This is a genomic window from Gemmatimonadaceae bacterium (genome assembly GCA_037721215.1).
Lineage (GTDB): Bacteria > Gemmatimonadota > Gemmatimonadetes > Gemmatimonadales > Gemmatimonadaceae > UBA4720.
This window is the reverse complement of the sequence record JBBJNV010000001.1, coordinates 1-202,597: the sequence shown is the minus strand read 5'-3', so window position 1 is coordinate 202,597 and position 202,597 is coordinate 1. Positions and strand designations below refer to the sequence as shown.

170 protein-coding genes and 1 riboswitch are annotated in these 202,597 nt (G+C 60.1%); of the genes, 89 read left to right on the top strand and 81 right to left on the bottom strand.

Annotated elements, in window-relative coordinates; genetic code table 11:
- Positions 1–700, bottom strand: a 700-nt coding sequence (locus WKF55_00850; GenBank protein MEJ7758115.1) for a serine/threonine-protein kinase, incomplete at its 3' end; no start/stop codon positions are given.
- Positions 701–874: 174 nt separating this feature from the next.
- Between WKF55_00850 and WKF55_00845 the strand changes: the two genes are divergently transcribed.
- Complete coding sequence (locus WKF55_00845) at positions 875–1,468, top strand: GNAT family N-acetyltransferase (protein MEJ7758114.1); 594 nt, start codon at positions 875–877, stop codon at positions 1,466–1,468.
- Between the two features lie 131 nt (positions 1,469–1,599).
- Here the strand turns inward: WKF55_00845 and WKF55_00840 are convergent, their stop codons facing one another.
- Positions 1,600–2,091, bottom strand: coding sequence for a DinB family protein (locus WKF55_00840; protein MEJ7758113.1), 492 nt, complete (start codon positions 2,089–2,091; stop codon positions 1,600–1,602).
- Between the two features lie 161 nt (positions 2,092–2,252).
- Here WKF55_00840 and WKF55_00835 point away from each other — a divergent pair, with 161 nt between their 5' ends.
- Genes WKF55_00835 through WKF55_00825 form a run of 3 tightly spaced genes read left to right on the top strand, consistent with a single transcriptional unit; the run spans position 2,253 to position 5,232 of the window.
- The gene (locus WKF55_00835; protein ID MEJ7758112.1) at positions 2,253–2,738 is read left to right on the top strand and encodes a DinB family protein; all 486 of its coding nucleotides are present in this window, start codon (positions 2,253–2,255) and stop codon (positions 2,736–2,738) included.
- Positions 2,735–3,259, top strand: coding sequence for a DinB family protein (locus tag WKF55_00830; protein MEJ7758111.1), 525 nt, complete (start codon positions 2,735–2,737; stop codon positions 3,257–3,259). Before WKF55_00835 ends, WKF55_00830 begins: the two co-directional genes overlap by 4 nt.
- On the top strand, positions 3,256–5,232 hold the full coding sequence (locus WKF55_00825; GenBank protein ID MEJ7758110.1) for a DUF885 domain-containing protein: 1,977 nt from the start codon (positions 3,256–3,258) through the stop codon (positions 5,230–5,232). Before WKF55_00830 ends, WKF55_00825 begins: the two co-directional genes overlap by 4 nt.
- Before the next feature lie 247 nt (positions 5,233–5,479).
- Here the strand turns inward: WKF55_00825 and WKF55_00820 are convergent, their stop codons facing one another.
- Together WKF55_00820 and WKF55_00815 are read right to left on the bottom strand one after the other, a co-directional pair.
- Positions 5,480–5,680 carry a hypothetical protein gene (locus WKF55_00820; protein MEJ7758109.1) on the bottom strand — a complete coding sequence of 67 codons (201 nt, stop codon included), beginning with the start codon at positions 5,678–5,680 and terminating at the stop codon, positions 5,480–5,482.
- Between the two features lie 198 nt (positions 5,681–5,878).
- The gene (locus WKF55_00815; GenBank protein ID MEJ7758108.1) at positions 5,879–7,105 is read right to left on the bottom strand and encodes an MFS transporter; all 1,227 of its coding nucleotides are present in this window, start codon (positions 7,103–7,105) and stop codon (positions 5,879–5,881) included.
- Positions 7,106–7,218: 113 nt separating this feature from the next.
- On the opposite strand from WKF55_00815, the gene WKF55_00810 reads away from it, so the two are divergent.
- From WKF55_00810 to WKF55_00800, 3 genes are all read left to right on the top strand, one after another.
- Positions 7,219–8,496: a VWA domain-containing protein gene (locus tag WKF55_00810; GenBank protein ID MEJ7758107.1), complete on the top strand. Its 1,278-nt coding sequence runs from the start codon at positions 7,219–7,221 to the stop codon at positions 8,494–8,496.
- Positions 8,497–8,611: 115 nt separating this feature from the next.
- Positions 8,612–10,243, top strand: coding sequence for a D-aminoacylase (locus WKF55_00805; protein MEJ7758106.1), 1,632 nt, complete (start codon positions 8,612–8,614; stop codon positions 10,241–10,243).
- 84 nt (positions 10,244–10,327) lie between these two features.
- Complete coding sequence (locus WKF55_00800) at positions 10,328–10,720, top strand: plastocyanin/azurin family copper-binding protein (protein ID MEJ7758105.1); 393 nt, start codon at positions 10,328–10,330, stop codon at positions 10,718–10,720.
- Positions 10,721–10,739: 19 nt separating this feature from the next.
- On the opposite strand, the gene WKF55_00795 is transcribed toward WKF55_00800, so the two are convergent.
- Both WKF55_00795 and WKF55_00790 read right to left on the bottom strand, forming a co-directional pair.
- The gene (locus WKF55_00795; GenBank protein ID MEJ7758104.1) at positions 10,740–12,050 is read right to left on the bottom strand and encodes a multicopper oxidase domain-containing protein; all 1,311 of its coding nucleotides are present in this window, start codon (positions 12,048–12,050) and stop codon (positions 10,740–10,742) included.
- Between the two features lie 155 nt (positions 12,051–12,205).
- Positions 12,206–12,658 carry a plastocyanin/azurin family copper-binding protein gene (locus WKF55_00790; protein ID MEJ7758103.1) on the bottom strand — a complete coding sequence of 151 codons (453 nt, stop codon included), beginning with the start codon at positions 12,656–12,658 and terminating at the stop codon, positions 12,206–12,208.
- Positions 12,659–13,159: 501 nt separating this feature from the next.
- Between WKF55_00790 and WKF55_00785 the strand changes: the two genes are divergently transcribed.
- A complete protein-coding gene (locus WKF55_00785) occupies positions 13,160–13,732 on the top strand; it encodes an ECF-type sigma factor (GenBank protein ID MEJ7758102.1) in 573 nt (190 codons plus the stop codon).
- A complete protein-coding gene (locus tag WKF55_00780) occupies positions 13,733–16,375 on the top strand; it encodes a protein kinase (protein ID MEJ7758101.1) in 2,643 nt (880 codons plus the stop codon).
- A 91-nt stretch (positions 16,376–16,466) separates the two neighbouring features.
- Here the strand turns inward: WKF55_00780 and WKF55_00775 are convergent, their stop codons facing one another.
- Together WKF55_00775 and WKF55_00770 are read right to left on the bottom strand one after the other, a co-directional pair.
- Complete coding sequence (locus WKF55_00775) at positions 16,467–17,792, bottom strand: citrate synthase (GenBank protein ID MEJ7758100.1); 1,326 nt, start codon at positions 17,790–17,792, stop codon at positions 16,467–16,469.
- A gap of 24 nt (positions 17,793–17,816) precedes the next feature.
- Complete coding sequence (locus WKF55_00770; GenBank protein MEJ7758099.1) at positions 17,817–18,311, bottom strand: EVE domain-containing protein; 495 nt, start codon at positions 18,309–18,311, stop codon at positions 17,817–17,819.
- Between the two features lie 197 nt (positions 18,312–18,508).
- On the opposite strand from WKF55_00770, the gene WKF55_00765 reads away from it, so the two are divergent.
- The 3 genes from WKF55_00765 to WKF55_00755 are packed head-to-tail and all read left to right on the top strand — an operon-like array spanning position 18,509 to position 21,818.
- The gene (locus WKF55_00765; GenBank protein ID MEJ7758098.1) at positions 18,509–20,812 is read left to right on the top strand and encodes a prolyl oligopeptidase family serine peptidase; all 2,304 of its coding nucleotides are present in this window, start codon (positions 18,509–18,511) and stop codon (positions 20,810–20,812) included.
- Positions 20,812–21,402, top strand: a complete 591-nt coding sequence (locus WKF55_00760; protein ID MEJ7758097.1) for a YggT family protein — start codon at positions 20,812–20,814, stop codon at positions 21,400–21,402. The genes WKF55_00765 and WKF55_00760 overlap by 1 nt, the downstream gene beginning before the upstream one ends.
- Positions 21,402–21,818 (top strand): hypothetical protein, encoded by a 417-nt coding sequence (locus tag WKF55_00755; protein MEJ7758096.1) that lies wholly within the window; start codon positions 21,402–21,404, stop codon positions 21,816–21,818. Before WKF55_00760 ends, WKF55_00755 begins: the two co-directional genes overlap by 1 nt.
- Here WKF55_00755 and solA read toward each other — a convergent pair.
- A complete protein-coding gene (solA, locus tag WKF55_00750; GenBank protein MEJ7758095.1) occupies positions 21,787–22,926 on the bottom strand; it encodes an N-methyl-L-tryptophan oxidase in 1,140 nt (379 codons plus the stop codon). The two genes, WKF55_00755 and solA, sit on opposite strands and share 32 nt — an antisense overlap.
- Positions 22,927–23,085: 159 nt before the next feature.
- On the opposite strand from solA, the gene WKF55_00745 reads away from it, so the two are divergent.
- Complete coding sequence (locus WKF55_00745; GenBank protein MEJ7758094.1) at positions 23,086–24,543, top strand: M20/M25/M40 family metallo-hydrolase; 1,458 nt, start codon at positions 23,086–23,088, stop codon at positions 24,541–24,543.
- A 45-nt stretch (positions 24,544–24,588) separates the two neighbouring features.
- Here WKF55_00745 and WKF55_00740 read toward each other — a convergent pair whose 3' ends face one another.
- The 4 genes from WKF55_00740 to WKF55_00725 form a co-directional block, all read right to left on the bottom strand.
- Entirely contained in the window at positions 24,589–27,201 is a 2,613-nt protein-coding gene (locus WKF55_00740) for a protein kinase (GenBank protein MEJ7758093.1), read from the bottom strand.
- 39 nt (positions 27,202–27,240) lie between these two features.
- A complete protein-coding gene (locus WKF55_00735) occupies positions 27,241–28,725 on the bottom strand; it encodes an MBL fold metallo-hydrolase (GenBank protein MEJ7758092.1) in 1,485 nt (494 codons plus the stop codon).
- 66 nt (positions 28,726–28,791) lie between these two features.
- Positions 28,792–29,562, bottom strand: a complete 771-nt coding sequence (locus tag WKF55_00730) for a M90 family metallopeptidase (protein ID MEJ7758091.1) — start codon at positions 29,560–29,562, stop codon at positions 28,792–28,794.
- Between the two features lie 54 nt (positions 29,563–29,616).
- Positions 29,617–30,303 (bottom strand): CatA-like O-acetyltransferase, encoded by a 687-nt coding sequence (locus tag WKF55_00725; GenBank protein MEJ7758090.1) that lies wholly within the window; start codon positions 30,301–30,303, stop codon positions 29,617–29,619.
- 93 nt (positions 30,304–30,396) lie between these two features.
- On the opposite strand from WKF55_00725, the gene WKF55_00720 reads away from it, so the two are divergent.
- Complete coding sequence (locus tag WKF55_00720) at positions 30,397–31,734, top strand: DUF1343 domain-containing protein (protein MEJ7758089.1); 1,338 nt, start codon at positions 30,397–30,399, stop codon at positions 31,732–31,734.
- 93 nt (positions 31,735–31,827) lie between these two features.
- Here the strand turns inward: WKF55_00720 and WKF55_00715 are convergent, their stop codons facing one another.
- Both WKF55_00715 and WKF55_00710 read right to left on the bottom strand, forming a co-directional pair.
- Positions 31,828–32,229 (bottom strand): hypothetical protein, encoded by a 402-nt coding sequence (locus tag WKF55_00715; GenBank protein ID MEJ7758088.1) that lies wholly within the window; start codon positions 32,227–32,229, stop codon positions 31,828–31,830.
- 1 nt (position 32,230) lies between these two features.
- On the bottom strand, positions 32,231–33,151 hold the full coding sequence (locus tag WKF55_00710; protein MEJ7758087.1) for a carbon-nitrogen hydrolase family protein: 921 nt from the start codon (positions 33,149–33,151) through the stop codon (positions 32,231–32,233).
- 39 nt (positions 33,152–33,190) lie between these two features.
- Here WKF55_00710 and WKF55_00705 point away from each other — a divergent pair, with 39 nt between their 5' ends.
- The gene (locus WKF55_00705; protein MEJ7758086.1) at positions 33,191–34,252 is read left to right on the top strand and encodes a beta-N-acetylglucosaminidase domain-containing protein; all 1,062 of its coding nucleotides are present in this window, start codon (positions 33,191–33,193) and stop codon (positions 34,250–34,252) included.
- A gap of 63 nt (positions 34,253–34,315) precedes the next feature.
- Here the strand turns inward: WKF55_00705 and WKF55_00700 are convergent, their stop codons facing one another.
- Positions 34,316–35,497, bottom strand: a complete 1,182-nt coding sequence (locus WKF55_00700; protein ID MEJ7758085.1) for a serine hydrolase — start codon at positions 35,495–35,497, stop codon at positions 34,316–34,318.
- A 150-nt stretch (positions 35,498–35,647) separates the two neighbouring features.
- On the opposite strand from WKF55_00700, the gene WKF55_00695 reads away from it, so the two are divergent.
- Together WKF55_00695 and WKF55_00690 are read left to right on the top strand one after the other, a co-directional pair.
- Positions 35,648–37,498 (top strand): dynamin family protein, encoded by a 1,851-nt coding sequence (locus tag WKF55_00695; protein MEJ7758084.1) that lies wholly within the window; start codon positions 35,648–35,650, stop codon positions 37,496–37,498.
- A 59-nt stretch (positions 37,499–37,557) separates the two neighbouring features.
- Positions 37,558–38,748 (top strand): phosphatase domain-containing protein, encoded by a 1,191-nt coding sequence (locus tag WKF55_00690; protein MEJ7758083.1) that lies wholly within the window; start codon positions 37,558–37,560, stop codon positions 38,746–38,748.
- Between the two features lie 30 nt (positions 38,749–38,778).
- On the opposite strand, the gene WKF55_00685 is transcribed toward WKF55_00690, so the two are convergent.
- The gene (locus WKF55_00685) at positions 38,779–39,483 is read right to left on the bottom strand and encodes a hypothetical protein (GenBank protein ID MEJ7758082.1); all 705 of its coding nucleotides are present in this window, start codon (positions 39,481–39,483) and stop codon (positions 38,779–38,781) included.
- Between the two features lie 222 nt (positions 39,484–39,705).
- Here WKF55_00685 and WKF55_00680 point away from each other — a divergent pair, with 222 nt between their 5' ends.
- Entirely contained in the window at positions 39,706–42,888 is a 3,183-nt protein-coding gene (locus tag WKF55_00680) for a DNA/RNA non-specific endonuclease (GenBank protein MEJ7758081.1), read from the top strand.
- 109 nt (positions 42,889–42,997) lie between these two features.
- Positions 42,998–43,390: a nuclear transport factor 2 family protein gene (locus tag WKF55_00675; protein MEJ7758080.1), complete on the top strand. Its 393-nt coding sequence runs from the start codon at positions 42,998–43,000 to the stop codon at positions 43,388–43,390.
- A gap of 15 nt (positions 43,391–43,405) precedes the next feature.
- On the opposite strand, the gene WKF55_00670 is transcribed toward WKF55_00675, so the two are convergent.
- Positions 43,406–45,586 (bottom strand): hypothetical protein, encoded by a 2,181-nt coding sequence (locus WKF55_00670; protein MEJ7758079.1) that lies wholly within the window; start codon positions 45,584–45,586, stop codon positions 43,406–43,408.
- 386 nt (positions 45,587–45,972) lie between these two features.
- Between WKF55_00670 and WKF55_00665 the strand changes: the two genes are divergently transcribed.
- The gene (locus tag WKF55_00665; GenBank protein MEJ7758078.1) at positions 45,973–47,613 is read left to right on the top strand and encodes a glycosyltransferase; all 1,641 of its coding nucleotides are present in this window, start codon (positions 45,973–45,975) and stop codon (positions 47,611–47,613) included.
- Between the two features lie 94 nt (positions 47,614–47,707).
- Here WKF55_00665 and WKF55_00660 read toward each other — a convergent pair whose 3' ends face one another.
- On the bottom strand, positions 47,708–49,417 hold the full coding sequence (locus WKF55_00660; GenBank protein ID MEJ7758077.1) for a hypothetical protein: 1,710 nt from the start codon (positions 49,415–49,417) through the stop codon (positions 47,708–47,710).
- Positions 49,418–49,431: 14 nt separating this feature from the next.
- On the opposite strand from WKF55_00660, the gene WKF55_00655 reads away from it, so the two are divergent.
- The gene (locus tag WKF55_00655; protein ID MEJ7758076.1) at positions 49,432–49,887 is read left to right on the top strand and encodes a hypothetical protein; all 456 of its coding nucleotides are present in this window, start codon (positions 49,432–49,434) and stop codon (positions 49,885–49,887) included.
- 14 nt (positions 49,888–49,901) lie between these two features.
- Here WKF55_00655 and WKF55_00650 read toward each other — a convergent pair whose 3' ends face one another.
- The 7 genes from WKF55_00650 to WKF55_00620 all read right to left on the bottom strand — a co-directional run bounded on the left by WKF55_00650 (position 49,902) and on the right by WKF55_00620 (position 54,541).
- On the bottom strand, positions 49,902–50,261 hold the full coding sequence (locus tag WKF55_00650; protein MEJ7758075.1) for a DUF2784 domain-containing protein: 360 nt from the start codon (positions 50,259–50,261) through the stop codon (positions 49,902–49,904).
- Positions 50,262–50,672: 411 nt separating this feature from the next.
- Positions 50,673–51,650 (bottom strand): ABC transporter permease, encoded by a 978-nt coding sequence (locus tag WKF55_00645; protein ID MEJ7758074.1) that lies wholly within the window; start codon positions 51,648–51,650, stop codon positions 50,673–50,675.
- Positions 51,651–51,705: 55 nt separating this feature from the next.
- Positions 51,706–52,038 (bottom strand): hypothetical protein, encoded by a 333-nt coding sequence (locus WKF55_00640; protein MEJ7758073.1) that lies wholly within the window; start codon positions 52,036–52,038, stop codon positions 51,706–51,708.
- A 176-nt stretch (positions 52,039–52,214) separates the two neighbouring features.
- Entirely contained in the window at positions 52,215–52,631 is a 417-nt protein-coding gene (locus WKF55_00635) for a type II toxin-antitoxin system VapC family toxin (GenBank protein MEJ7758072.1), read from the bottom strand.
- On the bottom strand, positions 52,622–52,909 hold the full coding sequence (locus WKF55_00630; GenBank protein ID MEJ7758071.1) for a CopG family transcriptional regulator: 288 nt from the start codon (positions 52,907–52,909) through the stop codon (positions 52,622–52,624). The genes WKF55_00635 and WKF55_00630 overlap by 10 nt, the downstream gene beginning before the upstream one ends.
- A 244-nt stretch (positions 52,910–53,153) precedes the next feature.
- On the bottom strand, positions 53,154–53,612 hold the full coding sequence (locus tag WKF55_00625) for a hypothetical protein (protein MEJ7758070.1): 459 nt from the start codon (positions 53,610–53,612) through the stop codon (positions 53,154–53,156).
- On the bottom strand, positions 53,609–54,541 hold the full coding sequence (locus WKF55_00620; GenBank protein ID MEJ7758069.1) for a beta-propeller domain-containing protein: 933 nt from the start codon (positions 54,539–54,541) through the stop codon (positions 53,609–53,611). Before WKF55_00620 ends, WKF55_00625 begins: the two co-directional genes overlap by 4 nt.
- Positions 54,542–55,126: 585 nt before the next feature.
- Here WKF55_00620 and WKF55_00615 point away from each other — a divergent pair.
- The 9 genes from WKF55_00615 (at position 55,127) to WKF55_00575 (ending at position 68,742) form a co-directional block, all read left to right on the top strand.
- Positions 55,127–56,683, top strand: a complete 1,557-nt coding sequence (locus WKF55_00615; protein MEJ7758068.1) for a beta-N-acetylhexosaminidase — start codon at positions 55,127–55,129, stop codon at positions 56,681–56,683.
- 140 nt (positions 56,684–56,823) lie between these two features.
- Positions 56,824–57,384 carry a protein-export chaperone SecB gene (locus tag WKF55_00610; protein ID MEJ7758067.1) on the top strand — a complete coding sequence of 187 codons (561 nt, stop codon included), beginning with the start codon at positions 56,824–56,826 and terminating at the stop codon, positions 57,382–57,384.
- A 154-nt stretch (positions 57,385–57,538) separates the two neighbouring features.
- A riboswitch (SAM riboswitch) is annotated at positions 57,539–57,613 on the top strand.
- Positions 57,614–57,645: 32 nt separating this feature from the next.
- Positions 57,646–61,338: a methionine synthase gene (gene metH, locus WKF55_00605; protein ID MEJ7758066.1), complete on the top strand. Its 3,693-nt coding sequence runs from the start codon at positions 57,646–57,648 to the stop codon at positions 61,336–61,338.
- A gap of 19 nt (positions 61,339–61,357) precedes the next feature.
- Entirely contained in the window at positions 61,358–63,250 is a 1,893-nt protein-coding gene (locus WKF55_00600; GenBank protein ID MEJ7758065.1) for a bifunctional homocysteine S-methyltransferase/methylenetetrahydrofolate reductase, read from the top strand.
- A gap of 133 nt (positions 63,251–63,383) precedes the next feature.
- Complete coding sequence (locus WKF55_00595; GenBank protein ID MEJ7758064.1) at positions 63,384–64,922, top strand: AarF/UbiB family protein; 1,539 nt, start codon at positions 63,384–63,386, stop codon at positions 64,920–64,922.
- A complete protein-coding gene (locus WKF55_00590; protein ID MEJ7758063.1) occupies positions 64,919–65,413 on the top strand; it encodes a CbiX/SirB N-terminal domain-containing protein in 495 nt (164 codons plus the stop codon). Before WKF55_00595 ends, WKF55_00590 begins: the two co-directional genes overlap by 4 nt.
- A complete protein-coding gene (locus WKF55_00585; GenBank protein MEJ7758062.1) occupies positions 65,410–65,964 on the top strand; it encodes a hypothetical protein in 555 nt (184 codons plus the stop codon). Before WKF55_00590 ends, WKF55_00585 begins: the two co-directional genes overlap by 4 nt.
- The gene (locus tag WKF55_00580; GenBank protein MEJ7758061.1) at positions 65,961–67,130 is read left to right on the top strand and encodes an acyl-CoA dehydrogenase; all 1,170 of its coding nucleotides are present in this window, start codon (positions 65,961–65,963) and stop codon (positions 67,128–67,130) included. The genes WKF55_00585 and WKF55_00580 overlap by 4 nt, the downstream gene beginning before the upstream one ends.
- A gap of 166 nt (positions 67,131–67,296) precedes the next feature.
- A complete protein-coding gene (locus WKF55_00575; protein ID MEJ7758060.1) occupies positions 67,297–68,742 on the top strand; it encodes an aminopeptidase P family protein in 1,446 nt (481 codons plus the stop codon).
- 34 nt (positions 68,743–68,776) lie between these two features.
- Here WKF55_00575 and WKF55_00570 read toward each other — a convergent pair whose 3' ends face one another.
- Positions 68,777–70,657, bottom strand: a complete 1,881-nt coding sequence (locus tag WKF55_00570; protein ID MEJ7758059.1) for a PDZ domain-containing protein — start codon at positions 70,655–70,657, stop codon at positions 68,777–68,779.
- Positions 70,658–70,740: 83 nt separating this feature from the next.
- On the opposite strand from WKF55_00570, the gene WKF55_00565 reads away from it, so the two are divergent.
- The 15 genes from WKF55_00565 to WKF55_00495 all read left to right on the top strand — a co-directional run bounded on the left by WKF55_00565 (position 70,741) and on the right by WKF55_00495 (position 83,516).
- Positions 70,741–71,643, top strand: coding sequence for a histone deacetylase (locus tag WKF55_00565; protein ID MEJ7758058.1), 903 nt, complete (start codon positions 70,741–70,743; stop codon positions 71,641–71,643).
- A 56-nt stretch (positions 71,644–71,699) separates the two neighbouring features.
- Entirely contained in the window at positions 71,700–72,992 is a 1,293-nt protein-coding gene (locus WKF55_00560; GenBank protein ID MEJ7758057.1) for a M28 family peptidase, read from the top strand.
- Between the two features lie 13 nt (positions 72,993–73,005).
- On the top strand, positions 73,006–73,887 hold the full coding sequence (locus WKF55_00555) for an alpha/beta hydrolase (protein MEJ7758056.1): 882 nt from the start codon (positions 73,006–73,008) through the stop codon (positions 73,885–73,887).
- 13 nt (positions 73,888–73,900) lie between these two features.
- Positions 73,901–74,197, top strand: coding sequence for a hypothetical protein (locus tag WKF55_00550; protein ID MEJ7758055.1), 297 nt, complete (start codon positions 73,901–73,903; stop codon positions 74,195–74,197).
- The gene (locus WKF55_00545) at positions 74,197–74,346 is read left to right on the top strand and encodes a hypothetical protein (protein MEJ7758054.1); all 150 of its coding nucleotides are present in this window, start codon (positions 74,197–74,199) and stop codon (positions 74,344–74,346) included. The genes WKF55_00550 and WKF55_00545 overlap by 1 nt, the downstream gene beginning before the upstream one ends.
- A gap of 28 nt (positions 74,347–74,374) precedes the next feature.
- Positions 74,375–76,114 (top strand): PHP domain-containing protein, encoded by a 1,740-nt coding sequence (locus tag WKF55_00540; protein MEJ7758053.1) that lies wholly within the window; start codon positions 74,375–74,377, stop codon positions 76,112–76,114.
- On the top strand, positions 76,111–76,800 hold the full coding sequence (gene nth / locus WKF55_00535; GenBank protein ID MEJ7758052.1) for an endonuclease III: 690 nt from the start codon (positions 76,111–76,113) through the stop codon (positions 76,798–76,800). The genes WKF55_00540 and nth overlap by 4 nt, the downstream gene beginning before the upstream one ends.
- Before the next feature lie 31 nt (positions 76,801–76,831).
- A complete protein-coding gene (locus tag WKF55_00530; protein ID MEJ7758051.1) occupies positions 76,832–77,317 on the top strand; it encodes a peptidylprolyl isomerase in 486 nt (161 codons plus the stop codon).
- Positions 77,317–77,511, top strand: a complete 195-nt coding sequence (locus tag WKF55_00525; GenBank protein MEJ7758050.1) for a hypothetical protein — start codon at positions 77,317–77,319, stop codon at positions 77,509–77,511. The genes WKF55_00530 and WKF55_00525 overlap by 1 nt, the downstream gene beginning before the upstream one ends.
- A 108-nt stretch (positions 77,512–77,619) precedes the next feature.
- On the top strand, positions 77,620–78,171 hold the full coding sequence (locus WKF55_00520; protein ID MEJ7758049.1) for a sigma-70 family RNA polymerase sigma factor: 552 nt from the start codon (positions 77,620–77,622) through the stop codon (positions 78,169–78,171).
- Between the two features lies 1 nt (position 78,172).
- The gene (locus WKF55_00515) at positions 78,173–78,628 is read left to right on the top strand and encodes a hypothetical protein (protein ID MEJ7758048.1); all 456 of its coding nucleotides are present in this window, start codon (positions 78,173–78,175) and stop codon (positions 78,626–78,628) included.
- Positions 78,629–78,641: 13 nt separating this feature from the next.
- Positions 78,642–79,073: a Spy/CpxP family protein refolding chaperone gene (locus WKF55_00510; protein MEJ7758047.1), complete on the top strand. Its 432-nt coding sequence runs from the start codon at positions 78,642–78,644 to the stop codon at positions 79,071–79,073.
- Complete coding sequence (locus tag WKF55_00505) at positions 79,070–80,395, top strand: TolC family protein (GenBank protein MEJ7758046.1); 1,326 nt, start codon at positions 79,070–79,072, stop codon at positions 80,393–80,395. Before WKF55_00510 ends, WKF55_00505 begins: the two co-directional genes overlap by 4 nt.
- Before the next feature lie 2 nt (positions 80,396–80,397).
- Positions 80,398–82,179 carry an efflux RND transporter periplasmic adaptor subunit gene (locus WKF55_00500; GenBank protein MEJ7758045.1) on the top strand — a complete coding sequence of 594 codons (1,782 nt, stop codon included), beginning with the start codon at positions 80,398–80,400 and terminating at the stop codon, positions 82,177–82,179.
- Positions 82,179–83,516 carry an ABC transporter permease gene (locus WKF55_00495; protein MEJ7758044.1) on the top strand — a complete coding sequence of 446 codons (1,338 nt, stop codon included), beginning with the start codon at positions 82,179–82,181 and terminating at the stop codon, positions 83,514–83,516. The genes WKF55_00500 and WKF55_00495 overlap by 1 nt, the downstream gene beginning before the upstream one ends.
- Before the next feature lie 117 nt (positions 83,517–83,633).
- Here WKF55_00495 and WKF55_00490 read toward each other — a convergent pair whose 3' ends face one another.
- On the bottom strand, positions 83,634–83,834 hold the full coding sequence (locus WKF55_00490) for a CsbD family protein (GenBank protein MEJ7758043.1): 201 nt from the start codon (positions 83,832–83,834) through the stop codon (positions 83,634–83,636).
- A gap of 127 nt (positions 83,835–83,961) precedes the next feature.
- Here WKF55_00490 and WKF55_00485 point away from each other — a divergent pair, with 127 nt between their 5' ends.
- Complete coding sequence (locus tag WKF55_00485; protein MEJ7758042.1) at positions 83,962–85,923, top strand: potassium transporter Kup; 1,962 nt, start codon at positions 83,962–83,964, stop codon at positions 85,921–85,923.
- A 53-nt stretch (positions 85,924–85,976) separates the two neighbouring features.
- Entirely contained in the window at positions 85,977–87,929 is a 1,953-nt protein-coding gene (locus WKF55_00480) for a potassium transporter Kup (GenBank protein MEJ7758041.1), read from the top strand.
- Here WKF55_00480 and WKF55_00475 read toward each other — a convergent pair.
- A complete protein-coding gene (locus WKF55_00475) occupies positions 87,926–88,345 on the bottom strand; it encodes a S4 domain-containing protein (GenBank protein ID MEJ7758040.1) in 420 nt (139 codons plus the stop codon). The two genes, WKF55_00480 and WKF55_00475, sit on opposite strands and share 4 nt — an antisense overlap.
- Before the next feature lie 9 nt (positions 88,346–88,354).
- Complete coding sequence (locus WKF55_00470) at positions 88,355–89,077, bottom strand: PDZ domain-containing protein (GenBank protein ID MEJ7758039.1); 723 nt, start codon at positions 89,075–89,077, stop codon at positions 88,355–88,357.
- Between the two features lie 241 nt (positions 89,078–89,318).
- Between WKF55_00470 and WKF55_00465 the strand changes: the two genes are divergently transcribed.
- Complete coding sequence (locus tag WKF55_00465) at positions 89,319–90,467, top strand: VIT1/CCC1 transporter family protein (protein ID MEJ7758038.1); 1,149 nt, start codon at positions 89,319–89,321, stop codon at positions 90,465–90,467.
- Positions 90,468–90,492: 25 nt separating this feature from the next.
- Here WKF55_00465 and leuS read toward each other — a convergent pair whose 3' ends face one another.
- Entirely contained in the window at positions 90,493–92,985 is a 2,493-nt protein-coding gene (gene leuS, locus WKF55_00460; GenBank protein MEJ7758037.1) for a leucine--tRNA ligase, read from the bottom strand.
- Positions 92,986–93,026: 41 nt separating this feature from the next.
- Between leuS and WKF55_00455 the strand changes: the two genes are divergently transcribed.
- Complete coding sequence (locus WKF55_00455) at positions 93,027–93,704, top strand: hypothetical protein (GenBank protein MEJ7758036.1); 678 nt, start codon at positions 93,027–93,029, stop codon at positions 93,702–93,704.
- A 95-nt stretch (positions 93,705–93,799) separates the two neighbouring features.
- Here the strand turns inward: WKF55_00455 and WKF55_00450 are convergent, their stop codons facing one another.
- From WKF55_00450 to ligD, 5 genes are all read right to left on the bottom strand, one after another.
- Positions 93,800–94,798, bottom strand: a complete 999-nt coding sequence (locus WKF55_00450; GenBank protein ID MEJ7758035.1) for a YceI family protein — start codon at positions 94,796–94,798, stop codon at positions 93,800–93,802.
- A 31-nt stretch (positions 94,799–94,829) separates the two neighbouring features.
- Entirely contained in the window at positions 94,830–96,068 is a 1,239-nt protein-coding gene (locus WKF55_00445; protein MEJ7758034.1) for a zf-HC2 domain-containing protein, read from the bottom strand.
- Positions 96,065–96,634: a sigma-70 family RNA polymerase sigma factor gene (locus WKF55_00440; GenBank protein ID MEJ7758033.1), complete on the bottom strand. Its 570-nt coding sequence runs from the start codon at positions 96,632–96,634 to the stop codon at positions 96,065–96,067. Before WKF55_00440 ends, WKF55_00445 begins: the two co-directional genes overlap by 4 nt.
- 1,410 nt (positions 96,635–98,044) lie before the next feature.
- Positions 98,045–98,386 carry a hypothetical protein gene (locus WKF55_00435; protein MEJ7758032.1) on the bottom strand — a complete coding sequence of 114 codons (342 nt, stop codon included), beginning with the start codon at positions 98,384–98,386 and terminating at the stop codon, positions 98,045–98,047.
- 460 nt (positions 98,387–98,846) lie between these two features.
- Positions 98,847–101,483: a DNA ligase D gene (gene ligD, locus WKF55_00430; GenBank protein MEJ7758031.1), complete on the bottom strand. Its 2,637-nt coding sequence runs from the start codon at positions 101,481–101,483 to the stop codon at positions 98,847–98,849.
- 153 nt (positions 101,484–101,636) lie between these two features.
- On the opposite strand from ligD, the gene WKF55_00425 reads away from it, so the two are divergent.
- On the top strand, positions 101,637–102,473 hold the full coding sequence (locus WKF55_00425; GenBank protein ID MEJ7758030.1) for a Ku protein: 837 nt from the start codon (positions 101,637–101,639) through the stop codon (positions 102,471–102,473).
- Positions 102,474–102,475: 2 nt separating this feature from the next.
- Positions 102,476–103,186, top strand: a complete 711-nt coding sequence (locus WKF55_00420; protein ID MEJ7758029.1) for a DUF72 domain-containing protein — start codon at positions 102,476–102,478, stop codon at positions 103,184–103,186.
- Here WKF55_00420 and WKF55_00415 read toward each other — a convergent pair.
- A complete protein-coding gene (locus WKF55_00415) occupies positions 103,179–106,640 on the bottom strand; it encodes an amidohydrolase family protein (GenBank protein MEJ7758028.1) in 3,462 nt (1,153 codons plus the stop codon). The two genes, WKF55_00420 and WKF55_00415, sit on opposite strands and share 8 nt — an antisense overlap.
- A gap of 154 nt (positions 106,641–106,794) precedes the next feature.
- On the opposite strand from WKF55_00415, the gene WKF55_00410 reads away from it, so the two are divergent.
- From WKF55_00410 to WKF55_00370, 9 genes are all read left to right on the top strand, one after another.
- Positions 106,795–109,146: a response regulator gene (locus tag WKF55_00410; protein MEJ7758027.1), complete on the top strand. Its 2,352-nt coding sequence runs from the start codon at positions 106,795–106,797 to the stop codon at positions 109,144–109,146.
- A 59-nt stretch (positions 109,147–109,205) separates the two neighbouring features.
- On the top strand, positions 109,206–109,619 hold the full coding sequence (locus WKF55_00405) for a response regulator (GenBank protein ID MEJ7758026.1): 414 nt from the start codon (positions 109,206–109,208) through the stop codon (positions 109,617–109,619).
- Positions 109,616–109,843 carry a histidine kinase dimerization/phospho-acceptor domain-containing protein gene (locus WKF55_00400; protein ID MEJ7758025.1) on the top strand — a complete coding sequence of 76 codons (228 nt, stop codon included), beginning with the start codon at positions 109,616–109,618 and terminating at the stop codon, positions 109,841–109,843. Before WKF55_00405 ends, WKF55_00400 begins: the two co-directional genes overlap by 4 nt.
- A gap of 63 nt (positions 109,844–109,906) precedes the next feature.
- Complete coding sequence (locus WKF55_00395) at positions 109,907–111,490, top strand: hypothetical protein (protein MEJ7758024.1); 1,584 nt, start codon at positions 109,907–109,909, stop codon at positions 111,488–111,490.
- Positions 111,491–111,497: 7 nt separating this feature from the next.
- Positions 111,498–112,517 carry an ATP-binding protein gene (locus WKF55_00390; protein MEJ7758023.1) on the top strand — a complete coding sequence of 340 codons (1,020 nt, stop codon included), beginning with the start codon at positions 111,498–111,500 and terminating at the stop codon, positions 112,515–112,517.
- A gap of 96 nt (positions 112,518–112,613) precedes the next feature.
- Entirely contained in the window at positions 112,614–113,726 is a 1,113-nt protein-coding gene (locus WKF55_00385) for a hypothetical protein (protein MEJ7758022.1), read from the top strand.
- A 101-nt stretch (positions 113,727–113,827) separates the two neighbouring features.
- Positions 113,828–114,379, top strand: a complete 552-nt coding sequence (locus WKF55_00380) for an ECF-type sigma factor (protein ID MEJ7758021.1) — start codon at positions 113,828–113,830, stop codon at positions 114,377–114,379.
- A gap of 3 nt (positions 114,380–114,382) precedes the next feature.
- Entirely contained in the window at positions 114,383–116,962 is a 2,580-nt protein-coding gene (locus WKF55_00375) for a serine/threonine-protein kinase (GenBank protein MEJ7758020.1), read from the top strand.
- Positions 116,963–117,318: 356 nt separating this feature from the next.
- A complete protein-coding gene (locus WKF55_00370) occupies positions 117,319–119,973 on the top strand; it encodes a protein kinase (GenBank protein MEJ7758019.1) in 2,655 nt (884 codons plus the stop codon).
- An 85-nt stretch (positions 119,974–120,058) separates the two neighbouring features.
- On the opposite strand, the gene WKF55_00365 is transcribed toward WKF55_00370, so the two are convergent.
- The 4 genes from WKF55_00365 to WKF55_00350 all read right to left on the bottom strand — a co-directional run bounded on the left by WKF55_00365 (position 120,059) and on the right by WKF55_00350 (position 126,158).
- On the bottom strand, positions 120,059–122,695 hold the full coding sequence (locus tag WKF55_00365) for a serine/threonine-protein kinase (protein ID MEJ7758018.1): 2,637 nt from the start codon (positions 122,693–122,695) through the stop codon (positions 120,059–120,061).
- Entirely contained in the window at positions 122,676–123,704 is a 1,029-nt protein-coding gene (locus WKF55_00360; GenBank protein ID MEJ7758017.1) for a sugar kinase, read from the bottom strand. The genes WKF55_00365 and WKF55_00360 overlap by 20 nt, the downstream gene beginning before the upstream one ends.
- Positions 123,705–123,707: 3 nt before the next feature.
- Positions 123,708–125,198, bottom strand: coding sequence for a glucuronate isomerase (gene uxaC, locus WKF55_00355; protein MEJ7758016.1), 1,491 nt, complete (start codon positions 125,196–125,198; stop codon positions 123,708–123,710).
- A 396-nt stretch (positions 125,199–125,594) separates the two neighbouring features.
- Positions 125,595–126,158, bottom strand: coding sequence for a hypothetical protein (locus tag WKF55_00350; GenBank protein MEJ7758015.1), 564 nt, complete (start codon positions 126,156–126,158; stop codon positions 125,595–125,597).
- Between the two features lie 259 nt (positions 126,159–126,417).
- Between WKF55_00350 and WKF55_00345 the strand changes: the two genes are divergently transcribed.
- Positions 126,418–129,333, top strand: a complete 2,916-nt coding sequence (locus WKF55_00345; protein MEJ7758014.1) for an AAA family ATPase — start codon at positions 126,418–126,420, stop codon at positions 129,331–129,333.
- A gap of 78 nt (positions 129,334–129,411) precedes the next feature.
- Here WKF55_00345 and WKF55_00340 read toward each other — a convergent pair whose 3' ends face one another.
- Together WKF55_00340 and WKF55_00335 are read right to left on the bottom strand one after the other, a co-directional pair.
- Positions 129,412–130,737 (bottom strand): S8 family peptidase, encoded by a 1,326-nt coding sequence (locus tag WKF55_00340; GenBank protein MEJ7758013.1) that lies wholly within the window; start codon positions 130,735–130,737, stop codon positions 129,412–129,414.
- A 76-nt stretch (positions 130,738–130,813) separates the two neighbouring features.
- Positions 130,814–132,202, bottom strand: a complete 1,389-nt coding sequence (locus WKF55_00335; protein MEJ7758012.1) for a S8 family serine peptidase — start codon at positions 132,200–132,202, stop codon at positions 130,814–130,816.
- A 500-nt stretch (positions 132,203–132,702) separates the two neighbouring features.
- Here WKF55_00335 and WKF55_00330 point away from each other — a divergent pair, with 500 nt between their 5' ends.
- Both WKF55_00330 and WKF55_00325 read left to right on the top strand, forming a co-directional pair.
- Positions 132,703–132,936 carry a type II toxin-antitoxin system Phd/YefM family antitoxin gene (locus WKF55_00330; protein ID MEJ7758011.1) on the top strand — a complete coding sequence of 78 codons (234 nt, stop codon included), beginning with the start codon at positions 132,703–132,705 and terminating at the stop codon, positions 132,934–132,936.
- 4 nt (positions 132,937–132,940) lie between these two features.
- Positions 132,941–133,327, top strand: coding sequence for a type II toxin-antitoxin system VapC family toxin (locus tag WKF55_00325; GenBank protein ID MEJ7758010.1), 387 nt, complete (start codon positions 132,941–132,943; stop codon positions 133,325–133,327).
- 39 nt (positions 133,328–133,366) lie between these two features.
- Here the strand turns inward: WKF55_00325 and WKF55_00320 are convergent, their stop codons facing one another.
- On the bottom strand, positions 133,367–133,954 hold the full coding sequence (locus WKF55_00320; GenBank protein MEJ7758009.1) for a hypothetical protein: 588 nt from the start codon (positions 133,952–133,954) through the stop codon (positions 133,367–133,369).
- A gap of 323 nt (positions 133,955–134,277) precedes the next feature.
- Between WKF55_00320 and WKF55_00315 the strand changes: the two genes are divergently transcribed.
- The gene (locus WKF55_00315) at positions 134,278–134,685 is read left to right on the top strand and encodes a hypothetical protein (GenBank protein ID MEJ7758008.1); all 408 of its coding nucleotides are present in this window, start codon (positions 134,278–134,280) and stop codon (positions 134,683–134,685) included.
- Positions 134,686–135,122: 437 nt separating this feature from the next.
- Here the strand turns inward: WKF55_00315 and WKF55_00310 are convergent, their stop codons facing one another.
- Positions 135,123–136,253 (bottom strand): N(4)-(beta-N-acetylglucosaminyl)-L-asparaginase, encoded by a 1,131-nt coding sequence (locus WKF55_00310; GenBank protein ID MEJ7758007.1) that lies wholly within the window; start codon positions 136,251–136,253, stop codon positions 135,123–135,125.
- Positions 136,254–136,362: 109 nt separating this feature from the next.
- On the opposite strand from WKF55_00310, the gene WKF55_00305 reads away from it, so the two are divergent.
- The 6 genes from WKF55_00305 to WKF55_00280 all read left to right on the top strand — a co-directional run bounded on the left by WKF55_00305 (position 136,363) and on the right by WKF55_00280 (position 143,468).
- Entirely contained in the window at positions 136,363–137,796 is a 1,434-nt protein-coding gene (locus WKF55_00305; GenBank protein ID MEJ7758006.1) for an aspartate ammonia-lyase, read from the top strand.
- Between the two features lie 425 nt (positions 137,797–138,221).
- On the top strand, positions 138,222–139,682 hold the full coding sequence (gene coxB, locus WKF55_00300) for a cytochrome c oxidase subunit II (GenBank protein ID MEJ7758005.1): 1,461 nt from the start codon (positions 138,222–138,224) through the stop codon (positions 139,680–139,682).
- An 8-nt stretch (positions 139,683–139,690) separates the two neighbouring features.
- Positions 139,691–141,541, top strand: coding sequence for a cytochrome c oxidase subunit I (gene ctaD / locus WKF55_00295; protein ID MEJ7758004.1), 1,851 nt, complete (start codon positions 139,691–139,693; stop codon positions 141,539–141,541).
- 3 nt (positions 141,542–141,544) lie between these two features.
- Positions 141,545–142,195: a cytochrome c oxidase subunit 3 gene (locus WKF55_00290; protein ID MEJ7758003.1), complete on the top strand. Its 651-nt coding sequence runs from the start codon at positions 141,545–141,547 to the stop codon at positions 142,193–142,195.
- A 3-nt stretch (positions 142,196–142,198) separates the two neighbouring features.
- Complete coding sequence (locus WKF55_00285; GenBank protein ID MEJ7758002.1) at positions 142,199–142,558, top strand: cytochrome C oxidase subunit IV family protein; 360 nt, start codon at positions 142,199–142,201, stop codon at positions 142,556–142,558.
- A 73-nt stretch (positions 142,559–142,631) separates the two neighbouring features.
- Positions 142,632–143,468: a cytochrome c oxidase assembly protein gene (locus WKF55_00280; GenBank protein ID MEJ7758001.1), complete on the top strand. Its 837-nt coding sequence runs from the start codon at positions 142,632–142,634 to the stop codon at positions 143,466–143,468.
- A 418-nt stretch (positions 143,469–143,886) separates the two neighbouring features.
- Here WKF55_00280 and WKF55_00275 read toward each other — a convergent pair whose 3' ends face one another.
- Positions 143,887–144,405, bottom strand: a complete 519-nt coding sequence (locus WKF55_00275) for a hypothetical protein (GenBank protein MEJ7758000.1) — start codon at positions 144,403–144,405, stop codon at positions 143,887–143,889.
- Positions 144,406–144,585: 180 nt separating this feature from the next.
- Here WKF55_00275 and dacB point away from each other — a divergent pair, with 180 nt between their 5' ends.
- Complete coding sequence (gene dacB / locus WKF55_00270; GenBank protein MEJ7757999.1) at positions 144,586–146,244, top strand: D-alanyl-D-alanine carboxypeptidase/D-alanyl-D-alanine-endopeptidase; 1,659 nt, start codon at positions 144,586–144,588, stop codon at positions 146,242–146,244.
- A 30-nt stretch (positions 146,245–146,274) separates the two neighbouring features.
- Here the strand turns inward: dacB and WKF55_00265 are convergent, their stop codons facing one another.
- Complete coding sequence (locus WKF55_00265; protein ID MEJ7757998.1) at positions 146,275–147,423, bottom strand: saccharopine dehydrogenase C-terminal domain-containing protein; 1,149 nt, start codon at positions 147,421–147,423, stop codon at positions 146,275–146,277.
- A 157-nt stretch (positions 147,424–147,580) separates the two neighbouring features.
- On the opposite strand from WKF55_00265, the gene WKF55_00260 reads away from it, so the two are divergent.
- Positions 147,581–148,048: a CoA-binding protein gene (locus WKF55_00260; GenBank protein ID MEJ7757997.1), complete on the top strand. Its 468-nt coding sequence runs from the start codon at positions 147,581–147,583 to the stop codon at positions 148,046–148,048.
- 32 nt (positions 148,049–148,080) lie between these two features.
- On the opposite strand, the gene WKF55_00255 is transcribed toward WKF55_00260, so the two are convergent.
- The 3 genes from WKF55_00255 to gyrA all read right to left on the bottom strand — a co-directional run bounded on the left by WKF55_00255 (position 148,081) and on the right by gyrA (position 152,104).
- Positions 148,081–149,154, bottom strand: coding sequence for a hypothetical protein (locus WKF55_00255; GenBank protein ID MEJ7757996.1), 1,074 nt, complete (start codon positions 149,152–149,154; stop codon positions 148,081–148,083).
- 51 nt (positions 149,155–149,205) lie between these two features.
- Positions 149,206–149,409 carry a diguanylate cyclase gene (locus tag WKF55_00250; GenBank protein MEJ7757995.1) on the bottom strand — a complete coding sequence of 68 codons (204 nt, stop codon included), beginning with the start codon at positions 149,407–149,409 and terminating at the stop codon, positions 149,206–149,208.
- A 166-nt stretch (positions 149,410–149,575) separates the two neighbouring features.
- Positions 149,576–152,104, bottom strand: a complete 2,529-nt coding sequence (gene gyrA, locus WKF55_00245) for a DNA gyrase subunit A (GenBank protein MEJ7757994.1) — start codon at positions 152,102–152,104, stop codon at positions 149,576–149,578.
- A 298-nt stretch (positions 152,105–152,402) separates the two neighbouring features.
- Between gyrA and WKF55_00240 the strand changes: the two genes are divergently transcribed.
- Positions 152,403–152,711 carry a hypothetical protein gene (locus WKF55_00240; GenBank protein MEJ7757993.1) on the top strand — a complete coding sequence of 103 codons (309 nt, stop codon included), beginning with the start codon at positions 152,403–152,405 and terminating at the stop codon, positions 152,709–152,711.
- A gap of 5 nt (positions 152,712–152,716) precedes the next feature.
- Complete coding sequence (locus tag WKF55_00235; GenBank protein ID MEJ7757992.1) at positions 152,717–153,151, top strand: type II toxin-antitoxin system VapC family toxin; 435 nt, start codon at positions 152,717–152,719, stop codon at positions 153,149–153,151.
- Positions 153,152–153,202: 51 nt separating this feature from the next.
- Here WKF55_00235 and WKF55_00230 read toward each other — a convergent pair whose 3' ends face one another.
- From WKF55_00230 to WKF55_00220, 3 genes are all read right to left on the bottom strand, one after another.
- Positions 153,203–153,976: a hypothetical protein gene (locus tag WKF55_00230; GenBank protein ID MEJ7757991.1), complete on the bottom strand. Its 774-nt coding sequence runs from the start codon at positions 153,974–153,976 to the stop codon at positions 153,203–153,205.
- 178 nt (positions 153,977–154,154) lie between these two features.
- Positions 154,155–154,379, bottom strand: a complete 225-nt coding sequence (locus tag WKF55_00225; GenBank protein MEJ7757990.1) for a hypothetical protein — start codon at positions 154,377–154,379, stop codon at positions 154,155–154,157.
- Entirely contained in the window at positions 154,376–155,428 is a 1,053-nt protein-coding gene (locus WKF55_00220; protein MEJ7757989.1) for a zinc-binding dehydrogenase, read from the bottom strand. Before WKF55_00220 ends, WKF55_00225 begins: the two co-directional genes overlap by 4 nt.
- 101 nt (positions 155,429–155,529) lie before the next feature.
- Between WKF55_00220 and odhB the strand changes: the two genes are divergently transcribed.
- The 6 genes from odhB to WKF55_00190 all read left to right on the top strand — a co-directional run bounded on the left by odhB (position 155,530) and on the right by WKF55_00190 (position 163,114).
- The gene (gene odhB, locus WKF55_00215) at positions 155,530–156,906 is read left to right on the top strand and encodes a 2-oxoglutarate dehydrogenase complex dihydrolipoyllysine-residue succinyltransferase (protein ID MEJ7757988.1); all 1,377 of its coding nucleotides are present in this window, start codon (positions 155,530–155,532) and stop codon (positions 156,904–156,906) included.
- A 7-nt stretch (positions 156,907–156,913) separates the two neighbouring features.
- Complete coding sequence (lpdA, locus tag WKF55_00210; protein MEJ7757987.1) at positions 156,914–158,320, top strand: dihydrolipoyl dehydrogenase; 1,407 nt, start codon at positions 156,914–156,916, stop codon at positions 158,318–158,320.
- Between the two features lie 4 nt (positions 158,321–158,324).
- Positions 158,325–158,873 carry a GNAT family N-acetyltransferase gene (locus WKF55_00205; GenBank protein ID MEJ7757986.1) on the top strand — a complete coding sequence of 183 codons (549 nt, stop codon included), beginning with the start codon at positions 158,325–158,327 and terminating at the stop codon, positions 158,871–158,873.
- Positions 158,874–159,032: 159 nt separating this feature from the next.
- Positions 159,033–159,839: a polyphosphate kinase 2 family protein gene (locus WKF55_00200; protein MEJ7757985.1), complete on the top strand. Its 807-nt coding sequence runs from the start codon at positions 159,033–159,035 to the stop codon at positions 159,837–159,839.
- A gap of 38 nt (positions 159,840–159,877) precedes the next feature.
- Positions 159,878–161,833, top strand: coding sequence for a DUF1800 domain-containing protein (locus tag WKF55_00195; GenBank protein ID MEJ7757984.1), 1,956 nt, complete (start codon positions 159,878–159,880; stop codon positions 161,831–161,833).
- 18 nt (positions 161,834–161,851) lie between these two features.
- Complete coding sequence (locus WKF55_00190; GenBank protein MEJ7757983.1) at positions 161,852–163,114, top strand: DUF1501 domain-containing protein; 1,263 nt, start codon at positions 161,852–161,854, stop codon at positions 163,112–163,114.
- A 12-nt stretch (positions 163,115–163,126) separates the two neighbouring features.
- Here WKF55_00190 and WKF55_00185 read toward each other — a convergent pair whose 3' ends face one another.
- From WKF55_00185 to WKF55_00170, 4 genes are all read right to left on the bottom strand, one after another.
- A complete protein-coding gene (locus tag WKF55_00185; GenBank protein MEJ7757982.1) occupies positions 163,127–163,516 on the bottom strand; it encodes a hypothetical protein in 390 nt (129 codons plus the stop codon).
- 3 nt (positions 163,517–163,519) lie between these two features.
- Positions 163,520–163,792 carry a hypothetical protein gene (locus WKF55_00180; protein MEJ7757981.1) on the bottom strand — a complete coding sequence of 91 codons (273 nt, stop codon included), beginning with the start codon at positions 163,790–163,792 and terminating at the stop codon, positions 163,520–163,522.
- Positions 163,793–164,145: 353 nt separating this feature from the next.
- Positions 164,146–164,445 (bottom strand): four helix bundle protein, encoded by a 300-nt coding sequence (locus WKF55_00175; GenBank protein MEJ7757980.1) that lies wholly within the window; start codon positions 164,443–164,445, stop codon positions 164,146–164,148.
- Positions 164,446–164,625: 180 nt separating this feature from the next.
- Positions 164,626–167,295 carry a protein kinase gene (locus WKF55_00170; protein MEJ7757979.1) on the bottom strand — a complete coding sequence of 890 codons (2,670 nt, stop codon included), beginning with the start codon at positions 167,293–167,295 and terminating at the stop codon, positions 164,626–164,628.
- 347 nt (positions 167,296–167,642) lie between these two features.
- On the opposite strand from WKF55_00170, the gene WKF55_00165 reads away from it, so the two are divergent.
- The gene (locus tag WKF55_00165; GenBank protein MEJ7757978.1) at positions 167,643–170,144 is read left to right on the top strand and encodes a protein kinase; all 2,502 of its coding nucleotides are present in this window, start codon (positions 167,643–167,645) and stop codon (positions 170,142–170,144) included.
- Between the two features lie 68 nt (positions 170,145–170,212).
- On the opposite strand, the gene WKF55_00160 is transcribed toward WKF55_00165, so the two are convergent.
- From WKF55_00160 to WKF55_00150, 3 genes are all read right to left on the bottom strand, one after another.
- Entirely contained in the window at positions 170,213–170,560 is a 348-nt protein-coding gene (locus WKF55_00160) for a hypothetical protein (protein ID MEJ7757977.1), read from the bottom strand.
- Positions 170,541–170,837, bottom strand: a complete 297-nt coding sequence (locus WKF55_00155) for a DUF6516 family protein (GenBank protein ID MEJ7757976.1) — start codon at positions 170,835–170,837, stop codon at positions 170,541–170,543. Before WKF55_00155 ends, WKF55_00160 begins: the two co-directional genes overlap by 20 nt.
- 290 nt (positions 170,838–171,127) lie before the next feature.
- Positions 171,128–171,433, bottom strand: coding sequence for a BrnA antitoxin family protein (locus WKF55_00150; GenBank protein ID MEJ7757975.1), 306 nt, complete (start codon positions 171,431–171,433; stop codon positions 171,128–171,130).
- Between the two features lie 413 nt (positions 171,434–171,846).
- On the opposite strand from WKF55_00150, the gene WKF55_00145 reads away from it, so the two are divergent.
- Positions 171,847–172,077 (top strand): hypothetical protein, encoded by a 231-nt coding sequence (locus WKF55_00145; protein MEJ7757974.1) that lies wholly within the window; start codon positions 171,847–171,849, stop codon positions 172,075–172,077.
- Complete coding sequence (locus WKF55_00140; GenBank protein MEJ7757973.1) at positions 172,074–172,472, top strand: type II toxin-antitoxin system death-on-curing family toxin; 399 nt, start codon at positions 172,074–172,076, stop codon at positions 172,470–172,472. The genes WKF55_00145 and WKF55_00140 overlap by 4 nt, the downstream gene beginning before the upstream one ends.
- A 22-nt stretch (positions 172,473–172,494) precedes the next feature.
- Here the strand turns inward: WKF55_00140 and WKF55_00135 are convergent, their stop codons facing one another.
- The 3 genes from WKF55_00135 to WKF55_00125 form a co-directional block, all read right to left on the bottom strand.
- Positions 172,495–172,911: a PIN domain-containing protein gene (locus WKF55_00135; GenBank protein ID MEJ7757972.1), complete on the bottom strand. Its 417-nt coding sequence runs from the start codon at positions 172,909–172,911 to the stop codon at positions 172,495–172,497.
- Positions 172,908–173,174 carry a type II toxin-antitoxin system prevent-host-death family antitoxin gene (locus tag WKF55_00130; GenBank protein MEJ7757971.1) on the bottom strand — a complete coding sequence of 89 codons (267 nt, stop codon included), beginning with the start codon at positions 173,172–173,174 and terminating at the stop codon, positions 172,908–172,910. Before WKF55_00130 ends, WKF55_00135 begins: the two co-directional genes overlap by 4 nt.
- Positions 173,175–173,400: 226 nt before the next feature.
- Positions 173,401–174,573, bottom strand: a complete 1,173-nt coding sequence (locus WKF55_00125) for a Fic family protein (protein ID MEJ7757970.1) — start codon at positions 174,571–174,573, stop codon at positions 173,401–173,403.
- 333 nt (positions 174,574–174,906) lie between these two features.
- On the opposite strand from WKF55_00125, the gene WKF55_00120 reads away from it, so the two are divergent.
- The gene (locus WKF55_00120) at positions 174,907–175,143 is read left to right on the top strand and encodes a type II toxin-antitoxin system prevent-host-death family antitoxin (protein MEJ7757969.1); all 237 of its coding nucleotides are present in this window, start codon (positions 174,907–174,909) and stop codon (positions 175,141–175,143) included.
- Complete coding sequence (locus WKF55_00115; protein ID MEJ7757968.1) at positions 175,140–175,559, top strand: type II toxin-antitoxin system VapC family toxin; 420 nt, start codon at positions 175,140–175,142, stop codon at positions 175,557–175,559. The genes WKF55_00120 and WKF55_00115 overlap by 4 nt, the downstream gene beginning before the upstream one ends.
- A 250-nt stretch (positions 175,560–175,809) precedes the next feature.
- On the opposite strand, the gene WKF55_00110 is transcribed toward WKF55_00115, so the two are convergent.
- The 6 genes from WKF55_00110 to WKF55_00085 form a co-directional block, all read right to left on the bottom strand.
- Positions 175,810–177,132 carry a type II toxin-antitoxin system HipA family toxin gene (locus tag WKF55_00110; GenBank protein ID MEJ7757967.1) on the bottom strand — a complete coding sequence of 441 codons (1,323 nt, stop codon included), beginning with the start codon at positions 177,130–177,132 and terminating at the stop codon, positions 175,810–175,812.
- The gene (locus WKF55_00105) at positions 177,132–177,461 is read right to left on the bottom strand and encodes a helix-turn-helix transcriptional regulator (protein ID MEJ7757966.1); all 330 of its coding nucleotides are present in this window, start codon (positions 177,459–177,461) and stop codon (positions 177,132–177,134) included. The genes WKF55_00110 and WKF55_00105 overlap by 1 nt, the downstream gene beginning before the upstream one ends.
- Positions 177,462–177,754: 293 nt before the next feature.
- The gene (locus WKF55_00100; GenBank protein ID MEJ7757965.1) at positions 177,755–178,111 is read right to left on the bottom strand and encodes a four helix bundle protein; all 357 of its coding nucleotides are present in this window, start codon (positions 178,109–178,111) and stop codon (positions 177,755–177,757) included.
- A 174-nt stretch (positions 178,112–178,285) separates the two neighbouring features.
- Positions 178,286–180,136 carry an exodeoxyribonuclease V subunit alpha gene (gene recD / locus WKF55_00095; protein MEJ7757964.1) on the bottom strand — a complete coding sequence of 617 codons (1,851 nt, stop codon included), beginning with the start codon at positions 180,134–180,136 and terminating at the stop codon, positions 178,286–178,288.
- The gene (locus WKF55_00090) at positions 180,133–183,726 is read right to left on the bottom strand and encodes a UvrD-helicase domain-containing protein (GenBank protein ID MEJ7757963.1); all 3,594 of its coding nucleotides are present in this window, start codon (positions 183,724–183,726) and stop codon (positions 180,133–180,135) included. The genes recD and WKF55_00090 overlap by 4 nt, the downstream gene beginning before the upstream one ends.
- Entirely contained in the window at positions 183,723–186,947 is a 3,225-nt protein-coding gene (locus tag WKF55_00085; protein MEJ7757962.1) for an exodeoxyribonuclease V subunit gamma, read from the bottom strand. Before WKF55_00085 ends, WKF55_00090 begins: the two co-directional genes overlap by 4 nt.
- A gap of 331 nt (positions 186,948–187,278) precedes the next feature.
- Here WKF55_00085 and WKF55_00080 point away from each other — a divergent pair, with 331 nt between their 5' ends.
- Together WKF55_00080 and WKF55_00075 are read left to right on the top strand one after the other, a co-directional pair.
- Entirely contained in the window at positions 187,279–187,887 is a 609-nt protein-coding gene (locus tag WKF55_00080; GenBank protein ID MEJ7757961.1) for a hypothetical protein, read from the top strand.
- Entirely contained in the window at positions 187,884–190,457 is a 2,574-nt protein-coding gene (locus WKF55_00075) for a hypothetical protein (GenBank protein MEJ7757960.1), read from the top strand. The genes WKF55_00080 and WKF55_00075 overlap by 4 nt, the downstream gene beginning before the upstream one ends.
- On the opposite strand, the gene WKF55_00070 is transcribed toward WKF55_00075, so the two are convergent.
- The 6 genes from WKF55_00070 to WKF55_00045 all read right to left on the bottom strand — a co-directional run bounded on the left by WKF55_00070 (position 190,454) and on the right by WKF55_00045 (position 197,507).
- Positions 190,454–191,641, bottom strand: coding sequence for a DNA methyltransferase (locus WKF55_00070; protein MEJ7757959.1), 1,188 nt, complete (start codon positions 191,639–191,641; stop codon positions 190,454–190,456). The genes WKF55_00075 and WKF55_00070 overlap by 4 nt on opposite strands.
- Before the next feature lie 1,144 nt (positions 191,642–192,785).
- Positions 192,786–193,586, bottom strand: a complete 801-nt coding sequence (locus WKF55_00065; GenBank protein ID MEJ7757958.1) for a hypothetical protein — start codon at positions 193,584–193,586, stop codon at positions 192,786–192,788.
- Between the two features lie 8 nt (positions 193,587–193,594).
- Positions 193,595–194,881, bottom strand: coding sequence for a hypothetical protein (locus tag WKF55_00060; GenBank protein MEJ7757957.1), 1,287 nt, complete (start codon positions 194,879–194,881; stop codon positions 193,595–193,597).
- Positions 194,878–196,065: a hypothetical protein gene (locus WKF55_00055; protein ID MEJ7757956.1), complete on the bottom strand. Its 1,188-nt coding sequence runs from the start codon at positions 196,063–196,065 to the stop codon at positions 194,878–194,880. Before WKF55_00055 ends, WKF55_00060 begins: the two co-directional genes overlap by 4 nt.
- Positions 196,066–196,364: 299 nt before the next feature.
- Positions 196,365–196,523, bottom strand: a complete 159-nt coding sequence (locus WKF55_00050; protein MEJ7757955.1) for a hypothetical protein — start codon at positions 196,521–196,523, stop codon at positions 196,365–196,367.
- Positions 196,524–196,604: 81 nt separating this feature from the next.
- Positions 196,605–197,507 carry a hypothetical protein gene (locus WKF55_00045; GenBank protein MEJ7757954.1) on the bottom strand — a complete coding sequence of 301 codons (903 nt, stop codon included), beginning with the start codon at positions 197,505–197,507 and terminating at the stop codon, positions 196,605–196,607.
- A 213-nt stretch (positions 197,508–197,720) separates the two neighbouring features.
- Here WKF55_00045 and WKF55_00040 point away from each other — a divergent pair, with 213 nt between their 5' ends.
- Positions 197,721–198,164 (top strand): hypothetical protein, encoded by a 444-nt coding sequence (locus WKF55_00040; protein ID MEJ7757953.1) that lies wholly within the window; start codon positions 197,721–197,723, stop codon positions 198,162–198,164.
- An 83-nt stretch (positions 198,165–198,247) separates the two neighbouring features.
- Here the strand turns inward: WKF55_00040 and WKF55_00035 are convergent, their stop codons facing one another.
- Genes WKF55_00035 through WKF55_00020 form a run of 4 tightly spaced genes read right to left on the bottom strand, consistent with a single transcriptional unit; the run spans position 198,248 to position 200,439 of the window.
- Positions 198,248–198,604, bottom strand: coding sequence for a type II toxin-antitoxin system PemK/MazF family toxin (locus WKF55_00035; GenBank protein MEJ7757952.1), 357 nt, complete (start codon positions 198,602–198,604; stop codon positions 198,248–198,250).
- Positions 198,601–198,840 carry a hypothetical protein gene (locus WKF55_00030; protein ID MEJ7757951.1) on the bottom strand — a complete coding sequence of 80 codons (240 nt, stop codon included), beginning with the start codon at positions 198,838–198,840 and terminating at the stop codon, positions 198,601–198,603. The genes WKF55_00035 and WKF55_00030 overlap by 4 nt, the downstream gene beginning before the upstream one ends.
- 60 nt (positions 198,841–198,900) lie before the next feature.
- Positions 198,901–199,788, bottom strand: a complete 888-nt coding sequence (locus tag WKF55_00025; protein ID MEJ7757950.1) for a hypothetical protein — start codon at positions 199,786–199,788, stop codon at positions 198,901–198,903.
- 3 nt (positions 199,789–199,791) lie between these two features.
- Positions 199,792–200,439 carry a WHG domain-containing protein gene (locus WKF55_00020; GenBank protein MEJ7757949.1) on the bottom strand — a complete coding sequence of 216 codons (648 nt, stop codon included), beginning with the start codon at positions 200,437–200,439 and terminating at the stop codon, positions 199,792–199,794.
- A gap of 158 nt (positions 200,440–200,597) precedes the next feature.
- On the opposite strand from WKF55_00020, the gene WKF55_00015 reads away from it, so the two are divergent.
- Positions 200,598–201,536, top strand: a complete 939-nt coding sequence (locus tag WKF55_00015; protein ID MEJ7757948.1) for a DUF6569 family protein — start codon at positions 200,598–200,600, stop codon at positions 201,534–201,536.
- 38 nt (positions 201,537–201,574) lie between these two features.
- Here WKF55_00015 and WKF55_00010 read toward each other — a convergent pair whose 3' ends face one another.
- Together WKF55_00010 and WKF55_00005 are read right to left on the bottom strand one after the other, a co-directional pair.
- The gene (locus WKF55_00010; GenBank protein ID MEJ7757947.1) at positions 201,575–202,060 is read right to left on the bottom strand and encodes a type II toxin-antitoxin system VapC family toxin; all 486 of its coding nucleotides are present in this window, start codon (positions 202,058–202,060) and stop codon (positions 201,575–201,577) included.
- Positions 202,053–202,337, bottom strand: coding sequence for a type II toxin-antitoxin system prevent-host-death family antitoxin (locus WKF55_00005; protein MEJ7757946.1), 285 nt, complete (start codon positions 202,335–202,337; stop codon positions 202,053–202,055). Before WKF55_00005 ends, WKF55_00010 begins: the two co-directional genes overlap by 8 nt.
- Between the last annotated feature and the right edge of the window lie 260 nt (positions 202,338–202,597).

Here is a 202,597-nt window from a genome sequence, read left to right as displayed (position 1 = left end):
GGATCGTCGAGGTTGAGCTCGAGATGCTTTCGAGCGGTGTCGTACGCACGTCTCGCAGCACTGCCTGCGCTGTCGGCCCGGTGAAAGGTTTTCGGCCAGAGAGCATTTCATACAGCATGCACGCCAGGCTGTATTGATCGCTCCTCCCGTCGATGATTGTTTCCCCCGCCGCCTGCTCCGGGCTCATGTACGCGGGCGTGCCCACCATCATGCCCGTCTGTGTCAGCGTGTCGCTGGCGGCGAAGGTGACCGCCTTTGCGATACCGAAATCCATCACCACCGCCTCACCTTCCTGAAGCATTACGTTCTCGGGCTTGATGTCCCGATGGACAACGTCCTGCCGATGCGCGTAGTCAAGCGCCGAAGCGGTGCCGCGACAGAGCTGGAGCGACTCCTCGAGCGGCACCTTGCCGTCGCGCAACAGCCGGTCTCGAAGCGACTCGCCTTCGACAACAGGCATCACGTAAAAGAGAAATCCGGCGGCTTCGCCCGAATCGAACAGTGGAACGATACGTGGATGGTTCAGGCGTGCGGCGAGCTTTATCTCGCGTAGAAACCTGTCGGGCCCAAGAGCGGAGCTGAGCTCGGAGTGCAGGACCTTGAGCGCGACGCGCCGATCATGGCGAAGGTCAATGGCCAGAAATACCGTTGCCATGCCGCCACGGCCGAGTTCCCGGTCGAGGCGATAGCGAGAAGACAATGCGGACTCGAGCCCTGGGTGCAACTGAATCTCCGTATGAAACGCGTGGCGGCCAAAGGTACGCGGCTGCTCAGGCCGCGGCCAGCGATGCGAATCCGTGAAATTCCTGGCTGCGCCCAGAATAGTTCAAGTAGGCCACTTGCACGCTCCGCTTTGAGTATTTATACATTCTGTGTGCATAATAACTCGGTTTCTCCGCTTCCCTTCACGCCGGCTGCGCTTTCTCCAGATAGCCCCCGCCCGCACATTCGGGCCGCCGTAGAAAAGGACGCAGACCGGATCGCGACGCTGATCGCGTGCTACATCGCCGACGGGCTAATGCTGCCGCGAACCACCAGCCGCATCGCGCTCGGCATCGACAACTACATCGTCGCCGATGCAGATGGAGAAATTGTCGCCTGCGCTGCACTGGAGGAGTACTCGCCGTCGCTCGCCGAAGTCGCATCCGTCGCCGTCGCCCGATCGCACCACGGTTCCGGACTAGGCTCTCAAGTCGTACTCGGCGTCGAACGTCTTGCCCGCGCACGCAACATCGGGGAGCTGTTCGCGCTGAGCCTCAGCGAAGGATTTTTCTTTTCGCTCGACTACACTGCGAGCGACATCTTGAACTACCCCGAAAAACAGGCGCGTTACGACGCAATGATCGCTGTCGGGTACGCCATCGTGCCGAAGCCCTGCTTCAAGAAAGTGCTCGGTAATTCATGGGAGCTTCCACAACTGGTTCCCAGCGCGTTCGCCACCACGCAGCCGGCTCGCCGCGCGAGCTGACAGATTCAGCCCGCCATGGCGGGAGATTCCGACCGCGAAGCCCGCGCCGTCTTACGTATTCGTCCTCGATCCTCAATAAGTCGTCGATCGTCAATTGCCGTTGGTCCTGGATCCGAACGTGTCCTCAATCCTCAATCCGCGCCCCTGATTTCGCCTGAGGGCGCCGCTATCTCCCGCGCGAAAGCGATATAGTCCGTAGGAATCGGCACGCTCCCCGCCTTTCGCAGCGACGTGGCGATCTGCCCACGGTGATACATCCCGTGCAGCGCGACGTGAATGAGGATATCATCGAGCGCGGTGGCAAATTCAACCCCGGCGGTGTTGCGATAGGTGATCAGCTCCGCGAGCCTGGACGCCGATGCGTCGCGCAACACCATGCTGAAACCGTGCGTGTTCTTCTTCGCCAGATCTGCGCAGTCGTCAAGCGACATCTCCGGCCACAACGCAACCCTCTGCTTCAGCCCGCCGATCCGCGAAAGCCAGACGTGCTCGGCGGCAATCAGATGTGCGTAAACGTTCGATGATTCCGGCGGCGGAGAGGCGCTGCGGCGCAAGCTCGCGAGCACACGCCCATCTGCCCACTCCAGGTGTTTGTAAAGTCGAACCAGATGGCTTGTCATCATTGAAAGCTATCTTTCTTCGCATCCCCGGGCACGCTGGCGCTTGCTGCGACCTGCGTCGACATGCTTTTTACGGAGCGCTGCCAGAGCCGCACCGGCATTGTCTCGTTCATCGCCCCTGATATTCAGTTATCTGTCAGACTCAGCATATGGATGAAATCCGCATGACCCAGGCAGAGTTTATTGCCGACGAGATTGGCCGGGCATTGCGCGGGGACGCATGGCACGGTTCGTCGCTGAACGAGCTGCTCGAGGGGGTGACTGCCGATGAAGCCATACAGCGTCCCATACCGGTAGCGCACAACATATGGGAACTGGTGCTTCACCTCACTTCCTGGTCCAACATCGCGCTTCGGCGTATCGCTGGCGGACAGGCACAGCCGTACGAAGATGAAGATTGGCCACTTACCGGAGAGCTCTCCATGGTACGGTGGGCTGCCGCCCGTGAAGAATTGACCGAGAGCCACGAGCGGCTGCGAGAGATCATCGTCGCGCTGAGTGATGCCCGCCTCGCGGATGACGCGCCGCAGAGCACCCGAAGCGTCGCGATGATGCTGCACGGCGTCGCGCAGCACGCGGCCTATCACGGGGGGCAGATCGCGCTTCTCAAAAAAGCTATAACACCATTTCACAGACGAGTGGCATTGTGAACACTGTTCTACGTACCCGGCCGTCCCCCGATGAACATCCGCAATACGCGGCAGCCTACATTGCGCGCGTGCCCGACGGCGATGTGCTGGACATCCTCGCAAGTCAGATCGCCGAGACGTCGGCGCTGATCAGGGAACTGCCCGATGAGCGAGGTGACCATAAGTATGCACCCGGCAAGTGGAGCATCCGCGAAGTCATCGGCCACCTGTCGGATTCTGAACGGGTGTTCACTTACCGCGCACTGCGCTTCTCCCGCGCCGACACCGCTCCCCTGGCGGGTTTTGATGAGAACGATTTCGTCCGTGAGGGGCCGTTCTCGCGAGTCAGTCTAGTCGACCTGGCCGATGAGTTCGAGCATCTGCGAAAGGCCACGCTGCATCTGTTCCGGAACCTCGACGACACGGCCCTCATGCGCCGCGGATCGGCCAACGGGGCCGAGACGTCCGTACGCGCGCTGGCTTTCATCTGCGCTGGTCACGAGAGCCACCATCTCCACATACTGCGCACTCGATATCTATGACCATCAATCGCCGCACGTTTGTCCACCGGGCAGCAGCCACCGCGGCTGGGTTCGGTATTCTCCGCACTACTCAGGCATGTGCACCGCCGACGCCCGCCACTCCGCCGACCCTGCTCCCAGGCACATTCACCGGGCTGCGCGACCGCTACTTCCTGTATAATCTCGAGCGCAATCCGGTAGTCTCAACATATCTCGGCGGCGACGGATACAGCGCAACGCTGTCTAATGCCAACGCCCGCCTCCGTGATTACACACCGGCCGCGATCTCGGCCGAGCTTCGGTTTTACAGAGATGTACTGGCCGCGATCGGCCGGGTGGCGATCCCGACACTGACGCCCCGCGATCGTGCCGATCATGAGCTGATGTCGGCACAACTTGCGTTTCTCATCCGCCAGGCTGCAGACCTTCGCTACCACCTGCGAGCCGTCGACACGTATGTCGCTGAGCCCTTTCGTGGAGTGGATTGGCAGATTCAGCAGATGCTGTCACTTCCAGGCGGATTGCTTGGACGCGAGGATGAGTGGCAGCTCGTGGTTTCGCGCACCCTCGCAATCCCGGCATACCTCACGGTCGCGCAGGCGAACCTGCTCGCTGGTAAACGCGCGGGAATCCTTCCCGACAAGCGAATGGTGCAACGTGACGGAATCAGCGGCAGCCGGGACAATGCCACCTACTTCCGCGAAACACTGACTAAAACGGCGCAGCAGTTCATTGGCGCGCGCGCATTCGCGCCCGGGATGCTCGCGCAGATTGGCGGCGCCGGCAATGCCGCGGCGGCAGCGTGGGAACAGTTCGCCGCTTTTTTATCTCAGACTTTCGACGCCAACGAAGCACCGGACAGATTCGCGGCCGGCGAGCGGGAATACGAATGGCGTGTGCGCAATGTGCTTCGCGATCCGCGCAGCCCCGCCGAGCTTTACGAATACGGCGCTGCCCAGGTTGCCCTGTATACGGGCAGGATCGTCGGTGTTGCACGCAGTTTCTCCACTGAAGCGAAGCTGAACCTGCCCTTCGCTACCGAGGCGGATCGCTATGCGAGCGTACGCCGAGTGATGGATTTCCTGTCCAAAGATTCACCGAAAGACGATCTCCAGCTCTTCAAGTGGTACCGGGACGCGGGTACGCGTGCGGTTGCATATGGGCGCGAGCACAAGCTGTTCGAGATTCCCGCGTCCTATCAACTCGAGGTCCTGCCAACGCCGCCCGTATTGAGAAGCACGATCGACGCGGCATACTATCCAGCTCCCCCATTCAAGAAGGGCGGTGCCGGCCGGTTTTACCTCACGCCGACAGGCAACGATCCTGCGGCCCTCAAAATCAACAACTTCGCATCCGTTGCAGACACGGCGATCCACGAGGGTTTCCCGGGCCACGACTGGCACTATCGCTACATGAGTGAACACGCAGCGGAAATCTCCAACATTCGCTGGCTCACTCCGGGAGGCGTCGAAGACTCGTCATCGATGTGGAGTGACTCGATGGCCGCCGAAGGCTGGGGGCTATACGCCGAGGAGCTCATGGCCGAGCCGGTGCCGAATCATCCCTATGGGTTCTACAACGCCGGAGAGTATCTCTACGAGCTTCAGGGGCAGCTTCTGCGCGCCGTCCGCATCCGCGTCGATGTGGGTCTGCACACGAGCCGTATGAGCTTCGACGAGGCTATCGATTATTTCACTGAACATGTGTCCTTCACGCCCGGAGCAAGACTGCGCGCCGCGACGGACCCGACCGCGCGCGCGATCACTGATGGTGCGACGCGCGCGATCTACCGGTACTCCAAGTGGCCCACCCAGGCCATAACCTACAACCTCGGCAAAAATGCAATCGTTGAGATGCGCGAGGCATGCAAAGCACGCATGGGTTCCGCGTTCTCGGCCCGGGAGTTCCATGAGCGGTTCATGCGTGAGGGTACCATCCCGGCCGCCTACGTGCGTGAAGGATTTCTGAATCAGTGCGGGTCACCTCCAGGTTGAGCAGATCACTCGGACGCGGTTAAGCTGGTGACGTCTCGCCGCGATTTTCTTTCGGGTATGGTGGCCACCGGGGTCGCCTCGAACGCCGTGTTCCGCGACAGCGGAATTGCACGGCCTCCGGATAACTCCGAATGTCTAAACTACAATCGATGAGATCGACACGTTCGCTGACAAGGTGACTCAGGCGATCAGAAAGGGTATTACATAGAAAAAGAGGCGGGCCAGAAAGCCGCCTCTTTTCTTCGATCTAATCCTTTCTGGTCTTGCTTCCCTTGGGCCGGCCACCCTTGCGGGCCGCCTTGCCGTCCTCGATCAGCTGGTCGAACGCGGCCTTCGCGTCCTTCATCAGCGCTGCATGCGTCGCGCTGCGATCGCGCTCGGCGCGCTTCTTTTCCATCTGATAAAGGGCCTGAGGCGTCTTATTTATCATAAAGACTTCACCATCCATTTTGTGTCCGGTGCATATGTTGTCAGCGCCCCGCGCGGCAATTGCCGACGGAGCGCTAGTATTGAATCAATATAGTCAATTTGTGACCGCTTTGGGAGTGGGCGACGAGGGTCGCCTGGACCATGATATACGATGACCGCTGCTTTGCAGAACACGACAGTCTGTCTCACGTTGAGACTAACACCTGCCCCAACCTGTTTACACTCGGCGCAGCTCAGGAAATCTCCAGAACGCCCATGCCGCATAACAAAGCATTACCACCGCGCCGGTGCCGATTGCCCACTGCACGCTTGTAGCGCGCGCAACCGCCCCGGCTATCAGCGACCCGATCGGCGTGAAGCCCACGTACACGAACACGTATGCCGCCATCACCCGGCCGCGAAGCTCGTCCGGCACGACGGATTGCAGAATTCCGTTCGCCAGAGCGCCATTGATGAGCATCGTCAACCCGAGGAAAAGCAGCACTCCGGCAGCGACCTCAAACACGTCGACGATGGCGAAAATCATCAGTAGCAAGGCGAACGAGAGCGCTGACGCCATGAACAGCCGCCCCCTTCGGATACGGGCGCTCAACGCAGCCAGCGCCAGCGCGCCGGCCAGGGCACCTACTCCCACGAAGGTAACGAGCAACCCGTAGCCGCTGGCGTTGGTGCGCAATACGTCACGCGCCAGCACCGGCATCAATGTCAGGTACTGAAATCCGAAGATCGAATAAATGGCAATGATGCCCATCAAACCGGTGACTTCGCGTTTCGATCTGATATAAGCGAGCCCTTCCTTGAGCCCTTCAAAAGCAGCCACTTCGCGTTGCGCCGGGATGAACTTCGGAAGCCGGATCGCCAGAAGGCATCCGATCACGGCGATGTAGCTCAATGCATTGATCCCGAAGCACCATGCCAGTCCGGCCCCGGCAATCACGGCGGCGGCGACCGACGGTCCGATGATCCTCGCGAGATTGAAGCCACCGGAGTTCAGCGCGATTGCGTCGACGATGTCGTCCCGCCCCACGAGATCGACGATCAGCGATTGCCGCGCCGGTATCTCCACTGCGCTGATGAGACCGTTTACCAGCGCAAGAGTGATCAGCACCGGAATGTTGATGTGGTTCGTCCATACAAGCCACCACAGAATCGCGGCCTCGACCGACAGCAGGACCTGAGCGATCGTCACCAGCTTCAGCTTGTCGCGGCGGTCGACAAGCACGCCGGCATATAGCGAGAACAAAAGTATTGGCAGCGACCCGGCGGCACTCACCAGCCCGACGATGAACGCGTCGTTGGACAACTGCAGCGCCAGCCACCCCAGCGCCACCTGATGCATCCACGTCCCGATAAGGGATACCGTCTGCCCCATCCAGAACAGCCGAAAATTCCGGTGCGCCTGCAGCACGCGAAACGGGTTCATCGGTTCTCTAATGGGTGGCATTCTTGGGGGATAATATCGTCAAGGCGCCATCCGAACGTTGCGCCGAGCGCCCCTGGACTTGCAGTCCTTCACCCTTCCTCCTTCCCGAACGTCGCCGCAATGTATTATTCAGCATGCGGTCGCATACGTACTCCAGATTCAGCCCGGAAATGGCAGATGCCGTTGACCTTCAGGCACTGCTTGGCAAACTCGCCGACTTTCTGTTGCAGTCCGGGTTCGCCGGCGGGCAACAGTTCGATCCGTGGGGAGATTTCTACGACGAACCCGATCGTTCGGTTGAAGCGCTCAAGCAGGCGATTCTCGATGCACTCATAGATAGCGGACAATTCACCCCCGAGCTGCTGAAAGCCCTTCGCGGTGACGGCACTGAAGACGCCGAAGAACAGCTTGCGAAGCTGCTCGACGATCTCGTCAAGCGTCTGTCCGCCGAGGGCTATCTCAACACAGATGCTCCACCGCAAATGCCGGCCGGTCATCAGCAGGTTACCGGGCCAGGTGGACTCGCGCACGAGGCCTCGAAGAGTGTGCAGTTCAATCTCACTGACAAGGCGATCGATTTTCTCGGCTATAAATCGCTCAGGTCGATACTAGGCTCACTCGGAAAGTCGAGCTTTGGGAGTCACGACACACCTTATCTGGCAACGGGCATCGAAGCAGATGGATGGAGCAAGCCATACGAATTCGGCGATGTTCTCAACATCGACGTCAACGAGACGCTCCTCAATTCGCTGGCACGGACGGGTTCGCTCGAAGTGCCGATGGATCTCGACTACAGTGATCTGATGGTGAGGCAATCCGAGTACCGGTCATCGTGCGCTACGGTGCTGATGCTCGACACTTCGCATTCGATGATTCTGTACGGCGAGGACCGTTTTACTCCGGCCAAGAAAGTTGCGCTCGCTCTTACGCATCTCATCCGCACGCAGTTCCCTGGCGACACGCTTCGTGTGGTGCTGTTCCACGATTCCGCGGAGGAAATTCCGCTTGCAACTCTGCCGCAGGCGCAGGTGGGGCCTTACCACACCAACACTGCCGAGGGTCTCAAGCTCGCCCGGCGTATCCTGATGTCGCAGAAAAAGGACATGCGGCAGGTGGTAATGATCACTGATGGCAAGCCGAGCGCCCTGACCCTGCCCAATGGGCAGATCTACAAGAATTCGATGGGGCTGGATCTCGCGGTTGTGAGCGAGACACTGAAGGAGGTCGCAAATTGCCGGCGGTCGGGGATCATGATCAACACCTTCATGCTCGCTCGCGACCGCGCACTCGTGGAGTTTGTCAAACGCGTCTCCGAGATCAGCCGCGGCAAGGCGTACTTCACCAACACCATGACGCTTGGCCAGTTCATCCTGATGGACTTTCTCCGGAAGAAGACGCGCCAGGTTTCGTAATTCGTAATTCACGCAGAGGACAAGCTTGCAACGGACCATTCCTTCGTTCCCTCGAAAAAGGCAGGTGGTGTTACCGGGCACGGCTGCCATAGCGCTTCTTCTGCTCGCTGCCTGCGTGAGATTATCCGTAACCCCTTCCGGTACCGTGCCGGCTCGCGCGAGCGGACCTTACGACATCCTGATCACGAATGCACGCATTGTCGATGGGACTGGTAATCCCTGGTACCGAGGCAGTGTAGCCACGGCTGGTGATCGCATCGCGTATGTGGGAGTATCGCTGCCGGGCCAGACCGCGCGCCGTGTTATCGATGCCAAGGGACAGGTGGTTTCACCCGGGTTCATCGATATGCTCGGCCATTCCGAAGGTTCGATCCTCCGCGGGCCGCACGCTGTATCGAAAATCACTCAGGGAATTACCAGTGAGATCACCGGCGAGGTGACTTCAGCGTGGCCGAACTATTCGAAGGGAGAGGCGCCGCCGGCAACGCAGGGGTGGAGATCGCTCGACGGGTATTTCCGGGAGCTCGAGCGGCGCGGGGCAGCGATCAATCTCGGCACTTACGTCGGTACCAGCTCGGTGCGCCGCGCAGTGATGGGTCTCGAGAAGCGCTCGCCCACACACATCGAGATGGCGCAGATGGGCGCGCTGGTCGACTCGGCGATGCGCGATGGCGCTATGGGACTCGGCACGGGGCTCATTTATCTCCCAAGCACTTTCTTCACGACAGACGAGCTGATCGCGCTCACTAAATATGTGGTTCCCTATCGCGGCGGTTACGCGACGCACATGCGAAGTGAAGGCGCCGGTCTGCTGGAGGCAGTGCGCGAAACCATCAGGATTGCATCGGGTGCCGGAACCTGGGCGCAGATTCGTCACATCAAATCCCGCTCGGCCGCACAGATGGCGCAGGCGCTTGGCATCATCGACTCGGCGCGGAAGGCAGGCATCGATGTCACCGCCGATCAGTATCCGTACATCGCGAGCGGTACCGGACTGTCGGCAATGCTCAACACCTGGGTGCAGGAGGGCGGCAGTGATTCGATGGTGACCCGCCTGCGCGAGCCAGCGGTGCGAGCGCGGCTGAAGACCGAACTGGGCGAGGACTCAGCTGCCGGTATCAGAACAGCAGAGCGCACTATGGTGAATTCGGTTTCAGCCGATTCTCTCAAGCGATTTCAGGGAATGCGGCTCACCGATATTGCGAAAGCATGGGGGAAGGCCGATGCCTACGACGCTGCCTTCGACCTGTTGATCGGCGACCGTGGCCGCACGAGTGCCATCTACTTCTCGTTCAACGAGGATGCGCTCCGGATGGCGATGCAGAAGCCGTGGGTATCCGTCGGGCAGGATGCGGGTGCAGTGAGTCCCGATTCAGCCGGCAGATTCGGCGAGCGCGGACATCCGCGGGGCTTCGGAACATTCCCCCGCATTCTCGGGCGTTACGTGCGTCAGGACTCGGTGATCACTCTCGAGTTTGCGATCCGCAAGATGACATCACTGGCCGCACAGAGGGTGGGACTTCACGATCGAGGGCTGTTGAAGGCGGGCATGTATGCCGACATCACTGTCTTCGACGCGGAGACCATCATCGACCGTTCGACGTATGAACAGCCACAGCAATTGTCGACTGGCGTGAGCTACGTGATGGTGAATGGCGTGCCGGTGGTGGACAATGGGAAGGTCACATCGGCGTTGCCCGGCCGCGCGCTGAGGGGGCCTGGTTACTTGCAGCGTGTGAGACGCTAGGCATCCATAACCGCTTGCCCGGCGTAACAACTGTGCAGATCACCAACTCGTCCGCCCGAAAGAAACCCTCTGTCTGGAGTTGCCGTGCGAAAATCTCTGTTGCTCACCGCTGTCATCGCGTTCTCTGCCGCCGCATGCGGTGGGGATTCCACGGCTCCCAGGACTGGCGATAATGGGGGCGGGGGCGTTGGAAGCCCCGGGGGCGGAAGCGTTCAATGTCCGGCGAACACTATCTGCATGACTGGCGTGAGGTTCAGCCCGACCACGCTGACGGTCGCCCGCGGGACTGCGATTACCTTCCTCAACAACTCCGGCATCCTTCACAATGTGCTGTTCGGTGCAATCCGGTCCCCCGGTGTCACCGACATTCCAAATCACTCATCGGGCAGCAACGATCGTGTTTTTTCAGCAGCTGGAACGTGGGAGTTCGTCTGTTCCCTCCATTCGGGAATGGTCGGGCAGATCGTGGTTCAGTAGAGGGCCGCCGACGAGCGCGTCACGTCACGTCCACGTTTAACATCATCCCGAGGTCCTCATGCTGGAGGTTGTGGCAGTGCAGGGGGAACACCCCGCGGTATCGATCGAAGCGCACCAGAACCGTCACCTTTTCCAGCGGCATGAGCAATACGGTGTCTTTCCAACCGCGTTCATAGGGATAGACCGTGTTGCGGCCACCGACGCGGGATTCGATCTGAAACTGTGTACCATGCAGGTGCACTGGATGGGGAAGCGGGCTGTCATTCAAAAAAATCCATCGCTCGACCTGCCCGAGAGGGATTCGCTCGTCGATTCTGTCCATGTCGAATGAGACGCCGTTGATCAGGTGCATCTCCTTCTGGTTGCTACTCCGGAGCAAAAACGCCCGGTCCGAGACGGCGGCGGCGAGGGGCGCAACGTTTGACAGCGTCGCAGGAAGCGGCCGCTCGATTCCACCGCCTCCTTCGGTTCGCAACAGCTCGAGCAGGTCCATCTCCGCGCCTTGGGTGAAGCTTCCAGTGGACGTGGTCGCCATTTCGAACGGCAGTGACTTGAGCATCAGCCGGCTTCCCACCTTTACGGAGGCGAAATCGACCAGGAAATCGACACGTTCTCCCACACCAAGAAAGATGCTGTCGACCTGGGCAACAGAAGGAAGCAGTCCTCCATCGTTCCCGATGACCAAGAAAGGCGCACCGTTGGAAAGTCCAAGGCGATACACCCGGGCCTGCGAACCGTTAAGCACGCGAAAGCGATAACGGCCGCCGATAACATTCAGGCTCGGCATCCTTGCTCCGTTTCCGAACGCCACATTACGCAATATTCCAGCATGCAGGTCGGTATCTGAAGGCGCGTAGTCGAATGCCTTGCCCGCATCGCCGTCCCTGTCCTGGAGCAGAAGCAGAATCTCCCGCTCCCCCTTGGGAAGACCGAGTGAATCCTCCTCCTCGTCGCTGATAATGAAGAATCCCGCAAGGCCGCGGTGAATCTGCGCCGCAGTGCGGCCGTGTGGATGAGGATGATACCAGAATGTCCCTGCCCGCTGGACAACCGGAAACCGATAGTCCAGCGTCGCGCCACCCTGAATCGCACGGCGGGGATGGCCGTCCGCTTCCTCAGGGACAATAAGCCCGTGCCAGTGCACGATGGTAGGCTCGGGAAGCTGGTTGATCAAACGTATCTGCGCCTGTTCGCCACGCCTCGCCCGAATCGTGGGTCCGGGCAGCATGCCATTGAATAACCAGGCAGCCGACGACTCCCCCGGGGCAATTCTGGCGAGGCCGGAACCGGCGATGAGCGTGGCTCCAACAGCCGATAAAGTTGCGGGCACTGGAAGCGCAGAGCGGCTGCCCGGGCCGGGCTCTGGCCCGGGCGCGGGCTCGCCGCAACTAATCAGAGTGATACTACTTCCCGCCGAAGCAGCAACCGCCGCGGCGACGTGCAGAAATCGCCGCCGGTTCAGACCGGCGGCAGGATTGGAAGACATCAATGCACGCGCACGGTACCCGTCATCGCCGCGTGAAATCCGCAAACGTAGTCGAAGATTCCTTTGGCTGGAAACGTCCGGGAGGCGGAGGCGTTCCTCAACTCGTCGATGCTGGCAGGGGCAGCCGGGCTGTCGAACGTCACATTGTGATGAATGGCCCCTATAGTCCATGTCACATTCCCCCCCACGCTAATGTCTACAATGTCCGGCAGAAAGGTGAAGTCGGGTGCCCTGACCGTCGCCGCCGTCGGAGCCACCTTAACCGTCACGGTCGTGGCACCACTTTTGGTGACTCCTCCTGCCGTAACAGAGGCCGTGACCTGAGCCACACCCGCCCCCGCGGCAGATACGGTTCCATCATTGCCAACCGTGGCGACGGAACCGTTCTGGCTGGAGAAGCTGGTCGAGGCGATGTTGGTGATTGGCGTGCCGTACTGATCCTTGGCGACCACAGTCAGCAAGACAGTATTTCCGGGCGACGCGGTGAAGAGCGACGCCGGGCCCGGCGTTACCTCGACCGTCGTAAGGACTGCCGGGGCGGGTTCTGTAGTCCCGCATCCAGCGGCAAATACCGCGCATGTAAGTAGGATTACTATCGTTAAACGAAGGGGTTGCATAGGCCGGTCTCCCGCTGAAGGGTTAGGTACTTACATCTCTATAGCGAGATTCGGCGCTGTATCGGCTCAGCGAGTCAGCTTGGGCCTGCGATGCAACCTCATTGGAGTCGATCAGCCTTGCCCCACAATTGGTTTACAAGGCGCACGGCATCTGACTGGCCAGCGGTGAAGTCGAGGGGCATCGCACGCAGCGAGAAGACCAATCGCGAGATTTTGAAGCGGTCTTGCAACACATTTCTCCCGATTGCTGCAAACCACTCGTATCTTGCTCCTATCAGTAATTGCGAGATTCCGGCGCCGAACGGCTTACCATCAGTGCTTCGAGAAAAACGAGTCATGTCATTAGAGTCGTCCGATATTACGCGCTTGGTTCGCAGCTGGGCCGGGGGCGATGAAAAAGCGCTTGATCAGATCGTGCCGATTCTTTACGACCGGCTGCGCCAGCTCGCCCACGAGCGGCTCAGATCCGAGGCCGACGGCGTGTCACTGAACACAACGGAGCTCGTACACGAAGCATATCTCAAGCTGGCCGACACGCGGAATCCGAACCTGCAGCATCGGAGTCACTTTCTCGCACTCGCGTCGCGGGTGATGCGCAATTTGCTGGTAGACCGTGCACGCGCGCGTCTGACCCGGAAGCGCGGCAGCGGTCAAATCCCGCTCGAGTGGGCGGACCTTCCAATCCCGGATGCAAAGCTTGACGTGGTTATGGAGCTGGATGAAGCGTTGCAGCGACTTGAAATGTTGCATCAGCGGCAGAGCCAGATTCTCGAGCAGCGTTACTTCGGCGGACTTTCCCTCGAAGAGACGGCAGAGGCCCTAGGGGTATCGCTTGCGACGGTTAAGCGGGAGCTGCGGTCTGCTCGCGCGTGGCTCGCGCTCGAACTCCGCGCCGAGCCATCGCTGTAGATGATCGACTCCGGGCGCTGGGAGCACGTCTGCTCGCTATTCGACGAGCTGGTAGAGTTGAACTCCTCAGAGCAGGCGGCGCGACTGGAAGCGTTGGACGGGAGCGACGCCGAGTTGCGCGCATCGCTTGCCTCACTTCTGGCTGCGGACAGTGAGGCGGAAAAACAGTTGAGCCACATTGAAGGAGCGTTTGTTCTCTCGCCGGACGCGCATGATGCCCCTGCACCTCCGCGCGATTTGTTCGGACTGACTGGCAAGACGCTGGCGCACTTCCGAATTCTGGAGCCGCTCGAGGCAGGAGGCATGGGTGTGGTGTACAGGGCGGAGGACACGCGTCTGCACCGCACTGTCGCGTTGAAGTTTCCGCTGCCCGGGCACCGCTTCGACGACTCCAGCAAAAAACGGTTTCTCCGCGAGGCACGCTCGGTGGCCGCTCTCGACCATCCTAACGTCTGCAGCGTTTACGAGGTAGGCGAAAGTGCGGACGGCCAGCCGTTCTTTGCGATGCCGCTCTATTCCGGCGAAACCCTGAAAGCGCGTCTCGCACGCGACGGTCCGCTGTCAATCGGGTACGCGGTGGCGGTCGCCACGCAGATTGCCGATGGGCTTGGTGCGGCGCATCAAGCCGGGATCGTGCATCGCGACGTGAAGCCCGGAAATGTCATGCTGCTGACCGATGGCACCGTCAAGCTTCTGGATTTCGGCTTGGCAAAGGGAGGGGATGCGAGCCTTACGTCATCGCGCGCAACGCTCGGCACGGTGGCGTACATGGCGCCGGAGCAGATCAGGGGGCAGCCGATCGACGGCCGCACAGATCTGTGGGCGCTGGGAGTGGTACTCTATGAAACAATTACCGGGCACCGCCCTTTCGAGGGTGACGGTGACGTAGCGATGGCCCACGCGATCATGCACCGCGAGCCGGAGCGACCCTCTCGGCTCCGAAACGAGATCCCGGCCGCCGTTGAGGGAATTCTTTTCGCACTTCTGCGTAAAACGCCGACAAATCGTCCAGCGACCGCTCAGCAGGTTTCAACCGAGCTCAGCGCAGTGCGGCTCGGCCGCGCGCCAGCACCGGCTCGCGCAGCTCGTCAGCGCTGGGCGGCCCTTACTGGATGGCGCAGGAGCCGCGCTTCTCGTGCGATAGCCATCCTGCTCGTGACCCTCACACTATCAACAGTGGCTTTGTCGGCTATGACCCGCCTTCGCGCGTCAAAGCGTGTGAGCCCTGTGGTCACGAGTTCGATCGCCGTTCTGCCCTTCACCAATCTCTCCGAAGATCCCGAACAGAAGTACTTCAGCGACGGGATCACAGAAGAGCTGACAACGCACCTTGCAAAGGTGGCGCAACTACGCGTGGCTGCGCGAAGGTCCTCCTCGCATTTCAAGGGCGGGCACGTGGATCTACGCGAGGTTGGAAGAATGTTAGGCGTCTCAAGCGTTCTGCAGGGAACAGTGCAGAAAAAAGGGACGCATGTCCGCGTCACCGCGCAGCTCACTGACGCGGCAAGTGGGTACCACGTCTGGGCGGAAACGTACGACCGGGAAATCAGCGACATTTTTCTGATTCAGGATGAAATCAGCCGCGCAATCGTGCTCGCGCTTCGGATAAGCCTCTACCAGCCGGTGCCCGCGCGCGTGCCCTCAACCCGCAACTCCGAGGCGCACGACCTTTACCTCAAGGGCCGCTACTCCTGGAACCAGCGGAACGAGGGTGCGATGGTCCGCGCGACGAATTTCTTTCGGCAGGCCGTGGCACTCGACCCGGGATACGCCGCCGCCTGGTCCGGGCTTGCTGATGTCGAAATCGCGCCACGTCCAGCGCGCCCTTATGAACGCTTTGCGCGCGCAAAGGTGGCTGCCACGAAAGCGCTTGCTCTTGACAGCACACTTGCGGAGGCCCACGTCTCGATGAGCTGGGTCAACATGTGGTACGATCGGGATTGGAATAGCGCGGAGCAACACATCCGGCGGGCCATTGAGTTGAGTCCTGGCGATATGTGGGCAATAGGCCGGTATAGCGCCTACCTTGCGGCGGTCGGGAGATTGCAGGAGTCACTGCCACTGGCTGAGCGGGCTTCTGCACTCGACCGACTCTCGTACGTGCAGGCGGCGCATCTGGGAAGCCACTATCTCTGGCTCCGTCGCGAGCGCGAGGCAGAGACACAATTCCGCAAGGCACTGGAGCTTTCGCCGGATTTATTCCTGGCCCATTGGGGTCTGGGGCGCGTGTACCTGACCCAGGGTCGCTACCGGGAAGCGCTCACCGAGCTTGAACACAAGGGTAGCGATTATACCGGTCTGCACAGGCCGGGGCTTTTGGGCTATGCGTATGGCCTCGCGGGGCACGAGGCCGAAGCTCGCCGGATACTTGCCGAGCTCCAAGGAAAAGCGCGGAGAGGTGAATACGTCTCGCCGGTCGATCCGGCGATCATTCACATCGCGTTGGGGGAGAAGGAGCGGGCTCTTGATTGGCTGGAGCGAGTGGAGGGCGACCGCGGCGCACGCATTTTCTTCGTCGATCCGATATTCGATCCGGTGCGCAGCGATCCGCGCTTCGAACAACTTGTGCGACGACTGGGTCTGAACGCATCGCTCGCCGCTCTCCGAGTTGAGAGAGATGTCCCAACGCGCCGGCTCGAGTAAGGAACGAAGGCGTCGCGAAGTTACTGACCGCCGCACGAAAGCTGACGCGGACGCCCCGATACACGCTTGACCGATTACGCCGCCGGCCCGTTTACAACGTAGCGTTCCGCTCGTACGGCCGTTCGTCGTAGCCAGTGTAGATCTGCCGTGGCCTGGCGATTTTCTGCTCCTTGTCGAGCAGCATCTCTTCCCATTGCGCCAGCCAGCCGGCAGTGCGGGCAATCGCAAACAGTACTGTGAAGAATTCCGTGGGGAACGCCATCGACCGGTAAATCAATCCGGTGTAGAAGTCGACATTCGGATACAGCTTGCGCGAAACGAAATATTCGTCCGACAGCGCAATCCGCTCGAGCTCCAGCGCAATCTCGAGATCCTTGTCCACGCCAACGACGGCAAAGACTTCGTCCGCCAGTTTCTTCACGATCGTTGCCCGCGGGTCGTAGCTCTTGTAAACGCGATGTCCGAAGCCCATCAGCTTGCCCTTGCCACCTTTTACGCCCTCGATGAACTGGGGAATGTTTTTCACATTCCCGATCTCCTCGATCATCCTGAGAACCTGCTCGTTCGCGCCGCCATGCAGCGGGCCGAAGAGCGCCGCTATTCCGGCCGACATGGCCGAGAACGGGTCGACATGCGATGAGCCTACCGCTCGGACCGCGCTGGTCGAGCAGTTCTGCTCGTGATCGGCGTGAAGGATGAACAGTACCTCGAGCGCCTTCGAGAAAATGGGATTGGCCTCGTACTTCGGCTCTGTCATCCGCGCGACCATCGACAGGAAATTGTCGACATAAGACAGCTCGTTGTCCGGATAAACGAATGGGAGCCCTTTTAAATGCCGGTAGCAGAAGGCAGCGATGGTCGGAACCTTTGCGAGGAGACGGATCATCGAGATGTTCCGCTCCTGCTCGTCCATGATGTTGCGGGCCGACGGATAGAACGACGCAAGCGCGGCAACCGAGCTGTTCAGCATCGCCATGGGATGAGCGTCGTAGCGAAAACCTTCAAGAAATTTCCGCATGTTTTCGTGCACGTATGTGTGGTACGTGATCTCGTGCACGAACTCATCGTACTCTGTCTGATTGGGCAGCTCACCGTGCCGGAGCAGCCACGCTACTTCGAGGAAGCTGGAACCTTCCGCCAGCTGCTCGATGGGATAGCCGCGGTACCGCAGGATGCCCTTGTCCCCATCGATGTAGGTAATCGAGCTCCGGCATGACGCGGTGTTCAGAAAAGCAGGGTCATAACTGAGAAGACCCGGATCGTCTTCATCCGAAGTCGTGATTTTTTTCAGATCGTTGGCGCGAATGGCACCATCGGCGATCGGAAGACTGTAGGTCTTTCCGGTGCGCGAGTCAGTTACGTCGATTGCGTCTGTCGAGGCTGATGGATCAGGGGGTGCAGCGGTGGTGCCGGTCATGCGTTCTCCTCGTGTTGCTCAAAATTAAGCTAAGCCGGGCGAAAAAGTATCGGTGATTATGGTCCACTCCTCCTCCGTCACGGGCTGAACCGAAAGTCGGCTCCCCCGCTGGAGCAATACCATCTTCTCCAGCCCCGTCACACTCCGCAGCTCAGCAAGAGTGATGATACGCGGAAACGCTTTGACTGCTTTCACGTCCACCACGAACCATATTGGCGACTCCTTATTGCTCTTAGGATCGTAGTGCGAGTCATCCGAATCGAAAGCCGTTGGATCAGGATACCCGCCGCGAACCACCTCCGCGATCCCGGCAATCCCCGTGGGGTCGCAGCTCGAATGGTAGAAAAAAGCCAGATCGCCCGGCTGCATGCCGTCGCGCATCATGTTCCGGGCCTGATAATTCCGCACGCCGTCCCAAGCCGTGGTTTGCAACGGCGCATTGACGAGGTCGTCAAAGGAAAATGACGTCGGCTCGGATTTCAGCAGCCAGTAACGGCGCTTCGTTCTCTCTGAACTCACCATGCACTCCGCATCACGTTCCGATGTTATCGATTCCACCGCCGGATTGCCAGCCGCAAGACTGGTCCATCGCGAATTGCGGTTCACCGCACAGCAGCAGCCAACTCTTGCAAGCTTGCTGAACACAATCAAAGAGCTCGCACGGTCCGGCTGGAACCATTGCGCTCATTTACCGTAAATTGAGCTACTCATAACAAATGGCGTACATGTCTTTTTATCGTCCTTCGACCGTTATCGCGTTCCTGGCTGTTTCGCTGGCTCAGGCCGCAGAGGGGCAAACTCCGCCCGGCGCCGTCAGATATCCCGCGACAGCGCGCGGCAGTCAGACGGACGACTATCATGGCTCCCGGATCGCCGACCCCTACCGCTGGCTCGAGAACACCGACTCGCCGGAGACCGCTGCGTGGGTTCAGGCTCAGAACGCAGTGACGTTTTCGTATCTGGCAGGGATCCCGGCGCGCGCGGCAATCAGAAATCGCCTCATGCAGGTCTGGAATTATCCCAAATATTCGTCGCCCTCGAGGGCAGGCAACCGCTTGTTCTATTACGAGAACAGCGGGCTCCTGAGCCAGAGCATTCTCTACGTGAAGGATGACGGCCGCCCCGCGCGGGTGCTGCTTGACCCCAACTCCATGTCTGCAGATGGAACGGTGGCGCTCTCAACCAGCCAGGAATCACCGGACGGCCGGTATCTCGGTTACGGAGTATCTGCGAGCGGATCAGACTGGCAGGAATTCCGGGTGCGCAATGTAGATACCGGGCGCGATCTCACCGACACCCTCAAGTGGGTAAAGTTCTCGGGCCTTTCGTGGACCAAGGATAACAAAGGGTTCTTCTACTCCCGCTACGATTCGCCAAAAAACGGTAACACCCTTACGAACGTCAATCAGAATCAGAAACTCTATTACCACCGGCTCGGCGCTCCACAGTCGGCCGACCGGCTTGTTTATGACCGTCCTGATCAGCCCGGGTGGCTTTTCGATGCAACTGTCACCGACGACGGTACATTCGCTGTCATCACTGTGAGCGCGGGTTCGGACCGCCGTACGCGCCTTTACTACGTGTTCCTCGACAATGCGAAGAAGCCGAAGGTTGACGCACCGGTCGTGCGTCTCATCGATCAGCTCGACGCCGAGTATGCGTTTGTTCACAACACGGGTGACAATTTTCTCGTTCGTACTGATTTTGGTGCGCCAAAGGGGCGGCTCGTTTCGATCGATATCAACGCGGCTCAATCGACTCGCTGGCTCACCGTTATTCCTGAGGGAAAGGATGCGATGGGGAATGTCCAGGTAATCGGAAACAGACTGGTAGTTTCCTACCTTCAGGATGCGCATTCCAGCATTCGCGTATACGGCATGCCTGACGCGGATGATCTGCGCCGCGGGCGCGGAACGAGGCAGGGCGCGTTTCCCGGCGGATCTTCGAGAGGAGCTCAACGCCCGCCCGCGCCGGAAGAAGCAGTGGTGCGTGATGACCGGGCCAGCAGGAGCGCGCCCGGGTACCCGTACATTGGCGAGATTGCGCTGCCGGGAATTGGCTCTGTAAGCGGCATCACCGGCCGACCGAAGGATGACGAGATGTTTTACAGCTTCACGTCCTATCTCTCTCCGCCATCGGTGTTTCGCTACGACCTGAAGCGGCGGGTCAACACGGTTTACAAGACTGCGTCGCTGCCGATGGATCTGAACCAGTTCGAGACGAAACAGGTTTTTTTCAAGAGCAAGGACGGAACGCAGGTACCAATCTTCATAACGTCGAAGAAAGGGCTGACGCTCAATGGTGCTAACCCCACCATTCTCTACGGGTATGGCGGATTCAACATTTCGCAGACTCCGGCGTTTTCTCCTGCCAACCTGGTGTGGCTCGAGATGGGCGGCGTTTACGCTGTCGCCAATCTCCGCGGAGGTGGCGAGTACGGAAAAGACTGGCATGAAGCAGGGACGCTGGGCAGGAAGCAGAACGTTTTTGATGATTTCATCGGTGCAGCACAGTATCTGGTGAACGAACGATATACGTCGCCCGCGAAACTCGCGGTTGCCGGGGGCTCGAATGGTGGGCTGCTTGTGGGAGCCGTCGTGAATCAACGCCCTGAGCTGTTTGGCGCGGCCCTGCCGGCCGTTGGGGTGATGGACATGCTTCGCTTTCACAAGTTCACCATCGGCGCGGCGTGGACGTCGGATTACGGCTCCGCAGACAATCCGGCGGACTTCGCGTTTCTGCGTGCCTATTCTCCGCTTCACAACATCAAGCCGGGCGTTCGTTATCCGGCGACGATGGTTCTTACCGCGGATCACGACGACCGTGTCGTTCCCGGGCATTCGTTCAAGTATGCGGCGACGCTTCAGAATTCCCAGGCTGGCCCGGCACCGATACTCATCCGGATCGATACCAAGGCCGGGCATGGTGCTGGCAAACCGACTGCCAAGCGGATCGATGAGGCCGCCGACAGATTCGCGTTCCTGGTGCAGAATCTGAATATGCGCGTAACGCTTCAGTAGTGGAGCCTGCGACGATGCTGTTCAACGACGTGCTGGGTGTTGTCCGGCTCGTAGTAGTCGCCATAGTTTTACTGTTCGCCGGTTTCTGTGTGATCGACTGGCTGGTGCGAACGCGAAAGGTGAATGTCTTTGGCGGGCTTGCCCGTTTCTCCAGGTCGAGGATCGATCCGATTCTCGAGCCGGTGGAGCGGCGTATCGTCAAAGCGGGTGGCAACCCGGCAAGCGCGCCACTTTGGGCACTGGCAGGCGCGGTGGTAGGTGGCATACTTCTCATCAGCGTTCTGGATTTCATCGCCGGCCAGGTCTATGGCATCGCGGCTTCCGTTCAGGCGGGCCCGCGCGGAATATTCCGGCTGCTGGTTGCCTGGACGTTTGCTTTTCTCCGCATGGCGATTCTCGTGCGCGTGATCAGCACGTGGCTGCCCATATCACCGCACTCGCCGTGGATCCGCTGGGCGCATGTTGTCAGTGAGCCTGTTCTTCGGCCGTTACGCCAGGTCATTCCAACACTTGGTCCGATCGATATCACACCGATCGTCGCATATTTCCTCCTTGGTTTACTACAGAGCGCAGTGCTGCGATTGATTTAGTGACAGAAATACTCGTTGTGGGATCAGACCCGACGCTGATCGAGGGAGTCGTTCAGACCCTTGCTGCCGCGGAGCACAGGGTCACCATTGCCAGTGACATTTCAGAAGCGATCGTGGCACTAGGCGGTCGTCGGCCGCTAGTCGCAATTGTGGATCGCGCCGAGCTCTTCAGTGATGGCACGAGTTTCCGTATTCCGCTGGCACTGGGTGGAGCACTGGTCGCGTATCATCGGGACGAGACGAAACCCACTCCGCTGCCCTTTCCTGTTCAGCGGGCGATCCTGGCGAGTCTAGAGCTCCCTCTCGAGCGGAAGCGACTGGTTGCTCTGGTCGCAAAGGTCGAGGCGCGCGCCCAGGCTACCGGGAGGGCCGAGATTACAGAATCTAGGCCTGCAAACCTGCCCGATCGATTCTGAACGGAGAAAGGTCGAACTGCGAGCCGCCGTGCATCACGAGGCTCGCCTGAATTTCTCCGATGACGCTCGCAAATTTGAAGCCGTGCCCGGAACACGCGCTCGACACGAGCACACGCGGATGGCCTGGATGGAAGTCGATTATGAAGTCCCTGTCGGGGGTGTTTGTGAAGAGACATACATCCCGCTCCACGACCCGCCCATCTGCGAGTCCAGGAAGAATTCCGCCGAGTGCGCTGAGCAGCGGCTCGACTTCGACGTCCATGACACTCCGCTCGACGCTCTCGGGGTTGGCAACGATCTCGCCGCTGTGCATTACGCTTGCCTTTACGCCACGCGGAAGTCGCGGGAATCCGTAGCATACCTTCCGCGGCTCGTACTCGTATGCCCACACCGGGAACGCCGATTCCTCGTAGGCACCGACCTGTGGCTTCGGCTCGAGCCAGAATACCGCCTGGCGCTCGACTTCTAACGGAAGCATCAAGTCGTTCAGGCACCCGCCGATGCGAGCGCCCATCGCAAGCACCATCCGACTCGCTGTATGCCTGCCCTTGGGCGTAGTTACTGTCACCCCGCGGTCGGAAGACTCCCACGACAACACCGGCTCCTCAAATCTGAGGTCCGCCCCGTTTTTTGATGCGACCGCAAGATGCGCTGCGTTGCACACTTCAGGATTGAGGTATCCTGCGCGCGGGTCGACCACTGCGCTGAGATCGTCGCGCAACCCAAACGCAGGAAATCGCATCGCGACCTCAGGCGGTGTGAGCAATATATATGGGAGCCCATGCTCTTTGGCGCTCCTCAGTACGCCGGGGATCAGCGTCCCATCGTGCCTGCCGACCATCAGGCCACCGATCAGATGCAGGAGGGGCACGCCGGCGCGCACGCTCATGTCCTCCCAGAGCTCGTACGCGCGCTGCAGGAGCGGCACGTACATGGGATGCTCGAAGTACATCTCGCGGATTATGCGGCTGTCTCCGTGCGACGATCCAAATGGGTGTCCGGGACTCCATCGGTCGAGGCCCAGTACCCGCTGTCCGCCCAGCGCGAGACGCGCGGCAGTGGCACTCCCCATAGCGCCGAGCCCGGCGACGATCGCATCGTATTTCATCGTCAGCGAACCGCCTCTCCGGCTGCCCGACCCGCCGCGCGCCCTGAAAAAAGACAACCGCCCAGAAAGGTGCCTGCCAGATGTGGTCTTTGCATCGCCCTGTCGCCGGAGATAACGTAGAGGTCCGGACACAATTACATCACAGACCCGCTGACTGCAATGGACATGATTCAGGTTCTTCCCCACCGATTCACACTCGCAGCGCTTGTGTGTCTCGCGATTGCGGCTGGCTGCGCGCCACGCCCCGTGCTGCGGCCAACGGCCGGCGGTGCGAGTCCAACTCCCGGCACGACGACATCCTCCACTGCCGGGAGCAGTCCGGTTTCGGCAACAGGCGTGGCTGATGGTCAATCCGGCGCCGGGTCTGCTGTAGTTCCGTTGAGTCCCATCGAGCGCGCCATCGCTGCAGCGGTCGATACGCGTAATGCCGAAGGTCTGGCGCTCCTCGAGCGACTCGTGAACATCAACAGCGGCACGATGAATTTTGCGGGCGTGCGCGAGGTCGGCAAAGTGCTCAGCGCTCAGTTCGAGGCGCTCGGCTTCACTGCACGCTGGGTTGATGGTGCTCCATTCGGCCGGGCCGGGCATCTTGTTGCGGAGCGGACCGGCGTTGGGCCGCGAATTCTTCTCATCGGTCACCTCGACACCGTGTTCGAGCCAAGCAGCCCGTTCCAGAAGTTCGAGCGTCTGAGTGATACGACGGCGCGCGGGCCAGGCATCATCGACATGAAAGGTGGCGACGTGATCATCGTTCAGGCGCTTAAGGCGCTTCGCGCTGCCGGCGCACTCCAGGCGATGAGTATTACCGCAGTGTTCATGGGAGATGAGGAAGATTCCGGGGATCCGGTAAGTCTGGCCCGTGCGGCGCTCATCGAGGAGTCGAAGCGTTCTCAGTTTGCGATCGGATTCGAGGATGGGTCGGGCGACCCGCGCACGGCAGTGGTCTCGCGCCGCGGCTCGGGTTCGTGGGTCCTCAAGTCTACGGGTACTCCAGCTCACTCTTCACAGATCTTCCGCGCCGACATCGGTGCCGGCGCGATCTTCGAGACCGCGCGCGTTCTGCAGCAGTTCCGCGAGCAGTTGAGTGCGCAGGAGTTCCTGACTTTCAATCCCGGTTTCGCGGTTGGCGGCTCGGATATCCGGATGGATACGACCGAGCCGGGCGGTACCGCGCACGGGAAGAGCAACATTGTCGCGAAGACGATGCATGTCACCGGCGATATCCGGACAATTTCGCCGCAGCAGCTCGCGAGTGTGAAGGCAACGATGCGGGCGATTGTTGCTCAGCCGCTGCCGCAGACCCGCTCGGAGATAATGTTTGACGATGGCTATCCGCCGCTCGCGCCGACTGACGGTAACCGGCGGCTGCTGGCGATGTACGATGCGGCGAGCCGTGAGCTGGGGTTCGGGCCGGTGGTTGCGGTAAATCCTATGCGGGCAGGAGCGGCAGATGTGTCATTCACCGCTGCTCATATTTCGTCAGCGATCGATGGGATCGGGCTCTCGGGGTGGGACGGTCATACGGATAAGGAGACTGCTGATCTTCGGAAATTCCCTTCACAAACCAAGCGTGCAGCGATTCTGCTTTATCGGATCGCGAGGGGCGTCAAGCCGTAGATTGCCCTACACCGGCAAAGTACATGGGAACCCATATAAACCCGGTTATTGGATTGTGCGGGACTTCAACGTCGATGCCCAGTTGAGCACGATTTTGACCGAGCCGGCCGCGTCGTTTGCGGGAATTTTTCCGACCAGCAGGCGACCGTCGGGCGCGAGCGTCCAGCCACGCATCCGGTCTATCGCCGGCAGTGCTTCCGGCTGGCCGACGGTACCCGCATCGGGATTCACAGGGACGCGGATGATTCGGCCGGCCCACTCGTAGTAGATGGTCCGCCCGTCGCGCGACCATTCCGAGGCCGCACCGCCGTCGACTGATACCTGGATCCGCCGGGGTCCGCGGCCCGCAGGGTACGGCATCATATAAATTTCGCTTCGGCCGGATTCGTTCGAGGTGTACGAGATCCAGTTGCCGCCTGGCGAGAATCTGCCGTCTTCCTGGCTTCCCAGCCCGCCAACAACCAGCTCGGGGCGCTTGCCACTGCGCAAATCAAGCGAGGCGACCCAGATATCCTCACTGCCACCCTCTACGTCGTCGTAAAGAATGAGCCGGCCGGCCGGCGAGGTTGAGCTTCCTTCCTTGTCGACAGGCGAAGTCAGCACCAGTTGCTCGGGCTGGCTGGCGTCGGCGACGCGCTTGAAGAGGTCGTACTGCGGGACATCGCGGTTGTACACCACCTCCCTGCTGTCGGCGGTCCACATCACGTTGGTCTCCTTTTGATCTGTTCGTGTAAGCCTCGTGAAAATCCGCCTGTCCCGATTGAAAATCCAGACGTCTCCATCTCGTATGACGGCGAGGCTCCGACCGTCCGGAGACGGAGCGGCGGCGGTGTACCTGCCAGCGGAATCCATCGCGGGCTCTTCGTTGCCACGCTGATCTCTCCATACCAGCTCACTCCGCTTCGATCCTCCTCGCACGTAAGCCAGCGTTCCGTTATTCGCCACCGAGGACGCCGCCCAGCCATTGGAGGGGTCGGTAAGTATGTCCAGATCGACCTGTACCGGAGATCCGATCACGCGCCTCGCTCCTGCATCGAACGGCACGGTCATCATGATGCCTCCTCTTGCGAAGAGGAGGTGGCCACTCGTGTACTGGCCGTGGTACGCACCTTCGAGCACCGTCGTCCGTTTTCCCGTTTCCAGCGACAGCGTTTCAATACGGGATTTGTCGGGGGGAGAGAGGTAAGTCGTGAAAAGGACGTGCTTTCCATCCGGCAGCACCTGCGGCCACCAGTGCCCGAGCTCGCCACGTTTGCGATCAGGAGTCGTCAGGATCGCGCTGTCCCGTCCTTCAGCGGAAATCCGGTGGAGCCCGGTATTGTAGTTCCGGGTGTAAACGACGGCGTCATTTCCAATCCACGCCACCTGTCCCCATGCCGCAGGCGCAAGAACGCTCGAAGCTCCGCCATTCACTGGCGTCTTCCTGATCATCCCATCGGCAAAGAACGCGATCCATCGACCATCCGGCGAAAACGCGGCTTGCCCGCTGACGTTTTGCGAACCCGCAACATCGTGAACCGAGTCCCGGTCCAGACGACGAAATACCAGCTTGTTGATGCCGCCCGATATGACTTCGATCGCCAGCACCGAGGCATCCGCATTAAGCTGCACCACTCCAACAGTGAAATCGTTGAGCCGCATGCCGGGCGGCAGCTCTACCGACAAGCTTGCGACTACTGGTAGCTCCCGATTCGTTGCAGATCGCACCGCCATCATCGCAGCGACGAGTATGGCTGCCGCCGTCACTCCCCATGCCAGCGAGGGCCGTCGAAGCAAGTGCCGAGCGCGCGATTCCGATGCTTGATTGTCGGTCTCACCTGCCGCGAGGCCGAATCCCGGCGTCACCAGCGCGTTGCTGAATTGCGCCGCTGAAGTGAAACGATCGGCAGGAAGTTTTTCGAGCGCCTTCAGTACTGCGGCGTTTACGTTCGCGGGGATCGACCGCCGCTGGCCGGTGAGCGCGCGAGGCTGCTCTGTCATGACGCGCGCGACGATCGCCTGCACTGTCGGACCGGTGAACGGAGCTTCCCCCACGAGCATTTCGTACATCACCGCGCCGAGCGCATAGATGTCGGCGCGGCCATCGATCGCTCGTTCTCCCATCGCCTGCTCCGGCGCCATGTACGCCGGAGTTCCGAGCGAAAGCCCGGTCTGCGTCATCCGCGAGCCGCCAGCAGCGCTGACCGCGAGCGCAATACCGAAGTCGGCCACGAGCGCCTGATCTTCGTGCAGCAGAATATTCTCGGGCTTGATGTCACGGTGAACCACGCCCTGGCGGTGGGCGGATTCCAGAGCGCTCGCTACCTCGCGGCCGATACGGACGGCGTCATCGACAGCCAGTTGAGTCTCGCGTTCCAGACGCCGGCGTAGCGATTCACCCGCTACATAGGGCATGACGTAGAAGAGCAAGCCGTCGGCATCACCCGAGTCGAGCAGCGGCAGAATGTGTGGATGCTGAAGCCGGGCAGTTGTCTTGATCTCGGCAAGAAAGCGCTCGGCCCCAAGTGCGGCCGCGAGATCCGGATGAAGGACTTTTATCGCGACGTCGCGTTCGTGCCGAAGGTCGTGCGCCAGATAAACAGTCGCCATTCCGCCTGCGCCTGTCTCGCGCATCACACGGTAACGGTCCGCAAGTGCGAGCCCCAGACGGGTCAGCACGTCAGTCAATCGTTGAGCCTCCGGAAGCCAGTCACGTTATCAGCGCTTGCTGTTCGCCTCAGCGATGGAACGCAGCTGTGCAATCGGAATGACAGGCCCATGAATGGGGACGATTCTGTCAACGACGAGCCGCAGCCGGTCGATGTTGTCGACGAGGTTCGGTGCGAAAGGATAAGACGGCGCGACCGCCGCGCCCGCGGCAGGGGGATTGTAGGCGTCCGCCTGAATAAGGATCTTCTCCGCCGGCAGGTAGACGATGAGCATCGTCGCCGAGTGCGGATTGCCGCGGAGATGGTGCAGTTCTACGCTCCGGTTGCCGTCGCTTATCACCCGCTTCGCTCCGACAATCTCCACCCGTGCACGCTTGGGATCACTCGACAGCGCGTCGCCAACAATGGAGTGTCGCTGCCTAGCGAGATCATTCACGAATGCTGCGTTTCCCGAATGCGTCACAATCGTGAGACCCTCCGAGATTGCCGCTCTCAATCCCCCTGCATGGTCGAAGTGATGATGCGTGTCGATCACTCTTCGCAACGGCTTGCCGGGGCGTAGCGCGCGAGCGCGCTTGATCACCGCGAGCGTGCGCGCATCGTTGAGCGGCGCTTCAACGAGCAGAATTTCGTTCTGCATCTCGATCGCCACGCTGTGGTGTGTCTGGCCGGCCAGATGCCAGACCCCGGGGGCGACCTCATCGGCAGTGACGGTGACCGTCCCGGGAACAGGCGCCGCCCCACGTAACGCCGCGGGTGCAGCGAGGTCGCCAACTTCCGTGTTGATTCGCGCAGTGGCGACCCGCGTGTCCATTAGCGGCCAGCGCCCCGCGAGCCGCTGAGTAATTCGCATGGGAACCCTTATACCTCCCGCGTCGTGCCAGTCCGCAAAACTTGTTGCCATTATCACGTCGCCGAGCATTGGATGATAGACATTTTTTTCGATGCGCACTGGCAGCTTGGTCCGCGGGTCGACGAAGAGAGAGTACCTGCTCCCTCCGGCATTCATGCGAACGTGACGCAATCCGCCCGCTTGTGCCGCTTCGGTGAGTTGCGTGCCCGCCGCCAATGCCATCTGAATGAATCCGATCGGGTGATAGGCGAGTTCATATGCGCGGTCGATATCAGCGCGGCCGGCAGATCGTCGTGAAATCCCGTCGGCGCCAATGTCGAATGCGACGCCGTCCCAAGCCGACTTCAGCGGTTGTGGCGACGCATTGCCAGTAATGAACCGCGGCTGGCGGGTGAGTTCCTGACGCCACCTCCGGTTTGCGAAATCGAACGACCGTCGGTATCCGGTGACCGCATAGACGGGCAACGGCGCGGCAGGCGACATCCCCTGGCCAAGGTTGTACATCTCGCCAGTTCCTTCGAGCATCAAGGTACGAACGGCGAGAATCCGCTCAGCCCCGCCGATGGCGCGCGCTACGTCGTCGAGCAACGGCCGGCCAGGTCTCTGAGCGGAGACGGATGACGCAGCGGCCATTGCGGTGATTGTCCACATCAGCAGTCGATGATAGCGGCCAGCCGGCATTGCAGAACTCCAGATCGGGTTGTGAGTGACGTTACGGAATGATGGAGAAACCGGCAATGCACCGCGCTAGATAGAAAGCTCCGCAGGATCCTGTCTGTAGAATCCTTTCAGCTCCTCGTAGAGCGCCTGATGCTTCGCCAGAAGCTCGGCGGGTCGCTCGAAAAAGAACTCCGTCACGACCGCGAAAAATTCTGCTGGATTAGTGGCGCCGTAGGCGTTCAGTATTGACAGCTCCCCGGCGTCATCGAGCTTGCGCAGTTGTTCGTATTCGGCGCCAAGCACCCGGGCCCAGGAGAGATACTGCTGCCTCGTGTCGAGCAGTGGTGTTCCATCCGTCCCCATACCCTCGAAGTCCAGTTGATGGGCAAATTCGTGAAGGACCAGGTTGTGTCCGTCGTCGTACACCCGCGACCCGTGCAGTGCCGCATCCCACGCAAGCACGATTGCGCCGAGCTGCTGCTGGGTGTGCCCCAGCCGGTGTTGCTCGCCTGCCTCCCAGATTCCGCCTCCGACGTTCCGCTCACCCTCCTCCACATAGATGCTGGGATACACCAGAATCACCTTGACCTTTGGGTAGTAATCGGTGTCGCGATGCAGCAGGAGGATGCAGGCCTGCGCGGCAATGGTCACCCGGATCTCGTCCGTCAGCTCGAGTCCGCCACACCCTTCCCAGAGTTTCTCGGCGATGAAGACCTGTACGTGGCCCAGCAGCTCCGTCTTGTCGTCATCGGGCAATCGCGAATACATCGGAACATTGGTCTCGATAATCCGACGCCACTCGGGATCAAATGGCTTTGCTCGAAGCCGCTCGCGCTTGCGGCGTCTGGTGGGTATCACTCTTTACCGCTCCGTTTGAAAGGGAAGGTCAGATACGCATTCTCTCGCCCTGCATCAGGCCGGGCCGCCACCGACGGGATCGTCGCCGGCCATCAAGCTTCGCTCGAGCCTTTCAAGGTAGCGGCCGACGTCGATCCCATCCGCCACTGCATGATGCACTTCGACTCCTACGGGAAGACGCCAGCCTTCCCCGACCTTTGAACACTTCCCGAAAACAATGCGGGGTATTGAATCGTCGCCACCCGGCATCGCATTGGAAACGCCGGTGAAACGAACCCACGGCAGCGTCGAATGATAAATGACGTCGTCGTCAGAATGCCCGGCCACAAGCGCACCCGGCTGCCGTGCGCGCCTGAGCTCGACGGAATTCAGACGGAGGAAATCGGCGAAACTATCGGCCGGGTCGAGACGCGCAAATGCAAATGTTTCGTCGCTCCGAAGGACAGTCGGCGAAATTGCGATCTGGTCGTGCACCCACACCCCGTCGCCGCGGATGCGCCTCCGAAACGCTTCGGTTTCATTCGCGCACCTGAGGGCGAGAAAAATTGCGGAAAGGGAAAACAGCGGCCCATCGGGCCTGTTGCATCGCTCGCGAAGCGGCGTCACGTCGAGCTCCACGGACACGCCGAAGAAAGGGCTCGAGAAGGTGCGATACAACGCGAAGTGTTCGCGGCGCTTCCATCCGGCAATGTCAATAAAATGACCAGGTGATCGCACGGCGTCAGCAGGGTTTTCAGTCATCTCAGCAATTCGTTGAGGGAAACCGGAAGCCGCCAGAGTGTATTTGCACGTTAGACTATGCTCAGTATCGCCCGATGTCCCCGAAAATGGTACATGATGCTTCTCAATATTCGCACCTCTATCGTCGCACTTCTGATTTCCTGCGAGCAGGCACATCCTGACACTGCAGGATCTCAGGGCGTTGCACACGAAGCTTCGCCGGGCACCAATCGAACAGTTTCGGGTCAGGCGACTCAATCGGGTATGTTCGCCACCAGTACCGGTGACGCGCGTTCGAACGCACAGCGAGTCTCACTTGGCATTACGGTGTTGCTTGAAGACTCGCTTCATCTCGTGCGCGGGAAGCGCGTCGGGCTGATCACCAACCATACCGGCCGGGACGAACGTGGCCGTGCCTCGATCGACGTTCTTGCCAATGCCCCCGGTGTGCGTCTGACCGCCCTGTTCGCGCCTGAGCACGGTATCCGCGGCGCCGCGGAAGGCGGCAAACGGATATCGTCGAGTGTGGACAAGGCCACTGGAGTGCCCATTCATTCCCTGTATGGCGCGAGCCGGGTTCCGACAGCCCGGATGCTCGCCGGGGTGGATGTCCTGGTTTATGACATCCAGGATGTCGGTGCGCGGATGTACACGTACGTGTGGACGATGACCCTTGCCGCCGAGGCGGCGAAGAAAGCGGGCAAGAGGCTGATTGTGCTCGACCGGCCGAATCCCATTCGTGGTGATCTGATCGAAGGAGGATTCATCGAGCGCCGGTATCGGTCGTTCACGGGGCTTCATAACGTCATGCCGCGATACGGACTCACACCGGGCGAGCTCGCTTTGTATCTCGCCGGTACGAAGCAGATCGACGCCAACATCACCGTTGTCCCGATGAAGGGTTACAGGGCATCGATGTGGTGGGATGAAACCGGACTGTCCTGGGTGGGGCCATCGCCAAATATTCCGGACGTGGAGGCGGCGCTGCTTTACAATGGCACTGGATTGTTCGAAGCCACCAACGTGAGCGAAGGCCGTGGAACAAACGCACCGTTCAGACTGGTGGGCGCGAGCTGGCTGAGCGATGCGGACGAAATTGCGCGGGCGATGAATGCCAGACGCCTGCCGGGTGTGCGATTCGCCGCGACTTCCCGCCGGATTGCACCCGGTGAGGAGTTCGGTGGGAAAAGCATTCCGATGGTCAGCGTGAGAGTGACCAGCCGGGACAGCGTTCGGGTGATTGATGCAGGCGCGTATCTGCTGCAGGAGATCTACCGGCGGCATCCACGCGAGTTTCGCTGGCAGGGACGGGGGATCGAAGAGATCTCGGGATCACGCTCGCTGCGCGAGGCAGTGGAACGGGGGAATGTCGCCGATGTGCTCGCTCAGTGGAGGCACGAGTCGGCGCAATTTGCGGCGGCGGTGGCGCCCTATCGACTTTATCCGCGGTAGACCAACGTCGGGGCTCCGGTAAGCATTGGCACGAGCGCGCCGGCACCAACTGCAAACCGGGAAAGGCAAAGCAGTGGTCACATCCGCAGTTGTTCAGCTGCGCAGCGCTCTCCCCGCCATGAACGCAATCCCTCCGGTGAGGATGGCGCTGATTCCAGCAACTGAGCGACAAGCGGTCTGACCGGCACCGAATCTGAAGAATCCAATGGTTCCTGTACATTCCCGTTCACCGGGTCCGACTGCGAACCAGGTTGCTATCAACGCCATGGCTCCGAGGACCAGAGCAACGACCAGCACTGATCCGCGCTCACGTCCATAAGCCTGAAAAAGCAGTGAAATACCTGCGGCGCCGAATATTCCGGCGGCCGTATATGCGATCGCCGGAGGCGTTCGCAGGCCTGGATTGCCCGACCACACGACGTACGCGATGAAGAGACCAATGATGCAGCAAACCGCAGCACCCGCGAGCTGTTGACGCCGGGCTGCAGCGGCCATCCTATCGCTTTCCTTTCACGATGGCAAAATCAAAACAGTCGCTGCGCGCGTAATGCCCGCTCACATCGAGGTTCATCTGCTCGCGGCGCACCGCGCCAGGATCCAGTTCCGCATGGAGTGTGATTTCTCTCTCGAACACCGGCTCCGCGACGTATGCGCCATCCGGCGCAATGATCGCCGAGCCCCCTCGAAGTATCCAGTCGTCGGGGCCCTTGACGCGATCCGGGTGTGGCTCGAGCTCACTCGGAAGCGCCGAGCCGCGCATCAGCGATCCGGCGGCGAGCACATAGCATCTGCCCTCGAACGCGTAGTGACGGCTGGCCACCTGATGCATCTCGTGAACCGTCGGCCAGACGGCCACATGGATGTCTTCGCCTGAGTCGTGCAGCGCCTGCCGCGCGAGCGGCATCCAGTGCTCCCAGCAAACAAGGCCACCAATACGCGCAAACGGAGTATCCACTGCGCGCAGGCCGCTGCTGTCGCCCTGGCCCCAGACAAGTCGCTCGGTGTACGTGGGGACAAGTTTCCGATGGTGGTTGAGCAACTGACCGTCGCTGCCATATGTGAGCAATGCGTTGAACAGCGTACCTCGGCCCGGACCGCGAGCAACGCGCTCGACGACTCCGATGACGACTACAACGCCGAGCTCAGCTGCGAGGCGGGACAGCGCAGCACCATCTTCGCCCGCAACGTCGACACTTTCCGCTGCATGACGCTCGAATACCGTTTTGGCCGGACCGTGATCCCAGAGCGCTGCGTCGCGACAAACGTCGAGCCACGCAGGGTAGCCGGGCAACCACGTCTCTGGGAAAACGATCAACTGCGCACCCGCGGCAGCCGCGTCGGCGGCAAGCGCAACTGTTTTTTTCATCCCGAGCGAGAGGTCGGCTGCCACTTCCGCCTGTACTATGGCAACGTGCATAGTTGCAGCACCCGATTTCATCAACGTGAGCGAACCGATTTGATTCCCGAGCTTGGCATCATCGAAGGATTCTATGGAAAGCCATGGACATGGGAAGAGCGGGCTGAGACTGTCTCGTTCCTCGCGCCGCACGGCTACCGATTCTATTTGTATGCTCCGAAGGCTGACCCGTACCTCCGCCGCAAATGGGCCGAGCCTCATCCTGATGAAACCGCCGGTGAGCTCGCCAGGCTTGCCGAGAAGTGTCGCGACGTCGGCGTTCGCTTCGGGATCGGTCTCAGTCCGTACGAGTTGGCCGCTTTCGACGATGCTGCCCGCCGCGCGCTGTTTCAAAAGCTTGCGCTCTTCGATGAGGTGGGGATCGACGACCTTGCAATCCTGTTCGACGACATGCGGGGCGATTCACCCCATCTCGCCGAGCGCCAGATCGAGATTGTTCAGTGGATGCGTGAAAGGGCGAAAAGCACTCGCATCATCGTATGCCCGAGCTACTACTCTGACGATCCGGTTCTCGATCGGGTTTTTGGCGCTCGCCCGCCCGGTTATGTCGAACAGCTCGGCGCCTCGCTCACCCCCGAGATCGACATCTTCTGGACGGGGGAGGAAGTCATCAGCCGTCAGTTCTCTCCGGGTCATATCGCTCGCGTCACGCAGCAACTGAAGAGAAAACCATTTCTGTGGGACAACTATCCAGTGAACGATGGCCAGCGGATGTCGCAATACCTGCATCTGCGCGGGTTCACTGGCCGACCAGCTTCGATCGCAGGTGACATACGCGCACATGGTATCAACCCCATGCTACAGCCCGTGCTCGGTCGCATCCCTGCGCTCACGCTGGCTGAGAGTTACCGATTGGGCGACGCCTATCAATACGGAGAAGCGTTTCAGCGCGCAGCTGCGCTCGTCCTCGGCGAATCACTCGGCGCACGTGTATACGAGGATCTTCTCACCTTGCAGGATGTTGGTCTCGACCGGCTGGGAGAGAAGGAGAAGCTGCTGCGCGAGCGATACTCCAGCGTCAACCATCCAGGGGCTCGCGAGATCATCGCCTGGCTCGATGGCGCGTATCGCATTACTGATGAGATCGTGCAAACGCAGTAGGTCGGATACCCGTTGCCCGTTATCCGTTACACCGTTGCCCGTTGCACGTAGGCTGATCGTTGATTACGGCTCCGTTACGGCCGCCAGAATTCTTTGAATCAGGCCGTCCATCGACCCCTGGTGCCAATGCCAGACGATGACGATGTCGTGCTGAGGGTCGATCCATATCGTATTCGAACCATTGCCCAGAGCAGCAAAGCTCGATGCCGGCGCGCTCGGCCAACGTTGTCGGTTCGTATTCAACCACCACATGTATCCGTAGTCGGGACCGTGCGCGCCTGGCGTGAGAGCGTCCCGAAACCATTGCTCGGAAACGAGCTGGCGCTCTCCCCACTTCCCACGGTTGAGAACCAGCAATCCGAATCGAGCCAGATCCTCCGAGTTCATCCACAGGCCGCCGCCCCACCGCGTGCCACCGCTGACTGATCCGATCTGTCGCCCGCCGATGTCCACTTGTGAGTTGTCGTACGGCACCCAGCGCCAGTCTGACGACGCACCAATCGGATCCATGATCCCCGTTTTCAGAACGTCCGGCAGACCGGAACCGAACAGCCTCGCGAGCGAGAGGGCAAATCGATTGACGCGAACGTCGTTGTATTCGTAAAAGGATCCCGGCGCCCTGATTGGCCGCGGCTTGCGCTCGCCGGCGCCGAACTCCGCGGCACCTACGAAATCGGAATTCTTTCCCCACAGATTCCCTTCCCACTCGCTTTCCTGCTGAAGATGGTTCTTCCAGGTGACGAGGCGATTCTGGGCAGATTCATAGCCGCCGTCGCGAATGCTGGCGACCACCGGGTCGTTGACGTTCTTAATGAGGCCTTTGTCCACACCAAGTGCGGCGACAGTCGACAGAAAACTCTTTGCGACGCTGTACACAGGATCACTCGCCTTGGTGTCCCCGAACGTGGCGACGATGTAGCCATGACGGAGAATGATGCCGTTGGTCGCCGCGCGCTTCTCGGGTACCGGACCGAGCGGCCGGCCGAAGGTGCGAACCTGATCCCGCGCGAAATCCCAGGTGGCGCCGTGCAATTGCGCGAACTCAATGGCGGCGCTGAGCTTCACCGAGTCCATACCGAGCTCGGCGGGGGATTTTCGCTGCCATTCGCCGCGCGGAGGAAAGTAAGGGCCCGTTCGCTGCGCGTGTTGCGACGTTGCGCAGCCCACGATAAGCAGGTGGGCGAGGAATATCTTCGCGGCGAACCGTAAACGGACAACAGAGTGGGAGCGCATCATGATTCTCATACTTTTTCCGTAAAGAGAACGGGGCCTGGACGGTTCCGGAAGATACGCCCGCAGTGACGCCTTCGTTGCTGCTGAACCCCCGGTAATACATCTTGTTTTGGCAGGAAACAATCACCAAGCACTCCAAACAATCCGCGCGAGCCTTATCTCTTGGAACAGGTTCTTACAAGGCAGCAGGGTGAGTTAGTAGCACTCGAACGCCAGCTCGTCCTTCGCGTGCGCGATACACTCGCGCAGAGCGACGGCCAGCGCGCTGATCTGGAAAGGCTGGCGTCGCTGGTCAATGAAATGGACGAGCTGTTTCTGCTCGTCATCGTCGGCGAATACAACACCGGTAAAAGCACTTTCATCAACGCCATCCTCGGCGATGAAGTGTTTGCCATGGGCGATCTTCCGACGACCCGGGATATCTCGATCCTCCGCTACGGCAAGGCCGGGCCTCCAGAGCTGATCGGCGAGAATGTCCAGTTGTACCACTATCCGCTCGAGGTGCTGCGCGACCTCGATATCGTCGATACACCCGGCACCAATTCCATCGAGAGGATGGAGGAAGCTATCACGCGCCAGTTCGTCCCCCGCGCCGATCTCGTGCTGTTCGTCACCAGCCTGCTTCAACCACTGACAGCCAGCGAGCTCGACTTCCTCGCACACATCAGCGAATGGGGAAAGAAAGTCGTCTTTGTCGTCAATGGAGTGGACAGACGCAACTCCGATGAGCAGCTCGATCGCGTGCGCGAGTATCTCAACAGGGAGATCGGAGTCCGGCTGGGTGCGACGACACCGACCCTCTACTTCATAAGTGCGCTTCAGGCTCTGCGAGGCAAACTTGCGGCTCGCGCCGGAAATGCAGGTGCATCTGGCACACTACCGGAATCACAGACGTCGCCAGCGGCTGTGCCGGGACAGGGAACGCCGGGCATAGTCGATCCACGGAACGAATATCCCGCACTCGAGCGCTATGTTCTCGAAACTCTCCGGGAAACCGATAGAGTCAGGCTCAAGCTGCTCTCGCCACTCGGCGTTCTTCGCAACGTGCTGAAGAACAATGTCGCGGCGCTCGATACCCGCCTCGTCGTGGTGCACGAAGATGCGCGCGTTCTCCGCTCGATCCACGAACAACTGGATGCGTACTCAAAGGAGATGCGCACCGATTCCGAGCGGTACCTGATCGAAGTCCGGAATGTGCTTTACGAGCTCGAACGGCGCGGACGTTCATGGTTCGAGCGCACTATCCGAATCGGCAACGCCAACTTCCTGCGCAACAAGGACGCGGTCGAGAACCGCTTTCGCGCTGAAGTCGTCACCGACTCTCCTCACCAGATCGAGGAAGTAGTGCACAAGATGGTCGACTGGACCGTGCAGCGAAATCTTCGTCTTTGGAGCAGCGTCTTTGCTGAGCTTGACGCGCATACCGCGCGCCTCCGCGAATCAGGCGCTCTCACTCCGCACGGTGACACAGAGTTTCAGTACAATCGGGAAGAGATGTTCGCCCGGCTAAGAGAACCGGTCGAACGTCGCCTTAGCGAGTACGACTCCGATCGCGAAGCACGCGAGATCGTGGATTCCGTCAAGGCAGCGGTCAATCAGGCGTTCGGTGTCAACGTACTTGCTATCGGACTCGGAGCACTCCTGGTGACGGCGTTCACGACTGCTGCGCTGGATGTTACCGGCATCCTCACCGCAACAATATTCGCGATTGCCGGGTGGCTCATCATTCCTGCCAAACGTCGTCAACTGATCGAGGATTTCGAAACGAAGATCGCGAAGCTGAACGATGATCTGGCAACGCTGTTGCGCGCCAAGTTTGAGGAGCAGCTCCGTCGGTATGAAGATCAGCTTCTCGAGGTTGTCGCGCCCTATGAGCGTTTTCTCGAAACCGAAAAGACAAAGCTCGAAGGCGGCCTTTCACAATTGCGTGAGGCTGAGCGCGAAGTGAGTGCGCTCGAGCAGCGGGTAATCGCGACGTTCCCGGAAGAGACACCGCCCGCCGCGCCCAGATGAGGCCACGCAATTCGTGACGTAGTCCACAAACCACCGGGCATGGAAATGGGCGCATACCGATGACCGACTCCGCCGACCGCCTGGACTCCATTGTCGATGGCGCGGCGCGAGGCCTGAAAAAAGCCGCGCGCGCGGTTCGATCGGTGTTCGATGACGATCCTTTCGCCATCGTCTCGTATCGGGGATTCGGCAACCGGAATGAGGCCTACGTCTACGGACGGGTCGTCGAGAAAGGCTCGATCGCCGCGAGCACTGATGCCGACTCGATTCTGAAGAATCTTCTGAATACCTACCGGCGCGCGGACAGCGACCCACTGCCGTTTGCAGGAGTCGCAATCGGCCACGGCGGCGGAACGACGACAGACATGAAAGCCGATGACGAGGGATTTTTTGGCGGCCGGATGGAAGCCACCATTCCCCTCGACTCCGATAAAGAGTGGCATGAGTATTCAGTGGAACTGGTTTCGCCAGTCCCTCCGGGGAAGGATACGGTAAAAGGCAGTGGAGAAACCCTCGTGCCCGCGGACAGTGCGCGGTTCGGCGTGATCAGCGACATCGATGACACTGTCATTCAGTCACGGGTATCCAACTTTCTTCTCGCCGCGCGCACGGTGATACTCGGCAACGCCCGCACGCGGCTCCCATTTCCCGGAGTGGCAGCGTTCTACGAAGCGCTTCGTAACGGATTGGTGGGCTCGGAAAAGAATCCTGTGTTTTACGTGTCCAGCAGCCCATGGAATATCCACGACGTGATTTCCGAGTTCATGGACCTGCAGAAAATTCCACGTGGGCCGATCCTGTTGAGAGACTGGGACATGAGGTTGGGATCCCTTGCGCCAACCCGGCACTTCGAACACAAGGGCGTCGCAATACGCAACATCATGCAGTGCTATCCCGCGATGGAATTCATCCTCATCGGCGATACAAGCCAGCACGATCCGGAGATTTACCGCCAGATCGTCGGGGAATTTCCGAAACGCGTGAGGGCGATCTACATCAGAGATGTCGTTCGCAGCGCCGATCGCTCGGCGTCGATAAAGCGGCTGGCGGATGAAGTACTTGCCGCGGGCTCCACTCTCGTCCTATCCGAAGACACCCTGGGCGCCGCGAAACATGCAGCCGCTCAGGGATGGATAAGCGCCGACGCGTTGCCGGCGGTCAGTGAAGAAAAGAAAGCGGACGAAGGAAAGGACGACAGCAAAGTGTCGGCGCCGGGAATCGAGCTGAAAGACGGGGAGAACGCACCATGAACCGTCCTGTGGATCCAGAAGAGGTGACGCCTACTGCACGCCGCTGTTCTTCATCCTGTCGAGCTTGGCGAGGTCGACCTTGCCAAGCGCGGCCTTGATGGCATTCATGTCGACGTCCCTGCCCTCGGCCTTGACGACGAAGCGGCCGCCGACCATCACGCTCAATTCGCCAAATCGCCCGCTCCTGTCGTATTTCTCCTGGGCTTTGTGGCCATTGAATGTCGTGGTCTTCTCGTACCCGGTGCCACTCTCGCGGTCGTACTCGGTGGCCGACCACGCGTAGTTTGCCATTCCGGCGAGCCCCGACATGCTGCCGATATCGGTCATCGTAACCGACATCGAGCCGGGCCCGTTCGACTTGTAACGACCCTCAGCCGTCGAGATCTGCATTCCCATCGCGCCGGTTTTTTCGCCCGTCGCATCCGTTCGAGCCATGCCCGGCAGCGATTCAGGCAGCAGGTCCTTGAGCTGACGGAAATCAACGGTCTCGACCTTCTTGCCGTCTTTTGAGCCCATCGCCGCACCCATGGCTCCCATTGCGGCCATCGCGTCGTCCATTCCCGAGCCACCGGCTTTTGCCGCCTCCGCCATCTTCCTGCCTGCCTCCCCCATCTGCTTGCCGGCCTCAGCCATGCTCTCGGCTGCCTCTTCCGCGGCTTTTTCCTCGTCGCTCTTGCAGCCGGTGCCGAGCAGGATTGAAAGCGATAGCAGAAGAATTCCGGGTCTGATGTTCATCTCAATCTCCTTTCAGATGTGGGTTCTGGCGCAGGCCAGCATACACCGCGAAGGGTTAAAATTCAAGCCGATTGAGCGAGCGGCCGGAGCACAAGTGGCCGTTTGCCGCGGGGTCTCCCGTGACAGTCTTTTTAGTACATTGCCATGTGATTGCGGATATAATGCTTACGCACCGCAGCGATGCTCCGCACTGCCGCAGCCCCTCACTCACTGGAAAATCTGATGCGCTTCAGAACCTGTGTCGCGTTTGTCACGCTCGCTGTTGTGGGCACGTCGTGCTCTGAAAACAGCATCAGCGGCCCGGGAGCGGTTGACGCTCCAGGATTCGTGGCAGCAGTGGCTCCGCCTGTGGTGCGGATCAGCGAAATCCACTACGACAACGTCGGCGCCGATGCCGGCGAGGCTGTTGAGATTTCTGGACCAGCGGGAACAGATCTGACGGGCTATCAGGTGGTTCTCTACAACGGCAGCGGTGGTGCGCCGTACACTACTTCGCCGCTCACCGGGGTGATTCCTGCGACATGCTCTACCCGCGGTGTCGTGGTCGTCAGCTACCCGTCGAACGGCATCCAGAACGGCGATCCGGACGGTGTCGCGCTGGTCGCGCCCGGCGGTACACTGATCGAGTTTCTTTCCTACGAAGGCACTTTCACCGCCGTCGGCGGGCCGGCCAGCGGTGTGGTATCCACCAGTATTGGCGTCGCCGAAACAGGTGACACACCTGTCGGCCAATCCCTTCAGAGGAACAGCGACGGCACCTGGAAAGCTCCCGAGGCGAGCACCTTCGGCGCATGCAATGACTTCAGCAATCCGCCGGCTCCGGTCGTCGTCGACCGTGTCACCGTAACCCCTGAAACCGCATCGATCGAGCAGGGCGCGACCCGGCTTTTCGTTGGAACCGCGTTCGATGCCGCCAACGCTCCGGTAACCGCAACGCTCACCTGGACCAGCACCGTTCCAGCGGTGGCCAATGTGAACGCAAACGGCCTTGCTACCGGGCTCACGCCCGGCAACACCTTGATCATCGCAGCCTCCGCGAACGGCAAAGCCGACACGGCGTCGCTTCAGGTAACCCCGCCGCCGCCGCCGCCGGAAACGCGATTCTCCGAAATCCACTACGACAATGCCGGCACCGACGTCAACGAGGCAATCGAGATTGAAGGGCCTGCGGGTACAGTGCTTACCGGCTGGACCGTCGTGCTTTACAACGCCGGCGGTACTCCGGCGGGTCAAGCGTATGACACCAGGACTCTCACCGGAGTCATTCCATCGATGTGCGACGGCCGGGGGGTTCTTGCAATCAGGTATCCCACCGATGGCATCCAGAACGGCGATCCGGATGGCTTTGCACTGGTAAACGCCCAAGGCACCGTAGTCGAGTTTCTCTCCTACGAGGGATCATTCACTGCGAGCAACGGACCCGCTGCGGGCAGGGTTTCGCGGGATATCGGCGTCGCCGAGGTCAACACGCCCGCAGGGCAGTCCCTTCAGCGCAACGCGCTCGGCGTATGGCTGGCGCCGAAGCTCGCGACCATCGGTGGCTGCAACAGTGGTGTTGGACCGCCTCCGCCGCCTCCCGGAAACAGCATCGGGTTCTCCGGAAGAGCGCCTGTCGGAGATGTGCCACTTCCCGTCGGGTTCGAGGACCAGATCTTCGCGACTCTCCGCGGACCGGACGCGGTGGTGATTCCAACCGTCTTCAGATGGACCTCCGAGACACCGACAATTGCGAGTATCGACGCTGACGGTGTCGTGCGTGCGCTTGCACCCGGCACCGCGATTTTCCGGGCCACAGCCCCCGATGGGGCAACTGCCACTTATTCGCTGCCGACGCGTGTTGCCGTTGCCAGCACCACGGCCCAGTACGGCAGCAACACTGAGTTTGGTGATCCGACCGACGCCGATGCAAGCAACGACTTCATCATCCGTCGCGATCAGTTCACAAGCTCGTGGAACAGCGCTCTTGGTACGCCTAACTGGGTAAGCTACAATCTCGACGCAACCCACTTCGGCCCGCAGGATCGTTGTGACTGCTTCACGTACGATCCGCTGCTGCCAGGAACGCCCTACACGACTGCTGCCTACACAGGGGCGGGCACATTCCACGGATATGCCATCGACCGAGGGCACCTCGCGCGGTCGTTCGATCGCGAGTCCGGCAGTCTGGATAATGCGACCACGTTCTACTTCTCGAACATCATCCCACAGGCAGCCGACCTCAATCAGGGTCCATGGGCGGTGCTGGAGAATTACCTCGGCGACTTCGCCCGTCTGCAAAATCGCGAGGTCTACATCATTGCGGGTGTCTTCGGCAGCAAGGGCACAATCAAGGATCAGGGGAGGATCACGATCCCCGACAGCGTCTGGAAAGTCGCCGTCATCATGCCACGCGATCAGGGAAATGAAGACATCGATGATTATCGGGACATCGATGTCGTCGCGGTCATCATGCCGAACGATGCCGGAGTCCGGAACGTGAACTGGGAGACGTACAAGAGAACCGTAGATGATGTCGAGGCGCTGACCGGCTATGACGTTTTGTCGCTGCTGCGCGACGACATCGAGATCGCCGTCGAGAGCGGGACCGCACCGCCAGTTGCCGCACTCGACGGTCCCTACGAATCGTTCGAGGGTTCGGTTTTGTCGATCAGTGCCGCGCTTTCGAGCGACCCGGACAACGACGCACTCGAATATGCGTGGGATTTCGGCGATGGAACGACGGGATCGGGAGTTGCCGTTGCGCTTGTCTATGCTCAGGACGGTATCTACACGGTGCGGCTCATCGTCACCGACATTCGCGGTCTGGCTGACACAGTTTCCACGACAGCCACCGTTTCGAATGTTGCGCCGGAAATCAGTACACTTGCCGATGCAACGCTGCCTTCCGGTGCTGTCTACACCGCTGACGGGTCATTCACAGACCCCGGTACAGACACATGGACCGCCACAGCTGATTACGGCGATGGCTCAGGACCCGTCGAGCTTGAGCTGTCGGGTATGAGCTTCTCGTTGTCGCACACATACGCCCCTCCAGGAACTTACACGGTGACCGTAACGGTCTCGGATGACGACGTTACCTCCACCCGGAGTGCAACGATCACCGTAACTGCTGCTCAGCCGCCGGCGCCGGTACTCGTACCCGTCAATGGCGCGAGGAAAGCTGTTTTGCTGGTGGAGCACTTTGTAGCGGCGGGCGCCCTCGGCAGCGGTGACGCTGCCTCGCTCACAGCCAAACTAAAAGCCGCCATTCAGAATCTCGAACACGATCAGAAACATGTAGCTACAGCACAGCTCACCGAGGTGCTTAAGGAAATAGACGGGTTGGTCGCGAGCGGACGACTGTCGGTGGTCAACGGTACTACTCTGCGCAATCTCGTGGCGCGCGTGATCGCTTCGATTCGATGAAGAGCAGGCATTCACACCGATCTTGTATCGCAGTCGTTACGCTCCCGGATCGTGACAACACCTCAGTCGCCCGATAGTATAGAAACAACCCCTGATTCGAGGACACGCAATGACTGCTTCCGCATCCAACTCGGTATCCGCCATCGCCAACGAGCTCGTGGCAATGTGCCGCGCCGGTCGTAACGAAGACGCGATCACCAAGTTCTACTCGTCTGACATCGTAAGCATCGAATCCGCCGGTAGCGACGAAATGCCCGCGGAAATGACGGGCATCGATGCCATTCGCGGCAAGAACAAGTGGTGGGTGGAGAACAACGAAGTTCATAGTGCCGAGGTCAACGGGCCATTCGTGGCGGGAGAACAGTTTGCCGTGCATTATGTCTACGACACCACGTTCAAGCCCGCAGGCCGCCGCATGAAGATGGACGAAATGGCGTTGTATACGGTGGAAGACGGCAAGATTGTCCGGGAGCAGTTCTTCTACAACGCTCCGGGCGCCTGAGAGACGGAAGTTTGCTCAGAAGCCCTGCCCGATTCTCCCGGTAAATTTCCAGGGTCCCGACTGATCGATCGGGCGAGTTACACCAACTGAAACGGAACCGCTGAAAAAAGTCAGCAACAATTCAGCGGTGGCTCGTATGCCGTCTGTGGGCCGGGAGATTGGCACCACAACCCCGCTCGCCGTATCCAGCCTGGAGCCGAGCCGCAGCAGTGCGGTTTGCGCCGCCGGTCCCGAAATGTCCGTCCATCCGGCACGGATCCCGGCCGCCACACCGGGTGCAATTCCCGGCACGATGAGATTTGCGGGCAGTCGTACGGGTGCGCGAAGAACCGGCAGGTTGTATCCAACGGTCGCCCGTCCGATAGCGGCCCGATCACCGGCAAATTCCTTGTACCCGTACGCGCCGAGACCCTCGCTGCTTCCAATCTCGAACATCGACTGCGGTATCGGCGTTCCGAGCAGCGTGCCGGCATCGCCCCGAGCGAACAACTCGAATGGCCCCAGCTCGCGCCGGGCGGCAATACGAAGCTCCAGCCGCTGCCAGCGCAGGTCGCCGTCGCCTCTCTCGTAGTGCACCCGCGCGCCGATCCCCCGGTCGACGAAGAGACCGCTCACCTGAGGATTGAGCTCGAGTGTGGTCGCACTGCGCACGAAACTTCCTGGCACAATCCCGCGGTTAGGCAGAAACCCGCCGTCGCCCACGTACAGTCCCTGCGACGCGTTCTGTTGCACTGAATTGTCGGACCCCGGCCCGATTTCGAATCGCACCACCGACCGACGCTCGAGCCCCAACGCGCGACTGACGAAAGCCGTCGCGCTTCGCCGGTCGAGGTAATCGAAATCGTCGCGGCTTCCGAGCAGTGCCGGGATTGTCGCGCCCCACGACAGCGGCAGCACAAAGTCGTTTGTGTTGTTGAGTGATCGCTCGACGCGCATACCAGCCGTAGTTCTTCCCCGCCGCTGCTCGATCCCGAACATGCCTCGTGGCACGCCCTCGGCCCACGCATACCCGATCGATCCGCGCACCGAAAGTCCGGGCGCGGAATCTCGAAAGTCCCGTTTCGCGGCGATACCGGTGAACAGGCCTTCGACCCGATTGAAGCGAAACACCTCGCCGAGACTTTGCGGGCGGAACTGCACCGTCGATCTGCCATTGGTGCTCCACGCCGCAGGTGCGAGGTCGTCAAAATCCGCGTAGTAGACATCCTCGCTCGAGGCACCCAGTGGTTTGGCCCAGTCGTCGAACCGCGACAGACTGTCGGAGGGCGCGAAGGTGAGGTGATGCCTCACGCCGGGAGGCGCCGAGGATCGGGCGGTCCACGATGAATCATTGGTGCGGTAAGTGTTGAACCGGGACACGATGCGGATGATGCTCCGGAAATCGCCGAAGAGTCCGATCCGGGCCTGCAGCTCGGTGCGCTGATACGCGGGCAGCCAGTACTGCCCGTCAACCTCGACGTTCACGAGCTCCACGAACGACGCGCCGCTGACCCCGGGTATGCGGCTCCCCGAAGCGATCGTCTGGCGGCCATTGCGCACTTCGACCATCCGGCCGCGCATCCGGACGATCTGCTTCCTGTCCGCGTCAAGCTGCATGTCGCCGTAAAAAAGGATCGCGTCGCCGGGAGCGTTGATTCGCGGCTCTACGCGCACGTTGACGACGGGAATGCGACGGCCCTGCGAAAACAGGACAACAGCCGTATCCCCACCGCTGAACGCGTAGTATGTGTCGCGGCTCGTCGCGAGCGGATGAATTGCCAACCCTGCGCTGTTTGTCCGCGGCAGATTGCTCGATGCAGTCGCCGGAATGACGCCGAGCTGCAGCCGATTCCCGTAGAGCGTGGGTGTAGTCCAGCCACCAAAGATGCTCATCAGCGAAAAGGCAGGGCCGACGGCCTGTGAGCGGTAGCCAGTAACGCGCTGATCATACCGGCCGGGCGCGCGCCATCGGACGTCGCTTGCGATTTGCTCGATCTGCACCGTGCGTTCCCGGCCACCGGAGTCGAGAAGAGCGAGCGACATTTCCGTTTCAATCCCGGCCCGATATGCGCGCAGGCGCTCGGGGATCTGCGCGTTGACACGCGCGGCCTCGGAAAGCAGAGTAACAAGCCCAGCCGAGTCGACCGCCGGCTGCGGGGCAACAGTATCCTGTGACAAAGCGGCGATCGAGATGGCAGCGAAGACGCAAGCAAGCATGACGCTATTTCCTGGAGAGTATTTCCACACCGCGAAGTACACGGGGCGCGGGCATTTGCTACTATTGGTAACCTTCAGGAGTGGGGTCTGATCCGGTTCCGCGCGAAAAGACGCCGCGATGATGGCTACGGTTCGCGTATTTTGCGTCGTGATTTCACTCTCCGGAATGGAGAATGGCAATGATCGAGCTTCAGACCTGCCCGAGCTGCAAGGCGCAGAGTGCTTCGTCCGCCTTCGAATACTGGGTCCTGGCGGAACGCGGGCTTGACGCAAAACGAATCGAGCCCGTGCTTCGTGCACAGATGTTCAGGGGCAAGTAGCAGACTTCCCGGGCCTCACCGGGCATCGCCCCCCGTCATGGCGGCAGCCCCGCCACAGGAAGCTCAATGATCTGCATTCTGCACGGCTGGCTTCTCGAGGGATCGGGAAGCAACCTCTGGACGAGATCGATCGTCACGGCTCTTGCCCGCGCCGGCGAGACGGTTCATCTCGTCTGCCAGGAAAACCATCCTGACCTTTACGACGCGATTGGCGAGGCGTATCGCCACCAAATCTCCGGTGCGGTGGAGCGGCGGTTTGCGCGCGAAGTGCCCTACGCGGGAAAATGCATTCTCCATCAGCCCGACATTGGCGAGACCTTGCCCGTGTTCGTCTGGGACAAATACGAGGAGTACGAGCGGGTCGTGCCGATGATCGAGCTCACTGACGATGAGCTCGAAACGTACATCGACCGGAATGTCGCGGTGGTTCGGAAGATTGTGATCCAAAATGGCATCAAGGCCATACATGCAAACCATGCAGTGCTGATGTCGGTGGTAGCTCAACGCGTGAGCCGCGAACTGGGGGTGCTCTTCGCGATAATGCCTCACGGAAGCGGAATCGAATACGCAGTGAAGAAGGATGAACGCTTTCTGCGGTACGCGCTCTCGGCGATGGAAGATGCCGCTACGGTTTTCGTGATCGGCAAGGAGATGCGAGAGCGCGTGACGACGATATTCAGCTCGGTGCCCGACATCGGCAGAAAGTGCATTGAGCTGCACCTTGGCGTGGACACCGCGCAATTCGATCCGGTGTTCAAGTCGCGCCGACGGGAGAAGATAGGATCGTTATACGCATCACTCGGCGGCACGGCCCGCGGCAAGACGCCTGACCAGACTGATACGATGCTCACGCGCCTTTCCGGCGAGCTCGGCCAGAGCGATCTTCGCGAGCTGTTTGTGAAGGCCGGTGAGTACGATTCCAAGGCACCCGATTCGGACATTGAAGAGAAGCTCCTCGAGGTTGACTGGGAGCGCGATCCAACACTGCTGTTCACAGGCCGTCTGATTTCGCTCAAGGGCCCGCAAGCGATTTTTGCGGCGCTGCCTTTCATTCTCGACCGGGCGCCCGACGCGCATCTCATCGTGGTTGGACACGGTCCACTGAGAGAACCGATGGAAGCCTTTCTCTGGGGACTGGAAAACGGAGAACGGCAGCTCGTCAACAACATCGTTGCGTGGGGCAGGTCGCTCGAAGGCGATCCGACGGGCGATGCGGGCGCCGAGGATCTGAGCAAGGTGCGATTCTATTACGAAGCACTCGAGGCAAGGGGCGAGCTTGACCTGTATTTTGAGCTCGCGCAGCAGCATGTCCGGCGTGACAAGGTGCTCTTTACAGGATATCTCACTCACACCCAGCTGCGCTATCTCTTTCCGTGCTGTGACGTCGGCATTTTTCCCTCCGTCGTGCGGGAGGCGGGCCCGCTCGTGTTCCTCGAAGCACTCGCGTCAGGGTGCTTTCCTCTGGGCACATACTTCGGAGGAATGGCCGCAAGCATAGATGCGTTATCGGAAGTTTTGCCGCCTGAGATAGCACAGGTAATGAAAGTCGATCCTCAAGACACTGTCCACGACATCGTGACGCATGTCCCGCAGGCGCTCGACGTTGGCGTGGCGTACAAGGATGTTCTGGCAAAAGTCGCCAGAGATAAATACGACTGGGTCAGTGTAGCCCGTACGCTCCGGCTCGAGCTGGGCGGAATGGGTTGAACTTCTGATATCTCCGGCACCGCGCGGTGAGGCGAAATCCGGCCCGCGGCGTGGCATGCGCCAGGGCCTGGGCCGGTGGGCTCATGGAAGGTTGTTATCGCGTCTGATCGTAAATGATGTCAACCGGAATTCCGCGGGTGCCGAGCCTGTCGAGATCACTCTGGAGTGTTGTGTCGATCTTGCCGAATTCACCGGTAAAGCGGCCGGACCCGTCGTAATCGCCATTGCCCTGAAGCTCCAGGATGCGCCGCGACAGCGCATCGACGCCTTCGCGCATCTTCGTTGCGTTGACGCGATACTTGCCGTTCGGCTCACGCGTGAAAGCTCCCATCCCTTTCAGGAAGTTAAACGCGGCAACGTTGGCTCGTCCGTGTGCAGAGGCCGCGCCAAATCTTACCGACCTGAACAATCCGGCCAGGAAGGTTACGTAGTTGTCATCCATTGACGCCGTCGCAGTTTCGTTCTGGGCGCTGAGCTGGCGGATCATGTAAAGTCCAAGGATATCGGCCTTGCCCTCCTCCAGCGCCGAAGCGCGTTCCTTGAGGGCGGCTCGCACGAGACCGGTATTGTTGACCGTGTTCTTGATGCCGAGTCCGTGGGCAACTTCGTGGAACATAACGTTTTCGAAAAAGGAATCGAAGTTCACCTGCCCCAGCTGATCGTCTGCAATGAGCTCCCGGGCGATGGGGTGCAGAATCCGGTCGAACTTTGCACGCATTGCGTTTTTCAGCTGCAGCCTGCGCGTTCCCTTTTTGAGCTGCACCTCTTCGTCGTTCGGAAGGTTGATCGCGATTGTTTTCGACCCCGAATTGGCGTCCCCTGAAACGAACACCACATCGTAGGCGTTGAGATCGGAACCCGCCGCCGGAGTTTCACGCTTGTACTGCTCGGCCACAGGAATACCGCGCTGGAGCGCGGGTAGCATGGCTGCATACTTTGCCAACCGACCACTCCATTCCTTGTCCTTGATCAGCACGAACCCCTCGTGCGTCGCTTTGTATCCGAACAGTGCATCCTCGTACGTTTCGATAGGGCCGATGACTATCTCGAGACGGTTGTTCTTCATGTCCATCCATGCCAGGTCGCTGGCCTGGTAATTGTCCGTGAGGAGGGCATCGGCACGAAGCTCCAGATAGCGGCGCAGGCCCGGGTCATCGGCGAGCGCCGCAGCGGCACGGAGTTTGGATGCGGCCAGCTGGTGCTGTGCGGCGAAGGCAACGTGAAAGGGAACCGTTACCAGGGCGCCGGCGGAGTTCCGCCGGACAAGCGTGTAGAGACTCTTGAGGGCATCTGCCTGCGGGCCCCCTGCCTTCACTGCGGTTTCGAATTCCGCTTTGGTCATGTCGCGCGGGTAATAGCCAGCGCCCGGCGGCTTTACGCCTGCTCCGGTGATGAATGGTGCGTTATCGTCGAGGCGATCCCATGGGCCGTAGTTCACCGTTACCAACTGGCGGGTAACCGGGTCGCTGATCGAGGACAACAGCGGTGCCGGATCGCCGTAGGCTTCACGCCAGAAAACATCGTCCATCGCCTTCGCTGCATCGATCAGCAATGGCAGCATCTGCTTTTCTTTCGCGGTGAGGCTGGTGACGTCGGCGGTGAGTTTGACGGCAGTGTATTTCGCCAGGCGATTGGCCACTGTAGCGGCTGACGAAGCGACAGCGGGGCCTGCCGTGATCGATGGCGTGTTCGCTGATGCCGGCGCGTTTGCAGGCACAGGGTCGATGACGGGCGCCGGGCGCGTCGCGCAGGCGGCAAGCCACCACACCAGGGAAAGAGGCGCAATCGATAAGCGGTAATGCATGGCAGCAGTCATAAGTGAGTGTCGAGAGGCGTGAAGGTGACATCGCAAGATCCGTCGACCTCGCAACGATACGCGTGTACCTCGGCGTTGTGCGCCCATTGTTTGCGGATCTCAATGAGCTCGAGAGCGTCGACGCGTTGACGGTCGTTCAGCAATGCGGGCGATGCCCAGGGAAACTTTCGCCGGTAATCCGCGCAGACGGCATCCGGCCGGCCGTGGTCCGACGGGCCGTGAAACAGCAGGACCACCCTTTCGATCTGGTGCAGCTCAATCAGGTATCCACACTCGCGTCGCAGCTGCTGGGCGCGCATAAAATCGCGTCCACTCGACGCAAGGGCGCCACCGCCGCCCGGCACGTAAAACCGATCGAAGCCGGCGAGGCCCAGCTGCACGTGCAGAAACTCATCCGTCTGCTCCTGGAGGCGTCCATCGGAACAGGCGACCACAAGGGTGTGCGGGCGATCGACTGACCACTTGAGAGATGTCATTTGCGCCTGCGCAGGAACATGTAATATGCGAGCACGTTGACCCCAAGCGCCAAGAGTCCAAGAACCCATTGGATGTTTCGGCTCAGGCCTGCGGGATAAAGAATTGGAATCAGATAGTGATCGATGAATCCGCCGGCATAACCTGCCTGACCTCCGCGCGCGCGGAATGAGTTTTCGAGTGGAGTGAGCGGACAGGTCCAGCCAGCGAATTCAATAAGCACGCCCCACACCGCCGCGGGCACGTGCACGTACACCAGCTTTGGCCAGCGCATCAGGAGAAATCCGCCGACCATCACGAAAATTACGAACCCCACGTGCAGGATCACGACTGCATCCGCCAACCAGCGGTAGATCATGCGGTTGACCCGGGTTGTGCTTTTGCCACACGCGGCATCAATCGAAAGAGCGTAACGACGATGAAAAGGATCCTCGACATTCCATTTCTCCCCCCGATTCACCAATGCTGTTCGTAACGGATGACTCTTCGGTTCACTGGCTAATCTACTCGTGACGCATTGCGGCGATGGGAGACAACCGGGAGGCGCGGAGGGCGGGGTATGTTCCGAAGGCCAATCCTGTGATGACGGACACCAGCGCTGCAATCAGAACTGTCTGCCAGGTAAATGCGGCGTGGAGCTGGCCTGCGTCTGGGAGCGCATCACCGCAGTGGCAGCAAATGCGACAACAAGTCCAATCGCCGCGCCGATCACGCTTCCCACACCCGTGATCGCAACCGACTCGGCGAGGATTGCACGAGGATGTCCCGGTTACGCGCGCCTGTCGCCTTGCGGATGCCTATCTCCCGGGTCCGTTCGGTGACCGCGGCAAGAAGAACGTTCATGATTCCGATGCCACCGACGAGAAGCGAAATCCCCGCGAACGTGCCCATCACCATCTTGAATATGAGTACCGATTGTCTCGCCTGATCGAGGCGGAGGCCCTGTCCGCCGCTTATTGACAGGCGTGTTTGCCAGGCGCCGAACTTGGTTGTCAGCCATGCTTCCACATTCTTTTTCATTGCGGGGTACATCTTCCACCCGCAGCGCGCGTACATAAAGATCCGGGGCGCGAGGTGTGACAACCCGAGCCATCGCTGAGGAAGCCACCGTTACGGGAACCCAAACGGAAAGGGAGCCCTGTCGCGGGTCGGATGGCGCGACGCCGACGATCGTGAACTTCGACCCTTCAATAGTCAGCGATTTACCCAGCGCCGCTGCGGCCGGGGAACCGGGTTGAATGATTGCTGACAAGGCCGGCGATACGATTGCAACGTGTTCGCGGTCCGCCACCTCTCTGTCCGTGAAGAACCGGCCTGAGGCCAGAGGCTTCCTCATCAACTGCGCCGCGGCAGGTGTGGTCGCCGTTACAATCGCGGCGCGGGCGCGCCCTGTGTCGGCCGCGATTCGCGCGGAGCCCTGCACGAGAATGGCGACTACCGCCGTCGAGCGAAGTCTGGCGGCCAGCTCTGTGGCGTCCGCAAGAGTGAAGACCGGATAGTCCGTTCGGGGAATGCGCACGCTGTCGATCATGTCAGACGTGGATGGCACAATCATCAACGCCTGCAGATCAGTAGTACTCTCTTTCTGCTCCCGCGCAAAAGCTTCCACTCCGTCGCCAATCGCCAGCACTGCCACCAGTGACGCGACTCCCATTATGACGCCAAGCGTGAAGAGGACCGTCCTGAGCGGATTGGCGCGCAAGGTCTGGACGCCGACAGCAAGTGACCCGGAGATGTTGGAGCTCATCAACATTCCGGGAATTTACGGACGGTGGAAGCGATGGTTTCGAACCCTGACCGTTTCATGCCGGATTCTGCAACCAGCTTTCGAGCGCCTGTCTGGAGTCGAGTATTTCCTGGCGTGATTTGATTGCCGGATGTGTCTGGTCCGGTTCATAGCCGGTGGGCATTCCGTTTTTGCCACTCACGATCCAGGAGCTTCTCGGATCACGCGGGCGCCCAGTCATCAGTGATCGTGGCGATGAATCAACGATGCCGGCGACGGCGCCGTATGTCGCTCGCTGCTGAAACTGGTCGAGCTGGTCGAGTATCGAGTCTACGGTATGAGTTGCGGGGGGCAGCGACGACGCTGTGGCGGTCGCTTGCGGGGGTCCGATTACTGAAGTGTCGCTCATGGGCGGTTCTCTCCTGTGGTAAGATGCGGATTGCCGAGGGCGAAAGGTCATCGGTTGGAGAGAGATGGCCGATGACGATTGGTTTTACGAGAAATGGAATTGCCGCAACTGGAGCCGGATCTGTTCCGACCCCGTCAGTGGATTCGCTTACCGCGGCCTGTGTAGACGCAGCCGCGTCAACGCAGAAAATCGTCCAGACTAACGAGTCTCAATCCCGGAATCCGCGCGAACTCCCTGCGATTGAGCGTCGCGACTGCCCTGCCATGGGCAATGGCAGTTGCGCCGACCAGGAGATCGTGTGGTCCGATGACGGCTCCTGTGCGAGTCAGATCGGCCCACAGCGCCGCGTGACGACGGGCTTCGGGGAGCCCGAACGGGAGCACCGGAATCAGGTCGAGCAGCGCATCGACAAACGCGCCGCGGCGTGCGCGTACGGCCGGCTCAGTTGCCCTGTGGTAACCGTGCAATAATTCCGACGCCGTGATGGCGGCCATTGCGACGGGCTCGTTCCCCAGCTTCTCCAGCAGTGATTCGAAACGGATCGCGCGACGCTCGGCGGCAATCAGCATCGACGTGTCGAGAATCACTCCCATGCCGTTGCAGGCAGCCGCATTTTTTTCCGGCCGGTGGCGATGTCGTCATGAAATTCGGATAACTCTTCCGGGGTGAGCCGGGGAATGTCGTTCCACCGCTCGGCAAGCATACGGGCTGTAAGGCGCGATGATTCGGACCCGGATCCCGACGGAGCGAGGTAGCGGGCCACGGCTTCCCGCACAACCTGGGACTTGGGAATACCTCGGGCTCGCGCAATGCTGGCGAGACGTCTCGCAACCTCGACAGAGAGGCGAAGGGTCAGGGCAGCGGCTTTCATGTATTACAATTGTATGCGATTGCAATACATACGTCAACGGTAGACACTTACACTCCGTTCCTGGCAGCGAACGCTGAGAAGACGCGGGACGGGCAACGGGCTGTATGGCATGATCGGCTCGACTAAGTAGTGTAGCTTAGCGAGCCTGTTGATAGTGTTAAAACGAACATCAGGCTTCGCCCTTGATAGCAAGGCATCTCCGCGCCGCGTCTATCGCGCCGCAGCGTGAATTGGGGGCCGGGATCTACCTTGCCAACACCCGCGATGCGGGCGCGAAATTGCTGCGACGCACTTCCGCCATTCGACCATCGCGATACGAGCCTTCGACCAGCTCGTATCCCAGCAGCGCGAAAATCCGGTCGCCGACGAACAATGGCCGAGCGTTGCCGTACCAATCCACACAGGAAGCTTTGCATCCGTCGTCGATTACTGTCTCATCCCGGGCTGACAAACTGCCGGCGGCGCCGAGGCGGATACCCGAAAAATGAAGGTCATTGCCATCTGCCCCGATCACCATCGCTCCCGGTGACATCGGCTCGATGCGGTCCACGCCATGCGGCAGCTTAATCTCCGTCGCAGGTCCAGGTTCGATCGGTACAACGTGCAGTGCCGACGCCGCGACTGCCTGTGCGCCCCAGCCATTGCCGAGACCGTAGAGAAGATGGTCGCCGACGAACCGGTTGTGGGTGACGTAGCCTTTCATGAGCGCGAGTGCGCGATAGCGCGCACCTGCGGCCATCCGCCTGCCGCTTCCGAACGACGACCGCGGGACACGCAGGAGCGCCGCGTCTCCCGCGGCGACTTCTCCTCTCCACATGCCGTCGCCTCGCGCTTCCGCACAATCGGCTGGAATGCTTCGCGCTCGCCTCCCTCGCGCCATTTGCGCATTGACGGAAGATTCTCCGAGACCGTTGTGGGATCGCTGGAAAGTGTCAGCGGCGTGTAGAACACCAGCTTCGACCCGATGAGGCGCGACGCGTAATTGCGTGACGAGTAATAGTCGTTGGAACGGAGAGGGTACGTGGACAGATATCGAAGGCGACCGGCGTCATCGATCTCGAATACACCCAGCTCCGTTCCGCCGCGCGCGTAGCTGAAGCCGACAACGACAACCTTGTTACCGGCGAGGATCAATTCGTCGTACCATGCTCCGCTGGGATCGAGTCCCGGGCCAAACGCATCGACCGTCGACATTGGCCGCGTGTCACGATCGGCGATTGATACCGTAAACAGCCGTCCGCGACGAAGGATTAAAAGGTGTTCGCCGCGGAGCTTCACGATTCCGCCTTCGTCGACGCCGGCGTGCTGCGTGTTGGTGATGGATTCGTATGCGGCGACGCCACTCACTACGTGAGCATCCTGCAGTTCCATTATCGTCGAGCAAAGGCGAATCGTGGCAGTCAGGGAGTCCATGACGCCTACGTCGAGGTCGAGTTTTGCTGTGGCAAAGCCAATCCGCCGCGCAACTATCGTCATTTTCGAACGCCTGATCGTGCTCTCGGCGGGAATCTCCAGGCGGAAGCGGCCGTCAGCTGTCGTGTTGGCTCCAAGACCCAGCGACGCTATTCCTACCGACACGCCAGCGAGCGCGCCCCCGGCAAAATCGGTGGCTCGTCCGCGAATTACGAGCAAACGGGGCGTCGCCTGGGCTCGCTTCGCCGCCCAGCGTCGTGTGACTTGTACTTTCGATTGTGAGTCGGACGACGGACAGGCTGCGGGTGACAACCTGCCCCGCCATTTGCGCATTCGCTCGCGCTGTTCGATGTCCAGCCATCGGCGGCGTTGGCCGGCGACCTCGCGGAGGTACGCAGAGAGCTCCCGTTCCGAACGGAATGCGGTAAGTCCACCCCCGTCACTTTCCTGCGCTCCGACCGGAGCGTTTAAAGCGGCAGCGTGGAACGCCGCGGGGCAGTGAGCATGAGGGACTTTCGCAGCATCCTGCCTCGATATAGGTGTCAGTGAGTTGGACGACCGAACCTAGGGGAGGTTGCACACGCGGGCGGCGACCGCAACGACGTGGCGACGTTCATCGAGGCAACCCGGTTGCGTACCGGAATGCTGTCGATTTCGGCTTGCAGCGGCGATCTTCAGGTGCAGACGAGTGTCCTGAGTGTTCGAATGGCGGGCGCCGTGTTAAGGTGCGATGCTTATACTATTGCCGTCGCGACATGCGTTCTCTGTCGTTGTCGAACTCGTTAACACTCAGGACCCTGCTCGGTGAATACTCAGCGTACGCTATCACTCGTCGTGCTGGTGTTGGCCGCCTGCACGGGTCGTCCCCCCGGAACCGCGCCGCTCCCTGTTTCGCGAGCGGTGGGTGCGGGGCACGGCGTCATTCCGTTGCCCGGGTCAGTTCAACTCGATCCCGCGCAGACATTCGTGGTTGATACGCTTACGACCATCCACGTTGACCGGGGCGCTGGCACGGCGGTCGAGGGGGTCGCCGGTTATCTGGCGACCATGCTCGGGCCGGCGTTGAAGCCCGAGATTCAAGAACTCGCCCCAGGCGCCTCGTTGCCGGCGAAAACATTTTATCTGAGGATCGATTCGGCTAACGTCGCAGGCGGAGCCGAAGGTTATGAGCTGACTATCGCTGCCGGCATGGTAACAATCGCGGCCCGAACGCCCGCTGGGCTTTTTTACGGCGTACAGACCATTCGGCAGCTGCTCCCGGCGTCGGTCGAACATCCTGCCGCTCTAAAGCGCCAGTTGACTTTGCCGGCGGGGCGTATCGTGGATGCTCCGCGGTTCGAGTGGCGTGGCATGATGCTCGACGTCTCCCGCCACTTCCTCGGCGTCGGCGACATCAAGCGCTTTATAGATCTGATGGCACTCTACAAGATGAACCGCCTGCATCTGCACCTGTCGGACGATCAGGGGTGGCGGATCGAGATTAAGTCGCGCCCCGAACTCGCAAGGATCGGAGGGAGTACGCAGGTCGGCGGCGGACGCGGGGGATTTTACAGTCAGTCCGACTACAGTGAAATCGTCGCGTATGCGGCGAGGCAGTTCATCATGATCGTGCCGGAGATCGATATGCCGGGCCACACGAATGCGGCGCTCGCGTCGTATCCCGAGCTCAACTGCAACAAGGTGCCGCCGCCAGTCTACACTGGCATCCGCGTGGGCTTCAGTGCCGTCTGCGTCGATAGCGCGGTGATTTATCCAATCCTCGAAGATGTGGTGCGTGAGATCTCGTCGCTTACGCCAGGGCCGTACTTCCACATCGGTGGCGACGAGGTCAAGACGCTGACTCCGGCGCAATACCGGAGGTTTGTCGAGCGAATGCAGGGAATCGTGAATGCGAATGGCAAGCGAATGATCGGGTGGGGTGAGATTGCGCCTGCTCAGCTGCTCCCGACGACTGTGGTGCAGAGTTGGATCAAGGATTCTTCAGCCGTGCATGCGGCGCGTGGTGGCAAAGTGATCATGTCGCCCGCGAAGAAAATCTATCTCGACATGAAGTACGACAGCTCGACTGTGCTTGGGTTGAACTGGGCCGGATTTAATCAGGTGAGGACGAGCTATGACTGGGATCCGGCGACCTTTATTCCAGGGGTAGGTGAGAGTTCGGTGTTGGGAATTGAGGCTCCCCTCTGGTCGGAGACGCTCGTAAAGGTTGAGGATTTCGAGTCGATGGCGTTTCCGAGGTTGATTGCGGTGGCCGAGGTGGGATGGACGCGCGGGGCGTTGATGGGGTGGGAAGGGTTTCAGCGGAGGCTCGGGATGCAGGCGGGGAGGTTGCATGCGCTTGGAGTCAACACGGGGAGGTAGCTGACGTCCGGGAATCATCCGAGAATCTGCGCCTCCCTGATGCAGCTATCGCATATGGGAAATCGCCTTCCTCAGTTGCTAATCTGTGGCCCGGGTGGCTGAGCAAATGCACGAATGTCTCTTTCGAAGGTTCTGGCCCCGTGATCGAAGTCAGGCGTCCAGCCTCAAGGACCTACGTACCGGTTCGCTTCTTTGCGACGGACCTCAGGTACGCCACGGTCCAGGAAACAGAGACTCTGCCTGCTGACGAATTGGGTGATGTGACGTTCCGGTGGGACTGGCGGTTCGTGGAAGGCGAGTTCATGGACGTGCTTCTTGGAGTCACCCTTGCCGCGACCCGCGGAAGGCTGGAGGAGGTCGAGGTATCCATGGTAGGATCGTTCAGGCTGCCGACGGAGACTCCTGATGTTTCGCTTGAAACGTTCGCGACGCTGAACGGCCCTGCGATGTTGATGCCCTACCTTCGAGAAGCCATTAGTGCCCTGACTTCACGCGGCTACTTTGGTGCATTCACCATGCCCCCCATCAACGTACATCATCTGATCGCCGGCATGGATCAGAACGCAACTGGCGTTCGTCAAGCGGCAGCGGATCCCGCGCTGGCGACGCTCATGGCTCGGCTCACACTTAAGCAGGCGTCGCAGCCAACGCGACAGAAAAAGAGAGCACGGAAACCAGTGGCTAAAGCGATGCCCTCGTAGAGCAATCCATAGGCAGGACAAACCGAAAGCTCAGCTGCTGATCGTTCTGACCCGGACGACGCGATTTCAGAGGCTTGTCAGAGCTTCGGAAAGACTGGATAGCGGCGGATTTGACCTTGCATAGAAGTTGACCGTCCGCTATCGTATGCAGGTAACCGAATCCCGTGGCGATTTCAAGCAAATTGCGGCCACGTTAAATATTCCGCTAAAGCGCTTCGCCCAGCGCCCACGCGTGGGCTTTTTTCGTTCTGGTAGCTTTGCATGACTCGTACACCTACTGGCTCTTCTTACCTGCAGGCACTTGCCAATCGCGTTCTCGTTTACGACGGGGCGATGGGAACGAGCATCCAGCGCTTCAACCTCACGCCCGATGATTTCGGCGGAAAGTCACTCGAAGGTTGCAATGACAACCTTGTCATCACTCGCCCCGATGTAATTCAGGCCATCCACGAGTCGTTCCTCGCGGTTGGGTGCGATGTGGTTGAGACGTGCACATTCCAAAGCACGCCGCGCCGCCTTGAGGAATGGGGACTAGGCGACAATGTCCGTGAGATAAATATCGCCGCCGCGCGCATTGCCCGGGCCGCCTGCGACAAGTATGCGACACCCGGCCGCCCGAGATTCGTTGCAGCGTCAATGGGCCCGACGGGGATGCTTCCATCCAGCTCCGATCCGGCTCTTGGAAACATTACTTTCGAGGAGCTCGCCCGGAATTTTCACGATCAGGCGCAATATCTCATGGAAGGGGGCGTTGACCTTCTTCTAATCGAAACCGCCCAGGACATCCTCGAGGTCAAAGCCGCAATCGCCGGCATAGAGCAGTTGTTCGCCAGGCTGAGGCGTCGCATACCCATTCAGGCGCAGATCACCCTCGATGTCTCGGGGCGCATGCTTCTCGGCACCGATATCGCGAGCGCGATGACGACGCTCGAATCGCTCGGCGTCGATGTCATCGGTCTCAACTGCTCGACGGGACCGGATCTCATGCGCGAGCCGATTCGTTATTTGTCAGAGAACGCGACGCTTCCGCTTTCAGTCATTCCCAACGCTGGATTGCCGCTTAACACGGGCATCGGTGAAGCCGTCTATCCGCTCGAGCCGGGGCCATTGGCCGAGGCACTGGCGGAATTCGTCCAGGATTTTGGTGTGCGGATCGTTGGCGGTTGCTGCGGAACCACCCCTGCTCATCTCGAGGCAGTCGTCAACGCGGTCCGCGAAATCGAAGGCAAGAGCGTCGGCCCCCGGGCCGAAGTTGGTGGAAACGGATCCCGCCCCCATCACCACAAAGTCCCCCGCGTAAGCTCGGCGATGCGCGCCATCACCCTCCACCAGGATCCCCCACCTCTCCTGGTCGGCGAACGCGTCAACTCCCAAGGCTCACGCAAAGTCAAACGCCTGCTCCTCGCCGACGACTACGAAGGCATCCTTGAGGTCGCCCGCGACCAGGTAGACTCAGGCGCCCACGTCCTCGACGTCTGCGTCGCCCTGACCGAACGCGCCGACGAAGCCGAGCAGATGTCGAAGGTCGTGAAGCTGCTCAGCATGAGTGTTGAAACCCCGCTGGTAATCGACTCCACCGAAGCTGACGTCATCGAAGCCGCGCTCAAGCACATTCCCGGCCGCGGAATCGTCAACTCCATCAACATGGAGAACGGCCGCGTCCGCATCGACGCCGTCGTTCCGTTGGTCAAAACCCACGGCGCCGCAGTTATCGCACTCACGATCGACGAAGTCGGGATGGCAAAAACACGTGAGCGCAAACTCGAGGTCGCGAAAGCCATCTACCAGATAGTAGTAGACGAGTACGGCCTCGCCCCTGAAGACATCATTTACGACGCGCTCACCTTCACGCTCGCCACTGGCGACGAAGAGTGGATCAACTCGGGCCACGAGACTATCGAAGGCATCCGCCTCATCAAGCGCGAGCTTCCCGGTGTGTCGACAATCCTCGGCGTCTCCAATGTGAGCTTCGGCCTCACGCCCGAAGCTCGGTCGGTGCTTAACTCGGTGTTCCTTCACCACTGCGTTGCGGCTGGCCTCGACGCCGCAATCGTCAACCCGGCTCACATCAAGCCGTACATGGAGATTTCGGAGAGAGAACGCGATCTCGCCAACGACCTCGTGTTCAACAAGAATCCGGAAGCACTTCAGCACTTCATCGAGTACTTCTCGACCGTCGGCGGAAACGGACAAAGCACAGCCACTGAAAAAGAAGACCCAACCGCGGGAATGACCGCGGAGCAGCGCATCCATTGGATGATCCTCCACCGCAAGAAGGAAGGGATCGAAGATCACCTCGACGCTGCCGGAGTCCGCGAGACGCCCGTACGAGTGCTGAATGAAGTCCTTCTCCCCGCGATGAAGGAAGTCGGCGACAAGTTTGGCGCCGGCGAGCTGATCCTTCCGTTTGTTCTGCAGTCCGCCGAAGTCATGAAAAAGGCGGTCAAACACCTCGAGCAGTTCCTCGAGAAAGCCGAAGGCTACACCAAAGGCAAAGTCGTTCTCGCGACTGTCTACGGAGACGTGCACGACATCGGCAAATCCCTGGTCAACACGATCCTCTCCAATAACGGCTACACGGTCTACGACCTCGGCAAACAAGTCCCGGTCAATACTATCCTCGAAAAAGCAGTCGAAGTCGGCGCCGACGCGATCGGACTGAGCGCGCTGCTCGTCTCGACATCGAAGCAGATGCCGCTCTGCGTGAAGGAGCTGGACAAACGCAACATGAAAATCCCGGTCCTTATCGGTGGCGCCGCAATCAACCGCCGCTTCGGCCGTCGCGCCATGTTCGTGGACGGCGAACGCGAGTACACGTCTGGCGTGTTCTACTGCAAGGACGCGTTCGAAGGTCTGGACACGATGGACGTGCTCCAGGACTCTGATCGGCGAGATGCGTTCGTCACGAAGAACCTCACGGACGCGCGCAATGATGTCTTCCTCCATACCGATGTTGGCAAGGACATCGCGCGAGGCGATGAGGCGGGCGCGCGAAGCGACGTAGCCGCGAACAACCGCGTACCCGCACCTCCGTTCTGGGGAACGCGAGTGCTTCGGGACATTCCCGTCGGCGAAGTCTTCGACCTTCTTGACCTCGATGAGCTCTACCGGCTCCAATGGGGAGCACGCGGTTCCGGGGAGAAATACGAAGCCACGATCCGGGACGAGTTCGAACCCGCCCTTGCACGTCTGAAGTTGGACGCCGAGCACCATGAATGGGTCAAGCCGCAGGCGGTATACGGTTATTTCCCGGCGCAATCGCAGGGCAACGACATCATTCTCTATGATCCTGCCGCATACAGCAGCGATGGTGGCTCGCTCCGTGAAATCGGGCGCTTCCATTTTCCAAGGATGGTGGGCAGAGAGCGGCTGTGCCTTGCGGATTACATCCGCTCTGTCGAGTCGGGCGACGTCGATGTCGTTCCGCTGCAGGTTGTGACTGTCGGCAACGAAGCGACAACCCATTTCGAGAAGCTGCAGGGGGCCAATGAGTACACCGAGGCTTTCTATTCGCACGGGCTCTCGGTCGAAACCGCGGAGGCGACGGCCGAGTGGATGCACCGGCGCATCAAACGCGAGCTGGACATTGAAACGACGGGAGTCGAGGACGGTGCGTCGACCAACACAGCACGCGGCGGCAAGCGATACTCATGGGGCTACGGCGCATGCCCCGACCTCGACGATCATGCCACTGTCTTCAAGCTTCTTCCCGCGACGGATGCACTCGGCATGACGATGACCGAGGCGTTCCAGCTGATGCCCGAACAAAGCACGGCGGCGATCATCATCCATCATCCTGAGGCGAAGTACTACGCTGTCAGAGGGATCGCTGGAGATGGGGCAGGAAAAGTTGCCGATGCCGAGAGCGCAACTGACTCCATAAACGAATCCGTCGCCCTCGATCGCGCCGCTTCCGGCGAGATCTCCCTCGCTGAGGCGCGCTCGGATAAATGATTCCCCCGCGGCCGAAGCGATGACAGACCGCACATACCTCGTCCAGCGGCTTCTGGATCCACAGCAGGTCATCGTCTTCGACGGCGCGATGGGAACCATGCTCTACTCCCGCGGCGTGTTCATCAATCAGTGTTATGACGAGCTCAACCTCCGTTCACCAGATCTCGTTCGGGCAGTTCACGCCGAGTATGTGAAAGCCGGCGCAGATGTAGTTGAGACGAACACTTTCGGCGCGAGCCGCACCAAGCTCACACCCTACGGACTCGAATCGCAGGTAATCGAGATAAACCGCGCCGCCGCTACGCTCGCTCGTGAAGCTGCCGGCGACAACGTGCTCGTCGCCGGAGCTGTCGGCCCACTGGGAATCCGCCTCGAGCCATACGGTCCCACGTCACTCGAAGAAGCACGCGAAATTTTCGCTGAGCAGCTGCGGGGACTGAAAGACGGTGGCGCAGATTTCTTCCTGCTCGAAACGTTTGGCGATCTTTCCGAAATCGAACAGGCAATTCTTGCTGCGCGATTGGTCGACCAGGGAATGCCGGTGATAGCCCAGATGACGATTGGCGTAGACTGCCTTACGCCCTTCGGTGACTCCGCCGAGGATATCGCGCAGTCGCTCGATGCATTCGGTGCTGACATTCTCGGGCTCAACTGTTCAGTGGGCCCGCAGACGATTCTCGAGGCAATCGAGAAAATGACTCGTGTCACGAGGCGCAAGCTCAGCGCTCAGCCGAACGCAGGAATGCCTCGTGAAGTCGGGGGGCGCAGCATGTACATGGCGAGTCCCGAATACATGGGGACCTACGCCGCTCACCTGGTTCGGGGAGGCTCGCGAATCGTCGGTGGATGCTGCGGAACAACACCTGAACACATCGCGGCAATGGTCGAAGGCATTCGACCGCTTTCTCCCCGTCAGGCGAGAGTGCCGATGAGGAAAGCGGTCGGCCTGGGAGGTAGCGCCGCGCCACCCGGCGACAAGGGGGTGGATCCCATCCCTCTCGAGCAACGATCGCGCTTTGGCGGAAAGCTCGCGCGCGGTGAGTTCCTCACTTCTGTAGAGATCGTCCCGCCCCGCGGCGTCGACGCGAGCAAGATGCTCCGCGACACAGAAGCTCTCAAGCTCGCGGGAGTAGATGCCGTCAATGTCCCCGATGGTCCCCGCGCGCAAAGTCGTATGGGAGCCCTTTTAACCAGCCTGCTGATCGAGCAGAAAGTCGGCATCGAAACGGTCACCCACTACTGCTGCCGCGACCGCAACCTGCTCGGCATGCTCTCCGACCTGCTGGGGGCATCTGCAATCGGGCTCCGGAACATGCTCATCATCACCGGCGATCCGCCGAAAATGGGACCATACCCGAATGCCACCGCGGTATTTGACATCGACGCGATCGGCCTCACCAATCTCGTCAACAAGCTGAACCACGGCCTCGACCCGGGCGGCAATTCCATCGGCGCACCAACCTGCTTCACGATTGGCGTTGGTGTGAACCCCGGCGCGATCGATCTCACTCACGAGCTCCGGCGCTTCACGTGGAAAGTCGAAGCTGGGGCCGAGTACGCGATTACGCAGCCGGTGTTCGACGTGGAACAGCTCGAGGCGTTCCTGGAGAAGCTCGATGGCAACAGGATTCCGATCATTGCGGGAATCTGGCCTCTAGTCTCAGTGCGTAACGCTGAATTTCTCGCCAACGAGGTTCCCGGCGTCACCGTTCCCGATCACGTCATATCGCGCATGCGCCGCGCGAATGACAAGTCGAAGGAGCACGGAGTTCAGGAAGGAATCGCTATCGCCCGCGAAATGCTCGATCGAGTGCGCCCCTCGGTGCAGGGAGTCCAGGTTTCGGCGCCATTCGGCAAGGTCGAACTGGCGCTGGAAGTCTTCAAAGAGACGCTGACCGGCAGCGCGGCTTAACCGGCGGTGGCATCTGTGTCCGTGTGGTGTCCAGGTGTGTCCATCTGTGACATCCGTGCTATTCTGTGTCATCTGTGGTTGAGGCACTCTGGAACTGCCAGTAACTCCGACCCGCACTCCGGGTACAACTGACGTGGCTCATCTCCGCACGTTCGTCATCATACGGCGCCTGCTGCCGTTAGCGTTTTCCTTTGCTCGCGATTTCCGCCGATGGATCGTCGCTGGCGGTTCAACACCGCGCGATGCCGTATTCCATCAGCGTCGAGCCCTGCAACTCGTCACGACCCTCGTCTCACTCGGCCCCACCTTCGTAAAGCTCGCGCAGGTCTTTGGCTCCCGCCCCGACGTCGTACCGGAACCATACCTCACCGCACTCGGCTCGCTCACCGACCAGGTGCCCGCAGTTCCCTTCGAGGACATTGAGCGTGAACTCGTCGCGAGCTACGGACAACACCCCGATGAGATCTTCGAAGGGCTCGGACGCGAGCCGCTCGCCGCAGGGTCACTTGGCCAGGTCTATCGTGCGCGACACGACGGCGCCGAAGTCGTCGTCAAGGTTTTGCGCCCGAATGTGGAAAGCCTCGTCGCCATGGACATCCGCGCCGTTCGTCGCCTGATCGATATTGTCTCCGCCCGCTGGTCGAATCCGCATCTCACCGCGTTCCGCGTCGTTGTCGATGAGTTTGCGCTGCGCATCGGTGAGGAGATGGACTTTCGGCAGGAGGCAGCGTACGCAACGGCCATCGGTGAAAGCTTCGCCGGTAATCCACGCGTCCTCATTCCCCGAATCGTCCCTGCACTTACCCGTCAGCGCGTCGTCGTGATGGAGTACATGCAGGGCACCCGCGTCGACGCACTCGCCCCGCTCATTGCAGATGGCCTTGTCAAAGGCGAGCAGGTTGTCGAAGCTGTCGTAGAGGCCTACATCCAGATGATGCTTGTCGACGGACTATTTCACGCCGACCCACACGCCGGGAATCTCCTCGTCACCGATGATGGCAGGCTTGTGTTGCTCGACTTCGGAATGGTGGTTCGGGTTGATCCGACGCTCCGTCAGCAACTCATCCGAACCGCCCTTGCGGCAGTGTCGCGTGACGCAGATGGGGTCATCAAAGGGTTCTTCGAGCTTGGCATTGTAGAGCCTGGAACCGATGTTACTGTCATCCGCCGGCTGGTCGACGTGTTGCTGCAGATGGCGTTCGAAGGGATTGCGTCAGCTGAGATTGCGAATCGAATGCTTACCGATCGCACGCTTGCGGACGACGTGATGCGGACAATCTATGACTGGCCGATCGTGCTGAGGGGAGAGCTGGTGTTCTTCGGCCGCGCCGTGGCGCTGATTGAAGGCATCGGCGCACGGTACGTGCCGCGGTTCAATCCGGTGAACTTTGCCGGCCCACTGATTTTGCGTCACCGCCGGGCGTTCTTCGCGGCGATGGGAAGCGATACGATCGCCCGTGAGCACATCGCGGTTCTCATTGCGCAACTGGCCGGCGACATAGGCCGCGTGATCCTCCACGCGACTCGGCAGATTGCGGGAGTGGTCGCAAGCGGCCTGCCCGCGCTGCTGGCCCCATTCAGCGCCTGGGTCGACCCGCCGAAGCAAATTCCCCCGGCGCACCTGCCTCCACTTTCCCCTGCCTCGCCTTCCGAACATCTTCCAGTGATATGAAAGCAATTCTCCTTGTCGATCACGGATCGCGCAAACGTGAGGCGAACGACATGCTCGTCTGCATGGCTAATCTCGTTCAGGCCATGGCGGGCCCGGATGTCATCGTCCGGCTGGCGCACATGGAGTTGTCTGAACCATCCATCGGTGCCGGTTTCAGCAGCTGCGTCGAAGCCGGCGCTACAGAAGTCACGGTCTTCCCCTACATGCTGTCGCCGGGCCGGCATTCGACATCCGACATTCCACGGATAGTTGCTGAGACGGCCCGAACTCATCCCAGCGTCACATTCACTGTCACTCCGGCATTCGGAGTGCATGAAAAACTCGGCGAAATAATACTCGGTCGCGCTGGTATCCCCACCGCGCCCGGGCTTGCCTCGATTAATGCCGACCAATGCTGGGATCCTGCATGCTCCCAGACTCTCTGTGGAGACGCCTGTCGCGCGAAACAACCTGCTGCCGCGGAGGATATGTGGAGCACCAACCTGCGATGACAATTTTACTCATGCGCTGCGCACTGGTTCTTATCGCTTTCACAGTCAGCGCCTGCGCCAGCGGCACGCCGTCCACTTCGCAACGACAGCGGGATATCATCTTTGACGACAAGGTAGGAACCGTCAGGACCGACGCCAACCCCGGGGGTTCGGCTGTCGCAGTCCCCGCCACCCCGGACAGGACGTGGAACGCGATACTCGGGGCCTATTCGATGATCGGTGTCGAGGTGAAATATCTCAATCGTCCTGCCGGTGAACTGGGTAATCGCAGTGTCGTCATTTCGCGGCGGATAGGGACTGGCGAAGTGTCCCGGTATCTCGATTGCGGAATCGATCCCTTCGCTGGACAGCAAGCCAACGCGTATCCCGTCAGAGTGTCTCTCGTTACGCGAATGTGGCCAGACCCTACCGGTATGAAGATCGAGACCAAATTCAGCGGATCGATGACCAAGCCGGGCGCGGGGGCTACTGTGCATTGTTCGTCCACCGGCTCCCTCGAGAGCCTCATTGGCGTTGCGGTGGTTAAGCTCAGCGCTGCGCCCCCTGCATGACGACCGATCTCGAAGTCGCGCGCACCGCGCTGACAGTTCTCTCCGAAGAGGAAGAGATGTTCCGCGACGCGGTTGCAGGTTTTGCCGAGGAATCCGTGCGGCCGATCGTGATGGAGATGGAAAATGCGGCGAAGATTTCGCCATCGCTGATCCCGAAATACTTCGAGCTCGGTCTTATGGGAATCGAAGTCCCCGAGGAATACGGCGGTGCTGGCGGATCGTTGTTCATGGTGACGCTCGCTATCGAGGCTATCAGCCGTGTCGATGCGTCCGCGGCGATCCTCTGCGACGTACAGAACACTCTCGTCAATTATCCGATAAACCGCTACGGCACTGAATTACAGAAGTCGAAGTATCTGCCGCGTCTTACATCCGACACCGTCGGCGCGTATGCACTATCCGAATCCGGCTCGGGATCTGACGCATTTGGCCTGGCCTGCCGCGCCGACAAACAGGGTGACAAGTGGATCCTCAACGGCCAGAAGTTGTGGATCACCAACGGCGCCGAGGCCGGGATTTACGTGGTGTTTGCGAACGCCAACCCGTCGTCCGGATACAAGGGGATTACAGCTTTTATCGTCGAGCGGGAGTTCAGGGGATTCAGCGTTGGCAAGAAGGAAGACAAGCTGGGTATACGCGCCTCGAGCACTGTTGAGCTTCTACTCGACGATTGTGAAGTCCCGGAGGAAAATGTCCTCGGGCCGGTTGGCCAGGGCTACAAGATCGCAATCGAGACGCTCAACGAAGGACGTATCGGGATCGGCGCACAGATGATCGGCGTCGCGCAGGGTGCCCTCGACGCCGCGGTACGATATCTCAATGAGCGGAAGCAATTCGGGAAAGCGCTGTCCGAGTTTCAGGGTGTCCAGTTCCAGGTGGCCCAGGCGGCAACCGAGCTCGAGGCGGCACGTCTCATGGTGTACAATGCATCGCGCCTCAAGGATGCTGGCCGCGACATCGCCCGTGAGGGTGCAATGGCAAAATTATTCGCGTCGCAGGTTTGCGAACGTGTGACCTCACTTTGCGTCGAGCTCTTCGGCGGATACGGATACACGAGGGATTATCCGGTCGAGAAGTTCTACCGTGACGCGAAGATCGGCGCGATCTACGAGGGCACGTCCAACATGCAGCTGCAGACGATCGCCAAAGCAGTTCTGAAGCGTTGACCACCGGACAATGACAATCATCCCACGATCGCGGTCGCAAGAGCTAGCTTCGCCGCATGTCCTGCATGTCCTGCATGTCCTGCATGCCCGGCATGCCCGGCATGCCCGGCATGTACGACCACGAGGCTCGCGCTTTCTTCCGCTCCTTCTGGTCGTCGCTTGCGCCATGACCGCGTCCGCGGCAACAGCGCCCGTGTCGTCGCAGGTTCCGGCTGCTGAATACACGGCCCGTCGGTCGGCCCTCATCCAGGGTTTGCCCGACGGGATCGTGCTCGCCCTCGGTTCCGCAGCACCGGTGGAAGACTACATCAATTTCTTCCAGAACTCTCCATTCAGCTACCTCACCGGATTCAGTGAGCCGGATGCCGCGCTGGTGATGGTAGTGCGCAAAGGCGCAGTGGCCGGGAAGCCCATCATTTTCGTCGCGCCGAGCAATCCTGCTCGTGAAGTGTGGGAGGGACGGCGGCTGGGGGTTCAGGGAGCGATTGCAAAGTATGGATTCGATGCAAGACCATCGTCCGCATTGCCCTCGGTTATCGATTCACTCTACGCCTCCGGTGCCGCCAAAGCGCTGCATGTCGTTGGAGATTATCGCGCCAATCGGGAGATAATGACGCGCGACGATCAGCTCGTATCCGCGATCGCTGGCCGCAACCAGGGCGTAACCGCGCAATCGATTACCGCGAGAGTCAACGCTGGCCGCAGAGTGAAAAGCGCGGCGGAGCTCGGATTTATCCGGAAAGCGGTCGCGATCACCGTCGATGCGCATCGCGAGGCGATGCACGCGATGGAACCGGGCATGAACGAGTTCGAGATTCAGGCACTCGTCGAATACACCTTTCGGCGGAATGGCGCGGACCGGCCGGGGTTCGGATCGATACTCGGTTCCGGACCGAATTCGACCACTCTTCACTATAACGCCAACGACCGTTTCATCGAGCGCGACGACGTCATCGTCATGGATATCGGCGCTGCCTACCTCGGCTACTCGGCCGATATTACGAGGACGATTCCGGCCGACGGCACATTCTCTCCGGTTCAGCGGGACATTTACACAGCCGTTCGTGACGCGCAGGCCGCAGCTGAACGTGTAGCGGCAGTGAACAAACCCTACGCAGCCCTCGTCTCGGCGGCTCAGGCCTCGTTGTCGGCATCTCTGGCGCGGATAGGGCTGATTGAAGCTGCAGGCGCGACGTACGATTGCGGCGCCCCCGGGACCCAACCATGCAGCCAGCTGTCACTGTTCTACATGCACGGGCTTGGACACCCGATAGGTCTGGATGTGCACGATCCGGGTGAGGACAATCTTGTTGCCGGAAGCGCTTTTACCATCGAGCCCGGGATTTACGTGCGCGAGAATCTGCTCGACATCATTCCGAAGACACCGCGCAACCTGGCGATGATTGCGAGAATTCGCCCCGCCGTGGAAAAGTACCGGAACATCGGCGTACGGATCGAGGACGACTACATCGTTACGCCGGCCGGCGTTGAGTGGATATCGAAAGCGCCACGGGAGATTCCGGAGATCGAGGCAATCATGCGCGAGCCCTGGACCGGACCCAGCTCGCGGGATGCAGGCAAAGTGGAATGGTACCGGGCTACCGGGCGTTAATCGAATATCAGAAACTCGCTGTAAGTAGTGCTGTTCACCGGGGCGCGGCGCCACCTGCCCATCCGGCCCCATTCAGCAATCCGTTGCGAATCCTTACCGCCTTCACAGTGGCATTCGTCACTGCGATCAGCCGCCTGCGTTCCGACGTCGTGAACTTCGCCGGCGCCGTGAACGTCAGCATCTCGGTGCCTCGTCTCACTTGCACCGCGATCGTTCCGCCCGGCGGAACGGCCGCGTACTTGTCATTGAACTTTTGCGCGAAGGTCGGATCTGAGACCGTAAGTCCTCCGATCGACACCAGATAATCCCCGAGCTTCACGCCAGCGGTGTTACCAGGACCGCCAACTATGACCTGCACTACACGTGCACCTTGATCGTCCGCCGAGACGGAAACACCGAGAGAGGGCTGCACCGACGATTCGACAAGCAGCCGCAACCCTGCGAGCGGCAGAATGCTGTCATATGGAAACGGGTCGCGCCCATCAACGTACCGCCGCTCGAACTCCGCAAACGATCTGCCTCCGGCTGCCCGCGAGACAGATGTCCACCAATCCGAGTTCGAAAAACCCAGGCCACGTTTATATGTGCTCCCATACAATTCCCGCATCACGGTGTCGAGCGATCGCTGGTTGTCGCTTGCATCACGGATTGCGATGTCCAGAAGCAGACCGGCGAGCGAGCCCTTGTCGTAGTAGAGGTCCGACGTTCCGTTCACCGGGCTGATCCAGGCCGACAGCGACGCATCCTCGAGCGCAGTTGGAATTGCCTGACGCACGTTTTCGATCTTTGCTATCGTGGCTGCATAAAACCCCTCAGGCGTGATGACCCTCGCACGCACTCCGGTAAGATCTGCATAATAGTCGGTGACACCTTCGCTGATCCACAGCAGCGGAGTTGGCTGTGGCCTGTCATACACGTAGGGCACGAGGTCTGCAGGCCGCAGGCGCTTCACGTTCCAGGCATGAAAAACTTCGTGCGCGTAAAGAGATGCCAGCGCGGGGTTGCCAACGACTATTGGCGAGACGATGTCGAGATGCGAGTTCTGATGCTCCAGCCCGGCAGCGGCGCCGCTCGGGAAATCAGGGTCGGAGACCTGAAGAAGCGTGTAGGTATTCCAGGGCACTTCACCGAAAATCGCAGCTTGCTGAGGGACGATCTTCGACATCTGGCTGAACATGACTGTGCGGACCGCGGGTGTTACGCTTCCAATTGGGTAGGTCGCGATGCGGAATTGCTTCCCGGCGGCCTGAGCACTGTCAACGTCGAAGCGGCCGACGAAAAAAGGCATATCCACCAGATCGTGGTAGCTCGAGGCAGCGTAAGTGCGCGGCGAGCCAGTGGACGTCATTCCGGTAATCACCCGCCAGGCCGGCTCGGTTCTCACACTCACCGTCGCCACGAAGTCGGTTCCCTGCCCCTCGGGATACAGAAACAGATTCGTCCCGTTGAAAAAGGCGAAGTTGGGCCTGGTCCACGACAGCGCGGTGTCGAGAGAATCCGCACGATAGTCGAACGCCACCGTCACGTTACCCGGTCCCGCCGCCTGGATGCGCCACGTGTCCGGGTCAGTCTTGTCCCAGTCGAGCGAATCCAATCCCGACCGCGCTCCGAAGCGGGAGACATACCTGGCGAAGTTGCCGATCGTATATGATCCAGGTGTCCACGACGGCAGGGACAGCAGAACCTCTCCGGCGGAACTCGTGGTGAACGACATCCTGACGGCGATGGTACGCGAGAGAGCCGTCGTCGAATCGAATGTGACATCGTAGCGGATTGCCGAGATTGGCATCGAGACCTGGGAGCCCGTCTGGGCGCGGGCCGCCGTCTCAGCGCGCGGCGGGCCCTGCGCGAAAGCATCGATGGCGAAAAATACGGACGCCGTGAGCGTGGTAAGGGTCAGCAGGATGTGTTTCACTCCAATACGTTACAAGCCTGCGGCGGGCAGTGCCATATTCGCCCTGTGCCCCGCCACGAATCACCCGTCTCACCCGACAAACCGTGCTTCACGTATGGAGCTCCGCGCGATACACATTTCCGCTGCCCGGGGGGCACCGGTTTCCGATCGAGAAATACGCGATGATCCGGGATCAGGTGCTCGCGGAAGGGATCACCCGGTCCGATCACCTGCACGATCATCCCGGCCGCGCATCCGTCGAAGACCTGCTGCGGGTACACACGAGCCGGTACGTCAACGCAATCACCGGTGGAACTCTCACTGTTGCGGAACAGCGGCTCATCGGGCTGCCCTGGTCGAGCGAGCTTGCCGAGCGTTCGCTGCGAGCGACGGGTTCGACATGCGAGGCCGCACTGCACGCGCTCGATGCCGGCATTGCAATGACGCTTGCTGGAGGTACTCACCACGCATTCGCCGATCACGGCGAGGGTTACTGCATTTTCAACGATGTGGTCGTCGCGACCCGGATGCTACGGGCGCGACGACGAATCACGCGAGTGGCAGTAATCGATCTCGACGTTCACCAGGGCAACGGAACTCATGAGCTGTTCACGGACGACGCTGATGCGTTCACGTTCAGCATGCATGGGCGAAAGAACTATCCGTTCAGAAAGATCGCGGGTTCGCTCGATATAGAACTGGACGACGGTGTCGGTGACGACGTGTATCTCGCCCTGCTCGAGAATGCATTGCCGGGCGTAATCGGATCTGCAAATCCGGACCTGGTTTTTTACCTCGCCGGCTCCGACACCCATGAAGGCGATCGGCTTGGCAGAATGAAACTGACGTTCGACGGATTGCTGCGGCGGGATGTGATGGTGTTCGAAAGTTGCCGGGCTGTTGGAATTCCTGTCGTCGCCGCAGTCGCGGGCGGGTATGGGAACTACATTGGAGACACCGTGCAGGTCCACGTCAACACTGCGCGGGTCGCGAGTACCTACGCCTGAGCATGACAACCCCTTTACGCGGGCAATGTGGCCGACCTCCTGAAAAGAGCTTACCGATGATTCACAGATCGCTCACGCAGGCAACAACCTTCGCTCTGGCAGTGCTTGTGACTGGCTGCGCGACGGCGCGTCCCCACGTTTCCGGTCTTTCCCCCGCAGATTCAACTGCGATTCGCAGTGATGTCCTGTTCCTGGCGAGCGACGCGCTCGAGGGACGCGGGACGGGAACTCCTGGCAACGACAGTGCAGCCGCCTGGATTGCGCGGCGTTACGGGAAGCTCGGCCTTATCCAGCCATTCCCCGGATACATCCAGCGGTTTGACGCCCGGTCGGCACAGGATGCCCATCAGGGAGCCACCCGATCCCGCGCCACCCAGAATGTCGTCGGGATTCTTCGCGGGACAGACCCGTCATTGCGAAATCAATATCTGGTTGTCGGCGCCCACTTCGATCACCTCGGTCGGTCCAGCGAATCTTCGCTGGATCCCGGCGCGACCGACGCAATCCGCAACGGCGCCGACGACAATGCATCCGGTACTGCCACCGTTCTCGAACTGGCCCGCCTCCTCGCTGCCAATCCGCCACGCCGATCCGTAATCTTCATCGCCTTCAGCGGCGAGGAGCTTGGACTTCTTGGCTCACGATGGTTCGTCGAAAATCCGCCAGTTCCGCTGTCCAGCATCACAGGCATGCTGAATTTCGATATGGTCGGCAGGCTGCGCGACGACAAGCTCATCGTCTACGGCACCGCGACGGCCACCGAGCTCCCCGAGCTTCTTCGGACAGCCAACATCGGAGCCGATGCACCACTCAAGGTCACCGGAATCGGTGACGGATTCGGTCCCTCCGACCACAGCTCATTCTACGGAAAGGATATCCCCGTTCTACACTTTTTCACCGATCTTCACGACGATTATCACCGAGCCACGGACGACGCAGACAAATTCAACGCCGGGGGTACCGCGCGCGTGGTCGATCTCGCGCACCGCGTGACCCGCGCAATGGCGGACCGGCCGGCCCGTCTCGCCTTTGTCCGTTCGGTCGGCCCGCCGGCATTGACGGGTAACCGCGCGGCCTCCCAGACATACCTTGGCTCGATTCCCGACATGGCCGCTGGGAGCACACCGGGACTGCGCCTGACAGGAGTGCGCGCGGGGAGTCCCGCGGACCTCGGAGGTCTCAGAGCCGGCGATCTCATCGTTGATTTCGGCGGCTCGCCGGTGAAGGATCTCTACACGTACACCGACGCCCTCTACGCACACAAACCGGGGGACGCAGTGAAGATCATCGTGCTGCGCGGGAGCGAGCGCGTTCAGCTGATGATCACACTCGGCAAACGCGGAGGGTAGAACCACGGCACCTTTGGCCATCCCTGCGCCGCGTGAATCGGGATTTACAACTACAACCGAAGAGCCGCTTTACTGGGCGGCCTACGGTCCGCAGGGAGCCCGGCGCCTGCTCGTTCTTCATGGCGGTCCCGGCGCGCATCACGATTACCTGCTGCCGCAGATGCTCCACCTTGCCAGACGTTACGATGTCCTTTTCTACGACCAGCGCGGAGGCGGACGATCGCGGGCGGCCGCCGGTGCGGACATCAGCGCGGCAACGCACGTCGCCGACCTGGCTGCGATCATCGCCGAATTTTCGATCGATCCGGTGTCGATCGTCGGGTACTCGTGGGGCGGGATGCTTGCGCTTCTCTACCTTCTCGAAACGAGACGCGATGCATCGTTGCGTCTGCCTGCCAGCCTTGCGCTCATCGATCCGGCACCGCTGGCGCGCGACTACCGGCGCTTGTTCGAAAAGGAATTTGCCACGAGGCAGGATGGCCCGCGGATTCGCGCAATACGAGACGAACTCGAAGCATCGGGGATCAGAGAAACCGATCCTGCCGCCTATAGGGCGCGAACGTTCGAGCTCGCCGTTGCTCCCTACTTCGCCGACCCCGGTAACGCGGTGAATCTCACGCCATTCCGGGTGACTGGCCGGGTAATGCAATCGGTCTGGTCAAGTCTTGGCGCGGAGTACAATCTCATTTCTGAGCTGCAGCCCGCTCATTGCCCGACGCTGTTTGTGCACGGACGTGATGATCCCATTCCCTTGGAGTCATCCATTGAGGGCGCCGAGGCGATGAGTGCCGAGCTCGTCCTGCTGGACGACTGCGGGCATGTTCCGTACGTTGAACAGCCCGGCCGGTTGTTTGCGGCGCTGGACAAATTCCTCGCCGCGCAAGACCCTCAGTGACCTGCGGCAAGAGATGTCAGATTTCGGCGTAATCCAGCATCACCTGTCGCCGGTCGAGATGGATGGGAAGCCAATCACTGTTTCCCTCCGCATCGCGTACGATGGCATCGAGCATATCGGCCGGCTGCTTTTCTCTGACCCGGAAACCGGCGAAGGAATACCCGACCACGGCGCGATTCCCGGCCGTACTGTCGAGAAGGCGATCGATTTTGCACGGCGGCTGAATGCCGACGTACCCACCGTTACCATCGCGCCCGCGCTGACAAACGCCGGTATACGTCACTCCGCAGAGCCACCGACGAGATGCTGATGAAGATCAAGTATATGAACCGGGTCTCAATCAACATGCGAAACGGACTGCTGGATCACGAAGGCGCGAAACAGGAAATCAAGCTGATCCAGCGGCGACTTCATGAGATGATCGACAGGCTTCCCAGTCGCGCGGGGATGGAGGGCTAGCAGAGGGCTGGCAGGCGTATATTGCGGTATGGACTCCCGCACTGCTGCCCATTTCCTTGCGCAGATCGGCGCGCTTCTCGAGATTGACGGCGGTCCGCGATTCAACGCTCGCGCATACCGGAATGCCGCTCGCGCCATACTGGCTCTCGGCGCCGATGATCTCGGACCGCTGATCGCGTCAGGTGAGCTGATGGCCACTCCAGGAATTGGGCCGGCCACGCTGTCAGTAGTTGAGGAATTGCTCGAAAGCGGTGAGTCGAGCTACCTGAGACGTCTCATCGAAGCAACGCCCCTCGGTCTCATCGAGATGGCGCGCGTTCCCGGACTCAGCCCTGCGAAGGTGCACTTGATCCATGGCTCACTGGGGATTGAGACCATTGGCGAGCTGGAGCAGGCGGCGCTCGACGGGCGGCTGGCAAAGCTGCCTCGGTTCGGTGCGAAGACGGCTGGCCGGGTGCTCAAAGGCATCGAGTTTCTTCGACGGTCCGGGGGCCGCACGCTTTATCACCGCGGACTGGAGCAGGCCGTGGCGATGCGAAACAGCGTCCTGGCTCATCCCGACGTTTCAACCGCAGTCATCGCCGGCTCGGCAAGGCAGCACTGCGAGACCATCGGTGAGGTGCGTGTGGTTGCCGTCTGCCGAGGCGATCCGGCTGAAGTTGCGCATTCCTTCGGCAACGCAATGCCAGTGATGGAGTCATCGACCACAGTCTTGCCTGGCGAAGCGACAATCTCAATTCGTTACGTGGACGAGGCGCGTCTCAGGCTCACCTGTGTTTCGCAGGGAAACGCGGGAATTCCAGTCTGGCGCGAAACCGGCAGTGCGGTGCACGTCACACAAATGCGCGAGTACGCGGCTGAGCGCGGCATGACCTTGACGGATTCGGCATTGATGGATGCATCGGCGCAAATGATTCCTCTTGCCACGGAAGCGGAGCTTTTTGCAGCGCTCGATCTGGACGTTATTCCCCCTGAGCTACGCGAAGGAATGGGCGAGATCGAGGCGGCGGCGGCAAGGTCGTTGCCGGCCCTGCTCACGAGCGAGGACATTCTTGGCGTTCTGCACTGCCACTCCACCTGGTCGGATGGTTCAGCGAGCATCGCAGAAATGGCGGGCGCGGCCCGCCGGCGCGGCTGGACCTACCTTGGGGTAACCGATCATTCCCAAGCCGCGTTTTATGCCGGTGGGATGAAACGCGACGAGGTTCTGGAGCAGCATGAGGAGATCGATAAGCTCAACTCCGCGGCGCCGGAGTTTCGGATTCTCAAGGGCATTGAAGTTGACATCCTGAGCGACGGCCGTCTCGACTACGATGATGACACGCTAGACCTTTTCGACTTCGTGATCGGCTCCGTGCATTCCCGCTTCAGCATGGGTGTCGGAAAGATGACGGCTCGCGTGCTGGCCGCGATGGAAGATCCGCGGCTGACGATACTCGGGCATCCTACCGGACGATTGCTGCTGTCGAGGGAAGGATATCCCATCGATCTCGATGCGGTTATCGAGCGGGCAGCCGAGACCGGCGTGGCCCTCGAGCTCAATGCTGATCCGCACCGGCTCGATCTCGACTGGCGTGAGTTGGGCAAGGCCAGAGAACGAGGCGTCATCATCGAGATTGGACCTGATGCGCACTCTGAAGCCAGTCTCGACAATGTTCACATTGGAGTGGGCATCGCCCGCAAAGCGTGGCTGCGAGCCTCCGACGTTCTCAACGCTATGCCCGCAGAGCGTGTTCTGGCAGTCGCTCGTGCGAGGAAGAGTCAGTGAAGAACCCCGCGTCCGCGGGACAGATTCCGCGTCGACCACGGAAAAAACGTGGTGCGGCGCTCAAGGCCTACGCGCTCGACACACTCGCACGCCTCAGGCGGGAGTATCCGGATGCCCATTGCGAGCTTGACTTCGAGTCTCCGCTTCAACTGCTCGTAGCGACGATACTCAGCGCTCAATGCACCGACAAGCGGGTGAACCTGGTGACACCCGCCTTGTTCAAGGCGTTCCCCGATGCTGACTCGCTGGCGACTGCCGAGCCGGCGGTCGTGGAAGACCTTATTCGCAGCGCGGGTTTTTTTCGAAGCAAGACCAGAAGCCTTCTCGGAATGGCCGCTGCTGTAACCGCGCGACACGGCGGTGTCGTTCCTTCGACCATGGAAGATCTTGTCGAGTTGCCCGGCGTAGGGCGCAAGACGGCGAACGTATTGCTCGGTAATGCGTTTGGTATGAATGAAGGCGTCGTCGTCGACACTCATGTCGGGCGACTGGCCGTTCGGCTCGGCCTTACCAACGAGACAGACCCGGTCAAGGTCGAGAAAGCACTGATGCCTCTTTTCCCGCGTGAGGAGTGGGCGTTGCTCTCTCACCTGCTGATATTTCACGGCCGGCGAATCTGCCTCGCCCGCAATCCGAAGTGTGCCGCGTGCATCCTTAACGACACCTGCCCGTCCAGCCGGGTTTGATGTTATCATTCAGCCAACTTTCCCCGAATAAATGACCAGATACGCAACGATCGAGACCAACCGCGGGACGATGACCGCCGAGCTTTACGACAAGGAAGCGCCGAATACCGTCGCCAATTTCGAGACGCTGGCCAATAAGGGTTACTACGATGGAATCAAGTTTCATCGTGTCATCGAGGACTTCGTGATTCAAGGGGGCGATCCCAACTCCCGTGAGTATCCCGAAGGAGATCGCCGGATTGGCACAGGCGGTCCCGGATACAAGATTGACTGTGAGACAGCCGGTAATCCGCATCGTCACGAGGTTGGAGCGCTGTCGATGGCCCATGCCGGCAAGAATACCGGCGGCAGTCAGTTCTTCGTGGTATTGAACGAAGGAAACACCCGCCATCTGAATGGCGTCCACACCGTTTTCGGCCAGGTAACTGAAGGCCTTGAAGTTGTGAAAACCATTAAGGCCAATGACACGATGACGAAGGTTCGTGTCTCTGACAGTGCCGGCGAGGCGAAAGAATAGTGTCGACGGCCGCGCCAAAGAGCACGGATCTTGGTGCTGCACTTTCCGGCCTGGTTCTAGGGGGTTCCGTTATTTTTCTGTTGATGCTCCTCGTGGTCTGGCTCACCAATTCGAGCTTCGCCAATCGCGAAGGCCACGGAGCGGCAGCATCGCCTCCCGGTGCCGCCGCTCCGCCCGGTAAATTGGCGCACTAGAGGTCCTTCGAGGCAGGAACGCCTGAAGCGTTCCAACACGAAGCAGATGGCGAGCGTAATGGGTGTAACACCACATGATCCGCTATCTCTGCGACCGCCACTCAACGATTGAACGATCCGGCACGTATTCCCAATGAGGAACGCGCGCTGGCCGTTGCTGCCCGCGCAGGCGATCACGACGCTTTCGCAGGGCTGGTTCGCCTGCACCAGCGACGCGCATACCTGGTGGCTCGTGCAATTGTCACCGTCCACGAAGATGCAGAAGACGCGGTTCAGGACGGTTTTGTCCGGGCATTCCAGGCTCTCGACCGGTTCGATCCGGATCAGGCATTCGGGGCGTGGCTCAACAGGATTGTCGCGAACGCCGCACTCGATCTTTCGCGGCGGCGGAAAGTGCGCACTACCGAGGAACTGCACGACGCTCTTCAATCACGTTTTCGCGATCCGGGCGAAGACGCGGAGTTACGAACCCGCCTCGCAGAAGCGCTGGCCCAGCTTCCCGATAGAGCAAGGTCAGTGATCGTGATGCATGACGTGGAAGGATTTACCCATGTGGAGATCGGCGAGATGCTCGGCATTCCGGGCGGAACCGCGAGGTCCGATCTTCACCACGCGCGACAGAAGTTGCGGGTTTTATTGAACGATCTGAGAGGCCAGTGATATGACTGATGAGCTGAAATTTCCCGGTCCGTCCGGGTGGAACGGAAATCAGGGTGATGACGAGCGGGATAAATACGGCCGCCTGCCCAATCCGCTGCTTCAGCTGATGCGAGATGCTTACGCTCCTCCGGTGGCAGACGCGGAGGGGGCTGCCTACTGGAACGGGCTCCAGGAGCGGATCATGACTCGCGCCAGCGCAGCAGGGCTGGCAGGGGCCGATAGCCCGTGGTGGTCCGTGCTCGGCGCGTGGGCGCAAACGGGCCTGATCGCTGCGGCTGCGATCTTCGCCGTTGCCGGCGTCATCAATCAGCGCGTGAGCGACAACGACTCTCAGTTCGTCTACGAATCAGTGGTGCAGCCCGCGACACCGGAGAGTCTGTCGGCGCCGGTCGATCTTCTGAGCGCCCCGGCAGGCTCGCGGAGCGACGCTACTCTCGGCTTCGTTCTTTCCCATTAAGGCAACGACACACATGCAACGCTCGAAAAGTTACGCGCTCATGTTTCTGCTGGGCGCTTTCATTGCAGGAGGCGCGATGGGCTTCACCGCCGATCGCGTGATCTCGCGCGATCAGCCGGGTCACCGCGGTGGTGGCCGCCATTCCATGAGTCGAATGGCCAAAGAGCTCGACCTTACACCGGATCAGCGTGTTCAGTTCGATTCGATCATGACCAACCGCCGCCGCCAGATGCATGAGCAATTCAAGCCGTTCCAGGCCCAGATGGACTCCATGGAACGAATCGGTAAGACGCTCAGCGACAGCACGCACGCCCAGATGATGCGCGTGCTCGAGCCTGGACAGCAGGTAAAGCTGGAAGCAATGCGGGCGCGGAGCCGGAAAGACGCCGCGGCGAAACGTGCACGCTGGAATTCAGGCAAAGACCGGGCTAACCACAAACCATGATCAGAAGCATCGCAGTGTTACTCGTAGCATCGATCCCTCTCGCTTCTTTGCGAGTTGCGGCGCAGCAAGTTGCCGATACGTTTGCTGTGCAAATCTCGCTTGCCGAAGCAGTACGAATGGCGCAACAAAATTCGCCGTCAACCGTGCAGGCGCGTGGCGCGATTCGTACTTCAAACGCCGCCGTCAAGCAGTCTTTCGCTGCCTTCCTGCCCAGCTTGTCGCTGTCTGCCGGAACCTCGAACCAGCGTGGCGACAGGTTCGATACACAGGGCAACCTGGTGCCATTTACCGGTCAGCCGACAAACTACTCAACCGGTCTCAACGGCAACCTGCAACTTTTCGATGGCGGTCGCAGGTATTTCGACTTGAACGGATCCAGGGCGGACGTGGACGCGGCTGAGGCCGGCGAGACGGTACAGCGCTATCAGGTCGCGCTCCAGGTCAAGCAACAGTATTACAATATTCTCGCCGCGCGGGAATCCGAGAGCGCAGCCCTCGCCCAGATCGAACAGACTACACAGCAGCTCCGCTCCGCTTCGATCAGGCTTCGCGCCGGTGCCGCCACGCTCTCCGATTCCCTGCGCTCGGTAATTCTGCTGGGCAACGCGCGGCTTTCGCTGTTGAATGCCCAGAATAATCTGAGCCTTTCGAACGCGACCCTGACGAGGCTTGTGGCGTCGCCGCGGCCTGTGACCGCGGTTGCCTCGGACACGATCGATCAGGCAGTAACCATTCCGGCGATCGCCGAGCTGGAGCGCTATGCCCTCGAGGCACCAGCGGTACTGCAGGCCGATGCGCAGCTCACTGCCGCGCGTGCCGCGGTGAGATCGGCGAAATCTTCGTTTCTGCCAACTGTGAACATGAGCTTTCAGCGGGGCGGCAGCGGACTCGATCCACGTTTTGGCGTGGGCGATAAACGGTATGCGTATAACCAGAACGTCAACTTCAGTCTGCAGTTTCCCCTGTTCAACAACCTGAATCGTGAAGTGAATGTCGCGCGGGCGGCTGTCGCCGAGGACAATGCCGTGGTTTCGTTGCGTGATTCGAAGTTCCTCGCGCGCCAGACACTGGTACAGTCGCTCAATCAGATGAGCACCGCCCGACAGCAGGTGGAGATCCAGCTGTCGTCCGTAGCCGCCGCGCTCGAGGATCTTCGCGTGCAGCAGCGGAGGTACGAACTCGGCGCGACGACGCTGCTCGATCTGCTTACATCACAAACACAGTTGGACCAGGCGCGAACGTCACTGATCAGGGCGCGCTATGACTACCGCGTGGCGAAGGCGCAGCTGGAAGCGCTTATCGGCCGTGACATCCAGGAATAAAATTGAAACGGAATATCATCATCACGCTTGCAGCATTCGCTGTACTGGCGTGTTCGAAAAAGAAGGACGAAGGTTTGACAATTCCCATCGAGCCGGTAACGCGACAGACCATCGTTGTCGATGCGCAGGCGACGGGAGTCGTAGAGCCGATCAACGTGATCGAGGTCAAGGCCAAATCTTCGGGGCAGATCGTGGCAATGCCTGTCGAAACGGGGACGCTGCTCAAGCAGGGCGATCTTCTGGTGCAGCTCGATACCCGCGATACGCGCAACGCGTACGCGCAGGCAAAAGCAGATGTGGATGCGGGGAACATCAAGCTCCAGGTGTCACGTCGCGCGCGCGATCGCGCAAGCGAGTTGTTCCGCGAGCGCATCATCACCTCGGGCGAGAACGAGGCAGCGCAGGTGGATTACGCGAATTCCCAGGCATCGGTTCTCCGAAATCGCGCCTCGCTTGACTTGAGGGCGCAGTCGCTCGAGGAAGCAACGGTCCGTGCACCGGTGGGCGGGACGGTCATCGAGAAGACAGTTTCACTCGGACAGGTAATCGCGTCAGGAACCGGATCCTTCGGAGGTGGCACGACGATCCTGAAGATGGCCGATCTCACGAAGGTAAGGGTGCGCGCGCTCGTGAACGAGACCGACATTGGCAAGGTCCGAGCGGGACTGTCGGCAACGGTGATGGTCGATGCGTTCCCGGATCGGCCCTTCGTTGGGACAGTGGAGAAGATCGAGCCGCAGGCGACAGTTCAGCAGTCGGTGACGATGTTCCCAGTCCTCGTGAGCATCGACAATCGGGCCGGTCTGCTCATGCCGGGCATGAATGGCGAGGTTTCCATCCAGGTCGAGCGGCGGGAGAACGTCATCGCTGTTTCGAACGATGCAGTGCGAAGTCCGAACGAGATCGTGTCGGTTGCGACACTGCTCGGCCTCAACGCCGACTCAGTGCGCGCCCAACTCCGGGCCGCGCGCGGCAACCGCGGCGGAGCGGAAGGTCGCGGCGGCGCCAAAGCTGGCGGAAGGGCAGATGCGGGTGGAGCTCAGCCAGGGGCGAGCGCTATTCCAGTCAGCGATCAGGGCCCATCTGCGCAGGGTGAAAGAGGTGCGACGCCTGAAGTTACCGACAAGCAATGCGCGGATGTGACCGCCGCACTCGCGAAAAAACCGGAGATCCGGACTCGCGTCGCGGAATTGAGGACGCGAATGCAATCGGGGGATCTCGACCGGCAGGCGATGCAGGCGGAGATGCAGAAAATCTACACAGCCGCCGGGCTCGATGCCGGCGTGGTTCGAGCCTGCAATTTCCGGGAGCGCGGTGAGCGCGGACAGCAAAGCAGAAGTGGCGGTTCGCCGCAAAGGGGACCGGGAGGCCGGTCACCACAGGGCAGTCAAATGGAACAGGGCGGTGCCACCGGTGAGAACGGCGGGTCGCCCAGTGCGGCGGCCGGGATGGGCCGCGGCCGTCCGCGCGGACGAACCGCAATGGTGTTCACTGTGAAAGACGGCAAGTACACGCCGAAAGTCGTACGCCTCGGTGTCAATAACTTCGACTACTCGGAAGTGCTCAGCGGGCTCAATGAGGGTGAGCAGGTTGCCATCCTGAATGTCGCGGCGATGCAGGCAAAACAGGCGAACGAGCTGGATCAGATGCGTGGACGGACCGGAATGCCAGGCATGCAGCGTCAGCCCAGCGGGCAGGGCGGACCGGGTGCACCCGGTGGTGGTGGCGCGGGTGGAACGCCGGGCGCGCGCGGCAGCGGTGGTCAACGCGGTGGTGGCTTCTGATGACACTTCCCACGCGACAGATCGAGGCCCGCGAGGCGGAGATTTCCGAAAGGCCAAATGCGGCGTTGCCACAGACCAGAACGCCGTTCGATGGCTCGCGGCCAAAGGCGGGCGGCGTGACGCTGGTGAAGGAGATCGTGCTCGTCGCACTCGGGGCCTTACGCGCGAACAAAATGCGGTCGTTCCTGACAATGCTCGGCATCGTAATCGGGGTAGCTGCCGTAATTGCCATGGTGGCGATTGGCAAGGGGGCGCAGAAGTCCATCAGTGACCGCATTGCCGGCCTGGGAACGACGCTGCTGCAGGTGCGGCCGGGCGCGCGTCGCGGCTTCGGCGTCGCAACCGAGAACAATGAAAAACTCACCATGAGGGATGCCGAAGCTCTGCGCGACCGCGGACAATTCTTCGCCGCTGTCGGCCCGGAGATGACGAAGCGAATGATGCTCCAGTTTGGAAGCCTGAACGCGTTGACGCAGATAACGGGGGCTGGGGCAAACTATCTGGATGTCCGCAAATACACCCTGGCTGCCGGACGGATGTACAACGAAGCAGAGGAAGCCGGCATGCGGCGTTTCGCGATCGTCGGGTCAGCGGTGATCGACAATCTCGGTTTGCAAACGCCTGAGGCTATACTGGGAGAACTCGTGAGAATCGGCGGTGTGCAGTTCGAGGTGATCGGCGTGCTGGCGTCCAAAGGTCAAACCGGTATGGGCCAGAATCCCGACGACTTCGTTCTGATCCCGATCACCACGGCGCGATACCGGGTGATGGGTACCGACCGTCTCAATTCCATAGCGGTGCTGGCTGCATCAGAGGAGCAGATTCCCGAAGCACAGGCGGAAATTCAATCGATCCTGCGCCGCGAGCACCGGCTCACGCCGGAGAAGAAAGACGATTTCGATATTCGTAATCAGGCGGAATTTCTCAATACCTTTGCAGAGACGACGAAGACATTCACGTTCCTGCTTGCTGGTATAGCGGCAGTGAGTCTCCTTGTGGGCGGCATCGGAATCATGAACATCATGCTGGTGTCCGTCACCGAGCGCACCCGCGAGATCGGCATACGTAAAGCGCTTGGCGCGACGAAAGGTGCCATTCTGTTTCAGTTTCTCATCGAGGCGATCGTGCTCTGCCTTCTCGGCGGAATAGTCGGGGTGGTACTTGGCGGCGGCGGTGCGGCTCTCCTCAACAAGCTCGGCGGATTCAATACGCAGGTCGATCCATCGTCCGTGCTGCTCGCCTTCGCGTTCTCGGCGGGCGTCGGTATTCTCTTTGGCGTCTGGCCGGCCCGCCGCGCGGCATCCCTCGACCCGATCATCGCGTTGCGCTACGAGTAGCACGACGTTGCTGCAACAACGGCGTATCTGCCGGCGCGGAGCCGGCGGGTACAGCGAAAAGCGGCCCTCGTAAAAACGAGAGCCGCTTTTCATTCAGTTCATTTGTCCGCTGGCGTGCTAGACTGCGTCGTCGACGTTTTCTTCGGCCTTGCCGAAGTTCTTCTTGATCTTGCCCTTCAGCTCTTCGGCGTGACCCTTAATGTGCTCACTCTGGTTGTCAGTCGCATCGCCCACCTTTGCGCGCGCATCGCCTTTCATCTCTTCCATCTTTCCTTCGGCCTGGTTTTCCATCCCGCGCTGCTTGAGGTCTTTGTCCATGGTAATTCTCCGCTGCAGACAAACATGAATTGAATCGGCCGCCATTTGCGGCAGGGTGGTAAATAGCAAGCGATGTGCCGTGAATTTCCGGCAACAACTTCTGGCCTTGCGGCGGACGGCACGCTAATTGAAATTCCGCAGGCTTTGCGGCCATCATTTCCTCATCTGTGCGACCTCCCTCTGGGGCAAACACATCAGCACGCACTCACAGACTGATCCTAGCGGGAGCCGTCTTCGCAGTCTTGCACTCGTTGCAATCGGTGTCGTGTACGGCGACATCGGTACGAGCCCGCTATACGCGATCCGCGAATGCTTCAAGCATGAAAACGGCTTGGCAGTAACACCCCCTAACGTCTACGGCATTCTGTCGCTGATTGTCTGGGCATTGATCATTGTAGTGAGCATCAAGTACATCGTTTTCATCCTTCAGGCCGACAATCGCGGCGAAGGCGGTGAGCTGGCGCTGCTGGCGCTGATTCTCCAGCAGCAGCGGCGGGACGGCGACGGCCGCCGCCGGCTCATTATCACCGCGCTCGGCTTGATCGGTGCCGCGCTGCTATACGGCGACGGGCTGATTACGCCCGCAATGTCGGTTCTCGGCGCCACCGAGGGACTGAAAGTCATAACGCCGCGCTTCGGCGTCTTTGTCGTTCCGGCCACCCTGGTGATCCTGTTTGGGCTTTTTCTCGTGCAGAAGAAAGGCACCGCAAAGGTGGGCCGCATCTTCGGGCCGGTAATGGTTATCTGGTTTCTCGTCATTGCATCGCTCGGGGTCAAGGAGATAGTGGCTTCTCCCGGAATTTTTCTCGCGGTCAACCCTCTCCACGGCATCCGTTTCTTTCTCAACCACGGATTCATCGCGTTCGTCGTTCTCGGCGCAGTCGTACTTGTGGTGACTGGCGCAGAGGCATTGTACGCTGACATGGGTCATTTCGGGCGCAAGCCGATTCGGCTGGCGTGGTTCGGGCTCGTCCTCCCCGCCCTCCTGCTCAACTATTTCGGACAGGGAGCGCTGCTGCTTCGGGATCCGACGGCGGCCGAGAATCCGTTTTTCATGCTTGCGCCACGCGTGCTGCTATACCCATTGATTGCACTGGCTACACTCGCCGCCATCATCGCTTCACAGGCGCTCATTTCCGGTGCGTTCTCCATCACGAAGCAGTGTGTGCAGCTTGGTTACAGCCCGCGGGTGACGATAGTGCAGACCTCGGAGACCGAGCACGGTCAGATTTACATACCCGAGGTGAACAAGGCGCTGATGATCGGCTGTCTGCTGGTCGTCATCGGGTTTCGGTCGACTAGCGCGCTGGGTGCGGCATATGGTATCGCGGTCACCGGCTCTATGGCTATCACCACCATATTGTTTGCGACGCTGGCGCGCACCCAGTGGCATTGGAGCTGGTGGCGGCTGGGGCCGCTCGTTGCATTGTTGCTCATCGTCGATCTGTCATTCTTCGGCTCGAATGCGCTGAAGATCAAGGCTGGCGGCTGGGTGCCGATCGCGATCGCGGCAGTGATATTCACCCTCATGATGACGTGGAATCGAGGTCGGAAAATCGTGCAGGAGATACTTACCCAGGGGTCACTGCCGATCGATTTGTTTCTCGCCGATGTGGCGAAGCGGAAGCCATACCGAGTGCCGGGTACAGCGGTTTTCATGACGTCAAATCCCGATGGCGCTCCTCTTGTTCTCCTGCATCATCTCAAACACAACAAGGTGCTGCACGAGCATGTGATTCTGCTTTCCGTCCTGTCGGCAAACGTGCCGACCGTTGCACCCGACGAGCAAATCACTGCCGCAGCGCTGGGAGAAGGGTTCTCGCGAGTGACCGCCCGCTTTGGGTTTATGGAGAAAGCAAACGTAATGGATGTGCTGGAACGATCGAGAGAACTGGGCGTTGTCTCCGATGCGCGGGACACGAGCTTCTATCTCGGCAGGGAAAGGCTGCTCGCAGTCCGCAACTCGAAACTCGCCAGGTGGAGGAAAAAGCTCTACATCTTCATGTCGCGAAACTCGCGTACGGCGACAGAGTATTTCGCTATTCCCCCGAACAGAGTAGTCGAGCTCGGTGCACAAATAGAATTCTGAGCAACGAGGTAGCGCCATCAGCTTGATTCTGCCGCATCGGTAGCGGAGATTCCATGCTCCTGAGGGCAACACGTCGGCGATATGTCCTCTTATCGAACCGGTCCACAGCAATCAGCACGCACCCCGAGGCTCATCCCACCGGAACCCGCCTCAGACAACTGACGCTCGTCGCCCTTGGTGTCGTCTATGGCGATATCGGCACCAGCCCGCTCTACGCCCTTCGGGAGTGCTTCAAGGAAGAATATGGTCTCGCCGCCATTCCGGCGAACGTCTACGGTGTTCTCTCCCTAGTCGTCTGGGCGCTCGTCCTCGTTGTTACCGTAAAGTACCTCGTTTTCATCCTCCGGGCGGACAATAACGGGGAAGGTGGAGTACTGTCGCTGCTCGCGCTCATTCTGCAGAAAACCAACGGCAGCGAGGACGTACGGAGGCGGGTATTGATCGGGCTCGGGATCGTCGGGGCCGCTCTCCTCTACGGCGATGGGGTGATTACTCCGGCGATTTCGGTGCTCGGTGCCATGGAAGGACTCGAAGTCATCACACCCCGGCTGACGCCGCTGGTGGTCCCGCTGGCGCTCGGGGTCATCATATCACTGTTTCTCGTTCAGAAAAAGGGAACGACCCAGGTCGGCCGGGTGTTCGGGCCGGTGATGGCAATCTGGTTTGTTACGCTCGCCGCTCTCGGCGTGCATGAGATTCTTCTCGCACCAGAAATCCTGCAAGCCGTCAATCCGATTTATGGCGCACGGTTCCTCGCAACTCACGGAGCGCAGGGATTCGTGCTGCTCGGCGCTGTTGTTCTGGTCGTCACGGGGGGCGAGGCGCTGTATGCCGACATGGGTCATTTTGGCGCTCGGCCAATCCGGCTCGCATGGTACTACCTCGTGCTGCCGGCGCTGTTGCTCAATTACTTCGGGCAGGGTGCGCTCATTTTGCGTGATCCGGCCGGCGCCGTAAATCCGTTCTTCCTGCTGGCGCCGCGATTTCTTCTCTACCCATTGGTCCTGCTGGCCACGATGGCCGCTATCATCGCATCCCAAGCGCTGATTTCCGGGGCGTTTTCGCTGACACACCAGGCGGTCCAGCTCGGCTACAGCCCGCGGGTGAATATTATCCACACCTCGAAGACGGAGACGGGCCAGATCTACATCCCGGAAGTGAACACGACTCTCATGATCGGCTGCGTTCTCGTAGTGCTCGGGTTTCGGTCCTCCAGTGCGCTCGGCGCCGCTTACGGGATAGCCGTAACTGGAACGATGGCAATTACGACGGTTCTGTTCTACATACTTTCCCGCCATCGCTGGCACTGGAGCCTTGCAAAAGCAGGTTCACTCGCGGCGTTCTTTCTCATCATCGACCTGGCGTTTTTCAGCTCCAACGTTCTCAAGATTGCGCACGGCGGATGGGTACCACTCGTCCTCGCCGTATTCCTTTTTACTCTGATGACGACATGGAACCGCGGCAGGAGGATCGTTCGCGACCTGCTGCGAGACAACTCCCTGCCCATTGACTTGTTTCTCAAGTCCGAAAACGAGGAGAAACCGCTTCGCGTAGAGGGCACTGCAGTCTTCATGACATCGGATCCCGAAGGAGCGCCGCTGGTGTTGTTGCATCACATGAAGCACAACAGAGTGCTGCACAGGCAGGTGGTATTGCTTTCGATACTCTCGGAGAAAGTTCCTGAGTTTCCAGACGCCGAACGAATCACGATAGAGACGCTCGCGGAAAATTTCTGGCGCGTGAAGGCCCGTTACGGATTTCTGGAAAGCGCCGACGTACCGGCTGTTCTCGCGCGTTGCGCCGATGCTGGTATCATGGCAAAGCCGATGAGCACCACCTACTACCTGGGCAAGGAACGACTGATCATCAACGACACCAAGCCGGTTATGGCGCGCTGGCGCAAGAAGCTCTACGTGTTCATGTCCCGCAATTCGCGCTCAGCAACCGAGTTCTTCAATATTCCCTCTAACCGCGTAGTCGAGCTCGGGGCACAGCTGCAGTTCTAGCCGGATCGCCCGCGAACGCGCTCGATATCGCGGCGATCCTTCTTGCTCGGGCGACCGGTTTCGTAACTGTTACTCGCGTGCATTGCGCGAACGTGGGCCGCCATCGCCTCGCGGGCCTTTTTGCTCTCTGCATCTTCAGCATAAAGCGCGGACGCGATGGTGGCTGATCCGCGTTTCTCCGATACGCCAAGTACGGCGATGACATACTCGTACGGCCCGGAGCGAATCCGGATTCTGTCGCCCGCCTGGACCAGCCGCGACCTTTTGCAACGTTCGCCGTTCACCTCGATTTTGCCGCCTTCGATTGCATCGGCTGCCAGTGCGCGAGTTTTGTAGAACCTCGCCGCCCACAGCCATTTGTCGATGCGAACCTTTCCGGATCGTTCGCCTTCCTCGAAACCGCGGGGCACTGGCATGTACCCAACCTACTTCTTCTTTTCCCTAGCGGCTCCCTTCTTCGCGTCCCGCCTGTCGGAGCGTTTGTAGATGACAGTATCCGCATCGATGAAGCCCTCACCATTGTCCTCGAGAATCCGGATGCGGCTCGATCCCGGCACACGCGATGGCGACAGCAACCGTAGCTCCTCCAGACGCTCCAGCATCTCCGGTTGCGGCCGCGTTTCAATGCGCACCCGGGGCATGGTGAAATTCTGGGGCCGGACGTTGTACATCCCGGGAGCGGTGCGATACATGAAAGTGTTGCCGGCGCCGGTAAGGCCGTCGAAGCCGAAGCCGAATGCGCGGTCTCGCGTCATCAGATCGGATGCCCTCCCCGCGATGACACGAACGTCGCGCAAGCGACCCGCTGAGTAGACGCGCACGTTTGCGACGCCCCCGGGTGTGAGCTTGCCCACTTCGCGTGTAAGCCGATGGGACGGCAATCCACTCGTGTAAGTGTCAGCAGCATCCGCCGCTGACAATCTCAGGTCGACTCCATTGATCGAGACAATACGATCGCCCTCGATGATCCCCGCGTTCTCCGCTGGCCCTTTCGGGTTAACATGCGTCACGAATACGCCGAGGCTGTCGCGGACACTCCCGGTGGCGGTAACCTGCAGGCCGAGGGCGCCACGCCTCATTAGTGCGGAATCGCTGCGGGTAACCCGTACTGTCCGCGTGCATTCAACGCGGCCTTCTCCAGTGGTCACGCAATTCTCGCCATCTGGCAAAGGCATACGGAGGGGTGCGGGCTGACGTGGTTGCGACGGTCGTTGGGGGGGTTGCTGTGCGCCCATTGAGGCCGCAAAGGCAGCAATTGCGGCGGGGGCGAATATTGCCTTGATAACACGCATCATCTTCTCCGGGAATCTGGTTTCACGTTGTATGACAGCATCCGCCAGCGCAGGGTTGCCGGTGCAAAAGGACGGCAAAGCCGGGCATATTTGAGCCATGGCGACCACAGTCGAACCGGGTAAGCGCGAGCCGCACGTTCCGGACGTTCACACGTTCGAGCACCATTGGCAGGACGAAGCTGACGCTGCGTTCCTCTACAGGATTCTCGCCGAGTCGGAGACTGACGCCGGGAAGAGTGACATATATGCGAGACTTGCCGCGGTCGAAGACCGGCATGTAGTCGTATGGGGCGACCTGATGGAGAAGCACGGTCATCCGGCTCGCGAGTTCAGGCCCAGCCCGAGAGCCCGCGTGCTTGCGCGCCTGGGAAAGACGTTTGGCCCCGGGTTTCTGCTTCCAATGCTCCTGCAGGAGGAAGGCCGGGAGGTAAAGGCCTACCTCGACATGCATCGGGCCACCCCGGCCGGTGCACCCGGCGGCGGTGAAGCCCTCACTCTCGCGAAGGAGTCCGCTGAGCACGCGACTACGCTTGCTGGAATCGCGGGCAAGAGTGGCGAGCCATGGCATCGGACCGAATCCGGGGGATTTCTCCGCAACGTCGTCTACGGATTCAACGATGGGCTCACGGCAAACTTTGGACTTGTTGCCGGTATCATCGGTGCCGGAATTACGGAACAGCATCAGGCGGTGGTAGTTGCCGGAGTTGCGGGAGTCATCGCGGATGCACTGTCGATGGGATCGAGCGGATTTCTCGCCGCCAAGAGCGAGCGCGAAGTCTACGATTACGAGATCGCGATGGAGAAGGACGAAATCGCGCTGATGCCGGAGATCGAGCGCGACGAGCTGGCGCTGATTTACGAAGCCAAGGGTATGGATAAGACGTCTGCGCACAAGCTCGCTACTCAGGTCATGGCCGATCCCGAGCGCATGCTGCAGGAGCAAGTCCAGGAAGAGTTGAAGATCGGCGAGCAGACCACCACTCCGTTCCGGGAAGCATGGGTGACGGGAACCGCGACGGCATTCGGCGCGATCATTCCCGTATTTCCGTTCTTCTTCACGAGCGCAACGACGGCCATCGTGCTGTCATTCGCAATCTCGATGCTGTCGCATTTCCTGGTGGGTGCGGCAAGATCGGTGTTCACCGGCCGCAGCATTTTTCGATCGGGGCTTGACATGTTTGTCGTCGGGCTGGGAGTTGCGATACTCGGTTACTTCGTAGGCGGATGGGTGGGCGATCTGTTCTAGCCTGGCCGCTGCCGGTACTCTTCAGTTACGCGACAATGCTGAGCAGCCTTTCCGGGACAAACACGATTTTTCGCGGCGCACCTGAAACAAATTTTGCGATCGACTCCTCCTTCATCGCCACCGCGAATGCCTCGTCCTGAGTGATATCGCGGGGAACATGCAGTTTCCCGCGCATCTTCCCGTTGACCTGAACAGCGAGGTCAACCTTGTCCTCGAAGGCGAGCAGCGCGTCGAACTGGGGCCACCCGGCATCGAAAACACTGCCTTCGTGCCCCAGCTTCTCCCACAACTCTTCGGCCACATGCGGCGCAAACGGCGAGACGAGCTGCACCAGCGGCACCACCTCGGCGCGCGAAGGCGTGCGCTCGCCGCGGCGCAGCACGTTCATGTATTCCATCATCGCGGCGACGGCAGTGTTGTAGCTGAGCTGCGGAATATCCTGCGAAACCTTGCGGATCGTTTGATGGAGTTTCCGCGTCACGCGTGAATCGCCCGCGGCAGCGTCTGGCGGGGACTCGCTGGCAGTGACCACCGATGCCCAGAGCCTGTCCAGGAATCGTCTGACACCCGAAATGCTGGCATCCCGGAAGTCACCCCCCTCTTCGAAGGGCCCAAGGAACATTAGATAGGTGCGGAAGGCGTCGGCGCCCCATTTCTCGATGTACTGGTCGGGAATGACGACGTTGCCGCGGCTCTTCGACATCTTGGCGCCATCGCGAATGATGAGACCGTGGGCGCGAAAGCGCGTGAACGGCTCCTCAAAGTCGATGTGACCCATGTCGTGCAGTACCATCGTCACGAATCGGGAATACAGCAGGTGGAGAACCGCGTGCTCGTTGCCACCGATATAGCTGTCCACAGGAAGCCATTTCTTCGTGATCGCGGAATCGAATGGGACCCCATCTATTCCGACACTCGGGTATCGCAGAAAATACCACGCGCTGTCGAGGAAGGTGTCTGATACGTCGGTCTCCCGGCGGCCGGTCTTCCCACATGCCGGGCAGTCAACCAGGTACCAGCTCTCGTGACGAGCGAGCGGCGATACGCCCGAGTCGTCGGGCTTGAAATCGCTGACGAATGGCAGCTCCACCGGCAGGTCCGTTTCCGGCACCGGAACTGCGCCGCAGTCGTCACAGTAGATGATCGGAATGGGCGGGCCCCAGTATCTCTGCCTCGAGATGCACCAGTCGTGAAGTCTGTAATTCACAATGGCAGACCCGGTGCCGGATTCACCCAGCATGCCGACGATCTCGCGCTTTGCCTGACTCACCGGCATTCCGTCGAATCGCCCTGAATTGACCATCGTTCCATCGGCCGATTCGGTAAACGCTTCCACCAGCGGCGTCTCGGCGGTTTCACCGTCGGCGGCGACCACCCGCACGATTGGCAGGCCGAATACCGACGCGAACTCGAAGTCGCGTTCGTCGTGGCCTGGCACTGCCATGATTGCGCCCGTCCCGTACTCCATCAGGACGTAGTCCGAGATCCACACCGGAATATCCTTCCCCGTTGCGGGGTTGGTCGCGTACGCACCAGTGAAGACGCCCGTCTTGTCAGTACCACTCTTCCGCGTCACTACATCCTGCTTCGCGCTGCGCGCCAGGTATTGCTCGACCGCGCTTCGGTAGACACCACCGGCCAGAGCGGCCACGAGCGGATGCTCCGGTGCCAGAACCAGATACGTCGCGCCGAAAACAGTATCGGGACGGGTCGTAAAAACGCGGATCGATTCCTTGTCCCCCGCCGTACCGATTGCCCTAAGCGGAAACGCGATCTGCGCGCCTTCGGATCTCCCAATCCAGTTTCGCTGCGCTGTCTTGGTGGTCTCCGACCAATCCAGCGTGTCGAGGTTGGAAAGGAGCCGCTCCGCATAATCGCTGATCCGGAAAAACCACTGGCTCAGAAAACGCTGTTCCACTGGCGTGTCGCAGCGCTCACACGCACCGCCAACCACCTGTTCGTTCGCAAGCACCGTCTTGCAGCTGGGGCACCAGTTCACCGCCGCCTGTTTTTTATATGCAAGCCCATGCTTCAGCAGCTGCAGGAATACCCACTGCGTCCATTTGTAATATTCAGGGTCAGTCGTTGAGAGCGAGTGTGTCCAATCCACCATCAGCCCTGCCCGCTCGAGCTGCCGCCGGAAATTTGTGATGTTCCGGGGAATCAGCTTTGTCGGATGTATGCCCACCTTGAGCGCATAATTCTCGGAGTGGATGCCGAACGCATCGTATCCCAGGGGCTGCAGGACATTGTGCCCCTGCAATCGCTGAAATCGTCCATATATGTCGCTCCCAACGAACGCGAAAAGATTGCCGACGTGCAGCCCTTCCGCGGACGGATACGGGAACATCATCAGGGCATAAAACGGATCAGGCGCATCCCGGGTGTCGACAATGTTGGTGCGGCGGTCGCGCCACGCCTGTTCCCATTTTGCTTCGACTGCCGACGGGTCATATCCCACCTTCTCTGCGGCGGGATATGCACCAGCCGCATTGTCCGGGATGTGCGGGATGTCCATCAGTACAAGTTAGCGTCACCCTTTCAGACTTTCACCCTGCCATGACCCATCCGCTGCCGATGCACCCTCAACGTTTGCAGAGCGATACCGCGCTGATCCTCACACCATCATGGGAAGGAATTCTGGTCGTGGATGTGGAATCGGGAGGACTCATGACACCTCTCCTTGGCATGCTTCAGCGCCAGGGTCAAACAATCTCGCGGCAGTCCAAAGCTGCGCGCGCGGGCGAGCAGGGCGAAGGGTTTGGCGTCGTCGCCGATTCGGCAGAAGCGGCGGAGCGTACTGATCTTCTGGCTCGCGCGATGGCGGAGCGAGTTGGGCGATCGCGAGAGTCGGCGGCGCGAACTCTCTCCACACTGCAAACGGTCAACGATGCCACGCATCATGGCCGGCAGTCATTCCTTCAGGTCGAGCAAGGCGTAATTGGCGCCGAAAAATGGAGCGGGGCGATTGAAAGCGCTGTTGCGGATTCGGGACGACTGGTAGTCGACATGACCGAGCGCCTCGACATCCTCGCGCTCGGCACTCAGCGCTTTGCAAGCGCAATGCATCAGGTAGCCGCGACGAGCGAGGAGCAGAGCGACAGCATCGACGAGATCGCCGGTGCAGCGAGTTCGCTCAGCTCTGCGGCGAAGCGTGTGGCTCAGCTCGTGGGGACATTCAAGCTGGGCGATACCCCGGTGCATGGAACGCCAGTGGTGAGACGGGCGGCTTTTTAGCGCGACGCGGTTTGGATGGGGGCTTTGTAGAGTGGCGCTCGATTCGCTGGAAGTTGTGACTGCGCTCAGCACTTGATGCCAACCGCTTTTCGTAGTCAGGAGCCAAGCCTTCGCCTCAACTCCAGGCTGCGGGTATGAAACGGGTCGAGCTTGAGAGCTTCTGCGACGAGACTCCGCGCTAGAACTGGTTCGCCCGCTGCTTCGTGCGCGCGCGCAAGTCCAGCACGTGCCGCCACCGACCTGGGAAACAGCTCGGCACTCAGCTTCATGATCTTTACTGCATCGGTGCCCTTCCCTCTCGCGATCAGCGCAGCCCCGATCTGGCTGAATTCCCACTCGGCACCGTCGAAAGCCTTTGGATCTTTTGCATAGGCTGCGCGCGCGTCCGCCACACGGCGATCGACCCCTTCGGCCGCGATACGCTTCAGGGCGGCGTCATACCGCCGATCGCGTGAGAAATCGGTAGCCCACACGTCGAGCTCGATATTGATATCGACTGTATCGGCCATCGTCGCGCTTCGCAGCTGATCGAACCATTCGTTGTACTTGCCGCCACCAACGATACCGAAATCTTTTCGTGCAATTCGCATCGTGCCGCCAAATGCCAGCAACGTTGATCCGTGCGGATCTTCCAGGGGCTTGGTTCTGAGAGGACGAAACGGGATGTCGATAGTCCGCGTGACTCCATGCATCGTCAACGGCCCTGACGCCACAAAGCCATTTTGCGCGCGGCGAATGGACTTGCTCTGAAAAACTATCGTTGGGAATTTCCTTGCGTCGAAAAAGTCCGCGCTTCGAAGATGGTCGTCGCGATGTTTCCACCCGGTGTTGATGCTGTTGGTCTCGATTGCGACGGTGATTGCCGATTGCCCGGGGCTTCCGTCTGTCGTGGGTGCGTAGACCAACGTCCCCTGGACGTCGTCAAATCGGCCTTTGACGGCGCGGCCGAGGAAGCCGATCGAAAACGAGACGTCGGAGTGTCCGGTGTCGATGCGGAACTCTCGAAGAGCCGGGGGCGCCGCTCGCGCGACGCGAGCCGCTTCGGTTCGGAGGTCCTGAGCCGGAATGCTTAACGAGAAAAGCGCTGCGGTCACGGCAAGAAATGACAATGATCGTTTGAAGATTTTATTTTACCTCGCGAGTGAGAACGATTTCGTGATTGCCCTTTGTTCCTGACGACCGCTTCCGGTCTACCTTCGTTCGAATACCCAGGCCGTCGGACTTTCTCACCCAGTAGGTGTGGACGACGGTTCCGTGAGTGACGGCAAGCCGCCAGCAGTCGAATTCGCCGGCCGGAACCCGTATGCGCTCTTCACCTGTAACCCGGAGCTGTATGGGATAACGAACGTCGGCAGGCACTACTGCCCAGCCGACTAGTGAAAGGCTGGCGGCCCAGCCGGCGTGCAAGCGCACCGCTGAAAGCATGAGTGGAGCCGACGCTTCGCTCATGTACGGGCCGGAGGCGGGCGCCAGGAATTTTGCGATAGGCCGTCGAACCGTGACCTTGTCATTTATCTCTGCGCTCATTGATCCCGAAACACTGTCGCCGGTGAAACGCTGACTGATGTTCAGCCGGCTGTAGCGCAGGTACGGCGACACGTGGACGGTGCGCATGACAGGCGTCAGATCGCGCTGCCTCACCACGAGTGATTCAGTCTCGATACGAACGCCGTTGGTGCCCGGCTCCATGGTCCACCTGTGCTCGACGAGCCAGGACGGAACCCCGGCAACGTTCCAAGGGGAAACCCGCAGAAGGCCACGGCCGGTTGCACGGGATTGCGCACCCAGTGCCGTTGTCTCAATGCGGGAGAAAAAATATTGGCCTGCCTTCAACCGGCGTCCGTCTACCCCCCTGAGGCGAGGCAGCGTCGAAGGCTGCAAGGCCGCTGCAGTGGAAGGCAGGAGCAGCCGGCTGATGAAGACTCCCGGCGTACTGATCGGCATGTCAATCGAATCGTCGTACGGCGAACCAGTGGTCGCTCTGTTGTCGATCACTGGCGATGTGCGGGAGGAACGACTGTCGAATGCCAGGTAGCCTGCTGCACCGATGACGAGCATCATACCAGCGGCAATGCTGCCGATCATTCTCGAGCGCCCGGTGGTCCGCTCGTCGTCTCGCGGCAGAATGATTCGGTCACCGGCCGCACGCGTACTGAGAATTTTCTCGATCAGCTCAGGGGACACCGTCGGAGAGGCGATCAGCCGGGCCTGCGCCGTAACGTCACGTGTCGAGCCTACGGTTCGGCGGCATTGATGGCAGGACGTGAGATGCGCCGAGACCCGGGAATGTTCGAGTGGCGTGGTCTCGCCATCGGCGAAACGTTGCAGTGCGCCGGCGCGCGGATGGAAAAGGGAGATCGTCATCGGTCGTCGTGGTCGGAGTGAAGCGCCAGCCTTAATGCGCGTACTGCGCGATGCAGCCGCACCTCGGATGTGCCGCGGTTGATTCCAAGCATCGCCGAGATCTCTGCATGCGAGTGTCCCTCCATGACCTTGAGTACGAACACGAGTCTCAAAGATTCAGGAAGGGCTTCGATCGCCCGCTGGATCGGAGCAGAGTCAGCAGCCGAATCGGCGCGTTCGCTCGACTCGATGAGCGGATGGTCGTCGAGCGAAAGCTCGCGGGATCTTCGTTTGGCGCGGATCGCGGAGAGCGCTGTTCTCGCAATGATTCGCTTGATCCAGGGTTCGAACGACCCACGCTCGTCGTAATGCCTCAATGCTTCGGGCAATCCCACGAAAACATCATGCAGAATATCTTCTGCGTCGTCGGCCGACCCCGTGAGACGCCACGCGAGCCGCATGAGCGATTCCGAGTAGCGTCCGTAAACTTCGGCTAGTGCCGCCGGTTCACCCCTCCGGGTACGGTTGATGAGGTCGCTCATCTGCATCGGCAGTACGTCGTGACGCGAGGAATCGGAATAAGGCATCGTACAATCAAACGCGGCTGGTACCGGAAACCTTACAAGGCTGACCCAGTCACCGCGATTCCCTCTGGTTGCGAAACCGGCTTCATCCCATTTTAGTGCGCCCGCGTGTGCCGACCGGCGCGCTGCACTAGCAGGTACAGTCGCAGTGCATCCGAGTCTGCCGGGCGAGCCCGCACAGCGGGCGCGCCAGCTTCGCGGCCCGGCGCGTTTCCACCAAGGCTCTCCCCCGGCGTGCGCTCCAGAATGGCAAATGAGCTGATCAATCCTGCGATAATGAGCGAAAAGCCGCGAGCACACGTAGCCGCAACCGTGACGGCCGGGTGGTCAGCGCCGGTTGCGGCTTCTTCAGCTCCGCCTCGGGACGAAATGACCTATTTTCGCGGCCCCGATCCTACACGATGCCGAAAGAGAAACCGGCCCCGGCCGAGTAGCGATTCGATGGTAGTGTCTTCAATCGTTGGTGGCTTGCCGTCCTGTTATAATGGTGCGCTCGTCCTCTCGGGTTCAAACAGATCATACATCTTCGGCGCGTCATTCAGACTGACGCTGCGTGAGATAATCTCGGGCGGATCGTCTCACCCTTCAGGATGCGGTCGAGCAGCGGGTACAGATAGCGGTGCACATCGCACTGGCCGGTCTTGGCCGTCAAGCTTTCGCGAAGACGGTGCCAAGTGGAATTCTACCGGTCCGCATCCCCACGCCGCGGCGGCGGCGTCGCTCGGTTGAATTTCCGCGTATTCAGGGGGTTGAGCGCCTTCGATGCACGATAGGTGGAAGAACCGCTGTGCCGCGAGCGTGAGAATCGATACTTCAGACAGGACCGACCATCTGCAACTGGTTGAATAGCATGGGCGTTAGGTGGTGGTGAACGTGTTGTGGTGTTGGTTGCCGGCACCCCCTAGCCCACTCTGTTGGGGTTGCCCGAACGCTCCTGTTGAGCGTGGTTAACCGGTCATTCAGGGTTGGCTTCCGGCGGGCTCGCTTTCTTTGGAATGGTGCGGACATAGCCAACCAATGCTCCAAGCGCCATTGCTGGCCCTACGTAGATAGCAAAGTCGTATAGTGGCCCGAGGTCTAACATACAATCCTCGCAGGTTCGGTCTGATGTGCGATATGAGACGTACCCCGCTAAAAAGCCTAGGAGGGCCCCGATAGCCATATGCTGCGCGACGATGTCCGACCGCGATTTAATCCTTTTTGTCCTCTCCTTGATGGTGCTCTCCTGTCCGAGATGCCCCGGTGCGAACGGCGCTGCCGCGTGTGCTTCAGCCAGGCTTCCTGTGTGAGCAAAGCCATCTGAGACTCTTTGCGCGGGCAGTTCTGCGGACACCAGTAGTAGAATCGCCGAATTCGCGGCCAGGCAAGCCACAATCCGGTTCCTCGTTGCGCGTTTCATTTCAGTTCGCTCCCTCATGGCGGATCCGTCACGCACGTCGAACACCCTTCCGGCGGCTCGGTGAAGTTGTGACCGAAGCCGATGTGCAGTTTGCCGCCGTCGGACAGGTCCGTAATTGTTACGCTTGCAGAAATCCTCGCCCGGATTGTGCCCGGACCCTGGTTCTCAAAATACTGCGCATAGACCGTCGTCGCGGGGCTTGTCGCGCCGTTGTCCCATTGGTAGGTGAACGATCCATCGCCACCGGAGAAAGTTGCGGTGACGGTTAGCTCGTCGACTACCGGCCACCGGTAGAGCTGCTGGTCGGGCGTGATCGCGCCACCATACATGCCTCCCACAGCCTTATATGCGTTCACTATTCCCCATCCGGCGTGTGGGTCTCTAACCGACTGTCCCGCCCAGCGCATGCGGTCAAGCACCTGCTCACCGCAGCTCTGGTCAGGTGAGTTACTGACGGTGCGAATTATTGGCGGATTAAGCTGCTGATGGTTTGCGCGGGGCCCAGCCGGAGCCCGCGCAAACCATGATTCGAGACCCTGGCCCCTACGCGACCTGCGTTATGTACCACCAGGCAACAATGGCCACAGTTATTACGAGCAGGATCAGCAGCCAGTTAGGTAGGCCCTTCCTGCTTTTTTCTTCGATCCGGATGTCGGCCATGCTTACTCCTTCGTTAGGTCGAGTTGAATTCATTGAGCGGACAGATGAATAAATCTGCGTCATCTTCGAGGCATTTCCAACGAAATTTTTCTGTTCCCTACAATACGTGGCTGCCGCGCACAAAAGATGAACTGGTTGCGCTCCATCGAATCACGGTCATTGAAGCCGTTCGGGCTCATCCGGGCTTTGAGTTCCCGCAAAAAGAACCGACAGCCGTTCGAGAACCTGCGCCAGATCGGGCTTCGCTTCGAGCACCGGAACCACAGGATCATCGCCAAGCCGTTCCATCCGCTCGATTGCAGTCCTGATCGTGAACGCCCGCGGATCGAGCGATTGATCGACCTCGTCCCACAATAGCGGCATCGACACTGACGCGCCCGGCACTGGCCGCACGCTGAACGGCGCGACGATCAGCTGCCCATGCCGGTTCTGCAGATAGTCGAGATAGACTTTGTCTCCCCGTTTCGTGATGTGCCGTGTGATTGTCGCGATGTCGCCGAGTTCCCTTAGCATGAGGCGAGCAAGCAGCTCGCCCAGTGTACGGCACTGCTCGTAGGTGAACTGCCTGCCGAGCGGCAGCATGACGTGCAGTCCGCTCTTGCCGGTCGTCTTTACGTAACTGGGCAATCCCGCTGCTTCGCAGATCCGCCGCAGCACCAGCGCGCACCGGATCACATCTGCGAACGAAGCGTCCTTGGGATCGAGGTCCATTACGCACCAGTCTGGCAGTTCGAGCGATCCTACCCTGCTTCCCCAGATATGCAGCGGGATCGAGCCGCTGTTGGCGAGATAGAGGATTGACTCCTCGTCGTCAGCCACGAAGTAGCGAATGTCACGCTGCGTGTCCTCGCTCCAGATTGGAACGGTTCGCATCCATTCCGGCGCAGAATCGGGCGCGTCCTTCTGATAGAATGACTTCCCGTCGATTCCGTCCGGGAACCGCGTCAACACAACTGGCCGGTTCCTGAGATACGGGAGGAGCCAAGGTGACACTGCTCGGTAGTATTCGATCATCTCGCCCTTCGTGTAACGCTCCGCAGGCCAGTAGACCTTCCCGGGGTTGGAGATGTTGGCCGTCTTCTGAATCTCATCTGCAGGTGGAGGCGGCAGCGAGTTGTGCGAAGGGGCAGACACTTCGCGATCATCAGCCTTATCATGCAACGCGAGCGACGCACTGGCAGCAGGAACAACCCACCCCTGCCGCTCGCACTCATGTGGCCGCTTGTCATCCCTCAGCCGCAGAAACGCGGGATGCCTCAACAATCCATCGGGCGTCCATTCGCGAAACCGTACCTCGCATACGTACGCGGGATCGACCCACGTTGTGGTCTTCGTTTGCGGAATGCCTGAGCTCTTGAGAGGCGATACTCCAGGCCTCGCCACCATTCCCAGACATGGAGCATCGGGCCGCACGATTGGCGCGAGAAGTTTGTGCAACTCCGCCAGCTTGGACTCGTTGAAGCCAGTGCCTGCGCGTCCGGCATAGACCAGGGTTCCGTCGACGTAATCGGCAAGCTGAAGCGCGCCGAAATGCGCACGACTTCGCCTCGCCTCCGTAAAACCCACGATAACGAAATCAGCTGTCTTCTCCGCCTTGATCTTGAGCCACTCGCCCGATCTTCCCCTGCGATAATGACCGTCGGCTTTTTTGGCAATGATGCCCTCGAGACCAAGCTCGGTGACGCTCTTCATGAATGCTGCGCCCTCGCGCTCGACGTGATCGAGCGCGCGCAACGCACCGAGCTTCGGAACGACATCTGACAGAAACCGCTTCCGCTCGAGGAGCGGCAGCTCCCGCAGATCGAGATCCTCGTACGCCAGAAGATCGAACGCATAAAAGGTCGCCGGCAATTCGACCGAAGCGCGTTTGACATCTATCGGCGACGTCAACCCGCCCCGACGCTGAAGCATCGCGAAACTCGGCAGCCCCTTCTCATCGGACACGACCACCTCGCCATCGATGATGCATTCCTCGACTGGAAGAGCCCTTACTGCGCGTGCGATTTCGGGAAAGACTCTGGTGTAGTCGTTGCCGTTCCGCGTGATAAGCAAAGCATCACCGCCCGACTTCGCCGCGATAAGCCGGTACCCATCCAGCTTCAACTCGAACACCCAGCCGTCGCGTGTGAACGCCTCATCCGCTGGCTCGGCGTGCATCGCTTCGACTGTGTTTGGATCCACACGTGACCTCACCGCACCGCTTTTTTCGATTGCCTTGCGAAGCGAATCGCCCGGGACGACACCGGCCTTGACCTCGTCCACGGTAAGCCCCGACAGGACAGATTCCTCGGGAAAGACATCGCCCGGCGATTTCAGCCAGGCGTCGCGCTCCTTGATGAGCAGCCAGTCCCTCTCGGTCTTCTTGATTTTTACCAAGGTCCACTTTCCGTGGAGCTTGTAACCCCTCAGCTCGAACAGAAGCTTCCCCTTCTCGAGCCCGGTCCTCCAGTCCTCCAGCGCTACCCACTCCCCGCGGTCCCATACAATCACCCCGCCGGCACCGTAATTCCCGGGAGGGATGGTTCCTTCGAAGTCACCGTACTCCAGAGGGTGATCCTCGACCATCACCGCGTACCGCTTGTCCGCCTGGTCATATGAGGGGCCCTTCGGCACTGCCCATGAGCGCAGCACCCCATCCATCTCCAGTCTCAGGTCGAAATGGAGCTGGCGCGCTGCATGCTTGTGAACCACGAACAGGCTTCCGGGCACGGCTGAGACGGTGCCGACGGGCTCGGGGGAACGGTCGGCCGACCGCTTCGAGCGATAAGTAGTCAGCCGGTCGTTGTCATTCATTCCCGGCTCTGTCGGTTCCGGCATGCTTCCATTGTAGTGCGGAGCTGATCCACGTGCCAGCGCCCCGGGAGAACGCTATACTTCGTGAACGGCGTCGTTCGAAACGCGGCGCTCAGCGCGATTTTGCAAACCGGCCATTCAACCCTTCGGTCCATGCCAGCACGCTCGATTGCCAACGCCACGATTTCATTCGGGCTGGTTTCCGTGCCCGTCAACATCTATTCGTCCTCGGAGTCGAAGGCGAGCGTTTCGTTCAACATGCTGCACAACAAGTGCAACTCGCGTCTCAAGCAGCAGTATATCTGCCCCAAGGACAACGAAGTCGTCTCGCGCGCCGACACCGTCAAGGGTTATGAGTTCGCGAAAGATCAGTACGTCGTACTGTCTACAGAGGAGTTGAAGGCGCTCGAGGAGAAGGCAACCAGCACCATCGACGTACTCGAATTCGTTCCGCTCGCCAAGGTTGACCGTGAATATCTCGAAAAGGTCTACTACCTCGGCCCCGACAAGGGTGGGGATCGTGCGTACCGACTCCTCGCCAAGGCGCTCGACGAGTCAGGACGGGCAGCGCTGGGCCAATATGCTGCACGCGGGCAGCAGCACCTCGTGTTGTTGCGAACCCTGAACGGACGGCTGGTGATGGAGCAGCTTCACTATGCCGATGAAATCCGCCCCACCGATGAGGTTCCTGTTCCCGATGGCGAGGTAAAAGATCAGGAGCTCAAGCTTGCGATGATGCTGATCGAGCAGACGGCAAGCGAGGAATTCGAGCCGTCCAAGTACAAGGATACAGTGCGCGAGCGAATTCTCGAGACTATTCAGCAGAAGGTCGACGGGCAGGACATCACCACTCAGCCTGCCGTCGTCGGAGGCGGTGACAAGGTCATCGACCTGATGGCTGCACTGAAGGCGAGCCTTGCAAAAGCAAAGTCCAGCGAGGCCGAGGAGGAGGAAGAGCAACCCGAGCGTAAGAAGAAAAAGGCTTCCTGAGCATGAAGCTGCGCTCCGGCACGAGCGGTTATTCGTTCAAGGAATGGAAGGGCAGCTTTTATCCCGCCGACATCAAAGCCGCCGGAATGCTCGGCTTTTACGCCACAAGGTTTCCGACGATCGAGATCAACAACACGTTCTACCGGCTGCCGAAAGAGCATGTGCTTCTCGAGTGGGCCCATCAGGTGCCCGAAGATTTCACGTTCGCAATCAAGGCCAGCCAGCGCATCACCCACCACGCGCGTCTCAAGGCCGAATCCCAGCCGCTGGTCGAATATCTGATCAAAAACACGGCGGTGCTCACGGAGCGGCTGGGCCCAATTCTGTTTCAGCTGCCGCCAAACCTCAAAAAAGACACTGAGAGGCTGAAGGGCTTCATCGGTTACCTGCCGCCAGACCGCCGGTACACGATCGAGTTCAGGCACGAAAGCTGGTGGGATGAGGACACCTTCACCGCACTTCGCGATCGGGATATCGCAATGTGTATTTCAGAGCAGGCGGAGCTCAGGTGTCCGGTGGTGTGCACCGCCTCATGGGGATACCTGAGATTGCACAAGCTTGACTATGATCAGTCAGGGCTCGAAGAATGGGCGAAGCGCGTGACGGCTCAGAAGTGGAACGAGGCATACGTTTACTTCAAGCACGACGAAGGCGCCGGCTCGGGACCGCCGGCGGTAGAGTCGTTCGTTTCAGCCGTATCGCGTTCTATCTGATCCCCGCTTGCGTCACCGGCGTGGCCGCGGTTCCCTGAATCGGAATCATCACCCGCTGCCGCGGCCAGATCTCATCCAGTGATGTTGCATCATGAAGACGCCCGTTCTTCATCACGTACCTGAGCGTATTTGAATTCCTGATATTGTCGAGCGGGTTGGCGTCGAGCACCAGAATGTCCGCGAGTTTTCCTGCTTCGATCGAACCGAGATCCCGCTGAAGCCCGATTGCTTCCGCGCCAAGAATCGTTGCGCAGCGCAGAGCATCGAAGGCGGACATTCCACCGGACTGCAGCATCCACAGTTCCCAGTGATAGCCCAGCCCCTGAAGCTGACCGTGACTGCCGACACCCACCCGTCCACCCGCCTTTACGATTGCGTTGGCCACCTTTGCCTGCTCCGGAAATGAGTACTCGTCCTTCGCGAACCAGCCGCCGTCGTTGCCTCCACCGAACCGGCTGCGCACCCGCCGACGCGTCGCTGGAGCGAGAACTTCATAAGGCGTAAACCGGCGCAGCTTCGGGTCGCCGTAAACATTCTCGGTCGTGTAGTAATAATTCTCGCCCCAGGGCCCGTTGTACGCCACGATGAGCGTGGGAGTGTACGCGGTCCCACTGGCGGCGAACAGGCTCACGACATCCTTGTACAACGGATACGCGGGCAACGCGTGCTCCAATCCGGAGTATCCGTCGATCGCCAGTGTCAGATCGTAACGGAAGTCAAGTGCACCTTCAGTGGTCGGCATTATTCGCTGCTCGCGCGCGGCCTGAATGATCCACTGGCGCTGCTGCCGGTTCCCGGCGATGTACATCTTGAGAGTCTTGGTGTCGTAGTACTTGCTGTACCGGCGCATGATCCGCCGCGCATGCTCCAGATCCTTGATGTCCTCGCCGGCCGAGGGCTGGTAACCACTGCTGAAAAGGCCCGGCCCCGTGTGGTAGATACGCGGGCCAATGGCGGTGCCCGCCGTTACTGCATCCTCGTACGTCAGGACGTCCGTCGTTCCCGTCTGCGGATCGCGCGTCGTCGTCACCCCATAGGCCAGATTCGCGAGATAAGACCACGGCTGGAGATGAACGCCCTGACTCACGCGGAGATGTGCGTGTGTGTCGACGAAACCCGGCATCACCGTCTTTCCGCTCACGTCTATTTCGCGCGTTCCTGCCGGTACGGTAAGCGAACCTGCCCGCCCTACTGAAACGATGCGGTTATCGCGAACAAGCACATCGCCCCGCTCGATCACTTCGGTTCCCTTGAGCGTTATCACGCGCCCGCCCTTCAACAAAACAGTGCCTTGCGGTATATCGCGTTTCGCGCGGATGGATATCTGCGTTTCACGAGGCTGGTATCCAGCGGGATTCGCAGCCGGACCTGCGGCTACGGGAGGTGTCGTGTCGCCAGCCCGACCGCTGCTGTCATTCGCCTGTGGCTGAGGTGCGGGCCGCGGAGGAGAAGCTGTGGTGTCCCCGCGCAGGCGCTTCACCTCTGCAAGCGAGTCGTCGAACTGACGGGCACGCGTCAGATCGTACACAAAGTGAGAATTGCCGATCGACCAGTGCACAAGCCGCCCGTCCCTGCTCCAGGCCGGGAACTGCCCTCCGACATCGGTCAGCCGCCGCGCCGGAAATTCCGCCGATGCGACGTCGGCCAGACCGATACTTGGTGCGTCTCCCGCGAAGGGCACCGGCACGATATACAGGTCGTTGGCCACGTGCACGAGCGCCTGGTCTCCCATTGGAGAAATGCGCACGAGACTCGCTGCCGCTGCCGTCGGCCCGCCTGGTGCAGGCTCGGGGAATTTTGCTCCGGTGACTTTTAGATGCGTGCGTTGATCGCTCCCATCCCACCGAAACGATATGAGGCCATCGCCCTGGCTGTAGACGAAGATGCGGGAGGAATCCGGGCCGAAGTGGGGAGCCGTGCGCCCCGCCCCTGTCGTGATGAAGGTCGCCTTCCCCCCCGAGCCCGGCACCCACAGAAGCTCGGCCGGTCCGCCGAATCCACCCGATTCACGTACAGCCTGCGCGGAGCTGCGCAGAAATACGACTCTGCGCCCGTCTCGCGACCAAGCGGGTTGCAGGTACAACGCGTCCGCTCCAACGAGGTCTGTCGCGCGTCCACCGGCCGCAGGTATTCTGTAGAGTCGGCCTCCCGTTTTCGTCCATGTGACGAACGCAATCGACTTGCCGTCGGGCGACCATGCCGGCTGCGCCTCGTTCCCCTCGAGGTTTATCAGCTGCCGGGGTTTGCCGCCCGGGTAGTCCATGACATACAACCTGTCGGTGGCAACAAAGGCGAGCCGTTTTCCATCGGGCGACGGTACGGCATCCCGTATCTGCCGCACGAGAAAATCCGGAGTGTCTTCGACTCTGTAATCGAACGCTACGTTCGGCCCAATCCCGATTCGCGATACGACGCGGAAGGGAATTTGTGTTGCAGCCTTTCCATCAACCGGAACACGCCAGATTTTGCCACCGTACGAGACTACGACGGCGCGGGAATCAGGAGTGAAGGAATAGCCCGGCAGCACATCCAGCGAGGCGACTGATTCCTGCTCATCGTGCTGCACCGGATACGCGAGCCACCGTTCTTCGCTTGTCCCGAGATCGCGAATGCGCAGTCCTGTTTCTGCCTCGTACCGGGAGCCATAGACCAGATATTTGCCGTCGGGTGAAAGAGCTGGCCGAAACGCTGAGCCGTAGAGCCCAGCGCGGTTTTCACGCCGGCCGTTCTGCCGGTCGAACGTCGCGATGACAAACTGAGGAAGCCCCGCGTTGTATTCCCACGCGCCGCTGCGTTGAGCGTACCAGATGAACCGCTCGTCTTTCCCAAAGGCCGCTCCCATCGCTCCAATCGGGTTCGCTCCAGCGAGCAGAGGCTGCGCATCCTTGATCAGCTGAGTACCTCCACCACCATCAGCATGAAAAAGCCAGAGCTTCGATGCTCCGATAGGAGTAGCGGAGCGGGACACGACGACGTACCTGCCGTCCGGCGTCCATTCCGGAGAGCGGTACCGGTTTGCCTTTCCCTTGGTGATCTGTTTCTCGCGCCGGCTGGCTACGTCGAAAGCCCATACGTTGTCGCCGCCGTCCCTGTCGGATGTGTACACAATCAATTTGCCGTCGGGACTGAAACGCGGCTGCGCATCGAATGCCATTCCGCTCGTCAGTTGCGTAGCGCTGCCGCCCGCGATCGGAATGGTGTACAGATCGCCGAGGAGGTCGAAGACGATTGTTCGGCCGTCGGGAGAGACGTCGAGTGACATCCACGATCCCTCGTCGGTGTCGAGCGACAGCGTGCGTGCCGCCTCGAGCGGGAGATCGCGGTTCGGGCGGACAGCGGCATCGGGTCGGGCCGAAGTGCGATTTGAAACGTCTCTGCGTGCGGTGTCCTGTTGGGCGATGGCCGGCGGCACAAAAAGAATCGACAGCAGGAAGAACAAGGAAGTCTTCAGCATGGTCCCGGGGTTGACTGAATTCATAAAATGCAGCGCGACACGGAGGCGCACGAGGGGTGAAACATCGTACCGGTGCAGTCTGCCGTCCATGCAGCCAGAGCGTGAGCTGTCCACCCGCGCGGCCTGCCCCGCTAGATTGAGTGACGGGAGTACTATGAATTCAAAGCCGTTCGTCGAAAACATCGAAACTTATGCGCAGGACATCGTGGATACGGTGCGCGAGCCGCTGCTCATGCTCGACACCAACCTCCGCGTCCAGAGCGCCAACCGCGCGTTCTACGAAACCTTTCAGGTCTCGCCGAATGAAACCGAAAACCAGCTCATCTACCAGCTGGGTAATGGCCAGTGGGACATCCCTGCCCTGAGGACGCTTCTCGAGGACGTCATCCCCACCAGCTCGGTTTTCAACGACTTCGAGTTGGAGCACACCTTCCCGGTGATCGGGCGCCGAGTGATGCTGCTTAATGGCAGAAAGCTTCGCGCCGGCAGCCATTCGGCGATCATCGTGCTCGCCATGGAGGACGTGACGGCGAGGCGGCAATCGGAAGCTGATCTCAGAGCAATTGAGACATATGCGCAGGACATCGTGGACACCGTGCGTGAGCCACTGCTGATTCTCGACGAGACGTTGCGCGTGCAATCCGGTAACCGCGCCTTCTACCATACGTTCAAGGTGTCGCCGGAGGAAACGGAAAACCGCCAGATCTACGAGCTGGGCAATGGTCAGTGGGACATCCCGGCACTGCGTACTCTTCTCGAGGATATCGTTCCAACGAGCTCGGTGTTCAACGACTTCGAGCTCGAGCATGACTTTCCGGATCTTGGCCGAAGGGTCATGCTGCTGAACGCGCGAAGATTGCAAGCCGGCCACCATGGCGAGCTGCTGGTGCTCGCCATGGAAGACGTAACGGAACGACGGCGTGCGGAAGAAGAAGTCGCAAAAGCCAAGGAAGCATCAGAGCTCGCCAACAGGACGAAGAGCCTGTTTCTCGCCAACATGAGTCACGAGCTGCGGACGCCACTCAACGCAATCGTCGGGTACTCCGAGATGCTCCAGGAGGAAGCAACCGAGCAGGACCTCGATTCGTTCGGCGCTGACCTCGGGAAAATCAACGCCTCTGGCAGACATCTGCTCGCTCTCATCAATGACATTCTGGATCTGTCAAAAATCGAAGCGGGCAAGATGGACCTTTACCTCGAGAGTTTCGATCTGAACGAGTTGATCGACGACGTCGCCTCGACGGTCCAGCCGATGGTGCAGAAGAATTCCAACACGCTGCATATCGAGCGTGCCGTGGACCTCGGCGGAATGCATGCGGATCAGATAAAAGTGCGACAGACGTTGTACAATCTTTTGTCGAATGCCGCCAAGTTTACCCGGGATGGGTCGATAACACTCAACGCCGAACGGCTGAACATGAACGGCATGGAGTGGATCGTGTTTCGTGTGACCGACACGGGCATCGGACTCAGTTCCGACAAGGTCGTCAGGCTGTTCCAGGATTTCACACAGGCGGATGCCTCGACGACCCGCAGATTCGGAGGAACGGGTCTGGGTCTGGCACTCACCCGGCGATTCTGCCAGATGATGGGCGGCGACGTGACTGTGCGCAGCGAGCCCGGCGAGGGCAGCACGTTTACAATCCAGATTCCCGCGACTGTCCGCGAACCGAGGACTGACCGTAGCGGTGACTCCGGGGAGGGATCGCCAGCCCTTGTAATGGGGCGCGATCGCACTTCAGATCCGTTGCCGGCACCGGGTACGTGCGTACTCGTCATCGATGATGACCCGTCACAGCGTGACCTGATGCGGCGCTTCCTGAGCAAGGAAGGTTTTTTCGTTCGGTGTGCTGACAATGGTGAGGAGGGGTTGCGGCTTGCGCGACAGCTGATGCCCATCGCCATCACGCTGGATGTCATGATGCCCGAGATGGATGGGTGGGCCGTTCTTGAGGAGCTCAAGAACGATCCTCGTTTGCACGAAATTCCTGTGATCATGCTGACCATGGTCGATGATCCGGAGCGAGGCCTGGCGCTCGGCGCCGCCGATTACCTTACCAAGCCAGTGGACCGACGGCGGCTGTCCAAGGTTCTCGAGCGCTACTCCTGTCCAAGACCTCCATGCCCGATTCTAGTCGTGGACGACGATCCGGCCAATCGCGCTTCGATGCGCAAATTGCTGGAGAAGCAAGGTTGGCGGGTGACAGAAGCCGAGAACGGCGAAATGGGCCTGGCAGCCATGGAAAAAGAAAGGCCCAGTCTGATCTTTCTGGATTTGATGATGCCAGTGATGGATGGCTTTACATTTGCCGACAGAGTTCGCGCCCATCCAGAGTGGCGCTCCATTCCCATCGTGGTGGTCACGGCCCGTGACCTCACAGGCGAGGAACGAAGGCGTCTCAGCGGATTCGTGGAAACCGTTCTCAACAAGACGGGCTCTTCCAAAGAGGGGCTGCTCCAGCAGGTGCGGGACACGCTGGACAATCTGGTCCCGCAGCGATCGTAGCCTCCTGTCGTGTGTATCGCCAGGGCGGCGTGACTCGTCAACTATGAATTCATAATTACATGGCCAGAATTCTGCTGGTAGAGGACAACGAAATGAATCGCGACATGCTGTCGCGCCGACTGCTGCGCAGGGGTTATGAAGTCATGATCGCAGTCGATGGCGGGCAGGGAGTCGCGATGGCGAAGTCGGAACTGCCGGATCTGGTCCTGATGGATATGAGTCTGCCCGTAGTCGATGGTTGGGAAGCAACGCGGACGCTCAAGGCGGCAGCGGAAACGAGGCACATACCCGTGATTGCGCTTACGGCGCATGCAATGTCGACAGACCGCGACAAGGCACTCGAGGCCGGCTGCGACGACTACGACACGAAACCGATCGAGCTGACGCGCCTCCTCGGTAAAATGGAAGCGTTGATTGGCCGGGCAGATGAGAAGAGCGCGGGCGCCGAGACGGATACAGAGAGGGGCTCGTGAGCGATTTATCGGATTCGATGGAAGAGAAGGTTCAGCACGTTGTGCCCGCCAATCTGCTCCACGATCTGCGTACGCCTCTTGGTCATATTCTGGGCTACTCAGAGCTGATGATAGAGCAGATGAAAGACTCCGGGAACGAAGAGTTCATTCCTCAACTGGAAAAGATCCGGTCCGCCAGTCATCGACTGATCGAGCTGCTCAAGGATAATTTTCAGACGAAATAGACCGACCCTCGTCTGGAATCACCGCCGAGTAGTTCGCTTCACACAAGAGCCACGGAGCGACCAATGATTCGCCTTTATGTTTCAATCCTGCTTTTCGCGTTCGTGTCTTCGGCAAGCGGACAGGAACACATTCACCCTTCGGCCGCCCCCGCCGAAAAGCTGGGTACTGTCAACTTCGCAACATCGTGCAATCCCGGCGTGACGTCGCAATTCAATCGCGCCGTGGCATTACTTCACTCGTTCGAGTTCGGTGCGGCAATCAAGGCCTTCGAAGGCGTTATCGCCACCGACTCATCCTGTGCTATGGCGTACTGGGGAATCGCACTCAGCCGGTGGAGCAATCCGATGGCTGCTGGCAGTCGGTCTCCGCAACAGCTCCTGCAGGGACGCCTTGCGGTAGAGGCGGCGAACCGCGTTGCTGCTCGCGCCACCGACCGGGAGCGAGGGTACATCAATGCCGTCGCGAAGTTGTACGGCGATTCCGGGAACGTTCCACAGCGCGCACGCATCGCGGCCTACGAACTGGCAATGAGAGATCTCGTTGCAAAGCAACCCGTTGATACCGAAGCAAAGATCTTTCACGCCCTTTCTCTCGCGGCTTCGGCACTCCCCGGCGACAAGACATACGCGAGCCAGAAAAAAGCCGGGAGCATTCTTGAGACGCTCTGGAAGAATCAGCCGAGTCATCCCGGCATCGCTCACTACATTATCCACACATACGACTATCCGGCGCTTGCGTCCGAAGCGGCGGCGGCGGCGCGGAGTTACGCCACCATCGCTCCTTCAGCAGCGCACGCCCTCCACATGCCGTCGCACATCTTCACCCGCACCGGCCTGTGGCGCGAGTCGATAGACATGAACCTCCGCTCGGCTCGGGTCGCGATGAGCACCGGATCCATCGCCGAGGCGCTTCACGCTTCCGATTACGCCGCGTATGCGTACCTGCAGATGCGAAGCGAGTCTGCGGCCAGGAGCATCGTGGACAAGCTGCCGGCGTTGGCGGCTCGCTTCGACGTGAATGCCGTCACGGGTGCTGCGCCCGGCTCGGCAGGTGTGTTTGCGCTCGCCGCGATTCCGGCGCGATATGCACTCGAGCGTGAAGCGTGGGCGGAAGCGGCTCGACTCGAACCGAAGGCCAGCGCATTCCCATGGACCGAGGCCATGACGCATTTCGCCCGCGCGCTCGGCGCATCACGCACAGGAGATATGGCGAAGGCGCGTGGCTCGATCGATTCGCTGGCGACAATTCGCGATCGGCTCGCCGCTCGCGATGAGCCGTACTGGCGTGAGCAGGTTGCGATTCAGCACATCGCCGCGCATGCATGGCTCGATCTGGCCCAGGGACGGGCGGACTCTGCGTTGTCGCGGATGCGCGAGGCGGCGGCGCGGGAGGATGCAACCGAGAAAAATGCCGTCACGCCTGGGCCGCTTGCGCCTGCGCGTGAGATGCTTGGTGACATGCTGATGGAACTCCGCCAACCGTCTGAAGCGCTGGTAGAGTATCAGGCGACGCTGCGCAAGGAGCCGAATCGCTATCGTGCGCTGGCGGGAGGAATGCGCGCTGCGAAGGCGGCGGGTGAGCGGAGAACGGAAGCAGGGCTGCGCGCCAAGCTTAGTGCGCTTACGCGGGGTCCAACAACGAGGTAGCTGCACAATGCCAACTCCAATTCGTGATTTCATTGCCGGACGCATCGGCGGTCGCCGTGCTGTCGAAACAATCGTCACGCACCGCACCTTTGCTGACGTAATTCTCCCACCGCGCACCCGGGCAACGCTGGACGAGGCGCTGAGTCTGGTGAAAAGCCACGAGCTCATCTTCACTCAATGGGGGCTGGGCGAGCGGCACTCGAGCGGACTGGGTCTGGCCTTCAATTTCGCGGGACCACCCGGTACCGGAAAGACCATCTGTGCCGAGGCAATCGCGACTGCTCTCGGGAAGAAACTTCTTTCGGTTCGATACGCCGAGATGGAATCGATGTGGGCGGGTGAGACGCCGAAGAATGTCGCGGCGGTGTTCAGAATGGCCACGGACGAAGATGCAGTGCTGTTCTTCGATGAAGCGGATGCAATCGCGTCCCGCCGAACGACGGGCGCGGCTCAGTCGTATCAGCGCGAATCCAACACGGTGGTCAATGTCCTTCTCAAGGAGCTAGAAGTATTCAACGGGGTCGTGATTTTCGCGACGAACCTGGCCGTCAACTTCGATCCGGCGTTCGAGCGGCGCATCCGGACTCACGTTTTGTTCGAGATGCCGGGTGTCGACGAGCGGGAGAAGATCTGGCAGGTTCAGGTTCACCCGGCAAAAACGCCGCTCGGTGAAGACGTGAACTTTCGTCTGCTGGCGGAACGCTATGAGGTCAGCGGTGGCGACATCAAGAACGCTGTTCTCAAGGCGGCGACCACGGCAGCAGCGGAGCCGGGAATGGATGCAGTGAAGAAAATTCATCAGTGGCAATTCGAGCGGGCGATAGATGAGGTCGTCGGCGGCAAGAGCGTGATGCAGCAGTCGCTGTTTGGCGAGCGTGAGCAGACGGGCGAGGACCGTCTGATGCGTGCGGTCGAGGCAGCCGAGCTACGTTGGAGGAAAACCGCGCAGGCAGCACTTGCGACGGCAGGGCTGAGTATAGCGTTGGCACTGGTCGCGGTCGCGGTGGCAATTGTGAGAACCATTTAGATTTCCAACAAACCGCCGCTTTTACGCGCCACAATGACGACATCATCTAGCCGTCATCTCGTTAGTGTGTGGAACCCATCCTACGGAACTGACGTGATGGAAACACACATCAGGCTTCTGCGCGATAACGCCCGGCGGTTTCGGGAGGGCGAGAGCGACGAGGAAAACGTCTATGTATGGTGGGGGAAGATCCGGTCATCCCGGCGTCAGACAGCGCTCAAAAACCTCGATGACATTATCGCGGTCGGGGCCGACCTTATCGACGACGAGGGAGCGGCAACCCGCGAGATTCAGCTTTATCTCACCGATTATCGATCGCTCTACGTAGCACACGTAGGCGAGATAACAACCGATGATCAATGCCAGGACGACGACGACGCGCACGTTCCTGCAATTTATCGCGGGAAGGATACTCACTGCGACTGCTGGTTCCGGCTGTGGGACATTCGGCGTCTCGTTTCTGACGATACGCTTGCGGTGGTCGAAGAGCTGAAGAAACTGAACAACACTGCGTATCACGGCATGCCCGTTTCACTCTACGGCGGCATGGTCGACCTTCCGTTGATCGTCACCCGGCCAGACGGTGCGAGGTATTTCGAGGAAGACGTCCGCGACCAGCTTACTGACGGGGTTTACTGGGTGGAGTTCGACAGCGAGCACAGCGGCATCGGTGCCACCGAACGCGAGCTGCGCGAGAATCACTTCGGCGAAGAACTTTGGGCGGGGCTGGACGCAGGGACCCGCACCTTCATCGCGACTGCGGAGAAACTGTATCGCGACCAGGCCAACGACGCCTCGTTCGATTTTTCACCCGTCGTTCTTAGCTTTGCCAAGGCCTTTGAAGTACAGTCGAACATCGTTCTTCGCTCATCGCTCGAACGCGCACATGCTGCCGAGCGGACGGTCAACGTCGATGGTCGCTCGGTGGATGTCGCGACAGGCGGGCCGTGGTCGCTGGGCCAGCTTGCGATCATCATTGGCGATAACGAGAACGTCAATTCCGCGTTGAAGAAACAGCTTGTTCCTCAGGGCGGCGCGTGGTTCACGGGAAGTCTGCCTCCAATCCTCAAGGAACTTGCCGACGTCAGGAATCCGGCGGCGCATTCGGCGATCCTCAACCGTGAGACGGTGCGACGGATTCGAAATCAGTACCTGGGTGTTGGCTGCGAAGGCGATCTGGTGAAACTCGCAAAGGTCAGGCGAGCATAACCGTTGGCGAGGTGTACTTCCAGGCACGGCGATCCCGGTGTCGAACGCATGATTCCGGGATTGTTTGCGCACATCAATGCGCGGCGGTATGGTTGTGGAAGATGGAAATCACGGCGATACTCCAGGAAGTCGAAAGCGGAGTTCCGGGTGCGGGGGACCGCCTCGCGTCGGCTGTTTTTGCCGATTTGCATCGCATTGCTCAGGTCGCAATGCGCCGGGAAAGCGACGGCCACACGCTCCAGCCAACCGAGCTCGTCGACGAGGCGTTCGTCCGGCTTCTTGGCCAGCGCGAAGTTTCGTGGCAGAACCGCGCGCAGTTCTTCGCCGTTGCCGCTAGCACCATTCGCCGCATCCTCGTCGATCATGCTCGCCACCGTCGCCGCCAGAAACGGGACCATGGCGTGCGCGTCACGCTCGACGAGTCAATCGTTGAAACTCCGGATCGCTCGATCGATCTCATCGCACTCGACGACGCTCTCGAGCAACTCGACGCGGCTTCGCCGCGCCAGGCACGCGTCGTCGAGCTCCGTTTTTTCGGCGGGCTCGAGATAGAAGAGACGGCCCATGCGCTCGGTATATCGTCAGCGACGGTGAAGCGTGACTGGACTTTCGCCCGCGCTTTTCTTCTGCGATCTCTCGAGACTGCCAGTTGAATCATGACTGATAATCCCCTGACACCAACGCGCCTGGAGAAACTCCAGATGCTTTTTGAAGAGGCTCTCGACCACCCCGCTGCCGAGCGTTCGGCGCTCCTCGATTCGCGCGTACCTGATGACGCCGAATTGAAAGCCGAAATCCTTGCACTGGTCCGCGCGCATGAACGTGATGATTCCGCGTTTCAGAGCCCGGTCTCCGCATCAGCGCTGATTGACGCAGCAACTGGGGAGGATCGATGGGTTGGAACCCGCGTCGGTGCGTACCGTGTGGTACGGCTGATAGGCGTCGGCGGAATGGGGGCCGTTTACGAGGCAGCACGCGACGACGATCAGTACAAAAAACGCGTTGCGGTAAAGTTTCTTCATCGGCACGCGGCCGGCGCACAGGCGCTCGCCCGGTTCAGGGCAGAGAGGCAGATCCTCGCCAACCTCAATCATCCGAACATCGCCGCCCTCGTGGATGGCGGAGTCACCGCGGATGGTCAGCCTTACATCATCATGGAGTACGTCGACGGCCAGCCCATTACGCGATGGTGTGATGAGCAGCGACTGTCAGTGCGACAGCGACTCGAGCTGTATCTGCAGGTGTGCGCTGCAGTACAGAGCGCACACAGAAGCCTGGTCGTTCACCGAGACCTCAAGCCGGGCAACATCCTGGTGACCGGTGAAGGTCGCGTGAAGCTGCTTGACTTTGGTATCGCACGACTGCTGGCAACAGATTCAGATCCGGATCAATTGCCGCCAACGCTTTCAGGCAGCCGCTCGTTCACGCCTGACTACGCCGCGCCCGAACAGATGAGTGGGCTTTCCGTGGATACCCGGGCCGACGTCTACGCACTTGGCGTCGTCCTGTTCGAGCTGCTCGCCGGACATCGGCCATTCGATCTGCGCGACAAGACCCTTAGTGAGGCAGAGCGCATCGTGCGTGAGACCGAGCCGCCGCGGGCAAGTGCTTCTATAGATGGGGCGCGGGCAGCAATACTTGGGGATGGATCAACGTCCCGCGCCCGCGCGAACGTCGAAGGTGATCTCGACGCTGTGGTAAGCATGGCCCTCAGGAAAGAGCCTGAGCGCCGCTATGGGTCGACGGACCTGCTTGCTCGCGACATACAGCAGCATCTCGATGGGCTGCCGGTATCGGCGCGACCTGATGGTATGGGCTATCGCATGCGGAAACTCGTTCGGCGCCGAAGGATCGAGACTGCTGCGTCGTTGATCGCTATCGTGTCGCTGGTCATCGGCGTGGCAGCGGCAACTGCCCAGGCGCGGCGAGCCGAGGCGCAGAGCAGACGCGCGGAGACACAAAGCAGGCGCGCAGAGGCAGAGAGTCGGCGCGCTACGCAGGTCACCGCGTTCATCACGACGATGCTTGGTTCAGCCGACCCGGCCTCGCTCGGACGCGGTGTAACCGTACGCGAGGTGCTCGATTCGGCTGCAGCCCGCGCTGATACCCTGGCGCGTGATCCCTCGCTCGAATCAGAGATCCGCACCGTCATCGGCAGCACCTACATGGCGCTCGGTGAGTTCGCCGCAGGCGAGGCTCAGTTCCGCCGGGCACTCCGAGCGCACGGACGGCGTGTGCCCGGTGGAGATCACGCCACCGCAATCACGCTGACGAAGCAGAGCCACGCCTTCGAATATCTCGGAGAGTATGCTGCGGCTGATTCAGTCCTCCGGCAAGCCGCCGCGCTGATTGAACGACACCCACACAGAGACCCGCTCGAGCGCGCAACCTTCCTCGATCAGAGAGCGCGGATCCTGATCCGGCTTGGACAAAACAAGGAAGCCGAGCCTGTGCTTCAGGAAGCGCTCGACATCACGATTAAAGCTGCGCCCGGGCGAGACTCGATTATGGCAAATGCCCTGGCGAATCTCGGTTTCGTAAAGACCGAGCTCGGAAAGCCGGCAGAATCGGAAAAGTTGTACGAGATGGCGGTGGCGGCTGCGCGGCGCGCGTTTGGTCCGGAACACCCTGAGCTCGCCGCGATACTCTCTCCGTACGCGAGCGTTCTCGATTGGGCCGGAAAAACAGCAAAGGCGGAGTCTACCTACATTCAGGTCCTCGACATCCGGCGCAAGCTGCTTGGAGCGGAACACCCCGAGTATGCCTGGACGATGTTCAGCTATGCAGATTTTCTGCAGGCTCACAAACGATATCCGGAAGCCGCGAAGTGGTCGCGGGAGGTGTTGAAGCTTCGCGGCAAGACACTCCCAGAAACTCACATGGCGGTATCGACAGCACTAAGTCTGCTCGGCCGCGCACTGGGGCCGATGGACTCACTCGCTGCGGCAGAACGGTATCTGCGGGAAAGCCTGGCGCTACGCCGCAAGACTTTACCCGAGGGCCATTGGGCGCTTGCGTCGAGCGAGAGCATTCTCGGTGCGCACTTCGTTCTTGCACGTCGTTTCGCGGAAGCCGAGGAACTGCTGGTGACGTCCGAGAAGAAACTGGTCGATGCGCGGGGCGAGGAAGCCCCTGTGATTGCCGACGCGAGATCGCGGCTCGTTGCACTTTACACGGCTTGGGGAAAGCCCGCGGAGGCCGACAAATGGCAGAAACGCATTCGCCCCAGGACTTGACGATCAAAGCGCAACGCCCGCGCCGCACCAGTGCCTGACTCTGGTGCGGGCCCACGTCATGCGACTATGCCACGCTAGTAGTTGATCGACCCTTTGTCGTCGCCCGGAGCGCGGGTGTGAGGAAGGCCGCAACTGCGGTTACCGATCTACTGCGGATTGTAGAAGTCGTGCCACGAGGTGTTTCGACGATCCGTGGGATTTCTACAGGCGCGCTACCATTACTGAGGCCTTACATTAGCGATGCACTTTCCTCCGAAAACGGTTGACGAGCTGGCCGCACAGCTCCAGCACAGATGCTGCCATTCTGGATTCCATAAATCGCGGCTTTATCGTAGCGAACGAAAAGGAGGGAGAAACTGCCCGAAGATCTTCGCAATCGGCTTCAAGGCATCATCAGCCCCGGCTACACCATCGAGCGCGAACTCGGCGGCGGCGGCATGTCGCGCGTGTTCCTCGCGCGGGACTTGGAGCTCGACAGGAAAATCGTCATCAAGGTTCTTCCTCCGGAGCTTTCGGGGGCGGTAAGTGTCGACCGGTTCAAGCGCGAGATCCAGGTTTCCGCGCGCCTGCAACATCCACACATCGTACCTGTTCTGACAGCCGCCAGCGCAGGCGACATTCTTTTCTACACGATGCCGTTCGTCGATGGCGAGTCACTTGGCGCTCGCATATCGCGCGTCGGTGCCCTGCCCACAGCCGACTGCATCGCCATACTTCGCGACGCCATCCGCGCGCTGGCATATGCGCACCGGCATGGCGTCGTGCACCGCGATATCAAGCCTGACAACATTCTGTTGTCGGAAGACAGCGCACTTGTCGCCGATTTCGGCATCGCCAAAGCCGTCAGCGTAGCAGCCGAAACCGACAGCGGTCTCACCACTGTTGGCGTGTCGTTGGGGACTCCCGCCTACATGGCTCCCGAGCAGAGTATGGGGGACCCGGCCGTCGATCACCGCGCCGATATCTACTCACTCGGCGCTGTTGCTTACGAGATGCTCACCGGGCTGCACCCATTCGCGGGAAGAACGCCGCAGCAGATGATCGCGGCGCACATCGTCGAAGTGCCGGCGCACCCATCTTCCAGAATCCCGTCGATGCCGGAAGGGCTCGCCGCACTCGTAATGCGATGCCTGGAGAAGGATCCTCTCAAGCGGCCGCAGACGGCGGACGAAATGCTTGCGGAGCTCGATTCCGCAGCGACCTCCGAGCGTGTTGCGGCAACGCTTCGCGTCAGCAGCCGGTCCCGCGGGTGGAAGCGGGCTGCGGCCGGAGGTGTCATCGCAATTCTACTTACCGCCGGTGGAGCACTCGCCTTCGCTCCGCGTGATCAACTCACGATGGCGGTTGCCCTCATGCGGCGAGACGCTGCGACGCTGCTGCCCAACCGGATCATCGTCACTCCGTTCGAGAACGAGACAGGTGATCCCAAGCTGGCATCTCTCGGCACGATGGCGGCCGACTGGCTTGCGCAGGCTCTCACCAGTGTCGGCGGTATTGAGGTAGTCGACGCGCGCACGACACTGGTGTCCGGCGAAGTGGTGGACAGAATTCCATGGCCGTTCAAGTCCCGCAATCGCCAGAAGGCACTCGCTGAAGAGACTGGCGCCGGAATCGTGCTTTCCGGCCGAATCTACCGTGATGGAGACTCGCTTCGGATTCAGGCCAGGATGAGCGACGCAAAGTCAGGCAAACTGTTGCGCGCGCTCACTACGGTAAGTGGCCCGGTCTCCGCTCCAACCCAGGTTCTCGATCAGCTGAACCGCCGCACAATCGCGAACGTCGCCCAGGCGATGGATACGATTGCATCGGGTCTCGGTACTTACTCGGAGCCACCTTCACTGGAGGCGTACGAGCAGACGCGCCGGGGCATCGAAGCCTACTTCCGGCAGGACACACTCGTCCACGCTTATTTCGAACGTGCAATTGCTCTCGACTCCACCTATGCCACACCGGTCGTCCTGCTTGCCTTCAGCAGACTGTACAGGGATGACCATGAACTGGCGGAAGCGGCCGTCACCCACGCTCAGCGGTTACGCGAGCGAATGGCGCCGGGTGACCGGGCGATGCTCGCTCATGTCGAGGCAATGCTCAGAGGTGATGGGGATGCGTCTCTCCGAACTTCCGAGGAGTTCCTGCGGGCAACGCCTGGTTCAGGCGAGAGTCCGCTGCTCGTCGCGAGTACAGCCCTGGCCACCGGCAGACCCCGATTGGCCCTTTCGGTTCTGAGGAACGTAGATCCGAACCGCGGCCTTCACCTGGCGGGAGCATTCTACTGGTTCTACACGGCGGGCGGGTTGCGCGAAACAGGACAGTATGAAAAAGCACTCGACGTGGCCAACCAGGGACTGCGGCGTTTCCCGAAAAATTCGGCTCTTTCTTACATCAAGGGAGAATCTCTGCTGATGCTTGGCAGATTTGATGAGCTGGACGAGCTCATCGAGAACGCTCCGACAGGGAGCGCCACTCGAACCATCGGACAGGCCCGCCGCGCAGCCCACTTCGCCACGGTTTTCAGAGCTGCGGGGCTCGATAACCACTCAACCCGCCTTGCTTCGACCTGGCTGCCTCGCGTGCAAGCCCTGCCCGACACGTCCATGGCAGCGACGATGGTCCGAATATCATTGCTCAGTTCACTCGGCCGCTGGAATGACGTAGCTCCCCTGGCGCGCGATGCGATGTCGCGCGTGCGGACCGATAAATATCTCCGCGGTCACCTTCTCAGCATCACCGGAGTCGTGGCCGCGCATCAGGGCAACAGAGCCGAGGCGCAAAGAGCCGAAGCGCAACTCGCCGCCGGGGCAGGAAAGTATGATTACGGCTTCAGCAAACTGATGCGCGCACGTATCGCCGCGCACCTTGGCGAACGCAGCCGCGCTGTCGGTCTGCTTCAGCAGGCGCTCTCCGAGGGCGCGAACCTGACTAGCCCTCTCAATATTCTTCAGCACGATTCATTGCTGCTTCCGCTCAACGGTTACCCGGCATTCATGGAGTTATTGAAGCCCGTGGGCTGAAGCGAAGGGCGTCCTGGCGTGATCCGGGGTTCTGCTGATCCTCTGAGCCGACTTTCTTTCCCGTTTATTCGATGAGAACTCGTACTCAATCCTTCTGCTTGTACATCTCCCTGAACGCCGGGTAATCGCGCAGATCGCGAAGCATGTCGTTGGCGTGCACGTATTGAAAATGCACGGCGCCCTTGGTCCTTGCCTCGGCGAGCAATGCAAGCGCCCGCCCCTTGTCACCGAGCGCCGCCGCAATGCAGGCGCGGCTGAAGTCGCCGGCTCCCCGCAGGTAGGGCTGTTTTGCACCGCCGATTTTTACCGAAATGCTGTCGGCCTCCTCCCGGTCGCCTCGCCACCCGGCAAGCATCCCGAGCCGACCCAGAAATTCGATCGTGTCGGGAAACTGCGCTGAAAGGCGCTCGTAAATGGGACGTGCGTTCTGGGGATGTGAAGTGAGCATCAGCAGATCCGCCATGCCACGTTGCGCGGAGTGCTTCGCCAGTTCATCGCGCGACGTGCCCTTTATCCACGCCACGCCACGCTCGGCAAGGCCTCTGCTGGCAGCTACGTAACCGTGGGCAAGCATCTCCGATGACGCAAGAAACAAAAAGTTTCCGTAGCGGCGGGTCGTGGAGGGTGGTACGAATGCGACCGCGGTCAGGCGTTCGTTGGCTTCCGTCAACCTTCCCAGACCGATCAACGCGCGGATTTCCGGCTCGTGGAGCCAGACGGGTGTAGTCGTGCCAGCCTTTCGTGCCTCAGCTACGACTTCGAGCTCGCGAGTGTAGTTGCCGAGCATATGAAGCGCGCTTGCCGTGACGCTTGCGTACCAGGAAGTCTCGCTATACAAGCCGCGGCGGGGGTCCATACGCTCCAGCACCGCCAACGCTTCGCGGTAACGACCGGTCGTCATTGCCGCGTAGTAAAGGGCGAGCTGAGCATCCTCTGACGCCGGGGCAACCCCGAGTCCCTCTCGCGCCGCCCGCAGCGCTGCTTCGTAATCGCCTTTGATAAATGAGACGAGATTGTCGAGCGACGCTCGATCGTACGGCGAAAGCCTCTCCCGCCGACCCGTCAGCGCGGTCGCCAGTGAATCAGCCACGGCGAGTCCGCCGCTCTCCCAGTAGCTCCATGCCGCCTGCAGGGCCGCGAGATCGAAGCTGGGATCCAGATTGGCCGCGCGCAGGTGCTTCGCCGCTGAGGTGCTGAAGTCGCCGCGCGACCAGGCCGCCGCACCTTCAAGAAACGCGACGTAGGCCTCATACGTCGGCGGCCGGGTGGTCGTCATCGCCCAACCTTCAAGCTTGGGATCGTACGCAATTGCCAGCGCGCCAGTCACTTTCTGCCGAAGCCGCTCCAGAGCGTCGGCGGGTGAGGCAGCCGAAGCCTTTACGGCGTCGATCGAGCTTATCAATTCACCGCTGCCGCCGTTGGTGATCTGGGTCTGGAACCGGATACTGTCCCCCTCCCTGTAGTACGCGCCCCACACGACTGTCCCCGCGCCGGTCCGCTCGGCGAGTGACCTGAGTCGCGCAGCGCTGGCTCCGGCTTTCGCGTCCGGCGAGCCAGGCTCGTCAAGCGCCGTACGGGAATCCACGACCTGCAAAATTCCGGTGCGGGAAAGTCCCTGTGTCAGCCAGTCAATTGCCATGTCTCCGATGGGGTCGAGACTGGAATCGCCAGTGCGGTTCTCGAACGACGCCACTACGACTCGCTTGGGGTCGAGCGTCGATTCCACACCACGCCCGCGCACCGCGAGAGCTGTGCCGACCAGCGCAACAACAGCTATCGCCGCTCCCGCGAGCACCGCCTTTCGCTTCTCACTCTTTTGCGAAGGTCCGGATGCCGTGCGCGTCATCCCGCTTGCGACGGGCACGTTTTCCATCTGTCGCTGCACCTGCTCGGCCGACTGTGGGCGATCTGCTGGGCGCTTCGCGAGAAGCTGCATAATCACTTCCGTGAGCGCGACTGGAACACCGCTGCGTCGCTGATCGAGTGGCTCCGGATCCTGCGTCATATGAGCGGCGAGGATCGCCTGCGAGGATCGTCCGCGGAATGGAGGCTCGCCCGCGAGCATCTCGTAGCCGAGAACGCCGAGTGCGTACAGATCGGCGCGGTGATCGACCTGTGGATCGGCCGCAGCCTGTTCCGGCGCCATGTAGGCAGGTGTCCCTATCGCCATGCCAGCCGTGGTGAATGACTGCGCGCTCACGGATGCAGACACCGCTTTGGCCACTCCAAAATCCGTCACCAGTGCATGGCGTCCGCTGAACAGCACATTTTCAGGTTTGATGTCGCGGTGGACGACTCCGCGATGATGAGCGTACTGAAGTGCGTCGGCAACCTCTCCAAGGACGCGAACCGTTTCGGCTACCGGAAGTTCGCCACCGCGTTCCAGGCGCGCGCGTAGCGATTCGCCATCCACGTACGGCATGACGTAGTATAGAAATCCTCCCGCTTCACCAGAATCGAAGAGCGGAAGAATGTGGGGATGACTGAGACCTGCGACGGTCTCGATTTCTCTGAGGAACCGGTCTGCGCCAACCGATGCGGCGAGGTCGGCGTGCAGCACCTTGATCGCCACCGCGCGCTTGTGGCGGAGGTCGCGCGCAAGAAATACCGTCGCCATGCCGCCGCGCCCGACCTCACGCTCGATCTCGTAGCGATCCGCGAGTGCGTTCCGGATTCTGGTGATCTGGTCGGTCATGCGCTCCTCAGCGCTGGACTCGTCCACTCGCATCTCCTTTCATGAGCGCCTCGACTTCCAGAACACCGACACGGTTGAAGTCTCCGGAAATCGAATGTTTGAGACACGATGCAGCGGTGGCGAATTCGAGCGCGCGTTGATCGTCGCCGTACGTGATGAGCCCGTAAATCAATCCTGCCGCGAAAGAGTCACCGCCTCCAACTCTGTCCACGATATCGGTGATCTCATAGCGACGGCTGGAGAGAAGCTCTCTTCCGTTATGCAGTACCGCCGACCACCCATTGTGGTCAGCGCTGTAACTCTCGCGAAGAGTGATTACCTGCTTCTGCAGATTGGGGAATGCGTGGAAGACCGATTCCGCAACACGGCGGTAGCGCTCTTTGTCGATCTCTCCGCTGCGGACATCGCCCGCGGACTCGATGCCGAGCGCCATTTCGCAATCCTCTTCGTTGGCGATACCAATATCGACATTGCTGACGATCTCGCGCATGACTTCCGGAGCGGTCTTTCCGTATTTCCACAGATTCTTGCGGAAGTTGTAGTCGCACGAAACCGTCACGCCGGCGGTACGGGCCGCGGCAATCGCCTCGATGGTTGAATCCGCTGCGTTCTGGCTGATTGCCGGGGTGACACCGCTCACATGAAACCAGTGAGCACCCTCGAAAATGCGCGGCCAGTCGAAGTCGCCGGGCTTCGCGCCGGCGATTGATGATCCCGCTCGATCGTAGGTAACCCTCGACGGCCGTTGGTTCGCGCCCGTCTCAAGAAAGTAGACCCCGATGCGGTCACCGCTGCGCCGTACGAACGTCGTATCAGCACCCATTGCACGCACCGATTGAATCGCTGCGTCGCCAAGCGGGTTTGCGGGAAGTGCGGTGACGAACGACGCCTGCACACCGTATTGCGCCAGCGAGACAGCCACATTCGCCTCAGCCCCGCCGAACGTCGCCTCGAGAACTGGTGACTGCATAAGCCGCTCGAACGCCGGCGCCTTGAGCCGGAGCATGACCTCTCCAAAAGTGACCACTCTTTTCACTTGTCAGCGCTCCAGGTTTGGATGCTGCATCAGGCCGCCGGGCCGGTCCAGCTTGTACGTCTCCCGTGCGAGATCGTACGCGAGAGCGCGGCTCATCGCACGCGCATCCGCCAGGTCGATGACATGTCGCGCGACGAGACCGCCGAGCCAGTTGGCATCGACGCGGCGTGAAAGGTCGTGGCGGGCCGCGATCGAGCAGAACGCGCGCGTATCGTCGTTGAAGCCGGCGGTGTTGTAGATGCCTGCTGTCTCGGTCACCGACGAGCGGTACCGCATCATGCCTTCGATCGAATCGTGGAACCACCACGGTGGTCCGAGCCGGAGTGCGGGATAGTGACCGGCCAGCGGCGCCAACTCGCGGGCATACGCCGATTCGTCCAGCGTGAAAAGCACGAGAGTGAAGCGCGAATCGTTTCCGTACGCATTGAGGAGCGCCCGCAGATTATCGGTAAACTCGGTTGCGCGGGGAATGTCACCGCCTTTGTCGCGTCCAAACCGTGATGCGATCGACTCATTGTGATCGCGAATCGCACCCGGATGAATCTGCATCACCATCCCATCTTCGGCCGACATTCGAGCCGATTCCATCAGCATGTGGGCGTCGAATCGCCGCTGGTCCGCATCATCTGCATTCCCGGCAAGCGCGCGCGCAAACAGACGCTCTGCCTCGTGGTCGCTCAGTCTTTCGGTGTAAGGTTCGACTACGGCATGATCGGTAGACGTCGCTCCCACGCTCCTGAAAAACGCGCGTCGCTCCTCGATCGCGCGAATGAAAGTCGCGTAGCTCCCAATTTCAATTCCGGATTGAACTGAGAGCGCGGTAATCTCGCTCTTCCATTGGGGCGCTCCGATGCGAAACACTGCGTCCGGCCGAAATGTAGGCAGCACCCTTCCGTCCCAGTCCGAATCGCGGATCGTCGCGTGATCGGTAAGCGGATCAGTCGCGGCATCTGTGGTTGCGAGAACTTCGATGTTGAAGCGGTCGAAGAGGCTTCGCGGAAGGAACTCAGCCGATCGAAGGCACGTGAAAATCCGATCGTATATCTCTTGTGCCGTGTCGCGATTGAGCTTCTCCCTTACTCCGAACAACTCGTAGAGCTCGTGCTCCAGCCATGCGCCGGTTGGAGTGCCTCTGAAGAGGTACCAGTGGTCTGCGAAGATCTGCCAGACTTCCCGCGGATCGGTCGCCTGGGCTGAGCCATCGGCGTTGGATATACCCAGACTCTCGAGGGCGATTCCCTGCGAGTAGAGCATCCTGAAGATGTAATGATCGGGAGCAATCAACAGCGCGGTGGGCTCAGGGAACGGCGCGTTTGACGAGAGTAGCCCGGGATCGACGTGACCGTGCGGACATATCAGCGGGAGCCGCTTCGTCTCGTCGTAGATCGCACGCGCCGCTCGGCGAATGGCCGGATCGGAATCAAAGAAACGATCCTCGTCGAGTTCGAGCGGATGTCGGCCGGCGTTGCCGCCGAGGGCAATTCGAGCGTTCAAGGAATTGGTACTCCGAGTGGATATGTCGGTTCGCCAAATAATCTAGGCATTTTGATCCTGCTAAAACCAAACGATTTTCTGTGCATGCCAAGCTGGAAGGCCGCGGTGGGCTTCGCGGCACCAATAGTCGCCTGAAGCGGCCTGCCTGCTGGGTTGCAGCGCGGCGACGGCACGCGCGACTTCGCTCGCTCATGGCTGCAACGAGATGACCGGCGGCCGCCATGTCCTTGCCCCCGAGCGCTGCATGTCAGCCAGAACCTGTGAGCCCGGTAGTGGCACTACGTGGTCTAGCGTGAGCGTCGGGCGTAGCCCTACGTTGCTAGTTGATTAGACTAAGCATATTGACTAATCGGACTAAGAAAATGCCCGACGTAACTGTCATGAAGCAACGCGCACTCAGTGCGCAGTCGCCGATGTGCGTGGCAGGAAGTTGATGATCACACGCCCGGTGTTGAAGTCGACCCAGGAGTGGTAGTCGCTCTCTCTTGAAAGCAGAAAGCCACGGCCCACCTGGGTAACCCAGCCGCGCTCAGCCCAACTGGGGCTGTCAGCCAGAACCTCCGAATCAAACGGTTCCATGTTGGTATCGAAAGGAACGAAACACGACGGCTCCCGCACGGTTCCTTTGAGCCATACGTCGGCCTTCTCATCGAGGCACTCATACTCGAGCCAGTCGCAGGGCATGTCCAGGCCGTGCTGCGCATGGACAATCGCGAAGTCGGCAAAGACTCCGTTCTTCGACAGGTGAAGCCCGGCGCGGAGCAGGTTCCTGACCAGATATTCGAGGAGAACCGGGACGGAAAACCGGACAGCCACGAGGTTGTCATCGCTCGAAACCCACTCGGTGCCGTGCCGTGGTTCAGCCACCCGCTTGATGAAAGACTCGGAGCCGCCCTTTATGGCGAGATCGAGCGCCTCCCTTTTCAGAATGATGTTGAAGCCGTAGATCGTCAGGCTCATACGATAGTCTCCTTGTTTGCAATTCCTCCGATGGTTCGATTTGTCCGTCAACCTCAAGTCAAACGTAGTATCCGCCTCTGACAACCGATCCTGAGATTGTGGCGCGTAATGCCTTCCCCAATCCTGACGTCTGAGCTGAGTTCTCTTAACCGCGGCACGAGTTTCTCCCCGTTATCGATGTGGAGCTGAACTCGGAAGGTAAGGCCCCCCTTTGACAGTTTAGATGGCTCACCTCATCAGCCATGCCTACATTTGCTCCATGATTCGATCACCGCTCGTATGCACCACCTCGGTGGGTCGCGACGCACCGATGCGCGCGCTTACCGAGCGGCTCGGACGAGCGATTGCGGGCGAGGGAGCGGTCGTACTCGTCGGTGGAACCGCCGGCATCGGCAAAACCAGGATGATTCGCGACCTGAAAAACGAGGCGACCGAGCTCGGGGTACGCATTATCGAGGGGCGATGCTCCAGCACCGATTCGTCAGTGCCATATGCACCGCTGATGGACGCGCTGCGGTTCCGCATTGCGCGGGGTGAAGGCGATGTTGCCGCACACATGCTTGGGCCCCTTCGCGAAATTCTGGCTCCTCTGTTTCCGCAGCTCGAAGGAAAGGAAAGCGCCCCCGACAATGCATTTGAGCGTCATCCTGACCGTCCCCTCGAGCTGATCGTCAGCGTGTTCGAGCGTCTCTCGGCGGCAGAGCCGATGTTGCTCGTGCTCGAAGATGTTCATTGGGCCGACCAGACCTCCCTGGAAATTCTACGTCATCTCGCTCACCGCTCGCATTCATTGCGGCTGTTGATTGTCGCCACTTACAGATCGGACGAGCTTCATTCCAGTCATCCGGTGCGCAAGCTTCTCGGCACCATCGCTCGCGACCGTGTCGGAGTGGAGATGCGACTCGAGCCGCTCACTCGCGAAGAAACCACGGAGATGCTGCGCCGGATACTGGGGGCCGATCCTGACCCTGCCATTGCCGCGGGCATCTGGCGCCGTACGGAGGGGAATCCGTTCTTCATCGAAGAGCTTTTGACAGTTCTGTCCGAGAACGCGCTTCTCGAGCCAAATGCCCCGGCGGTCGCTGCACTCGAGAGGCTGCGGCTGCCGGCAACCGTGAGTGAGGCCGTTCTGGCGCGGGCACGTGCGCTTGGGTCGCGCGCGTACGATACCTTGTCGGCGGCGGCAGTGCTCGGACGAACGTTTGAATTCGACGACCTCTGCAATGTTCTGAGCATCGCGGAAGAAGATCTGATCGCCGTCATCGAGGAGCTGGTGGCACACCAGTTTCTGGAGGAAGAACCGGACGGGCACGGTGAACGATACGGATTCCCTCATGCCCTGATGCAGGAAGCGTTCTACGAAAGCATCATTTCGCGCAGGCGCCGCACTCTGCATCGCCAGGCCGCTACGGCCCTCGAGAAGCGAACGGCACGCCGCAGCCCGAAACGGCTCGATGAGCTGGCTTATCATTTCAGGCTCGGCGGCGAGCCAGAACGTGCCTACGAATACGCGCGGCTCGCCGGCGACGAGGCGGTGCGTTTGAATGCGTGGGACGACGCGGCCGCGCACTACGAGAACGCACTTGCATCTCTCGAGCTGCTCTCCGATGAAGGGCAGCGCGCCGCGGAGCTCCTCGAGCGTCTCGCGGGGGTCGCGTGGAGACAGAGCCGGTCATTACCGGCCCGCCAGTTCGCCGAGGAAGCCCTGCGGTTGCGTCGCGCTCTGGGGCACAACGAAGAGGCTGCACGGCTGCTGCGCCGGATCGCCGAACAACGCGCGGAAGAAGGTGATACGGAGGGCGCAACCCAGGCGCTCGACGAAGGGCTGAAGCTTCTTGGCGACACCCCCGAGAGCCGCGAACTCGGACCAATTTACGACGACCTCGGCCGCCTTTCCCTGGCACAGGGAAATCTGAACCGTGCCGAAGAGTTGCTGGTGCGCGGATTGACACTCGCGTCCCGTCATGCGGATGGCGCTGAGGAAGTGCTCGCTCTTGTCAGTCTGGCCGAGCTGAGCGTCGTCGGCGGGCAGGTCACCGCTGGGATAACCCGCCTCGATGACGCCCTGTCGCTCATGCAGGAAGGCCGGCTCCCCTTCGAGCGGCTCGCCCGCGTTTATGAAATCGGGGTGCGAACGCTGCTGCTGGCACACGACTATGAGCGCGCACTCAACTGGTCGAACGCCGCCTATTCCGTTTGCTGCGAGCAGGGAGTCGTCGGGCTCGATGGGCTGTTCCGTGCCTCACGCGCTGCAGTCCTCACGATCACAGGCTCGAAGGAAGATACCCTCGCCGAGGCGGCCGCCGGAGTGGAGGCGCTTCGCCGGTCTAATCGAGCCGAATTACGCGAGGCATTGCACGTACTGGGATTCGTTCACAGGTCCCGCGGCAACTTCCAAGCGGCGAGGACCGCTTACGAAGAAGCCCTTTCATTGAGTGAGGAGGGACACTCGATAGGGCTTGCTCTCCTCTCGCTGTCCGAAGGTCGCATTGAAGAAGCAGCGAGCGCACTTGAGTCTCAATTCCATGCGGTTCCCCGTGATCAGCCACTGCTGGCGCGCCAGATTCTGCCGTACACCGTGAAAGCATTGATTGAGGTTGGCAAGGTGCACGATGCCGCGATCCTGGTTGACGGCGCTCAGGATTTGCCTGAAGCCCCTGCAGCAGTGGCCCAGGTCTCGCACGCCCGCGGGTTGGTACAACTCGCAAAGGGAAACTTCGAGTCGGCGCGCGACGCGCTCGCCATGGCCGTCGGTGTATGGGACACACTCGGCAACCGCCTCGAGGCTACATGGATACGCATATCCCTGCTCGACGCGATGCTGGGCGCGGGCGATTCATCGGACGGCATGGCGCTCGGGCGGCGCCTGCTGGAGGAGTTGGACGGGTTGTTGATACCTCCGGAACGCGAGCACGTGCGCCGTACTCTTCGCCGCGCTGGTGTGCGGACGCGGCCCAGGGCGCGGGAAACCATTGCCAATGGCGATGATTCATTATCGCGGCTGACAGCTCGTGAGGCCGACGTGCTCCGTCACGTCGCGCAGGGCCGCACCAACCGTGAGATCGCGCACGCCCTCGGTATCGCAGAAAAAACCGTAGGAGTGCACGTAGGTCACATCCTGGCGAAGCTGGGGTGCAAGACCCGGACGCAGGCGGCACGCTTCGTTCCGCAGTAAGCGAAAGGCCCCGCGCGCAGCCAGCGGCGGGGCCTTCGAGCGTCCTGCGGCAGTCCTCCGGTTACCGCAATCGCTGCATCAGCAAAGGCCGTCGCGCTGCCGGCGCGGCGTGCACGGCTTGGTGTTCTTGGGCGGTTTTCCAATCAGTTCACGCGGCACCGCTACGCGGCTGAAGAGCAGGTGGCTGTTCATCGTGTGACCCCCGTTAAGGGTCGTTGGCAGGATGATGTTTTGCGTTGCCTGGCTGACGAGAATGTCGCGGACCTGTGCGGGGGTGGCTCCCGGCGCCTGCTGAAGAACGAGCGCGGCCGCGCCAGCGACATGTGGCGCCGCCATGGACGTCCCGCTTTTCGCGCCTGAAGAATTGTCCGTGTCGAACGTCGCCGACGTGATCCCCGATCCGGGCGCGAAGATGTCGACGCATGCGCCGTAGTTCGTCCACGTGGTGCGCGTATCGGTCCTGGTCGAGGCTGCCACCGTTATCGCCGCAGGTACGTTGGCGATCGGGAACATGCATGCGTCGGCCCCAACAGTGCCATTGCCCCAGCCGTTGCCCGCCGCCACCGCGAGAGTGACGCCCGAAGAGATCAGCGCGTTGACCGCGTTGTCCATCGGCCCGTTGGTGCCCAGCGTTTTCGTCGGCACTGGATCTCCAAGAGACATGTTTGCCGATGCGGGTATGGTAGCGTTTTTGGCGACCCAGTCCATTCCCGCAATCACGTCGGCGTCAGATCCATATCCGGCGCAGTTGAGCACGCGCACTCCCACGAGCGCGACTTTCTTGGCGACACCCCAGGTTTTGCCTCCGATGGTGCCGGAAACGTGGGTACCATGCCCGTCACAGTCTCCGGAGCCGTCATACCCGAGCAGCGGGTCGGTTGGGTCGGCGGCAAACGCGTCGAACCCCTTTACCGCCCGGCCCTCGAATTCGCTGTGCGAGTAACGAATGCCGGTGTCGATGATGTACGCCGTCACACCCGCCCCGGTGAAATCGTAGCTGTAGAGCGAGTCCATCGGCAGCGCCCGCTGGTCGATCCGGTCGAGTCCCCAGGTGGCCCCGGTTTGAGTCACCGTTTCGATCTTGGACATCTGACGCTGCACAGTCACGCTGAGAATGCGCTGGTCGGCCAGCAGTGCGTCGGCGACACTCGACGGTAACGCCGCGGAGAATCCATTCAGCAGTTCCGTATAAACGTGCCGGGGCTTGATGCCGTAATCGGCGGCAACGGCGAGGGTATTGGCGCTCCAGTCCGCGACTACTATATAGTGGCCGGGGATCGATCCATCGGACGCGACGAGCGTGCGCGCCGGGGCCGCATTCGCATTCAGGCCTACCGGTTGTGATGCGTCGTTACATGCGGCCAGCGCGACGGCCGCGAGTATCAGTCGAAGGTGTCGGAACATCCAGGGGCTCCTTGGGTGCTGCAGTGGGATGTGATGCAGACGGAAAACGGATTTCCGCCTGCATCATGACGGGTTGTTATTTCAGTCCGAGAGCGGTGGCGAGGTTGATCCGGCCGTAATTGGTGTAGATGTCACGGCCCTTTACGCCGACATCATCGGCGGTAGAGAGGATCTTCGTTTTGAGCCCGTTCACCGACAGCAACGGATTGTACGATTTGATCATCGCTGCCACCCCTGCAACGTGTGGCGACGCCATGCTGGTGCCTGCCGCGTAGGCATAGAAGTAGACGCCGCCGTCAACATTCCCGCGACACACGGCGAGTCCTGGCTCGGACGTGCGCCTCGAGCAGGCACCGATGATAAGATCCTTCGTTTCAGACCCACCTTCAACGTCGGACGCATTGCCGCCCGGAGCGGCCACTTCGATGGCCGTTATTCCGTAGTTCGTGTACGTCGCTGGCTGGTCGAAGTTCTGCTGAAGCAGCGGACCAGTGGCAGACACGCAGAGGGTGCTCTGCTCACAGGGAGTGGAGACGACAGTTCCCTGGTCGAGGTTCAGTGCACTGTTGCCGGCGGCAGAAATCACGATCGCCCCCTGCTTCTCTGCATCCTTGATGACGCGGGCCATCAGCTCGAGAAGTGCAGGTGCCCCCTCCTCGTTCGGTTCAACGTTGGCGCCAAGGCTCATGTTGATCACATCGGCGTTCGCCGGTCCGGCCGCGTGACGGATTCCACTGGCCACGCCCTCAAAAGACCCGCTGCCCTGAAAGTTCAAGACCTTTACCGCAATCAACGTCACGTCCGGCGCGATGCTGGCGACGCTGATGTTGTTGGTCGCGACAGTCGAAGCGACGTGCGTGCCGTGAAAGTGGTTATCCATGTACGGACTGTCGCCCGGCATCTGTGGCTCCACCGGCACTTCCGCGCCGACGGGACCCTCGCCCACGAAGAGCGACGTGAACGATGCCGAAGCAGCGCGGTCTACAAGGGTGCGAATTTCACGATGGTCGTAATCGATGCCGGTGTCGACGATTGCGACCCGCGTCGAAGGAAGTCCCTGCTTGCCCGCGGCCCAGGCCTTGTCAGCGCCTATGACGCGCATGTTCCACTGCGTTCCGTCGGCAAAATATCGCGCCTTGGCGGGGTCATTCTGTGGAAGCACGACGGCGTCGCCCTCTACCGCGAACACCCTCGTCTTGGGCAGCCAGTTCAGAATTCTGTCATTGCCGACCGCGGTAACCAGCCCGCTCGCGCTGAGATTGCTGAGCGCGCTCGTCGAGAGTCCGGATACGAACGCGACACCGATGTTGTCCCATCGAGTGGTGACGGTTCCGCCCAACGAGCTAAGGAGGGCGAGACCAGCCGCGGGAATCGACGCTGTGTCCTTGAAAACCACCACAGTTCTGCCGGTCGGGATTCCACTGGCGGCGACGGTCGCTGAAGGACCATCGGGTGCTTTTGACATTGCTGAAGAAGGCGAGGTTGGCTGATCGGAGCATGCGGCAATCGTCAACAGCGAGGGAACAACGACGAGCGACCATCGGCTGATTCGCGGGTGCATAACTTCCTCGGGCTGGGTTGGCTGCGCGCCGTGGAGGCCTCTCCTCCGCTTCGGCTGCGGGCATACGTCGTGGTCTCAGCGCGAATTCTGGAGAGAATGCCGCCGGGCGAAAATTGGGAGATAGCCATACGCGGTGGGCAGCTTTAGGAGAATTTTTTTGCCAGCGTAGGTCGTATTACTTACTTCGAGCTGGAGTGAGAAACTCTGGTCGCCCTGCGGCTGGTATTTTTCAAGCAGGATTCAGGTAGCTGGTGCTCGGGTTCGGGAATCCAAATGTCTGCGCGATGTCAGCCACAACCTGTTATCCCCGTAGCCGCACTTCGTGGCTCAGCGCGGAGCGTCGAGCGTTGCACCAATGCTTCTAGTCGATTAGACTAAGTATGTTAACTAATCGGACTAACAAATTGCCATACGTAACGATTCACGCGGCGAAAACCCATTTCTCCCGTCTTATAGCCAGAGTGCTGGCGGGGGAGGAAATAGTCATCGCCCGGGGCTCTCAACCCGTCGCCCGCCTCGTGCCGCTCGAGAAGGCACCATCGAAGCGCGAGTTCGGCTCGCTCCGCGGGAAGCTGGCCGTGCCCCCGAGCTTTTTCGATCCGCTGGCGGAGGACGAGATCGCAGCATGGGAGAAGTAGTCCCGTGAAACTACTCCTGGACACCCATGCGCTATTGTGGTGGCTCGCCGGCGACAAACAGCTTTCGCCAACGGCGCGCTGGGCGCTGGAGGACCAGAGCAACCCCATATACGTCAGCGCCGCGTCCGCGTGGGAGGTCGCCACAAAGCACCGTCTTGGCAGGATGCCACGCATTGGTCCGCTGGCGCGAGATTTCGCCGGTGAAATTTCCAGGCAAGGGTTTCTGGCGCTCGACATAACTCTCGAGGATGGCCGCCGCGCCGGCGCTCTCTCCGGCGAGCACCGGGATCCGTTTGATAGGATACTTATGGCCCAGGCGCGTGCTAACGACCTGGCGCTCGTGTCAAATGAAGCTGCATTCGATAAGTACGATGTGATTCGAGTCTGGTAACTGACGAGCCAAGCGTCCGCGGGGAGCGAGCTGAACAACTCAGACGACACCTCGATTTGATCGCAACGACTCGGGACGTAGATCTGAGTCAAGCTCCGTTCCGAGCCTTATCACAATTTCCGGTAGCGCTTCCACATCGGACAAAGTCGTACGAAAGTTGACGATGCATGCGCTCAGCAGATATTTGCCGTCGACGCCTGCGTTCGAGATAAATGCTTCACCGCCTGCCTGCCGGCGATTCACCAGATCTTCGTTGAGTTTGTTCAGATACTCCCCGACAACTTCCGAATCGTCGGATAGGTCAGGCGGAATTAACCGAAAAGTGGTGATGCTCAGGCTCTGAGTAACAACCTGTAATTCGCTGCAACCCCCAACAACCCTAGACAGCGCCTCTGAAAGAGCGATGTCGTCACCGATCATCTGGATGTACCCATCTCGCCCGACGTGACGTACACCAACCCAGACTTTCAGAGGCAAGCTGTCGACGTTCACTCGACTATTTACGTCGATCAGCGGCTTGCTTGGTTTGAGCAGAATACGTGGTGTGCCATCGCGGGCAACGAGTGTCAGCGAGAGTTGGCCGAGCGTCGTGAGCCGGGCCTTTGGTCGGTTAGCTATGTCCGTCATCGAGCCTTGACTATTTCCAACGCGTTTTTGTGAGTGTTGGGGCCATTTCCAGAATCAGCATTGTGCGTTAAACGCGCGTTAAACGGCTGCGTGGGAGTAGTTCTCGTTGTGCAGGCGATGCAGGCCCGGGGGTCCGATGGCGCGGGTAGCCCCGTAAATGGCGAAACCACGCTCGATGATGAGCCGGTCCGTGCCGATTTTCCGAGTACTGGGTGAGCGGATTTCCAAGGCTAAACCGGGTCCCGGCTTTTGACTGCGGTTTAACATCGCCCGAATTAGGGTGGCTCAGTCGTTAGACCCTAACCCAAGTTGAGTCTCAACCCATGCGCATTCCACGATTGATCGCCGTTGTTGCAATCGCTATGACAGTCGCCTCGTGCACTAACTCTACCGCCCCGACCAACCCTATCGTTGGGGCCTGGCAGCTAAGAACATGGGACGGGAAAGCGTTGCCGGCAATGACGTATGGCGTTGCCGATGGCTACAGGGAATTGCTGATCGCCGAGAAGTTCGTCATCAGCGAGGACGGCACCTATACGTTCAGCCGGACGACGCGGTTTATGCCTGAAGGCCGGAGCGAGACAAGAACCGGGGCTGGTTCATGGGAAAGGATGGACACCGGATTTGTATTCGGCGGCGGTCGGGCGCGTGGCAGGCTCTCGTCTGAATCGTTGATTGTGCAATGGAGCGGAGACGGGAAGACAGACTGGGTGTACGGGCTTCAAAACTAGCTCTGTCACCATTAAAAGAATGAGTTCGAAACCCAGCGTCTTTGAGGATCGCGTTACAGCTGCAATGATGTCGGCCCGGGATCTTGCTGGTCGACGACGTCCGCTAAGGCACACGCCGATGTATGAACGCATCAAGGTTCTCGCGACCGAAAAACAAAAGCTTCGCCGCCTTGTTACCGATTGATACTTACGGCTCAGCTCAACGAAAAATAGTTGGCAAGAAGAGCCAATCGATTCGCTTGCCGCCGGAGCCATCGCCGAGCGCAAGTTCATCCTTTGAACAACGGTCTCGACTTAATAGTGTCACGAACTGCTTTTTCCGTTGGCCCCTAGCGCGCGCAGGCTCACCAAGCTCGCGAAAAGTTAAACAGTTCGTAAAGCGCGCTTTCGTGCCAAGCACTGATCCCACCGCGCGGCGCGTCGTCGACTGAGTGTATTTATCCACCCGCCTGCCCAGCTAGCAACGCCTCCGTCGGCACTATCCTCCCCCCTTTAGCATCGCAAACCGCATAGCTCCTCCCCCCATACATCGTCACCCCCGCATGCTGCCCCTTCGCATTCACACAATAAAAACTGATCCCGAAATTCGGCAGCCCTCGGCTATTCAACAATCTTTTCTCAACAGTATTCTTCTGAATCCGCTTGCACGCATCCATCGCCGCATCCTTGGGATGCATCCCCCGCCTCATATTCTCGACAATCAAATAGGAGCTGAGATTATAAAGATTCGCCTCCCCCCGCCCGGTCGACCCCGCAGCTCCAACATCCCCATCCACATACAATCCGGCGCCTAGAACAGGCGAATCCCCCACCCGCCCCGGGATCTTCCACGCCAACCCGCTCGTCGTCGTTACCCCACAAACTTCCCCTTTCGCATTCACCCCATCGCAGTTGATGGTCCCGTAGTAATGCTCCGGGTCGATCAACCCGTCCGCGACCATCGACATCCCGGCAGCATGCGCAGCATCCGATCGCTTCGTCGGATCGAGATAATGCTCCGGGTCAATCCGCCTCTTCCACTCCAACCACAACTTCCGCGAGTTGGGCGTGTTGATATCATCCTCGACGGTAAACCCCATATTCCGCGCAAATTCCTGCGCCCCCTTCCCCACCAGCAGATGATGATCTGTCATCTCCATCACCGCCTTCGCCACCAGCGACGGCGTCCGCACCCCTTCTATAGAAGCGACCCCGCCCGCGCGCCGCTTCGGCCCATGCATCACACACGAGTCCAGCTGCACCACCCCTTCAGCATTCGGCAACCCGCCAAAACCAACGCTGTCATCGAGAGGATCGAGCTCGACAATGTTCACGCCGGCAATCAGCGAATCGAGCACATCCGCTCCACCAACCATCATCGTGAACGCCTTCTCGACTGCGGTTACGGTCCCACCATTCTTGAATCGATGCCCGTTCGACGACGCAATCACCACCGGCTCCGCAGCCTTCCGCGTAATGACGTTCGGCGCCTGAACCACCTGCGACTCGCCCTTCCCCGCAATCGCAAGCGACAACCCGGCAGCCGTTCCGCCAACCACGAATTCACGACGATTAATCCTGGCGTCCATTCATTTCTCCATCAGCTGTACAAGGTGAGCCATAGCTGCCGAAATCCACTCAGAACCACCGGCAATCGGCTGACATAACGTACGGAACGGGTGTAGTTTCCCGCCATACATGACGCCGCCCGACCCCGTCGCCCCCACCACCCGCCGCGAACACGACCTCCTCGGCGAACGCGACGTCCCCCAAGACGCTCTCTATGGTATACAGACGCTCCGCGCGATGGAGAACTTCGCCATCTCCGGAGTCGAGCTCTGCGAATTCCCTACGCTCATCAGCGCGATCGCATCGGTCAAGGAAGCCGCCGCCGAAACCAACCGCGACCTGGGCCTCCTCTCTGATGAAGTAGCCGACGCGATCATCGCCGCTGCCCGCGAGCTTCGCGCCGGCCAGCACCACGAACACTTCCGCGTCGACATGATCCAGGGCGGCGCCGGAACCTCGACGAACATGAACGCCAACGAGGTCATCGCCAACCGCGCCCTCGAGCTTTTAAACCGCCAGCGCGGCGACTACGACGCGGTCCACCCGAACACGCACGTCAACCTCAGCCAATCCACCAACGACGTCTACCCCACCGCGATCAAGCTCGCGATGCACAGCAGCATCGACGATCTCAAACACGCGATGGGCGCACTCGCAGGCGCATTCCTCATCAAGGGCGAAGAGTTCTCCCCGCACATCAAAATGGGCCGCACCCAGCTCCAGGACGCGGTCCCCATGACACTCGGCCAGGAATTCACGGCCTTCGCGCACACGATGCTCGAAGACGTCGAACGCCTCACCGAAGCCCAAGCCTTGATCCGCGAAATCAACATGGGCGCCACGGCGATCGGCACGGGGATCACGGCATCTCACGGCTACGCCGAGGGCGTTCGGAAACACCTCTCGCGCATCACGGGTCTCGAGTTGATCACCGCGCCTGATCTGGTGGAAGCGACATCGGACACGGGCGTATTCGTCCAGCTCTCAGGCGTTCTCAAACGCTGCGCGGTCAAACTCTCGAAGATCTGCAACGATCTCCGCCTGCTCAGCTCCGGCCCCCGCGCGGGCTTCGGCGAAATCAACCTCCCGCCGATGCAGCCTGGTTCGTCGATCATGCCGGGCAAGGTGAACCCGGTCATCCCCGAGATGGTGAACCAGGTCTGCTTCGACATCATCGGCGGCGACGTCACGGTCACGATGGCAGCCGAAGGCGGACAACTCCAGCTGAATGTCTTCGAGCCGATCATCGCCTACCGCCTGCTCAGCGGGATGATCATCCTCTCCCGGGCATGCGACGCCCTGCGCATGCGGTGCATCGAGGGCATCACCCCGAACGTCGAGCGAATGCGGTACTTCGTCGAACACTCGGTTGGCATCGTCACGGCCCTCGTTCCGATCCTCGGCTACGACACAGCGTCGGAAATCGCCCGCGACGCGCTGGAAACCGGACGCGGCGTCTACGATCTGGTCTGCGAGCGCGGCCTGATGACCCGCGAGGAACTGGACCGGGCGCTGAATCCCGAGGCGATGACGGGGCCAAACGGGAATTCAGCGAGTGCCTGATGATGTTATGGACACAGAGACCACCGAGACCACCGAGAACTGCTACGACAAACTGAAGGGAACAGCGCATGGGTCCCGGAACGATTCGAGAATTACCCCACAGTTCCCGCCTCCCTGCAGTTCGCGCTGCCCCGTAGTCCCCCTTAATCAGTTGTAGTTTGATCTTGTAGTTTGATCTTGTAGTTGATCTTGTAGTTGATCTGTGTCATCGGTGCCATCTGTGCCATCTGTGGTTCACTACCCGCAGGTCTCGGTGGTCTCGGTGGTCTCGGTGTCTCACACAGCCCGAGCAACGCAGATTGCCATCCCACCGGAACTGACCCCCAGACGATACTCCCGATACCGCCCGCCTCGCATTAGCTTTTCAGCGGTTTCCCACACCTGAAGAGCGCGGCAGCATCGCAATAATCCGCGCTCCAGAACCGATGGCTAAAGGACCTGTAATGATAGGCATTCCCCGCCTGCGGCGGCTTGCATTACCCGGAGCACTGGCCGTACTCGCTGTGACATTGGCGGCCTGCTCCGAACAGTATCCCAATACCACCTTCGATCCGCACTCCGACTTCGGTCGCGACATCGATTTTCTATGGGACCGCTTACTTCTCCTCGGCACCATTGTCTTCGTGCTCGTCGAGGCGGCGCTGATTTTTGTGGTCTTCAAGTACCGCCGCAAAACGACAGACGTCCGGCCACCACAGACTCACGGTAACGCGGTTCTCGAAGTGATCTGGACGCTGATCCCGGCGTTCATCCTGCTCTTCATCGCAGTGCCGACGGTCCGAACGATCTTCAAGACCCAGGCTAAAGTCGCCGCCGGTGCACTCGAAATCGAAGTCATCGGACACCAGTGGTGGTGGGAATTCCGATACCCGGAATACAACATCACCACCGCCAACGAGATCTACCTGCCAACGGGCCGCACGGTGAACTTCAAGCTCACCTCCGTCGATGTCATCCACTCGTTCTGGATCCCGCAGCTCGGCGGCAAACGCGACGCGATTACCAACCGCGTCAACTACATCTGGCTGACGCCGGATTCGGCGATGCAGCCTGCAGTATGGAATGGCTTCTGTACCGAATACTGCGGCGACTCGCACGCGAAGATGCGGTTCCGCGTCTTCACGGTGAAGCCCCCTCAATTCGCAAGCTGGGTCGCCACCCAGCAGCTGCCCGCCGCGTATGGAGCGGTCGCTGCGCCAACAGCAATCAGTCAAGCCGCTGGAATCGCAGGGCAGAACGTTCGCACGTCCAATACGCCGAATCAGACCGCTACCGCGACTACCGGCCAGGCGGTGCAATCCGCGGTCACGCAGAACCCGGCACAGCCACGCATCGCGGGCACCGGCACTCAAGGCGGCAACGATCCCGCGCTGAGACGCGCGCCGGGCGCCAGCATCGAAGGCCCCGACACGGTCGCCGCCCCACCGCAGACCACTGCAATCCCGGTCTCCAACGTCGCGCCAGGCTACACCTTCCCGGCAAACCAGCCAGCATTCGATTACGCGAAGCCGCGCACGCCGATTCCATCCGGCCTGACCTTCACGAAAGGCCTCACCGGCAACGCCGCCCGCGGACAGCAGGTCTACTCCTCGGCTGCATGCATCGGATGCCACGCAATCAAGGGCAACCCGATGTCGGTCGGCAACGTCGGTCCCAACCTGACGCACATTGGAACACGCAGCACACTGGGCGCCGGCACTTTCCCGAACACACCCGCATATCTCGCGCTCTGGATCAAGAACACCCCGCGCATGAAGCCCGGTGTTCTGATGCCGACACTTGGAAAAAATCAGATCAGCCCGCAGACGGGCAAACCAGTTACCACCGGCGGGCTCGACGACCAGCAGATCGCTGACATCGTCGCGTACCTGACGGCCCTGAGGTAAGCATTCGAATGGCAACGACAGCAATGCCGGTGGGCACGTCCACCGCGCCGAAAGCATATGAGAACAGCGGCGTCTGGAGCTGGCTCACCACGGTGGACCACAAACGCATCGGCATCCTCTATCTCTACACGTCGCTCTTCTTCTTCATCTGGGGAGGCATGGAAGCGGTCATCCTCCGCGCCCAGCTCCAGGGCCCCAACGGCCAGCTCGTTTCGGCCGAGATGTACAATCAGCTCTTTACGATGCATGGGACGACGATGGTGTTTCTCGCCATCATGCCGCTCTCGGCGTCGTTCTTCAACTTCCTGATTCCACTTCAGATAGGCGCACGCGACGTGGCCTTCCCACGTCTCAACGCGTTCAGCTACTGGGTGTACCTGTTTGGCGGAATCTTCATCACGGTGCCGATTCTCTTTCAACTCGCGCCGAACGGCGGCTGGTTCGGCTACACGCCGCTTACCACGAAGGCGTACTCACCCGGCATCAACATCGACTTCTGGGTGATCGGCCTCCAGATACTGGGCATTTCATCTCTCGCGGCGGCGTTCAACTTCATCACTACGATCATCAATCTGCGCGCGCCGGGAATGACGCTGATGCGGATGCCGATGTTCACGTGGATGTCGTTCGTCGTTCAGTTCCTCGTGATCCTGGCGTTTCCGGTGATAACGATCGCGCTGGTGTTCCTGCTGTTCGACCGTTTCTTCGGAACGAATTTCTACACTGTTGCCCAAGGCGCCGACCCGCTGCTATGGCAGCACCTGTTCTGGATTTTCGGTCACCCCGAGGTCTACATCCTCATCCTGCCGGCATTCGGACTGGTCTCCGAAGTGCTGCCGACATTCTCGAAGAAGCCGCTGTTCGGATACCCGGTGATGGTCTATTCCGGAATTCTCATCGGCGTGCTCGGCTTCGGAGTCTGGGCACACCACATGTTCGCGGTGGGAATGGGCCCGATTGCCGACAGCTTCTTCGCGCTGTCCACCTTGCTCATCGGTATTCCGACAGGCGTCAAGATCTTCAACTGGATCGCGACGATGGCGCAGGGCTCCATTCGATTCACGAGTGCCATGCTGTTTGCCATCGGACTCGTCGCAATGTTCACCATCGGCGGCATCTCCGGCGTGATGCACGCGTCACCGCCAGCCGACCTCCAGCAGACGGATACGTACTTCGTCGTCGCGCACTTTCACTACGTGCTGTTCGGCGGCTCGATCATGGGAATCTTCGCCGGCATCTACCACTACTTCCCCAAAATGTTCGGCCGGATGATGAGCGAGCCCCTCGGCAAGGTGCATTTCTGGCTCAATTTCATCGCCATGAACCTGACATTCTTCCCGATGCACTTCTCGGGAATGCTCGGCATGCCGCGGCGTATCTACACGTACGACGGCGGACAGGGATGGGACACCTTCAACCTGATCTCGAGCCTCGGCGCATACATGCTCGTGATCTCGACGTCAATCTTCGTCTACAATTTCTTCAGAAGCAAAAAGAAAGGCGAAATCGCGGGTGCCAATCCGTGGGAAGCCGGAACGCTCGAGTGGTCGATTCCCTCCCCCGTTCCCGAGTACAATTTCGCGGTCCTCCCGAATGTGACGTCGCGTTACCCGCTGTGGGAAGGCAACGAGAAAGACCTCGCAAGCGCGAACATGAACGCGCAGGAAGGCAAAACCTCCGAGGAACTCGGCATCGTGCTTCCTTACAGCACGATCAAGCCGTTTATCGTCGCGGCCGCACTGGTGCTCATGTTCTGCGGCCTCATCACGACGATGGCCGTGACCTTCCTCTTCGCCGCGATCATGGTCGTCGCACTCTACGCCTGGCTGCTCAGCCCACTCGAGCCGGAGCACCACTAAATCATGTCAGCGCCAGCCGCACACCACTACACGTCAACCGGACTCGACAGCCGGAAGATTGCCATCTGGGCCTTCATCGGCTCGGAATGCATGCTCTTCGTGTCGCTCATCTCGACCTATCTCATCTACAAGGGAAAGAGCCTCGTCGGTCCATTCCCTCACGACCCGTACACCAGCGCCACCGGCCAGACATTCCCGCCCATTCTCGACATTCCCGTCACGTCGGGGTCGACTTTCGTCCTGCTCATGTCGTCGCTGGCGATGGTGCTCGCGCTGGCCGCCGTCCAGAACAAGGATGTGCCGAAACACACAAGAGGCGAACGCATAATCGGATCGTCCAAGCTCTGGCTGTGGATGACGGCGCTGCTCGGCGCCACTTTTCTCTGCTTTCAGGCCTATGAGTTTACCGCCTTCGTGAACGAGGGGCTGACTATCCGCACGAACCTGTTCGGCTCGTCGTTCTTCACGCTCACCGGATTTCACGGCGCGCACGTTACCGCCGGCGTCATCTGGCTGGTATCATTGCTGGCGATCGACTACCGCCGCGGGCTCGGCCCGAACGATGCTCTCAATGTCGACCTTGCCGCGCTGTACTGGCACTTCGTCGACGTCGTGTGGATCGTGATCTTCACGCTCGTCTACCTCATCAAATAGACCATGGCAAACGAGCCGGTTCATTCCGATCCAGCGGCGACGACACCCCACGCCGCGGCGCACGAGCATCATCACCCCACCTGGCAGACCTACGTAAAGATCGGCGCGATCCTGACAGCGATAACCGTGGCCGAGGTGTGGGCGTACTACATACCGTCGCTGGTTGCGTCGCGGGTGTTCGTGCCGATGCTGCTCATCATGTCGGCCGTCAAGTTCGTCACCGTCGTGATGTTCTACATGCATCTCAAGTACGACCACAAGTTGTTCCGGGTGTTGTTCACCGGGCCGATGCTTATCGCCGCGATTACGCTCATCTCGCTGTTGTTCCTCTTCGGGCAGCTCACGGCGAAGTTCGGCACTTAAGCGACGACGGAGTTGCGATGTCACGGCCGGGCCTCTCGATAGCGGCGTCAACGTCAGCCCACTGGCTTGCCTCGTGATTATCGCGCTGCTGCACCCGGTCGCGAACCTCGACTGGATGACATGGTCGATTCATCCGAGCACTGTAATCGGTCTGGCGGCACTTGGTGCGATCTACCTCTGGCGCGCTCGGCATGGTGGCGATGACGAGCATGTCACCGGCGCGCGAAAGGCCAGTTTCTTTTTCGCCCTGTTCATCATCTTCGCGTCGCTCAACGGGCCGATTCACGATCTGAGCGACGTGTACCTCTTCAGCGCTCACATGGTGCAGCATCTCATGCTGACGCTCGCGATGCCACCGCTGATGATTTACGGAGTGCCGGGGTGGATGCTTCGGCCTCTGGTCAGGCACAAGGTGACGGGTGTGATTGCGCGCACCGTTACGCGACCGATCGCGTGCTTCGCGATTTTCAATGTCGTCATCGTGTTCTGGCATCTCCCGATTTTCTACAACGCTGCGCTGGCAGATCACGGAATTCACATCGTCGAACACCTTATGTTCATGGCTGCCGCCGTGCTCATGTGGTGGCCGCTCTTGAGCCAGCTGCCGGAGCTGCCGCGGCTCCCGTACCCAGCGCAGATGCTCTACTGCTTCCTGATGAGCGTCGCGATGTCGATTCCCGCGGTTTACATCTCGATGGCGGAGCAGGTGCTTTACCCCGCGTACTCCACGGCGCCCCGGGTTTGGGGGTTGTCACCAATGGATGATCAGCTGCTCGGAGGACTGGTGATGTGGGTGCCGGGCGGGTTGATCTTTGTGGGGATCATGTCGGTTGTGTTTTTCAAGTGGGCGGCGAGCGGGGAGGACCATGCCGCGGGGGCGCAGGTGGACTGGAAGCCTGAAGCGGCGTGAACGGACGGCGGAACTGCGAGTTTTCAGGCGGCCTGATGCCTGAGGACAGCTGTCTGTAACTGCCAAAACTGAGAACAGCCCAAGACGGACAGGTATCAGGGAGGCAGAGGGCAGGTGCGAGGGTCAGGGGTCAGGGGGCAGGGGTCGTTGGCGCACGGTTATGATTGCTTCAAGAAAGGAACGGCGATCGGGGACGCGATTAAGTCGCAATCTTTTCCATGTGTCCGATTTCAAGAAGCTGCTTGTCTGGCAGAAGTCTCATGCGCTCGGCACCTGACACCTGACACCTGACACCTGAACCTCGCACCCCGCCTCTGCCTCGCTGACACCTGTCCGTCTTAGGTTTTTCTCAGTTTTGGCAGTTACAGACAACAGCCACCAGGCATCAGGCCACCTGAAAACTCGTCCGTCACGCGGTTCAAACCGCCCCTGTCGTATCGTCCTCTCCCCCCAGCCCAACGCTGATATCATGCCCAAGCCTTGGGTGCCTCTTCCACATGAACCAGAACATCAGCGACGCCGCCAGCAGATTGGCAATGAAAATCTGGTACCATGCCAGCCCGCCGTAATCCGACTCCATCAGCAGCGCGGTCAGTCCTACCGCCCCCAACTCGAACGCTACAAACCCGAGCAGGAACCCGGCAAGCACGGCAGGCGTGCGCTCGGCCTGATGAACGACAGTCGCCATCATGATTCCGACCAGCGAAAACGCGATGTAGTGGAATATCGTGTATACAATGACGTGCGCCATCATCGTGTCGGGCATCATCGAAGCACCGGCTCCCAGCACGCTGACCAGGCCACGCCCCAGGAGATTGGGAGTCATGAATCCGCGGCCAGCGACTACATCGATGATCAGAAACCATATCGCCACCGCAGTGGCTCCAATGACGCCTGCGAACACGCCCTCGCGAAATGTATTGTGCCGCTCAGCCATCGATCTTTCTCCCACCTCGTTTTTGTTGACCGGAAGCTACTGATTTCAGGTAGACTTGCATAGACGCGTCCGCGGCACCAGTGGCCCGGAACGCGTCCCCGCACTATGGTGTGAATCTCGCGTTTGCGGTGTAAAAAAGAACAGCCCGCCTTTCCCGCAACGAATCTCGAATCACGCCTAATGTTTCTTAGAAAACTCAGGATCATCGCCGTCATCCTTCTTGCTACGATCGCGGCAATGCCGATGGATGCACAGACGCGCCGACAAACGACCAAAAAGAAAACGACGACTTCCGCGGCCGCGAGGCGGCAGGCGGCGAAGAAGAAGGCGGTCAAGCGGCCAACCACCCGCGCAAGGACCGCATCCGCCCGCACGAGAAGCGCATCCAGTCGCAGCAGGCGTGCATCCAGTCGCAGTAAGCGCGCCGCCGGCCGCGGAAGGCGTGCACCAGTCGTACCGGTGGTGAACTACACGGCGCCCCGGTCGGCTGCGTCACTCACCGCCGACCTGGGCGCTATGGCGAGCCGTGTACGCGCCGGCCAGTTCGGCGTGATGATTGTCTCGCTGACGCGGGGTGATACCCTGCTCGCGTATAACGCCGGCACCCCGCTTCTCCCCGCATCGACGATGAAGATGCTCACCAGCGTCGCGGCATTCGAGCGTTTGGGGCCTTCGTACCGGTTCAGCACCGACGTGCTTTACGACGGAACCATCGGCACCGACGGCACGCTCACCGGCAATCTCTATCTGCGGGGCGATGGCGATCCAACATTGTCCGGCAGATATCTCCGCGGCGGCCCGGGTGCGCCGATGCAGCTGCTCGCGGATCAGGTGGCCGCGCGCGGCATTAAGCGGGTGACCGGCACCGTGATCGGGGATGCAACGGCGTTCGACAACGAGCTGATTCCGCAGGGCTGGCTGAGCCGCTATCTGCAATCGGGCTACGCTGCCCGCGTGTCGGGTCTCTCGCTGAACGAGAATCTGATCTGGGTCACCGTCGTTCCGGGCCAGGGCGCGAAACTCGAGCCCGCGACGAGCGCCATTCCGTTGGTGAACAACGTGCGCACGGTAAAGGGCGGTGGCGCGCGCCTGTCGATCCGGCGGGACAGAGCGGGCGAGATTACTGTATCCGGCACCATCGGGTCTGGTTCGATCCCCCGCCGATACGTGTATGTAGTCGAGAATCCAGCTCCCTTCACCACCGGCGCATTACGTAGCGCCCTCGTGGCCAAAGGCGTCGCCGTCGATGGCGCAATTCAGCTTGGCAAGACACCGCAGGGTGCGACGAAGCTGGCCAGCGTTCAGTCGCCCACGCTCGACCGGATCGTCGCCGCGATGAACCGCGAAAGCATCAATCATTACGCCGAGCTGCTGCTGAGAAACGCGGCGCGCGGGCCGAAGCGCGACATCGTCGGAAATGCGGCGACAAGTCAGGCGCTGCTGCGAAATATCTTCGCCACCAAAATCGGCGCCGATACCATGAATCTTCGGGTTGCCGACGGAAGCGGTCTGTCCACACTCGACCGCGTCACCCCGCGGGCGATGACGCAGATGCTCGGCTTCGCCCACCGTGCACCGTGGGGTCCGTGGTTTCACTCATCCCTGCCGGTGGCTGGCGAGTCGGAGCTCATGCGCCGGCGGATGCGCGGAGGCCAGGCGCAGGGGAATCTGCACGCGAAAACCGGGACGACCAACGATGTCATCGCGCTCGGCGGCTATGTCACGGCGATGAATGGCGAGGTGATGGCGTTTTCGTTCATCTATAACGGCCGCGATCGCGGGAGTGCCAGGTTGTCGATGGACGCGATGGGTCAGACGCTTGCGAATTTCGTTCGCTGATCCTTGGTGGCCGCTCGTCGACGCATTTGCCTAGGCCGCGATCTCCTTGATATGCACTCCCCGCTTCGCCAGTTCCGCGATGTAACGTTCCGCCGGAATGCACTCGTCCGGCGTGTGCACCCCCGGTGCCGCGATCTCACCGCGCGCCTGCATTTGTCCGGTGATTGACAGCGAATAGCCCGTCGTCCGCATCATTGCGCTGATTCCGCGCTCCTCGTCGTAACGATCCACGAGCTCCCACGCAGCGGTCTTCGGCTCCCCGTCTTTTTTGCCCTTGACCGTCACTCGCAGCGCCACGAGATCACGACCCTCCGGTTTGGTGAGTCGCGGGCCCATCGCCGCGACTGCCACATCGCGCGGCGAAACCTTCATGCCCTTCACGTCGATCGGTTCCAGCTCGAGGAGTCCGAGTTCGCGAATCGCTTCCATGATTGCCGCGTGTCCGGGGTAGCGAAGTGTTTTGTACTCCATGCTCGGGATCTGCCCCTCGTAGCGGAACGCCATCGTCGACAACCCGCCGGCGGTATGAAATGCCTCGAGCTCGCCGACAGGTGCAGCGAACATCACCGGCTCACGCTCCGACAGGGCAGTCACCTGCTCCCGCTTGCCGGCGCGGATGATCCACGAAAGTGTAGTGTAATAATCCAGCACGCCCTCGAGCGAATACACGATTTGATAGTTGAGGGGCGGCTCCGGGTTTTGTGGTAACCCGCCGACGTAGATCTTTACTTCGTCGACAGTATCCATCTGCCTGATGCCATGTTCGGACAGGATGTTCACCATCCCTGGCGCCAGCCCGCAGTCGGGGATGATGGTGATGTTCTTCTCGCGGGCCACCGCGTCGAGCTCCTTTTGCCTGAACACGATATCGGTATTGCCGCCGAGGTCGCAGAAGTGCACGCCAGCCTCAGCCGCGCGCGTCGCGAGATCGAGGTTGAAATAGTAGGGGATCGCGCTCATTACGGCGTCGGACTCACGCATCAGGGCACCGACAGCTTCCTTGTCGCGAACGTCGAGCGGAGTTGGGGTGAGCCGCTTTCCGGAGTAGGGCCCGAGAAAATCTGCGATGTGGCCGGTGTCCAGATCGGCGAGCCGCACATTTGACACTTCCTCGTTCTGCAGCAAGTCGTACGTGCAGGCAGAGCCTTGAAGGCCAGCCCCGAGAACCAGCATGCGCATCAGGTAAATCTCCGTTTTTGCACCATGAAAACCGACCGGAAACTTAGCGATGAAGCTTACGAGCGGTTACCCCGCCACCAGTGGCGGTACATTCTTGTGTCGCGCCTCGAATTGGAGTGCGGAGCGGTCGGCGCGTTCGTTGCAATATCCTCGCATCATGACAATTTCGAAGGCAACACCAGGCGACAGCACTGATTGGCGAAATCACCTGATTGATTCATCGGCCGGCATCCGGCAGATTCTCGAGAATACTCGCAGGATCGCGGTGCTGGGCATCAAGGATGGTGTTGGGAAACCCGCGTTCTTCGTACCCGACTATGCGCAGCGCGCGGGATACGAGGTCGTGCCGGTCCCTGTTTACTATCTCGACGCAACGGAAATGCTCGGCGTTCCGGTTTACCGTACGGTGTCCGCGATCCCCGGTGACGTCGACATGGTCAACGTCTTTCGCCGGCCGCAGGATATTCCGCCACACCTCGACGACATCATCGCCAAACGACCAAAGTCGGTGTGGTTTCAGTCAGGAATTGTCAACGACAGTGCGGCCGAGCGATTGGCGCGGGAAGGAATCGATGTGGTTCAGGACCGGTGCCTCATGGTGGAGCTGGGCCGCATCGGCAGATAACAACGGGAACGGAACTGAGAAAAGCGTGAGTTTCACCATCCCACAGTGTAGACGACAGCCTCTACCGGCACCTCATTCGCCACCGCAGTCCCGCGTGGTGCGAGCGCGACGATGTACCGCCCGCCCTTGGTAGCCGCGAGCGCTTTGCCCGACCCGATGGTAAACGGAGCCGCGGTGGAATCCGCACCCGCCGTAGTCTCACGCGCTGTGATCACGCCCCGCTCGCTCCGAATCGCAAACTTCCTTGCTCCATGCACCACGCTGATAGCCGGCGCCGCCTGCATGTTCACCGGGATCGAGATGTCGAGCACCGGGCCGGTGGTCCACCGCGGAACGACCATTTGCGCACCGGCGGCGAGAGTTCCATGAAACGCTCCGGTTTTCGGATCGAGTGCCGCCCACGATTGCGACTCCTCATCGTCTTGTACCTTTGCTGGATTGCCGCCGAGTGCGATGGTTGCGCCGTCGGGGGTCCATCGGACGCGCCAGCCGCGTGCGATCTTGTATAGCCGCGGAGCCGCCACATCGTTTGCGCCCGCTGCCCTCGAATCCGCAGGTATGCTGATAGTGCCCGGCTGCGCGATCGCGCGCGCCATCGACATTCCGCTCGACGCGAATGAACCATTGATCAGCGTCGCAGTGTCGATCCCCGTCTTGCGGGAGAGATCGAGCCACATCGCGGCGGGAATAGTGTCTGCCTCGCGGCCGAGGAGAATATATGCGCGCGAGAACGCGAGGGTTTGCCAGTCCGGGGATGGCGCCACATCCCACACCTCGTCCATCCGTGTCTGAAAATTCCGGCTCTCACTGCCGAAGAAAAAACCGTTGGCGACTGCTTCATTCTCTACACCTACCGGATCAACCATCACCAGCACCGATGCGCTGTCCGGCGAGAACAGCCACTTCACGCGCGATGCCATTCCGTAAGTGCCCTGGTTCACGCGGGTCGCGGTCACTACTGGTGCCGCTCGAGACGCCGCGGTGCTGTCAGCCGGATTCGGTTTGGAGCTGGACTCGACGCATGCGGAATACGTAATGGCGGCGACGAATCCGGAAAAAAGTCGCGCGCCGGCAGCGGCAAGCTTGGAAATGGGCAGGTTTTTCATCCAGGTGCGGGCAGGTCCTGGCGCGCACTGTCCCGCGCGCCGGGAGTGAATTCAGGTGCGTACTAGATTACGCCCGCTTCCCTTTGCGCGATAGAGCGCGGCGTCCGCTGCGCGAAACAGGTCTTCCACAGACTCGGGCTGCGTCGATGGATAAGTGGCAACGCCGATGCTGGCGGTGATGCGGATTTCGGAGACGCCCGAAACAAGAAACCGATTCCCCGCCACCTTCTCCCGGATACGCTCGGCGAATGCAATCGCGCCCTGTGTCGTTCACAAGCTTGAAATGGTCGAGGTCGAGCAGCAGCATCGCGAGTGGCGCATTCACGTAAAAGCTCGGCTTCCGCAATGCGGAGAGCCTGCCTCAGCGCCTGCACTTCCGTTGAATCCCTTGACTCCAAACTACATACCTCGTTGAATGACCCTATTCAGTCTCCGACTCGATACCGGTATCGCCGTCGGTAATCGCGACCGAATCGTCGTCGGCTGAATCCCCGTCATCTTCCTCGGGGACCACTCGAGCAACGGCGGTCAATATGTCGCCATCATCGAGATTGACGAGCTTCACCCCCTGCGCGATACGTCCGGTAACCCTGATCTGCGCGACTGAAGAACGGATGATCACTCCGTTTCGCGTGATGAGCACGATCTCGTCTTCAGGCAGAACTTCCATCACACCGACAACGTTTCCGGTTCGCTCAGTGCGGTGGACGGTGATGATTCCCTTCCCGCCACGCCGCTGAACACGGTAGTCATCGATGTGCGAGCATTTGCCGAGCCCGCGTTCGGTGACGACAAGGATCGTCGCCTCGCGCTTGACCACCACCATTCCGATAACAGCATCGTCGGGCTTCAGGTCGATTCCCCTGACGCCGGTGGTATCGCGACCCATCTGCCGGACATCCTGCTCGTTGAACCGGCACGACAGACCATGCTTTGTGGCGAGCACGATGTCATTGGTGCCACTCGTCACCTGCACATCGATGAGCTCGTCGCCGGCTTCGATCTTGATTGCCTTGATGCCGTTCTGGCGAACGTTGGAGTACTGCGACAGCGCGCTTTTCTTCACCGTTCCCTTCTTCGTACAGAAGAGCAGGAACTGCGTGTCACTGAACTCACGCACCGGCACCATCGACTTGATCTGGGTGTCGGGCTGAACGTTGATCAGGTTGACGATCGGCTTGCCCTTGGTAGCGCGCCCCGCCTGCGGAATCTCGTGCACCTTGAGCCAGAAACAGCGCCCGTCGTCGGTGAAGCAAAGGATGTAGTCGTGCGTCGAACCAATAAACAGCCGCTCGATGAAGTCTTCGTCCTTCAGCGACTGCCCACTCAGTCCACGCCCGCCGCGGCGCTGCTTGCGATAGGTGGACACCGACGTCCGCTTGATATAGCCGGCATGAGAAATCGTGATCACCATGTCCTCCTCGGCGATCAGATCCTCGATGGAAAACTCTCCTTCGTCGCTGGTGATCTCCGAGCGCCGCTCGTCTCCGAATTTCTTCAGGGATTCGAGCAGTTCGTCGCGAATGATCGACATCCGGCGCGGACGTGAATCGAGAATCGACCGAAGCTCCTTCACGAACGCGCGCACCTCCCTCAACTCGGCTTCGAGCTTCTCGATTTCAAGACCGGTGAGCTTGGCGAGGCGCATGTTGAGGATCGCTTCCGCCTGACGCTCGCTCAGCTTGAACCGCTGCTGAAGCTGCGAGCTCGCCGTCGGTGTATCGGCGGCGGCGCGGATGAGCTTGATCACCGCGTCGATGTTGTCGACGGCAATCTTGAGCCCTTCGAGGATGTGCTCGCGCTCGAGCGCCTTGTCGAGCTCGAACTGGGTACGGCGGACAACCACCTGGTGCCGGTGAGCGATGTAATGCTCGAGCACTTCCTTGATCGGCATGATCTTCGGAACGAGCTGCCCGGTGTTTGAATCGGGCACCAGTGCCAGCATGATCACGCCGAAGGTGGACTGCATCGTCGTGTGCTTGAACAGGCCGTTGAGCACCACGCGCGGGATCGCATCGCGCTTGAGCTCGATCACCACGCGCATGCCGTCCTTGTCCGACTCGTCCCGCAGGTCGGAGATTCCCTCGAGCTTCTTGTCGCGCACGAGTGCGGCAATGTCGCGAACGAGGTTGGCCTTGTTGACCTGGTACGGCAGCTCGTTGATGACGATCTGCGATTTGTTGGACGATTCCTTTTCCTCGATCACCGCACGCGCGCGCATGACGATACGACCGCGGCCGGTTTCCTGGTAATCCCTGATTCCAGCCCGGCCGTAGATGTATCCGCCGGTGGGAAAATCAGGGCCCTTGATGATCTTCCGGAGATCGTCGATGGACATTTCCGGATTGTCGATCAGCGCGATCACCGCGTTGACCACTTCGCCCAGGTTGTGTGGCGGAATGTTGGTCGCCATTCCGACCGCGATGCCGGACGATCCGTTGATAAGAAGATTCGGGACCGCCGATGGCAGGACTTTAGGTTCCTGAAGGCGGTCGTCGAAGTTGGGCGCGTAGTCGACGGTGTTCTTGTCGATGTCGGCGAGCATCTCCATGGCGATGCGGGTGAGGCGCGCCTCGGTGTACCGGTAGGCCGCCGCACGGTCTCCGTCGACGCTGCCGAAGTTGCCCTGGCCGTCCACGAGCGGATATCGCAGCGAGAATTCCTGGACCATTCGCACGAGTGCGTCGTAGACCGACGAATCGCCGTGCGGATGGTACTTGCCGAGCACGTCGCCGACGACCGTTGCAGACTTTTTGTAGGGGCGGCCGGGGACAAGGCCGAGTTCGTTCATCGCGTACAGCACCCGCCGGTGGACCGGTTTGAGACCGTCCCGCACGTCTGGAAGAGCGCGCGAAACGATCACGCTCATCGAGTAGTTGAGGAACGATTCCTTGACTTCGTCGTGCAGCATTCTGGGGAGAATGCGCTCGCGGTTGTTGGGAGCGGTCATGTGCTTTTGAGGCGGGCTTTGGGAGGCGGGGAGTACAGCTTCTCAATATACTGCCATTTGGTGATTAATGCAACGGATTTATCACTGGCTAAGTGCTTGCCGCATCGACACTTACATGACGCTTGCCGGGCCTGACAAACGGTAACTGCAACAACGGTCGACACCGAGGAAAAGTGAGAATGAGAGACCACAGAGAAAAACTCGCAGGATCGCATTGAAGAAGCTCTCGTGGGTGCTCGACTTGACTCCCTGCTGATACAGATATAATTTGATTATTGTACAGATAGAGGGGAATAAAATGTCATCCAGAAAGAAAGCCGATGCTCCCGTTCAGCCGGTTGGGCGCGTGCGAGAAACGTTGCAGGGCGCGAGCGGGTTTGCTGCGCCGTTGGGAGATCCGCGCGCAGCGCGCCGCAAGAATCTCTGGATCAGCCAGACGAAGCTCGACGCGGCGAAGAAGCACCTCGGCGTGAGAACTGAAACCGAGGCGATCGATGTTGCGCTCGATCTTGTGGCGTTTCAGCACGAGGTCCTCGACGGCCTCGCATCGATGGGTGGCTGCGGCGGGTTCGTCAATTATTTCGAAGACGACGACGACCGGACGTAATCTGCGTGTACCTCCTCGATACCAACATTTACATCCGGGCGTTTCGGAATGCTGTCGATTCCGAAGCGCTCGCGATGTTTTACGCGAAGCATTTGCCGCGAACCATGTTGAGCGCGGTCGTGGCCCACGAGGTCGCCGTTGGAGCCTCGACGCGGCGAAAGTCGGCAGAGCTCAGGAAGCGAATCATCGCGCCGTTTGAGGCGCGGAAGCGGATCTCTGTCCCGTCTTTCATGGCGTGGATGCAGGCGGGCGAAATCTGCGGAGCAATCCTGCGCAGTGGCGGTTACGGCGACAAAGTCGCGCAGAAAGGGTTCTTCAATGACGTACTGCTGGCCGTTTCATGTCGAGAGGCAGGGCACACTCTCCTCACCTGGAACATCGACGACTTCAGGATCGTGCGAAAGTTCGTAACCTTTGAGTACGCAGCGCCGTGGGTCTGATCCCGGCACAAAATCATATCGTGTTCTTTTCAGGCGTTCACCGCACCGTCATCATGTCGCTTTATCACGATCCGGTGTCGCGCTTCGATACCCGGCCGCTTCGACCTCATCATCCAGTTCCAGCTGCGCGTTATCCTTGTCGATTGCGTCGCTCTCCGCACGGTAACGCTTGTACCACTCGCGCGTGACCTCGCCGGCGAGGTCACGGTTCCCAAGCCCGAACGACAGAGCCAGGGCCAGCGCGACTGCTCCGAAGAGTATTGCGAACGCCGTCGTGACGATCTCGCTTGCGACGCCCAGCTCCTGGAGCGCCATGAAGACCGCGAGCACAATCACACCGCCTTTGCCGACGCGGGACAGTGTCGGCCCGCCATGCAGGCCACCGGCGCTCGCCATGATCAGCCCGCCGACAAAGCCGCCGAGCACGATGCCGACGATGATGATGACGATGGCGGCGATGACGCTCGGGATGTAGCTCACCAGCTCGCTGAATACATTCGCGAGCGACTGCAGGCCGAGCGCGTTGGCGGCGAGCAGCATCACGGTGAACATGATGAACCAGAACACGAGGTTCGAACCGATTCGCGTGGGATTCACATGCGAGCCCGCCCGCTCGACGGCGTCCATCACTCCGCCGCGTTCAAGGAGCTGATTGAAGCGGATGCGCCTCAGGACTTTTTCAGTGCCCTTCTCGAACAGCCGCGCAAGGAGATAGCCGGCGAAAAGAATGACGAGCGCGCCGAACAGGGCCGGCACGTACTGGTAAAGCTGCGAGAAGCTCTCCTGAAGACGTTCGGAGAAGCTCAGATTGGTGTTGTCGCCCACTTGTGGACTCTTGAGTGAATTGCGGGTAAAAACTGCTCCAACATTAGCACGGCGACGCGTTCTTCGCTCATCTGGTTCGGGTGCTTGCTCGTCTTGTTCGCGTGCTCGCTGGGCTGATGCGGGTGCTCATTCGTCTGGTTGGGGTGCCCGCTCGTTCGGTTCGCGTGGTTGGCTCGTCTCAGTTACGGGTGCCGCGCCGGATATCGTAGATGGCGCTGCGGTGACAACCGGGACAGATCAGCCAATCCCTTTTCCGTGCATAGCCGAGCCCGAAGGAACCGCCGCCGATCGGCCGCTGCGTCAGGTGCACGTGACAGCGGGGGCAATCCGGCATCAGGCCAGTCAGAAACATTTCGCGAATTGCCTTGAGCTCTTCGGGCGTGAATTGCGCGTTCTCTGTCATGGCGAAACACGCACGACGATTTTGCCGAACTGCTCGCCCGATTGCATTCTCTGGAACGCATCCCGCCCGTGTTCGAGATCGAAAACCGAATCGATTATGGGCAGCAGCCGGCCCTCGCGAAGTTCGCTTACGATCGCGTCAAACTCCGAGTCGTTGCCCATCGTCGAGCCCATTATCGACCACTGATTCCAGAACAATCGCCGGACATCGGTCTCGACAATCGCCCCCGACGTGCCGCCGCACGTCACCAGCCGTCCCGCTTTTCCGAGCGCGCCGAGGGACTGGCTCCATGTCGCCTGGCCAACGCTGTCGATGACGACGTTCACACCGCGTTTACCGGTACGGGCGCGAATCTCTTTCGCAATGTCGGTGGTGCGGTGGTTGAGCGTTTCGTCGGCGCCGAGTTCGCGCGCGCGGTCGAGTTTTGCATCGTTGCCGGAGGTCACCCACACCGTCGCGCCGCGATTCTTTGCGATCTGCATTGCCGCCTGCGCCACGCCTCCGCCGATTCCCCAGATCAGTACGTTGTCGCCGGCGATTACATTCGCGCGGGTGACGATCATTCGCCACGCGGTAAGTGTCGCAAGCGTAAAGCCAGCCGCCTGCGTAAACGGCACATCGTCCGGGATTTGTCTCACGTTATCGCTCGGCACCACTATGTAATCGGCCAGCGTTCCCGGATGATGTTCACCGAGGAGGCCGAACCTGACGCAAAGTGACTGCTCGCCGGCGAGGCAGTAGTTGCACGTCCGGTCGCTGATTCCGGGATTGATTACGACGCGTGCGCCGAGCGCGGGTGGGGCGTCGCGGAATATCGCATCGCTGGCACCAATCGCATCGACGATCCCGGTCCCGTCCGCTCCCATGATCCACGGTGGTTTGGTCGTCACGCCCGGCAGTCCGCCGAGTGCAAATAAGTCGAGGTGGTTGAGAGCCGCCGCCGCGATGCGGACGCGGACGTGCCCCGGTGGCGGTTCCGGCACCGGAAGATCGGTGCGGTACTCGAGCTTTTCGACTCCGCCGTGCGCGGAGATGGTGAGTGCTCGCAACGAAAACCTCGAGCGTTATATTGAGGGTCGCAGCGGACGCAAAGCCCCGTGCGAGCAGGAAGATATCGGGCCAGCCCGAAGAAAACTCCGCCCTGAAAGTAATGCTATCCATAAAGGTCCCGCCTCTTGGTGAATCAATCGTCGAAGCCACGGTGTCGCGGTGGGTTCGCAAGCCCGGCGAAACGGTGGCGGCCGGCGACACCATCGTCGAGCTCGAGACGGACAAGATCACCGTAGAAGTTCCTGCTCCGCGGGGCGGTGTTCTCGTCTCTCAGGCCGTTGCCCAGGGTGAAGTCGTGAAGGTCGACGACGCGCTCGGTGAGATCGACGAGACGGGAGCAGCGGCGGCGGCGTCCGGGGCTCAGGCGACCGGGGCTCAGGCGACCGACGGTCCGACTACCGACACTCCGACCACCGACAGTCCGAAGACCGATAGTCCGAAGACCGATAGTCCGACCAGCGTCGGTGCGACGGGCGATGCGACCGCGGGCGCGGGTCCCACAGCGGCACCGGCTGCACCCTCGGTTTCCTCCGCACAAGCTGCACCCTCGGCACCGGCTGCAGACGTAAAGTCGTCGCCGGCAGCACGAAAGATCGCCGCCGAAGCTGGCCTCGACGTCGCAGGGGTTGCGGGTACTGGACGAGGTGGAGTGGTCAGCAAGCCCGATGTCGTGGAGCACCTCGCAACAGGATCAGCCCCGGCGAACCCTGCCCCAGCTTCTGCCCCAGCTTCTGCCCCAGCTTCTTCACCAATTCGACCAGCGACGCCCGCACCGACTGAAGAGCGCGAAACCCGCGAGATAATGACCACCCGCCGCAAGCGGATCGCGGAAAACCTGCTTCAATCACAGCACAACACCGCGCATCTCACGACGTTCAACGAAGTCGACATGTCGTTGGTGAACACGCTCCGCGAACGGATGAAGGAACGAGTCGAGAAAGAGCAGGGAGTGAAACTCACCCTGATGCCCTTCTTCGTGAAAGCGGCGTGCATGGCGCTCGAGACCTACCCGGTGATCAACTCACAGGTCGACGGCGATTCGATCATCTACAAGCACTATGTGAACATGGGGATCGCCGTCGCTTCCGATGCCGGCCTTGTCGTCCCGAACGTCAAGGACGCGCACCGAAAAGGAATGATCGAGATCAGCCGCGACATCGCATCCGTCGCAAAGCGCGCACGCGACGGCAAACTCGGCATGGACGACCTCACTGGCGGAACGTTCACGATCACCAACGGCGGAGTGTTCGGCTCGCTCGTTTCTACGCCGATCATCAACTATCCTCAGGTCGCAATTCTCGGGCTTCATAAAACGCAAGACCGTCCGGTTGCCATCGACGGAAAAGTCGAGATCCGCCCGATGATGTACATCGCACTGTCATACGATCACCGCATCGTCGAGGGACAACACGCGGTGCTGTTCCTCGTCAGGGTCAAGGAGCTGCTCGAAGATCCTGCGATGATGCTGATCGCCTGACGGACCGATGAGCGAAATCAAAACCGCGGACGTCGTCATCATCGGCGGCGGACCAGGCGGCTACGTCGCAGCCATTCGCGCCGCCCAGCTCGGCCTCAACACCGTCTGCGTCGAGATGGACAAGACGCTCGGCGGCACATGCGTGAACGTTGGGTGCATTCCATCGAAGGCGCTGCTTACTTCATCCGAGCACTACGAGTTCGCGAGGCTGCACGCAGGCGAGCACGGAGTCCGGCTCGAGGGTGTGTCGGTGGATCTCGGCATGATGCTGAAGAGAAAAGACTCAGTCGTCGCCCAGAACACGAAAGGCATCGAGTTTCTCTTCAGAAAGAACAAGATTGAGTGGGCGAAAGGGCGCGGTACGCTCAAGGTGGGGAATATCGTCGACGTCTCGGCCGCCGACGGCTCGACGAGTAGTTACCAGGCTAAGCACATCATCATCGCCACCGGTTCGGTGCCCATCGAATTGCCTTTTTTGAACTTCGACGAAGACCGCGTTCTTTCGAACACCGGCGCAATAGCGATTCATGAAGTTCCGCGTCACCTCATTGTCATCGGCGGCGGCGTCATCGGTCTCGAGCTTGGATCGGTATGGCGGCGGCTTGGTGCCAAGGTCACTGTCGTCGAGCTTGCGCCGACTATTCTGCCCGGCAACGATGCAGAAATCATTACCGAAGCTGACAAACTTTTCCGCAAGCAGGGACTCGATATTCGTGTGGGCACAAAGGTCACCAGCGGGCGGCGCGATGGCGACCGGGTACTCGTCGACATCGAGAAGGATGGCAACGCGGAAACTCTCGAGGCGGACTACGTGCTCGTTTCAGTTGGCCGGAAGCCATCGCTTAACGGCATCGATGCGGCCGGTCTTGGCCTCGCTCTCGGCAAGCGTGGCGAGATCACAGCCGACGCGGAGATGCGAACCAATCTTCCAAACGTGTTTGCGATTGGAGATGCGGTTGGCGGCAAGCTCCTGGCGCACAAGGCTGAAGAGGAAGGAGTCATTGCTGCCGAGGTGATAGCGGGTCACAAGGTGCACATGGATTATCGGTCGATGCCGTCGGTGGTTTACACCTGGCCCGAGATCGCAACTGTCGGGCTGGCCGAGTATGAGGTGAAAGAGTCCGGGCGTGAGTACAAGACGGGAAAGTTTCCGTTCTCGGCAAACGGCCGCGCACGCACAATGGCAGAGACGAACGGCTTCGTGAAGTTCATTGCCGACGCGAAGACCGACGAGCTGCTCGGCTGTCACATCATCGGGGCGAATGCATCGGACCTGCTTCAGGAAGTGGTGCTCGCGTTCGAGTACCGTGGCTCGTCCGAGGATATCGGGATCACGGTTCACTCTCACCCGACACTTTCCGAGGTCGTGAAGGAAGCGGCGCTTGCAGTGCTCGGGCGCGCAATACATATGTAGGTGCATGAATTCTCGCGCCGCATCCCCGGAGTCCGTGCACGTGAGTGAGAGCACGTCGCGTCTTGAGACTACGTCGCGTCTGATTGTCCGCGCGGCGCTGGTGAGCGATCTCGGCGCCGCGCTCGCCCTGGTGGACGACGAGTCGAAGAAGAATGAATGGGTGGGCCGCATCCCGGAATTGCTCGGTAGCGCGGTTCGCACCGACAACGGGTTCGAGTACCGCGCAGTAGTCGGTGAGCGGGACAGTGAGATAATCGGGTTTGCGGTGTACGGAGATGTGGCCGGCACGGTCGGCACTGGAATGCTGCACGGCGTCCTCGTCGGCAGCCGATCGCGGCGGGCCGGAGCAGGAACCGCGATACTGCGGGGTGCGATCCAGGATTTCAGGACGGTGTCGACGCGGATGATCATCGCTGAGATCCCGAAAGATGCATATCTCTCGAGGTACCGCGCGTTTCTTAATTCCAACCTGTTTTTCGAGGAGGCGAGGATCGAGGACTACTACAGGGACGGCGTCGATCTCATTATGTCGCGGCGGAACCTGACGTTTTGAAACATCAGGAACACAGGAACTACGATGGGTTTTCAGGCGGCCTGAGGCCAGGGTTCAGCTTCCCGCAAACGGCGCAACTGAGACAGACAGCTGCCACCAGGCTACCAGGCCACCTGAAAACTATTGTTGTTTAGTCCTTCCACCTCCATCAATGCCGCTATGCTCCTCCAGCCCGTAAAATCCTCCGACAAGCTCGCGCTCTCTGATAAGGACGCCTCGCCTCCGAAGAAGCTCCCAAAAGGCGACGAGATTGAAGCCGAGCTCGATAAAACGCTGGAGCGTCTGGGCGAGCTGCAGCAGATCTTCTACGCTGACGGCCGGCGGTCACTGCTGATTGTGCTCCAAGGCCGCGACGCATCCGGCAAGGATGGAGTTGTCCGCACTGTCATCGGCGCCTGCAATCCCGCCGGTGTGCGGGTCACGAGCTTCAAGGCGCCGAGCCCCATCGAGCTTGCGCACGATTACCTGTGGCGCATCCACAATGCCGTGCCGGAAAAAGGCATGATGGGGATTTTCAATCGCTCGCATTACGAGGATGTGCTCGTAGTTCGCGTACGGGAATTCGTGCCGGAAGATGTCTGGTCGAAGCGATTCGATCAGATCAACAACTTCGAGCGAATGCTGTCCGAGAACGGGGTCGTAATCCTCAAGTTTTTTCTGCACGTCTCCAGTGATGAGCAGAAGGAGCGGTTGATCGACCGTGTCGAAGACGAAACCAAGAATTGGAAGTTCAACGCCAACGATCTTGAAGAACGGAAGCTGTGGGACAACTACACGGATGCGTACGCTGATGCCCTGACAAAGTGCAGCACCGAGTGGGCGCCATGGTACGTGGTGCCCGGCGACAAGAACAAGGCGCGCAATTATCTCATCGCGAAGCGGCTGGTGGAGACGCTCGAGGGGCTGGATCTCGCATACCCGAAACCGAAAACCGATCTGCGCAAATATCTGGAGGAACTGGAGTAACGCATTAACGAGGGAGTGCGGCGGCGCGTCTCCCAGTCATGAAACACACGACTGGGATTACGATGCGAATGATCGATACGTTCATCAATGGCGCGCTCTTTCTGGGCTGCGCCTCGATTGTGGCAGTGACGGCGGATGCCCAAACAAGAGCGTCTGTGCCAAGGGTCAACGCGAGTTCAGCACGCCTCGACCATCGCGAGCTCGCTGCCGACCAACAGGTCATTCACGCCCTCAACCGGCTGACGTTCGGTGCCCGGCCAGGCGATGTCACGAAAGTGCGCGCCATCGGCCTGGACACGTGGATCGACCAGCAGCTCCACCCGGAGCGGATCGATAACGCCTCGCTCGACCGGTTCATAGCGAGTTACAGCATCCTGAATCAGGACCAGAGCGGGTTGCTCGTGCAATACGCATCCGCGCAGCGTGAGCGTCGCGTGTTCAAGCGGGAGGCGGGAGATAACACAGCGGGGATCTCCCGCGACGACAGTATCGCAATGCGCAGCATGGGCACCAGCCGGCGTGCGGTGGCCGGTCAGCTCCAGTCGGCTCGTGTCGCCAGAGCGGTATCCAGCAACCGCCAGCTCGAAGAAGTGATGACCGACTTCTGGCTCAATCATTTCAACATCTTCGCCATGAAGGGCCCAGCTGGTCCGTTCTACGCTGCAACGTATGAAAGCGAAGTGATTCGCCCCAACTCACTGGGTAAATTCCGTGACCTGCTTGGAGCGGTGGCGAAGAGTCCGGCAATGCTGTTCTATCTTGACAACGCCCGCAGCATGGCGGACAGCAGTCGTCCGCGTCTCGCAAGCATGGCCCGCGGCGGAAAGTTGAATGGTGCCGATGCGACAGCGAAGCGCCGTGGACAGGCGAAACGTAACGCAGCGCGCGGGCAGACCGAACTGCAGCAGCGCATCAAACAGCGCCGCAACGGCGGACTCAACGAGAACTACGGTCGTGAACTGATGGAGCTGCACACGCTCGGCGTCGATGGCGGGTACACGCAGCAGGATGTGATCAACGTCGCTCGCGCACTCACCGGCTGGACGATAAAGCCGCCGCAAACTGGCGGCGGGTTTGTGTTCCGCCCGGAAATGCACGACGCTGGAGAAAAGATCGTGCTCGGCCGCAAGCTTGCGAGCGGACGCGGAATTCAGGACGGCGAGGACGTGCTCGACATCGTCGCACGCCACCCCGCTACCGCGCGTCACATCGCGACGAAGCTCGCGCGCCGGTTCATCTCCGACAATCCGCCAAAGGCAATCGTCGACCAGGCAGCAGCAGTGTTCCTCCGCACGGATGGCGACATTCGCGAAGTAGTTCGCACCATCATCACCTCGAACGAGTTCTTTGCGCAGCAGGCATTCCGCAGCAAGGTGAAATCGCCGTTCGAAGTAGTGGTGAGCGCAATGCGCGCGTTGAACGCGCAGCCCGACGCAACCCCGCGCACCGCGCAGGCGGTGGCTTACCTCGGACAGCCGATCTACGGACACCAGGCACCAAACGGTTATCCGGAAACCGGGGAGTCGTGGATGAACACCGGTGCAATCCTAAATAGAATCAACTTCGGCATGACAGTAGCGGCCAACCGCATTCCCGGTGCAAGTGTGAACGCAATTCCCGGTCTGGATTCACTGAGGGATGCGCCCCGAACCCGGCAGGTCGATGCCGTAGTCGCGATGCTGCTCAATGGTTCGGCATCTCCAGATACGCGGGCGGTTCTTCTCTCGGGCGAGAATCCGTTGCTGGCAAAAGGCGTGGCAACGTCAAGCGGCTCCAGCGCAATGGGAAACGACCAGCCAGCGGGCGTCGATGAAATGAACGGAAGCGCCATGGACGCTAAGACGCGCCGCGCAAAGAACGGCAAGCTCAGGAATGAGGTGCCGCGTGGCGCGCGCGTCAATCCGATGGCACGCGGGGGCGGCGTCCCTCAACTCACCGGTATCGCCCAGATAATCGGCCTCGCACTCGGCTCGGCCGAGTTCCAGCGCCGCTAACGGATAAGGAACAGACTCATGGAACGCAGAGCATTTGTAAAATCAGGAGCTCTCGCCCTCGTCACGATGGGGTTGAGCCCGAGCTTTCTTCGCCGGACCGCGTTTGGCGCGGAGCTTATCAAGGCGCCCAATGGCAAGACGCTGATCTGTCTCTTTCAGCGCGGTGCCGCTGACGCGTTGAACATGGTAGTGCCGCACGGCGAGAAAGCTTATTACACCATGCGCCCCTCTATCGCCATCCCGCGCCCGGCAGGACTCGGCCGCTCGGCCGCCGCAGGGAGTGCGATAGATCTCGACGGATTCTACGGACTCCATCCGTCGCTGGCGCCGCTGAAGCAGCTCTACGACCGCGGCATTCTCGCACCGGTTCACGCAGTGGGAAGTCCGAGCGCGACGCGATCGCACTTCGATGCGCAGGACTACATGGAGAGCGGCACGCCCGACGTGAAGGGTACCACCGACGGATGGCTCAATCGATATCTGGCGGTGAAAGGCACATGCGACGAGTGCAAGGTCAATCCGTTTCGCGCGGTATCGCTTACGCAGCAGACTCCCCGCATCATGGAAGGGCGCGCCGAAACTGTGGCGATGAACAGTCTCAACGAATTCACCGTGCGCACTACGGGGTCACAGGCCGACCGTCTCGAAGCGCTGTATCGCACCGGGTCTGCGGATCTCGTGCACGGCGCCGGCGCCGAGATGTTCGATGCGGTGAAGATGCTGAAGGCGGCAAATCCGCAGAAGTATCTTCCGCGCAGCGGGGCGCAGTATCCGCGGTCGCAGTTCGGCCAGCGGCTGCTGCAGATCGCGCAGCTCATCAAGGCCGATGTCGGGATGGAGATCGCGTTCGCTGATGTCGGCGGCTGGGACACGCACGTGAACCAGGGCGCGGCAACTGGTCAGCTCTCGGCAAGGCTCAACGATTTCTCGCAATCAGTGAGCGCGCTTGTTACTGACCTTGGCGACAGGATGGGTGACGTGGTGATCCTGACGATGTCCGAGTTTGGGCGTACTGCGCGGGAGAACGGAAACCGCGGCACTGACCACGGTCACGCGGGAGCACTGTTCGTCATCGGCGGCGATGTGAAGGGCGGGAAGGTCTACGGAAAGTGGCCGGGACTCGAGCAGGAGCAGTTGTACGAAGGCCGCGACCTTGCGCTCACGACTGACTTCAGAGCGGTGTTTTCGGAGGTGACCAGTCGTCACCTTGGCGCGGCTCAGGTGGACCGGATTTTCCCGGGATTCAACGGACAGCAGAAGAGCTGGCTGGGAATCATTTAGGAGTTCGGTGGACTAATGTTTGTCAGGGAGCGGCGGAAGATCCGACAACAGGATTCGCGCATAACCCCGCTTCGAGTCTTCCGGGTGCGGCTCGAGTCCAATGAGAGTGATGTACCGTCGGCGAGGGCCATATACCCAGAAGATTCGGCCGGCACCGGGAGTGTTGTTCTCGAGGTACGACGCGAATACTTTTTGACCGTAGCGAGCTGACAGCGCAACAATCTCATGGCTCCGAAGGCCCGGATGGAATGGATTCTCCTGGAGATGGGCAACCGCCTTGGCAAGTTTCCTGGCGAGAGCGCGTTCAGCCTTCGTTAGAGTTCCGTCCTTCAGGCCGCCGACGAGGCGGTTCCATTCCGCCTCCATCGCGGGCACTCCGGCGACGACGGTGAATTTCGCCACCGATCATGCCTGGTCGTCTTCGGTGCCGGTGATGTCGAGAATGTCCCTCGGATTCAGCGCCTGCCCTGCCTTTTTGCGACCGGGATTCGCCATCGCCGAGTCCATCATCGCGAGGGTGCGGGCTGAGATTGAGGCATCCGCCAGAACCTGTGGATAGAACTCAATGTGGCCGTCATCGAAAACTTTCGCGTGGTAGTAATCGAACGCGAGATTCTTGAGGGTTACGCGATTTCGCTCATCCTTTTTTACGTCGTACTCCGAGACGACTGAGCTCATAATCCCTCCGGCTCTCCTATTAGTGGGAATACCCATGTACCCAATATGGGCAAGGCCGTTGGCATGGTCAAGCTTAGAGTGCGAGGTACGATACAGGCGACGGAATTTCGAGCGGACGCTGCATTTCGCTGATAGTCTCGTCGGTATCTCCGAGCATCATCAGGATGATCGCATGGTTCGTCATGTGTGGAACGAATCCTTCCGGCTTTTGGCTCGCCGGCCCTCCGCCCCCGGCCGTTGCGGAAATGATGCTGCGGGCTGCCGGCGGCGGGCGTGAAGCATCCCTTCCGTTTCGGCCGGCTGCCAACGGCCGGAATGCCGGCAGCTGGAAGGATTCTTTGATCGTTTGGCCCTCAAAGAACTTTCCGGCCCGTCAGTCCCTGTCGAGCCGCCCAATCAATCCATGGAGCATCTTCCGAACCTGCTCGATCTTCTCGAATAGCGAATTGCACGACCTCCTGAGAAATCAATTCCATGTCCCGACCGATGATCAAGTGATACTCGAGCTCGGACGCAGACCCGATTGAGTATCGCAGGAATCTCGCGAAGTCTTTTTCACTCGCCTGTTCCCGCCCTTCGACACTGTTCGCTGGGATGGACATGGCCGCGCGAATAATTGAGTTTCTTGAAGTCCGACATTCCGACGATACCAAGACGCCGCGCCGCCGGTAGCATCATCCCGTGCCCTGAAGAATCAAACTGAAGCCGTCACGCTGGAAGCATGCGTTCCGCCTGAGCCGGCTGCCAGTGGCCGGAATGCCGAAAGCCGGAAGGATTTTCTCCGTTCCGCTGGTTTGCAGCAATCTCGCAGCCTCTATCCCCCAATCGTTGTTTCACGGGCCCCGGACCAGATCGTTAAATCGGGGATGACTTCGAAGCGCCGCGAAAAGCGGATTCAGCCTGATCGCGTTCCTCGAAACAGGCGACGGAATCTCGAGCAGACTCTGCATCTCGCTGATGGCCCGGTCGGTATCTCCGAGCATCATCAGGATGACCGCACGGTTCGCCACGAAATCCGGGCCTCCGTAGGCATCTTTCGACACAGGGCGCAGCGAAATGGCTTTGTCGGCGGCCGCCAGTGCTTCCTGCCTCCGGCCAAGAATTGCCTGAACCCGGCCGAGGCGAGAATAGTATCTGGCATCATCGGAGCGCTCGCGCACCTTGGAGGCAAGCGGCCCCAGAGCCGAATCGGCGTAGGCACGGGCACGCGGCATGTCCTGAATGACATAGAACAGCATCATCCGGTTAACGAGGAACGAAGACCGCTCATCCAGCTCCGGTCTCCATTGCGCCGACAACAACGCATCGCGGATTTTCTGATCTGCCAGGGCGGGCCAGCCCGCATTGAAGGGGTCCGCCGCCGCGCTGCCCAGGCCACCTCTCGCGCCGGCCTCTGCAGCGAATCGTTGTCGAACGAACTGCAGGGCCCGCGGCACATCGCCGTCCCTTGCTATCGCGATCTCTGACTTGAGACCGAGGGCGTCAGGCTCTCTGGGAGTGACGATCAACGCACGGTCCGCCAGCCGTTCGGCCTGATCGTATTCACGGAGCGTGTAATGAGTATCGGCGAAGTCCGATATGTAGCTTCCTATTCGAGGCTCGATCTCGATCGCGCGGTTCATGTTGGCGATCGATTCTCGCCACTTTCCCTGCCGTCTCTCGATCGCCGCCTTGTAGAAGAGAATCTCAAAGTCGTTGGGGCGCGCCTGTTGGGCGATCGACAGCTCCTTCAATGCACTCTCGAAATCGAGCAGCCCCTGATAGTAGTAGATCGCGAGAGCGAGGTGGGCAGTTGCCAGCGACGGCTGCAGCGAGAGCGCCCTGTCGGCTGAGGCACGGGCTTTCCTCAGGCGCTCGGCAGTGCGGTCGCTCTCAAACCAGAAGAGCCCCGTGTGGCCGATGGAGAGCTGTGAATGCGCCAGTGCGAATTGAGGATCGAGTGCGACCGCCTTCTCCAGTGCCGCTATGGCCGTCCGGATGTCCGGGACCTGAAGGCTGGTCCTCAGCAGCTCGGTCCCGCGAAGATAATGGCTGTAAGCTTCGACACTTTCGGTGGGGCGCGCAGCGAGGGCGTCTTTTTCCGGCTGAAGCAGCGCGACGTCGAGCGCGTTCGCGACTTCGGTAGCCACCTTTGACTGAACCTCGAAGATGCCCGAAAGAATCGTCTCGAACGGCTTTGCCCATACCTGCGTCGCATCCGCGGTTCTCACCAGCGCCGGACTCACGCGCACAATGTCCTTTCCATCACCGGTACGGTCCCATCTGACGGTTCCAGTCAGTACATAATTCACACCGAGCTCACTGGCGATCTGCTGCGGGGTCTTGGTCGTCCCGGCATAGCTCTTCGACGTTTGCCGGCCGATCACCTTGAGACCGCGCAATGATGACAGGCGGCTCGTGATCTCCTCAGTCATTCCGTCGGTAAACTCGCGGCCTTCGGGCCTGCCCAGGTTCTCGAATGGAAGTACCGCGATCACCGGTGTTTCAGCTTTCGCGGTGGACACGGAATCGCGCTTTCGATATTCGGTCAGCCCGAAAGCAGCGATCGCAGCGGCCACGGCAACCGCCGTGAATACCGCAATCCTCCGGGTTCGCTTGCCCTCCTTCGCCGGCTTCACCGCTGTCGCCTGAACCGTGCGAGCCAACCCACCACTCGGCGTACTGAGCGCGTCCAGCCGGTGCATCACCTCGTGTGCAGTCTGAGGTCTATCAGCCGGACGCTTCTCGAGGCACGACATCACGAGCGAAGCCAGCACGGGAGGTATCGTCGACCTTCGACGCGTGATGGCGTCTGGCACTTCGGTCACGTGTGCCGCGAGTGTCGCCTGCGGTGAGCGACCTGTGAATGGAGTCGACCCGGTGAGCATCTCGTACGCCATCACCCCAAGCGCATAGATATCCGCGCGATGATCCGTGTTCGGGTCGGCGGTGGCCTGCTCCGGTGACATGTAGGCGGGTGTGCCGAGCGCAACGCCCATCGAGGTGAGAGTATCAGGCGCGGCTTCGCTCGATGCGCTCAGGGCCTTCGCCACGCCAAAGTCCGTCACCACCGCCGAGCCGCCGGAAATCAGCACGTTCTCGGGTTTGATATCGCGATGCACGATGTTGTTCTCGTGTGCGTATGCGATGGCTGACGCGACTTCGCGGAGGATCCTTACGGTCTCCGATACCGGTAGCTCACCGCCCTTGAGCAGTCGCGAGCGCAGCGACTCTCCGCGCACGAATGGCATGGTGAAATAGGGCAAGCCGTTGGTATCACCCGCTGTGAGAAGCGGCACGATGTGAGGATGCTGGAGCTGCGCGGCCAGTTGGATCTCACGACGAAATCGGTCGAGGCTTACCGCTGCCGCCATCTCCGGTGGCAGAACCTTGACGACGACCTTCCGTCCGAGCGCTGACTCCTGCGCGACGAACACCCGCGACATGCCGCCACCGCCGAGCTCCTGCTCGAGCGTGTATCCGTCGCCTAGTGTTGCCTGCAGTTGGTCGCGCAACTCAGCCATTGCGGGTGTGCTCCAGAAGTGTGAGGCTAATGTAGGCGCGTCCAGAGCCTCGAGCTACGCTTCTATGACGATGGGCGGCGTCGCTTGCGCGCTGTGGAACGGACCCTTCCGGCTTTTGGCTCGCCGGCCCTCGGCCCCCAGCCGGTGCGGAACTGATGCTGCGGGCTGCCGGCGGCGGGCGTTAAGCATCCCTTCCGTTTCGGCCGGCTGCCGACGGCCGGAATGCCCGCAGCCGGAAGGATCTCTTGATCGTTATCCCGGCTTCGGCAGGTTCCGCTCGTACCGCCGCCGGACCTCTCCTCGCAGCCACTGTTTTACTACATTAGCCACGTCCCCCACCGCCCCGCATGAACGAACTCCACAACCAGCTCCAACAGTTACTTGGCGATACGTACCAACTGGAGCGCGAGCTCACAGGCGGCATGTCGCGGGTGTTCGTGGCCGAGGAGACAGCGCTGGGGCGGAAAGTGGTGATCAAGGTGCTTCCGCCGGAGACCGTTGCATCGGTGAACGTCGCCCGGTTCCGGCGCGAGATCCAGCTCGCCGCATCGCTTCAGCATCCGCACATCGTTCCGCTCCTCACCGCGGGATCACGCGGCAATCTCCTCTATTATGTGATGCCGCTGATCGAGGGGGAATCGTTGCGGGCGCGGCTCGTTCGCAGTGGCGAGCTCCCGGTGAGCGATGTTGCATCCATTCTCCGCGATACCGCATCCGCGCTCGCGTACGCGCATAACCATGGTGTAGTTCACCGCGACATCAAGCCGGACAACATCATGCTCACCGGCAATTTTGCGGTGGTCACTGATTTCGGTGTCGCCAAGGCAGTGAGCGAAGCGACGAGCGATGCCAACGTCACCTCGGTTGGAGTCGCGCTCGGCACACCCACTTACATGGCGCCCGAACAGGCCGCTGCGGATCCCAATACCGATCATCGCGCTGATATTTATGCGCTCGGTGTAGTTGGATACGAGCTGCTGGCCGGTACTCCTCCATTCACCGGAACGTCACCGCAGATGATTCTCGCTGCGCATGTGACCCGAACTCCGGATCACGTCACGACACATCGAGCTTCCGTTCCGCCCGCTCTCGCGAACGTCATCATGCGGTGTCTGGAAAAAAAGCCTGCAGACCGGTGGCAGACGGCGGAAGAGCTCATCCAGCAGCTTGCAGTGATCGCCACGCCAGGTGCGTCGACACCTCATGCGACGGCTCCTCATATTGCCGTAACGCCGAGAGCGACAACTGATCCCCCCCGCTCGCGCCGGCCCGCGATTGCGGCTGCGTTCGTCCTCGGACTTGCTGCATTTGCCGGTGTCGCCTGGTTTGCCGGACGCGATCGAAGTCCCGTGTTTGATGACCATCACGTAATCGTCTCCGATTTCGAGAATCAGACACGTGATGCATCGCTCGATCCCATCGGCAAGCTTGCATCCGATCTCCTTCGTCAGGCGATCGCCCAGAGTGGAGTGGGCGAAGTTGTCGAGGCCGCTCAAGCCAAAGGAGATTCCACCAGGCCCGGACTCATAGTACGCGGCAGATACTATAGAGAAGGTGACAGCGTGCGCATTCAGGCCGAGGTGCTCGATGCGCGCACGTCGAGGGTGGTGCGCGCTTTCAGTCCTGTCACTGCTCCGGCGTCGAATCCGAGTGCTGGGCTCGAGCGACTGCGCCCGCGAGTTCTCGGCGCGCTTGCATCGCTGAACGATCCATTGATTCGCAACTGGGCGCGCAAGGCGACGGAGCCGCCAATCTACGAGGCGTATCGCGCGTATCGCGCGGGAATCGAGGCCGATCTTCCGCGCATGGGTGCCACCGTGGGAACCAGCTCCGCCGATGCAGACCGCGAATTCCAGAAAGCGATAGAGCTCGATTCTACGTTTGTTCTTCCCATGCTCGAGATTCTGTCGCCGGTCCTGAAGCTGCGTTATGAAACCCGGGATCGCCTCACACCCGTCGATCGCGCTCTCGTCGAGCGCCGTCAGGCTGAGCTCAATTATGACTGGGAGGCGGCATACAAGGCGGGACGGCGGGCGGCGGAGCTTGCCCCTGATCCGCTGCTGCTGATTCAGATGGCAGGCTTTACGATCTTTGCCAGCCGACCGCGTGAAGCGCTTGCCGCGCTGAAGAAAGCCGACCCCGAAGGCAATCTCAAATTTGGCTGGGGAATCAGAACCGATGGCCTGCATCTCACCGGCGATCTTCAGGCCGAGCTGGCCGCAGTCGAGCGGGAGCGTCAGCTCGGATTGGCTACCGATTTCGAGGCAGCTCAGATCCTTCCAGCATTAGGGCGTGTCGACGAGGTGAATGCTCTTATCAACGAGCGGATGCGCCGCCCGTCGCGTAACGAGGATACGCCAGCTGCGTTGATGTTGTTTGCGGCGCGCGAGTACAGGGCTCACGGCTTCCTCGCTGCGTCGAATCAGCTCGCCAACCGGGCGCTGGCATGGTACGACAGCCGGCCGGACGCCGAGCTTACCGAAGCTCGGCAGGAGAACGTGATAAATACATTGTTCCACGCCGGCCGGTATGCCGAAGCGCGCGACAGGCTCCCCAAGTTTTTGCCTGCCGACGGGGGATACTCGTTACCAGGCCAGCTTGCTGCGCATCTCGGCGACACGGCGGCTGCAAGAGGCTTTATTGAAAAGCTGAGGATGATGAAGGAGCCGACCGCGTATGCCCGCGCGCTGATTGCCGCTGCGCTTGGCGACCGCGATCTGACTTACACCCTGCTTCAGCAGGCGTTCGCTGAAGGAATGCCGTATCAGCCGCTCCTTCACCGGGAATTCGACATCAAGGCGATGGAGGATTACGCTCCGATTCGTGAGCTGCTCTGGCCGAAGGGCTGACCCGTCATTTGCGCGAGAATATGGCGAGTTTTTTGTTTGAACGGCGCAAGGCTAGGGTCACGGGGTCGCTACGCGGCGCGCAACGTGAAGTCCACTTGAATCGCCTCAAATGGGAACACGATACCGCCGTCCTCATGCCGATAGAGAATGCCGGCATTGAGCAGCGCCGTGACGTCGCCGTGCACGGCCTTCACATCACGACCCACGCGCCGCGCCGCCTCGCGAATGGAAACCGGGCCCGCGCCACAGAGTGTCTTGAGCAGCTCCCAACGCTTCGCGGTGAGTACTCGCCAGAGCAGTTCCGGCGTATCGAAGATGATACGTGCCGACGTGTCGGCCTTGCCGCGCTTCCATGTCTGCGCGAATCCGGCCATCGCGTCGCGCGCGGTGCGCACTTCAAGCGTTACGGTTTTCATGCTGCCACCTCTCGATATCGGCCTGAAAGTCGGCGATCAATTTCTCCGGCGTCGTGAACCGATACGCCCGCTCGGTGTTACCGAGATGCCGATGATCGCCCTTCCCCGCTTCATTGTCGTAACGGAGTACGCACTGCTGATCCACCACATACGCCAGCCGGTACTTGAACGAATGCCTCGAGCCCGGCAGCGTCTTCGTGACGCGCCACAGGACCATCTCGGCGAACGCATTGTCAGCGAACACGATCCGTGTGCGAAGAAGGAGCGTGGCGCCCATGTTGGAGAATGTACCAACACCACGGCGCGTTGTCAATCACTCCAACGCTTGAGAGCCGGGGACTGATGCCGCGGGGCTGCCGGCGGCGGGCGGCGGCGGGCGTGAAGCATCCCCTTCCGTTTCAGCCGGCCTCCGGTGGCCGGAAAGCCGGCAGCCGGAAGGATTTTTTCCGTTCGAGCGTGAACGCCTCGTGGGGGCATGGCCACGGTGTACCTGGCAGAGGACAGGAAGCATGGGGGCAAGCAGGCGGGCCCGTGCCGCTAGCTCTCGTCGACCTTTACGCAGTCACCTCAGCCCGCCGCCCGCCGACGTTTGACCCTGCGCTCCGCAGACACACGATCCGCCAGGTACACTTTCAGTAAACTCTGGTAGGGAACGTCACGCTCGTTGGCGAGAAGCTTCAACTCTGTGAGTAACGTGTCGGGCAACCGGATAGAGATCGCCGTGGTCGACGGACGGAGATTCGGAAATCGGATAACCCTGGCCTTCGACCAGTCGATGTACTGAGTCGAATCCGCAGTGGCCCAGAACTCCTGCTCATCTGCTTCTGACTTGAATTCAGGAATCGTTCGCAAGACGCGCTTTGACTTCGGCATATCGTAACCTCTCCTTCTTGTTCATGTCTCGCGCTCCAACCACGCGAATCAAGTTGCTCCGCACTGTAAAAACGATGAACAGCCACCTGCCGGCGGATGTGCTGCCCAACGCTTGCCATCGTGGCTCGTATTTCGAATGTGTTTTATCGAAACTGACCAGAAACGGCTCCGCCAGGAACGCCTGCTCGCATTCGGCTGGCTGGACACTGTGACGGGTCTCCACTTTCACGACATTTCCAGCGTCCCAGTCGAATCCCGCCGCCTGAGCAAGGAGTTCCAGACTTTCATTGCCCATGGGTCAGTATATACGGATATATACAATAGTCAAACAAAACACCCGTTGATTTGACGATGTAGAACCGATGTGTTACTTTTGTGTTATACGAGACTTTTCATCCCCGCCGAGGGTCCAGATGGTTATTACGAGTAACACCCGCGTTCAGGGCGGGTCGATGGTTACCTCCATTCCCAATGAAGTTGCACGCCGCCTGGGTGCGGCCCCCGGCGATCCACTTTACTGGATCGAGGATGGTGCCGGTCGATTCGTGGTGACCACTATCGACCCCGAAACATTGGAAGCACTGAATCATCACGACGAAATAGTCGCCCAATACCGTGAGGTCTTTCAGGCTCTGGCTGAGTGAAGGATCCGCGCTGGATTACAACAGAAGCGCTCCAGCTGATGCATGTGCGTCAACTGGAGCTTTTTGGTGGAAGGCACGGAATACTCGACCAGAATGCGATGGAGTCAGCGCTTCACAAGGCCCGGAATCTGAACGTTTATGAGCCTGACTCTGACATCGCTGCGCTGGCGTCAGCTTATCTAGTCGGGTTCGCGCAGAAGCAGGTATTTGCGGATGGCAACAAGCGAACTGCTTTGGCGGCAACGCTCGTCTTTCTGCGTCTGAACGGTCATGAGCTCAACATCTCCAAGGACGAGCTGCTGGCATTCGTACTCGGTGTCGCGCGGAATGAGGTGGATCAGTCGGCGGCAGCGAAATGGTTACGCCTGCGCATCACGCCGCTGAGGAAGGCGTAGGTATCCAGGCGTGTCATGACGCTCAGGTCCCGATCGTTTGAAGTCCCACGGCTCGCGCAGCGAGTGCAAGTGCGCGGTCGTGCGTTGCCAGAACGAGCTCCTTGCCTCTTGATTCGCGCCACATGTCGGCGGTGGCGAGGTGAATTGCATCGAGTGTTCCCAGCGGAGCGGGCATCGGTTGCGCAGCCCGGTGCAACACTGCGCTCGTGAGTTCCACCAGCTCGAGCGCCTCGATAACCCGATAGACTGCCTCACGTCGGACGGCCGACACCTGGGCTGATAACTTGCCGCTCAAGTGCAGCCGGTCGAGCGTTCGAAGACACTCGACTTCGATCAACCCGCTTGCGACGCCGGTGGTGATTGTTTTCCACTCCGCCAACTTTCCGGATTGGCCGAGGACTACCCGCAGCACAACTGATGAGTCGATGTACGCTATCACCGTTCCTTGTTCCTGTCCTGGAGAAGAAGCTCGACTGGGTCTACGTCGAGCTTTACTGGGGGAGGAAGTTTGATGTCCCGGAACGACTTGTACTCACGTGTCGGCTCGCGAACAATGAGCGCACCGCGCGAAGTGAAAGGCACGATCCGCGCGATTGGCTCATTGCGGTCGGAGACTGTTATTTCTTCGCCGCGCTTCACGGTGCGCAGGTACTCGCTGAGCTTGGCCTTCAGGTCTGCTACGCCGACTTTGGATATGGTCATAAGATAGTCATGAGATGACTATCCTGCCAATGTCGCGGCATCGCTTGCGCTCTGTGGAACTAATCCTTCCGGCTGTTGGCTCGCCGGCCGTCGGCGCCCGGCCGTTGCGGAACTGATGCTACGGGCTGCCGGCGGCGAGCGTTAAGCATTCCTTCCGTTTCCGCCGGCTGCCGGTGGCGGGAATGCCGGCAGCTGGAAGGATTTTTCATATCCTTTTCATCGTGATTCACGTGAACAACTCGATGTATTCAGCATACCTGAAGGACCGGTTGCGCCGCTGACCGGTCATCTCCGTGAGAACACCTATGCTGACGAGTTTCTTCACGAGCTCGTTTGCAGCTGCGAATGAAGTTTTTGTCATGTCGCTTACGGATTTCACATTGATGATAGGTGTTTTGTAGAGCATTTCGAGAACGCGATGTCCGTTGCCGGCAGCTCGGCCAAGATTATCGGCGATAGCAGTGCGATGATTCTCACGAAGCGCGAGAATTTTTCGAGCGGTCTCCGTCGCCTCTCCGCTCACCTCCGAAACGCCGAGAAGAAAAAACTCGAGCCAGCCTTCCCAATCACCTTGGTCGCGGATTCGCTGGAGGCGCTCATAATATTCCTGGCGATTGCGTTTCATGAAATGAGACAGGTATAGCACCGGCTTCTGAAGAATCTCACGCTCCGCCAGAAGGAATGTTATGAGAAGACGTCCAACCCGGCCGTTGCCATCGAGAAAGGGGTGAATGGTTTCAAACTGAGCGTGCGCGAGGCCGATCTTCAGGAGAAGCGGCATGCTGGACTCAGTGTGAATGAAATTCTCGAGACTGCCAAGTGCGGTTGCAATCTCTTCCGGAGGGGGAGGAACGAAGAGCGCCTCGTTGAGACTCGCTCCACCTGGACCGATCCAGTTTTGGCTTCGTCGGGTCTCGCCGGGAGTGAGGTGCGATCCACGTACTCCCTTCATGAGCCTCTCGTGCAGTTCCTTGATGAGCCTGACGGAAACGGGCAGCTCCTTTACTCTCCGCAACCCGTAGTTCATCGCGGAGATATAGTTCAGCACCTCGTCCACGTCGTCTGGGGTCGTGGCATCGAGAATTTTTGCCTCTGCGGCAAGGACGTCCTGCAGGGAGCTCTGCGTTCCTTCGATCTGGCTGGAAAGAACAGCCTCTTTGCGAACGTACATCAGAACGAAGAGGTCTGGATTCGGAAGCGTATGAATTGACCCATCCAGCCGACCAAGTGCCAGGGTCGCGTCGGAAAGCAGTACCTGAAGCTCACCGGAAATCCGGATCGGAGGCCGCGGTGGAAGCGGGGCTGGTATGAATGCCTCATAGCCCGATGGTTGTCTTACATAGCGGCCTGCTCGTCCATATTCTTTGGTGCGGCTGCCTTTAATATGAGCGGGAGTCACCCCGTATATTAAAGGCTGGCTTTAACATACGGAAGAGTCGCTCCCTTATTAAAGTCAGGCCGACCTAGCCGGCCTTCATAGGGCCGCCGCATGATCTCAGCCCAGATAAGAAATCCTTCCAGCTTTTGGCTCGCCGGCCCTCGGCCCCCGGCCGTTGCGGAACTGATGCCGCGGGCTGCCGGCGGCGGGCGTTAGCATCCCTTCCGTCTCGGCCGGGATGCCGACGGCCGGAATGCCAACAGCCGGAAGGATCTTTGAGATCTGTCGGCATTACGTGAACAGTTCGACCAGTTTCATCTTGCGACCGTGTCTCACGGGTGATACATTACCTGCATGGCCAAGGTAACTGTCCGTGATCTCCGGAATGAGGGGGGCCGCGTCCTGCAGCGCGTTGCGCAAGGCGAATCGCTGACGGTCACTCTGGATGGACGCCCGATTGCCGAGTTGCGGCCGCTTCCGGCTAAAGCTCTGTCGGCGGCAACTCTGCTTCGCCGGTGGCGGCGCCTGCCCCACGTTGACCCGGCTCGGTTGCGTCACGACCTCGATACTGCCCTGGACACAGCGCTGTGACCGAGCCAATTACGCGACACAGCCGTGGCATTCTCGACACGAACACTGTCATTCTGCTGCCGCGAATCGAGGATGCCAGCGTGCTTCCGGCGGAGCCGCTCATTACCGCGGTGACGCTCGCCGAGCTTTCGGTTGGTCCGCTCGTGGCGGCAAGCGACGACGAGCGTGCCGCTCGACAGGCCCACCTTCAGCAGGCAGAGTCAGACTTCGAGCCGTTGCCATTCGACGCGAGTGCAGCACGAGCGTTTGGCCGAGTGGCCGCATCGCTGCGGGGCTCAGGTCGCAAGCCTGCCGCGCGGTCGTATGATGCAATGATTGCCGCAACGGCGATTGCGAATGGGCTGCCACTGTTCACCTGCAACCCGGCTGACTTCAGCGGGATCGGCGGCCTCGAAGTCGTTGCCGTAAAGAGTTGACGCTTCCTTGACACCCGAGGAAAGTCCCGGAGCCGCCTTCGCCGCGCTGGCGCTCAGGAAACAAATCCTTCCGGCTTTTGGCTCGCCGGCCGTCGGCCCCCGGCCGTTGCGGAACTGATGCTGCCGGCTGCCGGCTGCGGGCGTTAAGCATTCGTTCCGTTTCAGCCGGCTGCCGACGGCCGGAATGCCAGCAGCCGGAAGGATTTTTTCCGTTCCGCTGGGTTGGAGCAATCTCGCCCCCTTGACATGCTCACAGACGTTCAAGGCAACGCCGGGCATGGCTGACCACAGAATCACCAAGTCGCGCCACGAGCGTTTTCATGTAGGCGCTGGGATGAACCTGTGAATTGAGGGCGTCGACGGCAGCAGGGATGCGCATGGCGAGTTCACGGACTCGATTCACGGCGTATTCTGGATTCAGGCCGAGAATCCGGGCAAGACGGAGCCAGTGGGTTGCGGCGATCGCGCTTATCTGACGCTCCCCGCCGACCGACATCGCTAACCTGCTCGTATCGTAGTTGAGTTGAGGATACGGAAGAATGGTAATGATGTCGTACAACGGTGCGAGTCTGAGTTGTGGTCCGGCCGCGTGCAGTATTGAGTAGTTCTTGGCGTGACCATCGGTCGCAGCGAGCAGCCAGTTAAGCGAGATCGCGTCAAAGAACCGCATGCAATCCTCATCAGGGTTCGTGGACGATTCTCGGATGACTTCATAAATCGCGGATACGGTCGGCCCGCCGTCCACTTCGTATTTCCTCGTCGGAAGCACTCCAAGGGCCTGACATAGATCCTCCTGATGAACGCGAATCAGTGTGTCGCCTATTTCTTCGCGATCATACCGGTCGACAACAATCGCGACTTCGTCCCCGAAGTCTTGGACTCGAGTAACCGCGGCGGGCATGCCGAGTTCGCGTGCAAGGAGCGCGCAGAAGTGTTCGTTGTAAGCAAGGTCATCGAGACCGAGCGTAGGCGGTTTAAGTATCCGGTTCGTCGGCATCCGCCCGCTTGGCACACCCCAATCTCCGGCCCGGTTCTGGTAGAGCGCCGTCTTAGGCTGTGCGCCTGCAAGACTGAATTGTCCGGTGTCGTTTGCGGATCTTCCGGCGGCGGGGTTGAGACGCAGGTCGCGCAGTCGTGATTCGAGCTCGGTCTCATCCATCCACTGAACGAGTGACAATTCGTCAACAAGAGTTGTAGCGCCAACCAGCTCTTGCGTGCGTTCCGGCACGGTGAATTGAATCGCGCCGGCACAGTCCTCACCGACATGCGCGAGCAGGTCGACTATTCGGTACCTCGAGACTCCGTATCGTTTGGCCCACCACGCCAGCACGTCGGGATTGTCCGGAAGCAGACCCCATAGGTACGCACGAATTGCACGGTCACTGTGTTCTCGAGCCAGCAAAGGCATCGATAGCGACAGTGGGTATGCGAAATCGCCTGTCCGCCATTCTTCGTCGTAAACGAACGCCAGGCGGCCATTTCCCATCTGGTAGACATGCCCGACCACGTTGCCATTGAGAAGAGCGACAAGACGTACCCGAGCAGACTTCGTCAGTCGTGATTTGGCAGCCATTATCCAGCGCGCGTTATCGATCGTTTCAGGATTGCCGAGAGGTCGACCGTTGGCTGGCTCGGGGTGTGACTCGTCGATTGTCTCGCGGAGGTTTCGGCTTGCTGGCGACGAAGAACGACATCCTTTGGCTCAACGGTGATCACCAGGTTGAGGGCGCGCAGTGCCTTGAGTGTCAACCCAAGCTCGGCACCGCTCTTTCCCCGTTCAAACTCTGCAACCCAATAGCGGCTCGCGCCGATCCGTTCGCCCAGTTGGGCTTGGGTTAAGCCGTTACTGGTGCGGGCGTTGCGGCCTAGTGCGCCGAGGTCCTTCGGAGTGAGTGATCGCATGATATGTGGGTGATCGTCAACATCATATTAATGTTGATGATAGTAAACTTACATGGATTGTGGACGAATCGTCAACACTCCATGCTTTTGCCCCCATTACTGACGACGGAACGAATCCTTCCGGCTTTTGGCTCGCCGGCTGTCGGCCCCCGGCCGTTGCGGAACTGATGCTGCGGGCAGCCGGCGGCGAGCGTTAAGCATCCGTTCCGTTTCGGCCGGATGCCGACGGCCGGAATGCCAACAGCCGGAAGGATCTTTTGATCGTTTTGGCCTCAGACAACTTTTCCGGCCAGTCAGCCGCTCTCGAGCCGCCGAACCAATCCGTGGAGCATCTTCCGAACCTGCTCGATCTTCTCGAGCAGCGAATCGAACGACTCCTGAGAGATCAATCCCATGTTCCGTCCGATGATCAAGTGATACTCAAGCTCGGACGCAGACCCGATTGAGTATCGCAGGAATCTCGCGAAGTCTTTTTCACTTGCCTGTTCCCGCCCTTCGACAATGTTCGCCGGGATGGACATCGCCGCGCGAATAAGCTGGCTTCTAAGCGATACGTAGTGTGCGCCGCGAATCCCTATCGCTGTCTTGTGAGCATCAAGCGCGAGTAGATGCGCCTTGTTCCATACATCTAGTTTCTTGAAATCCGACATCCCCGACCATACCGGTACGCCCCTCCGCCGGTAGCATCATCCCGCGCCCTGAAGAATCAAACTAAGGCCGCCAAGCTGGAAGCATCCTTTCCGCTTCAGCCGGCCGCCGACGGCCGGAATGCCCGCAGCCGGAAGGATTTTTTCCGTCCTATTGGGTTTCACGAATCTCCCCCCTCAAATAAGCCGCCCCGCCATCCCCGACCCCCGCCGCGCCGTCCTCCCCACTGCCAGCCTCAACGCCTCATCCGGCCCGACAACAACAACCCGCGATTTCGCCCGACTCACCGCTGTGTACAACAACTCGCGGCTCAACACCCGCACATCGGTATCCGGCAGCACCACGATGACCGTGTCAAACTCGCTCCCCTGCGCCTTGTGCACACTCATCGCCCAGGCAGTTACCGCCTCCGGCAGTTGCGGCAAAGGAAATCCCTTCGGCGTTGCACCGAGATCCGGATTCGCAATGAAGGCTCGCTGAACTTCGGCTCCATCCTTGTCGGTCTCATCCCACACCACACCGATATCGCCGTTGAACAGTCCTAGCGCATAATCGTTGCGCGTAAGCAGCAAGGGCCGCCCGCGATAGTACTGGCCCGTGACATCGTGACCAAGCCTGCGCAATCTCTCCTCGATTCGCCGCGTCAGGGCTTCGGTTCCCCCCGGTCCGACGTTTGTCGGAGAGAGCACGCGGACACGCCCGAGCGCCTGAAGAGCGCTCTCCGGTGTCTCAGATGCGAACACCGCATTCGCCGGTTCAGCGAGAATGTCGAGCCAGCTCTCGTCGCGCACCGAGCTAGGCCCGCGCACAAGCGAATCATCGGGCTCCGAAAGAACCGCAATCGCACCGTCCGCATCACCGTCGCGGATTGCACGAGCCAGCGCGCCGATCCCCTTCGAGTCATCGAACCGGTGACTGTAAACCAGACGCACTACCGAATCTCTTAGTGGCGTGGCGTCCGTACTTGCCGGGAGCACGACTCCGCTGAGCATCTCATATGCCGACGCTAGGGAGGCACCATGATCGCCCTCGATCGCCCCCGACGCGGCGACGAGATCCGCCAATACCGATCCTGCCTCTACCGACGCGAGCTGGTCGTGATCTCCAAGCAGAACTATGCGAGCGTCGGGTCTGAGCGCCGCGAACAAGGTATCCATCAACAGCAGAGGCACCATCGACGCCTCGTCGATGATGACGACATCGTGCTCGAGCGGATCGCTTGGGTTGTGCCTGAACGAATCATCCTGGGGCCGGTATCCCAGGAGGCGGTGCACGGTTTGCCCCGTGGATGGGAGCCGGTCGCGGATGCCGGTGTCGACTCCCATCGAATTCCACGTCTGCCGAATTGCTTCGCCAAGTCGTGTCGCGGCTTTCCCGGTCGGTGCGGCAAGTGCGACTCGAACGTCCGCCTTCTGCTCGACCAATAACGCGAGGAGCCGGGCAACGGTCGTCGTCTTTCCTGTTCCCGGGCCGCCCGTAATGAGTGAGAAACGGGAGCGCAGGCCAGCGGTCGCTGCCACGGCCTGCCAGTCGATGGTGTCACCCGACGGGAATATTTCGCGGAATCGCGGCGCGAGTGAGGGGTCTATCGGTAACGGCTCCGCCGCGACACGCTCACGAATTGCGCACGCCAGTCGAACCTCTGCTTCGCGGAAACGGCGCAGGTAGAGGCGATCCTGCTCGAACACCAATGGTGTCGCGCCGTCGCCATTGCCAACCCACGGATGATTGCCCAGTTCCGCGCGCAGTGCCGCCGCGTCCAACTGAACCCCTACAAGCGCGGCATGCTCGGCAATCTCCTCGGGGGTCAGGCAGATATGTCCTTCAACGGTGGCCCGCATCAGCAGCGCGCCCGCGATGGCGACGACACCGGCCTGATCAGTGGTGACACCAGCGGAGGCTATCTGCCGATGGAACACCGCGGCAAGCGGGCCGAGCGATTCCTGAAGGGTGGCCGAACGAAAGGCGATCGGGTCAACGGTCACCCTTCGGGCCTCGCCCGATGGGGAAATTGCGGATGCCGTCATCGCGGGTAACCTCCGATGCACGCATCGAGCGCCTCGACGAGCGCGAGCGACGGCCGGTCCACAAACCACGACGGCGCGCCCATAGCGAGACCTCGCAGGAATGCGTACCCCACACCGCCGAAGTCGCGATCGTAGTCATAGGCGCTCCCGATCCGCGAACGCAGGAATCGGTGAAGTGCAACTATATAGATGTGGTACTGCAGGACGTAGTGCTCCTTGACCATCACCTGCCTGCACGCGTCCGCACCATACGACTTGGCACTCGTGCCAAGCGTGTTCGACTTCCAGTCGACGATCCACCATCGGCCGTCAACTACAGCAAGGAGATCGACTATACCTGTCAGGAACCCGTCGATCTCCGAACGCGTTGCGCGCGCGAGCGTCGGCGCGTACAACTCGGCGAGCCATTTTTCTCCATGCTTCGCGAACACGCTCGCGAACTGCGCCGGGGAGACGTTCTCCATCGAGAGATGAAACCGCCATTCGCGCAGTGTTTGCCCGTTGGGTACGGTTGCGAGTGCCTTCGAGGCACCGGGTATCGGCGTAGCAAGCGCGGCAGTCATCATTCGTCGCACCAGATCCATCGCACCGTCTCGCTGCGATGCATCGGCTCCCAAACGTGGCAGTGCATAACGATCGAGTACATCGTCGATCGCGTCGTTGACGGCGACTGGATTGGCGATATCGGGGAAGATGAACCGCTCAAATAGCTCATGAAGCGCGTTACCCGTGTGCGCTCCACCCGGCAGTTGATCGGCACGCGGAGCAGCGCCGTCCACCGCTGCCTCCGCTGCCTCCGCTGCCACGGCAGCCTCCGCTGCAACCGCTGCCTCCGCTTCATCCACTGGCCCCACTTCCGTGGCATCGACGGAAAGCTTGAGGCCTCTGGTAAACCGGGAGTACGACGACACCGTCCAGCTGCGTGTCTGCCCGGATCCGACTGTCACTTTGCGTGCAACCAGATCTCCGTTCGAGATGCCAGCATCTCCGTTGTCATTGGGGACAGTGAAACTCGACGCTTCGCCCTCTGCAATCCACGTAATCAGCTCAGGATGCCTGGCAGCGAGCACAGCTGGAGGTGAGCCAGTACCGTTGCTGACACCCTGCAAAAGATGGTGGATGGCACCGCTGCCTTCGCGATGGCTCTCTGCCCAGACGACGTAGGTACGGCTCCGCGCCCGCGTAAGCGCAACATATGCCAACCGCAGGTGCTCAGCGATCGGTGTATCGCCCTCGATCTCTCCGGGAACTGCGTCTTCGAACACAATCCGGCGCGTACCGTCAGGAAACCGCGCTATGTGAGGAGTCAGCTCTCGCTTGAATGGCGCTTTCCAAAGGTAGGCGCAGAACACCACCGGCCACTCGAGCCCTTTCGCAACGTGAACAGTGCTGACGGTCACGGCGTCCGCATCCGACTCGAGGTGCTGCTGGCGATATTCCGCGTCGCGATCGCTCTCGGCAGCGAACCTGTTAGCCCACGAAATCAGCATCGTCGGATTCCGATGCCCCTCCCGCTCCGCCTCCTGAAGCAGCGTAACGACGTGCCGGAAATCAGTGAGACGCCTCTCACCATCCGGATACGCCGCGAGCGTCTTGCGGGCATCCCAGTCGTTAGTGAGACGCATCAGCGCGGCAAGCACCCCGAATGACATCCAGTCACGACGCGCCTCGGCGAGCCGCTCCACCAGTCGTCTCCATTCATCGCCATCCGACTCTAGCGCGTGGAGCCGGCTCGCCGACCACCCCCCGATCGACGTCGACAGCGCGCGACGGACCACTCGCGGATTGGCCGGATCCTCTATCGCGCCGATAACCAGCAATACATCCTGCCACATCGCCGACTCGGCGATATCACCCGTGGCGCCCGACACAGCAGCCACTCCATATGAATGAAGCTCCTCGAGAAGCGGAACAGCTTGACGATTCGCTGAAACGAGGATCGCGATATCCGACGGCTTGAGCCGGCGCAGTTTGCGAGTCTTCGGATCACGGTATTTGACGGAAGGATCACGCAACAACCGGGCGACTTCCCGAGCAATGAAACGCGTCACCTTCCTTTCCTGATCCGGCGCACGATCCTTCCCGAGGTCCACGAGCACCATCGGGCGTCGCGCATCGTCAACCAGTGACGGCTCGTCGCGCGCAGCTCTTACGGGCTCGAAGTTCAAGACGCTCCGGTCAACCGCAAACGGCTCGCTCGCCTGTGAGAACAGGATCTCGGTTGCCGCGACGAGTTGCTGGTCCGACCGGTAATTCGTATCGAGCGAGAATACGCGATCTTTTCCGCGCTCCATCGCCCCAGCATGCGCCGCGCGATATGCAGTGATGTCAGCGCCACGGAATCCATAAATCGACTGCTTCGGGTCTCCGACGAGCACGAGTGGCTTGATGCCGAAAGTACCCGAGAAGATCGTCCACTGTGCCCAGTCAGTATCCTGAAACTCGTCGATGAGGACTGCATCGTAGCGGCCCTCGAGGACTTCGCGCAGACGCTTGCCATTCTGCTCGTCGGTGACAGCGCGCTGGAGGTAGCCGATCATCTCGTCGAAGCCCGCAACACGATCGCGCTCCATCGCCCGTTCCATTCGCTCGGCGACAGAGAGCACGGCATCCTGCCAGATCAGTGAGGCTGCGCGGTCATACGCCGCCTTTACCACCTCGCAGGCGTCGAGAAATTTCTCGTTCGGAATCAGATCCTTGTTGACCTTGCTCGATTTGCTGGCAACCGCATCGACACTCGATCTCGCCCACCGCGCGATATCGCTGACGAGGGCTTTCTTGCCAGCGCCCAGGGCACTCATCGCGACACATAGAGCATTCATTTGCTCGAGGGTGAAACCGGCCTTATTCCATTTGACCTTATCATGGAAATCGCGCAACCGGCCCTCATCCCAATGCTCGAGGACTCCGTGCAGCGTCTCCTGCACGGAAGCAAGCTCGGCCTCACGAACGATACGATCCGGCCGCGCCGCCCCGATTCCCTGGCGCACAACCCGCGCTGCTTTCTCGAGTTCGAAGGGCGACCATTGCGAGCGCCTGGAGGATTCCCCGCACATCCGTTCGCTCATGACGAACTGACTCACAGGACCCATCTCCCAGGTGAGCGCCCGCCATTCATCAGCCAGTGCCTCGTCACGATATAAGCGATCGTGCTCGATAAACTTCAAGCCCACCGGAACGCCGCACTCGAGTGCGAACTCCTCCAGCGCGCCCTTGCAGAAACCGTGAATCGTTGTGACCGCGAGGCGATCCAGCGATGCGAGCGCGCTTTCGAGCCGAACCAGCATCGCCGTACCGCCAGCGTCGAGCATCGGCTTCATCCAGTCACATTGTTCCCCTACGGGCTCGCCATCTCTCACCCGCTTCACGTTGTGAAGCTCCGCGCGGATGCGCTCCTTCAGCTCGGCGGTCGCGGCTCGCGTGAACGTGACCGCGAGGAGTCGCTCGACCTTGTTCACTGCGGGCATGCCCTGATCCTGCAACAGGAGACGCACTGCGGTGCGCACCATCCATGTCGTCTTGCCGGTACCAGCGGATGCCTCGACGAGATTCGGCCCGTCTCCAGGAATGAAAGTCTCTGGAACGCTCATGCGTCATCTCCGATGCAGGCGCGCATGAAGGGGAGCAGCACTTGCTCCGTGGAACGTGCGAACGACACCGCAAAGTCGGGATCCAGGAGATCGCAGTTCGGCCAGCAGAGCACAGATGACGGCTGCTCGCTTTCCATCTTATAAGTCTTGATTCCGGGCACAACGGCCCTTGGCTCCCAGGCCTCGCGCGCTTTGGCCCACGCCTTTTCCGAAGTGCCAGAATCGACCTCAGCCGCCGGGCGCCCGCCAAGTGCCTCGAGCCACGCGCATCCGGACCTGCGAAACAGCGGCTGCGGCGCGATGCACGCCTGCTCGTAGAACGTGCAAAGTTTGACAAGCTCCGCCTCTGCATCATCGACAGTCGCAATCTTCCATGGAGTTTCACCGAGCATCGACGTCTCGCGCGGCAATCCCTCTCCGCGATCCGCCATCACGTTCATCACCAGATGAGGAACCCAGTTCGGCAGCGCCGAGTGTGCGCGGATTTTGTACAGACATTCGATGACGCGGGCGTCGGCGGTCAGGCGGTCGAGCCGGCCCACAATCGTGAACTCCCCTACTTTGAGCTCAAGCGGCCGCGGCGGAAGCCACGTTATTCCCCGGAGCTCGTCGAGCCGGGGCCACCAGGCTTCTGCCACGGCTCCTGCGAGTACGCGGCCTTCCTCACCGTATGGCATCTCCGGCTGGTGCTGAAGCCACTCCGCAATCTGGTCACGATCTCGGATGTCACCCCGGCGCTGAGCCGCTTCGAGTCGCCACGATATGGTGCGCAAATCGTTGCTGACGCCCTTTTCTGTGGTCGGTGGATTGACGGCCTGCGGCTCGCATTCCTCGACCTCGTCGTTGTCGTGCATCTCGAGATTGAGGATGCGACGGCAGAAGAAGAGGGACGGGTCTTTCACGCAGGAGGAGAGTGCCTCGAGGGAGATGACTCGTGAGTGTAATTCCGGTGGGTCGAGCGATTCGTCGGCGAATGGCTGATGTTCCGCGCCGCGAGTCTGGATGAGGCGTGCCGCGTTTCCCCATCCTTGCGCAGCGCTTTGAATTCTCCCTGATGATGGCGATGTCAGAAAATGGCTCGCCGAGAACGGATGTGCCGGCTCGTTGCGCACGAGGGATTTGTGGGCTTCGTCAGGGAGGATGCGCTGGGCGATGTCACGCAACTCTGAAACCGCGATCGATGCCGCGCGCGGCTCGTGACGGAGCGTCGTGAATCCCGTCCAGGCAATGTGCGCGCGCGACCGCGCGCTGCCGATCGCCTGACGGAACGCGTCGAGCATGTCTGCCCGGCGATCTGGATCGCCGTCCTGAGGCGATGCGGAAAGAAGATCCCATGAAGGATTCCCTCCTCCGCCCGGGTGCAGTGCATCGTCGGCGCCGGCGATCAGGACCACCTTGGCCGGAATAATCGCACCCGGCTCCAGCCGGCAGACACGAATTCCACCGCGCAGATGGCCGACTTCCCCGGCCATGTCCTCGAATGCCTGTTCGAGCAGCGTGCGGATGGCGGGCATGGCGACCGGAGTGTCTTTCGACACGTTCGCGATTCCGCCCAGCAGATCGTCCATCGCTTTCCGAAGTGTGCGCAACGCCTCGTAGTCCTCCGACCCGCTGGCCTGTACGAACGTCGTGATCGCGCGTTCCAGAACTTCATTCCATTCTCCGGCAGGTCGCGGCGTACGCAAATCGGTAAAGAGCCGAAAGAGTTCCTCCGTCCAGCCCGCAATGCGCCCGATAATGTCCGCATTCCCTGCCGATTCGCCGGAAACGGGAAGGACGTCTCCGACGGGAGAGTCCGTGCAACCCATTGCAATGCCGAGTACGAGGCGGTCGATGCCGTGGCGCCATGTGCCCGATTCTATCGGCGCCAATTCGAACCGCTCTTTGCGATCGGCACCGTCGATTCCCCAGACGATCCCCGCCTGCTGTGCGAGAGAAAGAACCGTTGCCGTCTCGAGCTCGCTGAAGCCAGCTGCATCCGCAATCGGTGTGAGGCGGAGCAGTGAGCTGATCTCCTCCAGCGTTGCCCGGCCTTCACTTGCTTCGAGAATCCTCAGGACCGCGAATACAACGGGCGAGCGATCGCGGAACGGACGGCCCGCGACTTCGTAAGGCAGTCGCGGTATGCCCGGTTCATCCAGGCCGAAGACTGCATCGATGGCCGGCAGGTACCGTTCGAGGGAAGTGACGTAGAGCGTGGCATCATGAGGCCGCAGCTGCCCATCCGATTCCATCGCGGAAATGAGTCGCTCACGTAGCGTTTCGATCTCCCGCAGCGGCGAGTGGCAGGCGTGGAGAGTGAGCGTGTCGTCCAGGGTGAATTTTTGCTCGGGATTCCGGTCGCCTTCGTCGAGGAGGCGTTGGATTCGGCCGAGCAGCGTTGTTTGCGCACCGTCGCGTTCAGCCATTGGAGCGAGACCGAGTGGTTCCAGTCTCGACGTGGCCGAACGTAGTCGTGGCGAGATGATCGCGCGCTCCGACGTGCCACCAAACGCGACGACGCACCAGTGCAGTGCGCGCTCTTTGCTGATCGCGCGCAACACCTCGAACACCGTCGGCGGCACAGTTGGATCCGCGACGGCAAGAATTACCGGAGTAACATTCTCCGGGCAGCGGAATCGTCCAGCTCGCACCTCGGCGATGATCTGAGCCGGTGATTGCGATGAGGAGCCTGCGACGAGTGAGCGCCAGAGTGTATGCTGCCATCGTTCGCCCTCGCTTGCGTCAGCGGCCGGAATATCCGACGCCTCCCATCGCAACAACAAATCCGGCCGATGCAGGACGTACGCCCGAAACCGCATCGCGACGGCGTTCGCGAAGTCGAGTAGCGCAAGCGTGTCTCCTCCATCGACGATGTGCCGTACCGAGTGCGGGAGATTCTCCGAGCTCGCAGTTAGTCCCTCCGTCAGCCTCCATGCCATTACAGACGGACGCCATTCCCCGTCGGCACCTGCGAGTTCGGCAATTTCGTCCACCCAACCGGTAGGAGATACGAAGCGAATCGAAGCAGCGCAGCCGGTCGCGCGTGCTATGCCGAGCGTGAGTGCGCGGCGGAGTGCCGGGTGATGGGCCAGGACTACAGGGTGGTCAAATGCTCCGAGCGGGAGAATTCCCAGCTCTCGGATAAGCCATTCCGTCGCGGCATCGGTATCCCGGACGCCGCTGAGGGTCAGGCCGGGGACAGGATGTGAAGGGATCAAATCCGAAGCTGGTTCGAGCATGTAAGTCCTTAGTATACGTCTGTTTCCCTCCGTAATTTGGAAGTGACGTCTGACAGTGGCCATCTCTTTGTGACCTGCCCCGCCTTCGTTATCCACCGCGACTTATGTTGAGTTTGCTGCCTTAGAATGAGAGAGCGCTGCGATCCCTCCATGCGGCCCTTATTCGTTCAATCCCTATCTCTGGCAGGGCCGGACAGAATCGTGATATGTAAGTATATAGATCTATAAGTAACTTGACAGGGTTCGAGTTGCGCCCCAATATACGTCCCAACCGCTATATGGGAACTATATGTACTCTCCAATTACAGATGCCGCGAGCAACGCTTCCGCGGTGCTCCAGAAGGCCGAAGATCAGCTGAGATCTCTGATTCAAGACTGCCTTGGGGCGCAGTCGTATTCAGATGTAGCAGCTCTTGCAAAACTAGCCGAATCTTTGGCAACGCTTCGGCACGACCAGATGCTTAAAGAACAGCGTTCAGGCCCCGTCCGCACGTTCACCGAGGTCGCGGACGAGCGTCCGACCTTTGACCGCGGTGACAAAGCCCCACTGAGTCTTCATCACTCGAGCGGCTCGCCCATCCGACAAAACGGAACGACGTATCCACGTTTTGAGAGAGAGGGTGATCGGCTGGTCAAGATCGGATGGTCCAAGAAGGAAAGTCGTGCTTACGAGCACAAGGCGCCGAGGAGTGTGATAACGGCGGTTTGTTATGCTCTTCGTAGTCATGTGAACAGCTTCACCATGGAAACGCTGCTCCCGATAACAGACAGTGATGGAAACGATGTACCCTCCTACCAGGTTTACGTGGTCATAGCATGGCTACGCCAACTGGGAGTTGTCGAACGGAACGGAAACGATGGCTACACGGTCAAGCAAACCGATGTAGTCGACTCAGCAATAGAAAAAACGTGGATTGCAACCCCGGAGAAGTTGAGATGACTAAGATGAAGAACGAAGAGATCAAGACATTCGCACTCTCGCTTCTCGAAGCCGATACCGAGGCTCAAGTAAGAAAGATTCTCACCGACTCCGGTTTCTGGAATGACCAAAAGTCGTGGCGGCTCTACGGAGACACGGATGGGAATTATTCGACTATTGGAAACCAACAGAGCCGGCCAGAAGCTGCTCTTGTTGAGAAAGTAGTCAACTCCGTAGATGCGCGCCTCTTAGCCGAGTGCAGACGTCGCGGAATAGATCCAGAATCTGCAGATGCGCCTCAGAGCATAACCGACGCCGTCGCCGCCTTTTTTGAACCGGGAAACAAACCTGCCGGACAGGGCGGGCACCTGAAGGACTGGCCGCAGGAGCGTCAACTAACTCAAGCCAAGTTCATCACGATTGCGGTGACCGGAGAGACCCGCGCCGGGGGTAATAAAGCAAGTATCACCATCGCCGACCAAGGAGAAGGACAGACACCGTTGCGCGTGCCCGACACGTTCCTGTCAATCAATCGTAAGAACAAGCTCCGGATCCCATTCGTCCAAGGCAAATTCAATATGGGAGGTACCGGGGCCTTGAAGTTTTGCGGAACAGACAACATTCAGCTTCTCATTACAAAGCGTGACCCGGAGATCGTCAAACAAGGTAAAGAAACCGACAAAGGCGCTGAGCAGTGGAGCGTCACAGTGGTACGGCGGGAACGCCCGCCAATTGGTGTGGGACAGGTTCGCAGCTCCGTGTATCGATTTCTCGCTCCCGTGGGAAGCGGCGCGAAGCCCAACAATGGTGACATCCTCTCCTTCACGGCGAACGCCCTTCCATTGTTTCCAGAGCACAATGAACCTTACAAGCGCGATGTGAGCTTCGGTTCCGCAATAAAGCTTTACGAATACGACATGAAGGGTTTCGCGAGCCAGGCGCTGATGAAAGATGGACTTCTCTTTCGGCTAGAACTTTTGCTACCGGGGATCGCACTGCCGGTCAGAGTTCACGAATGCCGGCCGTACCGCGGCGTTGTCGAGCGCAGTTTCGAAAACTCAATGGTTGGACTTCTGTCGAGACTCCAAACGGGTAGAGGGGGAAATCTAGAGGAGGGCTACCCGACTTCCGTTCAGATCAAAGTACGAGGGGAAGAAATGGTCGCCCAAATCTTCGCTTTCAAAGATGACAGGGCGAAGACATATGCAGCGAGTGAAGGAATCATTTTCACGATGAATGGCCAGACTCATGGGTGGCTCCCACGAACGTTTTTTCAACGCCGCAGAGTAAAAATGCAGCGGATCGCGGAGTCCCTCCTCGTCGTTGTGGATTGCTCCGCGCTCTCTGTCGGTGCGAGAGAGGACCTTTTCATGAATTCGCGCGATCGGTTGAGTAATGGTGAGCTGCGCAAAGCAGTCGAAGAGGAATTGGAAGATGCACTTGGCCGCCACCCAGGACTGCGTGAGCTTCAGGAGCGCAGGCGCTCTAGCGAGATCTCAGATCGTCTTTCCGAGTCAAAACCGCTAGAAGAGGTACTTAGTTCTATTCTGAAAACCTCTCCCAGCCTGGCATCGCTGTTTCTCAGTGGCCAACGCCTCAACAGACCAGAGAGGCAGCAGCCAGGTACGGGCAATGGCGCGGGCGGTGGAGGTGCGGACAATGGCAGTGGAACGTTTGAAGGGCGCCCACATCCAACATTCTTCAGATTCCATGAAAAACCAAATGCGTTCGAACTCGCGCGAAACGCTGAGATAGGGAGACGTTGCCGTATCCGCTTCGACACCGATGTGGAGAATGATTATTTCTCCCGCGAGGACGTACGAGGCAAATACTATGTCGAGGTTTTGGATGGAACTCTCGAGGGAATTGAGCTCGACCACAACATCACGTTGCACAATGGTGTCGCTAATTGGAGTATCAACCTACCTCCAGATCAGCTTTCCATTGGCGGTAATGTCACGCTCGCATGCACTGTCGAGGACGACACGTTGATCGAACCATTTGTAAACGTCGCTCGGCTTCGTCTAACCGCCGCGACCAAGGGAGGCAACGGAAGCGGAACTCGTACCAGCCGGAAGGGCTCGGGAAATGGCGCCGGTTCGGAATCGGGCACAGGGAAAGACTCCAAGGGCCCGCTCTCAAGCGGCGGCATTGCAATGCCGAATATCATTCGCGTCCACAGGGATGACGAATTCTGGAAAAGGTATAAGTTCGACGAGAAAGATGGGTGCCACGTAGTTGAGGAGGCTACGACCGACGGGAAAGACCATGCATTCACCTTCTACGTGAACGTCGACAACATCTTTCTTCGAAATGACATGAAAGGAAAACCTGACACGGTGCGTCTAGCAGAAGCGAAGTTTACGTACGGCAATGTTTTGATTGGGCTTGCGCTAATACATGACAGCAGAACAAAAGCAAAATCACCAGCAACCGTCAACGGACGTTCAGACGACGCACCTTCAATCGTTGATGAAGTCCGATCCGTCACGAGGGCCCTAGGCCCGTTCATCGTGCCGATGATTGATAACCTCGGCGCTCTTACCGACGAGCAGGTAACTGGCCTTGCGATGCAAGGAGATGAGGATTAGACAGCGGTGTGTAAAAGGACAACCTCCCGTGCGGACGCCGTCTGCCCTTTGACGGATGCGTGCCAGGCGCGGCTGGGAACGGAACGCCACATACGGCGGCGCAAGCGTGGGAATTCCATAAAACCCGCGTGCCGCATGGCTTCCAGGTAACGAGGCAAGGCATATCGTGGCCGAGCGAAGGCAACCATCTGAGCGAAGACGCCGCCGTCGCGAACAGCAGCACGAATCGACAGTAGTCCCTTGCTGAGATTCTCGAAGTAATCATCGGAGTTTCTGTTACGCCGGTCTCCCATGTTGTAGTACGACGAGCCTTCCCCATCTCGCGTCGCGGAAATCCAATATGGGGCGTTGGTTTCTTTGCGACCATCCACTTGCCAGCGATGGTAAAGGATATGGATGCCGGGGTATGGCGGACTTGTAACTACCATGTCGGCTTTCCGACCATCTTGGAAGGGGAACTCGGTCGCGATTCGATCGGCTGAACAGACTGAGAGTCTCGGTCTTCTGGATCCGGGGGGAAGGCAGGACTGGTATTCAACAAGACCTTGTAGCATCTCATGAACGAAGAATTGCAGTTTGAGACGGAATGCCTCGCTGGCAACCGGCAGCTTCCTTCCGTTAAGCGCCCATTGGCCTGCCCGTAAAAGTGCGCAACGCCCAAATCGTCGGGTGGGCCCATCAGGGAGTTGAGGGAGCGTGTCCAATGCGAGCGCAGTGAGCTTCCTTATTGGCCGGGCGTTCGGCAGGTGCAGGTTGCGTGTCTCATGATCCTTGCTCGTCGATTGACCCGCGAGACTATCGGCGTATCGGAGCTGTGGCACTACTTCGTCGGCCCAACACTGTAATGCAAAAATTTGCGAAGCCTTGAGGGGCGTTGTTTTTACTCGGCAAATGAACACAGCGAGAGCGTTGATATCGCTACCGACAGCAATCCGTCCAAGGCGGCAAGCCTCAACAATTGAGGTACCACCGCCCATAAACGGATCGAGGACAATGTCGCCTGGTTTTGAGAAAGCTGTTATCGCGGCACTTGCAAACTGAGGCGAAAACCGAGCTGGATATCGGTAAAATGAGTGCGTGAGGCCCGAGACCCGACGCTCGTCCCTTGCGGCGAGCCTTATGGTGGCCAGGTGGCTCAATGGTTCATCCAGCGGCAATTCGAGAGGTCGGTCGGTTTTTCTCACCCGGCAAAATCGCATAATTGTGTTGTCATGTCGATAGTTAATCAACGCGCACATCATCTATTTCGCTGCCGAAGTCTCTGACGGGGGCAAGGCAGCGCCTGTGAGATGCCTCGCTCTCCGTGGGACTTCCTGAAGCCGCAGCCGTTAGGGTCCACTCAACGCCTTTCACACGAGCGATACCACGACGCTGAGAGCCCGGTCAATCATGCCGCCGCTACCACCATGTTGCCGAAGAGATAGAAGGGAACGGCCCCTCCGCAGCTCGGTCTCGCTCAAAGTGCGGTGTCAAGGACATAGCCTAAGGTTGATCCACAAATGCCTGAGCGCGGCGAATAAAGCTCGAGTAAGTCTTGTCCAGCCTGCTGCTGTTGGAGGGCAACAACTTCTCGCATTCTTACTTTGTGTGATCCAACGCCTGATCAGGAATCGGCCTGCTCATTCGAATATCCGAGTTACTGCTGACACTAAACTCCGTTAGCCGAAGCGCTGCGATCGTCACCTCGCTTGGCTTCGCGACCGTGTGCCTCCTCAGGCATGACCATCCAAGGGCTCATATCTGAAATCGCTCCTCCAGAACCCATACCTTAAGAGCGAAGTACAGGCGAATCATTGTGGGGTAGTCTTCCGGCCAAACCACCGCTACAAGGGCATTTCCATCATTGCCCTTAGTCAGGGCAACGGTCTGCTTCAAGCGAATCCGATATTGATACTGCTTCAGCCAGTGAGGGAAGTGAGAACGCGCACCACGGCTTAGAGTGTGCTTCGTGCGGACGCCGCTCGGGTCAGCGAGGCTGATCTTGCAGTAACGTCGATCTCTGTATGGCAACCGAGTTGCACGCACAAATACCAGGGAACGACGATCTAGACCCGCCCAAGTTCTCTTTCCTGGGACTTGCCTGGGCTGCACCACAACGGACCCGATTCCCCGTTTAGGCACTCGCACAGCAACGGTCCAATTATTCAGGGATGGAAAATTCAGATCGCGCACCTCGTACAAATGGTCGTGACCGTGAACAGTCCTCCCGGCAAACTGCCATGAAGCGCGGCCGGCGTTTGCAAGAGTGATCTGTAAGTTAGAGATTCTGTATCGTTTGCGGCTACCCATCAGGTTACCTCTGAAGTACACGCACGGCAGCGTGAGAAGTTATGGGCGAACAATTGCTATCGGTTCGCCGGTCGTTGATGTCGCAGCGCTAACTGAAAGCCCCAATTTTTCTACAAGGAGTTCGGCGCGTACCTCGTAATAGCCCGGCCGTTCTCGATCAAGGAGATCAAGAAACTCTTCCGACATGGTTGATTGAAGCCAAAGCAAGTCTTTGAGCGCGCGACCATCAAAACCGCGCAGATCGAATTTTAAGAAATGTGATTCGGGAACGTACCGTTTCTCCATCGAGGCAACTGCGGGCTCGCCGAGCCGTACAATTTCACTTAGAAGAGTGTCGGAGAAGAATTCGCCTGCACAGGGTTTTGCGGCCAAGGCCAAGAGCATCGGCAAAGGTATGTGGCTTGGATACACCGCAATGATTCCATACAGGTAACAGTAGGCTCGGATGCTTTCATCCAATGCGGTAGACGAGACGAGTATGCGCCAGTGCGGACCCTTCTCTTTTCTTCTGCATCGGTCAACATAGAGATCGAACGTTTTCCGGTCAAAGACGCAAATGTCCGACTTGCTAGGACTCGAACTGCTGTACGATTTCGTTTCAACCAAGATCACCCCGCCATCGCGCGCGCCTGCGCCATCGATCTCGTGCCGAAGTCCCGACGCAGACCCGTGTCCGAATAATCGCAGTTGACCGGCAGCTTGGTGGATCCAAGTATGGTCCCCCAGCGACCGTGCCGCCCACTTTTCCCAAATCCTGCCTCTCAACCATCCCTCTAGTTGAGGAACGTGAAAGCGTGCCAGCAAGTAGGTGTCTTCGACAAAACTCTCCAGCCATTTCACCTTACGGTTTAGGTAAGGAGATCATCGACAGCACGAGCATCCCTAGGTTCGACCGACTCGCGTCGCCGATTCGTGAATGTTGTCGCCGCGTCTAGTCCAAGCAGGCTTTGGACAAACAGCCGGTCGATCTGCGGTATCTCTTGGTCAGCGGCCCGGTCAAAGAGCTTGTGCGCGAACGAGAGTAAGAGCCCTGGACGCCCGCCGGAACGTTCGAGCAACAGCGGCAGCACGCTCTCGGTGAAAGGCGCAATTGTACCTGTGGGGCCATCTTCGCGAAGCTCGTCGAGATAGGTCATCAAGAGGTCACGGACTTGGCTCGTCTCCTGAATTCCCCGAAGCACGACTACCGATCCCTCATTGCTGTGATCCTCCGGATCGAAGCTTGGAAGCCTGTTCTGGACCCAGAAGTCAATGAGTGCGTCGGATGCACGAATGTGGAAGGTGAAAACGAAATGAACGCGTCCCACGAAGGGCACCATCTCAGCTATTACATCACGAAGCCGACCTACTTCTCGGCTACGTTTTGCTTTGGTAACAGTCTGATTGGTTGCAAGGTCCTCGAGCTGATCCACGAGGACAAAGAAGTGCTTGATACCAGCAGCCGCCGCCAAGGAAAAAGCAAAATCAAAGTACGCGAGGCCGTTACGAACACGGCTTGCCGGAGAGACCTCTCCGAGGAAAGCCGCAAAATCGCTATCGCTTCCGTCACAAAACGCATCGAGTGCGTCGGCTCGGAGTGGCGGAAGCGTCGCCCCAAGATTCCTGCGTGTCGCCTGAAGGACGGTCCTCAGCCCCTCTGCATCGCCAGCCGCAAGCCCGTTGGCATCGCGAATTTTTCCACGAAGTGTGTCTAGAACTGCAATTCCACTTGGAGAGTATTTTGGATCTGCGAGATACTCGACCGCTGCGAACAAGATTGGGTAAATACCTGTTACGTCGGTCGTAGTCAGTGAGGCGTATGCGGCCAGCGCGGGGTGTTTCGACAATCGATCCTCGCGCATGCCGGCTGAAATCAGGACCGCCGATCCAAAATCAGCATTTATCATTTTTGCCGCATTTTTCAATAGCGTTGTCTTACCGAATCCTGTGTCTTCGCCGGAGGGGCCTTTTGACCAGAGGTAGCCGAACCCACGGCGATCCATGGCCGCGCCGTAAATGAGGCGGGAAAAAAACAGCTCTTGCTCATCGGCAAATACGCCTGGGCTGTACGGCTCGTTTCCCTGATGGATCGCTTCGGACGGAAATGGATTGCCCTCGATGCCCCAAGCTTCCTGCATATGTCGATATTTACTCAAGGTTGGCTCCCTTCAGGTTTGATGAGAATTACGCTGAATCGTCGTGAACCCAATCGAAACGGAGTTTCCGATGACGCTTGCCTTCCTGTTCCCAACGCCAGCTCGACCCGGAGTCCAGCTGACCGAGTACCGTCGGCCAGGTCAGCTATGATCCGCTCTACGATCGGATCATTCACGCGAAGACGAAAAGCAGCCGTCGCTCTCACTTCATAGATCTGCAAGTACGGAAACTGAACGCCATTTCCTCCAAGAGACGTTGCCCGGCTGCTGGCGATGTCACGATACACCTCGCTCAATACCCTAGGAACTTCAACCTCAACATCCTTTAACTTGTGGCGTACGACGTTCAGGGTGCCGCCATCGTCGCAAATATCTGCCGTGCTCCAGACCGACCGCCCATCAGCGTTGTGGACGTACCGACTTTCATTCATGATGAATAGCTGACGCCCCCAGCTCACAAGAATATTGAATGTTGTCGCATCAAACCTCAGCCCTCTGGATTCGAGTGCGACTACTACCAATGCATCCAGTACTGTGTCGAGGATGTCCCTGGGGGTCGGGGAGGACTCAGCGGGAAAACGTCTCGCGATCCAGTCGCGGACATGCGAAACGGCGCGTTCATCCGCAACCACAGCTGTCCTCATTCCTTCCCGGATCCGTTTGGCGGCATCAGCACCCAATGCTGCGGTCCATGAGGGGCCCGACTGTCTGAAATTCTTTAGATCTTCCTCGGTGTATTCAGGGATCAGAAGCGGACCTTCTTCTAGGAGTTCGCACAGCGACGAGAGATGCGGATGTTGACGAACGAGGACTGGAGTCACCGCACCTCGAAATTTCGACTCGTCCCCTTGGACTTCCTCAATGATCGCCCTCCCGGCATTGGTGAGTCGGTAGATGGTTTCGCGGTGCGCATCTACCGCAGTTCGCTTCGAAGGAACGGACCTATGCTCTATGAGCTCAAGTCGCATGAGTTCACCCAAGGCATCCGCAGTCGGCGACCACAGAGTGTAGGCATCGTCAACGCGTGAGGCCGTCGTCCTCCTCCCGATCTCTCTTCCCACTCGGCGGAGCGTTGCACGAAGCTCGTCGAAGCTCTGACCTTCCACAATTCCCTCAAGGATCGCATGGAAGTACCGAATGTGTTGAACCCGTGGGATTGTATCTCGAATTGCCGAATCGACCATATACCAAGTATAAGTGTTTTGAGGCAATCAGGCAAGGGCTCTCTTTCGAGAGAGCCCTTGCACAATGTCGGCTATTGATTGGCCTAGCGTCATTGGATACGCGAACTCGCCATCGCACCGGGAACGCATGGCGCAAGGCAACAAGCCGGTATTAGTATCGTCTGGCCCGGCCGGATCGAGATCGCTTTGATCGGCGGAGAGGCGCTCGCTGGTTTTCTTCCCCAGCCTCTTTGGGATCCGAGCGTTTCCTGGCTGAAGAGTCACAGAACCACCAAAGGACGGATCCTCGCGTGTGATTTCTACATCTCGGGGCCGAGCACGCTACGCCCGTTACGGGCGGCTATGGCAAGCTTGCGCGGCTCAGCCGCAACCCTGCGATCCACCTCACGATCCCGCGGCTGCCTGTCGTTCTCGGTATTCGATAAGGATTTCAGCGGCCAGCACGGGGTAACGGTCATTCCCGCCTGATACATGGTGGCGTTCGTCCAACTTGTGCGAGCATCCGCTCGTCGAAGACGTCACGCCGACCGCGTCATGCTCTAATCTGCTGCAGTCGGCCTCTTCGCTGCGCTCGCGATAGTGAGCCGATGAAGCGCAACGAGGTCTTCGACACTCAGTGAACTGCCCACATATCCGCCGGCCAGCACGAAGGCGACAGGAATCCTCCGCCTCTCACACCAGCCGAATACAAGGCGTTCGCGCCCTCTGAGAATCTCTGCATCGATCCCCGTCATTCCACCAACCGGGCAATTCTCATGCGGGTCCATCCCCGCATTGTAGATACAGAGATCGAACACCGGACCGTTCGCCTCGAGCTCCTCAAGCCGCCTTTCTATGGTAGGGAGGTAGTTGCTCGCAGATTGGACAATGTCGAGTGATGTCCGCTCACCTGGCTCATAGCTGTCGAACGACGCGACCGACACATCCAGCTGCCATGTGCGCGAATCGCCGGCGATGAGCGAGTGAGTCCCTCCGCCACAGTGCGCGTCGAGATCCAGTATCAGAATCGACTTCGCACCCGCGGCGATTGCGGCCTTCGCCCCAATCACCAGGCCATTGAAGGTGCAATTCCCGTCCCCGCCGTTTCGACGCGCGTGATGCAGCCCACTCGATAACGATCCCGACACACGGTTCTTCAATGCATCGAATACCGCCGCACCCACTCCCCCATTCGAGGCGAGAACCATGTCCCACAGGCCGTGATCCCAGCCAAACCCCTGAGATTCCGCAGCCTCTCGTGGCTCACCTGTCTGAATCGCACACACATAAGCTGGGTCGTGAACTTCCGCCACCTGCTCGAATGCCAGCGGCTCGGGCTCGACTAGCGCGACGCCACTGAGCGGATTTCGCCTGAGCGAATCAGCAATCCATCCCGCCTTCCGAGTAGTCGAATACTCGTGCGCCGCAAGCGTGTAGGCCGGCGAGTGGTATACAGAGATCACTGCTTCGACGGTAAATGGGGTAATCGGGAACCTCCGGAATGCGTCATGGGAAATGAGTATATGGCGGGATGGCTGATTCAGCGGCATCCGTTCGTGTCCGCCGCCTTCATGATTCAGGCGACGACGAGGACTACAGCGCCATGACGCCCGCGGAGCGTCTGGGAATGATGTGGCAGCTCGCACTCGATGCGTGGGCTTTCAAGGGGCTCGAGAATGCTGAATCCCAATTTTCGCGACATCTTGTCCGCGTTCAACGCCGAGGGCGTTGACTATCTCCTCGTCGGCGCCTACGCCGTAGCCGCGCACGGTCTGCCCCGCGCGACGGGCGACATCGATCTGTGGATTCGCGCCACACCCGAAAACGCAAGACGAGCCTGGGACGCGCTGGCACTGTTTGGGGCACCAACCGATCAATTCTCCATGACTGATCTCAATCTTCGGTGGTCGTTATCCAGATCGACGTCAGCCCGGACGAATCGATGTGCTCACGTCAATGATGGAGTGGACTTCTACACAGCGTGGCGGAACCGTGTCGCTGTCGAGGTCGATGGGCTGAAGGTTCAAACGCTCAGCCGACAGCATCTGATTACCAACAAACGCTCGGCAGGCCGGCCTCAGGATCTCGCCGATGCGGCGCGACTGTCGGAGATGCGCTAATACCGGAAGACGCCCCACTTGTACCATGCCCATATCCAGTTGCCGAGCCAACCATTGCACGGGCTTCCCAAAGCCACACTACCCTACAGGCCGAGAAGCACTCGCAGGATGTACTGTACCTGGTCAATCCTCGGGTAGGTCAGATCGCCCCTGTACTTGATAAGCCTTTCGATTGAAACGGAACGAATATCCTCGACCTTGATGTAGCTGTCCACATCGAGCCCTGCTTCGCCTTTGGGGACAAACACATGCGACGTGATATTCTTATGACGCTTAGTGATGGGGATCACGATGGCAAGTTCGGCTGGACCGTGATTGAACTTGTCTACCGAGATGATCATCGCAGGCCGCGACCCCGATTGCTCCCGGCCTTTTAAAGGGTCGAGCCCAACCTGCCAGACTTCTCCCCGTGACGGACGCTGGCGTTGGCGGCCACTCACTCGTCAATGCCATCCGCGAGGGTGTGTTCCCACAGTTGACGCTCCCTCTTTTCAATCGCCCATTCCGATTGGTCAGCTTTCAGCTTCGCATAACCTGCGTTGATACCGTCGAGCAGGGCCTCGCGCTGATATGTGCTGAGGGCTTCATGAATGATTTCCTGGTGCCCCTTGCCCGTTCGCGCCGAGAGCGCTTGAAGCACCCGGTGGTCGCTTTCAGAAATTCGTGTCGTTGGCATTTGCATATCCCGTTGCTACACTTGGGTCTACAATAGTGTGAACGATCTTGTCAACGGCCCTTACGCGGCCATCGACGCCACACTGATGCTCACACGATGCAGCGCAACGAGATCGTCCTGCTTCATCGCCCCGCCGATGTAACCGCCTGCGATGGCAAATGCGAGGGGGATTCGTCGCGACGTGAACCACCCGAACACCAGCTCCTCCCTCTCACGCAAGATCGCCGCATCGATCCCCCACAATCCACCGATCCCGCAATGCTCATGCGGATCCATCCCGGAATTGTACAGGCAGATTCCCGGCTTCCACCCACTGCTGCCGAGGTCCGAAAGCCGACGCTCGATAGCGCCGAGATATTCGCCGGCCGAAACCACCATGTCGAGGGTGCTCGACCCTGCCGGCCGATAATGATCGAACAGGTTTACCGACACGTCGATCTGCCTGATCCGCGCATCGGCCCGGATCAGCGAGTGAGTGCCCCCGCCACAGTGCGCGTCGAGATCGAGAATCACAACTGACTCCGCGCCCGCTGCCAGAGCTGCCTTCGCCGCCAGTGCCAAACCGTTGAAGGTGCAGAACCCGCTGCCTTGATCGTATCGCGCATGATGAAGCCCGCCGGACAGCGACCCTGCAACTCCATCCGTCATCGCCTGAAGCCTTGCGGCAACGAGACCACCGGTTGACGCCGTCACCGACTGCCACATCCCCGCATCCCACGCGAACCCCTGACTCTCGGCCAGGCTGCGGGGCTCTCCGGTCTGCACCGCGGTCACATACGCAGGATCGTGAACCGCGGCAACCTCATCGAACGTGACCGATCGAGGCGCGACGATCTCCACCCCTTCGATCGGATCCGCGAGAAGCGACTCGGCAATCCATCCTGACTTCCGCATGGTGTCGAAGGATTCGGCAGCCGCCACATAATCGGGCGAATAGAAGAGTTTCATTACTCAACGTGCCTCGAGTCCGTCCAGCACAATCCCCATTACCTGGCGCGCGTGCGCCATCCGATCGATTCGCGCGCCGAGTCCCTCGTCGATGAACTGCCTGGCGAGTCCGTGCGCCGCCGCTGTCGCGGCTCTTGCAAGATCGTCAGCCTTCCCGGCGCGGAATACACCTTCGGCCTGGCCATCCCGGACGATGTCGACGAAAACGCCAAACCCCTTCGCCTTGAGTTGAGACAGGGTGGTGAAGTCGTCCACGCCCTTCCGGGATCGCGGAAGATTATTCAGCCGCTCGGCCAGCTCGGGAGCGTACATGGTGCGGTAAAGACCGCGGCTCTCGAGCGCAAACTCGACGTTTGCCAGACAGGCTGCAAGCAACTTCTCGGAGGGCTTTCGCCGGGCGCGTACAGCCGCCTCGATGCTCTCGTACATCTGCTCGAACCCGGCCGCGGCGACGGCAGCGGCTAACGCCAGCCGGTCGGGGAAATAGTGAGCCGGCGCGGCATGACTCACCCCCACCCCCCGCGCGACCTCCCGCGCCGACAGACCGGCGATGCCAAGTGGTTCTACCTGCCGCAGCGCCTCGGCGACGAGGTCACCGCGAAGCTGTTCGCCCCAGTGGTACGGCTTCTTCTGAGAATCTTTCGGTGCCATCGCTTGCCGGTTTGAGGATAATGGAAGTGTAGCACGACGTGATCATCTTGACAACGGAAAGATTAGCCGTTAGACTCATCTAGTCAATGCCTAGATAGAGAGTGACTGTCAGACCCCCTTTGCACATTGGAGTATCGACAGAACGTCCCGGAGGACGAATGACCACGCTTAAAGACGTCACACCCCGTGTTCGCGTAGGACCAGGAATCGAGCGCCATAACCTCACGATCTTCCCGCTCTTCGCCGAAGACGCGGTCAATCCCGCACAATACCTCCCCGTCGGCAGCGCTCTCCGCGCCGGCTCGGCCAGGATCACCGAGATCTCCGAAGGCGGCAGCGTTCCGACGCTCGCCCTCGAGAACCTCGCCGACATCCCCGTCCTCATCATCGACGGCGAAGAGCTCCTCGGCGCCCGCCAGAACCGCATCTCCAACCTCACCGTTCTTGCGCCAGGCAAGCAGACACTCCCCCTCCCCGTTTCCTGCGTGGAGCGAGGTCGCTGGAGCTACAAGTCACGCGAGTTCGCCGAGTCGCCCGATATGATGTTCAGCGTGGGGCGGGCGAAGAAGGCACGCGCCGTGTCGCGCAACATCGCCATGCACAACTCGCGCGACAGTGACCAGGGATCGGTGTGGGAAGACATCGACATGCTCTCCTCCAAGCTCGGCTACGCATCACCGACCGCCGCGATGCAGGACGTCTATGAAAACAGGCGCACGTCGATCGAGGAATATGTTCACGATGTGAGCGTCGCCGATGGACAGGTCGGGGCAATCTTTGCGATCAACGGCGCCGCTGCGGGAATGGAGCTGTTCGATTCGACAGATACGCTGCGCACATATCTTCCGAAGATTCTCCGCAGCTACGCACTCGACGCGCTCGCGAGCCAGACTTTGTTGCCCGCAAAGGCGGAGGATGCGGAGGCGGCGCGGCTCCTCGAGTCGATCCTCGCCCTCGACGCGAAATCATTCCCCGCCATCGGACTCGGCGAAGACCTTCGTCTAGATTCGCCGGAGATCACCGGTGGAGCGCTCACCCAGAACGGTCGGGTGATTCACCTCGCGGCATTCCAGACTGCTCCGCCGCGAAAAAGGTGAACATTGAGGCAGCAGCTGCGCATCCGCCTCGGAGAGTTCTAGCCGATTAGATAGCCGAGCGAACGCGCATTCTCGGAGACTCGCTTGTCGCGCGTGACAAACATCACCACCTGAGGCGGTTCGCCGAGCAGTTCGGCAGTCGCGATATGGATCGCATCGAGCGTTCGTATCGGCTCGATCGGAAATGGCCGACCCGCCCGCACCAGAACTTCGTCCGATACATCGACGATTTCGCATCGGCGTCGAAAAGTCAGCAAGCCACGAATTGCGTCGCGCTCCTCCGCTTCACTGAGCCTGCCCGAAACTCGTGCACGAGCCAGTGCGCGATTTGCTTCTGCGAACGTCAGCGCCGAAGTGACCAGGCGGTCCGCCGCACGCATCCTTTGAATAGCCGACGCGTCACCTTCCAGCAACGCCGCCAGGAGAGCACTCGATTCTACGTACACCGTCGGCTCGCGCAGCCTTTCTGCTACACGTGCTGCCTTGCGAGCAGGGGTCTCCTTACCCGACGACGTCTTAGCCATCGCCACGATCTTCTTCGATCATTGTGGCGGCTGTTCCTGGCGGTAGTCGCAAGCGTGGGAAGTCCGCAAGAGGATCGCCTTGCTCCAGCGCCGGGCGGATTACCCCTGACGCAATCAGCTCGTCGTAACGCGACACTGTTGGCCGCGCCGCGGCGGGCGGCACCAGCTCAGCGACGACGCGGCCGCGGTCGGTGACAATCACCCGTTTGCCCGCGCCGGCCAGGCGCACGTAGCGACTGAGGTTGTTTTTCAGCTCACGAATGCCAACGGAGGTCATGTACAAGAATGTAGTCTCATGTGGCTACATTCGACAAGGACCGGGAAAGCCGTGTGTGCTCTGATGGCAGATCGGTAAGGCAGGCGCGGCGAGCGCAACGTTGGCTCCTGACTCCGGCACTGCCGCCGCGAGATCTTCCACCAGGCGCTCCAGCCGACGGCTGTAGTGCCCGCGGCACGTTCTTCCGGCCCGGCCGGCCGCCGATAGCCAAACGGCCCGCAGCCGGAAGGATTAGTTATGCCCCACCGATCCGCCACTCT

Coding starts and splice junctions, on each gene's coding strand:
- WKF55_00840 (MEJ7758113.1), bottom strand. CDS start 2,091: ATGATGACAAGCCATCTGGTTCGACTTTACAAACACCTGGAGTGGGCA.
- WKF55_00835 (MEJ7758112.1), top strand. CDS start 2,253: ATGACCCAGGCAGAGTTTATTGCCGACGAGATTGGCCGGGCATTGCGC.
- WKF55_00825 (MEJ7758110.1), top strand. CDS start 3,256: ATGACCATCAATCGCCGCACGTTTGTCCACCGGGCAGCAGCCACCGCG.
- WKF55_00820 (MEJ7758109.1), bottom strand. CDS start 5,680: ATGGATGGTGAAGTCTTTATGATAAATAAGACGCCTCAGGCCCTTTAT.
- WKF55_00815 (MEJ7758108.1), bottom strand. CDS start 7,105: ATGCCACCCATTAGAGAACCGATGAACCCGTTTCGCGTGCTGCAGGCG.
- WKF55_00810 (MEJ7758107.1), top strand. CDS start 7,219: ATGCGGTCGCATACGTACTCCAGATTCAGCCCGGAAATGGCAGATGCC.
- WKF55_00785 (MEJ7758102.1), top strand. CDS start 13,160: ATGTCATTAGAGTCGTCCGATATTACGCGCTTGGTTCGCAGCTGGGCC.
- WKF55_00780 (MEJ7758101.1), top strand. CDS start 13,733: ATGATCGACTCCGGGCGCTGGGAGCACGTCTGCTCGCTATTCGACGAG.
- WKF55_00775 (MEJ7758100.1), bottom strand. CDS start 17,792: ATGACCGGCACCACCGCTGCACCCCCTGATCCATCAGCCTCGACAGAC.
- WKF55_00765 (MEJ7758098.1), top strand. CDS start 18,509: ATGGCGTACATGTCTTTTTATCGTCCTTCGACCGTTATCGCGTTCCTG.
- solA (MEJ7758095.1), bottom strand. CDS start 22,926: ATGAAATACGATGCGATCGTCGCCGGGCTCGGCGCTATGGGGAGTGCC.
- WKF55_00745 (MEJ7758094.1), top strand. CDS start 23,086: ATGGACATGATTCAGGTTCTTCCCCACCGATTCACACTCGCAGCGCTT.
- WKF55_00735 (MEJ7758092.1), bottom strand. CDS start 28,725: ATGCCGGCTGGCCGCTATCATCGACTGCTGATGTGGACAATCACCGCA.
- WKF55_00725 (MEJ7758090.1), bottom strand. CDS start 30,303: ATGACTGAAAACCCTGCTGACGCCGTGCGATCACCTGGTCATTTTATT.
- WKF55_00720 (MEJ7758089.1), top strand. CDS start 30,397: ATGATGCTTCTCAATATTCGCACCTCTATCGTCGCACTTCTGATTTCC.
- WKF55_00715 (MEJ7758088.1), bottom strand. CDS start 32,229: ATGGCCGCTGCAGCCCGGCGTCAACAGCTCGCGGGTGCTGCGGTTTGC.
- WKF55_00710 (MEJ7758087.1), bottom strand. CDS start 33,151: ATGCACGTTGCCATAGTACAGGCGGAAGTGGCAGCCGACCTCTCGCTC.
- WKF55_00700 (MEJ7758085.1), bottom strand. CDS start 35,497: ATGAGAATCATGATGCGCTCCCACTCTGTTGTCCGTTTACGGTTCGCC.
- WKF55_00690 (MEJ7758083.1), top strand. CDS start 37,558: ATGACCGACTCCGCCGACCGCCTGGACTCCATTGTCGATGGCGCGGCG.
- WKF55_00685 (MEJ7758082.1), bottom strand. CDS start 39,483: ATGAACATCAGACCCGGAATTCTTCTGCTATCGCTTTCAATCCTGCTC.
- WKF55_00680 (MEJ7758081.1), top strand. CDS start 39,706: ATGCGCTTCAGAACCTGTGTCGCGTTTGTCACGCTCGCTGTTGTGGGC.
- WKF55_00675 (MEJ7758080.1), top strand. CDS start 42,998: ATGACTGCTTCCGCATCCAACTCGGTATCCGCCATCGCCAACGAGCTC.
- WKF55_00670 (MEJ7758079.1), bottom strand. CDS start 45,586: ATGCTTGCTTGCGTCTTCGCTGCCATCTCGATCGCCGCTTTGTCACAG.
- WKF55_00665 (MEJ7758078.1), top strand. CDS start 45,973: ATGATCTGCATTCTGCACGGCTGGCTTCTCGAGGGATCGGGAAGCAAC.
- WKF55_00660 (MEJ7758077.1), bottom strand. CDS start 49,417: ATGCATTACCGCTTATCGATTGCGCCTCTTTCCCTGGTGTGGTGGCTT.
- WKF55_00650 (MEJ7758075.1), bottom strand. CDS start 50,261: ATGATCTACCGCTGGTTGGCGGATGCAGTCGTGATCCTGCACGTGGGG.
- WKF55_00645 (MEJ7758074.1), bottom strand. CDS start 51,650: ATGAGCTCCAACATCTCCGGGTCACTTGCTGTCGGCGTCCAGACCTTG.
- WKF55_00640 (MEJ7758073.1), bottom strand. CDS start 52,038: ATGAGCGACACTTCAGTAATCGGACCCCCGCAAGCGACCGCCACAGCG.
- WKF55_00635 (MEJ7758072.1), bottom strand. CDS start 52,631: ATGGGAGTGATTCTCGACACGTCGATGCTGATTGCCGCCGAGCGTCGC.
- WKF55_00630 (MEJ7758071.1), bottom strand. CDS start 52,909: ATGAAAGCCGCTGCCCTGACCCTTCGCCTCTCTGTCGAGGTTGCGAGA.
- WKF55_00625 (MEJ7758070.1), bottom strand. CDS start 53,612: ATGAAAGGCTACGTCACCCACAACCGGTTCGTCGGCGACCATCTTCTC.
- metH (MEJ7758066.1), top strand. CDS start 57,646: ATGACTCGTACACCTACTGGCTCTTCTTACCTGCAGGCACTTGCCAAT.
- WKF55_00600 (MEJ7758065.1), top strand. CDS start 61,358: ATGACAGACCGCACATACCTCGTCCAGCGGCTTCTGGATCCACAGCAG.
- WKF55_00590 (MEJ7758063.1), top strand. CDS start 64,919: ATGAAAGCAATTCTCCTTGTCGATCACGGATCGCGCAAACGTGAGGCG.
- WKF55_00585 (MEJ7758062.1), top strand. CDS start 65,410: ATGACAATTTTACTCATGCGCTGCGCACTGGTTCTTATCGCTTTCACA.
- WKF55_00580 (MEJ7758061.1), top strand. CDS start 65,961: ATGACGACCGATCTCGAAGTCGCGCGCACCGCGCTGACAGTTCTCTCC.
- WKF55_00575 (MEJ7758060.1), top strand. CDS start 67,297: ATGACCGCGTCCGCGGCAACAGCGCCCGTGTCGTCGCAGGTTCCGGCT.
- WKF55_00560 (MEJ7758057.1), top strand. CDS start 71,700: ATGATTCACAGATCGCTCACGCAGGCAACAACCTTCGCTCTGGCAGTG.
- WKF55_00550 (MEJ7758055.1), top strand. CDS start 73,901: ATGTCAGATTTCGGCGTAATCCAGCATCACCTGTCGCCGGTCGAGATG.
- WKF55_00545 (MEJ7758054.1), top strand. CDS start 74,197: ATGAAGATCAAGTATATGAACCGGGTCTCAATCAACATGCGAAACGGA.
- WKF55_00540 (MEJ7758053.1), top strand. CDS start 74,375: ATGGACTCCCGCACTGCTGCCCATTTCCTTGCGCAGATCGGCGCGCTT.
- WKF55_00530 (MEJ7758051.1), top strand. CDS start 76,832: ATGACCAGATACGCAACGATCGAGACCAACCGCGGGACGATGACCGCC.
- WKF55_00515 (MEJ7758048.1), top strand. CDS start 78,173: ATGACTGATGAGCTGAAATTTCCCGGTCCGTCCGGGTGGAACGGAAAT.
- WKF55_00510 (MEJ7758047.1), top strand. CDS start 78,642: ATGCAACGCTCGAAAAGTTACGCGCTCATGTTTCTGCTGGGCGCTTTC.
- WKF55_00505 (MEJ7758046.1), top strand. CDS start 79,070: ATGATCAGAAGCATCGCAGTGTTACTCGTAGCATCGATCCCTCTCGCT.
- WKF55_00495 (MEJ7758044.1), top strand. CDS start 82,179: ATGACACTTCCCACGCGACAGATCGAGGCCCGCGAGGCGGAGATTTCC.
- WKF55_00490 (MEJ7758043.1), bottom strand. CDS start 83,834: ATGGACAAAGACCTCAAGCAGCGCGGGATGGAAAACCAGGCCGAAGGA.
- WKF55_00480 (MEJ7758041.1), top strand. CDS start 85,977: ATGCTCCTGAGGGCAACACGTCGGCGATATGTCCTCTTATCGAACCGG.
- WKF55_00475 (MEJ7758040.1), bottom strand. CDS start 88,345: ATGCCAGTGCCCCGCGGTTTCGAGGAAGGCGAACGATCCGGAAAGGTT.
- WKF55_00465 (MEJ7758038.1), top strand. CDS start 89,319: ATGGCGACCACAGTCGAACCGGGTAAGCGCGAGCCGCACGTTCCGGAC.
- leuS (MEJ7758037.1), bottom strand. CDS start 92,985: ATGGACATCCCGCACATCCCGGACAATGCGGCTGGTGCATATCCCGCC.
- WKF55_00455 (MEJ7758036.1), top strand. CDS start 93,027: ATGACCCATCCGCTGCCGATGCACCCTCAACGTTTGCAGAGCGATACC.
- WKF55_00445 (MEJ7758034.1), bottom strand. CDS start 96,068: ATGACGATCTCCCTTTTCCATCCGCGCGCCGGCGCACTGCAACGTTTC.
- WKF55_00440 (MEJ7758033.1), bottom strand. CDS start 96,634: ATGCCTTATTCCGATTCCTCGCGTCACGACGTACTGCCGATGCAGATG.
- ligD (MEJ7758031.1), bottom strand. CDS start 101,483: ATGAATGACAACGACCGGCTGACTACTTATCGCTCGAAGCGGTCGGCC.
- WKF55_00425 (MEJ7758030.1), top strand. CDS start 101,637: ATGCCAGCACGCTCGATTGCCAACGCCACGATTTCATTCGGGCTGGTT.
- WKF55_00420 (MEJ7758029.1), top strand. CDS start 102,476: ATGAAGCTGCGCTCCGGCACGAGCGGTTATTCGTTCAAGGAATGGAAG.
- WKF55_00415 (MEJ7758028.1), bottom strand. CDS start 106,640: ATGCTGAAGACTTCCTTGTTCTTCCTGCTGTCGATTCTTTTTGTGCCG.
- WKF55_00410 (MEJ7758027.1), top strand. CDS start 106,795: ATGAATTCAAAGCCGTTCGTCGAAAACATCGAAACTTATGCGCAGGAC.
- WKF55_00405 (MEJ7758026.1), top strand. CDS start 109,206: ATGGCCAGAATTCTGCTGGTAGAGGACAACGAAATGAATCGCGACATG.
- WKF55_00395 (MEJ7758024.1), top strand. CDS start 109,907: ATGATTCGCCTTTATGTTTCAATCCTGCTTTTCGCGTTCGTGTCTTCG.
- WKF55_00390 (MEJ7758023.1), top strand. CDS start 111,498: ATGCCAACTCCAATTCGTGATTTCATTGCCGGACGCATCGGCGGTCGC.
- WKF55_00385 (MEJ7758022.1), top strand. CDS start 112,614: ATGGAAACACACATCAGGCTTCTGCGCGATAACGCCCGGCGGTTTCGG.
- WKF55_00380 (MEJ7758021.1), top strand. CDS start 113,828: ATGGAAATCACGGCGATACTCCAGGAAGTCGAAAGCGGAGTTCCGGGT.
- WKF55_00375 (MEJ7758020.1), top strand. CDS start 114,383: ATGACTGATAATCCCCTGACACCAACGCGCCTGGAGAAACTCCAGATG.
- WKF55_00350 (MEJ7758015.1), bottom strand. CDS start 126,158: ATGAGCCTGACGATCTACGGCTTCAACATCATTCTGAAAAGGGAGGCG.
- WKF55_00345 (MEJ7758014.1), top strand. CDS start 126,418: ATGATTCGATCACCGCTCGTATGCACCACCTCGGTGGGTCGCGACGCA.
- WKF55_00340 (MEJ7758013.1), bottom strand. CDS start 130,737: ATGTTCCGACACCTTCGACTGATACTCGCGGCCGTCGCGCTGGCCGCA.
- WKF55_00335 (MEJ7758012.1), bottom strand. CDS start 132,202: ATGTCAAAAGCACCCGATGGTCCTTCAGCGACCGTCGCCGCCAGTGGA.
- WKF55_00320 (MEJ7758009.1), bottom strand. CDS start 133,954: ATGACGGACATAGCTAACCGACCAAAGGCCCGGCTCACGACGCTCGGC.
- WKF55_00315 (MEJ7758008.1), top strand. CDS start 134,278: ATGCGCATTCCACGATTGATCGCCGTTGTTGCAATCGCTATGACAGTC.
- WKF55_00310 (MEJ7758007.1), bottom strand. CDS start 136,253: ATGGACGCCAGGATTAATCGTCGTGAATTCGTGGTTGGCGGAACGGCT.
- WKF55_00305 (MEJ7758006.1), top strand. CDS start 136,363: ATGACGCCGCCCGACCCCGTCGCCCCCACCACCCGCCGCGAACACGAC.
- coxB (MEJ7758005.1), top strand. CDS start 138,222: ATGGCTAAAGGACCTGTAATGATAGGCATTCCCCGCCTGCGGCGGCTT.
- ctaD (MEJ7758004.1), top strand. CDS start 139,691: ATGGCAACGACAGCAATGCCGGTGGGCACGTCCACCGCGCCGAAAGCA.
- WKF55_00290 (MEJ7758003.1), top strand. CDS start 141,545: ATGTCAGCGCCAGCCGCACACCACTACACGTCAACCGGACTCGACAGC.
- WKF55_00285 (MEJ7758002.1), top strand. CDS start 142,199: ATGGCAAACGAGCCGGTTCATTCCGATCCAGCGGCGACGACACCCCAC.
- WKF55_00275 (MEJ7758000.1), bottom strand. CDS start 144,405: ATGGCTGAGCGGCACAATACATTTCGCGAGGGCGTGTTCGCAGGCGTC.
- dacB (MEJ7757999.1), top strand. CDS start 144,586: ATGTTTCTTAGAAAACTCAGGATCATCGCCGTCATCCTTCTTGCTACG.
- WKF55_00265 (MEJ7757998.1), bottom strand. CDS start 147,423: ATGCGCATGCTGGTTCTCGGGGCTGGCCTTCAAGGCTCTGCCTGCACG.
- WKF55_00260 (MEJ7757997.1), top strand. CDS start 147,581: ATGACAATTTCGAAGGCAACACCAGGCGACAGCACTGATTGGCGAAAT.
- WKF55_00255 (MEJ7757996.1), bottom strand. CDS start 149,154: ATGAAAAACCTGCCCATTTCCAAGCTTGCCGCTGCCGGCGCGCGACTT.
- gyrA (MEJ7757994.1), bottom strand. CDS start 152,104: ATGACCGCTCCCAACAACCGCGAGCGCATTCTCCCCAGAATGCTGCAC.
- WKF55_00240 (MEJ7757993.1), top strand. CDS start 152,403: ATGTCATCCAGAAAGAAAGCCGATGCTCCCGTTCAGCCGGTTGGGCGC.
- WKF55_00225 (MEJ7757990.1), bottom strand. CDS start 154,379: ATGACAGAGAACGCGCAATTCACGCCCGAAGAGCTCAAGGCAATTCGC.
- odhB (MEJ7757988.1), top strand. CDS start 155,530: ATGCTATCCATAAAGGTCCCGCCTCTTGGTGAATCAATCGTCGAAGCC.
- lpdA (MEJ7757987.1), top strand. CDS start 156,914: ATGAGCGAAATCAAAACCGCGGACGTCGTCATCATCGGCGGCGGACCA.
- WKF55_00205 (MEJ7757986.1), top strand. CDS start 158,325: ATGAATTCTCGCGCCGCATCCCCGGAGTCCGTGCACGTGAGTGAGAGC.
- WKF55_00200 (MEJ7757985.1), top strand. CDS start 159,033: ATGCTCCTCCAGCCCGTAAAATCCTCCGACAAGCTCGCGCTCTCTGAT.
- WKF55_00195 (MEJ7757984.1), top strand. CDS start 159,878: ATGAAACACACGACTGGGATTACGATGCGAATGATCGATACGTTCATC.
- WKF55_00190 (MEJ7757983.1), top strand. CDS start 161,852: ATGGAACGCAGAGCATTTGTAAAATCAGGAGCTCTCGCCCTCGTCACG.
- WKF55_00180 (MEJ7757981.1), bottom strand. CDS start 163,792: ATGAGCTCAGTCGTCTCGGAGTACGACGTAAAAAAGGATGAGCGAAAT.
- WKF55_00170 (MEJ7757979.1), bottom strand. CDS start 167,295: ATGGCTGAGTTGCGCGACCAACTGCAGGCAACACTAGGCGACGGATAC.
- WKF55_00165 (MEJ7757978.1), top strand. CDS start 167,643: ATGAACGAACTCCACAACCAGCTCCAACAGTTACTTGGCGATACGTAC.
- WKF55_00160 (MEJ7757977.1), bottom strand. CDS start 170,560: ATGAAAACCGTAACGCTTGAAGTGCGCACCGCGCGCGACGCGATGGCC.
- WKF55_00155 (MEJ7757976.1), bottom strand. CDS start 170,837: ATGGGCGCCACGCTCCTTCTTCGCACACGGATCGTGTTCGCTGACAAT.
- WKF55_00150 (MEJ7757975.1), bottom strand. CDS start 171,433: ATGCCGAAGTCAAAGCGCGTCTTGCGAACGATTCCTGAATTCAAGTCA.
- WKF55_00145 (MEJ7757974.1), top strand. CDS start 171,847: ATGGTTATTACGAGTAACACCCGCGTTCAGGGCGGGTCGATGGTTACC.
- WKF55_00130 (MEJ7757971.1), bottom strand. CDS start 173,174: ATGACCATATCCAAAGTCGGCGTAGCAGACCTGAAGGCCAAGCTCAGC.
- WKF55_00120 (MEJ7757969.1), top strand. CDS start 174,907: ATGGCCAAGGTAACTGTCCGTGATCTCCGGAATGAGGGGGGCCGCGTC.
- WKF55_00110 (MEJ7757967.1), bottom strand. CDS start 177,132: ATGGCTGCCAAATCACGACTGACGAAGTCTGCTCGGGTACGTCTTGTC.
- WKF55_00105 (MEJ7757966.1), bottom strand. CDS start 177,461: ATGCGATCACTCACTCCGAAGGACCTCGGCGCACTAGGCCGCAACGCC.
- WKF55_00100 (MEJ7757965.1), bottom strand. CDS start 178,111: ATGTCGGATTTCAAGAAACTAGATGTATGGAACAAGGCGCATCTACTC.
- recD (MEJ7757964.1), bottom strand. CDS start 180,136: ATGACGGCATCCGCAATTTCCCCATCGGGCGAGGCCCGAAGGGTGACC.
- WKF55_00090 (MEJ7757963.1), bottom strand. CDS start 183,726: ATGAGCGTTCCAGAGACTTTCATTCCTGGAGACGGGCCGAATCTCGTC.
- WKF55_00085 (MEJ7757962.1), bottom strand. CDS start 186,947: ATGCTCGAACCAGCTTCGGATTTGATCCCTTCACATCCTGTCCCCGGC.
- WKF55_00075 (MEJ7757960.1), top strand. CDS start 187,884: ATGACTAAGATGAAGAACGAAGAGATCAAGACATTCGCACTCTCGCTT.
- WKF55_00055 (MEJ7757956.1), bottom strand. CDS start 196,065: ATGGTCGATTCGGCAATTCGAGATACAATCCCACGGGTTCAACACATT.
- WKF55_00050 (MEJ7757955.1), bottom strand. CDS start 196,523: ATGACCGTTACCCCGTGCTGGCCGCTGAAATCCTTATCGAATACCGAG.
- WKF55_00040 (MEJ7757953.1), top strand. CDS start 197,721: ATGCTGAATCCCAATTTTCGCGACATCTTGTCCGCGTTCAACGCCGAG.
- WKF55_00030 (MEJ7757951.1), bottom strand. CDS start 198,840: ATGCCAACGACACGAATTTCTGAAAGCGACCACCGGGTGCTTCAAGCG.
- WKF55_00025 (MEJ7757950.1), bottom strand. CDS start 199,788: ATGAAACTCTTCTATTCGCCCGATTATGTGGCGGCTGCCGAATCCTTC.
- WKF55_00020 (MEJ7757949.1), bottom strand. CDS start 200,439: ATGGCACCGAAAGATTCTCAGAAGAAGCCGTACCACTGGGGCGAACAG.
- WKF55_00015 (MEJ7757948.1), top strand. CDS start 200,598: ATGACCACGCTTAAAGACGTCACACCCCGTGTTCGCGTAGGACCAGGA.
- WKF55_00010 (MEJ7757947.1), bottom strand. CDS start 202,060: ATGGCTAAGACGTCGTCGGGTAAGGAGACCCCTGCTCGCAAGGCAGCA.
- WKF55_00005 (MEJ7757946.1), bottom strand. CDS start 202,337: ATGACCTCCGTTGGCATTCGTGAGCTGAAAAACAACCTCAGTCGCTAC.